The organism is Formosa undariae, assembly GCF_042427615.1.
Taxonomy (GTDB): Bacteria; Bacteroidota; Bacteroidia; order Flavobacteriales; family Flavobacteriaceae; genus Formosa; species Formosa undariae.
On record NZ_JBHMEZ010000003.1, the window covers coordinates 576,717 to 807,402 of the forward strand.

Here is a 230,686-nt window from a genome sequence, read left to right on the forward strand (position 1 = left end):
CAAAAAATGGAACAAAAATAACTAACAACAAATACGACAGCGTTTTGGAAATGTGATTGGTATCGTAAATAACACGCAAGCACACTATGGGAACGATAATCCCATATGTGATTTTTAAAATTAAAGTCCAATCCATATATTATGTACTGCTATTGTGTTTGTTTTTTTCTTCAATCCATCGAGACATAAACTTTGTACTCTGCATGCTATGATGTTGTAATAATGTTCCTGTGAAATTATGTAAGCGATGTGATTGTAAATGCTTTTGAAGGGACGCTATACGCAATAAAAATTGTTGTTGAAAGTACAACTTATTAAAACGCAAATTATAACTATTAAATCCGAAGTCCTGTTTTTTATTCCAATGGGCTTCATTTGTATATAACTCGGAAGTTTTCAAGACAAAGTCGTCTACATTATCGGCTATAAAACCATTAGGCTCTAATGTACCAAACATACCTTCTGCTGCGATTGAAGACATGGCACAAGGCGTTCCGTTAGACATAGCATCTACCAATTTCCCTTTTAATCCGGCTCCAAAAACGAGAGGTGCAATACAAACTTTAGCCTGTCTCATCACTTCGTTTACATCTTGGGCAAAACCTTTTATAAAAAAACGATCTTTAGGCTGATGTAGCTGATTTACTTTTTGAGAGGCATAGGATCCATAAATATGAAGCTCTGCTTTTGGTAATTTTGTTTTTATAAGCGGCCAAAGTGTTTGCTTTAAATACAACACGGATTGGTAATTGGGTTCGTGTAAAAAATTTCCGATCGTTACGAAATGCTCGCGCTCCTGAAAAGTGGGTAAATTTTTCTGATCTGCTTCAGAAATCGGGTCCAGCATAAATGGCAAATACAATAATAAATTTTCGGGCACATTAAATTTTTGAGTTAAAATCTCAATTTCAACTTCAGAAATCATAACGCTTACATCGCACCTGTAAATACTTGCAATTTCACGTTTAGCAAAATCATTAAATAAATAGTCGTCGTTAAATTCAACGTTGTCTTTATACGCTTGCTGCCTTCCTTTTCGAAGACAATGTAAATCTTCGGTATCTAGAATTTTCAATGCATCTGGACAATGTTCTGTTACACGCCAACCAAATTGTTCCTCCATTAAAAAACGATCGAAAAGCACAATATTTGGTTGTAATTCGTTTAAAAACACATCGAAACTTGAGTTGTTTAATTCAATAGTTATCTCATTTATTCCTAGAGTTTTTAAGTCCGCTGCTTGCTCACTTTTACTACTTGGGCTAGCAAAAGTTATTCGGAAATTTTGTAATTGAAACGCTTCAATAAGTTGCATCATTCTGCTTCCTGCGGCAGACGATTTTGGCTCTGGCCATACAAAACCAATAATTAATACATTTGTCATAGGTTATTGTGGCTTCGGTAACAAGGTCAGTTTAATACGCACATGTTCTGCCCATTCTATTAGAGATGCAATATCGGCATCAGATAATTTCGCTTCCGAATGTGCTAAAGTATAAGACTCTAACGGCATCTCTTTAGCTTCAACCATTTCAATTAATTCTTCAATTTTATGATCTTTTTTCTTTATAGAATAACTCTCCCATTTACTCACATTGAAGTGTTTTTTTCCATCGTCTACATGTTCTGCCATCCAATAATTTACGGGCGTAATATTACTGTACCAAGGGTATCTTGTATGGCTACTATGGCAATCGTAACACGATTCTTCCAGAATAAGTTTAACAGCTTCTGGAGGATTTGTTTCTTCAAGAAAGGGTTCTATAGACGTTAAGTCTCCTATATTTTGTTCTGGTTTAAAAAACTGAGCAATTACAAATACCACTAAAATTAGCAGTAATATTTTATTAAGACCTTTCATTTATTTAAATTTAGTAATTAAAAATATAACAAATAAGTGACTACAACACAACTTTACGAACAATTAAATGATGTTGACCACTCACGTGAAAAGCGGGTACGGTACACTCAACTTATTTTAGATGCCCCGTCATTAATTGATAATTTACTAGATATCCTATTTATGGTAGACGATAAATTATCATGTCGTGCTGGATGGGTTTTAGAATTTGTTTGTAAAAAAAATTTACTCATCCTACTTCCTTATTTAGATAAATTCACATCTAGCATTCACCTTGTACATTTAGATCCCGCGGTTAGACCCGTTGCAAAAATATGTGAATATTTGGCGGAAAAAATTAATATACCGGAAAATAGCTTATTACAGTTTATGTTTTCAAAGCAACACAAAGATCGTATAATTTCGGTATGTTTTGATTATATGATTAATAACCAAAAAGTAGCTACAAAAGCCTATGCCATGTGGACTTTATATGTGTTAGGAAAGGAATTTCCATGGATTCATCCCGAATTAGCCGTTATTTTAGAGCGCGACTTCCTTAGCCAAAGCGCAGCCTATAGAGCTAGAGCCCGCAAAATTTTAAAACATATAAATTCTAAAAAATAAGACCTTCAAACTATTAATATTCCTATGAAATATTTAACGAAATCCTTTTATAATATCTCATAAAATAGGCTCTGAAATGCTTATATTTGGCCTTTTAAAAAAATTCACAACACATGTCTATATCAACACTTAATGCGATCTCGCCAATTGATGGTCGTTACAGAAGCAAAACAAGTTCTTTAGCTCCTTATTTTTCTGAAGAAGCTTTAATAAAATATAGAGTTCAAGTAGAAATCGAATATTTTATTGCCCTTTGCGAAATTCCGTTACCACAACTTAAAGATTTCAACACTAGTCTTTTTGGTGATTTACGTGAGATTTACAAATCATTTTCTACAGAAGATGCTTTAGCGATTAAGAAAATTGAAAGTGTTACCAACCACGACGTAAAAGCGGTAGAATATTTTATAAAAGAAAAGTTCGATGCTTTAAACATTTCAGAATTTAAAGAATTTATCCACTTCGGATTAACATCTCAGGACATTAACAATACAGCAGTTCCTTTAAGTATTAAGGAAGCTTTACTTGAGGTATATTTACCAAAATTTAATGTTCTTAAAGACAAATTACAAGAATTAGCTAGCGAATGGAGCGATGTGCCAATGTTGGCAAGAACTCACGGCCAGCCAGCATCTCCAACACGTTTAGGAAAAGAAATAGACGTTTTTGTTGTCCGTTTAAACGAGCAATTTAGATTATTAGAAACAGTGCCTCATGCTGCTAAATTTGGTGGAGCAACAGGAAATTACAATGCACATTTTGTAGCATATAAAAATATCGATTGGAAAGCATTCGGAAGTAAATTTGTACAAGACATTTTAGGGTTACACCATTCGTTCCCTACAACACAAATTGAACATTACGACCATATGGCTGCTTTGTTCGATAACTTAAAGCGTATCAATAACATTCTTATCGATTTAGATCGCGATGTTTGGACCTACGTCTCTATGGATTATTTTAAACAACGTATTAAAGCTGGTGAAGTTGGAAGTTCTGCAATGCCACATAAAGTAAATCCTATCGATTTTGAAAATAGTGAAGGAAACTTAGGAATGGCAAATGCCCTTTTTGAATACCTTGCTTCAAAATTACCTGTTTCAAGATTACAACGTGATTTAACAGATAGTACTGTTTTAAGAAATGTTGGTGTGCCTTTCGGACATACATTAATTGGTTTCGAATCGACTTTAAAAGGGTTGAATAAATTACTTATTAATAAAGATAAATTTGCACAAGATTTAGAGAACAATTGGCCAGTAGTTGCTGAAGCGATTCAAACCATTTTACGTCGCGAAGCTTATCCTAATCCTTATGAAGCTTTAAAAGGTTTAACGCGTACAAATGAAAAAATAAACCAATTGTCTATCTCAAATTTTATTGATACCTTAGAAGTATCTGCCGAAATTAAAGAAGAATTAAAGGCAATAACTCCTAGTAACTATACAGGGATTTAAAAATTAATATGTTTTCAGATAAAACGTCGTTTATACTAGCTATTTCAGTCTCTCTGACTTTTTCAATTGCAGGAATGCTAGATATTTTAGACAACCTTGTTGTGGCATCTGTAATAATTATAGCATTTATGCTCGTTGTAATCAATTTGTTTATACGGGATAAAGCACCAATTAAAGCAGCCCCTAAAAAGGAAGATATTATCAAAAAGAATGTAGACGAGTCTTAAACATTAAGACACCTAAATATACTAAAGCAGCTTTTTTAAGCTGCTTTTTTTATTCCTCTTCATCGCTTAAAGCGCGTTTTAAAATGGCTTCTGGCAAACTCTTTTTCGAAGTCGCTCCCATCTTTTTTAACTTCTGAACTCTAGAAATTAAATTTCCACGACCATCAAATAATTTATTCATAGCCGAGGAATAATCCTTCTTAGCATCATCTATTTTCTTACCAACACCCGTTAAATCCTTTAATAAACCATCGAATTTATCATATAAAGCGCCAGCCTGATTAGCAATTTCTTTGGCATTACGTTGTTGCTTTTCGTTATTCCACATGGTGTCTACGGTGCGCAATGTAGCCAATAAAGTCGCGGGAGTTACAATCACAATATTCTTCTCGAACGCCCGATTATAAAGTGAATTATCTTCGTTAATAGCCACTGCAAAAGCAGGTTCTATAGGGATAAAAAGTAACACAAAATCTGGAGATTCCATAGCGTACAAATCTTGATAGTTTTTGGCAGAAAGCTGATCGACATGTCTACGGATTGAATTAACATGCGCTTTTAAATACAAAGCGCGATCATCTTCTTCTGCATTTACAAAACGTTCGTAATCGGTTAGAGAGACTTTACTATCTATAATCATTCGCTTATTATCTGGCAAGTTTAAAACCACATCGGGCAACACTCGCGTGCCGTCGGGACGCGTAAAATGTTGTTGCACAAAATATTCTCTATCTTTCTCTAAGCCTGATTTTTCTAATACACGTTCCAAAACCAATTCCCCCCAATTTCCTTGCATCTTACTGTCTCCCTTTAAAGCTCTAGTTAAATTGGTTGCCTCTTTTGTCATTTGAACATTCAGATCTTTAAGTCCCAATAATTGTTCTTTTAAAGCAGAATGCATGCCAATACTTTCCTTCTGAGATTCTTCTACACGTTTTTCAAAACCTTGAATTTTTTCATGCAACGGATTTAAAATCAGCTTTAAATTTTCTTTATTCTGATGTGTAAATTTCTCTGATTTTTCTTCTAGGATCTTACTTGCCATCAATTCAAAATCCTTTCGAAGCTGTTCTTGTTGTTTTACGACATCTTTTTCTCGCAATAAATTTTGTTGCTGAAGGTTTTCAAATTCTGAATTTCTACGCGTTAATTCTGTATTTAAAAACTCTTTTTCTCTACGGATGTCTTCGCGATCACCTTCAATTTTTGAAATATTCTTTTGAAGCGTCTCTAACTGAACTTTAAAAGCCTCGTCTTGCTTCAAGTTTTGAGACAATGTATCTTTTTTATATTCAGAAAACTGCTGAAGCAATTGCGCATAGCGTTCTTCTATCCGACTATACTCGCCTTTGCTTTTTAGTTTAGAAATTGTAAACCCGATAACCATTCCTACAAGAGCAGAAACGCCTATTGATGCCAATAATATAATAGTATCGTTCATGAAATTATTTTGAAATGACTCAAATATAGTCGTTTTTAATCGAAGGAAAAGAATGCAGAGACTAAGATTTAAACCTTATTTATTCACACGAAAACTTCCCGTTTCCGGATCAAACTGAATTAAATCATCGGGAAATAAAGTACTAAACACACCCTGCTGAATTAAATTACATGGCGCATCTGAAACCACATTTTCAGGTGTCATGACAATCATTTTATCGCAAAGCTGAATCGCTAAATCTATTTCGTGAGACGAAAACAATATGGTCTTCCCTGTTTCTTTTGCTAATTTTTGAAGTAATTTTAAAGTATATGCTTTGTGATACATATCTAAATGTGTCGTTGGCTCGTCTAAAATAATTAAATCAGTATCTTGAGCTAGTGCTCTTGAAATCATAACTTTTTGAAGCTGCCCATCACTTAGTTCAAAACATTTTTTATGTTTTAAATCTTCAATATTTGTAAGTTGCAAAGCGTGCATTACTTTCTCCAAATCTAAATCGGATAACGTTCCAATCCAATTGGTATAGGGCTGTCTTCCTAATGCAACCAACTCGAAAACGGATAAGTTCTTAGAGGTTATTTTTTCTGTAAACACGATGCTTAACACTTGCGCCAACTCTAAAGCGTCATAAATAGTGACATCTTTATTATTTATAAAAACCTGACCGCTTAACGCAGGCTGTGTATTCGTTAAAGTCCGCAACATGGTAGATTTTCCAATTCCGTTTCCTCCAACCAATCCAATCAATTCTCCTTTTCCTAAAGCAATATTAATATCCTTAGAAATAGTATGATCTCTATGTTTAGAACGGTAACCGATAGATAAATCTTCAGTTTTTAAAATGATATGTTTGCTATTTCCCGTCATCTTAAAACATCAAATTTCGTTTTCTAACCAATAGCCATATCACAATTGGAGCACCAACCAAAGACGTAATGGCGTTAATAGGTAAGGTATAATCGCTATTCGGAATCTGAGCAATGGTATCACAGATTAACATGATAATTCCTCCTAATAGCACTACTGCAGGTAATAATATTTTATGATTAGACGTATTAAAAACCAGACGTGTTAAGTGAGGAATCGCAAGTCCGATAAAAGCAATTGGACCAGCAAAAGCCGTAATGGTTCCTGCTAATAAACTGGTGGCTAAAATAATAAACAATCGGCTTCGCTTTAAATTTAAGCCTAAACTTTTAGCATAATTATCACCTAATAACAACGTATTTAGTGCTTTTATTGATGCTAAACTCAGTACCAACCCAACACCATAAATCGATGCAAAAACACCTAATTCTAGCCATGATAAATTTCCCAAACTACCAAAGCCCCAAAACACATAGCGCTGTAATTGTTCGGCCGAACTAAAATAAGACAGAACTCCTACAATAGCACCGGTTATACTCGCAAACATGAGTCCGATAATTAAAATAGCCATAGTATCTCGCACTCTAGATGACACTAACAATACGGATAAAAGCACTAAGAAACTTCCTAAACTCGCTGCAATTACAACGCTCCATTTAGAAATTAATAATACGGCAAAAGCACCACCAAAAAGCCCTGAGCCTAAAATCACTAAGGCCACTCCTAAACTAGCGCCAGAACTTATTCCCAAAACAAAAGGTCCTGCTAAAGGATTTCTAAATAAGGTTTGCATTAAAAGTCCTGAAACCCCTAAACCAGATCCTACTAATATGGCTGTAATTGCTTTTGGCAACCTATAATTTTGAATGATATAACCCCAAGACTCATTCGTCGAATTTCCAAAAACACTATCAAAAACTCCATGTAGCGGAATAGAAACTGACCCCAAACTAATATTTATAAAAAAACAACATAGTAATAGCCCAATAAGCACTAAAAACGCGGTTCTATATGTCTGCTGATTTGGCAATTAATTTAACTTTTTAAAGAAGAATAATTTATGATCTTGAAGGAGTTCTGGATGGCAAATTTTAATTAAATCTTTCAGAACTAAATCGGGTCTAGACTGCCCTAATTCATAATACAGTACACCTCCTGTTGCTCCTGTGGTATTAGACATAGAATAGACATGTTTCTGTTTAAAAGCATCAAATTTTGTGTAATGCACATTCGCCTTTTCAAGTTCTTTTAAACTCCCGTAAATTGAAGGGTTAATCCAAATGTCGCCCATTTTAGCTTTATTAAAAACCGTTTCGAAGTTTAGTGCTAAACTTCCCGAGCCTTGCGTATTTTTCCAAAGATAATTGGCATTTGCATCTTTTAAAAGCTGTGCTTCTGAGCTGGTGCCATTTGGCATATACCAAACATCTTTATACATGGCTCCACTAAATACACTAGGTCTATTTTCTACATTTTTGGCTAACGTTTTAGCCATTACATATTCCGTTTCAATACTATTATAAACGGCTTCTGCTTTATCTTCTTTATTAAACAGCACACCAAAAAACTTAATCCATTCGGCTTTTGCCAATGGCGTTTCTTCGACCCAATCCCCGTTATAAATAACTGGAATATTTGCTTTTTTAACGGTTTCCATAGAACTATTATTCCCATCTACGCCAAAAGCGATCACAACTTCTGGTCGCAATTCTAAAAGTACTTCTGTATTTACCCCTTCGTTTTTGCCAAGCTCACGAATTTCTTTATTATCAATTCGTGTTCTATTTTTTTCTGAAGACACATATTGTGTTCCTGGAAATCCAACTAATTTTTCATCTTCACCTAATAATTCTAAGCCAGGCAAATGCGTTGTCGATGTCACTACAATGCGCTCTATTGGGATAGGAATTATAGACTCGAAATCGTCTGCATTCAAATCTACAATATCCATCTGGTCCTTATCGACTAAAGCAAATTTATAACTCTTGTCTGCTTTTGGCCATGGACTATAAATTTCTAAAACCTTATAATTTTTAAACGTTTTAACCGAAAAGCCTTTAGCATGCTTTAAAGATAAATCTATACTTTGTTCTTGTATTTCTTTGACTGCTTTTGCGTCGTTTTTACAACTAAAAGCGAACACAAAGAGTAGAATAACTAAAAATTTTAACTGAAAAGGTTTCATTTAATTCAATTTTGAAAAGTGTGAATTATAATATTCAAAACGAATTAATACACACCTCAATTTAATATAAAGACACTTCAAATGTAAGCATATAAATTTCAGACGAAATAAATATTTTAATTTTTTAGTAGAAATAACACCCATAATACTGAAACTTCTTTACGAAAAAAATGGGATTTATATTTTAGTAGAAATAAAAACATTAGTTTTGAACCGAATTTTGGTTCATATCATTTAAAATGATGGATTAAAAGGGAATTGAGTGTAAATCTCGAACTGTTCCCGCAACTGTAATCTTAGTTTTGCTTTGCAAAATGCTTGTTATTAAAACTCTAATACACCACTGATTTTAATTTAAAATTGGGAAGGTAATTAACAAGACGAGAGTCAGGAGACCTGCCAAATTCAGCTAAACTAATTGACTTTCGGGCAAAGAGTCTTAACTATATGAAAGAAAAACGAATACTCTATTTTTTATTTTTTGCATGCGTTCTAACACAGTCTTTTGTGTTAAGCGATTCTATTCAGAAATTAGACACCATTCTAACTTCTGCCAATTCGCAATTAAATACGTATTGTACATCCCCTATTTATTCGAAAGAGCATGGATTAGGTAAGGCAACTAGCGCTTATTTTCGAGATACGACAGGGATTAAGAACGGTGTAAATTTAGACTTAAAATCAAAAAAATCCTGTCATTCCCATATTAAGAAGCAACAGGACGGCATAACTAAAATTACTTAAAACATTAATATATAATTAATTAAACTATGAAAAAGATAAACAAATTTTTAGTACTAGCTCTTGCGAGCACTGCTTTTTTAAGCTCATGTAGTAATGACGACGATGCAACTCCAGACCTTCCTAAAGGAGATTACGACACTGGATATTTTGTATTAAACGAAGGGAATGCTAACCCTGCAACAGCAAGTATTTCTTTTATTGGAAACGACGGTACGATGGAAGACGACGTTTACAGAACTGTAAATCCAACGTCTCCAGAAACGGGTACATATTTACAAAGTATGTTTTTTGATGACTATAATGCTTACATTATTTCTGGAAATGCAGACCAAATTACTGTTGTAGATCGTTACACTTTTGAATACAAGACTACAATTTCTACCGATTTTGAAAATCCTAGATACGGTGCTATTGCAAACGGAAAAGCCTATGTTACAAATTCTGCTGGATGGGAATTAGGATCTGCAGATGATTTTGTTACTGTAATAAATTTATCAGATTATTCTACATCTACTTTTGCAATGGAAAATGCAGAAAAAGTTATGGAAGAAGATGATATGATCTATTTTGCTAATGGATATTATGGTAGCGGACAAACTATTACTGTTTTAAATCCTAGTACAGATGCAACGACAATTATTGATTTAGGTGATGGAAATTCTCCTAATTCTATAGTTGAGGAAGATGACAATCTATACGTATTGACAACTAATTTTGCTGGTACACCAAATATTTTTGAGATTAGCACAGCTTCAAACACAATTACAAATACTATTGATTTATCAGGGGTGGTTACAAGTCCTAGGCTATTAAATATTGAAGATGATATTATGTATTTTACAGATGCAACATCTGTATATAAATTAGATATTAATGGTACAACACCTTCTAAAGTATTAGAATATACATCGACTTCTCTGTATGGTGCTATGTATAGTTTTACTGTAGAAGACGATAAGATTTACATTACAGATGGTGGCGATTTTGCTTCTGGAGGAACAGCTTACGAATACTCATTAACAGGATCTCTATTAAATACTTATATTGTTGGTGTAGGTCCAAACGGATTATATTTCAACGATTAATACCCCAAATGTATCATTAACCAAGAGAAATCGTCTAGAAAGAAATTTTTAGGCGATTTTTTATTTTCTGTCGGTATGGAATTTTTAGGGTTTATGGCTTCTTACTTGTCCTTTAAAAAGCATTGTTATACTTTTAACCTTCATTAAAACCAAATATTATGATATCAAGCAACACCTATTTTGAAGGTAATGTAAAATCTTTAGGCTATCAATCGGCAACTGGAGCATCGACTTTAGGCGTTATGGAAGCAGGAACCTACGAATTTGCCACCGACAAACATGAAACTATGAATGTTATAGAAGGTACAATGACCGTATTATTACCAGAATCTAGCAATTGGGAAACCTTTAAAGCAGGAGAATCTTATCAGATAGAAGCGAATAAAACCTTTCAAGTTAAGGTATCTGAGCAAACCTCTTATTTATGTCAGTATGAATAATAAGGTATTAGATAATTAAATACGATTACGATTCTCTTTTCGAAAATAGAAAATACTTAAAAAATAAAAAGGCTGCCAATTGGCAGCCTTTTTTAATATCTATAGTTTATAAACTAAAATACAAATAATGGTCTATCGGCCATAAGTGCATTCACTTTAGTTCCAACAGCAGCTAAAATAGCTTCGTCTTCTAAGTTTACAATAACCTCATCGACTAAATCAACGATAGTTTGCATATCGCTTTCTTTTAATCCACGTGTTGTAATTGCAGCAGCTCCAATACGAATACCAGAAGTTACAAATGGTGATTTATCATCGAAAGGTACCATGTTTTTGTTTACAGTAATGTCTGCTTTTACTAAAGCTTCTTCTGCCTGTTTTCCAGAAACATCTTTATTTCTTAAATCGATAAGCATCATATGGTTATCTGTTCCTCCAGAAATAATGTTATACCCTTTTGCCACAAAAGCGTCAGCCATAGCCGATGCATTTTTCTTAACTTGTAACATATACGTAAGGTAATTATCTGTAAGTGCTTCACCAAAAGCAATGGCTTTAGCAGCAATAATATGCTCTAATGGTCCACCTTGGTTTCCTGGGAATACAGCAGAATCGAATAAAGAAGACATTTTTCTTTTGTTTCCGTTTTTAAGTGTAATTCCGAAAGGGTTATCGAAATCTTCACCCATCATAATCATTCCACCTCTTGGACCTCTTAAGGTTTTATGCGTTGTAGTTGTTACAACGTGACAATGAGGAATTGGATCATTTAAAATTCCTTTAGCAATTAAACCTGCAGGGTGAGAAATATCGGCCATTAAAATAGCACCAACACTATCAGCAATAACACGGAAACGTTTAAAATCGATATCACGTGAATATGCTGAAGCTCCAGCAATTATTAATTTTGGTTGCTCTTTAGTTGCAACCTCTTGAATCTTATCGTAATTTAAAACTCCTGTTTCTTGGTCTACACCATAAAAAGAAGGATTATATAATTTTCCAGAAAAATTTACTGGAGAACCATGAGTTAAATGTCCACCGTGAGATAAATCGAAACCTAAAATTTTATCTCCTGGATTTAAACATGCTGCAAAAACAGCAGTGTTTGCCTGACTTCCTGAGTGTGGCTGAACGTTAACATAAGCTGCTCCAAAAAGTGCTTTTGCACGATCGATAGCGATTTGTTCTACTTCATCTACAATCTCGCAACCGCCATAATAGCGCTTACCAGGATATCCTTCGGCATATTTATTTGTTAAAACAGATCCTGCAGCTTCCATAACTTGGTCGCTTACAAAGTTTTCAGAAGCAATTAACTCTAAACCATGTAGTTGGCGTTGTTTTTCTGCTTCAATTAATTCAAAAATTTGTTCGTCGCGTTGCATAATTATATTTATCGTTAAAAATTACTCAAAAATAGGAAATAGATTAGTTAAATACATCAAAAAACATATATTTGAATATAATTTATTAAACAAACTTTAAAACAACGTTATGCAAATATCAGCCAACAATCCAGGTCGTAAGACATGGCTACATGTCGATAAAAATTCGGATTTTCCTATTCAAAACATTCCTTTCGGCGTATTTCTTACCCGCGACGACATTATTACTATAGGAACTAGAATTGGAGATACAGCGATCGATTTAGGTGCTTTGCATCAATTAGGGTATTTTAGCGACATTCCTTTAACAGACGATATATTTCTTCAGGATACTTTAAACGACTTTATTGCCGACGGTAGAAAAACGTGGCGTGCAGTTCGTAGTAGAATTGCTGATATTTTTGATGCTGATAACGAGTCTTTAAAAAATAATAAACAACATAAGGAAGTTGTATTGTTTCGTTTAGATGAAATTGAAATGCAACTACCAATACAAATTGGAGATTTCACAGATTTTTACTCTAGTAAAGAACACGCTACCAATCTTGGAGCGATGTTTAGAGATGAAGAACATGCGTTGTTACCAAATTGGTTACACATACCAGTGGGTTACCACGGAAGAAGTTCGTCTATAATTCCTTCTGGAATTCCGATACATAGACCTCAGGGACAAACATTACCTTCTGATGCTAACGAGCCTGTTTTTGGGCCTTCACAATTAGTAGATTTCGAATTAGAGATGGGATTTATTACTACTGATGCTAACGATTTAGGGGAACCAATTCCTGTAAATGAAGCTGAAGAATATATTTTTGGTTTAGTCTTATTTAACGACTGGAGTGCTAGAGATATCCAAAGTTGGGAATATGCACCTCTAGGTCCATTTTTATCTAAAAACTTTGCGTCTTCTATGTCACCGTGGATAGTGACTTTAGATGCTTTAGAGCCTTATAGAGTTCAAGGTCCTAAACCGATTAAAGCACAAATGCCTTATTTACAAACTAAAGGAAAGAAGAGTTTCGACATTAATTTAGAAGTAGCGATTCAACCTAGAAAAGAAAAAGAAACAGTGGTTTGTCGTTCAAATTTCAAACATTTGTATTGGAATATGTCTCAGCAACTGGCTCATCATACTATTAATGGATGTCCTGTAAACTCTGGTGATTTAATGGGAAGTGGAACCATTTCAGGTCCAACCCCAGAATCCTTGGCTTCAATGTTAGAAATAACTTGGAAAGGAACTAAACCTATCACTTTAAAAGATGGAACTGAGCGTAAATTTATTAATGATCACGATACTGTAGTGATGAGAGGATATTGTGAAAACGATGGTACTCGAATTGGTTTTGGAGAAGTTAAAACAGAATTACTTCCTGTTTTCATTCCGAAGAAAAAATAAAATTCATAAAAAAATCCCGATTTAAAATCGGGATTTTTTATGCTTTATAGTTTCAACATTTATAGACTTTCATCTATAATATCCTGAACACATTCTGGATTTAATAAGGTACTTGTATCTCCTAAATTGCTAATATCTTTACTTGCAATTTTTCTTAAAATACGACGCATAATTTTACCTGATCTTGTTTTTGGTAATCCGTCTGTAAACTGAATTTTATCCAATTTAGCGATTGGTCCAATACGATCTGTTATTAATTGATTAATCTCTTTTCTTAAGTTATTCTGATCTCTAGACTCTCCAGTTTCTTTTAATGTAACATATCCGTACAATGCATTTCCTTTAACATCGTGAGGGAATCCTACTATCGCAGATTCTGCAACTGCTGGATGTTCGTTAACTGCATCCTCAATAGGTGCTGTTCCTAAGTTATGTCCTGAAACAATAATAACATCATCTACACGACCGGTAATTCTGTAATACCCAACTTCGTCTCGCAACGCGCCATCTCCGGTAAAATACATATTGTCGTAAGCCGAGAAATACGTGTCCTTATAACGTTCATGATTTCCCCAAATGGTTCGTGCAATTGCTGGCCAAGGGAATTTAATACACAAACGACCATCCACTTGGTTGCCTTTAATGACTTCTCCATTTTCATCCATTAATGCAGGTTGAATTCCTGGAAATGGTAATGTCGCATAAGTTGGTTTTGTAGGTGTTACAAACGGAATTGGCGTAATCATGATTCCTCCTGTTTCAGTTTGCCACCAGGTATCGACGATTGGACTTTTATGTTTTCCTATATTATCGTTATACCAGTGCCAAGCTTCTTCATTTATAGGTTCTCCTACAGACCCTAGCACTTTTAAAGATGATAAATCTCTATCATTTACAAATGAAATATTTTGTTTTGCCAATGCTCTAATCGCGGTTGGCGCGGTATAAAACTGATTAACCTTATGCTTTTCTACAATTTCCCAAAAACGTCCGAAATCTGGATACTGAGGAACACCTTCAAACATAACCGTAGTTGCACCGTTTGCTAACGGTCCATATACAATATAACTGTGACCGGTAATCCATCCAATATCTGCGGTACACCAATACACATCGCCATCCTGATATTGAAAAACATTCTTAAAGGTATAAGCCGTATAGACCATATAACCACCAGTGGTATGCACCATTCCTTTTGGTTTCCCTGTAGAACCGGAAGTATATAAAATAAATAACGGATCTTCCGCATTCATAATTTCTGGTTCGCAAATAGGAGACGCTTTATCTAATAACGGTTGTAACCATACGTCGCGACCTTCTTTCATATTAATTTCCGAACCGATTCTATTTACAACCAATACGTTTTCTACCGACGGACAAGATTCTAATCCATCGTCTACAATACCTTTTAAATCGATGCTTTTAGCCCCACGGTACGATCCGTCGGACGTGATAACCATTTTACATTCACTATCATTTATTCTAGAAGATAATGCCTTCGAAGAAAACCCTGCAAAAACCACAGAGTGAATCGCTCCTATTCTTGCGCATGCTAATAATGAAATCGCTAATTCAGGAATCATCGGTAAATAGATACATACTCTATCTCCTTTTTTAATTCCTTTATCTATCATCACGTTTGCCATTTGACACACACGATCGTGAAGTTGTTGATATGAAATATGTTCAGCCTCATCTTCAGGATTATTAGGCTCGAAAATAATGGCTGTTTTATCGCCTTTAGTGCGTAGATGGCGATCGATACAGTTTTCAGTAATATTTAATTGAGCACCTTCAAACCATTTAATTTCAGGTTTTTTAAAATCCCAAGTCAGCACCTTATCCCAACGTTTACGCCACATGAAATGTTCTTCTGCTACTTCTTCCCAAAAATTTTCAGGCTCTCGAACCGATTTCCTATATACTTGATAATATTCTTCTAAATGCTTTATGTGATAATTGCTCATTAAATACTATGGTTTTTAAAAGTTAATTTGATGTTGTGATAACACTCTTCTAAAATATAAAAATTTAACGCAATATGTAAACTTTTTCTATGGATTACTTAAAATTAACTATCGATTGTTAAAATATCCCTATAAGTAAGGTATTTATACAGAAATAAAACATCTTCTTTCTCCCCCTTTATGAAACACGAATTAAAGTGGTTTTACGCCGTATATTGATAACTTTTACAAAAGTGAAGAACGATCTAATATATTAGATCTAGGTAAAAGGTACTTAAATTGAAAAACCGGGTTTCGATTAGGGGCATTAAATATTCGCCCAATATCTATATAAAGGTTTAGTTGTATATGGGAAGATCGAAATTGATAATATTAGATCACGTCCGCGATCGATTATGTGTTGGTTCTAAAAGTTAATCTTCAGAAACAGGTTCTGGTTTTTTGTTTTTTGAAGCCAATTCGTCTGTTAAGAAAGGTAAACTTACGTGTAATGCGATATAGCTACTTTTATTTTTACCCGCTTCGAAGTTGTTCTTTAAAACATCTGTAAAACCTTGATAATATCTTAGATTAAAAATAATTCCTTTTCCTTCATGTCCTGATCTTAAAAAATACCCAACATTGGCAATGACACCATAATCTGTTTTATTAACAAAATCGGTTATTTTTTGAGTAAGTTCGCCTTCCGTTCCTTCGTAAGTGCCTTTAGCTTTACCTAAAAAAGAGACCTGCGGACTTAAACCAAACCTAAAATTAGAATCAGTTAATTGATATGAAAATAACACATGAAGATCGGTATAACTGATCACCGTTTTCGCCCTTGTATTCATGTAAAGGCTATTTAAATATTCGTCGTTAGAGTGTAAATCTGTATTATTTAACTGAAATGTCCTTTTCGATAAAAAATAAACGGTAGGACTTACGTACCAATTTTCAGACAGTTTAAGGTTTCCTGCAATTCCGAAATTCACACCATTTTTCATTTTTAAGTCATCTACATTAGAAAAACTGCTGAAAGGCACACCAATTTCCATACTCAGATTAAATTTTTCTGATGCCACTTTATCCCCAAAAATCATGGCAACAATAGCTGCTTGAGCATTGGAAAGCTGAGATATACTGAATACTAAAACAAAAAGAAAAGTTGTATATTTTTTCATATTAGATTTACTTAATTAAATGTTAAAATTAATATAAAATTTTAAATGTTGTAGCAACATCTTCATCTTTTATTTTAAAAATAATTTTTAATACTTAGTTATCTTCTAAAAAATATATTGTATTTGCCCTTCTTTTTAAGGAAAAAGAGTCCTAAAAAGGCATTTTAAATCTCATTATAATTTAGCTGCATTAAACTAGAATACACTTTTAATATGTTAAATAGAAAAGCCTCAAGTACACACTTGAGGCTTTTTATTATATAAATAATTATTTCTAATTAGGACTTCATAAACGCAAGTATGTCAGATTCATCAAGCTTTGGATTTGCACCTTCGTGACTCGCCACTAAAGCCCCTACAGCACAGGCATAATCTATGGCCTCTTGCGGTGGGGTATCTTTAAGCAGTTTAGTAATTAAAGAACCTAAAAACGAATCCCCTGCTCCAACAGTATCTACTACTTTTACTTTGTATCCTTCGTTGTAGTAAAAGGTTTTGTCTTGGTAATATATGGCACCTTGAGATCCCTTGGTTACACAAATAGATTTGGTATTGGTCTCTTTTGCTATGAACAATATATTATCTTCTAAAGATGTCGATTCGAAACCTAATGATTTTGAAATTTCAAATATCTCATCGTCATTAAATTTTAAGAAATCTGCCACGCTCATAAGGTGACTCAATACTTCGGTAGTATAATGAGGCGCTCTTAAATTGGTATCTAATATTTTATATTTTGCAACTTCTAAAAGTGCATATAAGGTTGCACGAGATGTTAAATCTCGAGCTACTAAACTTCCAAATATAAAAGCATCAGCTTGTTTTGTTTTTTCAATGGCAGATTCTGTAAGCTGAATATTATCCCAAGCACGATTAGAATTAATGGTGTAAGACGCAGAACCAGTGTCATCTAAAACAACATCTACAGCTCCAGTTTCAAGTGCACTATCTATTTGAACATTTTCAGAATTCACGCCATGTGCTTTAATAAAATCGGCAATCTCCTCACCTTTAGCATCATTGCCTATTCTAGTAACTATAGACACTTTATTACCAAAAGACTGCAATCTTAAAGCAACGTTTAAAGGTGCTCCACCAATTTTTTTATGCGTGGGAAACACATCCCATAATACCTCGCCAAAACAAACTATATTTTTCATTTAACCGTGTTTTAAAGCTGATTTATTCCATGAAATGACACTATGTTCGATACCGTTTTCTGAAATGGCTTTATAGGCCTTGGTAAAAGCATTCACAAACGTTTCAGAGGTTTTCAATTTTCCGAAGATAGATTCCAATTCTAAAAATACTGCTGGATTATCTTTAGCCAAAAGTGCCTGTTTAGCTAGCGCATCGTGCATCACATCTTTTATAATTAAGTCCTGTTGATTTTCGTCTTTTCCTAAACTATAAATCGCCCAGGCCGCAACTACTAATGCTGCAAAGTCTACATGTTTATCATGCGTTAATTGAGCGTTTACAGTTGGCAACACAAATATTGGAAACTTAGCAGAACTCTCTGAACAGATTCGATCTATTTGGTCTTTCATATAAATATTACCAAATCTATGCAATAACGTTTCTTTATATTTATCCAAATCTACGCCATCTAAATCGGATAAAGTTGGCGTCACCTCCAGATCCATATACAATTTTAAAAAGGCTCTAATATCTTTATTATGAACGGCTTCATCAATCGTTGAACACCCTCTTAAAGCTCCCAAAACACCCAACACAGTATGTCCTGCATTAAGCAGCGTTAACTTCATTTTCTCAAACGGATCCACATCTTCAACAAATCGTGCCCCTACAGTTTCCCAGGCTGGTCTTCCTGCTTTAAATTCGTCTTCAATAACCCATTGATGGAACGGTTCGCAAACTACTGGCCAAGCATCATCAATTCCTGTCGACGCATTTAAATTTGAAATATCTACAGGCGATGTTGCCGGCGTAATACGATCGACCATACTATTTGGAAACGACACATTAGCTTCGATCCAAGGCATTAATTCAGGCTCGGCTTTTTCAACATAACTCATTAACATGCGTTTTGCTAAATCTCCGTTACCTTTTATGTTATCGCAAGACTGAATCGTAACCGCCAAATCATTTTGCTGACGATGTTTTAATGCTTGTGTTAAATATCCGAATATCGTTTTAGGTGCATATGTATGCTCTAAATCGTATTGAATTTGAGGATTATCGAAATCGAATGCTTCTGTAGCTTCATTATAATTATATCCGCCTTCGGTAATGGTTAACGTTATAATTTTAATGTCTGGACTTGCCATTTTTTCGATAACCTGCATTGGATTTTCGGGAGCATACAAACACTCTACGATAGAACCAATAACACGTCTAGTTAAGGTACCATCTAACTCTTTTATAACGAGTGTGTATAATCCGTCTTGTTCTTTAAGCGTATTATATATTTTTGTATCGAAATCTAATAATGCTACACCACAAATTCCCCAGTCTTTATTCCCGGAATCATGCAGTAACTGATCTGTATAAAACGCTTCATGAGCTCTGTGAAATCCACCAATGCCCACATGTACAATACCTGCCTTAACTTTTGAACGATCGTAAGTTGGACATGATATATTTTTGGCAACTTCTGCCAAATTCTTCTGATTAAGTTTAATTAAATGCTCCACGATATTATATGTTTTTATTTTTTTCTCGTTTTAATTTCCAATATGCAGTTACAAAATAGATTACTGTACACACAAATGCATAACGATAAAATACATCTCTGTTTTCAATATAAATAGATTCATTAGCACTACCAAATAATACAATACAAGCTAATACTAATGTAACGATAAGTGAAACGATGGAAACACCTGTTAATACTTTTGAAAATACAGAATGATCTTTTACTCTTATTGTTTCGTGCGTTGCTTTTTCGTCTTGATATAATTCAATATTGTGTTGTCTTTCTTTTTCCTCTAATTCTTCTTCTGGATACGAATCTTTAGCCCCGTATTGCCCAGCTAAAACCGTATATATAATGATTGTATAAATCCAAGTTGGGATAAATAAATAATAAAACGGCATAATATCTATTACGTTTAGTCCGAAACCGAATATTAAACCTAATCCCCAAGACACAATTGCAGGTGTACTAAAAGTTAATTTTTTATAATGTGCCCAATATCGTGTGTAACCAATTTTTGGAAATATTTGATGTTCTGCAAACACAATCCCTCCTACTGGAACAACTAATAAGCCAGCATAAGTTAATAATGGTAATATCTGACTAAACACAAACGGGAAACAGGCAACAATCATAGTCACTATACCAACAACTACTGTGGTTTTTTTTCTTGAATGACTTTTAAACACGGCCTGAGCCGCTAAACCTGCTCTGTATAAATTAGCTACAGCTGTGGTCCAACCTGCTACAATAACAATAACAAATCCAGACCATCCTAAAGCGTAATATGCGACATCTCCTGGATCGAGAGCGACAATAGGTTTCCCTATAATTACAGCTGCTCCTGCTCCCATAATTCCGGCAGCAATCCATGCGATATAATGTCCGAACATCATCCCTGTACTCGTTGTTAAACCGTATGATTTCTTTTTAGCAAATCGTAATAATGCCATATCTATTAAACCAAAATGCGTAATGGTATTGGCAGCCCATGCAAAACCAATAACTTCTACTAACCCGATGCCTGTTTCACCCTCACTATTAACTCCGGTCCAAATAGAATGGTCTCCTAAAGTTATAAAATCGTTCCAACTTGCAGGAATTGTTTGACCTAAATCTACAAGAGATAACGCTGGAAGCAATACAAATGCACCACTAATAAACATAACAAATAACCAAGGTGCACAGATTCCAGAAAACTCCGTCACGGCTTTAAACCCATAAATAGCGATAGAAACGACTACGAGTCCTACACATAAAACTATAATAACAAACCATAGATTTGTAGGATACCAATCGAGTTGTGCGGGAATATCAAAAGCGAAACGCACAGCCGTTGCAGAAACGGTAATCATTGCCGCAGAAATTACAGTAAAAATAATAACGTTTGCCCAATTGTAGAGCTTAGTCATAGAATCTCCTGCAATTTTATTTAAATAAGTATATAAGCTTAAACGAGTTTCTACTGCTATTGGAGACGTAATTAACGTCCAACTAAGTACAGCTAAAATATTACCAATTAATAACCCTAATAAAATATCTTTAGTTGTCGCTCCCAAAGCTACGAAGGTCGCACCGATTACAAATTCTGTTGCCGCCACATGTTCGGCAGCATATAAACCAGCAAAGTGTGTCCAATCATGCAGTTTATGTTTAGACACTGGTAATTGCTCTTCGTCTATAGACTCGAACTCTTGAAAATTTTTAGTTGCTTTCATATGCAGTTAGGATTATAGTTTGTTATTAAATCATGTTGTAAAATTCAATAAAACTTAGTTTCATTTGGTTCAAATCATACAAACGTCATTTTTACGTTTTTAATTATTTTTCAAAGTTATTCAAAAAATCGACATGACAAAATAAAACTCTAAAATATTCTATATTAACTTATTTATATTCTAGATTGATATTTGTTTGCGATTTATTGCTAAAATAACAGCTCATACAATATAATGTATTTTTAACGTTTATTAATATATTATCAATAAATTTATTACATTCGTTTTATAATTACTATTTATGGAATCTCAGAAAATAAAAAACATCTCTGTAGACTGTGTTGTTTTTGGCTATAATACCACCGAAAAAACGCTTAATGTCTTATTAATAAAACGTTATTTAGAATCTGCAACTGATTCTAAAATATTAGTCAACGATTATGTCTTAACCGGATATCATGTTAATGAAGATGAAACGTTAGACGATACAGCTACAAGGGCACTTAAAGAATTAACAGGTTTGAGTGGCTTATATAAAAAACAATTCAAGGCTTTTGGTAATCCAAATCGTTTATTGGATAAAAAAGATCAGCTTTGGATTAAAAATGAAGATTTTAATAGCAGAACCATTACCGTCGCTTACTATTTTTTAATAAAAACGGAAGCTATCAATCTTAATGAAAATAAATACAATGCAAAATGGTTTCCAGTAAACTCATTACCAGAATTAGGTTTTGATCACGAAAGTATCATTTTAGAAGCTTACGAGGATTTAAAAATTAAGTGCCTTTCGGAGCCTATCATTTTTGAATTGCTTCCAAATAAATTCACAATTAATGATGTTCAAGATTTATATGAATCTATTTTAGGAATTGAAATTGACAACCGTAATTTTAGAAGAAAATTAATTAATAAAAAATACATTATCCCTTTAGATGAAAAGCAAGTTGGCGTGTCTAAAAAACCAGCACAACTTTATATGTTTAGCAAGGACGTTTATGAGAAAATGTTTAAAAAGAATTACTTAATTAGTATTTAAACACCTCTAAATATTACCATTATATAGTAGAAAAAACACAGCCGATTGAAAAAATGAAGTTGTATTTTTCTACTATTTTTTGTTTCTAATCTATATTAAAACGTTTGTGCTGTCTATAATAGTAACCCCTACCAAAGTGTTACTAAAGTAAAAAACGAAACGTTAGGTATATATTCAGAAACTTATCTTTATCTAAAGATCCGCCCGTTCTGAATTAGAAATACCGTTATTTTATCACCTATTATAAGTTCAAAAAACACTAAATAATAGCTTTCTCTCCAACGCAAAAAAAGAAATGACCAACCTAATTTATTTTAGATAAATTAAAAATTGAAACTATATTTACGGTATTAATAGGATTACAAATAATATGCAGTTCTAAATTCTATAGATGTACTAATAAATTTATAGCCTCATTAGAACCAGCAAATCCCTTTCATTTAAAAAAGTAAACCAAGCATTGGAACACCCATTTTACAAAAAACCTAAAACAGAGCAAAAACGCATTCAAGGACTGCTTATTACTGCGGCTTTAGTGGTGCTATTATTATCTATCTTTATTTCGTATAGGACTGGAGTAATTATAATCGGGATACTGACGTTTTCAATACTACTTTCAATTCTTGCTCCTTTTTTAGACGTACCCGCGATGAAAGCAAGTGGGAAACTTAAATATCATGCGCCGCTATTCTTATCTGAAGCTCCAAAAGACGGCATAGTTACTATACATGGTGGTACATTATTCGATTACGTATTTGTAATCAATAAGAAATTAAACAGTCAACAGCGTACCCATTTTATTCTTCAAAATCACATACAAGGTCTTTTACACCTCATAGAAACAGCAAAACATCAGGATCCTAATCTAAAGATTAGAGGCACAAGCTATATTATTAACGCAAGGACAGCGAATAAGTTAGGGTTTCGGGTTCAAAAATTAGATTTTATACAAACTGTAATTCTAAGATTCAATTATTTCAATCTGTTAATATCTCATTCTATTGCAAAAAATAAGTTATCTTTTCCTTCATTAAAAAACACAAGAACTTTTGAAACGACTTTACAAGAATTAACCGCTCGTAAATCGTACATGGAATTATTAAACCAAAAATTAGAACACGTAAACTAAACAAACTAAAATTATGAAGCATTTATTTTTTCTCGTATTAATATCTTTAAGTTTTACAGTTAAAGGGCAAAGTATTATTGGACAATGGGAAACCTACGATGATAAAACCAATGAAAAGAAAGCATTAATTGAAATTTACAAGACCGATGATGTCTATTTTGCAAAAATAGTGAATAAGTATATCGGAGAAAAAAACTCTGTTTGCACGGCATGTGAGGGCGACAAAAAAGATAAACCAATGATTGGATTGGTAATTATTGAAGACATAAAAAAAGACGGCAAAGAATATAACGATGGTACAATCTTAGACCCTGAGTCTGGTGATGTCTATAGTTGTTACTTAAAATTAGTCGATGACAACAAACTAAAAGTAAGAGGTTATATGGGCGTTGCACTTCTTGGAAGAACGCAATATTGGATTAGAAAACAATAAAATAGTCCTTAAAATTTTCTAAAAACGAAACGGGTGATTAAATAGTATTTAATCACCCGTTTTTATTAAAACACTGTATCTAATATACTTTCACTTAGTAGTACACTTCTAAAACTACTGCATTTTCAGACTTTAAGTCAATTCTATTTATTGAAGCTGGTAAAAACAAGGTCTCCCCTTTTACCAAATGATAATCTATGCCTTGCCATTGCAATTCTAGTTCACCTTCGACACATATATAAATAACAAAGGAATCTAAGCTTGAATAATCTTTCTCGATCGTCCCGTTAATTGATAAGATATTCGTCTTAAAATATGGAGAATGTACTAAAGTGTTCGTTTCATTTTCTAAAACTTTATAGTCCGTTTTATAACTATCCTGAACACTGTAATCTATTACGTCTACTGCTAAATCCGTATGTAATTCACGAGTCTTTCCTGTTGTTGCATCCACACGTTCGTAATCATAAATACGGTATGTAATATCTGATGTTTGTTGTATTTCTGCTAATAAAACCCCAGAACCAATTGCATGAATACGTCCTGTTGGAATGTAATAGGTATCACCTTTAGAGACAGTATCGTTATTTAAAACATCTAAAATTTTTCCAGAATCTAAAGCTTCTACGTAAGATGCTTTATCTACTTTCTGATTGAAACCTACAATAAGTTCAGCATCTTTTTCAGCTTCCATAACGTACCACATTTCGTTTTTACCAAACGAATCGTGTCTTTCCTTAGCGATCTCATTACTAGGATGTACCTGTATTGACAAAGGCGTCTTGGCATCTATAAACTTAATTAATAACGGAAATTCTGTCCCGAATAATTTATATACATTCTCACCAACAATATCTGCTTTAAATTCTTGAGTTAATTCTTCTAATGTTTTACCTTCTAAAACACCAGCACTAACTACTGTTTTATCTCCTTTTACATCAGAAATTTCCCAAGATTCTCCAATACTTTCCTCCTGATAATCTTTGTGTAATACTGTTTTTAATTTTTCTCCTCCCCAAATTCTATATTTATATAGAGGTGTGAATTTTAATGGATATAATGACATTTTTTTATTTTTTGAAATGAAAAAGGTTCCAAAACCTAAATTTTGAAACCTCTTTCTATTTATTTAATTCTTATTAATTAAAAGAAACTTCTAAAGGCGAATTTACTTTCTCTGAAAACTCTTGTATGTGTTTCTCCCACAAAGCTTTAGTTGGATATTGTTTAGACTCCTTCCAAGCAAAACCGGCGTAATATACTACTTTATTATTATTTACCTTAAGTTGGCTATATAAATTACTACGATCTTTTGCATTAGTTACGTAATAATCTGAGGCCACCATATCGTCTTTTTTAGCAACTATAGCGGTTCCTAATTCTGAGTCGAAATATTCAGATTCCCAATACGCAATCCATCCTTGCTCTACGTTTTCGGTGATAGTACCTTTATTATCGTGTAGCGTTAAACCAATAGATAATTCGTCTGTTCCTTCTACTTCAATTTCAAATCTTGAAAAATTACTACCGTAATCTAAAGAAATGTGTTTCTCCTCAGAAATCGTATTTCCATCAGCATCCCAATCGGCATAGCTTAAAACAAAGCTTGTTCTAATTGGTCCAGTTGTAATCGTTTTATAGTCTGTAAAATTCTTAGAAATATAATACGATGTATCTATTTTTACAGCAGAACCTCCTGCCCCACGACTAGATCCCACGTGAAAATTATCTAAACCTTCACCATAATCGATATGATATTCCCCTGCTTTAATAGCATTTCTAGCATACCATTTATTAATAATTGGGTATTCTACTTTTTTAAGCCATAAATCAATTCCACTCGACAATGTACCTCCAGGCACACTATCTTCAATCATTTTTTGAGCGACAGGACCGTAAGTTCTAAATGCAACTTTATTGTTCTCCCAAGTGTAATCGTCTGTACGTTCAGGAACAAATCGCGAATAGCAATATGCAGTGGTATCCTTTTTAACAGAAGGATCTGCTATAACTAAACTATATTGCTTTTCTGATTTTGGAGCGACTTCAGGCTGAAACAACAACACATCTACCGTTCCATCGAGATCTTCATCTACAAACTGAGACGTCAATATGGCTTTTGTTGACATATCTTGAACACTAAAATCCTCAAAGCGTTCACCTTCATTTAATGTCACATCGTCTTTTGAAATTTCTACAGTTTCAAAACTACGTGTTAATTCTAAAGTATTCTTTACAGTAATTATTGTACTATCCTTTTCCTTAGAATCACAACTTGTGAATATTGATGCTAAAGCTATACAAGAATATAATATCCCATTTTTCATATTAATCTTCGTTTGAAGGTTTTCCAATTGTAGCTAAAATTCCACCATCAACATATACTACATGTCCGTTAACAAAATTACTAGCTTTTGATGATAAAAATACAGCAGCTCCTTGTAAATCTTCTGGATCTCCCCATCTTGCAGCTGGTGTTCTGCTAATAATAAAGTCGTTAAATGGATGACCATCTACACGAATTGGTGCTGTTTGTGAGGTTGCAAAATATCCTGGTCCAATACCATTGGTTTGAATATTAAACTTCGCCCATTCCGTAGCCATGTTTTTAGTCAACATTTTTAAACCACCTTTTGCAGCAGCATAAGCACTTACAGAATCACGTCCTAATTCACTCATCATTGAGCAAATATTAATGATTTTTCCTCCACCTCGTGCAATCATACCTTTAACAACAGTTTTAGACACAATAAATGGAGAAATTAAATCAACATTAATTACTGCAGTAAAATCCTTAACTTCCATATCAATCATTGGGATTCTTTTAATAATTCCCGCATTATTGATTAAGATATCAATAGGACCAACTTCTGTTTCTATTTGTTTTACAGCAGCAATAACTTGAGCTTCGTCCGTTACATTAAACACATAACCATGTGCTTCAATTCCATCCGCTTTATATTCTTTTAAAGCATTATCTATCGCGTCTTGCGATAAATCGTTTACTACAATTGTAGCTCCGGCGTTTGCTAAACCTTTCGCCATAGCCATACCTAATCCGTGAACAGCTCCTGTAATTAGTGCTGTTTTTCCTGTTAAATCAAATAAATTTACTGACATCTTATTACTTTATATAATTATCTTAATTCAGTTATTTTTGCTACATCCATATCGTTGTAATCTAAATTCTCTCCTGCCATTCCCCAAATAAATGTGTAGTTTGACGTTCCTGAACCAGAGTGAATAGACCATGGTGGAGAAATTACTGCTTGATCATTCTGCATCCAAATGTGACGTGTTTCAGTAGGTTCTCCCATAAAATGACAAACTGCTTGATCCTGAGGAATATCTAAATAGTAATACACTTCCATTCTACGATCATGAACGTGAGCTGGCATCGTATTCCAAACACTTCCTGTTTTTAACTCTGTCATTCCCATTTGTAACTGGCAAGTTGTAACAATACCACCAATAATCATCTGGTTTACAGTACGGTGATTTGCAGTTTCTAAAGATCCTAATTCAAGTTTATTAGCTTCGGCCTTACTTACTTTTTTTGTTGGAAAGTTAACATGTGCAGGTGCTGAGTTTAAATAAAATTTTGCTGGATTACTAGCATCATTACTAGCAAAAACAACCTCTTTATTACCCATTCCAACATACAAGGCGTCTTTTAAGCCCATCTCATATTTAGTACCATCTACAGTTACAGATCCACTTCCTCCAACATTAATAATTCCCAATTCTCTACGTTCTAAGAACGATTCTGCTTTTAAAGGATCGATAGTTTCTAACGTTAAAGCACTAGAAGTAGGTACTGCAGATCCTGCGATATAACGATCGTAGTGTGTATACGTTAAGTTTACTTTTCCTTCTTGCATTAAGTTATCAATTAGAAATTCGTCTCTTAATTCTTGAGTGTCATATTTCTTTACTGTTTGCGGACTTGATGCATAACGGGTTTCATAGCTTGTACTCATTCTTTTATGTTTTTAATTATTATAATTTGTTTCGTTTCTTATTTAATATTGAATGTAAATTAATCCAATTGGTAGACTTTAAAATTATCTACAGTCATATGATTTTTTACAGTTCTTAATCCAAAATATCCATTGGTATATGGTGCATTATCTTCAAAATCCACCAACAATACATCGTTTCTATAATATTGAATTATTCCATTATATGCCACTAATTTAATAGTGTAAGGCGTATTTCCTTCTAACATATATTTTTTATCACTTAAATCGTTTTCAGGAAGTAACGGACGCCCGCCATCTCCAGTATAGCGTCTAAAGCGTGTGGTTTTATTATCGTTACCACCTACGCCCATATAGTACAGTTTTAAACTATCGTAGTTTGAAAACTTACCACCACGTGCATCCGAATTAGCAAATAAATTAGTTGGATTTTCAGGATCGTTTGCCATCCAAAAACAATTTAAATCTGATACCCGATCATTTGGTCCACCATCTTGAATAAGAAACACATCGTATTCAATCATTATCGGACCTTCAAACTTCTGGTCTAACCAAACCGTACAACCACCAACATCGTCTATTTCTAATTTACTGGCTTTATTTTCTACCGTACCGCCTTCTACTTGCTCAACTTTCCAAGCATCTAAACCTGAATCGAAATTATCTTCGTAAATTAAAGTAGCATTTACTGTTTTATCCTGTATAGTAATGGTTTTTTCTGCTTTACTACACGAATTAAAAAACACTAAAGTAAGCGTCAGAATTCCTATGGTTTGTATTGATTTATTAGTTTTAAAAATTTTCATATTAAACCTTCTAATTAATTTCTTTTATTAAAACAACACTCCAAGGTGTAATCTCTTGATTGATTTTTAACACCCCATTTTTATCGGCTTTTGCGTGATCCATTTTCATGGTGTTTGCATAGACTTTCATCATTTTAATTTGCTCACGAGTTGGTGGTTCTGGTTTCCCCATAGCTTCCCAATGGTTGTGAATATTACCATGATCCTTATCCAATATTTCAATTTCGAAATTTGCTCCTGCTTTTAAACCTGTTAACGTAAAATCTAATTTTTTAGATGTCCCTTTTTCTCTTTTATCAGAGCCTGCTGGCACAGCATTTTCATACTCTTTTGGATAGTTATAAGCTAGTGCTACTATTTTTCCATCGGAAGATTTTTTACTTACGAATAAATAGTCATCGTTATAAATTTTCTGATCTCCTAATTGATGAAGCATACGATATGCATGGTAAGATGGCTTTACAAGACCTTGATAGTTAATCATTCCGAAACCACCATGAAAGATACTTGCAGCACCTCCTTTTTCTTCAAAAATATCTGTAAACGTCCAAAACGCTAGCGAATTTGTTAATCCGATACAATCTAAATTAGATTTTACAATATAAGCTGCAGAAGGCAACCTATCGTGCATTGCATCTCTACTACTCGGACTCGTATTCCATTCTGTTAAATGAATTTCCGCATTAGGAAACGCACTTTTTGAAATCGTTTCGTTTAACCATTCTAGATCTAATTTTAAAGAATTCACGTAACGTGTAAGACCTCTTCCTTTTCCTGTTTCAGGATTAAAAGCATAATCTGTTGGGTATGGATGCGTACTTACAAAATCTACAGGAAGGTTTTCTTTTTCACAATACTCAAGAAAATCTTCAATCCACACACCTTTCCAATCTAGGGCATTAATATCGTCTGCAGCAAATACGGCTTCAGACACCTTATCGTTAGTTACTTCTCCTGCAAAACGCTCGTCTGGCACAAAGTTACTTGTAGAAGGTCCTCCCACTTTTAAACGTTTGTCTACAGATTTTACTGCAATAGCAGATTGCTTATACATTTCAAAATATTGTGATTTTGTACCATCCCAAAACAATGGGTATAAATTAGGTTCGTTCCACACTTCGAAATACCATGTTAATACTTCTTCGATACCATAACGATCTACACAATGTTGTGTAAAAGCTTCAACTAAATCGTGCCATTTTCCAAACGTATCGTCTGCTGGAGTAATATTCGCTTTCCACCAAAATACCGTCTTAGAATCTTTGGCAGCCATACTTGTTGGTAAAAACGCTAATTCTACAAATGGTTTAACATTCATATCTAAAAGCCTGTCAAAAACATCGTCTATGTATTGCCAATTATAAACTGTTTTTCCTTTTTCTATAATTATAGGGAACATATCGTCATGAAACAAACCATGAAAACGCACATATTCGAAACCACAATTTTCTTGCACTTGTTCCATTTGCTCTAGCCAACCTGCTCTTAAAGCTTCATTAGCACGACCAGCTCCAACCATTTTACTCCAATAATGATCAAACGCTTCTCCAGACTGATTAACGTCGACTTTAATATTTTGGGCTTGACCAAACATCGTGACACTTAACGCCAAACCAAAAAATATTTTTTTAAATGAATTCATAATGTATTTAAGTTCGTTTTTATCAATTGCAACTGAATTTTATTTTTAACCTTGATCAGAAATCAGATGATTTTAGGATCAGTTGATTTTAATCGCAATTTCACAAAAAATACTTTTATAGCATATAAACCATCATTCATAGCTGATAACTTATGGTCCATTTTACTAAAAACAAGGGTTTATAGTCACTACCAAGGAAAATATCATAGTATTCAGCGTAAATCTAGAAGGCTTTAATGACCATAAATATCGTCATTTCAAACAAATTATCCATTAATTATTCTAAGAAAAAAACTTATAATTTGAGCCATTTACACTCTTAAATATTGATTTCAGAAACACCTTATAAATCTATTTTCAACAAAAAAAGGCGAAAAGAATTATGTTCTTTTCGCCCTTTTTAAAAGTCTATTGTTAATAAATTTTAAACCAAAATTAGTTATTAAATATAACTGTATTAATAGATGTTGGTTGCACCTCTACACCCACCATTTGATTTCCTACTTTAAGATTTATTGTTTTTATGACGTCTTCTTTATTGTTTAATAACACCATGACACGACCATCTTTTAATTGAAATGCCAAGTGGTTTTTACCTTCTGAAGATTTTAATACAAAATCGCCAGGTTGTACAAAATGAGATAAATGTTTAAACAAGTAAAATTCGTCTGTGTAAGTAATCTTTTTTGATGTTTTATCGATAACGACCATCGAGTTTTGAGGCCAGCCCCAAGCACTCGCACCGGTTTCATCCAGTATCATATTCCAATACATATACGAACCTGCGCCATTATTTGTATAATGAACCAAATCGTTCCAAGAACGCTCTACAGATGTCCAGTCATTTTCATGCTCGCCACATTTGTTTTCGGTTTGCATCAGTTTTAAATTTGGAAATTCCTTATGTATCGTTGGAATCGCTTTAGCTCCTCCCCATTGAAATCCTACACCATCAATATATTTAGCCGTGTCTTTATAATCTAAAACCGTTTTTACATAATTAGGATCGCCTGAGTTTACAGTTCCCAACCAAATTTTGGTATCTAATTTATCTGTTTCAAACTGTGGTCCTAAGAAATCGTTTATAAAGTAAGCCATATCTTCTGGTCTCCAAGTACAAGATGGCCAATTAGGCTGAAAAGCAATCTCATTCTGTGGTTGAATAGCAGCCAGCTGAATACCTTCATTTTCATACGCTTTTACAAATTTCGAAAAGTACAAGGCATACGCTTTAAGATAGCGTTCTTGCATTTTAAAGCCTGTCGCATTATTTAACATCTCTCCACCTGAGACTAATTTATTACCATCCGTAGCGTTTTCAAAAGCACCACCTCTCATAGCGTAATGCTCATTAACTTTCATCCAAGCTGGTGGTGACCAAGGTGAAGCCCAAACCTGCAAATCTGGACGAACAGCTAACGCCGCCTTGATATAAGGCATTAAAATATAACGATCGCGATCGATATTAAAATCACGCATTTCGAAATCTTCTGCCACATCATTATGACTGTAATAACTCAATGCATAATCTGAAGCACCTATAGGCATACGACACATCGAGAAATTACTACCTTCTTCAGAAAAGATGGCATTCATTACATCTTGCTGATCTTGCGCTCCTAAACTCTGAAGCGCTTCCCAACCCAATTCATTAAAAGAACCTCCAATACCATCAATTTTCTGTAATTTTTGGTCAGTGTACACCGTTATATCTGCGGTCTCAGTATTATTTTTCTTTAAAAATCGTTTTGCCTCTACCCAACGCTCGGATGACGTGGTGTAAATTAAATCTACTTTTTGAGCTAAAAGCGTGTTACAAGCCAAAACTCCAGCGAGTAACAACACTTGCTTTATAGGTGTTTTGGAACGTTTAATTGTTATCATAATAATCCATTGAATTAGGTTAGTTTTCTGTTGAAAAAGATGCTGTTGGCAATCCTTCTTTATTATATAAATTAGCACCTTCTGGATACCCAGTCCATGCATAACGTACATTAATTGGATTGTCTATAGTTGTATTCCATACCTCTATTTTATCTTTTCCAATAATTTTAGCTTCTGCCGTGTGCCAAGTACCGTCTTTGTCTTCTATTTCGAACCATTTTAGAGGTTCGTTAACAGCTACGGTTTCGTCTAAAAGATGTTTCTTTCCAACCATTAAACCAGATCCCTCATCGTTAAATGAAACTATTATTTTTTTATTTTTAATGATTTTATTTTTATAGAGAGGGCCATTTGCAACAGCTATTTTTACACCATAATCATTTTTTAACGCTAGTAATGCAAATCGTTTTCCAGCATCTATTTTATTATGCGGATGTATGTCTTTAGCTTCACCTATATCATGTAAAACAGCCATACCCGTATTAGACACTTTTAGTGTTTTACGCAGTTGATCGTTAACTACAGCCCAACCTTGATCTGTTTTTTCATCCCCACGTAAACAGCCTGCTAATTGCGCCCAATAGAATGGAAAATCGCCTTGATTCCAATCTGCTCTCCAGCCCTTAATCATGGCCGTAAAAGCTTGTTCATATTCGTTAGCCATATATACTGCGTTACTTTCGCCTTGGTACCAAATAGCGCCTTTTATAGCATATGGAATTACCGAATTCAACATTCCGTTATACAAAGTAGCAGGCTCTTGCATATTATCCCTTGGACTTTGTTTTGGTTTAGGAGCACGCCCTTGCTCTCCTTTCTCTTTCCAGATGGCCATCTTATTTTGATATACAGTATCTACATATTCTGGAGCATCCATTATTTCGATAGTTTCTTTTATTTCTTTTCTATTATTCTGAAAATATGCTTTTAACGATTCGTCTGCCATGAAGGTTTCTTCAGACATCCAAGGCTGAATACGAGTTCCCCCCCAAGAGCATTCTACTAAACCGATAGGTACATTTAATTCTCTACGCAATTCCTTGGCAAAGAAATATCCTGTAGCTGTTATTTTTTTTACGTCTTCACCTTTAGCACTCACCCACTGTCCTTTAAATTCGGTTTGTTTTTCGTAAAGTGATGTATTTTGAAGTACTTCTATATGACGTAATTGATCGTCGTTTGCATTTGCAACCTCAGCTCTGATGTATTCTACCAAAGGTTGATATTGAGTTTCTCTAGAATCGTTTAGAAATTTCGCCAAAGCAAAGTCCATATTAGATTGTCCTGTACACAACCAAACTTCACCCGATAAAACATCGTCTATTACGATTTTGTTTTTTCCTATGATAGTGATTTGAAATGGTCCACCGGCTTTAGGTGTTTTTAATGATGTTCTCCAAGAACCATCTGCATCTGCAATTGCTGAAGCCTTTTCTCCCCAACTTCCAATAATTTCAATTTTTTCATTGGCATCTGCCCATCCCCAAATTGGCATTTTGGTTTCTCTTTGAATCACCATGTGATCTGTAAACAGTGCATTTAATGTAACATCTGCCAATACCGTTTGTGGTCCTGCGAGAATTAAGAAAATAATGAATTTAAAATAAGAAGACATAGGTTTTAATATTAGTTGTTAGTTCTAACTGCAAGTTGGTAAAAACTTAAAATATTAACTATAACTAATCGCCCATAAGTTATAAACGATGGTTCATTTTTGTTAGACGCCTTCTAAAGAGACTACACACAAAGGTTTTGAAAGTTTTACTGTATTTTAGTTAAAAAAAATAAACGTACTGAAAATAGAAAATTCAAACACGAAAAACGGGTAAGCATAACACCTGTTATACTTACCCGTTTTAAAATTTATATAAAAATTTAAGCTACTCTTTTATAATCTTTTTTGTTGAAATTCTGCCATTGTTATTCACTCTAACAAAATAAATCCCACCATTTAATGAACTTACATCTACGGATTGATTTTCGTTTTCAATCTGCTTTTGGAGTACTAATTTACCAACAACATCATACAACTTTAAATCTGCACCTACACTGTTTGTAATAACAAATGCATGGGCTACTGGATTTGGAAAAATCCCTACTGAAATATTTTCAGTATCTATACTTAAAGACTCATCGTAATATTCTATAACTAATTGAGGCGGTAAATTATCTTCAAATTCTTTACTGTACCAATCTATCCCAATACCACTATTACCTGGATCTTTTATGGCCATAGAAATCACTTTATCGTCATTATACTCTTGCGCTACATAAGAAGATGCATCCCACTCACTCCAAGTAGATGGAATGGTTGTTACTCTAGAGCGTTCATTTTCAAAATTTGGTTTGTTATTCCATGTGATTTCAGATTCTACCCAAGTATCATCTGCTACGTCGTAAACCACACGAATATCCTCGTATTTTGTACGTTGATACATTCTTAATTTTGCAGAGACAATAGGTCCTGGCACGGCACTTAAATCAAATTTTAAATACACATAACGTGCATCTACTTTGGTTACCATACTGGTAACATCTCCATAGTTATTATTTGCATTTCCTTCATGCACATAAGCATCGGCATCTACAATTACATTCATAGTCCCACCAATCTGGCTTACGACACTTAACTCTTGCGAAACTTCTGGCGCAGGATTAAAGGCATCATTTCCTTCTTGAATTGCCGAAATTGTAGTCGTTCCGACACCAACAAGCTGAACTTTACCATCTACAATTGTAGCTACAGACGTATTAGAACTTGTATAACTCACCGCCAAATCTGAACTTGAAGTTGCCATAGGGTCGAAATCTTCACTTCCTAAAACTTTATAAGGCAACGTGAAAAATTGAATCTCTTGATCTTCCTTAACAATACCTGTTTGAGCGATTGTAAAGTTATCTAGTTTAAAAGCTTCTGATGTTCCTCCAAATGAAATTTTCAAACTCTGAACACCTTTATTTAACAAGATATCATCTGCAATTTTAAGAGATACCCAATCTGAATCACCTGTAGAATTTGGTGTTCCAAAAGGTATTATTAAATCTTCAGTTTTATCTTCACCTCCAAAAGTTAATTTGATAGTCCCATCAGCCTGACTTGCTACATAATTTATAGAAAAACTATATAAGCCTGTTTCAGGAACCGAAACAGTGTATGTTAACCATTCGCCCGACTCTATCCCTGTAATGTTAAAATTATCGTCACCCAATTCTTCGATATCAACACCATCAAAAGTTCTGTATGCTCCTGCTGTATTTGCGGCACTTAGATCATGATACACTCTACCTTCTCCATTTTTAATAGGATCGTAATCAAAATTTTCAGCTTCAATAGGATTTGAAATATCATGCATGGCATACATAGGTAAACCTGAAGCATCAAAACCAGCTATTGGATCTCCGTAACATAACATTGGTCTTCTCGCTGTTAAAGCACCCCAACCTAAAGCATCGTTAGTCCAGCCTGCAGCTTCGTAACTCGATAATTCGATGGCTTTATCACGTGCACGCGTAATCCATTTTACGTCATCCTCCGTTTTAAATCCACGTCCGTAATAATGTGCTATTGGCATTTCAAAAACAGGACGAATTCCTGGAAAATCACCTATTCCAACAGGACTAATTGCTTTAGAATACCAACGCCCAGTTCTATCGAATCCTTCTCTAAATTCTCCAGAACTTACAGATGGCACCCATGGTGTTGACTGATCGTCGTATGACTGAATAGCAGACACGTTATACCTCATGTTAAATTCTAAACCAAGTAATAATCTATCATTTGTAAAACTATACAGATCATCGCCTTGACTCCATGCCATTTCTGCCATAGACGTCAATAAACCAATACCGAACATGGTGTGTTGCTGATCGCGCGAGCTTTCTTGACACTGTCCATTATCCCAAATATAATTTGTCATGACTTCGTTATATCCATAGTCTTCAACATCGTAACCTCTTGTAATACTATACGTATCTGCATAATCATCAGATGCTGTTACAGCATTACTCGTATTTGGTCCAGAAGGGTAAGGTAAATCATCTGCACGATGCGGCAGTCCTTGTACATATCGTAAGGCACGATCGTACATAATTTTATTATCTAAAAATATCCCCATAGCTAAGATGGTTCTCCAACCAGATAAACCCTGATTTCCATGACGCACAGGATCTCCCTCATAAGAACTCCAATAAAAAGTGGTATTGTTTCTTATGTCATCTGGAATTGTAGTAGTAGAATATCCAGGATACACTAACATATCTTTAAATGCCTGAACATCGCTTGCGTTCCAACCCGGATACGTGCTATTAATAATTTCTGCAGCTTCAATCATAATGTAGGCTATACCCCCACTTAATGCTTCTGTTCCACCACTAGTTACTGAAGTTAGATTAGACCAAGCTTTAAAAATTTCTACAGCTTTATCGGCATGTCTACTATCGCCTTCTATATACCATCTCAAGGCATTATAGTAGGCCGCACGGATATCGCTATTCCATGCGCCATAATTTACTCCAGAATCTCTCCCTAATTCGGTAAAAGAGGGATCACCTTTTACAACATAATCATAACCAGATTTTGAATCGGTAACCATTTCTTGGTAAGACGTATACCAAGGGTCAACTTGGGCTTCTACCATATCTTTCATTCTGTCTAAATCAGACTTTTTGTGCGTTATTCCCGGATGCACAAATTGGGCTTGCGCAGTATATAATCCTAAAAACAGTAGGACTATTACACTGAGTTTTTTCTTAAATAAAGATGGATTGGTAATGTCCAGTCTAGTAAAATTTTTTCTCATAAAATTAAAAGTTAGGTTGTTAAAAAATAAATGGCTTACATCGCTTGCAAGACATTGTGCTTTAAAAAACACATCGTAGTATTTACAATTCTGCGATGCGTTTTATAAGTATCTCTATGCGTAAATACGTATGATTTAATTCTTTATAAATTTGAAAGTTTTATTCTGAGAACCTTGTAGGTTAATTAGGTACATACCACCCTAGCAGAGACATTGTCTATTGCCGTTTGAATACTTTCTCCGGGTGCGACCGTTTGGTCTGTTGCCCATAAAGTAGTTGATAAAAAAGTTAAGCAGACTAAGAATAGCACCTGCTTAAAGGCGTAATAATTCTTCATAAATAATAGTTTAATATTGGTTAAATATTCGTCTTAAAACAGTTAGTCTTTTAAGACAACGATGTCAATTAAAACAAGTAACTTCCTGAAAAAGAAGACTTATCCTATTGTAATATTATTATAATATGAGAAGAATGAGTATAAATTATGGTTCTTTAAATATGACTTATAATTCATTTTTAAAAATCTTGCCTTTTTACTCCTTTATTAACGTTTTTATTTCACTATTAATGATTTAAACTAAATTTGAATCCGTTTTACATAAAAAAAACAGTAAATCGCATATACAAACGACTTACTGCTTTCTTATATTAAAGAAATTTAATTCTATCTATAAAAACTATTTTTTCACAATACGCTTAGTAAACTGATTAGCGCCACTTCTTACCTTAATTAAATACAGTCCTGTAGCTAAATTAGAAATATCTATTCTAACCTCTGTATTGTTTACGTTTTTATGCAATAAAGCTCTACCTTTTAAATCATAAACAGTTATAACAGCATCTCTTACTTGACTGTTTTTTATATAAAGTACAGCGTTTGCGGGGTTAGGATAAATACTAAAACCTAATTCTTTTTCTACTTCATTTGTGCTTAAAAGCCCTCCCGAAATATTAAAATCAGTCCAAACATTTGCAGCCTCATAAAGTGTTTCTGTACCTGTTGGCACAAATAAATTTACACCACTTAAAGTTAGACCATTAAACAAATTACCTACAGTAGCATCAGCAATGTCTTCAGATGCCGTCCAGTTTACTTGCATTTCTGTTATACCTGTACAACCTCTAAAAGCTGCAACACCCATAGTTGTTATTGTACTAGGAATATTAATTGAGGTCATCGATTTACAGTCTCTTATCATTTGATCAGGCATTATAGTCCATTCATTAGGTATGATAAAAGACGTTATACCCGTACCTCTAAGAGCTCCTACCCCTAATGATAAAGTTCCCGGAACAATTACAGAAGTAATTGAAGCACAATTAATAAAAGTATAATTCCCTGTACTTACTGCTTTCGTTAAATCTAAAGGTGCTAATGCTAACGCTGCACAATTACTAAAACTATTATCTCCGTACGTTACAATATTTTCAAGGTTAATAGTTGTTAAATTAGTACTATTACTAAATGCAGTTGATTCTATTGACGTAACCGTGCTAGGAAGAGTTACATCTGTAATGGTTGTATTACTTAGAAATGCATTTTCACCAACAGCAACAACACTATAGGTCACAGAATTATTTTCAGCATGCTCTGGTATCTTTGCACTTGCAACTTCTTGCCCAGAGACAAACCCTGTTACCTGACATTCATTAGGACTTGTCCCTAATATGTTATATGTATACACACCATCGTCAAAATTTTGGTCTTCTATGCCTCCATCTGCGTTAATAATATTTCCTGTACTATTATTAATAACTCTACCTGTTGTATTAATAGTACTCCCAGTTGTTGTTGGAAGAATTTCTACGGGCATATCGGTGGAATTATCTAAAGTAATTCCTAAAGTAGTACCTGTACCAAGTGGCGAAAATGGATTAGCTCCAGATGGTCTTATTGCTCCTAAGATAATTTTATGCTCCTCTGTTCTTGTGTTATCTCCCCATTTTGTAAATGTTACTTTATTATTAGAGCCTGCAATAGTTGCAATAGCATGTAAAATAGTTGTAGGTAATGTAGGTATTAATTCTAATTCAACTTCAGAATCGTCTCCACTTAAATATAATAATGGTCCATTTACAGCGTCACCTCGGCTATTTTTAATCGTTACATTCTGAACATTATAACCTGCTTCACACCCTATAGCTTCACAATTTTCAATTAAAATTTTTCCACCAACCTCAGTAGCGAAACCAATACGTGTATTTTTAGCTATACAGTTTATAAAGGAAATATCTCCTGTAATATTACCATCGACACCACCGCTACCATAAGTACGAAAACCACCTTCACTTAAAGATTTTGTATACCCTGGTGTTATTACTTTTTCTCCATCATAATTACCATAAACCGCTGCAAAGTCATTGTCGAAAGCTGGCCCAGAGGTTTCAGCTAACATAGCATCTGTTGTTCTTGTAACAGCTTCTGCATGACAATCTTGAAAAAGAACATTTCTACCACCTTGAATAAAAAATAAATGTCCGAAAGCCTCTGAGTAAATAGAACAACGAATAATATTAATATTTAAGCCTTCAACAAGTAGACCACTATGTTTTCTTAAAGTCACCAAGTTATCATCTCCTTTCCCCAACAAATCGCCATAACCATAAGGATAAGAACCGTTTATATTAAGTGTAACATCCTCGACTGTAACATTTTCACCCGCAACTGTAAAAGATTGCATTCCTGGGCTCGATGGTGCCGACTCTCCTATATCATTAACAGTTAACCCTTTAATATTAACATTACTTCCTGTTACATAAAATTCTATACAACGTGAACCATAAGCATTTAAAAGCTCGGTATTTACCTCAATGGTAACATCTGTAAGATCGAAAGTATTGTTACTTCCACTAAATAATATCATACTATGTCTACCATTTGCATCAGGAACAGAATTGCTAATTACTAATGGCGTTAAGTAATCTTCCATTTGATATATTCCCTTTTCCATGGTAATAATCTGATCTGAATTAGTAGCTGCCGTGGCAAGATCTGCTACACTTGAAACAGTTATTTCTGTCTGTGCTGAAATATTAGCTGAAGCCAATACTAACGATAAAGCAAAAAACATGTTTTTAAACGAAAACATCGCTTTATTTAAATCAATCTGAGGTAATAGTTTTTTCATAATTAATATGGTTTTAGTTAGAATACTAAATTGACAAAAAAACAAATTCATTATCTACAATTTATAATCCAAATCCTATAAAAAAACACCCATTTTAATAAAAAACACTACAATTATTAAGTATTTATCAATTCGTAAAAAATAAATCTATTTTTTATAAATAAAATAATAGATAAATAGTCAAAACATAGGACCTCTCTAAATAAATAATAATTTTTCATAAATTGACGACTTACTATTGAATCAACCGTTATACCCTATTTTTAGAAAAATATTATGTAATACAATCCGTTTTACATAAAAAAAGCAGTAAATCGTATACACAAACGACTTACTGCTTTTTTAAAACATAATATGTTTTAAACTTAAAATTTACTCTACAAAATGTCCAAATTATAGAACTATATTTTTAACATCTATAAAAATGGGATTCTAAAACACTTTTAGAATCCCACAGTTTTTGTTTTATAAAATGAAAAGAATTATTTTGTTTGATTCCACAATCTATAAGGATCGTTATTAGCAATCATTTCTTCTAATAGTAAAGCTTCCATTTCTGCCAACTTATCTGCATATTCGGGATTCGTTGCTAAATTAGTTTCCATTGCTCCTGCTTTATGGTGTTCTGGTAAATATTCATGTGGATTTTCAGCAAGGTTAAACAACTGGGTTTCTCTTACAGATCCATCCATCACATCGTATTTTATCAATTTCCAATCGCCTTTTTTCACAGTTCGCATACCCGGTTTGGTACCTCCTGCATACACACCATACATTACATCTCTTACGTTTTCTTGCTCTCCTTTTAACACAGGAACAAAACTTTTACCTTGAACAGTTTCTGGAATTTCAATACCAGCTAAATCTAATACAGATGGTAGTACATCTAAAAGATAAATATTTCCATTTTTAGTTTTATGAGCATCTATGCCTGGGCCTTTTATAATAAACGGTACACGCCACGTGTGCTCGTATAAATTTTGTTTTCCCATTAAACCGTGACGCCCAATAGCGATACCATGATCGGATGTATAAATTATATAAGTGTTTTCTAATTCGCCAGTTTCTTCTAACTTTTTAAGGACTTTACCTAACTGTGTATCTATATTTTCTGAACAAGCAAACTCACGTCCTACTTCATTTCTAATGGTATTTACATCTCTATTTTTCCAAACACCACTTACGCGATCTTCATCCCTTAAATCTGGGTGACCATGAAAAAATGGATGCGCTTCTAAATAATTTTCTGGAAGTTGTGGTTGTTTTTCATTCAATTCTGGAACGCTATTTTCATCTTTATGATTAACAGCTCCATATTTTTCAAGTAATTCTGGTGTTCCATTTCTTGTATCGTGTGGATGTGAGAATCCTAAGTAAATAAAGAACGGATCTTCTTCTTTTGAAGACTCTCTATCTCCTAAGTAATTAAGAACTTGAGAAGCATGCCATGCACTACCACTCTCTTCTGTTCCGCCACGTTTTGTAGCATCATGAACCACTGTAAATTGCTTATTCGCTCCTGGGTAAGAGTTTCCTTTTTTACAGGTTCTCATGGTTTTATATCCTGCTTTATTAAAAAGAGCACCTATAGTTTGCTCGTCTAAAGGATGCGAACCAATTTGCGTTTGAAATTCTGCACTTGGTGGTAAATTCCATAATGTTCTTCCAGTCATAATCATATGTCTAGAAGGTGTACACACTGCTCCATTCATAGATCCCATATGTCGCGCACTTTCGAATACGATACCTTCATTTGCCAATTTATCGATATTGGGTGTGTCTAATATCGAATTGGGGTTATATATTTTAAGGTCGAACGGGGATTGATCATCTGCTAATACAAATAAAAAATTTGGACGTTTTTTCTCTTCTTGCTTTTTTTCGGCTTCTTTACAACTCACCAAAAGAGAGATGCAAACTAAGGCTGCGATTTTTAATATTTTCATATGTATGTAGTAGGTTTTAAATTTTAATAGGTCTTAATTATAATTCGGAAGTGTTAACATTTAATGTCTATAATTCTGTCATTTCAAAAAATTATGTTTCAGTTTAGCTAACGTAATAGTCTGTATTTTTAAAATTTCAGTTATGATATTTATCCGAATAAATTCGAATACAATATCATAATTATCGTCTATTTTAGATATAAATTATAGGTCTTTTCCTATAATTTATAAGTCTTTATTAGCATTGGCAACGTCTAAATTGGTTAACCACCTTGTTTATTACTTTTTCTTAGCCTTAAAACTTTCAATTTTTAAACGCCGAAAAAATATCTAACGGTATTTTTAAATCATGATTTCCGTACTGATTTCTGAAGTCATTATTATGATTCTATCTGTACTTTAATTTTGAATTCTGTTATAATTGTTCTGCGATAATTTTAGCAACTTCTTTGCCTTGAGCAAGAAAACCTACGTCCTTATAATGTACATTTCCGGGTTCTTGTGCCCATGCTTCTGAATGCGGTTTTGTGAAGCTGTACAAATCATTAATTACGATGTCCGGATAGTTTTTCAATACGTCTAATGCGGCTTTATTATAGACTATACTATCGCCTTCAAACCGACCTTTTGCATTTGCCGGAACCGGGGTTGTAGTTGCAAAGATTAATTTAGCTTTCGGAAAATGTGATTTCAAATATTCACAAATTGCGTTCAAGTTGGATTTGTATTCTGAAATTGAAGCGACTTGTACACCTTCTTTATTTAAGTTTTTTCCTTTAAGATATTTTAAATCGTGTAGCCCTACATTAAAATGAATGATGTCCCATTTAAAATCCCAACCTTCCTTTAAGTTAGGCTGAAACATCGCCTCTTGAAGCTTATCCATATTGGGAATAAAATTCTGACTAGAGCCTCCGTTTTTAAACAACCTAAACACAGTCGCTTTGTCTTCTAATTGTGTTCTCGCTTCCGACGTATATAAAATGGAAATAGAATCGCCATAAATTAAAACATTAGGTTTCTGCTTCTGAGGATGCACATATTTAAAGGCATCTGTTTTGTAAACTTCTCCAATATTTCCGCATAATGATTCCCATTGCAGGCGACAAATTTCTTCATTGGTCTTAGCGCTGAAATTAGAAGAAAAACCGTTCGGAATTAATGAAACTCCTAATCCTCCTAATCCAATTACTTTTATAAACTCTTTACGTTTCATTAGTATTTAATGGTTTAATTATCTTGGACAACTTTAGTATTCCCCCCTTTATCTTCAATCACTTTACCATTCGTTTTAATCTCACTATCACGGGTTAATTTCCCGATTTTCACAGGCATTCCTGTTTCGTTTACAAACTGTAAACCACTAGTTTCCCCTTCACCATAAGGCGACATAGATTCACCATGTTCTGGATGCGTATAACCAATTAATATAGGAAGATCTTGAGTTCTTTTTTTGCCCTTAGCCGACTTTAAAACCACTTTATTATTACGGCCTTGCACGGTAGCTAAAGCGTGTACTATTCTATCTGATTCTGCAGGATCTAAAATCAGCTCGACGTTAACATTACTACCTTCCACAAATAAAAGCGGACCATAATTAGCATCACCTTTACAGTTTTTCACAACCGCATTATCTCCTACCCAATATGCGCGTTCTGTACCAATGGTTGTGCAATTTTCAAGTCGAACGCCTTCAGCACGCAACTCAAAACCTGCTCGTGTATTTTTAGCTGTACAATTTTTAAAATGAATATTTTTTGAATACCCATACGTACGGAAACCATCTTCGCTCAATGATTTCATATACCCGGGAGTAACAACATACTTGCCTTCACGATTCTGAGTCCAAGTACGAAAATTCACATCGAAAGCAGGGCCTGAAGTTTCGGTAAGAATATCGTCTGTAGTACGAATTGCACCCTCTGCATAACAATCTTCAAAATACACATTTTCAGGATTTTTCTGAATAAAGAAACAATGCCCAAACGAACGATTATATAACTTACAACGGTATAATTTTGTATCACTTCCTGTAACTAATAAACCACTGTGTTTCTTGTGTTTAATAACGGTTTCTTTAGCCTTGCCTTTTCCAAATAAATCCCCATAACCATATGGCGAAGAGCCTTTAACATAAAGTGTAATATCCTTAAGCACATTGCCTTGACCTGCAACTTGAAGTACTGTTCCGCCTGGCGATGTTCCTTCTCCTATACACCTTATAGTAAGACCGTGGAATGTATTATGCCCTCCTTGTATTATAAATTCGTCACTATGAATAGGCGGATTTAATGCTGTACGCAATTCTGTATCTACCTCAATTTCTACACCATCAAGTTTAAACACATTATTGCTTCCGCTAAAAACGATATATGAAAATTTATTTTGTTCGTGACGCACACGCATAGAATCTACAGTTAAATAATCTGCTAGCTTATACACACCAGGAGTCATAATTATAACATTTCCGCTTTGCGATGCATAAGTTGCTAATTCCTTTAAACTTGAAATCTTAATATCTTTGGCATGAATTGTCTGACTAAAAATCAGCATTCCGAAAATATACAATAGTGTTTTAAAATGTGATTTCAACTTTTGGTATTGGTTATTTTTGATCATTTTAAGACTTGATTTTTTATCTACTACCAAGTTCTTAATTTTAAAAACAAACTGTTATAAACTATGATTCTTTTCATATTAATTAAATGTCAATTTGATATAAACACACCCTTTTAAACGTAAGAAAGCCTTTTCAATGTTATAATTTTGAAAAGGCTTGCTACGTGTAATTGGATTGGTTACTCTAAAGTTATTCTAAAAATGTTTCTGCAGGAATTACCTCCTCAAACTCTTTAATCTTTATATTTCTATAATAGATTTCTGCTGTTTCAGATTGAAATCCGATAATTCCCGAACTTGGATTTAAATTAAAAGCCATATTTACAATGTCACCATTTAATTTATGAATAGTATATACATCGCCCATGACAATAATTTCACATTGATTCCATTGATCATCCAACGCTTTAAAATTACGTGTTGGTGTTGCATGATGAAGCCAACTCTTTGAAGTATCTAAAACACCGCCTTCTTTAGGATGTAAATACGTCTCACTATCTTTAGCACTATACCAATCGTATTTCACATCTTTTGGACGAATTAAATCTCCGGTATGATTTCTTTTTGTAGTCTGATCGTAACGCACTTGATATTCTATTCCTGTAGGCCAAACCGCATCGTTTGTCACATGATAATACACACCGGCATCATATTGCCAACGCTCAAAATTGTTTGCAACACGACTTCCCCATTTGTATTCAAATTTCAAAATATATTTACTGTATTTTTTCTTGGTGTAAAAAAGACCATGTGTATTATTTTCACCCGTATTTAATTCATATTCCTTAGGAAAGGCATCGTTAAACACATGAACCATATCGTTTTCTATAGCAAATACTTTTTTCGCTAAAGCATCATCTCCATTACGAAGTTTTAGATACCAACCGTCGAAGTTTTTTCCGTTGAAAAGTGTTTCAAATCCATCTTTATCTAGAACTTTTGAGTTGGATTGATCTTGTGCTAATAATGGAACTCCCATACAGAAAAGTAAACTTGCTGAAAGGAACATGGTTTTAATGGTCATATTAAAAAGGTTTAAGTTAGTATGTCGGATTAGTTTAAATTCATCCACGTTAATTGCGACCAATCTTCCTTAATAAAAGGTTGAGAAGGACCTGCAGTAGATCTTCCGTTTTTTATAATATCTGTGATTTTAGTTTTTAACTGATTTACAAGTTCTGGATGCTCGAAATATAAATTTTTGGTTTCTCCGGGATCGTTCTCTAAATCGTAAAGTTCAAAAATAGCTTCATCTGCTTTAGGTTCTATTAGAACAGGTTTTAATGATCCCCCAGAACCTCTAAGCATATTTAATTTCCATTTGCCTTCGCGAATTGCAAAATGCCCAGTAAAAGAATGATGAATCAAGGCTCTATCCTGAACCCCTGTGCTACCTTTCATTAAATCGTATAAGCTATAACTGTCTTCTGCTCCGTTTACAGGAAGTGTCGCGCCAACAATATCTGCGATGGTTGCCAAATAATCGGTTTGACCAACCGGAACATCTACTTGACTTCCTGCCTTAATCATGTCTGGCCAACGCATTAAAAAAGGAACGCGATGTCCGCCTTCATAAATATCACGTTTTCCACCTTTAAAATTCATACAGCTATAATGCTGATACGTATCTCTTTGATATTCATAATTACTTTCTGCCCCATTATCTGAAGAAAAAATAACTAATGTATTGTCTTCTATCCCATTTGCTTTTAAAGCATCTAAAACTTGACCTACACGGAAATCGGTTTCTTGCATAAAGTCGCCATAATTCCCACAGTCACTTTTACCCTGAAAATCAGGATGTGTACTATGCGGTAAATGCGGACTCGTTAATGGAAAATACAAGAAGAATGGTTTCCCATTTTTAGCTTCTGTAGCTGTTTCATTAATATATTTTACAGCTCTATTGGTTAACGTTTCCAATACATATTCATCGTTAAAAGATGGCGCGACTTCCACATAACCTTTACTTTGCTCGGCTTGATAAGGCGGTGTCATTCTATAGGTACGAGGTGTCACATCCATTTTCTTTTTGGTGTACATATTTGGCGGATCCAACACGCGATCGTTTTCTAAATACGTTAAGATACCATAATTCATAGATGCTGGAATTCCGAAGAAATAATCGAAACCTTTATCTGTCGGTCCATCTGTAAAAGGCTGTGACCAATCGCGTCCGCCTTTTTTAACATCGCCAACAAATTCCATTTGCAAATGCCATTTCCCAATCATTGCGGTATTATAACCTTGATCTTGTAGTAGCGAACCAATCGTCATGCGATTCTCTTCTATTAAACATGGTCCGTCGGCTCTTAAAACACCTTTTTTTAGAGATGTTCTCCAACTGTAACGTCCTGTTAACAACGAATATCGCGAAGGTGTACACACGGCATCACTACTATGCCCGTCTGTAAATACAATACCTTCGTTAGCTATGCGGTCCATATTTGGCGTTTTAAATTTTGCCTCTGGATTTAAAGCACTAACATCACCATACCCTTGATCGTCGGTGTAAATAATTACAATATTTGGTTTGTTTTGAGCTGTACTTAAATAACCGCATAAAACAAAAAGACAAACGCATAATGATCGTAATTTGATTTTTAAATTATTATTCATTTTTTTATAACTTTTCAATGTACACATAATATGAAGGGTACACTTTCCCTGACTCATCAATTAATTGAGCTTCCATATCGTATTTTCCAGCTGGAATTTTCCCTTTAAAAACAACTTCTTTTTGACCTGGTTTAATATCTAATTCTTTTGAAATATTAGCCACATATAAAAACGCTTTTTTAAAATCTGTTTTTACTCCGGCAGGAGATGTCTTATCGAACTCTATCGCTTTTTCCTGGGCAGGAAAGGTATCATTTATGGCTAATCCACTTTCACGAGGAAATCTACATAAACTGATACTATATTCTCCATCTTCAGCAAATTCAATCTTCCAACGACCAGAAGACCATTCTGGAACTCTAGCTCCATCTTGATGCCATGACGGTGCATATCTTCCAACAATCATATCATGAGCAGAAATACGTGAAGGGTTTTCGAATGGTGTCCCTACTTTTATATAGGCATATTTTTCGTTTACGCCTTCATCTACAAAAGTATTCCACCACGTTTCGTACCCTACAGCCAAACGATTGGCCACCTCCGGATGCATTGAAATCACATCACGTTCTTGTCCCAAATCGGTACGCATATCGTATAATTCTTTACCATCTACGAGACGCCAGTTATCGTCCATAACTGTATATTTCTTGTACTTAATTAGGTTTTGTTCTCTTTGGGTATCCATATATAAAATTCGGTTGTCCCAAGTTGCATTCTTATTTTGTAATAACGGATTTAAACTTTTACCGTCAAGTTTCTTTACAGGATTAAAATCGAATCCTAATAAATCTACAAAAGTTGGAAGCAAATCATAATGTGCTACTAAATTATCGATATCTGTTCCTCCAGTAAGTTTACCATCTGGCCATCTAATGTATAAGGGTACACGATGTCCGCCGTCATACTGGCTCCCTTTCCCGCCTTTTAATCCAGCATTGTAGGTGCTACGACCTGCCGATGTTCCATTATCGGTCGTAAAAATGACAATGGTATTATCTAAAATTCCTAATTCTGAAAGTTTATCTTCTAAGCGTTTAAAGTTATCATCTATATTGGTAATCATACCATAAAATCGACGTAAACGCGGATCTAATGATTCAAATGCTTTTCCTTGATACATATCGTAATATGCTTTTGGAAGATTATATGGTGAATGCGGCGCATTTGTAGAAATGTAACAGAAAAAAGGAGTGTCTTTATTCGCTTCAATAAAACTTAAAGCACCATCGAAAAAGATGTCGGTACAATATCCCTCATACTTTTCTAACTTTCCATTATGCCAATAGGTATCGTCAAAATAATCGTTTCCCCAGTAATCTGGGCCTTGACCTATTCCACCTCCACCGTGCCGAATGACTTCATGAAAACCACGATCTTCTGGACGATACGGGTAATTATCGCCAAGATGCCATTTCCCAAACATTGCATTTGTATAGCCATTTTGTGCAAAAACCTGAGGTAATATTACTTCATCTTCAAAAAGAATAGATCTTCCATTAATCGTGTGAAAAACATTTACGCGATTGCTATGTCGTCCAGACATAAAAGCTCCTCTGGTTGGCGCGCAAGTCGTAGACACATGATAATTTGTAAAGCGTATCGATTCATTATAAAGCTTATCAATATTTGGTGTTTTGACATACGGATTTCCCTCGCAAGCCAAGTCGCCTTTACCTTGATCGTCTGTAATAACGATAATGACATTTGGTTTCTGTTTATCCTTCTGCTGTGTCTGTGCCATTACCAAATGAACCGGTAATAGCATGACACTTAAAACAAATATTGAGATTCTATTTTTCAAACCATTAAAGTTTTTCTGCAGTGACATAATAAGCCCCTAGTTCTTCATTATTTTCTAATGTAAACCACGTTTGAAGTTGAGTATCTCCAGCTTTTAAATCGACTGTAAACTCTACATATTCCTGAGTAGCATCAACCGCTTTCTCATCTTCTATATCTTGAATTTTAATTCGAGCATTTTTTATAGCTAAGGCTTTTCCTTTTTTAGAAGCACTTACACTTGTACCTGCACGTTCCGGACGAATAGCTGCTTCTGCTCCTAATGCTAACTTGGTTTCTTTTGGCCAACGACGTAATTTTAAGTTATATTTACCTGCTTCTGCAACTTTAATTAACCAATATCCATTATCCATATATCCTTCTCTAATATGTCTTTGGTGCCATGGGCTCGCTGCTTTTTCGGTATGCCAATCATGACAAAATATTGTTGCTGGGTTTTCTGCTTCGTGCCCTATATAAATACGAGGTAAATCGCTATATCCTGGTAATAAATCTGCCCACCACGCATCGTAAGCGTCTTTAAATTCTGCCATTTTTTCTGGATGCTGATCGGCGATATTAGTACGTTGTTCTGGATCTGTTTTTAAATCGTACAACTCTGTACCATCTATAACGCGCCACTTACCTTGCATTAGAGACGTTCTCCTCCAAGGTTCTGGCACATCGATACGTTGAGAATTTGTAATTACAATACGCTCTTTAAAGTCCGTATCATCTCCTTCTATTAAAGGTTTTAAACTTTGTCCGTCAAATTTAACATCATCCTTAATCTCTAAATCACAAAGATCGACTAAGGTTGGTAACACATCATAATGTGCAGTTAAGGCATCGATATCTTTACCAACAGTTATACCTCCATTTTTCCAATGGATAAATAAAGGAACACGGTGTCCCCCTTCATATTTACTTGCTTTAATACCACGCATTCCGGCATTAAATCCTTTAGTCACAAAACCATCTAATCGGTCGTCTGTTTTAGGAATTTTTGCTCCTGCAGATGTTCCGTTATCCGTCATAAAAATTAAAATGGTATTATCACTTAACCCGCTTGTATTTAAATACTCTGTAAGCTTTCCTATATTTTCATCTACATTAGCTATCAACCCGTAAAAGGCAGCACTTGGAATGTTCTCGTTATCTTTATAAGGATCCGAATATTTATCGTCTACAAAATATGGTGTATGAGCGGCATTTGTAGGCAAGTAACAAAAGAATGGTTTATTCTTAGCTTTATTCACCTCCATAAATTTAATAGCTTCATCGAACCAAATATCGGTACAGAATCCTTCAAATTTTTCTAATTTACCATTACGGTGATACGTATCGTTAAAATAATCGTTATCCCAATAATCCATAGTTTGCTCAATTCCGCCACCGCCGAAACTTACAACTTCCTCAAAACCTTTATCTTGTGGTCTTGATGGATAATTATCTCCTAAATGCCATTTTCCAAACAATCCAGTAGCATACCCATTATCTTTCATAATTTCAGCCACTGTCGTTTCACGCTCTAAAAGTATAGATCGACCATTAACTGTATGCCAAACTCCTGCTCTGTTAGCATTGTGTCCCGTTAGTAAAGCTGCACGTGTTGGCGCACAAGTCGGATTTACATGATAATCTGTAAATCGTGCACTCGTATCATGTAAAGCATCAATATGTGGTGTTTTAATATACGGATTTCCTAAAGCTCCGATATCTCCGTAACCTTGATCGTCTACCAGAATTAAAATCACATTTGGTTTTTCTGATTTGATTTCAGTCGTTTCAACTATCTTTTTATCTTCAGTTTTGCAGGCTGTAAAGCACAGCGCACTCACTAATAATCCGATGTAGAATGTGTAAGATTTCATTTTTATATATTTAGTTTAATTTATTATTATTTATACACAGGTGTATACTTTAATGTTAAAATCCCTGATTTTACTGGAGTTTCAAAATCAATTCCTATACGTTTTGCTCCTTTGCCTTCTCTTAAATGTTCTACAGGAACAGGTTCTGGATGAATTACAACTTGACCGACAGAACTTGAAATTTCAACTTTTAATTTTTGTCTTTTTCCAATAAGTAAGACTGTATTGCCGTCTAAAATTTCATAATTGGCAAACGTCATGATTGCAGATCCAAAAGCTACAGCTTCTGAAGCCTCAAAATGATCTTCAATACTAATCCTTCCATTTCCGGTTTTATCATTTGTCATTGTTCGTGTTAACATATTTAAAACAGCTAAGTCGTAAGCTGGCTTTATGTCCATTACAACCTTATCTTCTTGCTCAGAAAAATTAGTTTCTGTAATAATCCCTTTGAATGTTTTTCCGTTTGACTGTAAGGTATTATTAATTTTCGGAACCGGATGCCCCCAAGAGCTTCTCGCTTTATTATTTGGAGAAAATGAACCCGCCATATAAGATGGTGCTCCAATATCTCCCGATATTAACTCATCATCTACCACAAGAATATAGGTACCAACATCACTATGATTATGATTTTCGGCATTATGTCCTGCTTTTATAGCTATGGAAAATGGCACATCTTGTTTTCCTCTAGAAATCACCATTCCGAAATCGTCGAAATACGTATGATCTGCTAATTCTGAAGTTGAATTTTGAGTGGTATTTGGTGTAAACATCTCCGGATTGTCCCAAGCTATAATTTGTTCTACGGCTTCTTCAAATCTAATTTCCGAAGGTTTTATGGCGCCGTAATGTGCTGCAGACAAAACCTCTGCAAAATTACTACCAGTACTTGAAATGTGTGATACACCATCCGCAAACGGTGCACAGGTACCATTCTGAATTTCGAATTGTTCAGGAAAGTTTCCTACATTCTTTAATTTCTGAGGGTTTTCACCTTCAAATAAATTTATTTTTCCGCTGGTGTAATCAGACACCATTTGCGCCAAATATAAATAGTGATTAAAGCCATAACCCCAATAGCCTAAGCCTTCAGAACAATAGCCATCTTCTCCAAAACCGCTCACATAATGTTTCATACTATTTATTGCAGAACCAACAGCCGCAATACGCTCTTCATGACTTGTAGAATTGGTAATGGTCACAAATAAAGCACCACTTGTACATACAGAATTCCAATTACTAGTCCCATCTATCCAACGGTTGTTTTCGTCTGCAATTTCACAACTTTTCAAATAGTTATCGGTAATTCTCCACTGTAATTGCTTTTGAATGTCTGTTCGCATCGTTTCTGAAAGTGAATCGCCCAAAAGTGATTCTCCTAATGCTAATACCATTCCGAATTTACGAGCTCCTAAGTCTATAGAGACACGTCTGCCTTCTAAAACACCATTATCCTTATCGTCGTGATTAGGATGCAACCACGATTTCATATCCATAATGGCTTGCATATAGGTATTAATTTGAGGTATAAATCGCCCTTTATTCTCTAGACATTCAGCTAAAATATAATGCTCTAAATGTTCCATGGTACGGTAATATCTCGGCTTATAAATCTTTCTATTGCCGTCTTTATTTGCCAAGCGATAAATACTATCGGTAATCGGAACTTCTGGTTGTTTGCCCAATAACTTCTCGGCATCTTTTAGATACTCCTGAGCAGATTTTGTTGTTGCAATCGCATCCCAATAGGTTCTATCGGAAATTGAAGGCGCCGCTTTATATGTAGTTTCTGGAATAATTACTTTAAGCATTTCCATTTGTTTTGCTGAAGGATAAATAGTATCCGTTCTAGCATGCTTTAGAAATTCTGTAATATCTAAATTAGAAGGTTCTTGTTTAGAATTACAATTTAACAAAACACTACTCATAACAAATAGTATGATAATAGAAATCGCTACCGATGATTTTAATTTATTATTGGTACTCATAATCTCTTTTATTCGATATACATGTTGAAATTTTAATTCTAGTCTTCTTTGCTAAAACTTAGGATACTTGATAACTCTGGATTTCCTCCACGTTTACCACAGCCCGAAGCGATATACAATTTCTTTTTATACCATATTAATTGAGTTCCGTGTCTGCCTTCTGGCATATTAGGCCATGCAGTCCATGTTTCTGTTTTTGTATCTAAACATTCAACTTGGTTGTGCGCCTCTTTCTGACTTGAACTTTCTCCTCCGGCAAACAGAATTTTATCTTTTACAGCTATAGCAGTAACTCCCGCACGTTCTGTTGGTATTTTGTCTTTTAAAGTGTGCCAAGTATTCGTTTTAAAATCGAATACATCGACTTCACCAATTGTCAGTTCAAAAACTTTTTTAATTTTTCCTGAAGACACGCGACCTCCTAGCATATATAATTTATCGTTAGTCACCGCAGACGAAGCGTGATCTCTAGCGCGGGGTGCATCTGGCAATATTTCCCATTGTCCCGTTTTAAAATCGTAACTATCAAACCAAGTCACATGTCCGTCCCAATGTCCGTCTATTATTCCGCCGGCGATATATAATTTATTCTTATACACACTTGCCGTTGTTGAAGCTCTATATCGATTTTTTGGCATTTCAAAAGCAATAGACCAGGAATCTGATTTGGGATTATACATATACACCTCTTTAACAGGGGTTTCATGTGGATATGGTCCTGTGTGAGCACCAGCAACATAAATATTTCCTTTATAACTTACACCTTGAAAATGATGTAACTCTATTGGTGGCTTTGCTCCAGAAGTCCACGTTTTTGTTTTGGGATTAAAAATTGAAACCTCTTGAATACGACGTCCGCCTAACAAATAAAACAAACCATCTGCTTCTACAAAAGCAGCTTCATGTCGTGCTACAGGTTCGCCAGTACAACTTAATGTCTTCCAAGAATAATCCTGAATATCTTGCGCGTTTACTTGAGTATTCAATCCTAGAAACAGACATAATATTAGAGAAATTGATAATCGCATATATTTGGTTTTTTAGTTTTTTACGGACTTTCAATAGACTAGAATTCACTTCGCTTTTATTCGTTTGTTGGACGAAAAACAACACTTAAAATTATTTTAATTCAGCTAATAAAAATCGAGCATCTATAAATTGAGGCATCACTTCAAAATGCAAGGAAATCACATTTTGAAATAGGCCTTAATTATTATATATACAATACTATTTATTATAAATCAGAAAGTTTATAACTCATCATTCAAGTACTATAAACTATGATCTATTTTAAGGCATTATTAGGAACTACAAAGCATTTTAAGGGAAAATTAATTTCAACTTAATTAATAAAACAGAAATTTGAATAAACTATCCGTTCAATAAATCAAGTCTATTTATTGAAAAACAAAATTATATGTTAGTGTTAAAATGGGGGTTTTTAGTGACTAAAAGTTCGTAAGAACCTAGTGGAGAATCTCCAAAATATTAGCCATTTACATTAGTAATACTTTGTGAATAAAAGACAAAGTTTGGATACATAAAACACACTTTTAACAAGACATAAATAGTTGCAAGTATTAAGGATAATTAAATCTCCAAAACAGATACTTTAAGTCCGAGTTTTATGCGTCCTTTTTATTTTATGTTTTAAATGATATTATTCCTATGAAGTAGAATTTAAAACAAAATCTGTATGCCCTTAATTATTTCAAATGCGATAGTATAAACGTCGTGGTATACAAATCAATTTCTTCTTGTGATGGCGAAATGTCTCCAGAAAAACTATGACCTCCATTTACAACAGTAAGTAATTCTACATCGGCACCTTTCTCTTTTGCAACCTCAACCATATATTGAGAATTTATAATAGGAAGTATTTTATCGCTATCCCCATGCACTAACAGTACAGGTAAACTTTCCTTGGTTAAAAATTCTGTTGGACTTAACAAGCGTGCCAATTCCGGTTTTTCTTCTAAAGTTCCTCCTAAAAGGCGATTAAAAAGTGTGCTATCAGCAAAAATAGAATCTGGACGCAAGTCTGCATTTAAACAAGACGTAAACGGATAATATGAAGCCACACATTTGTAATCTGGATGTATATCTGATAATGCTTTATCTCCGGGAAAATTAACATCGGGAACTAAAGCCGTAACTAAACTCAGATGTCCGCCTGCAGAGCCTCCCCAAACACCATAATTTTCCTTATCTAATTTATATTCTTCAGCGTGTTTTAAAAGAAATCTAGCAGCATCTTTACAATCTATAGCAGACTCGAAAGATGTAACAGGAGCTTTCGCTAGTCTGTAATCTATACTAATACACACAACACCATTTTCAACAAGTTTTTTTAAAGTTCCCACAAAAGCAGGTTTGTAAATATTATCCATATGGCCGCCTGCCCATCCACCACCGTGAACAAAAACCATCCATGGATTTTCAGCCTTTAATTTATCGGCATCCGGATAAAAAATATCCATAACTAAATCCTTTCCGTCCACAGTTTTGTATACAACATCTTTATGAAAATTGGCACCTTCAATAAAACCGTGATCTGAAGCTTTTTGTGCATACAAAACAGTTAAACTCGAGACTAAAAACAGAACAGATAAAAACTGTAACTTGGTTGTATGAAATATTATTTTCATAGTTTATTTTTTTTATTATTTGAGAACCCCTATTTTCAAGACACCTATTTTGAACAACTTACAACTTGAACAGGAGATATACTCAAAAAAAACAACATTGTATATCATCCCGGAAGATTAATACAATGTTATTATTTTTAATTGAGTTTTAGTCTAAATCATCGTTCAATTCTTATGAACTATGATGCTTTAAGCCTCTTTTCTTATTTCACAACCTTTTTAATTCCCTGATTTAATATCGGTTCCATTATAAGATACGCTTCCATATTTAGAAGTAACATGCTTATAAATAGTTACCCCTGTTTGAATTAAATTATCAATCCAACCTTCATTTTTAAAGAATCGAATACCTCTAGCTATTTAATTGTTATAATCTGTTTCTCGACAATTTCTGCTGAAGACTTCCCTATCTGAATTTCGTATCGTCCAGGATTCACCACATATTTTTGTTTACTCACGTCCCACCATTGCATATCGTCCATGGAAAAATGTAATGTTACCTGCTCCGTTTCTCCTTTAGCAACAGAAATTCTTTTAAAAGCCTTTAACTGACGAATAGGCTGATATACTTTAGAGTCTAAATTGGTGACATATAATTGAATGACATCATCGCCATCCATGACTCCTGTATTTTTCACATCTAAAACGACTGTCACTTCTTTTTTCTTCTGTGTTACCTTTAATCCCGAATAATTAAATGCAGTATAGCTTAACCCATATCCAAATGGATAGGTTACATTATCTTTCATATACATATACGTTCTTCCTTTACTGATTTCGTAATCTTCAAAGTCCGGTAATTTCTCCGGATCGGTGTAAAATGTAAGCGGAAGATGTCCTGAAGGACTCACCTTACCGGTAATTAATTCTGCTAAAGCATAACCCCCTTCTTGCCCAGGAAACCATTGTAAAAGGATAGAAGGCACAACGTCATTTAATTCAGACAACTGCATTACAGTTCCACCATTAAGCACCACTAACATATTTGGATAAATAGCTGCCAATGCTTTTATTTCTTCCATCTGCTCTTCTGGTAAAATAGAATTCATGCGATCATGAGATTCTTTAGACATTCTCCAAGTAAGCCCACCTACGTAAATAAGTAACTTATCTTCTGGGTTTTCAATCGTTACATCCTCTTGTGGCTCTACCCATTTTAACAACGCACGAGCAGGTTCTATTTCTCCATTATAATACTCTACTTTTAAATTAACCACTTTTCCTGCTTCTAGAAAAACCCCTTGAGATTCTTCGTTATCAGGTGCTTTACTATGCCAATTATCAAGAATTTTTTCATCGTTTATCCAAACACGCGCTCCGCTTAATGCTGTAATTGAGAAATAATGAAGTCCTGTACGATTTGGAGTTAATTCTGCCGTCCAACGTGCCGAAAAGGTAGGCTGTGGAATTTCAGGATCTATATGTGCTAGAGGTTTTGGTAAATCCAAATCGAAACCACGATCTATTCTCACAGAAACAGGCGCACCTTCAAGTTTAACTCCTGCAAAATATTCACCTGTTACACCTTTAGTATTTGGCTTTCCTGGAACATTTAAGTTTCCTTCTGGAATATATAACCACTTTCCACCTAACTGACTCTTAATTTTGAATTGATCTCCAGCTATTTCTTTCATTCCAAACATTGGAGTGGCAGCAATACCCGAAGCATTTCCACTATAGGCACCAAATGGCGCATCGTTTACATATGGTCCTGCAAAAAGAATAGATTTGTATTTTTCTGGGGTTGCAGGAAGTACATCGTTTTTATTTTGCAATAACACAGCACCTTCTCGTGCTATTTGACGCGCAATCGCAATATGATTTTCTGAACCAACTACGTCTGTTGAAATTTTAGTATACGGATTATCTTCGTCTGAACGTAAAAGTCCCAATTTAATACGAGTCGCTAGATTACGAATAATGGCTTGATCTAAATCTGATTCTTTCATCAGACCTTGCTCCACCGCTTGCTTAGACCACTCTCTTTCGTTTACTTCTGCAGCTCTATCCGATCCTGAATACATATCTACACCAGCAGTAATCATCAGCATTGCAGCTTCTGGACCATTCTTTGCATACTTATGTTTTTCAACCATATGTCCTGGCACACCAACATCGGTAACCACAGTTCCATTAAAACCCCATTCGTCGCGTAGAACATCAGTTAACAACCATTTATTCGCTGAACAAGGGATTCCATTTAAACCATTATACGCTGTCATGATAGATTCTACATCTTTTCTTGCAATCACATCGCGATAGGCTGGAAAATAATATTCACGCAATGCGCGTTCTGAAACATCTGGACGCACATGCAAACGATTATGTTCTGTATTATTTACAACAAAGTGTTTTATAGTCGCTACGGTCTTCAAATAATTTGGATCATCTCCTTGTAAACCATCCACAAAAGAACTCGCTAACTCCGTGGTTAAAAACGGATCTTCGCCATACGTTTCTTCTGTGCGTCCCCAACGTGGATCGCGTGCCATATTTATAACCGGACTCCATAAGGTTAAACCGTGATATCGTTTTGCTTTATCTTCGGCTGAATCTGCATTATTAAGTGCACGAGCTTCATCACTAATAGCGGTAGTCATGTCTTTAATTAAGGGCGGATTCCAAGTAGAAGCCATTGAAAGTGGCACTGGAAACTGAGTCGCTTCGCCACGACGCGCTACGCCATGCAATGCTTCGTTCCACCAATGGTGTCCAGGAATATTTAGGCGTTCAATAGGTAGACTTGTCATTTCTATAAGTCCTATCTTTTCATCTAAAGTCATTTGCTTCACTAATTCTGTTGCTTGCTTGGTAGCACTTTTATGAAGTGCTGTTCGATCTTGTGCCACGCTTGTCTTTACCAAGAGCATACACACACCATAGACTGCTATTAGAATATATTTTTTCATAACCTTTTACTTTTTTTTACATCACTTTTCAAATACTGCGATATACCAAAAACATGGAATATATAATGTTTTTTTAATTGACCTTTAAGTTGTTTGTCTAATAATTAACACTGCTCCTTCAACCTTGATATCGGACTCTAACACACCGATATTACAAGGATTGAATTATATACACAATACTATCAATTTTATATTTAAAAGCTTATAATTCATCATTCAAGAACTATAAATTATGGTCTATTTTGGAGTTGGTCATATTTTAAAAGATTTAGAAGAAGACAAATATAGTCTCGAAAAGAAAAAGCCTCATAATTACTTAAAAAAAGTAATTATGAGGCCATAAATTATTTGGATTTTACAACCTATTTCAACGCTTTAGATATTGCGGCTTTAACCATAGGTTCCATGATAAGATAGCCCTCTACATTTGGGTGAACAGTATCTCTACCTAATTCCTTTATCAGGCCTTTATGGTCATTAACCATTGGCGTATAATAATCTAAATAAATTATCTTATTTTTCTTTGCATAGGCTTTTAAAAGTGTATTCAGTTCGATAATCTTATCCGCTGGTTCGATAGATGGACTCCAAGAATAACTACTTGCAGGAAGCACCGACGCCAATATCACTTTCACATTATTAGCCTTAGCTAACTCTGCCATAGAAAAGATATTTGCAGCAATACGGTCTAAACTTATATAGCCTCTATTTCCTGCAATATCATTTGTTCCTGCTGAAATGATAACCACTTTAGGTTGTAATTCAATAACATCTGGCTTAAACCTTAATAGCATTTGTGCACTAGTCTGACCACTAATTCCTCTATTGACAAACGTTGGATTCTCTTCAAAAAACACACCATGATCTCTGGTCCAATTATCTGTAATCGAATTCCCTATAAACACGACTCTATCTTCTTTTTTACTTGGTGCTTTTAATTCGGCATTTGCTTGACTATAACGTCCTAAATCTGCCCAATCTTCTGTAGGTGTTAATTGAATTTTTACTACTGTAGCCATAGTATTAGGGTTTTCTTCAGGTAGGAAAATGGTTAAATTACCATCTATTAATTTTGTTTTTAATTTTTTATCTCCATAATTTAAGAAAGCTGTTCTTACTTTCATATTTCTTTCAATAACAAGTTTCCCATCCTTTGGCCACTCATTAACAATAGCATAAATAACATCATCTTTTTGAGTGTAGTGTCCCCAACTTGGCTTGTCTAACTGAGTTTCTGAAACATTAGATATAGCCTCTTTATTTTCATTTTTCCATGTTTCACCAAACTGATCGTAATCAGAATTTGTGTTCTGATTCGCATTTTCCTGAGCAAAACCTGTTGTTAAGCACATTATTCCTGTAATAAAAAGGACTATCGTTTTTTTAAAAAATTTCATTTTATATAATTTTAATTTTATACTTGTTTTCGGTCTTCGCTATAACAAACAAGGCAAGAAATAAGCACCTTACTTTCCGTTTAGCACATTGTCAAAGCTTTTGTACTGTATTTAATTTCAATAATTATTTATGCCGTTGTTGTACGTAAGTTTTACTCTTGTTTAATTGTTTCCTTAATTCTTTAAAAATTTAATAGAGGGAAAATATTTTATTTTTTTTTCATCATGAATTCGAAACGTGTTAACTATAATATAATAGATATTTACTAGGTACATTAAAATCCAAATTATTTTTGCGTCTGTCAAATGATCAAAACCTAATCTAGAATATGACATATTAAAACTACTTAGTAATACTTCCATTAGTAGGTCAATAAATCCAAACAAAATAGGTTTTATAATAACAGGTATTAGAAAAAGTAGAATTACCCACATAATTTCAAAGTTAATAACTTTTTTAGCGATTTTATCAACGTCTTTAACTTTGTCTTTTTTTGAAATCCACATTAAGGCTGGAACCAAAATTCCAAGTAATGGAAAAAAAATGAATGTCAAAGCAGATAGGTTTAATTTTTTTAGAAATTCAACATCTTCTACCTGTGTCCACCCCATCAAATCGTTTGGACTCACTTTTAAAGCGTCCGAGAGTTTTCTACACGTATCCCCGTTTGGAGAGGTTTCACCTTTTTCGATTCTTTGTATAGTTCGAATACTTAAACCTGACTCTTCAGCTAGAAACTCCTGAGATATTCCTTGGGAATTTCTTAGCCTTTTTACTTTTTTACCTAAACTATGTTCTTGCATATTCCTTAATTTATTTAAATATCAAAACTAAAGATTCCCATTATTTTTAATCCTGTCATCATCCCGACATCTTTACGTCATCTTTGCATATTTATTGATTTTATTAGGTTTTCTAATAACTGACAACTTTTGCTTAAACAAAAAAATAACATTGCAATCCGCTTATAAGCCTCATACAATGTTATTCTTTTTAAGTGAAATCTGCTTTAAATTATGGTTCATTTTATATAAACCATGACCTAAAACGCGCTTCTTGTTATAAAATTTAATTACTTAGCCAACTCTATTTTAACAACAGAAACAGTTGCATCTGGTGCTAATTGAGGCACATCAATTAATAGTTCACGAGATGTTCCAAGTGCATTTAATTCTGTCTTTGGATCTGTTAATAATGTTGCTCTTTTCACCTTGATATCTTTATTTAATTTTAAAAGACCATCTTCTGGCCAATCGAAAACATGAGCATAAATCACACCATCTTTTTGAGTGTAACGTCCCCATTTTGGTTTTTCGTAAGGACTTGCAGAAGCACCATAAACTGCTTCTCCGTTTTTCTTAGTCCATTGCCCCATAGCTTCTAAACGACGAATACTTTCTGCAGGAAATCTACCGAAACCATCAGGTCCGATGTTTAATAAAAAGTTTCCTCCTTTAGATACGATATCGACTAATTTTTCAATTAAATCTTCACTACTTTTCCAGTTAACATCCGAAGGTTTGTACCCCCAAGTTCCATTCATAGTCATACACGCTTCCCAGTCTGTATCGATTCCTGTATCAGGAATTTCTTGTTCAGGTGTACCGAAATCTCCAGCAAATTCTCCTGGTTGGTTATTCATACCATCCATTCCAGTTCGTCCTTTATCAACTCTGTTATTCACAATAGTATTTGGTTGAATATCACGAATGTATTTATAAAGGTCTTTACCCATTTCTGTAGTATAATCTGAAATCCAATCTCCATCGAACCAAACAACTCCAATATCACCGTAATTTTTTAATAATTCACCAACTTGAGGCTTCATATAATTTTCGTAATATTCTGGAAATTCTGGATTTACAACAGATGGATCGTCATGTTGAGAAATGTTGTAGTTTGGATATAAATTACCCTGCGCTTGTGGATGATGCCAGTCTACGATAGAATAATATAAACAAAATTTAATATCTTGTTTTTTACAAGCTTCGGCTAGTTCTTTTACGATATCACGCTTAAACGGCGCAGTGTCCATAACATCGTAATCTGACACTTTAGAATCCCATAACGCAAATCCTTCATGGTGCTTAGATGTTAGTACAATATACTTCATCCCTGCATTTTTCGCCATGGTTACCCATGCATCGGCATCAAATAACTGCGGATCGAACATTTCAGGATACTTTTCGTAATCTTCAATAGTATAATCTAACTTATCCATGGCCCATTCTGCACCACCTCCAGCTATTTTTGTTCCGCGTTCTCCTCCAATAATAGAGTAAGCTCCCCAGTGAATAAACATTCCGAATTTAGAGTCTCTCCACCATTCCATACGCTCGTCGTCCGACAATTTCTTCTTCGAGCTTGCTTGTGCCAAAACTGGTCCCATGTTTAACATGACGATTACCACTAGTAAACACATGTTCCTTAACGTTTTCATTTTCATTTCTTTTTTATTTTAAGTTAATTAATTTGTTTTTATTTTAATTGTCTTTTCAGACTGGTTTCTCATAATTACAAGATCCATTTCATCTGTAGTATTCTCTACATTTATTTTAAAAAAATCTTGAATAGTTTTCACTGGCTTCCCATCTGCTTGAAGAATAACATCACCCTTTTTAATACCGTTATCTTGAGCTGCTGGACTGTTTTTCCAAACACTTAAAATGATAACACCTTCTGCTGAATTTAATCCGTAAGCCGATTGTTCTTGCGGAGATTCTACACTTTTAATATTGTTACGTAACCAAGCTACAACAGGACTACTTTCCTTTTCTGATGGATCTTTCAAGATAGGAATTTCCGGCGTTTTGGCTAACGTTTTAAAGCTTTCTTTTTGCACTCCAAACTGATCCATTGGGAAATTCTTGAAGCCAATTTTTAATGCTGGTGAATCTTCTTGAACACTAAAATCTAAATTTGCAGGATCTTTAAATTTAGGATCTCCATAAGTACTATTTAAATCTCTGTCGTAAATTTGAGATTTCATCATCGTGATTTCATTCGGAAATAAATTATAATCTAATTCTTTTCCCCACCCTTGTAGACCAACATCTTGGTAAGCATCTGCTACGATATTATGTTTAAACACATCTTGGCTGTTTGCAAACCACACATGCGGATGTAGCGAGTTATTAACCATGATATTGTTTTCGGCTACACGATTAAATCCTTCACGTAATTTAAGTCCGTTGTTAAGCATTAAATTATTATAAATATGATAGTTTGATGAGCCGTCGTCTAAATCGATATCCCAACCATGATCGCAACGAAAACGGTTATTTCTAATGATTGTGGTTTTTACAGCATCCCAGGTATACATATCGGGATGCGCTGTGGTTAAACTATCCATAACTTTACGTTTTGGATGCCAAAAACGATCTCGTCCCCAAGAATTAAACGACCCGTGATCGTGAGTTTCTAAAACCGTATTAAACACGTCGTTAAATTCTAAAATATGTCCACCCCAAGTTCCATCTCCGATATTTATACCGGCTCTTGGCACATCGTAAATACTATTATGTCTCACTGTAATATCCATCGCCATTGCAATTTCGACACCTGCTGTTTGCTTTTCAATACGACCAATTCTATGGATTAAATTGTCTTCTACAACACAATCTCTAGGATATAATTCGTTTTTTGGGCCTGAAATCGTATCCATCTCTGAAAATGAAACAAATTGCCCATAATTAAATGATGGCGAACGTACTGCCGAAGCATCTCCGACAAACGACACTGCACTTGCTCCATTTTCGTGAATATGATTCCCTTTTACATTCAGGCCTTTATTATACTTACTTACCATAATTACGTTTCCGCCTAAATTGGTAAATTCGTTGTCTTGAACAAGACAGTTTTCTGTCCCTTCAAAAAACAAAACGCCACCTCGGTAAATAGACCAATCGCTTCTTAGTAGTGGCTCGTACTCTTCCATAAATGTACGTTTCGTGTGTTGGAAAGTCATTCCGCTTATGGTAATATCTTTTACAAGATTCTCTAAAGTTCCAATCACTTGAATTAAATCTTTAAGTACAGCAACTTCAATTTTAGACGTCTTTAATGTTGTTTTATCTGCAGGCCAATAATATAATTTATGTGCATCCGTATCTAAAAACCATTCTCCCGGACTATCCAATTCTTCAAATACATTTTCTACCATACGAAATTCTTCGTGTGGCTTAGAACCTCTGTTATTTTGTTGTCCGCCTTCTAGAATCGCAGTTCCATCTTCATTTACTCCTGTAATTTTAAAATGAAACCCACCCCATTTCCCACCATGCAACGCATGAAAATAAGCACCTTCTGGTTTTTTCCATGACGCAACACGTTCTTTAGAAATTGCATCGGGAGCAGAACCTTGCCAATACTGAGAAGCTTCATCGTAATTAGGATAACGCGCAAGAATTTGAGGTGTACCGTTTACAATTAACTGATCGAAATCTAAATTTTCGGCTACTGATGTCACAAATATATTCTCATTAAAAGTGTCCCAATTCAAGTCCAATACTTTCGAACCTTTTATACGCACTTGATCTGCACCAGCACCCTTGATTGTTAATCCGTTTAAAGCAGGCGTAATATGTATAGCGTGTTCTAGATAATAATCGCCAGGAAGCACATTAATTTCGATAGCTGAATTTTTATCCTCTACTCTCAATTTTTCAGCATGAGCAATTGCTTCTTTTAAATGCCCGAAAGGTTGTTTTTCTGTTCCATCAGCTTGTGTTGTGCCAGAATTAGACACATATAGACTGATAATTTTTTCGTTTTTAGACGTACAAGACGACATAAAAACTGCACACATAAAAAGTAACAAAAGATTCTTCATAACTATATTTTTAAATTGTTGGTTTTCCTTTTAAGTAGCCTAGAGATTCTAAAAAAAAATCGGCTTCATAAACTGTTTCCATATAATATTTCTCACTGTCTTTTTTCTTCATTTGAGCACCTTCAGGATAGAGAAACTGTAATTTTAAAGTATCGCCTTCTACAATTTTACAGATAACCTCTTCTGGTAGCGCTGCTTGTTCAGCATTCCTCCTTTGTCCATTTACAACTGTAGTGGAAAAGAAAAACAAACCTATTATGGCAAAATAGTTAATCATATTATCCATTCAATTAATATACGATTTCAACTTTCCTGTATGCTTTTTCTAATCTGAACTCTAATTGGTCTGGATTAGATCTATTTATTTGTCCTTGGCGCGTTGCTACTAATGTTCCATTTTCATACAACCTTAATTCTGCCGTCTTTTTTCCATTTAAAAAAGGAGCTTTGATAAGAATTGCACCACTATTTTCTATGAGATAAGTGTTCCCTGAACGCTCTATAGAAAGACTCATTGGCAAGCCTGAGGTTACAATATTCCATCCGTCTTTCTCGTATTTATACATGCCAGATAAAAACAAATAATCAATAGATTCACTAGCTTCAGTTTTTCTAGTTACCGATACTAATCCTTTCTGATAAAAACCTTCTTTCGATATAACGTCTTCTTCTGAACTGTTCAATACAATTTTATCTGTTGTTTTTTTATCACTTAATAACACATCGATAATTTGAGTACTCGGATTCTCTTTTAGTGTTGAATACAACACATTTGCAATAGGATTTTCTGCTCCATCCATATACGGATTGAAAACCATAGCAAATGGATTTTCCCAAGCCGACGCATCTCTCTTGACAATTAAAGTTTGAATAGAATCTCCTATAACCTCTGCAGGTGCAGTTCCCGATCCTTTTTTAAGCACATTCGATTTTGGAGCCAAAGCAGTATAAACACTTTGATTTGCACTTCCTTTAACCCAAATTTTCATTAAATTATCTGAAGCGCCTGTACTTTTTAAGGTGAATAAAGCCTGAACATCTTTATCTGTTGTCAGTTTCTTTTTATGAGTTAAATAATCATAAGCTTTTAAATCACCTTGCTTACTTCCAAAGTCATTCGTGTTTTTTAGATTTAGTCCTTTAGATTTTGAATCGAAAAGCGCTAGGGATTGTCCTAAATTATGATAGAAATAATCGTGTCTTTGTGTTCCTCCTTTTTGCGTTTTAGATCTGAATACATCTACGATATAACCTTTATCTGATTTTGATTTAATAAGCGCTGTAAAACGTTGTTGATCGGATTGTGTTTTAGGCTCAAAAAATGATACTTTAGAATAGGTTAAAGCATCAAAAGTTGGTATCGTATTAACTTCCGGGAAATAATTATCTAATTTAAAAGGATGATAGCCTCGCATGGCATCATAATCCGATTTTCCATTTACAACAACCGTATTGTGTGCAGGAAATCTTGAGTAATATTCGCGATGGTCTGTATGCCAATAACTAGAGCCTTTCCCCATATCTAAACCTAAGACATAATTATTAGCGAACAACTCCATAGTTATTCCATTAACATGAGAATGGTTCCCAAACGATCCCGCTGTAGACACCATCATGGCGTTATCTCCTTGTCCTAAACGTTGATTAAACATACTTACATTAGAAGCATAAAAAGTTGGTGATGTTAATTTATCTAACCCATTTGTATTAGTTGCTGTTGTTTTTAATTCATCTACATAAAAAAACAATTCAAATAAATTATTGGCACTTCTTTTATACTCGTCTTTAGCAATCATTTGATCTAACAAACCAGAGATAACTTCCTCCTTTTCGGTATTATTATATTTTCTATAATTTGCGATTAGCAATTCGAAATTTTCTGGGGGTAACGTTTTATGGTTAGAATCTCCAAAACCTACAGTATAACCACTAGGAAATAAATATTGAAATGATGCTAACGCCGCTTTTTCTATAATAGGGAAATTAGACAATTCGTTAGTATTTGTCGTGTTATCTAAGAGTGTAAAAATGTTAAGTAAAGTCGTAATTACATGTACTGAATACGAGGCACATTCTGGCCACATCCCAGTTTCTTTATCGTAAACCAATAAAGATTCAGCAATAGATAATTGTCTTTCTGTTGATGTATTAAAGGTATGATCTAAAAAATATTCTCTCCCTTTTCCATTTTTATAAGTCGCGTTATCGTCTAAAACAATAGCGACATATGTTAAGAAACGAGCTTGAAAAAGGTTCCAGTTATTATCTGGTATTCCGTTGGTTATAATTTGATCACCCCACTTTTGAAATACAGCAGTACTATGATCTAAATTCACATTTTCATCTTCAAAATACGTGTATAAAAAGTCGTAAGTCGTTATTAAACTGATCAATATTTTTTCGTGAATCACCTCAAAAGTTGCCAATCCTGAAATACGCTGTTGCGTTCCATTTTCTAAATCTATTGGCGCATCGCGATAATACATCCCCTCGATATAGGTTTCATACACTGGTTTTGCAAATTCCGCATATTTTTTATCTCCAGTAACCCAATATAAAAAGGCTGCATCTTCTACAAGTGCCATAATTTTACGATTGGCACTTTCAATGGCATGTCCAATTTTTGAAGGGTGTACCCATTCTTTTTTCTTGGTCTTTTTATCTGCTAAATAATAGCCACGCGGATCATCAAAGTAAGGTTCTATATCTTCTAACTTCGGTGCAGCATATTCTGTAGCCCAGTCGCGAGTTCCTGAAAAACGAACAGTTGGAACTGGCGCACTTCCTTCAGAATGATCAAAATTTCCTCCTTTTAAAAAGACTTTATCATGTTTTGTTTTCCAATTCATTTGCAATCTAGAAACCAGCCACGTTGGGTCGTTTTTAACGTATTCTAAATACGGTTCTAGATTTTCAATTTTCTTATCTATTAAACTTTGCTTCCAATCCTCCTTTTTTACGCCCTCTAAAAACTCAGATTTAGATTCGTTATTCGTGTAAATTCTGGGGTGCGTCGATTTTTGAGCAACACTTACAGTAGAACTGAACAGCATAGCCAAAAACAAACCGATTAAAACTGATTTTATATTTAAGAGCCTCTTTTTCATTCTTCTATTTTATCTCGATATTATAGCCCGCAGGATATGTTTTTACATTTCCTTTTTTAAGCTGAATAGATACTGGTTTATCAGAAGAATAGTAATATTTACCATCCTTAAATTTTAATTCTGCCGTGACAGCATCTTTAACTGCCTCAATTTTGAATTCGCCAAACTGAATTTGAGATCCTTTGCCTAAATATAAATACTCAAATGTTCCGTCTTTTTCTGAAGCCACCCCAAAGGTTCCTTTAAATATCATCCCTTTTGTAGGCTTGAAGGCTTTATTCGAATCTATAGCACTACAGATAATTTGTGTACTGTTTTTCGATTCGATTTTCAAAGCCGCTAAATCAACAAATTGCCCCACGTTAGATATATTCTGAATTGATTTTTGTCCGGTTTCATACGATTCAAAAACAGCTACAAATGGATGATCTGCACCATTAATTTCATTTTGTCGAACAATTAACGTTGGTGTAATTTGTGGACTTTTATTGATTTGTCCTGGTGTTATATCTTCACGTAACGTTGTTGGAGGTGCATCTACGACATAAACCTCACGATTATTTTGCCCTTGCATCCACATATTCACATGTAACTCTGGAGACACTGTATTAATGTCCCAAGTCGCATTAAAATCTGCTGTGTAATTTACCTTTCTTTGATTTTTAAAGAAACTGTAATTTTTATCATATTCAGTCCCTAAATCATTCACGGCTTTAGCATCTAAAGACTTGTGTTCTGAACTTGTTAGTCTAACTTGGTGACCTAAATTATGATGAATATAATCGTTATCATCTTGATTTGATCTGAAAACATCTAGATAATACCCAGTCGTTTCCGACGTACGAATCATAGCCACAACACGTCGTTTTTCGTCTGCTGAAACATCCGAAAAAGAGACATTTTCAGAGGTTATTTCTGTGTTATAAAAACCATCATCTGCTGTTTTAGGATCCATGGCATTTATAGTAATATCGCCTTTTTTATACCCAGGAACTATAGTATTAGATCCTGTGATTCCGCGGTGATATCCAGCATCTGGCGACCAATACGATTCGTAAGCAGAGGCATCTGGAGCTAAAACCCAGCCTTTACCGTAAAACTGCATGGCTAATCCGTTCTCTGCTAAATGCGACTGATAGCGTCCACCATACAAGGTGAACATTAATCCGTTGTCTTCGTCGTTTCCATTTCTTAAAATCATATGTCTATGAAATTTTGAATACGCCGATCTGTGATATGGTAATTCACTCCCTGATTCCGGTAAAGCCTGATTAAAAATAATATCTTGCCAGTTGGATTTATTTCTGTCGTACTGTCCGTTTTCTATATTTTTCTTGATTACAGTAGCCATGGTTTTCGCCGTTTGGGTATCGCCTTTCCAAGTAGAATAGGTTAATAACGATTCGAAAGCCGACATATTAAAAGCCCCACCACGCATATCTCCAAACACCACTAAATTTCCACGTGCATCTAACCAACCTAAATTAGCCAATGCTGCTTTTTCTATAATTGGATTTCCAGCTAATGTGTTCACACCAGATTTATACAATTGTAATCCCATTTCTAAAACCGTAGGAATCATTCCTGAGGCATATCCTGGCGATTCTGGCCATAAGCCAGTTTCTGTATTGTAATTCGCCATAATTTCTGGTAATCCTGCATAATAATCACCCGATTTTTCTGTATAAAATGGGATGTAATATTCGCGACCTTTACCATCTTTATAGAAATCGTTAGATTCTAAAACCAACATACTCCCTATGATGTTTTTATAACGATTTACATTCCAGTTTCCTTTTTTACCACCGCGCACTAATCCGATTTCTATAAACCGTTTAAAGACTACACTCGAGACATCGACGGTACTTTTATTAATTTCCTTTAAATGTTTATGCGGATTCGCATTTAAGTAATCGTAAAGAAAATCGTAAGTGGCTGCCATAGGTATTTGTCGGTCGTCGTGAATCACTTCATAATCGTAATACCCCATAATCCCTCCTGCTTCGTAACCGCCAGGACCTTTAGTTGACTGTTCAGGATCTAAAGGTGGATTCATATAATACGTTCCTAAGACCCAGGTCCAATATATATCTGCAGAAAATTTAGCGTATTTCTCATCCTGCGTCATATAATACGCGAAAGCTGATTTTTCTGCCAATTTTAAAATTTCCATATTATTGGCACGAATCATATGTCCGGTCTCTTTGTACGGAATTAAAACAGGTGATTTATCGGCTTTAGAACGACTAATGCCTAACATATCCCCAGATTCGCTATACGGAATTCTATCTTCTAAAGCCACGTTCACATAATCGTTCCATTTACGCATACCCGGTAAACGTACCGTTGGAATAGGTGCATTTCCTTCACCATAATCCCAATCTTGTCCTTTTATATAACATTGTGTAAAATGCTCTCCATCTTTCCAATACATAGCCAATCGCGATACTATCCATTCTGGATCTGTTGAGTGACGATCTACATATGGCGCAATCTCTTCAACTAGTGTATTAAACGACGCTTTTGCCCAATCTTCTGTTTCTATTTTCTGCTTTAAAGCGGCTCTATCACTAGTTTTCGCAAACAAACGAGGGTGCTCTGCCGTTTGTTGCGCCCAACTTCCTAATACGGATAGAACGAGTACGATTGTTAAAGCTATTGATTTGGAAAAATTCATGTAATGCGTTTTTATGCTTTTAAAAAAAATCAGTTTTAGTATTGTTCGGCATGCTCGTAATCACCTATACGATGAAATACGTTACGCTTTAAGGGAATTTGCATACCATTCGTGTCTTCTAACCAATCGTATAAACTGTTTGCAAAATCTTTAATCATAGATTGCAATTCAGGCTTATCGATTAAGTTAACCAATTCGTTAGGATCGTTTTCTAAATCGTATAATTCATTAGTGTCCCAAATACCGTTATATCTTATGTATTTATATTTATCTGTTCTAACTCCAAACACAGTTGGTGTCATAGGGAAATCGTATTCAAAATAGTATTCGTAAAAAATTCTATCTCTCCACTCTGTTTCATTCCCTTGAAGTAATTGTACAAACGATTTTCCTGGCATGTATTCTGGTTTTTCTAAACCTGCCAAACTTAAAATAGTTGGCGCAATATCTACATTTTGAACCATGCGCTCTACAGTTTGACCACCTTCAAACACTTCTGGACAATGCACTAACATAGGTACTTTAACAGACTCTTCGTAAAAATGACGCTTATCTATTAAACCGTGTTCTCCCCAGCTAAATCCGTTATCTCCCATATATACCACCATAGTCGATTCGTCTAAACCATTTGCTTTTAGCCATTCCATAACCGTACCTACACTATCATCTACGCCCATTAAAGTTTCGCAATAACGCTGTACTAAATCATCAAAAGTTCCATCGGCCGTACCGTGATACATATAATCGACACCATGCCAACTATCGCGTTGTCTTTTTACCCAGTCTGGCCAGTTTAATTTCTTGTATTCAGAACCAATAGTTTGTGTATAACTATCCGGTTTATCTATTTTCTTTCCAGCATACATTCCTTCGTGGCGTTTTGCAGGTAAAAACATCGCATGAACTGCTTTATGTGATAAATACATAAAGAAAGGTTTTTCTGTATCGCGATTGTCTAACCAATCTACGGCGTGATCTGTTAATAAATCGGTAACATAAGTTTCCTCATCGTATTGAACATTTTTACCGTTGATGTTTAAATTAGGTGCGTAATAATCTCCTTGTCCAGCAAAACTTTCCCAATGATTAAATCCTGGTCTTGGACTATCGTTATGATCTCCCATATGCCATTTTCCAAAGAAAGCCGTTTGATATCCTGCCTTTTGAAGGTATTCTGGAAAAAACGTTAAGTTTCCGGGATTTGGTGCAACATTATCGACTATAGTATGAACATGCGAATATTGGCCCGTTAAAATACTAGCACGACTTGGCGAGCATAATGACGTGGTTACAAAGGCATTTTTCATGTGTGCGCCTTCTGCTGCGAACTTGTCTAAATTAGGCGTTTTTAACCACGGCACTTTACCGGTAAACCCCATAAAATCGTGACGGTGATCGTCTGTTAATATAAAAATAACATTACGTTTTTTAGCGCCTTTTACTTGCTTTAATTTTAAGTTTTTCTTGTCGTTAGAAGCACTTTGTTGTGCTACTACAGATTCTGAAAACACTAACATTCCTAAAACAAATAGGCTTAGAAAAAATCGGTTTTTATTAAATACGTTTAATTTCATTTTAATATGGTTTAATAATCAATTCGTCTTATATTACAATTACAGCCATTGAATGTCCCGGGATTTCTACGACATGACCTTCTTCATTTCCTACTTGATATTCGTAGGTTTGATGTGCCTCTTTATCATTTTGAATTAACACATATATTTTCCCATTAAAAGTCACAGAAATCAAGTCTTCTCTAGAAAAATTCGCAATACGTTTTGCTCCTTCTTTCAGGTATTTACTCATAAAAGCCATAACAGCAAAATCCGGATTATAAGTAATCTTTTCTCCTTTACGGTCTATATTTATTAATGCATTTTGTTTCCATCCCCAACCACTTTCGGTGGTTTCATTTAAAATCATATTCCAATAACAAAAATTAGGACTTCCACCATTTATATAATCGGCGACTTCTTTTAAGCGTTTTGAGGCTTGTTCCCAAGTATTTTTTCCATCATAACATTTGCCTTCGGTATGCATAATTTGACCTTCAGGATAAAGTGCATGTATCTGCTCTATGTATTTCGGATAGGTATATTGAATACCTATTCCATCAAATAGGGTTCGGTTATTTGTGTTCGCTGCCAATTCAACCGCATCAATCTGACCAGCAGTCCTAAAGGTTCCCGCCCATATTTCAGTTTTAATGCCTTCTGAATTAAACTGTGGACGCAAATAGTTTTTTGTAAAATTGCTCATTTGAGAAACGGGCATCACACAAGACGGATATTTTGTACTAATATCATTTTCGTTTTGAATGATTAAACGATCGATAGTAATTCCCTTCTCAGCATATGCCTGAATATATTTTGAAAAATATAAAGCGTAAGCATTATAAATTTTAGGATCGTCTATTAAATGATTCTTATCGCTAAATTCATCTCCACGATCCATATAACCTGAATATTTCATCCATGCCGGAGGACTCCAAGGTGAAGCAAATACTTTTAATTTTGGATTTTTATCATAAGCCATCTGAATGTATGGAATTACAGAAGTTTCTTCCCGTTTAATCGAAAAATGATTCATATTATAGTCCTTTGGCGTTTCAGAATAACTATAAGCATTCATTCCAAAATCACTTGCTCCAACAGCGGTTCTACAAAACGTAAAGCCTGCACCATGTTGAATACTGAAAATATTAGTCATCACTTCATCCTTTAATGCACTCGGTAAAGACATTAAAGCCTCACCTCCTATTTCATTAAAAGCACCTCCTACTCCATCCAAAGTTTGAAATTCTATTTCTGGATATAATTTAATTTTATGCGTGTCTTTATTCGAAATGACATCTGCTTTCTGAACTATATTTTGAACAGAAATTTTACCATTAGACAATTCACCAGAAAGTTTAAGTGCATAAACTTCTGCTGTTTGCTGTGCATACGAAACCATAGTACCACATGCTAAAAGCATGGCCATACCAAATATTCTAACTTTTGCTAAACTAAAGTTTAAATTCTTAATTGGTTTACTCATAACTTTATCCTTTTAAATATTACTACAATTTTATTTTTACTCTTTCTTAATCTTTAAGCGAAGTACTTATAGACTTTTCTAATTAATCTCGGATGCTTACGTTCAATTCTGTATAGGATTACAGATTAGCACGAACAACCGTGATAAAGAAACAAATGAATATTTTCCTTTTAAACTATTCTACATCTTGGTTTTCACGAATCCAAACATGACTTCCTTCTAATAAGGCCTTGTACTCCATCTCAAACTCGGCTTTCATACTTTCGAATTTTTCAGGATTTTTTAACGCTAAATTTTCAGATTCTAGAATATCATCTTTCAGATTAAATAATACAAAATCAGTAAGCTCTGCACGTTTTACATCTTCAATATTACCGTCGTATAAATTATGAAGGTTTGGCATTTCTTTACCGTCTAAATCTAAACGCGCCATTATTTTCCAATCACCACTTCTCATAGCCACTTTACGGTTGTTTATTGCATCGTAAAATGCCCAAATTAATGGTTTAGAACGTTCGAATTTTCCCGTTTCTAATAGCGAGGTAAACGACTCGCCATCTAATATCCTGTCTGGTAATTCTGCACCAGCGAGTTCTGCGAATGTTGGTAAAAAGTCTAATGCCGACACCACCGCATTTGAAGTTCCTGTAAACGTTTCTCTTCCAATCCAATTAAAAATCCCAGGTACTCTAAACCCTGCTTCATTAGTCCACAATTTCATCCCTTTTAAAGGATCAGGTCTTCCGTAAGAACGCTTGGCACGCTCGTATCTCATAAATGTTTCTGGTCCGTTATCCGAACTAAATACAATCAACGTATTATCTATATTATTATCTTTAAAATAAGCAATTAGGCGCCCTACGGCTAAATCTACATTTTCAACATTTGCAAAGTACTCTGCTTCTTCTCTGTTTTTTGCTTTTGGTAAATATTTCTTTACTAAATCTTCAGGAGAAGCTATAGGTTCGTGTGGTTCGTGAAATGCAACTTCAAGAAAAAATGGTTTATTATCAGTTTTAGTATCTAACCATTTAATAGCTTCATCCACAATAATCTGACTACTATATCCTACAATTTCACCCACTTTTACCCCGTTTCTAACGAAATTATTGGGATTCTTGTGACTTGGCGAAGCATTGTTATGAGTTGCAAACCAATGATCGAAACCAAAATCATTAGGTTGTGGTTGTGCTTCTGAATTGAACTGAGACGAACAATGCCATTTTCCAACCAAACACGTTTCATAGCCAACAGATTTTAATAAGGCAGGAATGGTAACTTCGTCTGCTTGAAGATGGACTAAATCTCTATTATCTTCACTCTTTTTATATCCTGGAATAAAATCGTAAATACCTGCGCGATTAGGACTTCTTCCCGTAAGCAAACCCGCCCTTGAAGAAGAACACACAGGTGCAGTAGAATAGAAATCGGTTAATTTTATCCCTGTATCTGCTAATTTATCTAAGTTTTTTGTTTCAATAATAGGATGTCCGAAAGAAGATAAATCGCCATACCCTAAATCGTCGCACAGAAGCACTATAATATTAGGTTGCGTTGACGTACTAATTTCAGTTGAAGACACACTAGCTACCTCCTGTTTTTTATCGTCTTTACAAGACCATAATACAGTGCATAACACGACCGTTACTAAAGCTAAAACTCGTCTTTTCATTTGAATTTATTTTGCTGATTTAAAGAAATCATTAAAAAACACCATTTGATATTTTATAGAATTACTCCAATAGGTATTGGTATGTCCGCCTGGACGTTCTATATAATCATGAGGAATATTACGTTCCATCATTTTTTTATGGAGTCTAACATTCGCATCGTAAAAAAAGTCGTCTACACCGCAATCGAATAGAATTTTTAGATTTTTTCCATCTAACAAATGCACCATATTAATTACAGTGTTTTCTTCCCAATTATCTTTGTTTGAGGCATAAGATCCTAAGCGTTTTTCTAAATCCCAGTTTCTAGGAAAAGGTCTAATATCCACGCCACCACTCATACTCGCCACAGCACCCCAAACATCTTGGTGCTTAAATGTTAAGTACAATGCACCGTGACCACCCATACTATAACCCGTAATAGCACGGTGTTTAGAATCGGCTACCGTGTTATACGTTTTATCTATTTTTGAAACTAGTTCTTTTGAAATGTACGTTTCGTATTTCATGCTATCGTCTACCGGGCTGTCAAAATACCAACTCGTTTTATCGCCATCAGGACATACTAAAATAACCTGATACAAATCGGCGTACGCTTTTATATCTGGAGCTTTTCCTAACCAAGCCGCGTGATTTCCGCCAGCACCATGAAGCATATAAACCACAGGAAATGCTTTTCCTTTAGCGCTATACGAATCTGGTGTGATAATAACGTTTTTAACGGTCTTATTCATGGCATCGCTATGCACCAAAAGTGTATCTACTTTTGATGCATACATTGACAATGTCATGCAAAACATACTAAAAATCGCAATAAAATTTTTCATATTCTTTTGAACTAATTACTTATTTCTTTTAAGCATTACATCTTCTAATTCTTCTAATGTTTTTCCTTTTGTTTCTGGCATCATAAACGCTACAAATAATAATTGGAATATCATCATTACTGCAAACACAAGGAAAACTGCTCCTCCACCAACTAACTTTAATAAAAATGGAAATAATGACGGAATAAGTGCTGCTAAAACCCAGTGCACAGAACTTCCAAAAGCCTGACCTGAAGCACGTAAATGATTAGGGAAAATTTCTGAAATAAACACCCATATTACAGCACCTTGCCCTATAGCGTGAGCTCCTATAAATAAAAACAAGAAAAATGGTACTGCCATACCCGACCACTCTAATAAGAATGCGGCGGCTAATAATCCGAGTGAAACAATATAACCTACAGAACCAATATACATTAATGTTTTTCTTCCTAATTTATCAATTAAGAACACCCCTAATAATGTAAAAACAAGATTAGTTACACCTAGCCCAATACTATTTAATAATGCAGAACTTTCTTCTAATCCTGCTGCTTCAAAAATACGCGGTGCATAATATAATACGGCATTAATTCCTGAAAACTGGTTAAAGAATGCAATAAAAAATGCTAGCATTAATGGGAATCTATATTTTTTAATGAATATCGTTTCAGACTTATCACTACCTTCTGAATGCGCATTAAACTCCCTTACTTGTACATCGATATCTGCATCTGGATCTATAATTTTTAAGACGTCTCTTGCCTCTGCTTCTCTTGATTGTGATAATAACCAACGCGGACTTTTCGGTAATTTTAAAGCGAATAATATATATAAAACTGCAGGAATAGCTTCTACTCCTAACATCCATCGCCATGCATTCTCACCAATATCACTTAATAGATAATTGGATAAATAGGCAATCATAATACCAAAAACAATATTAAACTGATACATCGCCACCAAACGCCCTCTATCTTTAGCAGGTGCAATTTCAGAAATATAAGCAGGTGCTGCAATTGTAGATGCACCTACTCCTAATCCACCAATAAAACGCGCAAAAGCAAACACATATGGATCGTTAGATAATGCTGAACCTATGGCTGAAACTGCAAACAAAATTCCAATAGCTATTAATGTATTTTTACGTCCGAATTTATTAGTTGGAAGGCCTCCAAAAATAGCACCAACTACGGTTCCCCAAAGTGCCATCCCCATAACTACAGCGCCATGAAAAGCTTCTGAAGAGCCCCATAAGGCTTGTAATTTTTTATCGGCACCAGATATTACAACCACATCAAATCCGAATAAGAATCCGGCAAGTGCTGCGGTAATAGACCATAACATTATTTTTTTGTTCATACTATTCAGTTTTTAGCTTTATTAATTAGTTTAGTTTATTGTTCTATAGGAATAACCATATTCCATGTTTTTGTACCGTTTCCAAATCCCCCCGGACCATCCATAGTCGCAAAAAACAGATGTGTAGGCTTGCCGTTTTCAACAAAAATAAACGGACGTTCTAATTGTCCTTGTTTTACGGTTTTACCATTATCCCAAGTCACCGTTTTAGTGTATGCTTTAGGATTTTTATCGACTGTCCAATCTATACCATTTGGAGAATGTGCTAGTAGTCCATCGCCAGCTTCGCCAGTTATGGCACCACGCTGATCTTTAGCGACCATATGAAATCCAGTTGCATCGCTCCATAAATGCGGATCTTCAATTTCACCAAAATGATCTAAAGAAAACAAAGGCTGATCTCCCATTACAGTATACGGCCCTTCAAAAGATGGAGCTGTAGCAACTCCAATGCTCATATCTGCATTATTAATACCATCGGGTTTATAATCGCGTCCTTTAAATAGTAAAACGACAGAACCATCAGCCTTAATTAAAGGTGATGGGTTTGAGGTTAAAAAACTATAAAATGAATTTGGTTTCACATCCAATATAGGCGCATCTAAACGCTTCCATGGTCCGTTCGGACTTTTAGACGTTGCCATACCAATGCGTTTTCCCCAACGTGCAGCAATACACCATTTACTTTGTAAATCTAGTTGGGATACATTATCTAAGGTTACATCCTCGAACGGATGTGTGGACCCCATATAATACAGAATGTAGGTGTCTTTGTATTTTACTATTTTAGGATTATGAGTAGAGCGACCATCCCAATATTGTGTTCCTCTTGCCTCTAATGCTATGTCTTGAAACGTATACGGTCCTTCAGGCGTATTTGAAGTTGCATGAACAATTTCTGAACCAATCATCCAACCCGGATGAAATGGTAAAAACTTAGACCAACGTGAAGCATACATATGATACAAACCATCATCGCCTTTTATAACAGAACTTCCCCACACCCAATAATTTTCCATTTGAAGTCCGCCATTTACTGGTGCTTCTCCAAGTTTCCCGTTTATTAAATTTTGAGCATATAGAAACCCCATATTATTTAATAATAAGAAAAGTACTATGGCTATTTTTAAATGCTTCATCTTTTAGGTCAATAGAAAGTAAAATAATTATTGCGTTTTATTCGTCATTTGTTCTTTTAAAAAAAATCCATCCAAATTGATTTTTATTTCTCATTGGATGAATTTCAAACCAATTCTAACTTGTCTTAAAAACAGTTCTATAATTTTTAAGACTATAAAAAAAACAATAACTATTGCAATCTAATTCTTATCTCTTAAAAACGAAATAAATTATAGCTCAAAGACTATAACTAGGCAACCATTTTACCTGTAAACCTACCGTATTTACTGGGTTTTCCAAAAACGACATCAATTTTTAATTAAAATATTTTCCCTTTTTAATATAATTACAATACGGCTTAGTCTGAGTCATTTTCTCATTATTTACTAATTTAAAATCAGCAACAATTATGCGTTGAACTTATTAAATTAGACCAGCATATTGCGCAGAGCTATATGTTCCGAAATAAAAAGTTGTACTACATCGTCTAACAAATCACGACCACAACAAGATAAATTATATGCAAAAAAAAGGCAGCTGTGAACTAACACAGCTGCCTTAAAATAATAAATATATTATCTATTTTTTACCATCCTGGATTTTGCACCAAGTTTGTGTTAATTACCGTTTCATTTATTGGTAATGGCCACAAGTAATTTTTAATACTGTATGGTCTATTACTTTTAGGATCGATAATTAAAGCCTTTACTGGCCCTACCCCTGAAGGATAATTATCATCGTATCCATAAATTGCAGTTCCTGGATCAAAAAGTTCTGAATTTGTATCGTACTCTGTACCTTCAATAATGTATCCAACTATATCTTGATTAAGTAAATCTACTGCAGTATCCCAACGTCTAATATCATTCCAATGGTTATTATCTTCCATATATAACTCTACAGTTCTCTCTCTTCTAATCTCATCTAACATATCTAAATTATTAGTATTTACTAATGCATTAGTTAGTGGAGCAATACCTGCTCTGTCTCTAAGAATGTTGATCGATAGATCTAAATCTCCATCTGATATTGAACCATCACGCTCATATAAAGCTTCTGCATAAGTTAATAATACTTCGGCATAACGTAAATGCGGATAGTTAAAAGCCTCTGTCCCTACAGTTCTGTATTTATTCCAAGTTATAAATTTCCAGTTAGTTAAATTAGAGTTATTAACACTTGAAATAACAGGTATTGGACGAGATCCGTTTTCAACTACACTTCCTCCAAAATTACCCCACATTCTATAATCTCTATTTATAAATTGAGTAGACTGTGTAGCATATCCCTGAAATTGAGATGATTTTGCTATTGGCAACCCATCTAGGGCTGAGTACATATCTAATGCAAGTTGAGAAGGTGCGTTTCTTCCTTCACTAATTTGAGTGAATTGACCACCACCCAATCTGTTTCCAGATTCATAGTCGAAAACACTTTGAATAATAAATTCATTATTAGAAGATTTAGTATAACCTCCAGGGTTTGATTCTGCTCCTTCCAAGGTAAACAACCATTTGTAAGAATTATTCTCCATGCTTGGATCACTATTTTTGTTCCAAATTGCATATTCGTTTCTGTCAATAACTGCTTTTGCCGTTGTAACAGCTTCAGCAATATAGGCAGCAGAATTAGCTCCTGATCCTGATCCTTCAAAATCTGTAGCAGTTCCTACATATTTCTCCCAAGTTCCTTCAAATAAAAGTACACGTGCTTTATAAGCTAATGCAGCAGTACTACTAATTTTACCTAAATCTACTCCAGTTGCTGTTTCAGGTAAATCTGCAATTGCTAAATCTAAATCATTAAGGATTTGTTGTATAACTTCATATCTACTATTTCTAGGAGCATAAAGAATCTCTGAATCAACATTTGTAACTTCAGTTACAATTGGTACACCTCCAAAACGTTTTAGTAATCTAAAATGTTGGTATGCTCTGAAAAAATAAGCTGTAGCCACAGACTCACTTATATCAGCTTTCTCTCCGTAACCTTTTTCAACATACTCATCTGCCTTTTCAAGTAATACATTTATGGTTCTAATGTTAGAATATCCATTATTCCAATACACATCTGTATCTGTAGCCGTGTTAAGTCCCTGTCCGTAGTCTTGAAAATACCCATTCAACTCCGTTCCGAAATCTGTTATCATATCGAAACCATCACCACTTGTCGCTTGTGGAGAATGCAAACCTCTATAAAAGAAATTAGCAGCATCTATAAAATTTTGAGGTTCATCAAAATAAACCTGTTCTGTTACACTATCCAGATCATCCAAGTCTAGAAATTTATCCTCACAGCTTAGCAATACGCATACGGCTGAGAATAATATTATTATTTTTTTCATCTGTATATTTTTTTCGTTATTAAATACTCGCGCTCTCATAGCTCTTAAAATGTTACATTTATACCTAATGCTAAAGTTCTTTGAAATGGATATATTTCTCTATTATCCGTTGCTAGAGTATTTCCTGATTCAGGATCGAAACCATCAACCAAAGATGTGAATTCAAATAAATCATTTCCTGAAAGATAGAAACGGATTTTATCCATTTTTAATTTATCTAGAACTGTTCTTGGTAACGTATACCCTATAACTATAGTTTTAAGACGTATATATTTATTATTTTGTACGAAAAAGTCGTTGTTTGCCCAGTTCCAAGTTGCTAAATTTCTTTGAGATGATAATCTTGGATAATCTGCCCCCGTGTTTTCTGGAGTCCACATTTTCCCATTGTAAGCAGTCGTTTGATTAGACCATGGTTGTGAAAATGGAAATGCGGTAACTTCTCCTCTAATTACATTTTGTTCTAATTGACCTTGAAAAAGTGCATTAAAATCGAAACCTTTATATTTAGCTCCTAAGTTGATACCAAAAACGTAATGTGATTGAGCATCTCCTATATATTTAACATCTCCTTGACCTTTATCTTGATCAGAATTTTGATCGTTTAATACACCATTCCCATCTAAATCTACTTTTCTAACATCTCCAACACGTAATGAGGAAGATCCTGTAGGAATTTCAGTTCCTGCACCTGAATATTGTGCAGTATAAGCATCTACTTCTGCTTGAGTTTGGAAAAAACCATCTGTTTCCCAAACAAAATAAGAATCTAATGGATACCCTTCAACTGTTGAACGTACTCCTGCTTGTATAGAGTTTCCTCCTTCTAAATTAACTAACGTATTGTTAGTATCACTCATGTTAACTCCAATATTGTAAGAAAATTCTCCTTTAGTTTCTCTCCAACTTAATGCTGCTTCCCAACCTGTAGTCTCTAATGTTCCACTATTAGTTTTAGGAGCAGTAGCACCTAAAACTTCTGGATATTGTACATTAACAAGCATACCATTGTTTACTTTTTCGTATAAGTCCAAAGATCCAGATAATTTGTTGTTAAAGAATCCTAAATCGATCCCTACGTTTTTCATTACCACTTCTTCCCAAGTACGCGTTGTTGTGGTTAATCCGTTAATATAAGCTGTTGGGCTTATTGTTCCACCTGTACCAAAAAGATCCGTACCAAATCCGATTGTTGACACATAATCATAAGGTCCAATACCTACTTGATTCCCACTAGTACCATAACTTCCTCTAAGCTTTAAATTACTTAATGCATCAAAGTCTTCTAAAAATGCTTCTTTATGCATATTCCAACCTATAGAAACATTTCCATAGTTATTAAATTTAAAGCCTTCAGCAAATCTTGAAGATCCATCACGTCTACCTACTAATTCTAATAAGTATTTCCCTTTATAGTCATAATTAATTCTTGATAAGTAAGAATATAAACCATATTGAGTTTGACCTCCTTCACTTTCTTGTACTCCTGTCCCCACATTAATATCGTATACACCTTCATCTACAAGACCGAACTTTCTTCCTTCAAGCGCTTTATACAAGTACTTTTCTGCTGTTAAGCCGACCATAGCTTTAAAGTTATGGTTACCTAAACTTTTCTCGTAGTTTAAGAATCCTCCATAAGTTTGATATGTTGCTGTAGTTGATATTGTTTCTATGTTTGGATTTGGATTTAATGCATTAGCATATTCTCCATTCCAGTTATAGGTAGGTACATTTAAACTCGTATTATCTTGTCTTTCATTAACATTGTTATACGTTGCAGTTGCATTAGCACTGAATCCAGCACCTATGTCATAATTAAGATTCAAGGTAAGTCTACCAATAATTTCATCCTTATTTTCTCTACCTCCATCTGTAGTACCTGCAATAGAGTTGTTATTACCAACACCAAAGTTAGCATACCACTGACCTAAATCGTTTTTTGCTGGAAAAACTGGTGGATCTTGAGCTAACATTGCGCGTCCGAATGATGTTGAAGGACTAGATGATTCGTTTTTTTGCAAAGACACATTCGCAGCTAAGTTTAACTTTTCGGTAATGTTAAAATCTGTATTTAATCTTACTGAGTACTGCTTAATTCCATCGTATGCTGTTTTTAAGGCTCCTTGAGATTCTGAATGACCAAAAGATAATCTATATCTTGCTTGTTCTGAACTTCCAGATAAACTTAAGTTTTGTTGATTTCCAAAGTTAGTTCCGAAAAGTTCTTCATAACGATCTGCATTTCCTAAATACATTAATCCATTGTATCCCCAGCCAGCAGGTACAGTTTGAAACCAACCTTCTTGACCAGCTGCAATACCCTCTACTGTTTCTTTACCCCAGTTCCAGTAATTAGGAGTGGTATCTTGCTCAGCAGCATCTAAATAAATTTGTCCATATTCTTGATAATTAGTAACAGGTGGTCTCTGACCTAGAATGTTAACTCTAAGCATAGAGCTAAATTCAACCTTCATCTGGCCTTTACCTTTTTTAGTAGTTACTAAAATCACACCATTTGCTGCTCTTGAACCATAAATAGAAGCTGCACCATCTTTAAGTACACTAATAGATTCTATATCGTCAGGATTCATTTGAAAGAATTCATTGTCATCAAATACCGGAGCACCATCCATTACGATTAATGGACTTCCTCCATTTACAGAAGTAGCCCCCCTAATGGTTAAATTAACACCCTCGTTACCTGGTCTTGAAGACGATCTAGAAACTGTTAATCCAGGCGTTTCTCCCTGTAAAGATAGAGCAACGTTAGATACGGCACGATCTTCAAATACTTCTGAAGTAACCTGATCAATAGAACCTGTTAAAGACTCTTTTGTTGCTGTACCATAACCTACAACAATAACCTCATCTAAGGCACTTAAATTAGATTCTAAAACAATATTAAGTTTTGTTTTACCATCTACAGTTACCTCTTTTGTTGTATATCCCATGTAACTAAACACAAGAACAGAATTAGCAGAAGGTACATCGATAGTATAATTACCATCGAAATCTGTTACTGTTCCTTTTCCCGCAACTCCTTTTAAAAGAATATTTACACCAGGTAATGGCATCGTGTCATCTGCAGATGTTACCGTACCTGTTATTGTTAAATTTTGTTCACTAACACTATTTGAGTTAGCCGATCTATCCTTATCATCTGCAGCATACATACCGCTATATGATAAGCATAACAATAAAGCCATAAACAACACTGGCTTTATCGAAGACTTTTTTAAATTATTATTCTGATACATAAAATACTTTTTTCGTTATACTATTTAATTGATTGTTAAAGTTTAGACCAAATTTTAATGCATACAATTTGTGTCTAATAGATAAACTCTTAAAATGGTTTGGTTTGTTTTTAGTAATTTTTTTCTGGTCATAATTAGCGTGTTTAAATTAATATTGTTTGTTAGAAGATAATTAAAATGGCATTAACATTTTATTATGCTTTTGTGTTAACAATTTTATAAATAATGCCTCATATCTTCTCTAAAACATGATTCTATATCACTAAATTATGGTCCATTTTCACGTCTGAGCCCTTATAAATAGGGGAATTCAATCGAAATAGTGATATTGAACTATAATTTCATGATTTTTTCATAAAAAGACAAATTTAACATTCTATTAATAACAATATCATAATTGTGATTATGATTTTTAACTTAAATTAATCAATTTTATGAATTGTAATCTTAAAAAATAATGAATACAGATTAATTCCTTTTACAGCGCCTACATTTTATAAAAAAGGCGTAAAATTGAAATCGTTTAGTAAAAAATGAATGGATATTTTACAGATTTCCACCATAAAACACTAGTAACAAGTACGTTTAAAACAACGTAACACAAATTTCAAGGTCATTGTATTTTTTAAGCGCGTATTCAGTTAATAAAATAGTATTATAAATATGCCATAGTTTATCTAACATGCAACGATAAACAAGAATAAGCGTTTAATAGAACTAGAATTAAGTGGAGTAATTACAGTAAAATTTTACTAGAATTAGAATTATGCATACAAGTTGTGTCAATAAACATCTTCGTAATTACACACTTTTTTACAGCACTTTAGACCACCAAACAGCACATAAAGCCCCATTCCTACTCGAATCTTCAAAACATACGCATTCTATAGTTATACACAGTAGTATAGATTTAGTGATACCCACCAATAACAAACGCCTTATCATATCTTGAAAAGGAGTTTACTTACGTATACGATAATGATAATTATAGTCTAAATCTAAATAATAGCTTTAAATTTCTAAAAAGTATAAACAAAAAAAACCCTTTTAGAATGTCTCCTAAAAGGGTTTAACCAAATGAAATTAAATCACTTATATGTCTCGTGATCTAAAAAAAAACAAACTAAACTAATTTTGTACTATTCTATCTTCAATTTTCTTTAAGCGTAATAAAGCTTCCATAAAATAGTAATCTGAATAAATTATTGGGACATCAATTTCTGAATTGTGAGGTAAATGTCCTGTAGAATGTAGTAAAAGAGATTCATTAGTATCTCCACTCATATAAGCGTCAGAGCCTAATAAAGTGATTAATTTCTTTCCTGCATTAAAATATTTTTCTTTTAAAACTGGGTCTGTTAATTGCTCAGACAATTCTAACATTCCACATGCTACAACACCTGCGGCAGAAGCATCTTTAGGTGCATCCGGAATTTTCGGATCATCGAAATCCCAGTAAGGCATACCATCTTCTGGTAAACGCTCTATAAAATGATCTGCTAATTTTTGTGATGTAGTTAAAAATTCTTCGTTACCAGTTTCTCTGTAAGACATTGCAAACCCGTAGATTCCCCAACCTTGACCTCTAGCCCACATAGACTCGTCTGCATATCCTTGGTGCGTTGCTCCTTTTATGAATTCACCTGTTTTTTCATCGAATGAAATCACATGATAGATTGAATAATCTGGACGCACTAAATATTTCATAGACACCTCTGCATGACTATTAGCTATATCGTATAAACTCTTATCTCCTCCATTTTTAGCAGCCCAAAACAACAGCTCTAAATTCATCATGTTATCGATAATCGTATTGTACTGAAACTTATGTTTCATACCTGGCCAAGATAAAATAGTTCCTACTTTAGGATTGTAAAGTGTCGCTAAGGTATCTGCAGCAGCTAATAAAATCGTTTTATACTCTTCGTTACCTGTTAATCTGTAACCATTTCCATAACTACAGTATACCATAAATCCGATATCATGATTCTCTGCAGGCGTATATGCTATTGTTTTAAGTGGCGCTGTAAATTTTTCTGCTCCAGCTAAAATTTCTGGATCTTTAGAATATTCATAAGCATACCACAGGGTACCAGGCCAAAAGCCAGAACACCAATCTTTAACACCTACTAAATTCCAGTCTTTGTTTCCTTTAGTTATATTTCTAGGAAAGCTATCTGCACTTTTTAAGTTTTGTAGGGTCGTTTTAATTTTTACAACACTTTTATCAAGTATTACATCTTCGTTGGTTTTTGATGCTACCGCTACAACCTCTTCACTTTTCGCTTTTTTATCTGCTTTATTATTGCAAGACAACAGAAGTGCCATGCAAAAAACAGCCGTAGTAAGTTTAAAAATCTTCATATTCCTTATTCTTTTATTGAATTTTATATCGTTTAAATTGTTTCTCAAATTTTGTTATAATCTACTATGCAATAATAAAACCCCACGTTGCATTAATGTATAAACTATGAATCAATTTTGATAAATTATTACCCTTTTAACCCCATAAACCTCAGTATTTAGAGGTATTGCGTGTATTAACAACATTTAATTCATTTATTTTTAAAAACACACTGCTTTTGTTCTCTGAGTAATTTAAAATTTAGATGATTATTTTTACGATAAGTCTCCTGTCTTTAATCCGGAACAATTAATTTTTACATTGAATTTGAAATATTAAATTACAGACGTATTGCTTTTAAATAACTTAATCTGTTTTACATTTTAGCGTAATAAACAGCTTTTTTCTAAGACATAAAAAAAGGGTTGAAACCTAGATTTCAACCCTTTTTTAAAATATAATATTTTACTATTTTTTTTCGTTCTCCAATTCTTCTAACGTCCAATAGTCTTCTCTATCTTCTGAATTATTTCTCGCGTTACGAACTACTTTTTTATGCACACCACCAACATCATTCATTGCTCTAGCATAAGATAATACATCGGCAATCCACTGGTCGTCATTCGCATTTAATGGCATCATAATACCATATTCCACACCATCTACAGGCCCTATAAGTCCGTTTAACAAAATCTTACTTAGTAAATCGGTATCGTCTCCCATAACTCTAGGACTACCAATTAAAGACGGTGCAACAAGCGATCCATCTTCCATAGCTTCACCTTTTAAATTAGAACCATGACAGGTAACACAAAGTTGATTATAAGAATCGTATCCTCTTAATATACTTTTCTTATCGCCTAAACCTCTTCTACTTATTCGCTGTTTTAACTGCTCTAGTTTAGAATCGTCTTTCTTTAAACTCTCGGTTACGCCATGAGTAATAATTTCATTATCCTGAGAACGTTCTCCAATGGCTTGAAGTAAGGCCGTTGCTTTTTCGTCTTTACTATATCGCAAACTTAAAGCCACTTGGTTTACGACCTCTATAGACGAGTCTGTAGAAAGTGTCTCTAAATCATTTAGAATATCTGTATCTCCCGATCTTAAGAAATTCTCACTTAATCTGATTGCTGTAAGACGTACACGAGGATCTTCATCCTTGAATTTTTGCTGAATAATATCTTTATCAACGACGCCCAAACCTTCTAAAGTCCAAAGTGCATGCACACGCTGAATCCCTAAATCTTTATCTGTTCCAAATACATTATCCCAAATTGATGCATTATCTATTACGACCTCTTTTAATTCTGAAACAACAGAAGCATCATCTTTTAGAATAATTAATTTTTGAGCCGTATCGCGATACCATCCATTCGGATGTCCTAAAAACGGCACTAATTCTGAAGCCGTTTTACTCAATAATTCAGGTTTAACGTCTGGCTTAATATCTTCATGAACAATTCTATAAATTCTTCCTTTTCCTATGTTTTTATCTAATTCTTTACGGATAATCACTGGACGTAAAGAACTTCCTTTTCTTGTCCAATTACTTTCCTGAATAATTCCACGATACATATCTACAATATATAATGCACCATCTGGACCTGTTTTGGCTTGTGTTGGTCTAAAGTTTAAATCTGTAGACGCCATAAATTCAGCCTCGTCGTAAGCGTTATACAACACTTTTTTACCATTCTCAACTTTTACTTTAGCTCTACGAATAAGTCTACCTACGGGTTCTGGAATAAATAAATCGCCATACGTAGAAGGTGGTAATTTATGTCCTCTAAAAATCTCTTGTCCGGCAACGCCTGTAAAATGATTTAAAGTATTGTCTGGACGTAAACGTTTTGGTCCTCCTTGTACATCTGGAGTTCCAACAACTGGCCAAGGTTCCATAAACCCTTCAGACAATCTTCCTTTTGGATTATAATCGCCATAAACCGCTGGTTGCTGAAATCCGTATGCAGGATTTTCACTTCCTGCTGAAGAATAATACATATTCCCCATATCGTCCTGAGTTAATCCCCATTGTCCGCTAGGCATATTGTCTAGAGAATCTACAACCACTTTCCCTTTAGTAAACTTAAATCGAATTGGGTTATACGTTGTATAAACCCAGTTATCTAAATTCCAAATTAAACCACTTTGTTGGTGCTCTAAATTTCCTCCTCTACGATCTGGATTGTAATACACACGCTCCTTAGTATCGGCTACCCCATCATTATCTGTATCTTTGTAACTCCATAAATCGTATGAATACGTTTCATTAACAATCAATTCATTTTCAAGAGGTAGTATCATTCTTGGTAACATCAAGCTATCGATAAACACCGTGCTTTTGTCCATTTTCCCATCGCCATCTGTATCTGTAAGTAATTTAATTCTACTCACGGGCACATTCGTTCCTGTACCATCAACATCCTGCATGTAGGTATTCATTTCGGCAACATACATACGGCCATCGCCATCCCACGCCATTGTAATTGGCTCATCAACCATAGGCTCGCTGGCCACAAGTTCAACCTTATACCCTTCTGGTAAATAGAAGGTTTTCATACTTTCTTCTGGCGATAAAAACGCAGAAGACGCCTCTCTTATAATTTCAGGTTTTTCATAAATTCTATCAACGTACTCCTTCTTCTCCTCTTTACAGCTGGAAAGCAGAAAAACTATTAATAAAACAGGCAACATGTTTTTAATCATCATTTGTTAATTTAATTAGTAAAGTTTGTTAATCTTAAATACGGTATCGAGTATAAAACACAAGAAATACTGCATTTTAAACCCTATTTTAGATAATAATCAACAGGTATTTATTGGCTAAGTGTGACATAAAATTAAATGTTGGTTAAACACCATTTGCCTTAACACATTGATTTCTAAAACCGTTTATATATTTTGTTGTTTACCCCATTTTTATTGCATAGTACACTAACTATGAAAGCAAGCGCTATCCTTTTATTCCTTCAGTATTCAAGGATCTAATTGCTGCACAAATTGTACTATATCTTAATATTATGGAAGTGGTTTCAAATATATAAATCTATATTTAATAAACAGTGCTGTTTTTTTCAGTGAAAAATATTATACTTTAATTTGAGGTTTTCGAATGGAAATCAGAGGCTCTGTTATAATTATTCAGCCGTTTCATAGAATTCATAATCATAACTCCAATTGTAGTCTTCACCTGCTTCAACCTTTAAATTTATATAGGTTTCAGGACATACCGTTTTGGCATTTCCCCACAACCTTAATCTTGGCAGTTTATAATCTCCAGTAATACGAACCCCTGCTCTTGAATTATGATTTTCAAGTCTAATATCAAAATCTTCAACACTGTTAAGACCTTCTAGATACTTACATGCAAATGATTCTTCGTTGTCTAATAGTCTTAGAAACACCAACTTTTTTCCCTGTATTGCGAACATGTCATCTTCGCCCCTTCCGCTACCGGAAACAGCTACAGGAAATGATAATTCTACACCTTTACCTATTGGCTGATTATCCAAAACCAAAAAATTATGATTAAAACCAACTGTTGATATTGTTTTTAACCCTGTATTTTTTAGTCGGTGAGAAATAATCATTTTGGGCTGATTTTCAACTAATTCAATCGTCTTAATATATTCATAAGCATATCCGCCATTGCTTAACTTATGAATGAATTCCACCGAATTTGTAGTCATTTTTAATTCCCATATTCCTGGATCTACAATTTTATAAGGTATGAAATCACTATGAGATTCATTAGAAGATTTCAAAAGTGCTCCGATACCTATTTTCACAAATGCATCTCCTACCTCTACATCCTTATAATTTAATGGACTATAGGCCTCAACAGGCCCCATTATGGTTGCATGTGCTGGATGATTATCTTTATCAAACCAAGTTCCGAAATAGCTATGACCTTTATAATCTAAATTAGAAATTACTCCCGACCAGTCAAATCGGGTTGCTTTATAATAGCCATGCTCCAGATCTGGTAATAAAATTTGGGCTTTTACAATACCATTAGAAATTTCAGCCTTCGGGTGTTCTGTTAATTGCACTGCTTTTGAAACAAATCCATTTAATAAAATAACAGCTATAACAATAGACTTAAGATACGTTTTAATCATGTTTCTAAATTTAATAATTTGAATCTGATTAGTTTTTTATTATTTGAATATTTTTCCCTGCATTCCCTTCTATTATACCATTTGTGTTTATTACACAATCGCTCGCGGTCTCATTAACAACAATAGGCATTGTAGTGGTATTTGTTATTTTAATATGATTAGCATCTTTTGCAGGTAATGGTGATGCAATTTCACCAGAAGAAGGCATGCCATAACCAAGCATTATTGGAATTGATTTTTTACGTTTATTTTGATCTGTACTTTTAATATTTACTTCGTGTCCTGTTCCACTAATTGTTGCTAACGCATGTACTTTCATTTCAGATTCTCCCGGAGTTAAGGTTAAATCAATTTGAGAAGGCTCATCTCCTACAAGATATAATAGTGGTCCATATTTGGCATCGCCACGACTATTTTTAGTGACGGCTTTATTTAAATAATAACCACGTTCACAATCAATAGCTTCACAATTATCTAAAGATACCTTCGCTAAAGCAAAACCAACTCGCATATTTTTAGCAACACAGTTAACAGCTGTAACTTTACCTGTACTATAAGTACGAAATCCACATTCGTTTAGCGACTTCATATAGCCTGAGGGGATTTTTTTCTCGCCATCATAATTCATATAAATTGAAGCAAAATCATTATCGAAAGCGGGTCCTGAAGTTTCTGCTAACATCTCGTCTGTAGAGCGAATTTCGCCTTCTGCATAACAATCTTTAAAATATGTATTATCTCCACCTTGTATAAAAAATGCATGTCCAAAAGATTTCATAAACACCTTACACGCTAAGAGTTTTGTATTAAATCCAGTTATTAAAAGTCCACTATGTTTTTGATGCTTAACTACATTATTTTTTCCTTTTCCGAGATAATCGCCATATCCATATGGAAACGATCCCGAAACATGAAGCACCACATTTTTAAGCGTATTATCTTTACCACCAACCTCTAAAACAGCACCTCCAGGCGCATTGACTTCTCCTTTATATTTAAAAGATAATCCTTCAAATACATTGTTCGCGCCATTTATTAAAAATTCATTGCTGTGTAGTGGTGGGCTTAATGCTGCACGTAGTTTATTATCGACTACAATTTCTACACCATCCAATTTAAACACATTATGACTTCCGCTAAACACTATAAATTGAAATGCTTTGCGATCATGTTTAACCGCCATGGAATCTAAAGTAAAATAATCTGTTAATTGGTAAACCCCAGGAGCCATTGTTATTACATTACTGCTCTTTGATGCATAATTAACTAGTTCCTTTAAGCTATTAATTTTTATTTCTGTGGCATTACTGATATTAGAAATAAATAACACTACAAGAATTAAAATATATTGTGCTAGTTTCATTTTTTATTTATTTTATATTATCCTTTTCAATCTTAGAAGAGTAACAGTACATTTTGGCTTACTCTATATAAACACACGGTTAAAATGCTTTCACTACGTCTAGAGCCTTTGCCCAATCCCCTCCAAAATAAGCTTGATCTAGAGTCTTAATTTCCGAAGTATTATTGGTTCGGCTTGCTAAATCTATTAAATCCATATACACATAAAATTGTATCCAATATCCATAATTATATTTTTGATTCTCTGACTTCGGATTTATCATTAGCGCATACCATGACGTATTAATCCCTGCATTATCTGCAACAACAAGTGCGTCTTGTGCGCCTTTCCAAATATCATTAGACATAGTAGTATGCAGTTTTCTATAATCTTCATAACTCATTTCTGAAGTCCTTATAATTTCACATTCATCATCTAATCCCAAGGCTTCTAGTGAAACTATTTTTTCAAATTTACCATCTCCATCAATATCCATTTCTATTTTATCCAAAAACCCATTATTGTCTGTATCTTCATATTTAAATGTACTAAATGGGCTAAACTCCTTTTGTAGACGTTCCCATCTTGGCGTGTATTCGTTATACAATCCGCCCCAACCTTGGTAAGAATATGCTAATTGATCTATACGCCAACATCCCCATTCGGCACCATATAAGTGAAGTCTACCATCAAATTTAGAAATATATAAATTAGCTTTTCCACTATTGTCCAAATCCCATTCGCCACGGTCCCCAATTGCATCTGCTTGTTGGTTGTCGTCTAAACCTCCATTCTTTAGTCCGATTTTAAAAGGATCTAAAGGATCGTAAAACTCTACTCTTTCCCAACGTTCACAATCATCGTCTTCGTCGTACACAAAATAAATTTCATCCCATTCCCCTCGATTATACGTTAAGTCTAATACCGAATCATGATTTGGGTAAATTAATTCTGTAATCTTTCTCCAACGTGCATCTAAAAAAAACAAATCCGATTCTTCTACTCGTCGGTTTTTAAAGGTGTGTACCTGATCCAGATAATTGAATCCTTTTCCTGTAAAGCGAAAAGACATATCAAAATCGAATTCATTACCTGCAACATTGTCATTATCCATATCGTACGTTAATGCCACTAACTGAATATTTCCAGTCATATCTAAACCACGATCATCATCTTTTCCTTCGTTCTTTTTATACCGATCCAAACATCTAACGGCCATATCTGACAATCCATCGTTATCTTGATCGAAAAACAAAAAAGGATTTTCCCAACTTAAACGCACATCATCCATTATGAAAGTGGAAGAATGAATTTTAAGGAAGGTACTTTGTCCGCTATAATCCTCAAGGAAATTTGAATTACCTTCATGCAACCATGCTCGAATTTTAAACGTATTCCAATCTATATAGTTAAATACATTATCCTTATCGGTATCTAGGACCCACATATAATGTTGATCTGGCCCCGATAACCTATCATCTTCCAAAGGAGAATTTTCTACCAAAACCTGCATATCTGCTTTGCCATCGTCATCGGTATCAATCCAATCGATAGCCATATCTCCTCTATCTCCATATTTACCATCTTTGTTTACATCTATCATTAAACAATCGCTATCTGTATCGCCTTCGAATTCGCCTTCTTTCATATCATCATCATCGTCTATCCATTGAATGGGTGTATTATGAATTGTTATAGAACGTAAAACATCTGGATCGCCATCGCCATCTAAATCAATATAAGTTGGTTTATAGCCTTTTGGTGCTGGTGGCAATCTATAAGCGGCAAGTGGCGTATTACTATTCCAATAATTATTGTCTTGTATATGATCATCTTGTTCTTGAGCATGAATAGAACTCGTAAGTAGAAGTAATACTATCGAAAAGGAAATAATTAATCTCATAACATCTTTTTGAATTTAGAATTTTAACAACTAAAATCTGAAACATGATTTTTCATAAATTGTCGCCAACTGCAATTTTGCAAAAAATTAAACATGCCTGTATAACTAGCAATCCATTATATATAAACTATGAGCCATTATTCCTATTTTGGATTTAGAATAGGGTTCTTAGCATGAAATATTTACTTTTTAATTATCAAAATCTTAAGCAATAGAGGTGATTCAAAACTTATAAGAATGTAAGTAAACCCTATTTAAAATAGATTTTGAAGTAAAAACAATGAAAGTTTAGCACTAATTAAAAAAAATCAAAATATTACTCAAAATCAACATATTAACTTAACATCTCCAGAATGAAAATAATCTCAACTAATTTTGAATGAACCGTAAGTTTTTGAAAAAAGCATAATTCTACAATCATATTATTAATCGTTAAGCCTAGTTTTTTATATACATTTTAGATTATAAAGTAAAACAGGCTATCTTTTTAAGACAGCCTGTTTTACTTTATAATCTATTAAACCTGAATCTCAAATTTATATTAATTCACTTGCTCTATCAATACCAAACTCCAAGGACTTAATTCGCGTTTAATTTTAACGTTTCCTTTAGCATTTGCAGTCACTAATTCTGTATTTAAATTTTCGGCATATTGCTTCATCACTTTAATTTGCTCACGTGTAGGTGGTTCTGGTTTCCCCATAGATTCCCAATACTTGTAAATATTACCACTTTCAGCATCTAAAACTTCTATTTTAAACATCGCTCCAGGCTTTAAATCTGAAATCGTAAAATCTAATTGACGTGGTTTCCCGTTTTCATACTGATCGATTTTCTTAATACTTGACGGCACGGCGTTATAGTGATCTTCAGGATAATTATAAGCCAAAGCCACCACTTTACCGTCGGTAGATTTTTTACTAACAAATAAGTAGTCATTTTTAAAAAGCTCCTCATCTCCTAATTGGTGCAACATACGGTAGGCATGGTAAGATGGCTTTACTAAGCCTTGATAATTTATCATTCCGAAACCACCATGAAAGATACTTTCTGCGCCTCCTTTTTCTTCAAAAATATCGGTAAATGTCCAAAATGCTAAAGAATTAGCTAAGCCAATACAATCTAAGTTTACTTTAGCAATGTAAGCTGCTGGTGGTAAAAAGTCGTGCATCGCATCTCTACTATTCGGACTTGTATTCCATTCGGTTAAGTGAATTTCCGCATTCGGATAGGCACTTTTTTTAATCACTTTATTCAACCACTCCATATCGGTTTTGGTAGAATTTACAAAACGAGAAAAATCTTTTCCTGCACCCGTTGTTGGATTAAACGGGTAGTCTGTTGGATATGGGTGTGTAGACACAAAATCTACCGGTAGTTTTTCTTTTTCACAGTATGCTAAGAAATCTTCTATCCAAGCGCCTTTCCATTCTAGATCGTTAATATTATCTGCAGTGAACGTAATAAGATCTCCATCTCTACTTTCAACTTCACCATCGTAACGCCCGTCTGCAACAAAATTACTACTAGATGGACCTCCAACTAATAAACGGTTATCGACAGATCTTACCGCTGTTACAGATTGCTTATACAACTCAAAATATTGCGATTTTGTACCATCAAAGAAACCGTAATGTAAGTTTGGTTCGTTCCATACTTCAAAATACCAAGTAAGCACCTCATCAATGCCATAACGGTCTACACAATGCTGAGTAAAGGCCTTAACTAAATTATGCCACTCACCAAATTTAGATTCGTCTGGTGTAATATTTGCTTTCCACCAAAATTGAGTTTTACTATTTTCTGCTGCTAATGCTGTTGGAAAAAATGCTAATTCTACAAAAGGTTTCACATTAAGATCTAGCATTCTGTCAAATAAATCGTCGATATATTGCCAGTTATAGGTATATACCCCATCTTTTTCAAATACTGGAAACATATCGTCGTGGAATATCCCGTGAAATCTCACAAACTCAAATCCGCAATCTTCTTGAACCATTTCTAATTGCTCCAACCAACCGGCGCGTAAACCTTCGTTAGCCCGACCTGCACCAACACTTTTACTCCAAAAATGCTCGAATTTTTCACCTGGAGCCGTTGCTTTAACAAGCACTTTTTCTTGAGAAAAACCAAGTTGAGTAGCTAAGGCCAATAGCCCTGTCAATATTATTTTTTTCATATTATTATTACTTTTTCAGTGTATAAAAATTTATTTTTCGTCTTCGAAAACTTGTTCTAATTTTATATAATCGATTGCAAAATCTCCTGTTGAAGGTTTCCAATCTCTCTTGAGGATGCGTACTACATTATCTCCAGCCTTTAATTCTACAATTCCGAAATCAATTTCTGTAAATGCTTTAGACTGCGGAAAAACAAATTCTCTATAGACACGACTATTGATCAATATATCGTGATTTGATTCTCCATCGGGAGAAGCATACCCGACTTTAAAACGATATTTTGCTGGTTTTGCAACCTGAGCCAATATAGAAACGTGGTCATACGGATTATCAAAATTCGTAACGTACCCTTTACCACTATACCCTTTAATCCACGTATCTACAATTACATTGTACAATTCCCCGCCAGCCGCAAAACCATTCTCTGCTTCTAATTTAAGTGTTGTTTTAGTCCGTTTTGCATTACCTAGACCTTCTTTTGAAGGGACAATTGGAAGTATATTTCCATTTTTATCATAATCTAAATAATCGGCCATCGCAGAACGCGTTTCACTTAAACCACCAGACAACCAAGCACTGTGGTAAAACATAATATCTTTCCCTTTATAAGTAACAGTTCCTCCATGGTTTGTTCCACTCTGCCCTTCAAAATCATCTATAAAAACACCTTTAAATTCATACGGTCCTAAGGGTTTATCTGCAACCGCATAAAACATCTTTTCTGGCCAACGTCGAGGTGTTAAACCCGGATACGTTAAATAATATTTCCCATCTTTTTTATGTACCCAAGGACCTTCAAAAACATGCGTTAATTGAGATGTTAAGTCCGTATAGGTTTCTGGCTTAATAGACATTAAGTCTGCGTTTAACTCGGCTACATAACATTTTCTATCATGCCCCCAATATAAATATGGCGTACCATCGTCGTCTATAAATATGGCTGGATCTTGACCAAATTCCACACCTTTAACATAACCCAAGTCGGTAAATGGTCCTTCTGGTCTATCGCTACGTGCAATCCCCGTTCTAAAAAGTCCGATACCGGCTTCTTTCATGCAATACACTAAATAGTATTGACCGCGATAAAATGCGGCATCCATAGCCCAAGCATGACTCTCTGCCCAGTCTACATTTTCTAAATGCAAAATACGCCCATGGTCTGTCCAATTTACCATATCTGTAGTAGAAAAGGCATGGTATCCCGTCATTCCATAATGATTGTTAGAGCCTGGCTCGTCATGACTTGTATATACCCAAAGTGTATTGGGATCTGCAGGCCATACATGCGGAGAAGGATCGGCAGTAAAAACACTGGTAAAAATTGGATTTTGTGCTATTATATTAAAAGTCGTTACAAAGACTGCTAATAATAAACTAACTTTATATCTCATACCTATCACATGTATTTATTATTCTATGATTATTAAAAATCCGCTCTATTCCAAGGCATTAAACCTAGTTTATCGTTTTAAACGATTACTATCATTTACCAGATTTTCTGAATCTGTAGCTTTACGTACTTTACCTTTCGTTTTTATATCAACTTTTTCAGTCCCTTTAAACGTGATCACTTCTGTTGAGGTTTGATTGTCTAGTTTGATATTTGTAGCATGCATTTTAGCATTTTCATCGAAATTGCCATAACCTTCCCACACAGACAATTTAATAGCCATAGTAGATGGAATAAATTCTGGAGCCTCAGTTTTAATCACAACATTGTGACCTGTACCATTTATTTTTGCTAGCAGATTATTAGCTATACCATTTCTACTGTCTAGAATATTCATTTCTACATTAGCATTTTTGGCATCGTTATACGCGATACAAAAAGCTTCTCCATATTTAGCGTCGGCACTACAATTAATTAAGGTATCTGCGTTCCCCACGTTATACCCTGTCGCTACACAATCGCGTACCACACAATCGATAACCATATCTCCAGAAGTACTTAATCCTGTACAAATCCCTCTACGCATTTGTGTTACTGTACAGTTTTTTACAGTCGTATTTGTGGTTGGATGACCATTATAATCTGGATACATACGTATCCCATCTTCACTTAAAGAAATAATTTCTCCTGGCAAAATTTTCCCATCTTCGGCCACGTTAGTACCTTCTATATAATTTCCTTTTGCTGCATAAAAATTCTTATCAAAACCATAGCCTGAAGTTTCCTTAAGCATGGCATCGGTAGTACGGAGCAAACCATCTACCTCACAACCTTCGATTAACGTATTTTCTGATCCTTGTAAAAATATAGCATGTCCCATAGCTCTCATATGAACTTTACAACCTAACAATTTTACATTCTTTGCAGGATAACCAACTCGAATCCCATTCATTTTGCGCACATCGCTACCACCACCTATGCCATATAGATACCCATAACCCCAAGGGCTTGAACCTGCTGTTCTTAATTCAACATTCTTTAAAGTGATATCTTCGCCCACAATATTGAACATCTTATTTTTACTTTGTAAACCTGGTGTATCGCCATAAGTTTCGATATATAATCCTTCTAAGGTTACGTTATTCCCAGATATTTCTATAGCACAATACATACTATTACCGTCGTTACTTTTTATTAAATCGGTACGACTAAACAGTTTTGTATCGACCATAAATCTTACATCCTTCAAATCGTAATAGGAATTATTACTCGTGATTTCGAAGAATCTGATTTTTTTAGCATCATCGACCTGATAATTACCTGCTTTAAGTTTAACATGAACATTATCCTGATTTAAATAGAATCTGAATTCGGTTAGTGAACTTACTTCTATAACCTTTTTCTGATTGTCTGCTACTTGAGCTTGGCTTGAAAAAACTATAAATAATACAGAAAGTAGTGTTAGTATTTTATTCATCTCTATTCGTTTTTTTTTACAACTATTATTTGGTTAGTTTTTGTTAATGTGAAGATTATTTGCCGATATACTTTAACGTGTTATCTGTACCTAAATTGGTAATTTGTCCTTTAGATTCGCCTGTAACTCCAGAACTTTTATGTGATAGATATACCGGATATTCGGTAAGATTTTGAATTTCAAAATCGAAACCTTTAAAATCATTCTGATTAGGAAGATTCCCATGTAATAATCTGATGTTATTTTTCTCGCCACCAACTTTAATTTTTAAGCCTTTATTTACGCCTTCACTTGAACCACGAAGTGTAATTTTATGCTGACTTCCGCCAATATAAGCAACAGCGCCTGTGCCGTTATAGTACGGTTCTTTTGATGGAATAAGTGTAATATCTGCGTTATATCCTTTATCTCTTTCGTAAGTTGACGCGTATGCTGGTCCGTGTGTAACATCGGCTTTGCAATTCACTAAATCACCCGACCCTAACGAGAATCCGTTTTCGCAACCAATAGCCACGCAACCTTCAACATATTTTTTTCCAGTAGCATGTGCAATCGTCACACCCGTTCTCATATATTTTACGGTACAATTTAAAACAGTAACGTTAGATGTTCCGCGTCTGTATTGTTTTCCATCAATTATAGTTTCACCTCCATCGTAAGCACGAATCCCAGCTTCTCCAGTACTTAACATATATCCTTTTGGAAGTGTATACCCCCAAACCGTCATAAAATTTACATCGAAGGCTGGTCCAGATGTTTCAGCAAGCATGTCGTCGGTTTTACGAACTTCTCCTTCAACTTCACAACCTTCAATAATTGGATTATTAGCAGCCTGCATAAAAATACAATGGCCGTAACTTCTATGAATAAACTTTGAATTTTTAAGATGATTAGATTCCCCTCGAATTAAACATGCGCTATGTTTGCGATGCGGAATTACCGATTTCCCACCTTTTCCAAAAGCATCGCCATAACCATAAGGAAAAGATCCTTTGGTGGTGACATGAAACCCTTCAATTTTATTATGCGATCCATCCATAACAATATTTGTAGCGCGACGTGTTGGTGCATCATGTACCGACCCCAAATCTACAAGCGTTAAGTTTTTAAGCACATTCTTATTTCCTATAATTTGTATTTCGTGAATTTGATTATTACCATAGGCTTGCATCACCTTAGTGTCTACATTAATGGTCACACCTGTAAAATCGTAAGTACTATTATTCCCTTCAAAAAGTAACAATACCTTACTTGTGTTTTTAATTTTAGTTTCTTGAGTATATAACCCATTTTTTACATCTTCGGCAGTAATGGAATACACTCCCGGTTTCATTTTTATATTGACATTATCAGCAGCTAAATACGATTTTAATTCTTGTAAAGACTGCACAGTCGTTTGTGCTTGTATTTGCAATCCTGTTAAACCAAAAATGGCAAAACAAAGAAGTGCTATTAATTTTGAAGAGGAATACGTTTTGAAATTGAAACGGGGTTTAGTCATGTCTTTTTTAGCTTGTTTTAAACACTAATTATTGAAGTAATAAAAATAGTCAAGGTCTCATGATTTGGATATAAACCATGGTTCAATTACTATAAATTATATGCCTAAACGCAACAAGTGAAGCTAAAGGCCACTAAAACCTATAACTTCACTTGCGCGAATTGAGTTTATCTACATTTTAGTAAACTTTATAATTTAACTTCTAAATCTGAACCTGAAAAACTCACCGTCTGATTTTGTCCGCCAATCATTTCAACGACTAGCGTCATAGGACTTTTAGAATAGTCTAAATACTCGCTATTTCCTTTAGTAATTTGAAGTGTTTTAGTGGCTTCGGAATAATTCAATTTAAGTTCTGAATATTCACCATGTTCATAGTCGTAAGATTCGTTATCATCAAAATATAAGGTGAATGTTGCATCTGCGCCTGGATACACTTTTATACGCAAAGGCTCGTCTGTTTCTTGCGTTGCATATTGTACTTTCGGTCCGATTGGAATAATGCTTCCTGCTTTTACGTATAGCGGCGTTTCATCTAGATTTGCTTTCACAGTAATGGCTTTTCCGCCTTCCATTTTTTCATTTGTCCAGAAGTTATACCACTGTCCTTTTGGGAAATACATTTCTTTCTCGCGTTTCTCATATTCAGTAACGAAACCAACCATAATCGATTCACCAAAGAATAATTGATCCTTAATCTCCCAAGTATTTTTATCATTTGGATAATGATACGCCAGCGGACTCATAAGCTGCTTACTATTGGTTGTAATTTGCCAAGCTTGTGAGTAGATATATGGCATCAGCTGATAGCGTAAATCGATAAATTTTCGCGCTGTACTTTCAAATGCATCATCATATCTCCAAATCTCAGTTTCCGAAACATAGCCATGGATTCTAAAAATCGGACTAAATGTACCAAACTGAAACCAACGCGTTAATAATTCAATAAATTCTGGGTTGGTATATTGACTGTCGAACTCCGGATTAATAGATTTTAAATCTCTAAAGAACCCTCCAATATCGTGTGTCCAATATGGAATTCCTGCCATTGTAAAGTTTAAACCTGCAGCTATTTGTTCAGAAAATTGTTCCCAAGATGCTTCAACATCTCCAGACCATGAAGTAGCCCCGTAACGTTGTTGTCCTGCATATGCAGAGCGTGTTAAATTGAAAACACGTTCGTTAGAGAACTCTGCTCTTCTCCCATCGTACATTGCTTTTGTAACTAAAAGTGAATATGGATTTTGAACCTCTTCAAAACGACCAACTGCCGTCATTTGGATCGCATCTGTAACCCCTTCAGGTTCCGTCCCATCTAACCAAATAGAGCTTACGCCTTTATGAAACATCGAATCACTTAACATGCGATAAAATCGTTCACTTACGCCTTCATCATAGACATCTATATAGTTACTACTTTTAATCTTTTTAAGATTATATTTTGCTTCTAAAGCTTCATTTTTCACTTCAGGCCATACAGACACCATTAACTTTAAGTTTAAGGATTTTAATTCGTCTACCATAGCATCGGGATCTGGATATTTAGCAGGATCCCATTCTGGGCCTTTCGTTCCTTTTGGCCAATAGAACCAGTCTTGCACAATATTATCGAAAGGAATATTACGTTCGCGCATCTCATTTGCATTGGCTAACAATTCCTCTTGGTTATGGTAGCGTTCTCTACATTGCCAAAATCCGTATGCACTTTTAGCAAACATAGGTGCCGTTCCTGTTAATTTTTGATAGCGTGAAATTACAGCTTCCGGATTTTCTCCTTGCACCAAATAATAATCTATAACATTACCATGCGTACTGCTAAAAACAGTTTTATTGTAGTCTGGTTCGTTATAATATAAATTACCTGGAATTTTAGCACCTGTATTTTGAAATACTATCTTATACGTTTTTCCTGCTTCTAAATGTTTTTTTCCTGAATAACGTCTAGGCATCCAAATGGTAGAATAATTAATCACATCGTCGCCATCAATACTTACTTTAATCTCACCGCGCATCCGTCCGCCATTATCACTTAGTGCTAAAAAGTTATATTCGCCAGTTTTGGTTGGAGTAAACGTGGTTTCACGTCTATTTTTTTCTTCAGCCTCAGATTTCGTAATGTGTGCCGCAACATCTTCTTTTTCTCCGTCGACTGCAACCGTTGACGTTTCTTTAGTTTTAGCAACTGTTTTAGGTGCTTCAAATTGGATTTCATTTTGAGGCTGATTAAAATCTGTAAGGCTGTAATTATGCCAGTAGATACCATAGCCTTTGGTTGATACTAAAAACGGAACCGCTATTTCTTGATTGTATTGTTGAAGACGAATAGGGACATTTTTCCAATTCATAATACCACTTTGAAACTGCCCTAATCCATACAACCCTTCATCGCCAGCATGAAATCCTTGCGAAACAGTATGCTCTGCATTAGCATCCAAGTTTATAAAAGTCTGTTCATTCGTTTCTGAAACTAATTTTTTATCGTCTTTAGTTTCATAAGTTATCGTTCCATCGCTATGTACTAACACTTTAAGTAAAGCCGTACTGATGGTTAATTCATTCTCCGTTTCTTTTAATTCCCAATTCACGTCTTGAGGCTCTAAAACCGTAACATAATCTGGAATTGTTGACACAGGAGTGCCCTTTATTTCTTTTATTACATGAATAATTGCGTCATCAATTATTTCAATTTTCAGGATTAAACTATCTTGCTGAATAGTCACAGCATGATCGGTTTTTTCTAGATGATGTTTAAACTTAGAGTTGCAACTTGCCAACACCAAGAGAAACATACTTAAGATGCATATGCTCTTTTTCATAAAATCTTTTATTAATGGTTAGTTCTAATTATCTTTTTTGGGCTAATAAAACCCGTATTTCTGCTTATCTATTCTGAATTGCCTTCTGATATAAATCTTCAGTTTTCGTCCTTAAGGTCTTTAGAATCTGTTTATGTTCTGGATCGGTTGCTAAATTATTCTGTTCCGATGGATCAGTAACCATATCATATAATTCCTCAATTTTTGGGGTATGTTCGTAATACACAAAATATTTCCACCGTTCTGTACGCACACCATGTGCTCTATAAGATTTATTACTGTTTATTAAATTCTGATTTATCTCGTCTACATTTTCTTTGTAACGTTCTTTAAACATATCGACTAAAAACAAATCTTCCATAAACACAGCATCACGCCATTGCTCCATATCTTGAGTCTGATTTAATACAGCAGTAAGATCTTTTCCTTGCATACGATTTGAAGGCTCTAAACCCGCTAGCGACACAATCGTAGAAGCCATATCTACAGAGGAAACCAATGCCTTTTCACGACGTTTACGTTTAGATTCTGGCATACGACCATCGTAAACAATTAGGGGTGCCTTAACAGATTCATCATACAAAAGACATTTATCGAACAAACCATGTGAACCTTGAAAACGGCCATTATCACTAGTGTAAATAATGATTGTATTTTCAAGCATCCCTTTTTCTTTTAGCTTATCTACCAATAATCCTACTTGATCATCGACACTGTAACCTTGTGCTGCAAACCGACTGACAAGACGTTGATACATTTCTGGAGTCGATGACCTTTGGCGGTGCAAATACACGCCTCGAGCATTTTCTTTTACCACCTCTGGTAAATCAGGATTATCACCTTCTACCCAATTGTTAGGCGCTTCAAATTCATGATCTTTGAATTGCTCATAATGGGGCATATAGACATCTCTGTCTTTATCGTGCTTTACAGCATAAAAACTGACAGATAAACAAAAGGGTTGGTCTTCTGGTTGCGTCTCTATAAAACGAAGCATGGCCTCTCCAGTCCTTAATGTTCTTCCAGAATTTTCTCGACCTTCCTTAAAGATATTCTGTAATTCTACATCACTTTCAGGCCAAGTAACATGCCCCTTATAGTCGTAGGTTTCACTACCAGCAAAATAATCGAAAGTATTGCTTAAATACTGTTTATAAAAGTGTTCTTTTGGTGTACTCGGTCGCGTTGCTTTTTCGGTAACTGTAAACCCGACCTTACCTACAAAACCTGTTCTATAGCCCGCTTGTTTTAAAATTGCTGGGTAACTATTTTCAAAATCGGACTGAGACAATGTATAATCGTCTGGTGCTACAAAGCCCACTCTATGATTAGAATTAAAACGTCCAGTAAGCATTGTTACGCGACTAGGCATACAAATGGCAACTGCATAATAAGCATTATCGAAGGTAACCCCTTCTGCCGATAACTTATCTATATTGGGTGTATTGAACTCCAGTTTACCATAGCATCCCATATTATCCCAACGCTGATCGTCGGTCATCAAAAAGATGATGTTTGGCTTTATAATATTAGTGATAGCTGTTTCTATATTATGTTTTCCATTCGATTTACACCCTGCCAATAACAGAGCTAAAACGACTAAATTCACTTTAGAAAACCTCTTGATACTTTTCATGATTTAAAGCTTCTGTTTTTATTATTTAGTATTTGGAAATTCTTTTGGTAAAGGCGGCACATTTAAAGCTTCTTGTTCATCCGGAACTCGGTTTGAAGTAGTTTGTTTATCGCCATACCAGTAAACACCAACACCATATCCCATTTCACAATCGGTACCACTCCACACTTCCATATCTAATTGTAATGAACTTTCAAAAGGCATTCCATCTAGGGCACGTGTTCGTGTTTCCGTACTGTACCCCGTCGTATTTTTTTCGTTTGTTGTTTTAGGATTTAATTTATTATACACATACGATCGCGGTTGTGCATGAAACGGATGTTCATAAAATTCGGTACTTCTTCCGCCCCAAGAATAAGCGTAATAATCTTCTGTTCCTGTTCCGAAAATGGATGGAAAATCCTCGCCATCAACCCAAATTTTTTCGTCACCTTCTCCCCACCATCTTTTAACAGGGTTCATTATAGTTAAAGCATCACCAACATAAACACCTCGCCCTTTTAATGTCACATAATTCCAATCGGAAAACGGACGCGTTGCTACTGGGTATTGTCCATGCCATGCTGCATTAAAATACATACTTTCACTATCCCATTCCCAATCGCCTACGGTTGCCTCTAACGTAACATCCACTGGTTTTTTCCCTAAATTTAAGATGGTAATCTTACCCGAGTTTTGATAAGGCATTACCCAACGGCACGACATAGTACCATCGTCTTCTACTGTTTGATACCACCCTTTAACAGGATTTAAACCAATACCTGTCCCGAAGAAATCACCAATAGGAGTCCAAACGGTTTGTTGTCCATCAAACTCCATTTTTAAAACGACAGAACGCATTATTTTTGGATCGTTATAATCGCCTAATTTAAGAACAAGGGAACGTACTGCCGCTGTGCCATTAGGCAAAGCAATTGATTCTTCTTTATTAGACTTTAGCTTCGCTTTAAAGGAAATAGTTTCGCCCTCATTTGTGTTTTTTGGATTTGAAAGTTCTTCACCTATTTTTTCTGTAAGCGGCTTCGCTTTTTCAAAATCTGCCATAGTAAAAGTTTGAACAGGCGTCCCTTCATCATAAGCTCTGTATGTATATTGAAAAAAGTATGGCTCTTTCAATGCTGTAATTTTACAACCTTTGGCATAAGGTATTGGAAAAAATGAAACCCCTGAGCGTAACGATTGATGGGCAAACGGATAAGGAATAAGTCCCGTACCATCAAAAAGGCTTATCATATTGCCCTCTAGCACGGGTTTAGGATTACCGTCTAAATACACACGAATTATGATATCACTACCTGATTCCAATTGATTAAGCCATGGCGACCAAACTCTCACAATGGCCCCTGGACCAACATGATCCATTAATACCCATTCTTTTTCGCCATTGGTTTCTTCTGTTCGAATAAAATTGTGATCTCCATTCCCTTTATTAAAATCGTGATTTGTAAACCATCCAACCGAATCTTCTGGATTTACAGAAGCTCGATTGTAACTACTCGCCTGTTTTAACCTGAAATTTGTTTTTGGAAAACGTGCTATAGCATCGCGATCAACCATCTCGTTTAATAACGATTCAATGGTTATTTCATCTTTATTCTGCGCAGTACCAACAAGAGTGAATACTAAAAGAAGTGTACTTAAAATGTATTTTATTGCTTTCATATTTTCATGATTTTACATTGTATTTTCTCAATACCTAAAAAAATAACGACTTGTAAATCTGAATTTTACGCATTTGCATGCATCAATATCTTAGATCTAAATTTATCCATAGTTTGAGTTAGACAACGCGGTTTACGAGCGCAAAAAAACTAATATTAATATGCTATTTGTCTTATATTATCCATTAATTAAAATGAACGCTTCTCCATTATTTTTATGTTTCTATAAATCAATTCAGAATATTCGGCTTGTAAGGCTATAAAACCAGAATTGATACTAACACCTCCGTAATTACTATTAATAATCTCATTAACAAGTACGCCGTTTAAATAATATTTGGCACTATCGCCTCGAACTTTTAATAAGACTTCATTCCATCCTGCTTTTTCTTTATCGACAAACTTTTTAGATCGACTATAATCTACTTTTTTTAGAACTGAGATTTCTCCATCTCTTAAAACATCACAACTTACACCGAGAATACTCCATAAATCACCACAATCTCCTTCTTGAATTTGATATTCTAAACTTGGAGGCCAAGCATAAGTTCCTGCTTGACAATGATACAGTAAACCGGCATCGCGTATCTCATTTAGACGTGGTTCGAAACGACGTTCTCCCCATTTGAATTCGAATTTTAAATCGTAAGAGCTATACCTTTTTTTAGTAATTGCAACACCATAAGGAGCAGTTGAAGCTGTCCATTTATACATAGCCTTTAGCTCACCGTTTGAATACTCAAACATATTTTTAGCCTCGTCTTCTGTAGCATCGCCTTGTACAACAAAATCGTAATTAGCACCTGATTCTGTATTCTCAAATAAATCTACCCAAGTGTTTAATTTTGTAGCTCTTGTGTTTTCTAGATCTCTAATTCTAATATTTCTAAAAGCCACTCTTCCATGATCGCCTTGTAATCTTAAAGGTGCTTTAGCAACTTCTACCCCTGCTAATCCTTCTCTGGTTGCTCCGGTAACTTCTTTGTTTTCATGAATTATAACACCATTCAAAACAACTTTTTCAAACATGGCATTTTTTACTTTTTTACCCTTTGCATCAAATTTAGGGGCTCTAAAAACAATGTCATAAGCCTGCCATTCGCCCAAAGGTTTGGTTGCATTTACTCTTGGTGTTATTCCTTCGTAACCTTTTTGTTTTTTAGGTTTACTTTCATCCCAACGTTGGTAAATTCCGCCACAATCAGAAAAATCTACATTTTCTTTTCCGTAGCTATCAAAAATTTGAATTTCATATCTACTTTGAAAATAAACCCCCGAATTAGAACCTTCAGGTAACAAAAACTCTAGATGTAGTTCTATATCTCCAAAAGCTTCTTTAGATTCCAAATGGTCTGTTTTGCCTGTTTCTCCATTCACAAAAGAACCATTACCTACTGCATACCTAAATAATTTATGGTTTACCGAGTCTACTTTTACCTCTTCAGCCATAAACCAATCTCCTGTTGGTATATTAAAATCGTCTAATGATTTTAACTTGGTTTGTGAAAAAACAGAACTAACACAAGTGATTATAGCTATTAAGCAAAGTAATTGTAGTTTGGTCTTCATCTTTTTATTTTTTCACTAAAACAATTGTTTGTCCTTTGGTTGTTGCCATATCATACAAAAAGCTTTTAGGAGCTGTAAATTTTCCTAAAGTAGCTTTCTCAGAAACAATTGGTGTTTTAATATTTGCTGCTTGATAGAAAGTGTTCGCATTATTTCCTTTTGCATTAGTTAACGACTTCCCATCCTTAGATGCAAGTTCGTTATAAGAACGTATACGTAAGTTTCCTCCTAAATTAGATTTAATAACCGCTTTAACAACTTCACCATTTTTCCATTCTAAATCGGTTATTTCAAAACCACCTCTTGCACGTAACCCTTCTACGCTTCCATCTTTCCAAACGTCTGGTAAAGCTGGAATTAAATGAATGGCTTCATCATGACTTTGGACTAACATTTCGGCCAAACCAGAAGTAAAACCAAAGTTTCCATCAATTTGAAATGGCGGATGTGCATCTAACATATTAGCGTACGTTCCGCCTCCGTTTGGAGAGCCAGGTCTACCTACTAATTTAATTTGTTCTCCCATTAATTTGTAAGCATGATTTCCATCTAATAAACGTGCCCATAGATTTATTTTCCAATTCATAGACCATCCTGTTGAAGGATCTCCTCTTTGGATTAATGTATTTTCAGCACCTTGAAATAATTCAGGATGTCTGTAAGGTGACATTAAATTTGAAGGATACAAGCCGTATAAATGTGAAACGTGACGGTGTTTATCGTCTGGATCATCTAAATCTTCCATCCATTCTTGAACCTGATTGTGTTGTCCTATCTTCATAGGAGGTAACTTAGTTAAGGTCGCTTCCATTTTCGCTACCAATTCAGCATCTACATTTAACAATTTAGCCGCTGTAATTGTTTTAGTCAACATATCAAACACCAACTGATTATCCATTGTTGTTCCCGCCTCAATATTCACGCTTTTAGAACGCCCTTTAGGCCCGTGTTCTGGAGAAATTGTTGGAGAAATTATTAACCAATCATTTTTAGGCTCAGGAATTAAGAAACTTAAACAAAATTCTGAAGCACCTTTCATTGCAGGATATACAGACTTTAAATAGTCTAAATCACCATTATACATAAATTTGTCCCACACATGCTGAGATAACCACGTTCCTCCTGTAGTCCACATGCCCCATGTTGCTCCATCTACTGGTCCTGCAATTCGCCATAAATCTGTGTTGTGATGCGTAACCCAACCTTCTGCGCCATACATTACTTTAGCCGTTTCCTTTCCTGACACAGATAAATCTCTTACCATCTGAATTAATGGATCGTGCATTTCTGATAAATTAGTAACCTCTGCTGGCCAATAATTCATTTCTGTATTAATGTTTACAGTATAAGCACTTTTCCACGGTGGTGTTAAATCTTTACACCATAAACCTTGTAAGTTTGAAGGTTGTCCGCCTGGTTGAGATGAAGAAATTAATAAATATCTACCAAATTGAAAATATAAAGCAGCTAATGAAGGATCGTAACCTACACTAAACTCTTTAATTCTAACATCTGTTGGATGCTTAGCAGAATTGGAAATTCCTAAATCTAAAGATACACGATTAAAATACTGCTTGTAAAACGCTGAATGATCTGTAACCAAATCCTTATAATCTTTTTGTTCTGCTTTCGCTATATAATCGGCTGCTCTTTGGTGAGCATCGGCACTTACGTCTTGGTAATTAACAAAGTTTGTCGCTATAGAAATGTACAACGTTACACTGTCGGCATTCTTAACTTCCAACGTGTTTTTGGTGGCTATAAGGGTTCCTCCGTTAGGGACAATCTTAATTCTAGAATCAAATTCTACTTCACCTTTAATCGCTGGTGTTTCTTTTGGTAATCGTTTATTTTTATTATCACTACCAAAACCAGTCATGACCAATACATTATTATTTTCTGTATAAGTTGACACTTTTGCTGGTTCCGGGCGATCCATAGACGCATTAAAACTAATCTTACCAGCCTTATTGGCCGTTAATTTCATTACAATAACTTGATCTGTAAACGAAGTAAATATTTCACGTTTATACGTTACCCCATCTACGGTATATTGGGTGCTATTAATTGCATTTTCAATATCAAGTTCACGATAATAATCGGAGTAGTTCTCTTGATTTTGAAAATTCAACCTTAGATTTCCAACCGTTTCATAAGGCATCCCATGAGACACTTTGGAAATCATTTTATTATTTGCCAAACGATGTGCTTCATCATACTTTCCTTCAAACAATAATTTTCTAACTTCAGATAGTGCTCCTTTGGCATCGGGATTATCATTTCTATGTGGTCCTCCTCCCCAAAGCGTTAATTCATTTAATTGAATATTTTCGTTAATAGGGTCGCCAAAAACCATAGCGCCTAGCCTTCCATTTCCTAAAGGCAATGCTTCATTCCAATCTGCGGCCGGTGCATCGTACCAAAGTTTAAAATCTTTGTTTTGTGCATTGCTATTTACAGCAGCTAGCAAGGTCAGTACTAAAACATAAAATGCTTTTTTCATTTTTATCATTTTTTATATTAAAAAACTATTTCTATTCTTTAATTAGTTATCTATTTTGAACATCTGATTTTTTATTATGAAAATAAAAACCTTTTATAAGGTCATTTAAACAAAATAGGAATCACAGCAATCTTAAACGGATTAAAACCAAAGAAGACTAAAAACTTTCTTACTTAAATTAATTCTTAAAATAATATTTTCAGAATCTGCAATTGAAAAACCTACGAGTAGACTTCATTTTAAAGGCGTCTTGACGATGTGGTTTTAATGCTTCATAAACTTACCTCTTACCACATAAAACAACAAAAAAACGCACCTTATATTAGGGTGAAAGAGGAAACAAAATAGGGTAAACCATGTATCTTTTAACAATCTACACCCTTGAAAATGAATCATTCGTTATACTTGGAAGCAAATTCGGTAGGTAACATATTAAATTCAGCTTTAAAGCATTTAGAAAAATATTTCGGACTTGAGAATCCTACTTTGTAAGCTATTTCTGAGATGGTTAATTTACTTGATTGAAGTAATTGAGCCGATCGTTTTAATCGGATAGATTTTATAAATTCTGAAGGAGATTTCCCCGTAATGGACACAATTTTTCGGTACAAATGCCCTCTACTTATGTCTAAAGATTTACTTAACTCATCTACAGAATACTTTGAGTTACTTATATTATTTTCGACAAGATCTAAGGCTTTTTGAATTAGCTGCTCATCTACAGAAGTTACTGTAATCTCCGACGGATTTACTTCTATTTTTTTACTAAAAACACTTTGTAATGCTTTACGTTGGGCTAACAAACTATTAATTCTTGAGATTAATACATCAAAACTAAAAGGCTTGGTTAAGTATTGATCTGCGCCATTCTTAAACCCAGTCACTTGTTGTTCCTCCGATATTTGAGCTGTAAGTAATACTATCGGAATATGTGAAATTCGGGAATCGTTTTTGATTTTTGAGCACATTTCATTTCCATCCATTTCTGGCATCATGACATCGCTAATAATTAAATCTGGAATATATTTTAGCGTTTGTTTTAAGCCTTCTACACCATTAGGGGCTTCTATAATTCTATAATTCTTATTCAAATTATCTTTTAAAAAGCCGCGTAAATCGCCATTATCTTCTACTAATAAAATTAATGGTGTTTTCTTATTTTGTTTTTTATGCTCATCGGCTTCTAAATCATCATGCTGTAGCTGAATGTCTTCTGCTTCCATTTCCTGTTCCACAACATTCTTAAGTTCAACTAAAGGCATTTCGACTTTAAAACAAGCTCCTGCTCCTAAACTACTTTCTACTGTAATTTCGCCTCCAAGTAGGTCCACGTATTCTTTTGTTAAAGCCAATCCAATTCCGCTTCCCTGATTGCTTTTTGAAGTTGAATGATCAACCTGGTAAAAGCGCTTGAAAATAGTTTTTAACTGATCTTCTGGAATCCCAATGCCATCATCAGAAACGAGTATACAACATGTATTAGCTTCTTTATTGAAACTTAATGTAATAGAAACATGTCCTTTTTGAGGCGTAAACTTAAATGAATTTGAAAGTAAGTTGAATATAATTTTTTCAATTTTATCATAATCAAACATCGTTTGACAGCTTTCAACATCCGTTTCAAATTCAAATTGAATATCTTTTTCATTAGATAATTCTACAAACAAATAGGAAAGCTCTCTTATAAACTGAACCAAATCTCCCGTTGCAGTATGTACCTTTAGTTCTCCTGAACCTATTTTTTGAAAATCTAAAAGTTGATTTACTAAATTCAGTAATCTCTTGGTATGACGCGACATTAATCGCAGTTGACTGGTCTGCGATGCATCGTGATTTCCTTTTAATATTTTTTCTAAAGGCCCCAATATTAGCGTTAAGGGCGTTCTAAACTCATGACTTATATTCCCAAAAAACTTTATTTTTAAATCATTTATTTCTTGTTCCTTTTGCAGATTATTACGCTTTATCGCATTATGTCTAAACCACAAAAACACAGACACAAAAGCCATTGAATACAGCATATACGCCCACCATGAAAACCAAGGCGCTGGCAAAATTTTAATATTTAAGGTTGTGCCAACCTCATTCCAGTAGCCATCGTTGTTCGCTGCTTTTACTTTAAAAATGTAGTCTCCAGCATCTAAATTGGTATACGTTGCCTCTCGCTTGTTTCCGATATAATTCCAATTTTCATCAAAACCTTCCATCATATACGCATACTCATTCTTTTCTGGAGAAGTATAGTTCAATGCCACAAACTCAAAACTAAACACAGATTGTTTATGGTCGAGTACAAGGTTTTCAGTTTTACTTATTTGTTTCTTTAATGGTGAATTCTCCTCATCTACAGGAACTGACTGATTGAATAATTTAAAATCGGTCAATAATACATTTGGAATAAGCGTGTTGTTCGTAATATCCTTCGGATTAAAAATATTAAAGCCATTATTTCCTCCAAAAAACATTTCACCATTCGCCATTTTAGAATACACAAAAGGAGAAAATTCGTTAGCCTGCAAACCATCATGCAGATTATAATTCTTAAACTGCTTTGTTTTAGTATTGAATTTTGAAAGCCCACTATTAGTGCTTATCCACAAGTTTCCTTCATTATCCTCTAAAATACCTTTCACCGAATTTCCGGCCAAACCATCCTTAGTTGTGTAGACTTTAAACGTATTTGTTTTTCTATCCATTAAATTAATTCCCAAAGACGTACCTACCCATAAATTTTGATTTTTATCTTCGTGTATACTTAAAATATAATTTTCGGAAATGCTATTCTCATCGCTAGAATTACTTAAAAACTGTTGAAACTCGCCTGTTTTAGGATCAAACAAGTTCAACCCATTAATAGTTCCTATCCAGATATTTTTACGTTGATCTTGATAGATCACCTTAATCCGGTTATCTGATAATTGATTATTTGCTCCCGTTTTTCTGTAGTGCGAAAACCTTTTGTTTTTAGTGTTGTAAACATCCAACCCCTCAGTTACGGTCCCAATAAACAAATTATCATCGTACTTTAGTAAGTCGTTTATACTGTTTGAGGACAAACTGTTTGAGGACAAACTGTTTACGTTATTTTCTTGATGTCTATAAACTTTAAATGTTCCGTTGGCTTTGTCAAAAAAATTTAAACCATCCAGAGTTCCCACCCATAAATATCCAGGGCGATCTTCTGTAATGCTAAACACAAAATCGTTACTTAAACTTAATGGATTAGATGGATTTGAGTGGTAATGTGTAAACGTTAAACTGTCTCTATTAAATTTACTAAGTGTTCCTCCTACTTTAGTTCCCACCCAAATGTCTCTATCAGAATCCTGAAACACAGCTCTAACCCTGTTATTTAATAATCCGTTAGGTAAATTATTATCTTTTACATGAATAAATTCTTTTCTTCTTTTATCTAAAATATTCAAGCCCGAATCCAGCGAACTAAACCATATATTTCCGAAAGCGTCCTCAAAAATATTGGTAACAACATTACTATTTATACCTATAGTATTGTTTTTATTGTATAATAGTCTGTGTGTCTTTTTAGTTCTTTTATCGACATACAGTAACCCTTGATCTCTTACAGAAAACCATAAATTATCGGAAGAATCGGAAAAAAGATTGATTTCTTTTCCTAAAAACTCTAAAGGAAGTGGGACTTTTTTAATTTTAAAATCATCTTTTAATTGAATATAATATGCTTCAGTACGCATGCCTAATAATACCGTACCATCCCTTTGAAGGTGCACATTAACAACACTTACATCTTTTAAAAGATGAGTAAAAGTTTTAGATACTTTATTAAAAACATCTAAGCCTTCGCTGGTCCCTACTAATACGTTTCCTTTGGAATCTTGACCAATACAATTAATTGTATTTGAATTTATTGAGTTCTTATTTCCTTCAACATGACCATAATTATTAACAGTATACGTATTAATATCTAAACTATATAAACCTGAATTATCGGTACCAATCCACAACGTATCATCATCTACATATAGAGATTGGATGGTTATACTTCCTAAGCTTTCTTTAAAAACGGTATTAAACCTCGTGATTTTATAGGTTTCTAAATCCAACATATTTAAGCCTTGATGCGTACCAATCCACAATTGCTTATTTTTATCTTCGGCCAGAGTAAGAATTAAGTTATTACTTAAGGACAACGTATCGGTAGGTGATTGAAAAAAGTTAAGAAAAGAATAGCCGTCGTAGCGAGACAATCCGTCTTCTGTACCAAACCACATAAAGCCATCAGAATCTTGTATGGTCGTATGTACCATATTAGACACCAAGCCATCTTTAACAGATAAATGTTTAAAGTTAAAGTGTTGCGCAAAACCTGATAAACATATAAAAACGCTAATAATGGTAAGTATATATGCTTTTTTCATTTGATAAAAATACTGTTTGCTTGCCTTTTTTTATAATAGCCATCTTTTTGGAGCACTATCAAGCTAGAAAATCATTTTATTAAAAACCTTAACCCTTACTTACAATTATTGTGTTTTTTCAGCCAAGGAGACGCACTTAAAGCATTCCTCTTAATTAGATTTTCAATATAAGTAACGAACTAAACACTCTAAAAACCAAATATATCTTATATACTCATCATATGAGTTCAAATTATTTCATTGGTTTTTTTCATAAAAGTACTGAGATCATTCAATTTTCTATTTTACTTCTTGTCACTTTCAAAAACGAAAAATAGGATTAAATATGGATTAATTTTCAGTTTTAAACAACGAGGTAGGCAATCCTTCTTTGTTATATAAATTAGCGCCTTCAGGATTTGAAGACCACGCATAGCGCACCTCAACAGGGTTCTTAATATCTGTATGCCAAACTTCCACTTGGTTTTTATTTATAATTTTAGCTTCTGCCCATTTCCATTGACCATCATTACCTCTGATTTGAAAACGACGTAAAGGTTCATCAACTTCCCTAGTTGGTTCCATTACATGTTTTTTTCCAACCATTAAACCTGAACCAACATGATTAAATTCTATAATTATTTTATCTTTTTTAATGGTTGAGTTCTTATACAGCGGTCCACTAAAAACGATATCTTTTTTATAAGCTTGTTTAAGTGCCCAAAGCGAGAGTCGTTTACCTGTATCTACTTTGTTTTTTGGATGAATATCTTTCGCTTCTCCAATATCATTAAGTACAGCGAGTCCTGTGTTTGGAAGTTTAAGAATTTCACTTTGCTTGTATGAAAGTAAAGCCCAACCATCTTCGTCTCCAACAGGCGCTTCGTTTGGGTTCTTATAGTTTGCGAGTTGACTGGCATAAAAATAAAACGTTTTCTGTCCCCACATTTTTCTCCAACTTTCAATCATAGTCGAAAGTTTTAAACCGTAGGTTTCTGCACCATTCTCCGTATTACTTTCTCCTTGATACCAAAGCGCTCCTTTTACTGCAAATGGAATTAAAGGATGAATCATTGAATTAAACAAGGTTGCAGGTATTTGTCTATCTCGATCTGGATGTACGGACTTTCTTGGTTTGGAAGGTGCCTTCTTGCCTTCTCTTTCAGCTTGTTCTACTTGTGCTTCCCAATCTGTTAAAAGCTGTTTATATTTTTCATCTTCTTTAAAAGTATCCCAAGATGCTAATGCATTTTTATAATGCGCTAATTCCTCATTATACGCCACCTTCAATATTTCATTTTCTTGGTAAGCCTCCTTTGGCATCCAAGGTTCTATTCTCGTTGCTCCTAAACTGCAACTTAAAATAGCAACAGGAACTTGTAATTCCCGGCGTAATTCACGTCCGAAAAAATAAGCAGTTCCCGAAAATTCATTCACTTCGCCATGTACAGCCTTAGACCAGTTGCCTCTTCCTTGATTTTTTTCTTCAAAAACACTAAAATCTGGACCAACTATAAATTGACGAAATAACGGATCGTTTGCGGTAGCCGCCTCTTCTCGTAAATATTCAGCAATAGGTTCATATTTTGGTTCGACAGCTTCTCCGATTAACATTCTAAACGGACGATACATATTAGATTGTCCGCTGCACAACCATACTTCGCCAACCAAAACATCTAATATCTTTAATGTGGTGACTTCATTATTATATTGAGAAGTAACTGTTAGAACTCGTGATTCACTTGATGCTTCCAACGGTTCTAAATCGATTCGCCAATTGCCTTCGGCATCTGCTTTCACCTTCTTTTTCTGATCTGCAAACAAAACCTCCACCATCGCATTAGCTTCTGTCGTTCCCCAAACAGGGACCTTTTGACTACGTTGCAACACCATATGATCTGCAAAAATACTTGGTAACGTTATTTCAAAAGCAAAAGTGCTTTGTATACATACCAATAAAAATATAATCGAGATACTTTTCTTCATAATTCACTGTATTTCTATATTTTACTAAAAGATTATTTCAATAATTGTAAACATTTAAACGTTTATGATTTTTGATAACTTATGGATTGAATTGCTATTATTAGTTAACATGCTCAACATAATTATAATACACAGCACCTTCTACATCACCAGTTTCATTATAAAACCAGGTCTGAATAAACGCAGGTCCTTTTGGTAAATTCTGTATTGTAAATTGCACGCCATCTTGGCCTCTGTTAGCATCTTTCTTCTCGTCGACATAAATGGTATCGCCGTTCCAAATCTTTATTCTAGCACTTGCTATATTTAAGGCTTTACCATTTTCATCGCCAGAAGTTAATGTTGATTTATCTTCAATTTCTTTTGGCCAACGGCGTAAATCGAACTTATATGTCCCTGACTTATCTAATTCTACAGCAATAAATCCGCTACCAGGTGCTCCTTTTTTCACATCGTCTTGATGCCAAATTACTGTACCGTGAAAATCGTGTGCATGAAGTGTTGTTTTAGGCTCTGCTTTATTTCCTATAATAATTCTCGTGTATTCACTAGAACGTTCTTCTACAAGTTGAAACCATTTTTCATACTCCTCTTTCAACTCAACTACGACGACCTTATAAGCAGGATTTGTAATGATATTATTTTCTTGTTTCAGATCTGTTAAAACATCATATAATTCCCAATCTATAGTTGCACTTGTTCTAACCAAACGCCACTTATGTTCTATAACATCTCCATTCCAATCATCTTTTTTTACGGATAGTTTTTTATATTTCTCAGGAAATTCTGTCCACATATCGTTTATAACGACAGCTCTATTTTTATATGCTAATGGATCGTTAGTAGGATCTTCATCTAGTAATGGTTTAAAACTACGCCCTCTAATTTTTAATTTTTCAGGCCGGTTTTCTACGTCTTTAAGATCTAAAACATCCATAAACGTAGGGAGCCAATCAATATGCGCTGTTAAAGGTGTTACATCTCGGCCTTTACCTTTACCTCCAAGGTTTCCGGCTTCCCATCTTACAAAACAAGGCACTCGTGTACCGCCATCGTAATTCGATCCTTTTCCGCCTCTTAAGTAACCTCCTGCGCCATTATCTGTAGTAAAAATAAGAATGGTATTATCGGCGATACCTTTATCATCTAAGAATTTCATTAAACGTCCCATATTCTTATCGATATTTTCAATAGTTCCCGTTTTTGCACTCACACCTTCACGAGCATCTGGTGGTAAAACATGAGGTGCATGAGCCGTTCCTAAAGGGATATATGCGAAAAAAGGTTTATTCTTTTCGATGTTATCTTCCATAAAATCCATAGCGCGATTCATAAAGAAATTTGTCGTAAAAGCGCCCTCTATACCATCATCCTCATCTGTCATTTCAACCAAAGTATCGTTAACCCACATATGAGACTCGTTATTAGTATTCCCCCAATAATCAGGTTGTTGTCCAGTTCCTCCTCCTTGTATCCAAGCTACATAATCGAACCCGCGATCTTTTGGGCGAAACGGATAATTATCTCCTAAATGCCACTTAAAAAATAAGCCTGTAGCATAGCCATTTGTTTTAAAAATATCGGCCATAGTAATCTCATCGGCACGCATCATATTTCTTCCATTAATGGTATGCCAAACGCCGACGACATCGCTTGGTCTTCCTGTAAGCAAGGCACCTCGTGTTGGAGAACAACTTGGCGACACATGGAAATCTGTTAAGCGCACAGACTCGTCTCCTAACAAATCTATGTTTGGCGTTCTTGGCGCATTGTCTTTATAATATGAAAATGAACTGTGACTAATATCGTCAGGCATTACAAAAATTACATTCGGACGGTCTTGTTTTTGGGCAATAAGTGAATAGGAATTCGCTAGAATAATATTCAAGAGCATGCATAGTTTTAAAAGTTTCATAGTTTTTAATACGTTTTAGAATTGCAGACCTCTTTAGGTTAAAAAAATATTGGGCTTCAATTTTTGATGTTCATAATTCAGTTTTCACACCTTCATTAAAATATTTTAATATTTAAATTTTAAGATAATAACGTTCTCCTTTTTTTGTTTCGAATGAAAGTAAATCAGCTTTTTCTTTGTTAAAGATTACAGCTTGACCGTCAAAACTTGTAACATTTTTATTAGAAATCCCTTTATATTTCAGCTTACATAGTCCTCCGCTTCTAGAAAGAATTTCTATTGCTGTAGCTTTGCCGTTCTTCCAGACCACAGATATTTCAAAATTACCTCTAGCTACCAAACCTGAATATGCACCGTTATCCCAAGCCTTGGGAAGCGCGGGAAGTACATTAATATACCCTTCGTGACTCTGGAGCAACATTTCTGCAACACCAGCCATGGTTCCAAAATTACCATCAATTTGAAATGGTGGATGCGTAGTCCATAAATTTGGCAAAGTGCGCTCCTTTATAAATTTAGAATATACGGTGTGAGCTTTCTCACCCTCTTTTGTTCGCGCGCGAGCATTCATGCGGTGTGCCATAGCCCAACCCGTAGTATTATTCCCTCTTAAATCTAAAGTAAGTACAGAAGCTTCCATCCATTCTGGAGTAGACTCGTTAATTAGCGTTCCTGGATAGAGTGCACATAAATGTGAGATATGTCGATGATTTTTCTGACCGATTTCGCCATAATATTCCTCTTCTCTGAATTCCTTTATCTGACCAGATTTCCCTATAATTATAGGATCTAATTTTGTAAGTTCATCTTCAACAGTGTTCTTAAAATCATCTTGAATATCTAGAATTTTATACGCTTTTAGTAAATCGTTATGATTTTCCCAAACCAATTCTTGATCGAATGTTGTACCTGCCGTAATATAATTATCGCCATTGTGCTTTTGTTCTGGAGAAGCCGAAGGCTTTACCAATAAAAGACTATCATTTACAGGCACTAAGGTTTTAGATAAAAATTGACTCATACCTAAAATAGCCGGAAATCCCGTTTCTTTAAGAAAGGTGGTATCTCTAGTAAATTCGTAATAATCCCAAAACATTTTAGTGGTAAGCGCGCCTGTTCCAGGGCCAGAATGCCCACCTGGACCAACAATTTTATAAGGTGTAGTTCCCGTTCCTATCGTCCACCCGTTATCTAAACTATCTTTTGCAAGCGCATCTGGATGATGTTCTTTTAAATATGTAGTTGCCAAACGATTTGCTTTCGGGCGATAAGCATCGAAAAATTCAATATAAGGCGTAAAAGTCTCAGCTAAATTTGAATTTAACGCTCCCCAATAATTCATCTGTATATTAATATTGTGCCAAAATCCACCTGTAAAAGGGGTGACTTCATACTGACTCCAAACACCCTGTAAGCCGCAAGGTAAAGTCCCCGCTCTAGATGTTGAGATTAATAAATAACGGCCATAATGAAACATCAATTCTTCTAAATAATGATGTGATGCATCTGCCTGATACTCCGTTAATAAAAGCTTAGTAGGTTTTGTTGGAATTGCTGTATTAAACTGAAGCTTAACACGAGAAAAAAGAGATTGATAATCCTCTAAATGCAATTGTTTTAATTTTTCATATCCTTTTTCTGTAGCAGCTTGCATTAAGTCGCTCACTTTTTCATGAGGATAGCTATTTTTATCTAATTTCTTATTATGAACTTCCTCTAAAAAAAGATCCTCACTTAATTCGTAATTCGTTCCTGCTGTGACTAATAACACCACACTATCGGCGTTAGTTACCGTTATTTCCGACTTATCCCCATTTTGAGTCGCGGTTAATGCTCCACCTGTATTAATGACTTTGATTTGTCCCTCATAATTCACACTAAAATGTTCAATAAAACCTGATATGGTAATCAAATCATTTTCAACTTTCATGACACCGGTTCTTGTATTTTTCTGAGAAGAATCGCGCAGATAAGGTATTTCGGGTTTAAGTGTAAAAGAGATTTTTCTTTTTTTATTGGCACTCAATTTTATGGCCATTACATTATCAGGATAGCTCATAAAATACTCACGAGTATACGTCACACCTTCATGGGAGTAGTTAACATAGGCTAGAGCTTCATTAATATTTATAGACCTGCTATAATTGGTTGGATTCTCATGATTGAAATCTAGATTGATTTCCGCAAAACTTGTTAAACCTCCAATACCATATAACCCTTCATTAGCCAATGTTTTTTCGGTAAGTTGTATGCGCTCAACATCGGTTCTACCAAAAATATTAGCCCCCATATACCCATTACCAATAGGATAAGAATGTAATTCCCAATCTTCATCATACGGATATCCTCTAGCTTTAGTTATGCTAAAATCTCCTCCTCTATTTGGTGCCGGTTCATTGTCCCAGATGGTATAAATCCGTTCTGAAAGTTCTGAATTTGAATTTAAAGACGACTGACTATAACTAAGTTTACAACACAACATAAAACACAAAGTCAGTATAAACAAGGTTATAGAATTACTTTTTTTATTGTTATAAAAGCCATCTATTTTCATAATACGTTAGTTTGTAAAAATTAATATTTTAATGTTGTTTTTAATTTGATTTTTGAACCTCTTCTTTCCAAAACATCAAAAGAATATCATTTTTTAGTTTTCTCTAAAGTGTGTTTTTTATGATAAAATCGACAACCATTTCAGGATCATCAATATCATAATGATGTCCGTTTGATTTTTGAACACCCGACTTACAAGGCGATACCGTTGCAGTACCTCCTAAATGAATGTAGTTATTTATAAGTTTCAACGAATTCTCGTCGGCCGGAACAACACCATCTTTTAAACTTACCGTATGAAGGATAGGAACTCCCGCATGGGCCAAACCTTCTAAATTATCGATGGGATTATTGGTATAAGCCTTAGCGTCTTCATCTGTTTTAAATCCGTATTCAGCTTTTAATGTCTCCCAAGCTTTTTTACTTCCTTCACTTGAACCAAAACCTGCTGGCCAACTTTTAAAATCGCAAACGACAGCGTCCCCGTATATACAGGCTACTTTTTCGGGGTTTTCTTTTGCCCAGTTATAAATGAACAACCCTCCACGACTATGGCCATGTAAGGCCACTTTAGGCTGTAAGGTATAGGTTGAAACAAGGTGGTTATAAAATCGATTCCATACGGCAACTGCCTTCGGACTTCCAAACTGATTATCGGTATTAACATAAGCCACATGAAAGCCTTTTGCTAAAAGCATGCTATCTATTTCGGCATGGTAACCGGGGAAACGTCCACGCCATAACCACGGATTTCCAGGTAATGGTTTTTCCGGACGGGTAAGATGAGCTTCTCTTCCTTCAAACTTAAAATTAATACGTTCGAAGCCTTTCCAATCTGATGTTTCACTTTGTCCGAAACTGGATATTGTGGAAAATATGGTAATTAAAACAATAATAAAACAAGACTTCATTTTCATCTACTTTTGGGTTCTTAATTCGTTTACTTTTTGATTTGCATTATGTGCTATATGACGATCATAATCTTGGGTGTACAACGTTGCAACCATATTATACTGCTCTGGTAATTTGTTATAATCTGCCCAAGCTTTATCGTAAATCGTAATCCATTTTTTAATTTCTTTTACATCACCTTTAGCTTCCGCATCGGACATATAAACAAGTGCTCTATATATTTTATACAATCTTAGGCCATACTCAGCAGATCCAATCGCATGGTTTTTGGCAGCTTCGCTGTCCCAAGTAATTGCCTTTGATAGTGCTACAATTTCTTCCCATTTCGCTACAGATTCATCCTTTTGCTCTAAATTTCGTTTTTGTCCCACAGCATCTTTTGCAACTGCCGGCCAACCTATACCTTGATCTCGAGTCCACCAAACATCACTAATATCATTTTGGACCGTATTTCTACCCCTAATTACAGCTTCCGCAGAAAGCAAACAAAGGCTTCTAAATTTAGCAACGTCATCTCCTTTAAGATTTAAGCGTTCTGTAGCATACCTATTAAAAATAAATGCTTCACTTTGCTCAGTGTTTTGAGCCCATTGTGCCATGACCCAAGAGTTTAAATCGCACCACATTTCGCTTTTAACATAAGGCCCTTCCCAGCCTCCACCGCGAGACCATGTCCAAATACCGGCATATAAATCTGGGGTTGTTTCAACAAATTCTCGTATACTATTTATATCGCCTTCCGGCATATTAGCATGCTCCTCGAAACCTTCGATAACGCCATTTGCAATATAATTTGGATAAGCGCCTTTTCCTTCGTATTCTCTTGCAGATTGCACTTCTACAATTTGAGGATGACGACCTTGACCTATAAGTTTACTAAATGGACGTGCTCTATGAAAATCGCCTTCACATTGTTTAATACTAATTATTAAGTTTTTATGAGGTTCTACGGCATCGCTAACCTCCATATATGGTCCCATATTTCTATCGAAAGCATTCCATGTTCTAAAAATAAGTTGCTTATCACGTTTTACACAAATCTCTTCTTTGAGCATTTTCATTAAAGGAATAATTGTTTTTTCTGGACTTGATTTATCCTCTATAGCGCCTTGGTGATAAGGTGCATCGTGTAAATAAGTTTCTCCGATACGCACCACCAACCCGTCTAAATCTGGAAACTGATCGAACATTTCGTTAATTTGAGCACGTACAAATTTCTCTGTAAGCGGATGATTAGGATCCCCAAATGTATCTTCTATATTATACTTTTTAATTAATCGTTTCGGAAATAGAACCAAATCAGACATAGCGTAAATGGCCATATCTTCAGCTTTGCATTGGGCGTGCATTTTTTTAATTTGTTCTGCTTTTGCATCTACCCATTTACGTTCTTCTGATCCTTTTGGTAGAATATCTTTATCTACAGATTCCCAATTTATCGCCAGTGCAGGTGATTCAAATAGAAAATAAACCTTACCATTATATCCCATTTCTTTAATCACAGCCGGATCATTATATGCCGTATTATAAGGAGCTTCTCCAGGATTATGATGCACCATATCCAGAATTAACGGACTAGGATACTGATGCTGAGCCTTAACTTTAATACTAAAGCAGACAAACATTATTACCACTGTAAATAATTGAAAACGTATTCTCATTTTAAAATTTTATTTTTTAATTATATCAATTTGTTACTCAAAAACACATCTATTTAATGTGTTCCTAACCAAGCCTCTAGTCGCTCTGTCCAAGTTGATAAATAAGGATTATCGCGAGCCAAAGCATAGCCATGCCACCCTATAGGGTAAAGATGCATTTCTGCTTCAACCTTATTATTAACTAGTGCTTCGTAATATTTTAATGAGTTTTGCACAGGCACTCCTGTATCGTCTGTGGAATGCATTATAAATGCTGCTGGAGTTTCTGCAGTTACATGTAATTCGGTTGAAAAGTGTTCGATTAATTTTTCATCCAGATTATCATTTAAAAGTCGTTTTCTTGAGTTTGGGTCTGTAAAATCATCTTTAAACGTTATCACCGGATACACCAAAACCGAAAAATCTGGTCTTGCACTCAACAGGTCAATGTTGTCTGTAGGTTCGGCATATTTTTCGTTATAATGAACAGCAAGTGTTGCTGCCACATGTCCTCCAGCCGAAAAACCCATAATTCCTATTCGTGTCGAATCTACGCCCCATGCTTTAGCATGATGTCTAGTAAGACGCACAGCGCGTTGCGCATCTAAAATGGGTGATTTATAAGACACAATATTAGATTTAGAGCGTGGCAATCTATATTTTAAAACAATAGCAACAATACCCTGAGAATTTAACCATTTGGCAATATCGGTGCCTTCCCAATCCCAATTCATAATGGCATAGCCACCGCCAGGACAAATAATCACGGCTTGTCCATTCCTTAATTTTTCAGATGGCAAAAAAACCTCAATCCCAGGCTTTTTTACATTTCTAATCTTTAATACGCCTTCCAGAGCCCTAATTTCTTCCTCATCGGTTTCCGGATAATTGGGAATATTCTCTCCCCACAAAGGCAATTCCAAATGTTGGGCGATTCCTAAAAGAGGTATTTGAATCAAAAGAAAAATTAAAATTGTCTTCCTCATTATTTATTACTTATAATATGTGTTTCTCCTGCCTTTGTAGGGATATCAAAACACACATTGATATTGATTTTAATCCTTAAGATTCAACTTCAAATTAGATGTGATATTGTATTATTTTCAAGAACTCAAGAAATTTCTGCTCTAGTTTAAATCTAATGTTCGAAGCTCTCCTGCGTTAAATTGTTGTTTCTTGTTATTATAAGAAATGCTAACTGGCACTTCATTATGAATAGACAATTTACCTGCTTTACGTTCTACAACTACATTTCCTTTTTCTTTAGTTGACATGGTAAAATCTTTTGTTTTAAGTTCTGTCCCATTCCCCATAAACAGAATAAAATCTCCATTTTTTTCATGACCAATCAAAGCATACGCGGCATCTGTTGACATGTCTTTATAAACGGCTGTTTGATTATTAGTTGAAGAAAACACTAAATCTTCTCTTCCTGATTTATTAGTGATTTGAAGTCCTACAAAATCTTGACTTCCATTTTCATCTTCAAAACCAGAAATACTTGCAATACTTTTTCCTTCACTAGACGTAAAAGGTTCATAAACTGAAGCAAATGGACGATTCCATGCCTCACCATGTTGTCTTGCTGCTAGTGTTAAATATGGTGCTGCATTAACATCATATGGAAGTCCGCTGATTCCTTTAAATGCTTTATTTGGTGGTGATTTTATACTAAATACTTCACGACCTTCAGTCCCTTTCATCCATAAATTCATAAATACATCTTCTTCTCCATCAGGCATATCAATTTTCCATTCAGCTTGATAATCATTGTTTGTACGCATCGATTTTTTATCCCACATATAATCTAACGCATATAAATGTCCTCCTGCAAATGCCATTTCTTCACTAGGAACAAGTGCTAACGGATTTCCATTTCCATCGCTTACCGTCATACTCTGACCTAAATTATGGTAGAAATAATCATGAAACTTATCACCTTTACGTTGTTTTTTAGAACGGAAAACATCTACATAATATCCTGTAGTTTCACCAGTTTTCACGATACTTACCAATCGACTTTGATCACTTTGAGTTTCTGGTTCCAAGAAGTAAACATCAGAATATGTGATATCTTTATAATATCCTACTTTTTGCTCAGACTTTGGGTATTGTCCAATCAAGTCGAATGCATGGTAACTTAACATTTCAGTATAAGAAGACACACCGTCTACCATTACGGTATTATGTGCTGGGAATTGAGAATAATACTCCAAGTAAATAGGTTGAAGATAGTTTGAACCTTTACCCGGATCGGAACCTTGAACAAAACCTTTTCCGTACAATTCCATATTAATACCATTGGCATGCATATGGTTTCCAAGTGATCCATTTAAAGATGCCATCATACCATCTTTTCCTGTTCCCATACGTTGTACATGCCAACTTACATTAGGCGCATAAAATGTTTGAGTAATATAATCGTCTATATTACCAACCTTATATTTCGGATTTAATTCTAAAGGTTTACTTGCAAAAAATGATGAAATATCTGCTCTAGGTTTTTTACTTTTAATTGAACCCTCCGAAGTTTTAGAAAATAACCGATACATTCCTGTAAACTCTTCTTCTAACTTTTGATCTTTATTTTTTTGAGCAATACGAATCATATCACTCATAGACTCCGTACTTATAGGTCCGTAATACGAATCTCCAAATGCAACAGCTTGCCCGTTTGGAAACAAATATTGTGGTAACATTTTTACAGCCTTTGGCATTACCGGCGTGTATGGCAAAATATTATGGTCGAATGTATTGTCGAAATCTCTTATAAAATTAGTAAGGTCTTTAGTAACACCCTGCGAATACCCTGGACATTCTGCCCATACACCATTATTTTCATCGTAACCATAATCCATAAATTTATTAAGCGACCATTGTCTGGCTGAAGTCACATTTAAAATATAATCGATATAATATTCACGTCCTTTTTTGTCCTCATAATTTTTATTGTCTTGTAAAACCATTGCGGCTTTTAAAATAATTTTGGCTTGATGTAAGTTCCAATTGTTTTGAGGTACTCCATTTTTAATAATTTGATCGATCCATCTTTTGATGGTCTTATCATACATCGCTATTTTTTCTGAAGCATTATCTTCAATATATGGATGTAAAAAATCGTAAAGTTCTGCGATTTCAATCAACGTACTTTCGTGTATCACCTGAAAGTGAGTAAAACCAACAAGCGTCTGAATATGACCATTAAGTAAATCTATTGGTTCGCTTCTGTAAGACATCCCAGTCATGTAAGTATCAAACAAGTCGAACGAAAATTTCGCATAGCGCTTATCATTTTCAAGCCAATACAGAAAAGCTGCATCTTTCCCTAAAGTGATTATTTTTTTGTTGATATTAACAATTATATTCCCTGTCTCCGATTGCTCTGCCCATTCAAAAGGATTTCCCTCTTTTTCTTTATTTGGTAACCATAATCCTCTTGGATCGTCCATATAAGGAAGAATATCTTCTAAACTTGGAGTGCCGTATGCCGTTGCCGAATTTCGAGAACCGCTAAATCGGACTGTCGGAGCTGGAGCTTCTCCATCTGCATGAGAAAAGTCTACCCCATTAATATAAACGTTGCTCGCTTTTGTATTCCAATGCATTTGTAAACGAGATACCATCCATTCGTCATCGGTTACATGACGCTCTACATAAGTATCTACTTTATCGTGTAACCCTTTTAGTACATCTTGTGCCCAATCTTCTTTTTTAATAGTTTTCTGAAGGTCTTTTTTGCCATCTTGAGTTATATAAATACGAGGATATCCTTGTTCTAAATTCTCAGGAAGCGGAATCTGTGCGTGTGCTCCTATTCCAAAGAAAATCAATGCAATTAGTGTTAAGGCCTTTTTCATTTTAATTTAATGTGTTAAATATTATTTTAGTTTGGTTTGTTTTCTGAATGCTTTTATACTCAATTTAATTCCCCGAAATTCTAACTTTAATTAGAAGTTCATCATTTTCATTTCCATATCTATTTTGATCCATTCGAGCTTGTTTTTTTTAAGTGAGTTGGCATTTAAATTATTAATCATTATCCGTTTTTGGGTAAAGTAATTCATGAGATTTATACTCATAACTACAGACATAAATACGAATACTATTACCATTCAAAACATCTTTTAGACCGCTTTTCTTTCAGCGTACAGCAATATCGTTTTTTTATTTTTTTTTGAATATAAACTATAGTTCTTAAGTTATAAATTATGGGGATTTATTCACCCAATGCTCCACACGAAAGAGCTGGCAAGTTATCCAAGTCAATTGCATCGATATTATACAACGACAAAAAGCCTAGAAACAAATCCAAGCTTTATACCCAATTGCACCGATTAAAATCGGCCAATTAAAACATAATATTTAGTAAAATTCGGCTTGCAAAAAGACGCTATTCTCAATCAATAATAAGCGTAATTACTTCGAATGAATCTACCTAATAATGGTCTTTGGCTTATCGGTGAGATGCTTACTTTAATTTGCTGAAATTAGTTTAGAACGTGATTAATTATCTGTTCTAATTTTTTAATATTATCCTCACTATACCCTGTAATAATCTCAATTACTTCTTGATTTTGATTTATAATTACATGTGTCGGATATGAAGAAATTACATAATCGTCTCCATCAATTACAACAATATCGTATAAAAACGGATGTTTAGGGAGGAAACTATTTTTCAGTAGTTCTTTTGTCGTAGTAATAGCAGGTGCAATAAATTTAATGTCTTCACTATTAAATTTTTCAACTAATTTATTAAGCTCAGGAATCTCTTTTACGCAGGGAGCACACCACGTACCCCAGAAATTTAAGACAATCACTTTACCTTTTAATGATTCCGACGAAATTTCAGTTTCATTAATATCATCGAAATTGAATGGTGAAATAATTTCTCCAATTTGATAATTGATACGTTTACCAAACTTAGAATCTATACTCTCGGCTAAAGCAAGATCTAAAGTCGGGATGATTTCTAACAGTTGATTAAACTTCATTTTTTCACTAAAAGGTTGAGTAAACGACCACTTTTTACCATCCTCAGAAACTCCAATAATATAACTCATGCCATTCTTGAAATTAATATGAAATAACGCTTGATATTGGTTTTCCGATTTGGCTAGTTTTAAAAGTCCTACAAGTTTAAAGTTATCGGTATCTTGCTTTAAAATGCGCTCCCACGTTTCGGTAAATTTTTCTTTGTATTTATTCTCATTTCCATAATATACAGGTAATAGATAATCAACATACTTTGGAATTTCCCTCTTGTTGTAAAACGTAATCATCTCGTTAACTTGTTTGGTCGCAGAAGTGTGAATGTCTTCTTGTCCAAATGAAGCTTGCGTAAATAACAGAATTAAAAGGCTAAGTATTCGTTTTTTGATTTTCATATATTTTTATTGCCTTTTTCGGCTAACCTATTTTCAATATTCGGGTTTATTTTTGTGAGTTCCTTCGCAAATTGGAGTTTGTCCTTTGGTGAAATTATTATAAAATCAAATTTACCATAAGTCAATTCTATCCTGTCCATTGAAGGCGCTGGTGATGAAATCAAATTATTAGATTTACTAATAGACTTGATTTTATTTATATCAAACGATCTGTTATACGTAAAACCACATTTAACATTCAAAATCCCGTTACCATGAATCGTGTATGCTGTCGAAAAATTGAGATATAGGAAAAAACTTAATACCAATAAATGGATTCCGCCCACAGACAAAATTGCTTCTATAGGTTCGTTTTTAAAAATCATAAATCCGTTAATGGAAAGCAACAATACCGTTAAAAATCCAATTAACCTATATCCGAATTCTGATTTATATATTGTCATTGCTTTTGTTTAATCACTTGCTCAAATATAATTCAAGTCAAGACCGTTATGTTTTTACAACACGTTAATACGCTCTCTTAAATGAATATCCACAGACGAACTTCCTACCATAATTTCAAAATTCCCAGGCTCTACAGTCCAATTCATATTGATATCTAAAATTTCTAAATCTTCAGGATGTAAAGTAAAATGAACGGTTTTCGTTTCGCCAGGTTTAAGAGTAACACGATCGAAACCACGAAGTTGAGATTCGTAGGTGGTAACACTGCTCACTTCATCTTTTAAATACAATTGAACAACTTCATCTCCAGCGCGTTTCCCTGTGTTCTTCACTTTAAAAGACACGTCTATATCACTTTGTGATTGTTTTGTTTTCTGATTTACAACTAGATCACTGTACTCAAACGTCGTGTAACTTAGTCCGTAACCAAATGGATATAACGGACCTAAAACACGTGTATTTCCGTAGCCATTAGGTCCTGCTCCTGGTTGCCCAGCTTGCGAGCCTGGTTTGTAAGGAAAATTCAATGGGATTTGTCCAACAGATTTTGGAAAAGTCACGGTTAGTTTCCCCCCAGGATTATAATCTCCAAATAACGTCTCGGCTATAACTTCTCCGGCAGCGGTACTTGGAAACCAAGCTTCCAAAATAGCTGGTAAAAACTTATTTTCCCAGTTAATCGTAAGTGGCTGACCATTAATTAACACTAAAACTACAGGTTTTCCTGTAGCATATAACGCTTGAACGAGTTGAAATTGACGTCCCGGAAGTCCTAAACTAGTTCTTGATTTCGTTTCTCCCACACGCTTTTCATCTTCGCCAACTACAGCTATAATAATGTCTGATTTTTTGGCTTGCTCAACAGCTTCAGCAATACTTGCTTCTTCTGATGCTGAAAGTGGTGTAGGAATAATTTCACTTCCTGGCCAATCGGGATCTACAATATCACAGCCCTTTACATACGTCACTTCAGCCTTATTTTTAGCATAATTTTTAATCCCCTGATACACTGAAGTCGATGGATTATCGGCAGGACCATAACGGCTGAATGTAAAACTGACTTCGTCGGCCAAAGGTCCAGTTACCAATATATTTTTTAGATTATTGACATCTAGAGGCAACAGATTATTTTCATTTTTAAGAAGCACTAAAGATTCTCTATTGATTTGTTTTGAAAATTCTTCATCGGCAGCGGTATGTACCAAATCATCTGAAGCTTTAGGATTTTCAACATAAGGTGAATCGAATAATCCCAATCTGAATTTCACCTTTAAAACGTCGGCAACTCTAGAGTCGATTGTTTTCATTGAAACCTTTCCTTCTTTAATAAGCACTCTCAAAGGCTCGATAAAAGATTCTGGCGTTCTAAACGTAGTACGCACATTTAAACCGGCTTCTACAACCTGACGCACCGCTTCGTTATAATCTTCGGCAACATGATGTTTTTCAGACACATATTCTACGGCTTCACTATCGGAAACCACATAACCATTAAACCCATATTGTTCGCGAAGTAATTCGGTTAAAAAATAAGAACTTGCTGTTACAGGGACACCATCATAATCGTTATAACTACTCATAACACCCATTGGTGCTGCTTCTTTAATAACGCGTTTAAATGGATATAAATGTAACTGATGCATTTCTCTTGGCGCCACATGTGGATCTGTACGTGCATCGCCATCTCTAGCCCCTTTTGGAATACTATACACCGCAAAATGTTTTAGCGTTGCAGCGACACCCTGAGATTGTAATCCAAGCGTCATTTGCTTACCCATTTCGGCAATATGAAAAGGTTCTTCTCCGTAACATTCTAAAACCCGCCCCCAACGCTGATCTCTAGCAACATCAAGAATAGGTGCGTAAATATTGGTATATCCTAAAGCCTTCGCTTCTCGCCCAACAATAGTTCCTGCTTTATAAACCAATTCGGTATTCCACGTACTTCCAATGCCGATTGGTGCAGGCAGTGGTGTTGCTTTTTTATGACATAAACCATGAACGCCTTCGTTAGTAAAATCGACAGGAATCCCCAAACGCGTTTCTTCTATAAACCATTTCTGAACTGTATTTATAGCCTCGGCATGCGTACTATATGGGAAAGAATACGGTGTATGTGTTTTCTCTTGATTCCAAATGGTATTTAAATGCTCGTCTATATTCGCAATTCCATCTTTCCAAACGCGATTTTTCCATTCTGCCGTAGGTAATTCATCTTCTAGAACGCGCGCGAAACCGTACAACGTAGCCATCTGACATGTTTTTTCATTGACATTCATCAACGACAGCAGATTAGAAACCCGATCGTCTATATTGGCTTTCGGATCTTCGTAGACATCCTTAACACCATTTTTATTAAAATCGATCCAATCTTTATGATATATTTTTGGCCCCTCTGTTTTAAAAGATGACAACAAAAACACACTTGACAAAAGGACTACTGTGGCTTTAAACTTCATAATTCGTTTTGATAAATTAGCAATGCTGTAATAAAAATCACTTCACTGGATGCTCTATAATTTCTCTGGCATCTTCCGGACTTGTTTTTTGTTTTCCTGTTAGTAGATAAATAATCATTCCGGCATCAGAAGGATCGAAATCTCCTTTTTTAATACAGGTTAATTGTCGGCTATATAACCAGTCTAATTGTTTTTTGCTTTCTGGAGATTGTTGACGGATTGGTGAGGTATTAATCCAATCGAACATCGCTTTTGGCGCTTTCATCCCTTCATAATCCTTACCACCATTTTGATCGACTATTCTATCTATAGTTAATCCTTTAGGCTCAAACTCTGCTTGAATTTCTGCCCAAGTCCATCCCGAATGCTGTTCCCATTCGTAAGGTTTATCGGAGTGTTTATCGTTCCAATTTGAATGTGAAATAATTCTAACATATTTCAATTTTGATGCATTCGCATTATTAATCGCACTTCCTACAACATGCATTGGGCCCGCTGCAATAATGGTTAACGGACTAGATGCGCTCGATTTATCAATCTCTTTCGTAATCGCGGTTATCGCTTGTGTTGAATCTTCAACAGCTTCAATAAAATTTGACTTATTAAAATTGAATATTTTCTGTCCTTCTAAAGCACTTATTAGCATTTGAGCTTTACCATCACTTTTATTGTGATTGCTTCCCCAAATATGATCGCTAAACGTATAAACCGTTAAACTGTCCTGAAGATGCTTTGCTGCTAACAAGGCCAAAGTAAAAGGCGTTGCTGCCCAGTCGTCATGATCGTGTTCATTTCCATCGGAACTCACCACAATACGACCAGTAGTATACGGTACGGTTTGAGCGTAAAATTTTGCAGGAATACTCCATACCATACAAAGAACAAGAATCGTTTTTATAAATTTCATAAGTAGAAAAGTTATTTAGTTAATGCTAAACGCTTTGCATTTTCCAATTTTTCTAATCGGATTAAAGCTTCCATAAAATAATAATCGGCATAAATAATAGGCTCGTCTACTTCTCTACCTTTAGGATGATGCCCGGTAGAATGAAGCAATAATGCATTGTTTTCATCTCCGCTAAAGTAGGCTTTAGAAGACAACGCGGTGACAAATCGTTTCGCTTCATGTCTATATTTCTCCTTCAACTTATCATCTTTAACAAGGTCTGCTAATTCTAATAACCCGCAAGCCGCGATAGCTGCTGCTGAAGCATCTTTTGGAGCATTTGGAATAGTTGGATCATCGAAATCCCAAAACGGCACGCCATCTTTTGGCAATCGATTTAAATAATGTTCTGTAAGTTTAATGGATGTATTTAGGAAGTCTGCTCTACCTGTTTCTCTATAAGCAACGGCAAATCCGTAAATCCCCCAAGTTTGTCCTCTGGCCCACATGGATTCGTCGGCATAACCTTGATGTGTTACACCGCGAATAAATTGTCCTGTTTTATCATCAAAAGACCCTAAATGATACACGGCACTATCTGAACGCACCAAATTATTCATGGTCACTTCGGCATGACTATTTGCAATATCGTATAGTTTTTTATCCCCTCCATTTTTTGCGGCCCAAAAGAGCAACTCTAAATTCATCATATTATCTATAATGGTATTGTGAGGGTATTCTTGTTTACTTGGCCAAGAATGAATGGACCCGACGATTGGATTATATAACGTTGCCAAAGTATCGGCAGCGGCAAGCATAATATCTTTATAGGCTTCATTTCCTGTTAAACGGTATCCGTTTCCAAAACTACAGTATACTTGAAAACCGATATCGTGATCCTCTGCTGATGTAAAAGCAATGGTTTTTATAGGGGCTGTAAATTTTTCGGCAGCAGCTTTAATTTCAGCATCACCTGTATATTCGTAATTGTACCATAACACGCCTGGCCAAAATCCGCTACACCAATCTTTAACACCAACAAATCTCCAATCTTTTTCACCTTTTACAATATGTCTTGGAAAACTGTCGGTCGTTTTTAATACGTGTAGTGCTTGTTTAATTTTAACAACGCTTTGGTCTAATATAATTTCGTTATTAGACTTCGAAACCACTTCTTTTTTTTCGGTACCACAACTAAATAGAAGTACAGAAATTAAGCTACAGCTTAACAGGTGTTTAAATAACGTCATAAGTTCATTTTTAAAATTACATTCGAATTCTTTTCTAATTAAAGATTTGAAATTCTAATACAATTATAAAAAGACTTTAGGATTAAGCCTCTAACCTATGAATCAATTATAATAACTTAATACCCAAATACACGATTTGTCCATATAAAAGGCATAGAATTACTCTTTCTCCTTTTCGCTATTATGATGTTCAATATACTCGCTTGGCGTCATCTCGTAAAGTTCACGAAAGGTTTTACCAAAATATGCTGCGGAGTTAAACCCAGACATATGTGTTACTTCTTTAATGGTATACACATCTTTTATTAGTAATTCTGAAGCATATTTTAAGCGTATAGTACGAATAAAGTTACTAGGATTTTGGCCTGTTATAGATTGTATTTTTCTATAAAATTGAGATCGTCCAATACCTATTTCCTTTAATAAATGCTCTAATTTAAAATCGGTATCGCTAATATTATCTAAAATAACTTTTGTCGTTTTTTCTAAAAAGGCCTCATCGATAGAATTTGTAGTCACCTCGTTAGGTGTAATCACAGCTCCTAATTTTGAGAATTTCTCACGAAGTATGCGCTTAGCTTCTAGTAAATTATCTATTCTAGCTTTGAGTACATTTATATTAAAAGGCTTTCCTAAATAGCCATCTGCTCCTATTTTATAACCTTCTATTCGGTCTTCTTCTAGGGCACGTGCGGTTAATAAAATAACCGGAATATGACAGGTTTCAAACTCAGATTTGATGTGTTTACACAATTCGAATCCGTCCATTTTAGGCATCATAACATCGCTTACCACAATATCTGGAAAATACTTCTGAACTTTTGTTAATCCCTCTTCTCCGTTAACAGCATCTATTATTTTATAAAAACCTCGTAACTCATTCTTTAAATGATCTCGTAATTCCTTATTATCTTCAACCACTAAAATTGTTGGTAAATCCTCTGTATTTAGGTCGCTTTCTTTCATTGATGATTCAGAAATATCATCAGAAATAAGCATATCATACTCGATAGACTTCATCGAATTTATTAAGAATTCATCTTTTACAACAGTAACTTTACCGGTTTCTGCAGTCTTATTTATAGGAATTCTAACAATAAATTTACTTCCTTTGTTAATCTCACTCTCGACAAAGATTTCTCCCCCATGAATTTCTACTAATCCTTTAGTAAAGTTTAATCCGATTCCGGTTCCCGTTTTATTAACATCGACATTATAAAATCTTGAGAATAATTTTTTAAGTTGTTCTGTATCTAAACCAATACCAGTATCTTCGACTATAATTTCGACAAAAGAAGATAGCTTCTTTTTGTTTTTACTGCTCTTGTTAGCGTATTTATTTTTATCTGAAACCTGATTTACAGACACCTTAATTTCACCTCCGTTATTGGTGAATTTAATTGCATTTGAAATTAAATTCGTTAATATTTTTTCAATTTTATCAAAATCGAAGAATGTTAGTAAATGTTCCGAATTAGACGTAAAAGAATAGTCAATATTCTTTTTGGCTACCAAGCCTTTAAACAATGAAAATATATCGTTACTAAACTTTACAATATCTCCTTTTTGCACTTGTAAAGGTGCCATTCCGACTTCCATTTTACGATAATCTAGTAACTGATTAACTAGATACAATAAACGTCTTGCACTTCTCTGAATAGATAATGCCGACGTTTTAACTAATTCCGGATCGTTATACCCTGCAACTAATTTCTCTAACGGATTTAAGATTAAAGTTAAAGGCGTTCTAAATTCGTGAGATACATTTATAAAGAACTCCAATTTCATTTGGTCGAATTCGTGTTCCTTCTCAGAATTAATTCTGTTTTTATAATATTTCTTTAAGTACAAAAATGCAATTACCCCAACAATTAAATACAACAAATAGGCCGTCCATGTTTTCCATGGCGGAGAATTAAGTTTAAAATTCACTGCAGTTACAGGTGCATTTTCCCAATCGTTATTAGAAGATGCTTTTACTTTAAAAGTATAAAAACCCGGCTGTAGGTTTGAAAAATTAACAACCCTATTTGTTCCGGCTTCAATATACTCATCGTTAAGCCCTTCCATTTTATAAGCGTACTTAACCTGCTCCTGATTTTGAAAATGAAGCGCTATAAAATCGAATGATAAATTGGTTTGGTTATAATTTAGTTCAATGTCATTAACTTCAGAAATAGGAGCTGATAACACGAACTTCTTATTAACAGCATCGCCAACATTAATCTCTTTATTATTAATCTTAAACGATGTAATCTTAGGTTTTAATTTCCCTATAGGATTTATAAAAATATCGTTAGGCTTAAAAATATTAAACCCATTAATACCACCAACCATAATACGACCATCTCGAGTTCGTTCTATGGCCTTACTTTGGTATTCCATTCCCTGAATCCCATCGTGCGTATTAAAGTTTTTGAATGTTTTTGTTTTAGAATTAAAGAAAGACAAACCACTTCGAGTTGTAATCCAGAAATCGTGATTTAAATCTTCTATTATCCCTGTCACCAAATTGTTAGGCAAGCCATCTTGCGTAAAATATGATTCTAAAAGCTTAAGGTCTGGATCTAATTTAAAAACCCCTATATCTGTACCTAACCAAATATTATCTGAATCGTCTTTTGTAATATCATTAATCCGGTTACCTATAATTCCGTTAATATTAACTTCTTCAAAATTAATTTGGTCCGGAATACCATTTCCTAATTCATCTAGATCTACATAATTTAAACCTAAGGATGTCCCTACTAATAATCTATTTTTAGAATCTATTAATAATGAAAAGACGAAATTACTTAATAGCCCATTTTGGTTTTCATTTCCGATTTTATAATGATGAAAGCTTTCATTTTTACGATCGAAAAGATCTAAGCCTTCATCTCTTAACCCTAACCAAACGCGACGATTTTCATCTTCAATTCCTGTCCACACCGAGTTTTGTCCGATGGTGTTATCATTAGAATCTTTATGAAGAAAACGTTTAAACAACTTGGTTTCTGGATTAAATTTACTTACACCACCATCTAAAGTACACACCCAAATATCTCCAGTGTAATCTTCAAAAGTGTATAGTATTTTATTAGAACTTAAAGACGTTGGATCATTTGGTTTAAACCCATAAGCTGTAAATGAATTTTCTTCTTCGTTAAAATAATTTAATCCGCCACCATAAGCCCCTAGCCATATTCTTCCTTTTGAATCTTGTAGAACAGATTGAATAATTTTTTCGTTTAAACCATTTTCACGTCTCTCTTGATAATAGTAATGCCCAAAACTAGATTTTTTAAGATCGAGTTTACTGACTCCTTCATTATAAGTAGACAACCAAAACACGCCATTTGAATCTTCTATCACATCTGACACCTGGTTTCCTGGAAGCGAGAATGGATCGGAAGGGTTGTTCTTAATCTGGTTTATTTTTTCATTAATCTTATCATAAATAAAGATACCGGAGCCATCTGTAACAATCCAAATCATTCCAGAAGTGTCTTGATAAATGGTATAAAAAGGCACTCTTTCTTCAGATAAGGATATCTTCTTAAAGGTGTCTGTCTTTTTATTCCATAATACAATATTAGAAATGTCGTTACCAATCCAAAAGTCATTATCAGAATCTATAAATAATCGTTTTGGGATGTGGTTTAATTCATAAGGAGATTCACTTTCAATTAAAATACGTTCGAAAGTATCAGAATCTGGATTATATTTATTTAAATGCTGACCACTAGTTTCAACCCAGACAACACCATCCTTGTCCTTCTCAATAATATTTATATTGTCGTTATCTATACTATTTACATTATTGGAGCTGAAAGTGTAGTGCGTAGGTTTTAAACCTTGTATTTGGTAGGTATTTTCATTTAAAGGAAGTTTCACTAAACCCTGACTCGTACCAACCCATAATGTATTATTACTATCGTCGTACAAAAGTGTATTTATTATCTTTTTAGGGTTGTACGATTTTATAGGCTGATCGTATAGAGTTACGTGCTTAAACTTTTTTGTGTATTTATTAAAAACATTTAAGCCATTATTGGTACCAATCCAAAGATGCCCATTTTTATCTTCCTGAATAACATTAATTCTGTTATTACTAATAGAAGTCGAATCGTTTAATATGGGTCTAAAAATCTCAAACTCATATCCATTATATTTATTTAAACCATCGATGGTTCCGAACCACAAAAATCCTTCACTGTCTTGAAACACCTCTAAACAGGTACTACTAGACAGTCCTTCTTCTGTATTTAAATTCTCGAATTTAAGGTTATTAAACTGACCGAAACTGAAATTACAGCAAAAAATTATAATTATAAGGTAGAAATTCTTGTTCATTCAATCCTTTTTTATCAATTCTGCAATAATACTAAATTTACGCAAAAGATAATTTGAGATGGAAGTATTTCTTTTATAAACTTAATAACAAATTAATAAAAAAGCACTTTTTTTAAAATCAACAAACACTAGAAACCAAAGCGTTAATTCTAATAAAAAGAGCACTAAAACATTAGAAAAACCCATGAGTAGACATACTGTACTCCCTTTACTAAAAACAAAGTGTACTCTGTTTTTTTATTAGCATCTACGTTTAATTAACCTGCTAGTTTCCTTTGCCTAAATATTTAAAACAAAAAAAATCTCAGATTAACATTAATCTGAGATTTTAATATTTATACTTTTATCAAATATTATTTGAATAAAAAGTATTACTTTTTATTAATTACCTGCTCCCATTTCCATGCCGAAGATAAGGCATCTTTTAAATTTAATTTAGCACTCCATCCTAAAATATCATTTGCTTTAGTGGTGTCGGCATAAGCTGCAACCACATCACCTTGTCTACGCTCAACAATTTTATAATTCAGTTTCTGATTTGAAACCTCTTCGAAAGCATTAATCACTTCTAAAACAGAAGATCCTTTTCCTGTTCCGATATTAAAAACTTCGTAATTCGTACTATTGTCGTCATTTATAAGTCGTTTTAAAGCGGCAACGTGTGCTTTGGCAAGATCTACAACATGAATGTAATCACGAACGCATGTACCATCTTCGGTTGGGTAATCATTACCAAAAACAGATAATTCTTGGCGTATACCGACACCTGTCTGTGTAATAAAAGGCACTAAATTTTGAGGTGTTCCTATTGGTAATTCTCCAATTTTCGCCGACTCGTGTGCTCCTATTGGGTTAAAATAACGAAGTGCTATTGCTTTTAAGTTATCAGAAACTTTACACGTATCACTAATTATTTCTTCACCTATTTGTTTTGTGTTTCCGTATGGAGATTCTGCGTTTTTTATTGCTGCCAATTCGGTTATAGGAAGCTTATCTGCCTGACCATAAACAGTACAAGAAGAACTAAAGATGAAATTTGCTCTATCCTTTTTATAAAGGGCTTGTAAGATATAAATTAAAGAATTTAGGTTGTTTTCATAATACAACAACGGACGATTAACACTTTCTCCAACCGCCTTAGATGCTGCAAAATGAATAACACCAACAACATCATGATGACGCTTAAAAAAATCGACAACATTGGTTTTTTCACGTAAATCTAATTTTTCAAAAATTGGCATCTGTCCAGTAATTGCATAAATACCGTCTAAAACCGCTACAGATGAATTTGAAAGATCATCAATAATAACGACTTCAAATCCTTCATTTTGAAGTTCAACTACAACATGCGAACCAATAAACCCTAGTCCGCCTGTTACAATAATTTTATGTTTCATATCTCGTTAATTATATAATATCATTAAACATTATTTACCAAAACAAACAGTATAATGCCGCTGTGATAATACAGATGATAAAAGACCCAATGTTGAATAGAGGTGATGTTTTAAATAATTCTTTTGATAATGTAATTCCCTTTTCATCGTCTGCTCCTTTATTTTGAATATAACTCATTACAATAATAACAAGCATAGTAAGTACTGCTGTTAATCCCATTTGATGCATCCAAGGTTCTAAGCCTGGAATAGGAATAAATTTAAGCGCTAATGCTATTGGAATTGATAGAAGTGCACCCCAAATAGCTGCATTGTTGGTTGTTTTTTTCCAAAACAATCCTAACATAAATACAGCTAAAATTCCTGGACTTACAATACCAGTCCATTCTTGAATAAATTGAAAAGCCTGATCTATTCCCCCTAAAAGCGGTGCCATTATAACGGCAATTATTAAAGCTACTGCAGCAGAAATACGTCCCACATTTACGGTAGTCTTACTACTCGCATTCTTATTGATATATTGTTTATAAATATCCATTGTGAAAATAGTCGATGTAGAGTTTAACATCGATGCTAAAGACGACACGATTGCAGCTGCTAATGCTGCAAAAGCAACACCTTTAAGTCCCGTTGGTAAAAATTGTAATAACCACGGGTAAGCTTTATCTGCCTGACCTTGTGAAGGTAAACTTAGTCGACCTGCTTCACCTAATCCAGCCATAATTTCAGGATCATTTACCATAACGTAAGCTGCAATTCCAGGAATTACAACAATAAGTGGAATTACAATTTTTAGTGCCGCTGCCAATAGAATACCTTTTTGAGATTCTCTTAATGATTTTGCGGCTAAGGTTCTTTGAATAATGTACTGGTTAAATCCCCAATAATAAATATTGGCAACCCATAAACCACCTACTAAAACCCAAACTCCAGGTAAATTAAGATAATTTGCATTTGTAGATCCATCTGAATTGAATTCATCCAAAATCATATGAAATTTATCAGGTGCAGCTTCTACTACTTTCGTAAAACCGGCAAACATACCTTCACCACCTGAAACAGTATTTAAAGCCAAATATGTTGTAGCTAAACCTCCCAAAACTAAAAAGACAACTTGTATAACATCAGTCCAAGCTACAGCAGATAATCCACCATATATGGAGTAAGCAGCAGCAAACAATGCTAAGCAAATTATAGCTGTCATCATGTCTACTCCCATTATTGTTTCTATAGCCAAACCTCCTAAGTATAACACGGATGCTAGGTTAACAAACACATAAAGTGCAATCCAGAAAACAGCAAGAATCGTTTTTAAATTAGTAGAAAATCGTTTCTCTACAAACTCCGGAATTGTATACAGTCCTTTTTCTATAAAAATGGGTAAAAAATACTTCCCAACTATAATTAATGTTATGGCCGCCATCCATTCGTAAGAAGCAATAGCAAGACCTAATGCAAATCCAGACCCGGACATCCCTATAAATTGTTCTGCCGATATATTTGCAGCAATTAAAGAGGTACCAATTGCCCACCACGGCAACGATTTACTTGCCAAGAAATAATCTTCGGCGTTTTTTTCATGACCTGGTTTATCTCTAGACACCCATAATCCGACTCCTAAAATAAGTATAGCATACGCTATAAAAACGAAGTAATCCCAAAATTCAAATCCACTTGTCATAGTCTAGTTTGTTAATTTGTTAGTTTTCAATTCAAAAAGTTTAGTTTGTTAATATAATATGTCAAATATATTAAAATAATTCAAAAAGAACAACTAGTACCTACTAGTTGTTTTTATATTTTATATACCTTTGTAAGATGAGTGTTATTAACGTCAAGAAAAATATAGGAATCCCTAAATACAAGCAGATTATTGCTTCTATTGAAGATGCCATTATTTCGGGTTCTTTAAAAAAAGGAGACCAATTACCGTCCATAAATAACGTAAGGGATACACACAAACTATCTCGAGACACTGTTTTAATGGCCTTTAATGAGTTAAAAACCAGAGGCATTATACAATCTATTGTTGGAAAGGGGTATTATGTTTTAAATGAAAACATAGACGTTAGCCAAAAAGTATTCTTATTATTCGATGAACTTAATTCGTTTAAAGAAGATTTATACAGTTCATTTATTAATAATTTAGATGATAATATTAGAGTAGATATTTATTTTCATCACTTTAATAAAAATATCTTTAGTAAATTAATATATGAAAATATAGGAGCTTATAATTATTACGTAATTATGCCCGCTAATTTTAAAAACACCAATTTAGTTATTGAAAAATTGCCAAAAGAAAAAGTCTATATTTTAGATCAAACGCATCCTGAATTAGCACAGTATGCGGCAATTTATCAAAATTTCGAAAATGATATATACACGCATTTAAGCGAAGCATTACCTCTTATCGAAAAATACGACTCCATCATTCTTCACTTTTCAGAAGAGTTTCAACCATTAGGCATGCTTAAAGGATTTAAAAAATTCTGTAAAGCAAACCATTTAAAACATGAAATTATCACCTCATTAAAAGATAGAATTGTTACAAAAGGTGAAGTATACATAATTCCTGATGATAAAAATTTATTGAGAATTATAAAAAAAACAAAGGAACAGGGTTTAATACTTTCAAAAGAGATTGGCATAATATCATATAATGATACGCTTCTAAAAGAAATTGTTGAAGGCGGCATTACAACTATCTCTACAGATTTCAATAAAATGGGAGAACGCTTAGCACACATGATTAAGAATAAAGAGCAGCTTCAAATAGAAAATATGAACACATTAATTCTTAGAAATTCTCTATAAATTCGATAATCTACATTTAATTTTTCAATTGATTAGTTGAATGACTAGAATACACTTTTTAGCACTTAATTTTATATTTTCAAGCTTAAACATGTCCTTATATTTGTTTGGAGCAGAACGATAAGGAGCATGGCATTCCTAAAGAAAGCACTAATAAGCACGGATTTTCTGAGTCTTTTTTAGAACTCATATACTGTATTGAGCTATCAGTTTGTCTTAACGTATCATATCCACCCCGCGATTTATGTGTAGAATCTTTAGTATCGTAGTATATTGAATTATTGTATTCTGGGTGCATTCATTAGCAATCTAAAACAGGAATCCTTGTCTCCTTTTTCTGGTGGAATAAAATTTTATCTCCCATGACCGTCTAGATACGATTTTCCTATAAATACAGAATCATATCTAGAATAAGAATAAATCTCCCCCATTGAAACGACATTGATATCTAACTGTACATCATTCATGAACATACCATTAATAAATGACGTTGTCCCTTAATTAATGAGGTTTTAAAAGGCATACCAGAAACTGTTATAATCTACTATAAATGTAATCCATTCAAAAATTCAAATGATTTTTTCATAGTTATATTAAAAACCTCATCCGTACTATTTTTTCTAAAAAAAGAGCCGTTAAAAAACCCATGATCTTCACCTTCAAAAGACACTAATTCACAGGTATTTCCAACCTCATTCATAAGAAATGCAAATCGTTCAGCATTTTCGAATGGTACCGTTTTGTCTGCAGTCCCATGAAATATTAGCGTAGGAGGAATTCCTAAGTGCACATGATTACAAGGCGAAATATCCGTTTTTCTATCCTCTCCGACTTTCTTAACTCCATACCCTTTTTCTGTGGTATCTAGAACGGGATTGAACAATATCATTGCATTAGGCACAGAACTAATTTTCAAATCCTCACCTTCCTCATCATAGCCCTCTATTACACCTGTGCAAGCTGCAATATGACCACCAGCAGACCCTCCGGATGCAATTAATTTATTAGGATTTACACCTAATTCTGAAGCGTGCGCCCTAATCCATCTCACCGCAGATTTAGCATCAGTAACACTCTCGAAAGGAGATGTTTTGTGTTTACTGAAAATTCTATATTCTGCAGAAATAGCTAGATAACCCTTATCTGAAAAATATCTTGCTTGCTGATAAAATTGATCTGTGCTACCTCCAGACCAACCGCCTCCAAAGAAGAAAACAATCACGGGGCTATCATCTGAAACTTTATACTTTTTAGGCTTAAAAATAGTCATCTTCAAGTCACCTTGTGCTGTAGATTTGTATGTAACAATACTATCTGGCTCAAAGGAAACTTGTGCATTTGCTATACATGCACATACTATCATTATTAGTGTTAAGAATATTTTAATATTTTTCATTATCTTTATATTTTATTTTTTTCACCTAGTTACCATATCTTTAAACTATTGCACTACCATAAACATTTAGTATTAGAAAAATATAGTTTGAGGAAACACTTGCTAAAAATAATAAAATAAGAATATATTATGCGATTATAATTTAAATCACTTATTATAGCCGTCTCAACATTATCCCTTTAAAATCCATTTTTAAACAATATTCTCTAAACAAATTATATAATTAGTTTTGTCTTAGCAAATTCACTTTTGAATCGGCATTTTCTTTAAAATGTCTTTTGTAATCTTTTTTATACAAAGTTGATACCGTACTGTTTTCATAGGAAGATTGTTATAAGCACACCAAACCTTTTCATATTCTTTTATCATTTTTTGAATCGCTACATTATCTTGTTATTATTATGTCATTTATTTTCTCATTTGAAACATTAAAAACATATAAATTATCACCCAAATCATTAAACGGAATACGGTTAATTTCAGGAATGCCATTACTACTCCAAACTGTTAATTCTCCTACTTCTTTCATACTACATCTGATTTCTGTGTTAGAAATAGATTTTACTTTTACCGTTCCTGCAGACAAAAATTTATCGGCACGTCCAACAACAGACCATCCTTTGATAATCGGACTCAATTGAAACAATCGTTCTTCACGTGTTTGCAATTCAAAATTATAATTAGCTATTAACGGCTGTGCTGTTTTCTTATAAGAATCGTAAAGTAAAATGCCTTCTACGGGAATTTCCCATAATCCTTTATACGGCTGAATCATTCCTCCAGCATTAGGATAATCGGTTAAAGAAATGGATGAATTAATAGTAGTTCCTCGGTTTAAATTCACAGCCATAATAACGGCTGTTTCATTTAGAAGTGGTGCTATTACCTTAAATGCTTTTTTTCCGACATACGGGTCTTGCTCTAAACTTTCTGGTAAAGGCACTCCAGGAGCAAGCGTACCAATAATCTCCCCATCTTTATACATTAAAGGCGTCAAATAGGTGGCATCTATATTTTTAGTTTCGTCTGACAAATAAATAGGACCTCCCGAAATGGCTCTTGAAACTGCCATTAAACGAGCTGTTTCCTTATAACTTGTATGAAACATATCTTGGTCTAACCAATGCACATGACCTAACCAAAGCGCATTAGTAAAATTGTGAACAATAGTTAAATCTATACGATCTTCATCAATTTTATAATCCACACTAGAACGAATAACATTACTATAGGTTTGGTTAAAAACATTAAAGTTTTGCATCGCAATACAGTTCAATAATTTTAAGTTTTTCTTAATTACATTTTCTTCTAAGGCTCTATTATTACGATGTACGCCTAGAACAGCATTTTCTCTTCCCTTATTAAATTGTAAATTAACAGATTGAAAATCTACTTTAATCATATCAAATCTATTATCTTTTGTATCGGCTGTCATGGCATCATAAAAAGCATTGGCAGAAATGGCATCGTTTTTTGTTACCATTCTACTTTTCTGATTATTTTTTCCATAAAAGACAGTATCTAAATTCACAGAAAGTTCGTCTAAAGTATTTTCTGTAGAGATTCCATCCATAAAACCGTTGAAATTTCTCCAAATTCCCATCCATTTTATCTTGTCATCTTTTAAATCTGTAATGGATTTCCACCCCGTAGGAGATTTAATTTTATCGACACCAAAAGATAGTAATTGACGGTTTTTTTCATCTAAATACCCATCATCAATCAATACCCAACGAATAGGTAAATTACTTGCCTTTATATCTTCAATGGAATTGGTTATAATATCTTGATTAATATTGGATTTATAATGTTCCCATGAACACCATCCTAAATATTGAAAAGGAATAGGATATTCCTTGTCTGAACGCCAATTAAAATTTCCTTTTACTCCTTCTGCATCTTTAGCCAACGCCCATGCTTTTTGATTCGCTTCGTAAGGATTTGATGCTTCCGCATATGAAAAAAGTGGAATCTCGACATTTACAGATTCTGTACCATAAGTCGCTGTATTTAGAATAAAATTATTAGCAGCAACATCAAAAGTATTTCCCACATATGTAGAGACTATTGGCAAAATAGCTAGATAATTTCCATTCTTTTTTTTAAGTAATATTAAACTCCCATATTTCATATTATCGTCTTCTCTGGGTTTTATCTGCTTATAATTTAATAAATCTGAAACAGCATCAAACCAAAGGGCTTCCATTCTATTTCCTGAAGCTTTTACTTCAGAAAAAGGGCGATAATACATACCTTTTTGATACTCCGGAAGCTCTAAAATAATCTCAGCAATTATACCTTTACTGTCTAGAGTAAATACTTGTTTTTGTAGTACAAAAATCCCGTCAGAAGCAAGTTCACTTACATCTATAGTACTCGGAATTTCTTTTAGACCAGTATAAATCACCCCATTTTTATCATCGCAACTTGTCATAATAACGATACTAAAAATAGTGAATGATGAGTATAAAAATTTTGAAATCTTAACTAAAATATTATTCATTATTAGATTTTATACTGTTTAAAGGAAACAATTGGTTTCAAAATAAACACAATAGTCGCATCCTCTATTTTAGACTGTTTTATTTCTTATATTTTAACACATAGCTGTTTGAGCCGTCACTGCCATCTAAGGCAACACCGCTAGGGCAATACAGGTATTCTGGTTCATTATTATCGTCCATTAATAATTGAGGTCTTTCAAACTTAACACTAGTACCATATCGTGCATTTGCTCCTTCTGGAATCTTACCATCTAGGTAAAAATTCTGAAAATTATGAAATCCAGATAAAGGTCCAGATTCAAATTTAATTCCATCATCTGAAACCCAAAGTAAACCACCTCCTTTTTCAAGTATACCATGATTATCTGTAGTCATTAAACATATTTTGTTTTTCCATAAAAACGCATAACCATCTTCTATTCGCACTTCATTCGTAGTAATTGGATTAGGCTGGAAAACGTAAGGCCCCTCTAATTTATCTGAAATAGCAAGCCCCATACTTACTTTTGCACCTGTTCCTTTAGGACCAGCCATGGCTTTAAAATATAAATGATATTTTCCATTTGGATGTTTAATAAGCGTTGGATTGTTCACACCAAGTCCACTGTTGTAACACCAAATTGAAGGATCGTTTGGCGGACTCAATAAAGGCTCGTCGGAATTTGATTTTTCAATCCAAGGTCCATTTAGGTTATCGCTAACCAACATGCCTATCCTCTGGCTGGCTCCATGATTTTTTGCGCCATCATTAGCTATAAAGACCAAAACATATTGATTGTCTATTTTTTTAATACTTGGATTATGGAAACCGGCAGCATTCCATTTATCGCCTCCTGTTCCCTGTGCAACAACATCTACAAAATGGAATGGGCCTTCTGGCCTTTTCGCTACATAATGTGAAATTTCACTATTGTAACGCCAAGCAGTTTTAAAAGGAGTTTCAGAAGACCATCTTGCACTAAAAAGATGTACATTCCCTTGCGCATCTCTTATCGGTGAGCTTCCCCAAACATCATAACCCGGTTCATTTACTGCTTCTCCAATAAATTCCCATTGATCGGACATTGCAATAGGCGTCTCAATTTGCATTTCGGTGTTTTTAGACTCTTCCTTTTTTTTCTCTTGACAAGACATAAATAGAAAAGAGCACATCGTAATAGCAATAAATTTTGTTGTTCTATTTGTCATAATACTACGCTGTTCTTTTTTATTGTTTTACTCTATGCAACTTATCTAAAACAAAAAAAACATAATGCATAGTATTGATACGATAATGGGGTAAAAATGATACCTCCCTAATTATAAAAGACTATCTCCCATTGCTTTTGTTATAAAGGTGGTTTCGCAAGAAGTATTTTTAATAATTAAACTCTAGTCTTTCTCCTTTTTTAGTTTCAATTTCCTTCACTTCATCTTCGTACCGAAGCATTAAAGTATTTCCTAATTTAGAAGTGACAATCACATTTTTTAATTTCCCTGCTTCCCAAGTCATATCAATTTCAAATCCTTTTTTAGCGATGATTCCTTTAATATTTCCTGATGCCCAAGCGATTGGCAATGCAGGTAACAAATGCACCTCCCCGTTATGACTTTGCATCAACATTTCTGTAATTCCAGATACCACACCAAAGTTCCCGTCAATTTGAAAAGGAGGATGTACGTCTAATAAATTTGGTAAGGTTGATTTGCGCTGTAATGCTAAAATATTCTCATAAGCTTTTTCACCTTCTAACAAACGCGCATAAAAATTAATAATCCACGCTCTGCTCCATCCTGTATGTCCACCACCTTTAGACAATCGACCTTCAATTGTTTTTTTAGCTGCTTCAAACAGTTCAGGTGTTTTTGATTTTGAAATCTGATTAGAAGGATGCAACGCATATAAATGAGAAATATGTCTATGTCCTGGTTCAGCCTCTTTTAATTCCTCTACCCATTCTAACAAGCGACCATCACTTCCTATTTTAAGCGGTGGCATTTGTTCTAGTTTACTTTTTAAAATTGCACTAAAATCTTGATCTATATTTAGAATGTCTGCTGCTGCAATACAATTATTAAATAATTCAAAAATGATTTCACGATCCATTGTAGGCCCCATATTTAAAGTCGCTTTTTCACCTTCTTTAGTTAAAAAGTTATTTTCTGGAGATACAGAAGGTCCGGTTACCAAAAATCCTGTTTTAGGATCTTTAACCATAAAATCGACAAAAAACAAAGCAGCCTCTTTCATTATAGGATAGGCCTCCTCACGTAAATAGTCCTTATCTTCTGTATATTCATAATGTGTATACAAATGCTGACATGCCCAAGCAGCTCCCATAGGCCACATACCATGTCTTGCTTTCCCGAAAGCAGCAGTAGCATGCCATGCATCACTAGTATGGTGTGCTACAAAACCTCTTGAATTGTATACCTTTTTGGCAGTAATACGCCCCATTTCCCTTAAATCTCCCACATAAGTTAAAAAAGGTTCATGACACTCCGCAAGATTTGTCATTTCCGCCATCCAATAATTCATTTGAATATTGATATTAATGTGATAATCTGAATTCCATGGTGGCGTAAATCCATCAGCCCAAATTCCTTGTAAATTAGCAGGTAAATTCCCCGGTCTAGAACTACTGATTAATAGATAGCGTCCGAATTGATATTGTAACTGAGTTAAATAATTATCTGCATCGCCGTCTTTTACGTTCTTTAAACGGACATCTGTAGGCAAGTCGGCTCCTGTGCTATCTGATATTTGAAAAGATAGTCTGTGAAATAAAGACTGGTAGTCTTTAATATGATTTTTAAGGAGTTTTTGGTAAGGCATTTCTGCTATGTTACTTAAAGCTCTTTTATTTTCGTCTTCAGGAATTAAACCTCGGTAATCGCTATTTGCGACCACTTTAATTAAAACCTCATCTGCGTTAGAAATTACTAATTTTCCATCTTTAATTTCTGAAGTTCCACCTTTCGTTTCAAACTGAATAATCGCATGAAATGAAACGCCGTGACCATCACCTACGTGCTCGGAAAATTCAATTTTATTATCTAAAACTAAAATTTTGGTTTGCTCATTTCTTTTAACCCAAGATGCCAAATTTATTTTCCCTTCTTTATCTGCTGAATATTTATAAACCATGGCCTTATCAGGAAAACTAGAAAAATAAGTTCTAGTATAAGTTACGCCCTTATTTTCAAAATGAGTTGTTGCAATGGATGTATTCAAATCCAATTCTCTCGTGTAATTTACAATAGAATCTAAATCTGGAGATTCTATAAATAAATTTCCTAACATTTGGTAAGTCGCTTTGCCTGTTGGCAAACGGTCTGCCAAAATTTTGTCTTGAACCATGGCCTCAGCTTCCATATATTTCTCTTCGAATAACAGTTTTTGTATGGTAGCAATATGTTTACCAGCATCTTCTTTATCCCGATTGTAATCTTTGCCACCTGTCCAAATCGTTTCTTCATTTAAACAAATAATTTCTTTAGCAGCTGTTCCGTATATCATGGCACCTAAATTTCCATTTCCAATTGGAAGCCCTTGGTTCCATTTTTTAGTAGGTTGTTCAAACCAGATCTTTAAAGGCGTTTCTATTTTCTCCTCTTCTTTTTGATTACAGCCAAAAAAATTAAATGCTACAATTAACAAGCAAGTAACCTTCTTTATTAATTTACTTTTAGTTATTATGCTTTGTGTTTTCATATCGTTTTACACTTGTGTTAGTTAGGGTTTGTCTTAGTTAATTAGTTGATATTATATTCGTCTTATAAATAACCTAAAAGTATTTTTAATTCATCATTTAAAAATGGTCTTTCAAAAATCGAAAAAACGAGCAATTGCACCATCAAAAGATTCGGGTCCAAGATCATTTGTCGCATCTCGTTCTCGGCCAATTACCCTTTTTAGATGGATTTGCTTTAGTATTTACAGGAAATGATTTTTCTACACGGGCTTTGTCGTATTCACAAATAATTTCATTTTCACAATCCCTTCTCCCGCTCCCATGCGTCCCATTACTAAATAATATTTTTCTTTTTGCAACTCATCTTCAACCATCAGTAACGAACTATTATCATTCCACGTTACCTTTTCCAAGCCATTTCTAGAAATATACTTTAAAAATAGCATGTAATAGATACTCTAAAATTTTCGAACACACCTTAATCGTTATTTTCTAAGGGAATAAACAGAGTATAAGAATCATTTCCTTTTTTTATAGCGACGCACAATACTTGTGGTTGATCTTCTTCCAAATAAACAAACGGACGCTCCATTCGATTCGGAACTAAAAATGTACCATCTTCAAGTGCTATCTTCTTATGGGCGATCTGATAATTATCAGCTTTCTCCCAATGAAAACCATCCTTAGACATCATTAATCCAATATAAGAATGGGCATGAAATACCGCAAAAAACACATCCTGCTTATCATCGAACCACATGGAAACATCTTCGGTGTCTAAATTCCCTATCACAGGATTTGGTTGTATTTCAAAAGGTCCGATTGGAGATTTCGAAACCGCAATAGCTTGATTTCTTATAAACTTTTTTTCGTTAGGCTTATCACCTTTAACAATTAAGAAGTAATTGCCATCTTTTCCTTTATCAATTGCGGGATTAACGGTTATTGTTGCTATGGGGCCAGAAGGCTCTATTATAGGTTTCCCCATTCTTTCCCACGGTCCATTAATCGAATTTGAAACAGCGACTCCTGTTCTTTGATTTTTACGTAAAATCCCTCTATTTTCCTCTTTTAAAGAAGCTGTACTCAAATAGATTAAATCTTCTGTGCTATACGCTTTGCCTCCCAAATTGGTCGCGATATAATACAGGTAATATTTACCTTCAAAATATTTTATTTTAGGATTATGTGCTGTAATTTCATCCCAATGGCCCGCACCTCTACCTTTTAAAACCGTTTCCTTATATTGCCATGGTCCGGTGGGAGCATCTGATACAGCATGTGCTATTTCAGAAAAAGTTAACCATCCATTAAACGTATATGCACGCTTCCATCGCGAATAGAATAAATGGTATTTACCTTGCTCTCCTTTAATTATAGAACCACCCCAATTGTAATATAACGAATCCCTAAAAATTCCATCTTTACTCAAAGGTTGCATCATTTTATTGATGTCTAAGCTTTTATTCATGTCTTGAGACACAGCACCTATAGAATGACTTAAAAACACTATCAATAAAAATTTAATTAAGAGTTTACTCATGGTTATTTTGACTTATAGCACTTATAAAATTTACTAATTATTTCTTTTCTGATTAAAAAGCCAATCTATTAATTCGGGCTGCTTCCAAGCTAGTTCGTATGAATTATGACCAACATCTTTATAAATAGTTAATCGCGCCTTATTTTTATTAAAATCAATTAAGGCCTCCATCATGTCTGTAGATCCCGATAATGGGACTGTTTTATCTTTATCACCATGAAATGCCCAAATTGGAATCTTCCTTATCTTTTTTGCCATCATTGGATCTCCTGCTCCACAAATTGGAATGGCACCGGCAATTAAATTAGGATATCGCATCATAAAATTCCATGCACCATAACCCCCCATAGACATTCCCATTACATACACTTGATTTTCATTAACGGCATATTCTTTTACAATTTTATCAAAAATTTCTTTTGAAAGTTTCATCGGATTACTAATAGGAACAGCTTTAAAAGGATAAGAACCGTCTTTCCAAGGTACATTTACCCATTGCTGTTTTACAGGACATTGAGGCATTAAAATAATACAAGGATGGTCTTTTTGCACTTCTTCATCCATCCAACCGGCAACCCAAGGACGTAATTGTTTAAGATTATCATTTCCTCTAGAACCTGCTCCATGAAAAGCTAATACTAATGGGTATTTTTTCTGAGGATCGTAATTGGCTGGCAAAAATAACCGATAAAGCATTTCCTGTCCATTCTTGTTGGTGTATATATTAGCGGTCGTATTATTTTCATAAAAAGACAAGTGATGCTCAGAAATCTTATCACCTGAATCCTTATCTGAAAAAAATATTTGGGCAGTTGCAAATTGACTGAATACAAAAATAAATACTGCAATATGGTTTTTCATTTCAATCTTCTTTTTTATCTATTCACAAATTTTAATTAAGAACTAAGGTTACATCTCTTAGAGTCATTAACCCTTGGTGTAACTTTTTTGCCTCTTCATTTATTTGTAAAGGCCTTATTATTAAAGAAATTGATATGGGTTTATTCGAAATGTTTTTTACTTTATAGCTAAGTATCGCTGCAGGTATACTGCTATCGTCTACATTTCCTGGAATTAATGGATTAAAGGCTCCTACAATGACAGTTACCGGCAAATCTTTATCCTTTAGAAATACGTGTCCAAAAGGGTAAGCCGTTTTAAACATGGCTTCAGCAAAACGTGACAAACCATGATTTCTACCAATAGCACCTCGTTCTCCGTGATAATACCGATCTGACATAGGTCCTTCTAAAAGTAAAGCTTGTGCTTTTTTTTCCTTCCACTTGAATATTAATTGCAAAAAAAGCAGCACGATTTGACAGTGGTCATTTAGATATAATTACATTAAACCCTTTGGCAGGAAAACTCATAATTTCCCAATCATGAATTGCACCATTTCCTGTTAATGAAATGGTTCCTGTACCAATACCACCAACAGGCATAGCAACACGTTTTAGATATTCTCCTGTATATGTTTTTAAAACAGGCCAATCTTTTTGTTGACTGAAACAAGTCGTTCCTAAAAACAAACTCCATAGTACAACAAACCAATTATTACCTATTTTCATACTACAGAGTTCTTTTACGTTCTTAAACTTCTTTATGTTTTCATCTTTCAATCTTCAAAAACATTTATTCAAAACTAATCTTAAAGACGTGAGAACTACTTCCGTAACCTGAATTTACTTGCACACCTGTTGCTAAATATAAATACGCTGGTTTATCGTCTATAAAAAGTATTTGGGCGCGCTCTAAATGGCCATCCAGTTTTCCTCTATAAGACACCGCATCTTTTAAATACTCTTCTCCAACATAGTGTTGTAAATCTTCGTAGGCACGTATTGTGTTCTCTACGGGGAAAGAAAAACCATCTCCAGACTTCCACAACAAACCACCACCTCTATTTCCTAGGGCTCCTCTAAAATCACGACTCATCATGTATACGGAATCATTCATTGTAAAAGCATAAGCATCTTCAAGTGGCATTTTTTCTTCCGTAACTCTTGTAGGGTTATGCATGTATGGTCCTTCAACAGAATCGGCAACAACAACTCCATAAGAGTAAACATATCCTTTAGGTTCTTTTCTAACTACAGATTTATGATACAAGAAATATTTCCCTTTGTATTTAATTAATGACGGATTAGAAACGCCTAATCTCGCTGTGTAATTCCAAACTGTAGAATCTTTTGTTTGACGTAAAATTGTACCATCGGCTTCCGCACCTTTTGCAGGTCTCCAAGTATCATTAAGATCATCGGCAACATACATTACAATACGTTGTGTTTTTAAATCGTCGTTTTCATTTACAATAAAACACAGCTGATATTGCCCATCGATATGGCTAATTGTTGGATTGTGTGGCGAATTAAATACCCCATCTTTATCTGGCACAGCAAGACCTACATATTTAAAAGGTCCTTCTGGACTATCGCCTACATAGTGTCCAATTTCACAGTCTTTATACCAGCCGTTAAAATCAGGTTGTGTTTCGGTAGACCATTGTGCGGCAAAAAGGTGTGTTTTACCATCTTTACCAATTACAGGAGATGATCCCCAAACATGCATTCCTTTTTGCATAGCAGCATCACCTATATATTCTAATTTCATATTTTGAGCATGAAAACCACAGCTAATGAAAATGAATAATAAGGTAACTAATGTTGTGTGTTGTAATTTCATTTTGAATATTTTGAATGTTCCAATTATAGTATTTGTAGTTCTGTATCCTGCAGAATTTTGATATTTATAAATTTTTATAAAGATATAAAATCATAAAATTACTTATTCTTATCTCATAGGACGGGGTAATTATGTCTATAAATATGGTCAATTTTGAGTATTCTATATCCTTTATTTTTATTTATAAACAAACCATGCGCTTGCATTACAGGCTTTACTAGATTTTAATTGCGTCCAATGTGCACTAAACCCTTTTGGAAATTTATAGGTTATTTTTTCTCCTGCTTTTAATTGAAAAGTTTTAAACAAAACAGGTTTGGTTAAGTAATGGTTTATATGAATGTATAACTGAAATTCAGTATCAACATCAGATTCAAGTACTACAGTTTTTTCGTCATAACCTGTCATCAAATACATATCTGATAATTGATTAGCTTGTACTTGGGTGTTTTTCCAAGGACCACCTTCACCAACGGGTTTACCTAAACTCCACAAATCATCGATACCACCAAACCAAAGCGCTACATTACCATCATCAGATTTATAAATATGTTCTGATTCCTTAGCATTCATCTTTACACCACTTAAAACCAACAAACCATTCCATGTATTAAACTCTGTAATTTGTTTATTGTGGGTTGTAACAGGTCTCAACATTTTATACAAAGGCTCCTTTCCTACTTTATAAAGTGGTAGTTCATAAAATGTACCAGAAATATTTGCTAACTCTCTTTCAGATTCTAATTCTCTGGTAACTCGCGATGTTTTTGCCGAAAATCGTTTTGAGTAATTCGCGTGGCCTTTTGGTAATCTTAAGCGATAATCTTTCGCATGTAGTATAACGGATGCTTCATCTTCCGTCCAAATTTCTTTTTCTTTACTATCAGAATCATTTGCTGAATTTTCAGTATAAAATTCAACTTCTTCTCCAACTTTTTTATCTTTTAACGCTACTATTGACGTGCTATCCTTTATACCTTTTACAAACTTAAAGTCGTATTTTAAAAATTCATAAGATTGAGTAGTTGTAAATTCATCATTACCTATTGTCCCTGCATATACACTTAAATTATAATTAATTTTATTACTAAATAGTTTTGTATGTGAGACTTTACTCGTTTCATCTATATTTGCAATCTCTTTAAACAACTCTTTTCCTTCATTACTATTTTTAAGATTACGATCTGTAAAATGAATAGTCGCAGTTAATTTACTGGTTTTATGAGCGATCAATCTTACCCATTCTGCTTTTAAATCTCCTTTAAAAATATAATAATTATATCCTTCTTTTTCTAAGGTTACTTTTTGTAAATCTGTCCAAGTTCCTGTGCCATCTTCATCAACTTGAATGGTAATTGAAACTGGTACTTCTTCGAAATTATTTAAATGTAATATCCTGTTATCAAAACTAGCAATTAAGAAAGGAAGTGATGGTTTTTCAGCAATCACCTCATCATTTAACCATATGGCTCCGTAAGCCGATTTTGGTCCCCAATTACCTAGCTCTTCACGTTTTCCAAACCAAAGGTTAGACTGTGGCTGACCAGCATAAGGATTTCCTTGAATACTCGTCTCGTCTGTAGCCAAAACAACCATATTATTCCAACTTAAAAAGTCTGGTATATATCGTAAATGTGATCCTATTGGTTTAATTCCTGCGGTATGTGTATGAGAAAATGTAGAAGGAAAATCGTAAAACATACCATGCATATCCATCATCATTTTACCGTCTCCAACCTCTCTAATTCTTGGCCACTCTGTAAACCAACCATGAGAAGGATCGTTGTTATAGGTCGCTTTAGGTAACAAGTACGTTTTCCATGTTTCGTTTTCAAGCACCTTTAATTGGATAGATCTTTTATCCCATCCCATTGTCCACAGAGGAGATTCATCATTGGGGATTGCGTTAATTCCGTTTTTGGTTGTAACATCTGTAAATTGCCTGCGTTCTACGATTTTGAAATTTTCGCCATCAAATTCAGCTAGAATACCGTTATCTTCTTCCTTCTTACTATTTTCTAAGGTGACTTTCCAATCTTTTCCATTTTCATGCAGATGCTCGCCATTATTTGCTAATACTAATTTTCCTTGACTGGTGTAGGCTCCTTTACCATGCCAACCTGGTAAGGGATTTTGATACAGTTTTTTAACATTAAGCGTATATACATTTACTTCATATAACATACCTTCCATATCGTAATAATAAACCATATTTTCAGGATCTTTTAAATGCCTAGCAATAGCGGTTAACCGACCTTTCATATCTTTAATAGGAATAACTCTTACGTCTCCAGAATGACTAATAACGTAAGGCCCGATAAGTAATTGGTTAGATTCCTTATGAATCATTCTAGCAGCTGGTGTACCACCAATACTCCCCTGAAACACTTGCATATTTTTATGTTTATCGATAATATACAGTTTGTGTTCACTTCCTTTTGGCTCATGTGCTGCATAATTAATCATATACAGTTTTTCATTCCAAACGGCTAGCCCTCCAATTCCGCATTCATTTCCAAAACGATAAGTTCCGTTGGCTCTTGCATGTGCATAACTTGTTAAGTGCGGGTAAACACCGCTTACTTGTCTGGTTCCAGAAACGGAAATTAATTCTCCTGCATTGGTTGTTATAGTTGTATGTTGATTACCCATCTTTGCATCCGAAGTTTTACAGCTTAGGCAGAATATACACAGTGATAATAAACTAGTTTTAAAAAAAAAGGTTTTCATTTTACAAGTAATTTAGGTAAAACTAAAGAATAAATGGATAGTGTATAGAGTACTTTTGAGTCGAATAAGGGGTTACAACGATTCACCTAACCAAATTACCCCTATGCTATTCAGTATTTTGAGAGGTATAAACAAATAGATTAAAAAGATTTATTTCCTTATAATATATCCGTGATATTATCTTTTTCTAAAGGTTAATTAGTACCCGTTTCACCAGAGTGTTTCACGAATAAGTGCAGATGTTTTTTGTTTAACATAGAAGACTATTCTTCTCACAAACAGAATGTTACAAAAACCATTTACATCACATTTGTTAAACCATTTTGTAGTGTGTGGGTTCGTAAAAAAAAAGAATATTTTCAAGCTATTTCTTTACAGTGATACTGTTATTCCAAAGGATATTAGTAAAAATTATTAGACGAATTGATTATTCACTTTTTAACTCTTGTGTCCACTCGCTTGCAAATCCCCATTGTTTAATCACTCGCATTTTATAATAAATAGGAGTTCCTTTTTTAATATTAGGAATATTGAGAACTCCTTTTACTTTCGTTTTTAATTCTTTATCATAAATCCCCGGGCTTGTACCATAAACTATTTCATACAAGTAGTCATATGGAGATACACTAAAGGCTATAAACACACCATTGTCTGTATGTTTTGTATTCCAAACAATTGGAGGTAATTCATCTTCATCTTTTATTATTTTTTTTACTTCCGATGGCACGCTCTCTCCTTTATTATTAATCGCAATTAATTGATAGTTCCAAAGCTCACCTTGTTTAATTTTTTTATCTTCAATTTCAATAAAGTCATTTGTAGTTACTTCTGTACTATAAGACAAACTGTCTTTTTTATATTGCACATAATAAGATTCAGCATCCTTACTTTTATCATAAAAAACACGAATCCCACTATTTGCTGTATTTACAAATGTTATTTTAGGTTGTTTTGGAACATTAAGCTTAACAAGTTCTGTGTGAACTTTATAATCTTGCGGGTCTAAAAAACTAACTTCTACCATACTTAAAGTCTCCTTTTTATTCCATTTTAAGAGCAGATCAAGAGCAGTATCTCCTGGAAAAATAGTTTTAACAGTCTGTGTTTGTATCTCAATAGGGTTAAAATCCTTATCAAAAAGTATCATCTGCACTTGATAACTTCTTAAAATATTTGCAGGAATATCTAATTTTTCTCTTGGCTGAATAGTAATTTCAGCCGTTCTCTTCTTTGTATCTATATTTAAAATGGTTAAATCTCTTATGGGAGAAAATTCTTTTTGAATACTATAAAACCCTTTTTTCTTCTCTCTAAACGACGTTACAATTCCCCAAGCTCTATTTTGTGATTCCGGGGTTTTCCATCCTTCTTTACCATGATAGGTACTTCTGTAATCGTTAAACGCCCAGAGAGCACCCCCTAAAATATATTCTTTATTCCGTAATTGATTCAGTATTTCTTCGGCAGGAACATCTCCTAGGCTTGGATCTTCAGAATTTAATACCTTACCAAATTCTGACATAAAAATGGGTTTCTTATGATTTTCCCATGTACCATACGCTTTTTTACCCCAATTCTGATATGCATTTAGCATCACCAAATCTGCATACATTGTAGCTTCTTTAGGTGAATTATTAGCAGTATTAGACACATTAACTGCTATTCTATTGGGATCTAATGTTTCTGCCAGTTCTATAGCTCCTTTTACATAAGCATTTACTTTTGGATTTTTAGAAGTCATACCCAATTCGTTACCTACACTCCATCCTACAATGGCAGGATGATTATAGTTATTTTCGATGATTTGCTCTAGCCACGCTTTAGGCTTCGGATGATCTGGATCTACTAACATATCTTTTCCCCAAAGTCCAACTTCTTCAAAAATTAGAATCCCTTTTTCATCCAAATAATCGATGTATTCTTTAGGTAAATTCACATGACTTAAGCGTGCCATATTTGCACCTAGACTTTTCATTAAATCTATATCTTCTTTAATCCGTTCCAATGGTAAAGTGTTCCCAGTAAATCGATCTTCTGGAACAACATTGAGTCCAACAGGTCTTATACTCTCACCATTTAAAAGTAATTTTAAACCGTTAATCTCTAATTTCCGGATACCAAATCTATCCGAGTTTGAATGTAACATAGCATTGCTATCGGACATAGAAACCGTAGACTCGTATAAATTAGGAAAATCAAAATGCCATAAATTCACTTTGGACTTTGGCAACGTATAAGACCAATTTACAATATGCTTAATGGTGTTAGCAGGAATTGTTGTTTTCACCTCACCTTTTGCAACAAGCTTTCCTTGACGTTTAATATTTATATTAAATGTTATTTGTTTAGAAGTGTTACTAGAATTACTACTTACAATTTTTACACCTAATTGAGCCGTTCCTTTTATTAAGTCAGGCACTGCGTCTATGTGTTGAAATTCGATACGTGTTTTAGGCGTTATTTCTAACCAAACAGGTCTTCGAATTCCTCCCCAATTCCACATGGCACCACTCTTAAAAACATTATTAACCAATACAGTTAATCTGTTTTCTTCCCCCGGATTTACATAAGGGTTGATATCAAAATGAAATGGTAAAAAACCAAAATCATGTTCACCTAAAAGATGACCATTAACCCAAACTTTAGCATCATTATAAACAGATTGAAATACCAAACGGAGTTGTTGTGCTGTGATTGCATCGTTAACCGTAAAGGTTCGGGTATACCAGGCATCTCCAACATATTCAGAATATTCGTTTATCAAATCCCAATTTCCAGGAACAGACATAGTCCCCCAAGATGCTGTGTTCACATCTTTTGAAAACCAGTTCGAAGATTCTCCTTCTGCGTAAGGATCTGTTTTAAAAGACCATTCACCATTTAATGTTATAATTTGATTGCTTTGTGCGTAACTAAAATTTACCGTAGTAAGACATAAGATGACAATAAGAAAAGAAAATCTAAAAATCTTAAAAGGACACCTTTTTTCCATTGTTTTTATCATGCTATTATTTTCTAAAAAATAGTTCTCTTTAGTTTTCTAATTTGGATTTTCAGAATCCTTTTTCAAATCAAACCTTTCAAGATATTCGAAACCATTCTTACTTGCTCTCTTTACACCCCATTTTATGAGTTCGCCTTTACCGCTATCGGTAAACGCCTCTGGTCGATATCCTCCAGGGGCCCAAGGCACATTTTTGTCTGAAAAATTGTGCGTCTTTTTAAAATTCAAACCATCTTCTGCATACATAATAGACCTTCGCACATCTTCTGGCCCCTCTCTCCCTATCATTGTTCCAACGCCCTTTCCTTGCGGCCATACAAGCACTTCATGCCCACCGTTTACCACCGGATTATTTTCATATTTTACATACGGACCTTCGGGTGTATTAGCAATGGCAACTCCCATTTTAGTTTCTCTTGGTGATTTTCCCCACTGGCGGCCTTTGTAATACAACCAGTACTTCCCATCACGAACAATTATACTTGCATCGTCAATCCGATGACTATCAAACTGAGTTTTATCTGCACTCGGTACCATTATTGGATTGCTAGAAAGTTTAGTCCACGGTCCATCTGGCGAATCTGAAAAAGCAATACCTATTCTGGTTTTAGATTTCTCAAGATCTTGAGTTTTATAAGGATTATTTACACCAGAATAAAAAAGATAATACTTATTGTTGGCAACTAAAACACCTGGCGTAAAGCATCCTTCATCATCCCAACTTCCTTCTTTCCCAGGAGGCAAGGCTTCTCCTTTCTCCGTCCACGTATATCCGTCTGGTGATGTTGCATACCATGTGGCCCACCTAACATTTTCTCCAACCTTCCAATACCAAACATAATACACCGTTCCTACTTTTATAATATCGCTCGGATCTCCGCGCTTTATACCAAGTTCTGGTCCCAATGCCTCAATAGGGGTATAAAAAGCCGTTACCGATTTTATATCCGATTGAGAAAAAGAAGTATTCATTCCCAAAAACAGCATAGTTATTATTACAATAAACGTTTTCATAGGTATTAATTTTAATAGATAATATTTATTTAAATTCTGCTCTCTCATTAAAAAACAGGTCATGTTTGAATCTTTCTTAATCTTTTAATAAAACCTCCTTCATTTTTTTAGGATTCGAATACAGTACTGGCTTATTTTGCATTAATCGCTTATGAATATGAGACGTTACATCCATCCAATTGCGATCTTCTACCCATAAAGGATCCATCAATTTAGATTCCCAGTTTATTAATTCACGTTGTAACAATTCATACTCCTTAGAGTGTGTAAACTCAAGATTATTGGTTTCCCCTAAATCTTCTTCCAAATTGTATAACGTTGCTCCGTAATCTGCCAATCTAACCATTTTAAAATCACCAATTCTAGCTCCTGCTTCTTCAAGTTTTCGCCAAAATAATTTATCATGTGGATTTCCTGTTTTTTCACCTTGTAAATAAGGTAATAAATCGACACCATCTAAAACTAAAGCGTCTGTTTTTGTAATATTCGCTGCAGACAAAGAGGTTGTAAAAATATCTAAAGATGAAGATAAACCGCTAAAAATTTGACCACCTTTAATTGTTTTTGGCCAACTCACTATAAATGGAACGCGATGACCACCTTCAAATTTATTGCCTTTCCATCCTTTTAATTCACCTCCGCTTGATGTATTATTAGCAGCTCCTCCGTTATCACTTAAAAAATAAATTAAAGTGTTTTCTGCTAAGTCTAAGTCTTTCAATTTGTGTTGAAGTTTACCAATATTTTCATCTAAAGACCACGTCATAGCAGCCAATTGTTGTCTTGGATGATGTTTATACTTTTCTAAATGTTCTGCCTTAGCCTCCATTGGTGTATGCACTGCATTATAAGACAAATACATAAAAAAGGGTTGGTCCTTATGTTGTTCAATATATTTAACAGACTGGTTTCCCAAAACATCTGTCATATACCCCTCAAATTCTATGCGCTCGCCGTTATGCTGTAGCATATTATATTTTGAAGGGTTTTTCATCGGAAAATAAGACCTACTTCCTGTTTCGAAACCAAAAAACTCATCAAATCCTCTTTCATTTGGATGATCTGATTGGTCTTTTCCTAAATGCCATTTCCCTAAAGCTAGCGTTTTATAACCATTAGCTTGAAAAACATCTGCTAGGGTTACAACATCATCAGAAAGTCCGATATCTCCAGAATCTCCAAAACCAGTATCATTTGCTTCGAATCCAAAACGCTGTTGATATTTTCCAGTAATTAATCCCGCTCTTGAAGGAGCGCAAACCGTAGCACTTACATGCGCATCGGTAAAAACAACACCGCTTTGAGCAAGCTTATCAATATTAGGTGTTTCCAAATCTTCGCACCCCATAAAACCAAAATCTGCATAACCTGCATCGTCAATTAGAATAACAATAACGTTTGGTTGATTTAGGGTATCTGAGGTCTTTAGCTCTCTAGTGTTTTTACATGAAATAGTTACAAAAAAGGTTAGTATTAATAAACGACTAACCTTAATCTTTCTTTTTATATTCTTGTGTACTAAATTATTTCTCAAACCTATAAAGCTTAACTTTTACATTATTTATCTGCACTGACTTCGCTACCCCACCAATCTTTATTCGGTTGCCAATCTGGAGAAAGCATATTTTTACGCTGTCTTTCTTGTCCTGGCAATGAATTTGTTCTTTGTTTTTCTAACCATTTTTCACGAGCTGCTTTGTCCCATAAAGGGTCTACTTCTGCATAATGCGTATCCATGGATTTTAACCAATCTAAAAGTTGCGTTTTCATTTGAAGTGTAATTTCCGGGTTGCTTTCTGCAACGTCATTCCGTTCACCTAAATCGGTTTCTAAATTATATAATTCTGCATTTAAATTTTCCCAATAATAAATAAGTTTCCATTTTCCTTTTCTAATAATAGAACTTGGTTCACCGCCTTGATTCCCATAATGAGGATAATGCCAATACAATGGTCTTTCGGCTATATGATCGCCTAGTAAAAGAGGCTTTAAACTCACTCCATCTTTATGTGCTTCTGGTTTTAATGGTAACCCAGATAAATCTAATAATGTTGGATATAAGTCTACCCCAGAAACAGGAACATTAATACTTCCTCCATTTTGTTTAATCCAGGGCACATCAATAAAATATGGAATTCTAATGCCTCCTTCCCATTGGTAGCCTTTTCCTCCTCTTAAAGTTAATTGATTAGTAGAAAAATTATCGCCCGAAGTAACACCTCCATTATCTGAAGTAAACACAACAATGGTATTTTTGTCTAAGCCTAACTCTTTTAATGTTTGCATTACCGTTCCAATAGCCTCATCTACATGTTCTATTAAACCAGCATATACCGGATTATCTTGATATTTCCTTGCAGGAAGTACACGTTCCATTTCAAAACCTTCTTCATGTATCCCCATCTCTTCTGCTTTGTTTCTGTATTTCGTCCATTTTTCCTTAGTAGTCTGTATTCCACTGTGAACGGCATAAAAAGAAAGGTATGCAAGAAAATGTTTGTCTTTATTTTGTTTTATAAAATTGCTCGTTTCATTTGCCAATTTCATAGACAAATTCAATCCTTTCTCTTCAGGTAAATTTGGTAGATTTGGATTTTTATATGGAGAAAAGTAACCTCCACTCGGACCACCTGCATCATTTCCGCCAATATTCACATCAAAACCATGATCTGTAGGTAATGATCCTTGTTCTTTACCACCTAAGTGCCATTTACCTGCAAAAAAAGTAGCATATCCATTTTCTTTAAAAGCTTCTGCTAATGTCGTTGAAGACGTATCTAAATGATCTCTATATTCTGGAGGCAACAACTTTGTGTAACGTTTACGCTCTTTCCAAGATTGCCCACTATTTCTTTGTCCTTCGAATTGAGTAATCCCATGTCTCGCTGGATATTGTCCTGTCATTAAACTTGCTCTAGACGGACTACAAACTGTACAGGCCGCGTATCCATCTGTAAAAACAGTACCAGCTTTTGCTATATTATCGATGTTTGGAGTTTCGTAATATTTACTTCCCATAACACCTAAATCTGCATATCCTAAATCGTCGACCAAAATGAATAAAACGTTAGGTTTTACGGGGATTTCAGTCTCTGTATTTTCAACAGTTTCAGTCTTAGTCTTCGAGGTAGAATTACACGAGACTAAAAAAAATATTATGGATAAAAAAAATATTTTCTGAAATATGATATTCGCTTTAGTACATTTCATTTACTCTTAGTTTTTTAGTTATTTGTTTTATATATCTATGCAAATCAGCATTAACTGCTTTGGACCTACTTTTAATTCAGAAATTATTTGAAGATATTATTTACTTCGATTTTGCAATCTTCATCGCTTGTAATATTCTCTTATCACATTCTTCCGCAACATTTTTCTCTAAGAAACCATTAGGTAAATCATAAAGTTCAATTCGCTCTGTACCTTTCGTTTTTACCTGTATTTATTAGCAATATTTTAACCTTACCACCATTCTAAATATCTGTATTTATTTATATGCAAATGATAATTGATATTACCATTTACAAAGCTTTTATCTTCAAAATTATTAAATCCCTATTGTGGCCTAATCCACATACAATGACCTCCTCCTGGTGCCATTTTTGCTTTAATAACATCTCCTTTTTTAACGATTCCGCTTTTTACTTGGTATGCTTCAGGATTATTCATACCGTGAGTTTCTGAAGTATCTTCATAATAGGTAATATTATAATTAACACCATCTTTTAGAAAATCTAATTCAATATCGAGTGTTCCACCTTGCTTATTATAAACCGAACCAACAAACCATTCTTCACCATGTCTTCTAGCTGTAGAAATGTAGCTATCCATTTTACTATATAAAACCTTACTATCATCCCATTCTCCTGCAGGCATTTTTTCAATAAATTCAAAAAGATCTGCTTTTTTATTATAGGCTTCGGGAGCATCTGGAAGGCAAACTAATCCGCTAAAAATAACAAGTGTTCTTGCCGCTTCAGAAGCGACTGTAGAAAAATACGTATTTTCCTTTTTTGGTCCTTTTAATCGATCTCCTTTATTAATACCAACCAAGTCAAAATTTCCATTATTCATATCTAATGGTCCTTGAATAGCATTAATAAGTGCCATTTTAATAAAAGTTTCTGGCGTAAATGCCTTTCTTGAATCCTGTTGCGCATGACAATATTCTCTAGTCACAGCGTTAGGAAATGTTCTTTCTATTCCTGTAAATGGCACAGGAGAATCATGAAAATCTACTAACAATTGGTTTTCGGCACTTTTCATAATAGCATCTTTAGAAAAAGACACATTGTTACCCATAAAACCATATTTAATACCACTCATTCCAAGAGAATTAAAATACTGAAATAGTTCATTATCGCCATAATCTCCTTTATGTCTATCATAATAAAGAATCAATTTAACACCTTTGTTTTCGGCATATTTAGACACTTTTTCTAAATCTAACCCATCTGCGACATCAAAATGACCTTTAGTAACTTTTGTATACCAATTTGCATCTATTAAAAAATACTTAATATTTTTTTCTGCTGCGAAGTTTATAAATCTAAAATAACTTTCGTTATTAATTCCGTATGTAAAACCATCTGCTGTTACATAATCATGCACGCGCCAATCCCACAATGTTTTTCCTGGCTTAATCCACGATGTATCTTCAATTTCACTTGGTGTTGCTAAATTAAGAGGAATCGTATTGGTAACTAAATCTCCAACCTTTTCTTCAACTAAAATAACACGCCAAGGTGTTGTCAGTTTTCTACCTTCAAGTTTAATTTTATTTGAAGACACTACCCTTTTTTTAAAAGGATCGAATTTGAATTTTATTGCTCCAAATTCTGGCGCTGAATACAAATCTGATTCTAATATTGATAAATGTGAGCCTTCTAAACGTTCAATAACTAAAGGCGTCATTAATTTTGGAAGTTTGCTATAAGTACTAAAATCCTGCAGAGACAATGGTCCTAAAGGATCGTTCTCTCCTGCAGGGCAATACAAAACATCGGTACTTTTTAAATTATATTCAGTAAAAAAATCGGCTTCAATTCCTGCCTCAGAACCTTCTATTACATATCTAAATCCAATACCATCATTAAAAACACGAATAATAAGTTTAGCTGTAGCTTTATCTAAAGTTATATTTAAAATTAGCTCATTATATTCATTTCTAATTTCGCTAAACTGTCCCCAAACAGGTTTCCAGGTTTCGTTTAAGCTTTTTGTTTCTGTATTAATTATTTTAACAGGAACATTTGGCAATATTGAAATCACAGATGCATCTACAATTAGTTTTTCTTGCTTATATAATTTATACACTAAATTACCGTCAACTTCTTTCAATGTTAAATTAACAGAAGCATCTGGAGATTCAATTTGTTGCAGTATGTCTTCTTTCGCAAAAATATTTATATTAAAACCAATTATAAGTAAAAAGGAAAAGGCAGTAATTTTTGATTTTATTAGATTACTTACATTCATAATTTTTATTCTTATTTTTTATTGATTATAATTCTACTTAATACTTTTTAACCTCTTATTATCTTAATCATTACTTAGAGTATAGACGATTACAGTGATCATACATATTTTAAAACTGAAGACTCTAAAATCGCATTAGGATACTCACAATAATTGATAGAAATCATGATATCGACTGCTTAAAATATTCCATTAATCTATAATCGTTTTTATTTGCGTCCAACCATCCATACCTTCATTTGTTTGATTGGCTCCTACAGTACTTCTTCCTTGTAAAATTATTTTTTTAAGTGCAGCTTTTAGTTCGGCTGCTTTTTTAGGATTACTAGCAATTAAATTTTCAGTTTCTGCAAGATCTTCTTTAATATTAAATAATTGCATTTCAGGTAAATTTAATTTTTTATTTTTTATTTCAGAAGGTTTTGGATAACTCCAACCACCTGACCCTTGAGTAGTACAAAGTTTCCAATCGCCATGTTTTATTGCAAAAGACCCATCGATAGAATGATAAATAATATATTCTCGAATTTCTTTTTCATTTTCACCTTCTAAAAGGGGTAACATACTATAACTATCTTCACCTTCTGTATCTTTAATACTATAACCTGCAATATCTGCACAAGTGGCAAAAAAGTCTGTTGTACTAATTGTTTTATCTGTGCTTATATTTTTTAATGCATGATTAGGCCACTCTACAATAAAAGGCACATGATGTCCTCCTTCATAAATATCTGCTTTCATCCCTTTAAAAACATAACTAGGATCATGATTAAATTTCTCTAATTCTTTAAAGTCTGCTTTAGGAGAACAACCATTATCACTAGTAAAAACTAACAATGTATTTTCTGAAATTCCCATTGCTTTTAATTTATTTCTAATTTGACCAACAACATCATCTACTTGCATTACAAAATCTCCATACTTATTAGTATTACTTTTACCTAAAAACTCATCGGAAGGCAGAATAGGTGTATGTGGAGCAGGTAAAGGAAGGTATAAAAAGAAAGGTTCTGCACCATTTGCTTTATCTCCTATATAATTAATCGCACGGTCTGTTAAATCTTGTAGAACCGTTTGATGTACAAAATCATCTGAAGTTGGGCCTTTTCTCCAAACGCCTTTTGAATCTTTATTTTCGGTCATTTTTGTAGGCACCATTGTAGGCATATCATTTTCAACAAATACATAAGGAGGCATATCTAGTGACCCACAAAAACCAAATGAATAATCGAAACCATGTGTAGAAGGTCCGTTTTTAATAGGTTTTGTATAATCTACATCCTGAATTGCATGCAGATTATTTAAGTTACTTTTCTCCTCACCTTTAAAAGCCCAATCCCAACCCATATGCCATTTTCCAATATAGGCCGTCGTATATCCTTGATTTTTTAATAGATCTGCAACGGTAGCTCGGTCTGGTGTAATTAACGATTTTGAATATCCCCCAAGTACACCATTTTTTAAATTACTTCTCCAGTTATAACGACCAGTTAAAATACTATAGCGTGTTGGAGTACAAACTGCAGATGAAGTATGGGCGTCGGTAAACATCACTCCATTTGACGCCATTTTATCTAAATGAATAGTAGGTATTTTACTTTCTGGATTAAAGCTTTTAACATCTCCGTAACCCATATCGTCTGCTAGAATGTAAATAATGTTTGGTTTCACCTTAACTTTCTGGTTGGCAACCTCTTTATTAACATTTTTACTACCTTGACAAGACGATACTAAAATTAATACTAAAAGAAATTTAAATGTGTTCATTGTTCTTCTTTATTTGCAATATAGAATCTGCATTTCGTAATATAATTAACTTAATTCTAATTTTAATCTGTTTGAATATTTTTATTAGGTAACTTACTGTAAAGACTTTTGCCATTTGTATTTATAAAAGCCTTGATCGCGTATTTGGATTTTTTTGCTAATGCAGAATTAGGCACAAACACTTTAAACGTTTTAGAATCACTAGAAAAATCTTGTCCTTTAATCAACTGCTCTTCTACCGTTAAATACGATATGTTTTCAATTTTAAGTCCATAAGAATACTCACCATCGAGTAAAATATTTTTGTATTTAACTTCAAATAAGAATCCACCATCTTGCTTTTCTGTAGATGTGATCTTGATTTCATACTCATCGTCCGAACTAAATAATGTAGCCGTATTCGGATAAAAATTACTTTCCCCTACAGATGTTTCTGCTTTTACTGTATAAAAATAAATCGTTTCCTTTTCTACGGAAAGGTCCCTATAGAAGCTTCCTTTAATACCGCTAGCTATTTTTTGATAGTTGTGCAATTCTTTACCTCTATAAACATTATATGTCGTTTCTGGGAGAATTGAATCTTGCTCAATCCAATTAACTAAAACGCTACCATCTTCTGCGCTAACAGCTGAAACATTTCTTGGACTAAACGGTACTTTTTCTGACAAAACAACTTTACTTGCTTTAGAAAAACCACCACGACCAAGACCATTATGTGCCGCAATATAAAAATGATAAGGTACATTATATGCTAAGCCTTCTACTCTATATCCAAAAACATTATTGGTTTCTATCAACACAGCTTCGCCTGTGTTTTCGTTCACATATCTAAGCGTATATCCTGAAGCATCTGCAACGCTAGACCAAAATATAGTGGCCGTGTCGTTTCTTCTGGATGTTTTAAAAATTTCTGGTGTTTCAGGAAGACTAGTTACTAAACGTATTTGATTTGAAAATGCACTAACCCCTTGCTTGTTTTCTGCGACCATTTTAAAATAATACGTCGCATCTTTTTTTAGCTTATTTATTTTAATTGTATTAACCGAATTACCTTTTACTTTAATGTTCTTGTTTAAGTCGTTTGGATCTTCACTATAGTAAATAGTATAATGATTTACATTTTCAATCGCTCCCCAAGTTAACTTTATCGCTTTATCAAGAATTTCACCTTTATAAATGGTTGGAATCGCTGGTTTTGTAACAAGTTTAGACGACCATTTAGCAACCGTTACACTAAAGGCTGGAATTGATATTTTACCAGATTTAAAAACGGCTTGCCTAATATCTGTATTTTCAACTTCTATATCATCCGCTGTAATATAATTAACTTCTACATCTTTGTTTAACAGTACGTCATCGATTACAATATCGAAGTCTTTAGACTGAGCCGTTCTGTTTGTAAATACCAAATAATCGTATCCATTAATACCGCGATAAGCTTGAGTAAACGAACCTATTTCTAAAGCTCCATGTAATCCAGGTGCATCAAATTCGCCCGTTACTTTAGAATCGAATATAAAATCGGAATGGTTGGTTACATCGTGATAAATCTCGTAAGCTTTACCTTCCAACGTTTTATTAATACCTGTTGGAATACTATCTGTATTTAGTATTTTTCCGTTTTTAAAGGCTTCCTCTATCTGAGCATTTATATTCTTTTTAGGAGCATATTTACTACTCACCTCATGCGCTCCTACATACCAAGTGTTTGTATGTTGTAACTGTCGCATTACATATTCAATATTATAAATACTAGAATAAATACCATTTAAGGGTCTATTCCAAACACCGAACTCTGTTATAACCATTGGAACATCTTTCCAAGTATAGTCTTCAATTTCGGACATTGCCGTTTTTGAAGTCGCTTCTATAAGTTTTGTATTTGCTCTTCTATACGCATCTGCAACTGTTTCTTTCTTTCCGGTATGTGGTGCATACGAGTGTTTAGAAAACACGTTCCAATAGGCACCTTCTTCCTTTTGGTACGTGTTAATTTCTTTCATAAAGCCCCAAATACCATCCCAAGTATTGTTTAACGACAGAAATGCATCAGGAAAGACTTTATTAATGGCATCTGCATGCGGTTTCATTTTAGCAGCATAATCGTAACCACTATTCCACCAATAGCGTTCTCTATGCGGCACATAAAAATAAGGTTCATTACAAAATTGCCACGTTGCAACTTCTATATTATTGTTCTTACAAAACCGTGCTAATTCATAGGTCATTTCTGGAGTTTCAGAAAAACCATTTATAGTAATGACTAACTTACCGTTTATTTCACTTAACAAATCGTATAAATCGATTATACGGTGTGGACCTTTAACTTCAGTAAATCTATAGCCTTTAAGGTATTGTTTTGGATGATCGAACATCATCGCATAATCCATATCATATTGTCCGGTGGCACTACTAAAAGCATCACCCATAGTTCCTGAAAAATAACGTAACCAACCCGGATTTAAGTCATGTACAGCCTGCCTAAAATCCGGATGTAAATAACTCCAACTTTTATCTGCTATTCGGACGTTAAATCCGCTAGAACCAATTTTAATATCATGACCATTTTTGGAATCTATATGTATTATTCCTTGATTATGCTGAGCGAATGCTGCCTGAACAGACAAGCAGAGGCAAAATATAAAAATCAGTTTTCTCACGTCCATTTCAGCAATATTAATCGGCATTTAAGAATGTTGTTTGACTAAACGTAAATACATCTGAAGGTGTTCTTGCTTCTTCTAAAATAGATTCCATTTTTGCAACAACTTCTGGATTATCCTTTGCGACATTATTTGTTTCTCCTTTATCTTTCGCTAAGTTATAAAGCTCTATTGGTGCATCTGGATTTTTAAGCACATTATATTTTACTGCTTTCCAGTCGTCCATTCTTACAGCTTGACGCCCACCTTTTTCATGAAATTCCCAATATAAATACTCGTGATCTTGTTGTGCTTCGCTATTACCTAATATTTCTGGTAAAAAAGAAATACCATCAATATCATCAGGTGTTTCAGCTTTAGTTATTTCAGCAAATGTTGGAAAAACATCCCAAAACGCAGACACGTGATCTGTCTTACTGCCTGGTTTTACTTTTCCTGGCCATTTCACAATCATAGGGACGCGAATTCCACCTTCGTACAAATCTCGCTTTGTTCCTTTAAAATCGCCATTACTATTAAAATACTCAGGATCTGCTCCTCCCTCTTGATGAGGACCATTATCTGATGTAAAAATAATGATCGTATTATCTGCGATACCAAGTTCGGTAACCTTATTCATAATCTCGCCGACCTGCTGATCTAATAAATCAATCATAGCGGCAAATGCTGCATGTGATTCTTTTTGTGTCTGATAAGCCCCATTATTCAATTCTTCTGGAGTACTATTATTATCTAGAAAGACTTTCTCTGGCAAAAATTTATTCCTGTATTTTGCCATTAATTCCTCTGGAGCTGCTAATTCGGCATGTGGTATAATAGATGCTACATAGGCAAAAAATGGCTTATCCTTATTATCTTCAATAAATGCAATCGTTTTATCATGAATTAAAGTCGGTGCATAAATCTTATTAGAGAAGTTTGCATTCTCTTGTAAAACAATTGAATCTCTATTTGACCATAAATGATCTGGATAATACTTATGCCCTAAACGTTGACAGTTATACCCATAGAAAATATCAAAACCTTGATTTACAGGATCACCTACTGAACCTGGAAAACCAAGTCCCCATTTGCCAAAAGCTCCAGTTGTATAGCCTGATTTTTTTAGAACTTCGGCTAAAGTATATGTATCATCTGGAATTGGATATTGTCCTTCTGGTTGCATTTCTTTATTTCCACGAACAACTGTATGACCTGTATGCATTCCTGTTAGAAGTGCAGAACGAGAAGGTGCACAAACAGTACTTCCTGAATAATGTTGTGTAAACATCATCCCTTGCGATGCTAGTTTATCAATATTAGGTGTAGAAAATTTTTCTTGACCGTAGCAACTTAAATCTCCATAGCCTAAATCGTCTGCAAGGATATAAATAATATTAGGTTTATTTAAAGAAGCATGTGTTTCGGGAGATGCTTTTAATTCATTCTGCTCTTGTTTCTTAGAAGAATTACAAGATGTAAAAACAATTGTTGTTACAAATAAGACCAGGATCAAGGATGCTTTTTTTATCATTATATTACATATAAAATTTAAACACTTACTTTTAAGCGTATTACATAGTTTTAGGGTCGCAGATAAACACATTTTTATCTACATTCCCAAAATTACTCAATTACATCACATAATAATTCTCATTTGAAGCCTACAAATGTTGCGGAAGGCATAAATATCGATAAAAGGACAAAATGCAACAATTACACCCCTCTGATTAAACATTACTACCCCTTTTTAATACTGCTTTATTGCAAAAAAAATTAGAAATTGCTATGAAATTATTTATTTTGTAATACTTATTAAAATTTGTAACACTTTTGAAGCAAATGAATACAACTCTCTTTTTTAACAAATCCATATATAGTTTGAAATTTAAATTCATTATTGTATTATTTTTTAATGTTTTATTATGTTTTTCTCAAACCGACAAATCTTCATTTCATCAGTTAAATATTCAAGGTTCTCCATTCAACAAAAAAGTAAATGCATTATATGAAGATAGTGTTGGGTTTTTATGGATTGGTACTGAGACAGGCTTATATAGATATGATGGAAACAATTTGGTAGAATATCAAAACAACGTTTTTGATAAAAATTCAATACCCAATAATAGTATAAACTCTATTACGGAAGATCTTAACCAAAACTTATGGATTGGAAGTGAAAGTTTTTTAATATTCTATAATAGGAAATTAAATAAATTCTATGGTTTTCATAAAAACACCACGACTACAGTATTACAAAAAACTAACAATGGCGATATCTACGTTAGATTAAAAAACAGTGGTTTAAGGGTTATTAAGCCAAACTCTCTAATTGACACAACTAATTTCGACCAAGAAACACCAGAGAACTTATTAAGATTTGACAAGACAATAAATGCTTTTACGGAAGATGATTACCAAAGACGTTGGATTGGCACAAGCGAGGGCATATTTGTAATTAATGATGACAATAAATTTATTCAGACTAACTTCTCTAAAGATATTATTGCTTTAAAAAACATAAAAAACAATAGAATTATTGCTTTAACTAAAACGGGCATTAACCTATTTGGATATAACAAAACAGACCACCGCTTAGAGCTCTTAGAATCCTACCCTCATATTATGGATGGGTTTGATTATAATGGTATAATTACAACTTTCGCTTTAGACTCTGAAAATGATGATTTTTGGTTAGGGACAACTAACGGACTTATTAAAGCAGAAAAAAAGAATAACACCTATAAATTCTCACATTATTCCCACGAATCCACAAACGGTAACTTAACGCACAATAGAATTAATGCTATTTTATTCGACTCTTATAACAATTTATGGATCGGGTCTTTTAAAGGGATAAATAAACAACTGGACAGGACGTCCTTATTTGAGTTTAATAAAATAAAACCTTCGGTTAAACTTATACATTTTACACAGAGTATTTTATTTCATTCTCAAAACAATATTTTAATTGGTTTAAATAAAGAATTCTATGCCTATAATTCTAACCAAGGTAATTATAAGGAAATAAACCTTATTCATGACAATGAACGTATTGGTGTCGATAAAATTTTTAAAAGTTTCGACAAAACAGAACTTCTTATTAGTAGTGAAAATAAATTATTTGAATCTATTAATTACAATCCAAAAGATAAAACCATAACGTTAAAATCTTTAAAGAACTTCGACAAACGCATCACCGATATTGCTCCTATTAATAAAAATGAAACCTGGGTGGCTTTATGGGATGGAGGTATAGATATCATAAATAAGGAAACACCTATCTCCAATTTTAAAAAAGACCTCATTACCAAACTAGCCAAAAGTCATACCTCAGCGTTCTTATTAACTACAGATAACAAACTATGGATTGGAACGCGTGGAGAAGGTCTTTTTAGAGTTGATTTTAATAAAGAAATTATAGATGAGTACCAACCAAACATCGAAGCTTTGGCCTCTAATGCCATTTTATGCCTACTTGAAGACGAAAACAAGAACATATGGATTGGAACAAGAGGTGGTGGATTAAACTTATACGAAGAAGCATCTAATAGTTTTAAGAATTTTAATAAAACAGGAGGTTTTACGCCTCATACCATTATAGCTATTGAAGATGACACGAATGGAAATATATGGATGAGTACCAGTGATGGAATTTCTAGATTTAATATAAAGGATGAAAAATTCACGCCATTTGGTATTGAAGACGGCATAAAAGAAGTTCATTTTAGTTATAATGCGAGTGCTTCCAACACAAACAAAACGCAATTGTATTTTGCAAACTCAGATGGCTATTACACCGTTTTTCCTAATAAATTTACACAAAAAGATAAAGTTCCATCAACCGTAATTACAAATTTCTATAAGCTCGGTAACACTAAAAACAATCAATCCAATACAGCAATAAACGAATCTAGCTCTATACACTTAAATTTAGATAAGCCCCTCGTTTTAAACTATAATGAAAACAATGTGGTTTTCAATTTTTCATCTTTAGATTTAACAGCACCTAGCAAAAATGAATACGCATACAAATTAGAAGGATTAAACGATTATTGGGTATATACAACTGCCGCAAACAGAAATGCAAACTACAACAATCTTAAGCCTGGAAAATATTTATTTAAAGTTAAGAGCTCTAACAGCGATGGAATTTGGAATGAGACGCCAACGCAACTTCAATTTACAATTACCCCTCCATTTTGGGAAAGCACTTTAGCCTACATCATATATTGGATATTAGTTGCGGGAATAATAGGTATTGGATATATCCTGATAAAAAGATGGTATGAGCTTAAAAAGAATCTGGTAAAGGAAACAATTAGTAGAGAAAAAGATAATGAACACAACCGTATGAAAATGGTGTTCTTTACAGATATCTCTCATGAATTACGTACACCTCTATCACTGATACTTGGTACTATAGAAAAAGTTGTAAAAGAAAGAAATTTCCAATTAAACTTAAATACAGCACAACGTATTTATAATAATACACTTAGGATGCACCGATTAATTAATCAAATTATGGATATCCGTAAATATGATGTTGGTCAATTTAAACTAAGTATTTCTAAAAATAATATTGTTAAGGATGTTAATATTATAAAGGATAGTTTCAATGACTTTGCAAGAATTTATGAAATAGAATATGATTTTATTTGTTCTGAAGAAAAAATAAAAGGATGGTATGATGTAGATATCTTAGAAAAAACGCTTTTTAATTTACTATCTAATGCATTTAAATACACCAAAGAAAAAGGGGCCATTAGAGTCTCGTTAACAACAGTAACCCAAGACGACGAATACGCTCCGAAACTGGACTTAGAGGCAAACACATATATTAAATGTTCTGTAAGAGATAATGGGATGGGAATACCTGAAAAAGATTTAGAATATATATTTGACCGCTATTATCAAGCTACTAAATCTTATAGCAATCAAATTCCAGGTACAGGAATAGGGATGGAACTGGTTCATAAATTAATTGTGAGACATTATGGAGCAATTGTCGTTCAAAGTAAAGAGAATATTTTTACCGAATTCACCTTTTTCTTACCAATAAACAAATCAAGATATAGTAAAGACGAGCGCGTAAAAACAGGAGTCCCTTTAAAAAAGAATTACATCCAAAATTCTGAATACCAAATTATTGAAGAAGTTAAAAATGAATTCATTAGTAAATCTGCAGTAAAATCAACTTCAAATCCGACAATCTTAATTGTAGAAGATAATGACGATTTAAGAAGTATGATTAAAGATGAATTGAAGGATGAATTTAATATTATTGAAGCCACAAACGGAACAGAAGGCTACGATACTATACTTAGAGAGAAACCTCTACTTATAATTAGCGATATTTTAATGCCCATAGAAGATGGAATATCTATGTTACGCCGTGTAAAGGCAAACAGAACAATTAGTAACATTCCTATTTTCATGCTTACGGCAAAAAATTCTGAAGAGACAAAAATTGAATGTCTAAGCCTAGGGGCAGACGATTATATTGAAAAGCCATTTAGTTTAGAATTCGTAAAATGGAAAGTAAAAAATGCGCTTTTAACTAGAAAAGAATTAAAGGAAAAATATAGCAAGGTAATTACTTCGGAACCTTCAGAAATAGAAATCGACTCTAACGATGAAAAATTTATAAAAAAACTCATCAAAATAATTGAAGATTCTATGAACGATAATATTTTAAACGTTGAGTATTTAGCATCAGAAGTAGGCATGAGTAGAGCTAATTTATATCGAAAAATTAAAACAATTGTAGATGACACACCTGTAAACTTTATAAAATCGATAAAACTAAAACGCGCTGCGCAATTACTTAAGAAGAATGAAATGTACATTTCTGAAATTGCATATATGACAGGTTTTAACAATCAAAAATATTTCGGAAAATGCTTCCTTAAAGAATATAAAATGAGTCCTACGGAATATATTAAGAAACATGCAGAACAAAAAAAACCTGATTCAACCGAAGATATGTAAACCCATTCTAATACCTAAATTTCAACAAAAATAACACTTCATACCCATGTTTATAAAACACATGTTCGCAACGCTTGTTTTGCTATATATGTTCACTTCATGTAAGACGGAAAAAGCCGACCTAATTAAAGATACTAAACCAAACATAGTTCTAATTAACGTGGATGATTTAGGCTATAAAGACCTTGGTTTTATGGGCAGTGCATATTACGAAACGCCTAATTTAGATGAACTAGCACAACAAGGCATGGTATTTTACAATTCGTATGCTGGCGCAGCAAATTGCGCTCCAAGCAGAGCATGTCTTATTTCAGGACTCAATACTCCAAGACATGGTGTTTACACGGTAAGCCCTTCAGACAGGGGCCATAAAAAAACAAGAAAACTAGTCCCTATAGAAAACACCAACCTTTTATCAAATGACGTCTACACATTACCAAAAATGCTAAAATCTGCAGGTTATATTACTGCTAATTTTGGTAAATGGCATGTGGGAGAAGCCCCATCAAAACAAGGTATAGATTTTAATGTGGGCGGGAGTTCGAGAGGAAACCCTGGCAAAGGTGGTTATTTCTCACCATACAAGATCGATCATATAACAAATGGCCCTGAAGGAGAATATCTTACAGATCGTCTTACGAACGAGGCTATCTCTTTTGTAGAAAAACATAAAGACACCACGTTTTTTTTATATCTGCCCTATTATACGGTACATACACCTATAATGGGTAAAGAACAATTAATTAAAAAATTTAAAACTAAAGCAGGCTCAAACGGACAAAACAGACCTGATTATGCTGCTATGGTGGCCTCTATGGACGAAGACGTAGGACGCTTATTAGCTAGCTTAAAACATAACGAAGTAGAAAATAACACCATTGTAATTTTCACATCTGACAACGGTGGTATAAGAGACATTTCTGAACAAAACCCTTTAAGAGCAGGAAAAGGGTCTTATTACGAAGGTGGTATTCGTGTGCCGCTAATTATTAAATGGCCAGGTAAAGTAGAACCTAATTCGTCTTCAGAAGAACTTGTAAGCAATCTTGACATCTACCCTACACTGCAACACATTTCGAATGCAGAAATACAAGCAACGCTATTAGATGGTATTGATCTAAATCCTATTTTAGAAGGTAAATCTATCGAAGAAAGAGATCTTTTCTTTCACTTCCCTATTTATCTTCAAAACTATAGTAAGTCGAATGATGGTGGACGAGACCCATTATTCCGAACTCGCCCAGGTTCTGTTATTATTTCTGGAAATTGGAAATTACATCAGTATTTTGAAGATCAAGGATTAGAACTTTATAATTTAAAATCTGATATTGGTGAACAACATAATTTAGCCAAAGAAAACCCTAAGAAAACGGAAGAATTACTAGCTAAGCTAAAGCATTGGAGAAATGAGACGAATGCGCCCACCCCTACTAAAAGGAACCCTGATTATAATGCAGATTTTGAACAAGAAAAGATAAAAAGTGTAACTTTAAAATAAAGGCTATATATTAATTCTCTGTTTCGGTCGAATTTTCTACTAGCTGCAATATTCCTAAAAAGTCCATACAAGCAGCCTTAACATTATATGTTCGATTTGGCATGCTATGCACCTTCCAAATCGTGTCAATAAATGGTGATTTATTATCGACATATAGTAAGTAATTTATAGTCATTAATGCTAAATCCATATTCTCATTTTGACTAAACATCTTTAGAATAGTACTTGCTTTTTCGTTTCCTAAATTTTGGCACAAGATGGCAGCTGCAGTTATAGCAACAGGAGGATAATTATCTTTTAAAGCCTCTAGCAACTCACTTTCAGTAGACTTTATCCCATCTGAATCCTGGCTCATAACCCCAACAATTGCCCAATATCTAACAATTTTATTATCACTTTTAAGGAATTTTATTTGTTGTTCTAAAACATCCTTTCCTTTTTTCCCTGATAATGATGCGGCTTCATAAATAGATTTAAATGGATATTTACTATCATTCAATCTATACTCGTATGCCGTTTCAGATTTTGAAATTAAACCCATTTCATATTCAGGAAGAAACAAAACATCACGTGCTTTTAAAATATCTGTATCCAACTGAACCCGCATTCTATTCAAAACAGCTTTATATTCAGAGTTGTCTATTAAATTTTTTATTTCCCAAACATCGTTATCAATATCATACAGCACTTCTGCTGGTCGCTTTTCGAAACCCTGTGCCTGCAATTTATTTAACTCCTTATTTTTATAATCCAATCGGATTAGCTTTGTAATATCACCTATTTCCATATAGCGTATATAACGCATCTCGGGCATAAAAGGCATATAGTTACGTGAATATATAAATCGGCCATCGGTAATGGTTCTAACCAAATCTATACCATTATCTGAACGGTCTGAGGACAATAAGAGATGATCCTTTTCTGTAGATCGTTTATCTCCAATTAAAACGCTCCCTTTTAAATAATCTGGAATTTCACCTCCCGCCATACTTATTACAGTTGGAGCTAAATCTTCAAAATTAAGAAGCTCATCACTTACAATCCCTCCTTGTCCCCAAGGTGATAAATGTTTATATTTTTCAGGAAACCAAACAACGAAGGGGACGCGGTAACCTAAATTAATACCGTTGGTTTTACCTCTTGGCATCCCCTCTCCGTGATCGGCATAAAAGAAAATAATGGTATTATCTTTTAAATTATCGTTCTCTAACTTCATTAAAAGTTCACCTATACGATTATCTGTGAGCTTTATAGAATTATATACCCGTGCAAATTGTTTACGCATTTCTGGAGTATCCTTATAAAACGGTGGCATATCAAACATTTCATCTCCTATTCTGTCTTTTTCAGGGAGCTGATTCCATACTTTTTTTAAATACCAATCGTAAGACTTAGTCATGGTTCTTGACTGGTGAGATTCTGCAAAATTAAAAACCGAAAAGAATGGTTGATTTTCACCTCTGCCATCCCAACTAGCCTCATTAGAGCTTGCATTCCAAGAATTTTTCACGAATGCTTTTTCATTTAAAATATTATAATCCGTTTTAGAATTATTAGTTGTGTAATAACCTTGTTCCTTTAAATAATGTGGAAACCCATGTATAAAATCTGGAATTGGATATTTACTTCTATGATGCCCTGTTCCCATTTTATAGGTAGGAACCCCCGTTATAATGGCAGAACGACTAGGAGAACATACGGTGCCAGTAGAAAAGGCATTTGTGAACCGCACACCTTCTTTAGCCAATTTATCGATAACAGGGGTGCTTGCATCTTTATTTCCATAACAGCCTATAAAATGTGGCGAGGTATCCTCTATAGTAATCCATAGAATATTTGGTTTATCTTGAGCAGAAACTATGTTTACATAAAACACAGTACAACCACAATAAAAAGTAAATTTCATAAACCTCTTAATTAGATTTACATGGATTAAACGTTGCGTTAACAGTTCTAGAAATAGATTCATTTACAGTGAATTTTTAATTTTTTCAGACACATCATATGTAATGTCTTTCATTTATATGCTAAAAAAATGAGCCTATTTATTTTAATCCTTCATAACAAAAAATGAAGAAGCCGGTACTTTTTCCTTAGCGATACCAGGACCTTTCCATTCCAATTTTAAAGCAGGCTTTTTCTTATCACCTTTATTAAAATATAATCGGTAAGGATGCAACCCTGCCTTTAATTTAATTTCCCCACTCTTTGGTACATTTTGAAAGTACTCATAATCCGCATCAATAACTAAAGCATTATGAATACGAAGCACTGCCGAGTTATTAGCCGTTACATAAAATGTATAATCACCATCTTTTGGTACGCGAATAAAGCCTTCATAATACATAGTATCGTATTCATTTTGTGCTTTCGTTTCTGTATTTGGGCTATCCATTATTCCCTCCGCAGCTGGGGTAAGCGTTGTAACTTGTGGTACCCAAGGAAAATTACCAAAATACCCTTTCCATTGCACTCCTTTTTTTATATTGGATTCTAGAACTGCCGGAACAAGTGCATTATCATAAGGACGGAGTGCTGTATTATTAGGCATACGAGACTGAAGTACTTTATCTTTCATATGTTGCTGCATCTTTTGCATTTCTGGAGTAGAAGCTAAATCTTTAGACTGTTGCGGATCTTTTATAACATCATAAATTTCAAAATTGTCGTTTTGAGATTTAATATCGTACCTCACCCCTACAAGATCTCCAACTCGAATCATTTGCATTTGATTACGTTGACGACCGCGATTCTCAACCCCAAATTTATCGAAACCTGGTGTTTTTCCTTTTTGAAAATATTCAACATATATCTGACTCTCGGTTTGTTCTCCTTGTTTTAAAAGAGAAGGTAAAAGAGAGATTCCATCAGAAATCGCAGGAGCTGGAAGTCCTGCCATATCTGAAAAAGTAGGCATCCAATCGTAAAAAATACTCGGCGTATTAATTACATTTCCTACGGGGATATGGCCTGGCCATCTTGCAATAGTAGGCACACGTAATCCGCCTTCTAAACAATCGCGTTTAACACCATCAAAAGGACCATAACTACTAAAAAACGTTGGAGAAATAGGCTCGTCCTTTAAATACGATTCTAAAGAAGGTCCGTTATCCGAAGTAAAAACAACCATCGTATTTTCATCGATATTCAAATCTTTAAGTAATTGAATTAAATCCCCTACTGCATTATCAATACGTCTTATGCTAGTTGCGTAACGTTTATTTACATCTGGCCAAGACACTTCTGGCGTCGATGCATTCTCGTCATCATCAAAAGTAGCATTAGCATAGTCTGGGTGCATCCAAGAGTCTGGCGTACCAGAAGCCGTATTTATCATTTGCCCTGGCTTGCCCGTCCATTGTAAACCCCCTTTCAGTCCTCCGCCTTTTGGGTAAGCTTGGGTCGGCAACTCTAAAACAGCATGTGGAGTATCATATGCTAAAAACATAAAAAACGGTTTTTCTGCCTCTATACTCTGTTTATGATCTACAATCCATTTTTTCGCTGCTGCTGTCCAAAGATCACCTGTATAACATTTGTCCAAATCTTGAGAAATCTCTTTACGGTTTTCGTAAACCTCTTTAGCCCCTCTATAAATTCCTTCTTTAGGATAGTGCTCATGACCATCGCCGTGACGCATATAACCTAAATAATAATCGAAACCGCGATTAAGCGGATGTGCAGTCCAATTAGGTGCACTTCCTTCCTTGCCTTGCATTCCCCATTTTCCAATAGCAGCTGTAGCATAACCAGATTTTCGCATAACGGAAGCCAAAGTATGATTATTATCTATAGCCTTATCGAACTGATTATCTCTTATATTAGAATGCCCTTGACTTCTCCCCAGCATTAAAGACGCCCGAGATGGCGCACAAACAGGCGCAGGAGCATACTGCTGTGTAAGGAGTGCACCTTCTTGTCCCATTTTATCTAAAACTGGAGTAAATTCTCTAGGATGCACCGCCCCTTTTTCATTAGCATATTCATTTTGAAAAAATATGCCGATATCTCCATATCCTAAATCGTCCGTGAGTATAAATATTATATTCGGTTTTTGATTCGCGTTGCTTTTACCAATACTATTCTGAGCTTGAATTTTAGAGAAGCCTAAACCAAAACTCCATATAAGCGTGATTATAATTATTTTTCTAAGTGCCATTATTCTTACTGTTTTTTATTTTTAAAAGAACTCCCTTAATAAATCCCTCGTTACGTTTTTATTCTTATTTTGATTACGAACTCTAATTCTTAAAAACCAAAGTGGTCACCGATTTTCCTGATATTTTTATTTCAGATTCTTCTGTAGCCTTACTCTCTATATTTTGAAGGTTATGTTGGTTATCTGTTACATATTGCTGCATCTCATCCAAATCGTTATTATTCAATTTTAGATTCACTGCATTGTCGTGTTGATTAACCACCACTACCACTATACTCGAATCACTATTTTTATAGGCAGATATTAATACACCTTCTTTTAAATTATTTAATTGATTATAGCCTTGGTGTTCGACTAGAATTCTTTTCGCTCCTGGCCTTATAAATCGGGAATAATTACCCAATACCCAAAGTAATTTAGAATCGAAAAAACTTCCATCTGAAGTTTCTTTGTCAACATATACAAGCCCATCTTTATAATTATACGGACTTATAGCTAACCACCAATGCCATGCACTTGCATTAGCAATAGTAAGATCGGCATGAATAACCCGGGCCAGATAAAGCGCTGTTTGCATTCCCAAATCTTTACCTTGACCTTTTATCTCTTCATTATTTTCTAGAATACAATATTCGCTCATCCAATATTCTAAAGAAGGATACTTATTTAGCTTTTCAGCAATACGTTCCCTTGCGCTTTTTAGTTTTTGAATATCCCAAGTAGTAAAATAGCTATGTCCTGCAATCTTGGGAGCTACCGTTTTTAAGTCCGCTAAATAATTAGAGCTCTCAGGACTAAAAAACGTTTCAATTTGATTACTCCGATTGCGATATTTTTCTTTTTCACCCGTAAGATAATCGATTTGTCCTGCTTCTGTAATTTCAATCTTAGAATCAATTTTTTTATATCTAAACACAGAATCTATAACTCGTGTGGCTGTCGCCAATTCGTCATTATTCCATGGTGTACCTTCTTGGTTTCCCTTCCACTCCCATTGCGGTTCGTTAAACGGACTCACGTAATTAAATGAAAGCCCAAGACTATCTTTAAAATGCATCATAACATTTGCCAAAAAATCGGCATAATCTACATACTTATCTTTTGCTAAATTAGACGATAAACCATCTGAAGAATGTGCCTTATTATTTTTTGTTAATTGTACAGGCGGACTATTTACAAAAGCTATAAATTGCTCTACTCCCCGATCTTTAGCCGCTTGTAAAAACCATTGTTGTCCCGCTTGCTTTTTCCAATTATATTGTCCCGAGTTTTGCAAAAAACCTTCTGCTCTTCTCCAAGAATCTTTTATCCCACTATCCTCACCTTGTGATGCACTTCCTGCCCCTATATTAAAACGCCAAACAGAAAGTCCGATTCCCAATGGGGAACCAGTCTCTGAAGTATCCATACTAAAAAGCCAATCGGCAATTTTATTTTTTTTGGATTCTGGCCATAAACCAACAAATTGAGATGCCCATGCATCGGAAGCTCCAAAATTACGAATCACCTGAAACTCTATATTCTTATCTATAGTCATTTCAATCGTATCACTTTTTTGAGCTATTATATAGTTAGATAACCATCCCATTAAAAATATAGCAATCCACTTTTTCATTCCTTAAAATTATTTCTTAATGCTACTTTATCAATTACTGAAATTAGTGCTTGCTATGAACTTATCATAGAATATTTAAAATAGTAAATGAAAACGGAGTTCTAAATCATATAGAACTCCTCTTCACTAAAAAAAACCAATTAAACAAACTAATTAAATACATTTTATAAACGTTGTTTTATATTCAAACAAACAGCTTAATAGCATTAGAGCAGTTAATAAATCCTAATATAATTATTCTTTTACTTGTCATACTCTACCTAAATCGCACACACTTTATCTTCGCCTTTTCGCAAGTATTTAAACAGTATGTATCTCTGTCTTAATTACTTTCTAAGCCTAGACCTTTTAATTCTTATCTATACCCATTATTACTCGGGTCTGAATTTAAAAGGTTCGGATTTAATAAGATTTCATCTAAAGGAATAGGTAATAGCACATGCTGAGATTGAATATTTGCAGCAGGATTATTCCATGCGCGTTGTTTAGTTTCACGAACAACATCAAGTAAAATACCCCATCTAATTAAATCCAATCTTCTCTTACCCTCTGCCGAAAGTTCATACTTACGTTCATCGTACATCGCTTCTCTAAATTCTTGTTGGCTCATTCCTGACCAAGGTTTATCTATTTCAAAAGCACGTTCACGCACCTTGTTTACATATTCATAAGCATTTGCAGGACCATTAATTTCGTTTTGTGCTTCTGCGGCCATTAAGTAAACATCTGCCAAACGAAATACATAATAGTTTTCTGGGTGATTTTCTCTAGGAGAGTTATCTTTATTTAAATTCCAATTTTTTCTGAAGTAAGGAAAACTAAGTTCAAACCCAAGATATTCTTTTACAATGGTAGCTTCGTATCTAAGATCGCCCTCTTCCCAATTGTTCTGATCTGCTAATTCTGGTAATGGAATTGCCCAACCATAACCATTCATCTCTTCGTTGTATGTAGCCAAAGTATCTGTTAAAACTTCCCAAAGTTGTGGGGTTCCGGCACCTCCTGGTCGTTCATTTCTGTTTTTAGGTTCATCACGAATACGAGGATTATAATCGTCTGTACGCGCTGTTTTCGCATCATTAAAGATTGGATCTTTTGTAAAATCTACCACAAAAATAAGTTCGTCATTATATTGATTAGCCGGATCTGATTGATCAAAAACATCTGCATAATTATCTAACAAACGGTGAGGAGAATCGTTAATAACTTTTAAACACTCTTCTTCTGCAAATACCCATTCTTTATCGAACAGATGAAATTTTGCTTTCAATGTAGCTGCTGCCCATTTTGTTGCTCTACCTAAATCGGATCCAGAATAAGACGTTGGTAACAAGTCGAAAGCTCTTTCTAAATCTTCTTTCATTTCTGTACGAATTAGAACCTTATCTGTTCTTTCCAAAGTACCTAATTCTTCTAAGGTTAGTAATTCCCTAAAATAGGGTACATCTCCCCAAAGATTTGTTAAGTGCCAATACGCTAAAGATCTCATAAATAATGCTTCTCCTAAAGCTTGATCTCTTACTTTTTCACTTAATTTCTCATTGCCCTCTATACTTGCTATATTTACGCAACTATTTCTAACGAGTTCATAAAGTGAGCCCCAAGTATCATTCCCATCTGCAACCCCTTCTGCGATAAGATAATTGAATATCTCTCCATTCACATTTCTACTCGGTCCGACTTCATCTGCTCCATTTTCTAAATAATTATCTAAACCCCTTGTCTTATACAAGCTTCCTCTATATAAAATTCTATACAGTCCATTCACCGCCAAAATTGCCTCGGCATCATTATTATAAAATTCCTCTGCAGGAATTTTATCTCTCAAGTCTTCCTCTAAAAACTTGTCACAACCAGAGAGTATTAAAAGTCCTATTAACAGGAAGCTTATTAATTTTATATTATTTTTCATGTTTCCTTATTTTTTTTATTAAAACTCCATTTTCACACCAACTGTAATTGTTCTAGCATACGGATATTGTCCGGAAGCAAACCCTTGCGAAACAGAGCCAAAACCACTTCCTGCAGAAAAATTATTCACTTCTGGATCTCCCATTCTAAACTTAGAGAAAAGCAAAAGGTTAGTTCCCGTTACATAGACATTTAATCTATTAAACACATTGTCTAAACGCGCACTCTGTAAAGGAATATCATACCCTAACGACACTGATTTCAGCCTTAAGAAAGACCCATCTTCTATATTATTAGAACTATTTGGATTAAACAGACTACTTGAAGTCCCTGCTCTAGGAATATCTGACGTTTCGTTTACGCCTTCTATATATCTTCCTAATACAATAGGATCTAAATTTTCACCACTTCTACCATAAAAAGACGTCTGACTTCTAACATTAAAAATTTCATTTCCATATTGTCCTTGAAAGAAAATATCTAACGAAATTCCTTTATAATTAAACGTGTTTCTAAAACCTCCATAAAAATCTGGTTGTGGGCTACCTAAAATCACATAATCTTCTTGATTAATAGTCCCATTTCCATCTAAATCACGGAATCTTGGACTACCTAAAAAGGCTTGTCCTACGCGATTATCATCTATAATTTCTTGAGCTGTTTTATAAGTCCCTAAATATTCAGCACCAATAAAAACGGGCATAGGCTGTCCTACTACGAGACGCCCTGATGGCCCTCCTTGATTTCCTGTAGATTGAATGTCTATAAATTCTTCATCACCCAAATCTAAAACTTCACTGTTGTTTGTAGACAAGGTAAGTGTGGTATCCCATGAGAAGTTTTTGTTACTTATGTTTATTGTATTTAAAGCAAATTCAAACCCGCTATTTCTAACAGACCCTACGTTTTTTAACTGTCTAGCACCTGCTGTATTTGGAAGGTCGGAAAACAATAAAAGATCCTCGGTCGTTTTATTATAATAATCAGCTTCAAAATTCACACGATTGTTCCATAAACCTAACTCAAAACCAAGATCCAATTGTTTGGTTGTTTCCCATTTTAAACCATCTGAGGCGGCTGCACCTAAAATAACAGCCCCTACTAAGGTCTCATTAAAATAAGCATTTTGTGAATTTAAAAGATTGTAAGAATTATAAGGCTCAACTCCTTGCTCACCTACAACACCATAACTTCCTCTAAATTTTAAAGTATTAATGCTTCCAACATTATCCATAAAATTTTCATTATCCATATTCCATGCAACCCCTACCGATGGAAAGAAAGCATATTTATTTCCAGCTTCAAAAACAGATGATCCGTCCTGTCTGCCAACGACTGTAACGATATATTTATCGTCATAATTATAACTTAAACGTCCAAGAAATGAAGCCAAAGTTCTTTGACTATAATTAGACGTTATCTCATATGTACTAGCGTCAGATCCTGTTTGCAAAGAATTGTATTTAACAGCATCATTCGGAAATCCTTCTGCTGAATTATTAGCACTTTCTGAAGTATCTTTTTGCCACGTAAACCCTCCTAATAATTTCAAGGAATGTTTACCAAAATCCTTTTCATAAGTAAATGTATTTTCATTTAACACACTTTGACTTTGACTCTGGTTTACTCTTGCATAACCACCATTAGCACCAACTGCTAAACGTTCTGGAGCAAAGGCAGAGATATAAAAATTATTTTTATAATAATTCATTTCTGCTCCTATAGTAGTCTTAAATTTAAAATCTTTAAAAATTTCATACTCCAAATAAGTATTAGCAACGACGTTAGTTACAAGATCATGATCTTCTCTGAGTTGAGTATCGGCTACTGGGTTACGTTGAGCACCTGCTGTAATTGGATTAATTCCAGTAAAATTACCTTCATCATCATATACCGTTCTAATAGGAAGAACCGCTGATACAATACCGCTAAAATCTACTTTATTATTCTCTTTCTTAAACCTAGAAAGGTTTATTCTAACACCTGTCTTTAGACGTTCGTTTAATTTAACATCTAAGTTGGTTCTCATGGTTACTCTTTCTAATCCAGAACCTACTAAAATACCGTTCTGATTAAAATAATTTAATGACACATAATAATTAGTATCCTCACCTCGCCCTGCAATAGATAAATCAGTATTACTGATTGTTCCCATTTGAGAAACAAGTCCTAGCCAATCCGTATTTGGCGTATCATTTGGATCAAATTGTAAGGGTAACGACGTGTTACGCATTCCCAAAGGCACATTTACACCGTTAACATCTACTCCTGGTCCAGGAACAAATTGACCTGCTTCATTTTCATAATCCACATAATCCGATCCATTTAAAATATTAATTTCATTAGCTATCACTGCCGTGCCACTATAATGATTTATGGATATTGCAGGTTTACCCTTAGCTATTTTTGTTCCACTTTTTGTAGTAACCAAGATAACTCCAGAGGCTCCACGCGTTCCATAAATAGCTAATGCAGTAGCATCCTTAAGCACATCTACAGATTCAATATCATTGACATTAATATTATTAAGGTTAAAATCTGTACCTGCAATAAACCCATCGATTACATATAAGGGATTATTATTTCCATTGACAGAATTTTGTCCTCTAATCCTAATAGTAGAAGCCGACCCAGGAGACCCATCGTTAGACGTTACATTAACTCCTGAGGCACGCCCCTGAAGGGCTTGATCCAAACGGGCTACAGGTTGATTTTCTAGCACATCTGCTTTTACCGACGACACGGAAGACACTAAATCCTTCTTGGTAGCCGTACCATAACCTATTACAACTATTTCATTTAGAAGCTGAGCATCTTCCAATAAAACAAGGTTAATCGTTGTTTGACTTCCAACAGTTACTTCTTGAGTTACAAACCCGACATAAGAGAACATCAGCACATCCTGTTCTGAAGCATTTATGGAAAATTTCCCGTCAAAATCGGAAACTCCCCCTTTAGAAGTCCCTTTTACAATAACATTTACTCCGGGTAGAGGTTGGTTGGTATTATCGGTTAGTGAACCAGTAATGATCTGCTGGGCATTGACCGACAGCATACCAAAACACAATAACAAGAGTGTGGTTAATTTTAATCTCATAATTAAATAGTTAGTTTGTTTGTTAATTAACTATAGATTTTGCAGTTATTCACCAAAATCCATAGTTAAATTTTTAATAAAACTAGCAAAACATAAACTATGGAAGAGATTTCAACCTTTAATTTATTTCTCAATTAAGGGGGCTAAATGTTGCACATTTTGGTCTTTTCGAAGGTTTTGCTACATTTTTCATCAAATCAACAAAAACCACACAACTATTTGATTTTCAGTTAAATAATTTAAAGTATTTTATATATTCAAAAAAAACGTAATAAATTGAATCCATCTTCCATTCACTAAACAGAAGTAATCCATTACCTATATATATCCTATTTACTATAAAGGCCCCACCTTATACATAAGGTATATTAATTTCCTGAAATTTAATTAGTAGTAAACAAGAACTGTTCTGAATATGTGTAGATCAGAATTTTTATCTAACACTTCAAAACATCGCATTGAAGATAAAAGCACTTTAACTTACACAAGTGTCGTCGTCAATTATAAACGTTAATAAAGTGTGATATTCTTTTATCACATCTTATTAATGAAATAGGATTATACGAGCTTTATTTAGTAAATATAAATACCAAAACACCGTCTCAATCTTAAATACAATCCATTAACATGTTTTCAACCAATCATATATTGAAACATGAAACTGTTTTGAAGAGATAAACACTTAATAATCTAACATAGAGATTATTAAAAACAAATATTAAACATCAACTAAAAATGATCGTGATTATTACCTGTAATTAAGGAATGAAAAAATAAATATCAATATTATGTAAGAATTCACTCCAAATAAAACATTTTACAACATTATAACCCCCTTAATGCTACAATAATCACCAAAAAACGGACATAAATTTTATAATTTGGTAGTACAAAAATACTAACCATTTAAACTTTATTAAAATGAAAAAAACATTACTATCTTTTATTATGTTATTAGCAGTAACATTTACTTATGCACAACTTGCGCCGGGCGAAATCTTTTACGATGCGTCGTTTAATTTCCAAGTAACCACATTAGAAGATGCCGGATCTCCAAATACGGTTTCTCTAACAGGAATTGCTGATGGTGCGAATGTACCAAACGCATTAGTAATACCTGCTACCGTAAATCAAGGAGGAATTGATTATGCGATCACATTAATTTCAAGTCAAGCTTTTAAATCGACATCTGTTACGTCTCTAGTTATCGAAGGAGACACTGAACCAGGTCATCAATCATTTATGGGTTGTGTTGATCTTACATCTATCAGCCTTCCTCTTTCATCAAAAATAGGGGCACAAGCCTTTAGAGATTGTACAGCGCTTACAACCACAAGTCTTCCTAATGTCCTTAGTGTAGATGTACAGACATTTAGAAATTGTACAGCACTTACTTCTATAAGTTTACCAAGTTTAATTTCTCTTGGAGCTGGTGAAGGTGCTGGATTAACATTTTGGCAATGCGCTAATCTTCAAACTATAGATATTCCTTCTGTTGAGGCTATTTATGTGGGTGCATTTAACGCTGCTGGACTGACTTCCATCACGCTTCCTACCTCATTAACAGTGCTTGACGAAACCAATTATAACATCTTTAGAAATATTACAACCTTAACACAAGTAACTGTAGAAAACCCTACACCAATAGCTCTTACATATTCTGATCCAACAGATACAACGTCGTCTATATTCGCTACAACACTTGGCTCTGCGAATTTAACTGTACCTAATGGTAGTCTTGCTGCATATCAAGCGGCAGAAGTGTGGAAAGATTTTGCTTCTATTACAGAAGCAACATTAAGTATCGATTCTAATGAAAAAGCAGTCTTTAAATCTTATCCTAACCCAGTTAACGATCGTTTATATTTTTCATCAAAAGCAATTGCTTCCGTTGAAATCTATAACCTCTTAGGATCTAAAATAGCTTCTCAAAAAGTGAATGACGGTGTAGATACTAGCGCCCTTTCTAAAGGAATGTATTTAGTAAGATGCCAAGATGCTGAAGGTAAAAATGTAGCAACAGTAAAAGTTATTAAACAATAATTTTTAACACTGCACTGTAGTCTGAAATAATCGACACAGATTATTAAAGGATTTAATTAAAGCTGAACAATGATATCATTGTTCAGCTTTTTTGATGTATATACTTTTACAAGCTTGTTTTGTTCACTTCGTTGTATTAAACGTCAACACACGTTCTCGATTACTCTTCTCTAAAATTTCACAACTTTTGGTTTTATTGACTAAGACCTTCATTAGTAAATAAAGTCGCTTAAAAACTCTATTTTGTAATTATTTAAATAATAAATGATGCTATAAATAGCATCATCAAAATGGCCAAAAATAAAACTTCTTTTCAGCAGTTAACTATTGCCATACAATAAATAAAATGGATACTCAGATACAGTAGAAACTAGATAAACCAAAAAAAAATTACAGAGGTGTAACATTGCTTTTCTATTTATCAGGGCCTGTGACTTTTTTTATAAAAAACCATTAGTCCACTACCAAAACTGTAAAAAATCCATCGAATACATCTACAGACACCACATTTAAGCGGCACGCACTTCTTCTATAAGTGAATGTCGCTGATTTAGATTTGAGATATTGTTAATCCTAATAACGAACTAAATAATCGCTAGAAAGCCGTATAAAAACAAAAGCTAAATGGTGTACTGAAGAAGAAATTAAACAAAAAAAAATAGCTTGAGTTATGCCCCAAGCTATTTTTAAATCTTACGTAGAGTATGTATTTCCCCCTTTTTATACTATAAATCAAATTGATTTACACCGTCTACAGTTCTATTTCTAAATTCTAAAACATCTGAAGCTTTATAATCTACACCATTAAAACTAAAAGAGTAATTAAGAGTAAGTTCTCTGGTATCAGGGTTATAAAAAGAACCGCCATCGTCTACAACTTCTATAGCATTATCGGCTGTTTCAATAGTTATAGAATTATCTGCGGCTACAATTACTTTTAATTTTTTGTCTGATCCTCTTAAATCTGCAATACCACTATATAACAATGCATTAGGGGCTAACATGGTTAATTCCAACACATCTGTAATACCTCCTGGATACACAACAGTTTCGTTTGTACTTCCTGTCTTTATTACTTCACCTTTTTGAATATAGTTACCATATAGTTGATTGATATATGTAAACGTAATGATAGATGTGTTATATTCTGATAATATAGAATCTGCTTTCACAACATTATCTAATTCAAAACCTAACGCATAATTGTTTCCCAAAGAAATTTCATCTGCTAAAAAGTTAATTGAATCTGCTTGAACATATACGAAACCTTGTGTTTTCCCTGCAGGAATAATTATTTTATTATTTGCAGGATTTCCTTCGATATCTACTAGACTATAATAACTTGGAGGTAATACTGGGCGACCACTATCGGTTACCAGTGCATCGCTTAATGAAAAAGTGACTTCTACATCTTCAGTATTATTAAGTCTTCCTCCTAGAACAACCCCCACACCAATTCGCATGCCTTCTCCCATTATAAAAGTACGGTCTATTTGTGCTTTTGGTAAATAAACTGAAGTGAATTCAAATTCATTATCAACAAAATCATCATAAGAACATGATACAGTCCCCATCCCAATGACAAGTGTAAGCGTCAATAATTTAGTAATTGATTTTAATATATTTTTTTTCATAATCTTCATGTTTGTTTTTTACCAACCTTGGTTTTGTTTCAAATTAGTATTTATCAACAGCTCATCATATGGTAAGGGTAAATAATAATTTTTATTTTCGTATTGTCTTCTTTCAACATCTATATTTTGATACGAAAATGTATCATCTGAATTTTTAGTAATCTTAACACCTTTAATACCTTCTGTATCTACAATATCTTTCCAACGTCTTAAATCATGAAAACGCTCTCCTGTAAAACATAACTCAATACGTCTTTCATTTTGTAATAAAGTTTTAAAATCTTCCTTATTTCCTGAAACCTCATCTAAATAAGGATCTGTATTAATACCTGCACGTTTTCTAACCATGGCTAACGCATCCTTTGCTGAAAAGCTAAGTCCTGCCGGCACAGCATCTGGCTGTCCATAGGCTTCATTTACAGCTTCTGCGTAAGTCAGATACATATCTGTTAAACCTAACTGTACATATACTTTAGGCAGCGTGTTAATTGCATTATCTACCGATGGATCAAACTCTAAGTCATTTAAAAACTTTTTCAAGTAATACCCTGTTCTCGTTCCTTCTTCTTGAATAAAACCTCCAAAGTTATCTAAACCGCCTTGAAACATTTCTAAGGGGTTGTAATCTGTACATGTTTCAGATTCAAAGCATTGATCACCATTATAAAAAATAAATTTATAGAACCTCTTATCTCTAGATGTATAAGGCACTGAAGCATCATAGGTACTAGATGCATTACCAATAGGATAACCACTAGCATCTGGAAAAGCATCGACTAAATTTTGTGAAGGATTAACCTCCCCTTGACCAAATAAAGATGGTGGATATAAACGTTGTTCTAAACTGTTATTATTTCTAGAATTACGCATTCTCCATATATGATCTGGATTATTTTCTCTATCAAAATCGTATGCTTGTAATGATTTTAAACCTCCATTTTGCACAATAACATCGTGAGCTAAACTTGCTGCTAACTCCCATTTAGCAATATCATTTGTCGTATTAAAAGCTGGACTTGCTGCAAACAATGCTACTTTTGCTTTCAGTGCATAAGCCGCTAAGCCACTTGCTCTTCCCGTTTCTAAATCGCTATATCCAGGATTATTAGTATCGGTTCCCGTATATATAATTGGTAGATTTTCTATCGCCACATCTAAATCTTCCATAATTTGAGCAACACACTCATCGTATGTGTTTCTAGATAATAAGGCGTATTCTTCATTTTCTAATATACCATCTACAATTGGAAAACCAAGCATGGTTCCGCTAGCGTCAGGACCTCCAAACACTTTAAGCAATTCCCATTCGGCAAAAGCTTTTAAAAAATGAGCTTCCCCGTAATATCTACTTACAATAATATCACTTAGTTCTGAACTGGCCTCAGATTGTAAATACGGTAAATCTTTATCGTGGATTAATTCAATATATTGATATACTTGTCTGATATTATTATAAGACCGTTGCCAAACATCACTATAAGGATTATCTGTTGGTCCCCAATAACCCGTTGCTAAAGCAGTTTCTTGCGAATTTAAGACGCCATTATCCGTTAGATATTCATTTGAAAAATCGGTAAAATAATCAAAAGAATAATCGGTATAAATCTCATCGATAATACCTCTCGAGCGTTGTCCAGAAGTTATGACCTCTTCTTCATGGGTGTATTGGAGTTCGTCTTCTAAAAAGCTACTGCATCCTGAAATGGTTATACCCAAGGCTATTATGGTTAATATTTTATTTGTTAATTTCATCGTTCTATATTGTTTTATTAACATTTACTTATTAAAAATTTAGTGAAGCTCCAAATACAATGGTTCTCATCATTGGGTATTCATAAACACCAGCTTTTGGATCTTCTGGATCTAAATCTTTCATTTTACTAAATAATGCTAGGTTAGTCCCACTAAAATATAATTTAACGTTCGCGAATGGCCCATTAGCAATTATTCGCTCTGGGAATGTATATCCGAGCTCTAAGTTAGAGATCCTAAAATAGCTCCCATCTACTAACCAATAATCAGAATTTTTATAATTGTTAATACTCGTTCTTGTACTTAATCTTGGGTTTGCATTACCATTAGGTAAATTGTTATTTACATTTGAAGTATAACTTCTAAGCCCATTATGCTTATAGTAATCGTAACTATTTAAGTTAACATCGTAACCTGAGACTCCCACACCAACAACATCGAAATTGAAGCCTTTAAACTCCATCCCCACATTAATACCGTAGTTAAAACGAGGTGTACTATTACCAATAGCACGTTGATCTCTAATATCGATTACATTATCTCCATTTTGGTCTACATATCTAACATCTCCAACTTGTACATCTCCAAATTGTGGTAAAGCATCACCAATATTTTCTGCTGTAAAAAGTCCATCACTTACGTAACCAATAATATTATCTTGAGATTCTCCTTCTTGTAATCTATATTGATCTGGGTATGGTACTTCAGAAATCTTTTCACCTACAATTTTATTAAATCCTGCATTTACACCTACGTAGTATTTAAAAGTTCCAATATTATCATTGAATGTGATATTAGAATTAAAACCTCTATTGTTTCTTCTCGTAAAATTTAATTGTGGTAAATAAGCATCACTACCTAAAGCATCTGCATAAAGTTCACTTGCTTTAATAACTTGATCTTGAATATCTATGTTGAAGTAATTAAAACCTAATGTTAATTTTTTGAACATACTTAATTCTACACCTGCAAACATCTGATTGTAAACCACCCAGTCGATATCTTCATTTCCTGTCGTTGATAACCAATATCCAAAATCGTCTTGAGTATTATTACCCGATCCTAAATATATCGTACCATTATTTCTACCACCACCCCAAGTGTCTAAATAATAAAACGTAGATGCGGTGTACTCTGTTCCTACTTGTCCAAAAGATGTTCTGAATTTAAGAAAATCGATAGTTTTACTATCTTTTAAGAAATCTTCGTTAGAAGCGATCCATGAGGCTCCTATTGTTGGGAATAAATTTGTACGATTATTACCTATAAACTTAGAACTACTGCTCGAGTTTAAGTTAGCGAAGAACACATATTTTTTTAATAAGGCAAACTCCCCATTTAAATTAAAGGTTAGATTACGCTTATCAGGTTGCGTAGATTCTCTGTTAGGTTCGTAATATAAAAGATGACTAAAATTTAAGTTTAACGTAGACTTGTTCATATCTTTATAGTAGTTAAGGTTACCACCATAAGCCATATTTCTTTGAATACCAGCATTAGAACGCCCTATTGTAAGATCTATAGATTCTTCTGCAAATAAATTTAAACCTAAATAATCTAATCCAGCCTCATTTTGACGTGTTCCTAATGTGTATAGAGCTGGCGTGTTATTTGTTGAAAGCGTTTGTGCATTGTATGTACGCATCATTATATACGTACTATACTTAAGTCCCTTAACATATTTTTCAAAATCGAAATCTAAACCTAAATCAAAAACCATATTGGCGGTATAATCTGTTCTTGAACCACCATCAACTAATTCAGATAATACATTTGTGTTAAACTCATTACTAACAACATAAGCGGAGTCTCCTACTTTTAAAGGAAAAGCATTTGCTGGTGTTGTTGAAATAGCATTAAACATGGCATCAGCATTAATAATAGGTCTTTCGTTTTTTGAAAATTTACCATAAACACTAGCGTGCGTCGTTAACATGTCGTTAATTCTGGCATTTATCTTTGTTCTAAAAGTAATGTTTCTTCCTTTTATTTGATCGCCCACTTTTTCAAGTCCTTTCCAGTCGGAATACCCTACAAAAGCACCATAGGTTACATTTTCTTTACCTCCATATACATTAAGTGAGAAAAGATTAGAAGGAGAAGAACTAAGTAAATACGTGTCTTGTCTATCTATATTCGGGTAATTTATTGGGTCAAATCCGTTATTGTATGCGTTAATTGCATCTTGGCTATAGATATTCCCTAAGCCATCGTTATTTGCTGCTTGGTTTATTACACTAGCATATTCTGAAGCAGAAAGTAATTCTGGCATCCGTGTTGGCGTATTTACACCTTGTTGGTAATTAAACTCAATTACTGGTTTACTAATTTTACCTCCTTTTGTAATCACATAAATAAGACCATTATCTCCTAAGTTTCCTAAAAGAGAATTAAAAGTTGCGTCACTAAGCACGATAACCTCTTCGACCTCTCTTAAGTCTACTTCTAGACCTCTTGGTTGTCCATCTATTAAAACATAAGGTGTACCTCCGTTTAATATATAAGAATAACCACCATCTTCACCAGGTGTATTTGTTCCTCTAACGATTCTTAATCCTGGTACGCGACCTCTTAAGGCTTCAGATAAATTATCTCCTGGTGTTTTACGAAGTTGTTCTCCAGACACTCTAAATACAGCACCCGTAGAATTCGTTAAGTTAAACACACCGAAAGGCGTTGTAAGCATTTCGTCCTTATTTTGCTTTTGAAGAGAATCATTTGCTACCAAACCTATTACTTGTGTGTTTTGAGCAACACTAATATTAATAAATATCGCATTAAGTAAGCAGAAAATAAAAAACTTCAATTCTGTTATGGTTAATTTCATTTGTTTGTTTTTAAAATTTTTAGTTTGTGGTATCTCATATTGTTAAAATAACGGCATTTTACCAGCCTTCAGTTTGTTCGAATGTTGGTACGGCTTCAACTTCCGAACTCGGAATTGGCCACCAGTAATTTTTATCGCTAAATGTCTTCTTTCTAAAGTCTACTGGTTCAACATTTTCATAACTAAAACCTGTAGGATAAATATCAGACACCCCACCTTGCCAGCGCATTTCTAAAAATTCTAATTTCAGGTTTTCTTCTAAATGTGCTATTTTCCATCGTCTTATATCATCATATCTAAAACCTTCAAAACATAATTCAATAGCACGTTCATTTCTAATACGATCTCTAAAAGTTTCTTTAGATCCAGTATATATGCCATCTACATTTGGCATCCCTACTCTATTACGTATCATATCTACTGCTTGCACAGCTGTTAAAGCAAGACCTGGAGCAGATCCAGAAGGACCATAAGCCTCGTTCACAGCTTCAGCATAATTTAAGTATACTTCTGGCATTCTAAATATGATATTGTTGGCGTGATAATCTAATTGACCTTGGAAACCTGCAGTTAAGTAATGACCATTTGGGATCCATTTTCTAATACGGTAACCTGTATGGTTTTTTACTTGCCATAATCTGTTTGCCGCTGTTGTAGGACTATGTAGATCTAATCCAAGTTCTCCGTCTTCATTTACGACTGCTAAATCTGCATAACCTGTTCCATTTACAGGGCTAGAAGACGTAACTGTCCACTGCACACCATCGTATAAAATATTATTATAAAATCTCGGATCTCTGTTTATAAAAGGCTCTTGAGGATTGTATGTTGGATCGTCTTTAATAGCCAATCCATTTTTAGTTTCAAATTTATCTACAAAATTAGCAAGCGCTCCAATATTCATTGGATTATTGTTTCCTTTTACAATATCAAAACCAACAGTTAAATAGGTCTGAGGTAATGGCAACAATGTTTTTCCGGTACCTACAACATCTTGATTAACCTCCATAAAAATAACTTCTTGAGGAATAACTTTCGACTTCCCTTGACCTACAAAAATATTTCTATAAGGCAATAAAGCCGATGGTTCTGGTTCGAAAAGATCTGCTCCGTTATGACCTACATCAATACTGTTAGCATTAGAAGAATTAACAAGTGAATACAATCCATTTGCATTTGCAAAATTAATTAAATCGGCTGCAGCTGTTGCGGCATCTACCCAAGCTTGTTGATCGTTAGATTTGTTTACTAATGGGCTTGCTGCAAATAATGTTATACGAGACTTTAATGCCATTGCAGCACCTTTTGCTGGACGACCAACATTTTCTGAGGACCAAGTTACAGGAAGTAAATCTATAGCGATATCTAAGTCTTCTAACATATCGGCTAAATTACTTTCATAAGTTTCACGTTCACGCTCTAAAGGATCATTAAGGTTTAAATTTTCTTTTAAGTAAACAAGACCTCCATGACGTTTAGTGATTAAGTGATAGAAAAAGGCTCTTAAAAAATAAGCCTGACCTTTTAAGTTATCGACATCTTCTTGAGAAGCACCTTCAACAAGATCTATATTTTCAAGCATGGTATTTACAACTCTAATTCCTTTCCAAGATTCGTAATATCTTATAACAAAATTAGGTGTTTGACCTTGCCCTGATCCTCCATCAAGGTTCATTAAACTTAAATAATCTGATTGCGCGTATGAATTATAACGTTCAGGTACATTATTATTCATTCTTCCTGGGTAGCCTTCGCCCCCCATAGTCATGGCTGGAAGAATATCTGGGTTTCCTGCTGCTGCACTAACTTCTGTTATTAAATAAGTGTAAGCTCCGTCTAGAAAATCTCTAGCCAAACGAATGTCACTAAAAATGTCGTCTTGATCTAAGGCTTCAAAACTTTGTTCTTTATCTAAATAATCTTCACAGCTAAAGGATAAGCTTATCAAGATTAAAAGGAATGTATATTTAAATGTTTTCATAGTTGTTTGTTTTTTAAAAGCTCATAGTTAATCCTAAGTTAAATCTTCTCAATATTGGATATGCACCTGGCGTATTACCTTCAGGATCTGCATAATCTAAATCAGAAATAGTAAAAAGATTACTTCCGCTCACGTAAATTTTAAAACGGCTTATATTCGGGCTGTTTTCCATGTCAAAATCATATCCAAGATCTAAACTTCGTAATTTAATGTAATCCAAATCTATAATTCTTGCTGTTGTTGCCGCCGCAAGATTAGGATTAGCTGTTCCTATGTGCAATGCAGGATATGCTGCATTTGGATTAGAAGGTGTCCAGTAATCTAATTGATCATAACGACCAGCGGCTTCACCATTTGGAATGGCATAAGCTAGGTCGGCGTTAACAAGACCTTTATGTCCCTCTATTCCGTTTATTAAAGCACTAATAGACCAACCTTTAAAACCTGCATTTAATCTTAAACTATAACTATTTCTAGGAGAGTCTGGTAAATCGAATCTTACCATATCTTCGGTGTTTACACCTATTATTGTACCGTTAGCATTATAATCTACATACCTATAATCTCCTAAACCTGGATTACCAGAATAAACAGGGTAGTTTAAAAGCTCATCGATATTTTGGAAATACCCATCGGTTTGTAATAATGCAGAAGCCCCGTTAGGTTTATTAGCTATTTGAGTATATTCTGGAGTTCCTGGTCCATCTGCAGCACTTTTTAAAATTCTATTTTCGTTAAAAGCATAGAATCCAGTTGCTGAATAGCTAAACCCACTTGCTGTTCTATTTTGGTAGGTTAACGATATTTCGTAACCATGACTTTCTGAAATACCTAAATTGGCATATGGTAAACTTGCCGAGGATCCGAAATAAGAAGGTACAATTTGTAACCTATCGATTAAATCTTCCCTATGGTCTTTAAAGAAATCTATACTACCTGATATATTATTATTAAAAAATCCAAAATCTACACCTATATTTTCTTTAGACACTGTAGCCCAGGTCAGTAAAGGATTCCCCAATTGATCTTCTTGTATAATGTAAAGCGGATCTGTATCGCCTTCTCCAAAGTAAAATCTAGACGTTGGTCTTAATTCGGCATTTGTTGTTGGACGATCGAAATAACTTAAATATTGCCAGCGATCGTTACCTAAACCTGTTTTAGACCCCGTTTCTCCGTAAGAATATCTAATTTTAAAATTATTCATCTGTGGCAGAATATTTTGCACAAATTTTTCTTTAGCTAAATTAACACCAACAGATATAGACGGGAATAATTTAAAACGATAACCTTCTGCGAAAGTTTCATCCCCATTATACGAACCACTTATTTCAAAGAAATAGCGTGTGTCATAATTATAAGTTGCTCTACCTACCCAATCTTCATTGTAAAACGGAAATTGTGTATTGCTAATTTTTTCTTGACGGCTAAATAATGCTAATCCAGTTACAGCGTGTTTCCCAAAAGTGCGTTCATAAAACAATTGTGCTCTTGTATTAGTAATCTCGTAACTATTACTAATATTTTCATCGTTAACATTAAAATCAAAAGGACGTTCGTAATCTGGTCCTTCAAAAGAATCCCACGTGCCATCAGGTAATAAATCGTATCTATCTATACGTGTTTCTAATGACGAGTCGAATGTTGTAGTTTGTGATGTCTCGTAGTTACTTATATAGTTATACTTAGCAGTAAACATTAAACCCTTTGTAACAAAATCTAAGTCTTGTTCTAATTCAAAATCAATAGAAAAAATAGTGTTCAATAAATTAGCTGAACCTTCAAGATTATTACCTATACTTCCACTAATAGGAAATCGTATTTCTGCTAATCCTGGATAATTCGGGTCAGGATATAGTTCCATCGCTTCGGCAGGATAATAAGGCACAGCCCCTCCTGGCGCAGTCGTATACAATCCTAAAAAAGAAGGGTCACTATTTGCATTACCCGATTTATTTCTATCTTCTAATCGGCTACTAACACTCGTTTTTAATCGTGTGGTTTTTGATAATTTAAAATCTAAATTTCCACGGAAAGAAAATCTTTGAAAATTATATTCTGGATCAAAATTAAAAAACTGTCGTGCTTCTGTAATATCTCCCTCATGTAAATATCCTGCGGAAGCATAATATTTCACGAAATCTGTTCCACCAGAAACAGAAACATTTTGACTAAAGCTCGTTGCGAAATCTTTTGTAGTATAATCTACCCAATCCGTATTTGGATAGATATATGGTAAATCGCCATCTCTCCAGTGTGCCAATTGAGATTCTGTAGAATATCCTCCACTGAATGCAGCATCATTATAAAGTCCAACATTAAAAGCTTTCTGAGCATCGTAAGCACTTAACGCATCGTAAGTGTCTGGATATGTTTTTATAGAAAACTCACTTGTGAAATTCACTTTTGGTTTACCTATCTTTCCTCTTTTAGTGGTAATGATAATTACACCGTTAGCACCTCTAATTCCGTAAACGGCTGTTGCCGCTCCATCTTTTAAAATACTTATGTTTTCTATATCATTAGGATCCATATAAGAAAACCCTCCTACAATTTCAACTCCATCTACTAATATTAATGGATTAGAATTACCACGAATAAATATTTCACCATCATCAGCTCCTGGTTCACTCGTCGATTGCACCACATCTAAACCTGGAGTAACACCACTAAGTGCATTACTAACATTGGAAGAACCCGATTTAAGTATTTCGCTACCCTTAACTGAATTAATGGCCCCCAAAACACTTTCCTTTTTTTGTTTTCCATAACCAACAACAACAACCTCCTCTAAAGCCGAGGCATCTTCCTTCATAACTAAGTTAATAGGCTTCTGAATATCAGAAACAGTAATATCTTGGCTTTGAAAGCCGACAAAAGAAAACTGAAGTATTGCCCCTTTTTCGGCAGTTACAGTATACTGTCCATCAAAATCTGTAACAGAACCTGTAGATGTCCCTTTAACCAGCACATTTACTCCTGGCAAGGGCATTGCTAGTTCATCTGTAACTGTACCTGAAATGTTGGATTGTGACCATACAGAAACAAGACTAAAACAGCATAGAAAAAGCGTAAGTATCTTTAATTTCATAATTTAATTGGTTTTAGTTTTTTTAGTTTGTTTTCAATAATCAATACTATAGATCGTACTTATTATATCTTAAGTTCAAAATTAACGGGTTTAATTGTTAATATTTTCTCAAATACGGGGTTAAAATGTTGCTAAATCATTTTTTTTATTAAGAGAACTACTGTAAACACTCGTATTGCGAATAATTCAAAATAAAATCCTAAAAATTACTTTTTATAAATCTAGAAGACATTTTACTACTATTTAATAGTTAACTAAATTTAAAAATAATTTTTAACCGACAATTAAATTGGACCAATTGTTAATTTTGAGTTAATATTAAAAATTAGATTACATACTAATATTAAACTTTTGTCTGCGTTTTATAGCTGTATAATTTGAAGTGATATATTCGACCTTTTAAAAGAATTTTATCCAGTTTAAAAATGTATATAATGACAGCTTCTTCGGTACATTAAATATTATCTCTTACATTGAATTTATAAAAAGCACATTCTGTTTTTCATATTTATAGACCTACAAAAACTTGGATTATTTAAGGCATTTATATGATTAGCGAGTCATATTATAACACAAGATTTATTTATCCTTGTCTATAATTATTATAACTCATTTTAATGGTACCGAGATTCTAAAAGAACCAAAATCAATTTCAACTTGAAGAAAACCTAACCTAATTAAACACGCTTATCATTCTAGATTAATAAACATGACGGGAGATTTTGTCTAAGCATCCTCAAAATAGTTTAGATCTGTCAGTTGTATTTTCAACTTTACATATTCAAATTTTGAATTCCATATTACTATTGACCTCTTTAAATGAAGAAGTTAAAGGGTAATTACAATTGTATGCTAGAAATAATGATCACCTATAAGATGATTTCATTTTAGTTTGTAACCACAAAAAAAGACGAAAGCATAAAATCTTTAAAATGTTCTCTTTGTCATTGCATCCAGACGTTTTAAGGGATAAAACATGTAATACGTAACATTACACCCCCTTAATTGAGAAATTAAAAACGCACAAACACGTTAAATTTGTGATATATTGATATTTAATAAGGAGTGTTTAGCATTTTCAATACATTAAATAGCTTAAAATTTAAGAGAAGTAAAAAGAATAGGTTGTATTCCTTTTTTTGACTGATAAATTTAATAATCAGAATATTAAAATAAAATAGACACCTATTAAATGTAATATCTTGTTTAACACTTATCAGGTTTCTCTATTTTAGTACCCATCAATATAAAATTAAATAAATACGGTAAATTTTCCTGCTATAGTACTAAAACAGGAATAGTAAACAGCTATTCTTTTTAAGAAAGAGAAATTATTGGTGTTACCTTTAAAACAAATAATAATCGATTAATATTTTTAAATAGAAATGATGAATTCCAGATTCCAAAGCAGGTTATTTATATTAGCTATGTTAGTAGTAAACTTTAGTTGTAAAAACAGTGCTAAGAGTTCGCATGCAGATATAGAGGTAAAAACAAGCAAACCAAACATTGTGGTCATATATCTAGACGATTTAGGTTATGGCGACTTAAGTTCATATGGAGCTACAGAACTTAGAACACCCCATATTGATGCTTTGGCGACCGGTGGTGTAAAATTCACGAATGGTTATGCAACTTCAGCAACCTGTACTCCTAGTAGATATGCGATGTTAACAGGAATGTATCCATGGAAAAATAAAGATGCTAAGATATTACCAGGAGATGCCCCCTTATTAATAGACACTCAACAACACACCTTACCTAAACTATTATCTAAAGCAGGTTATCAAACAGCTATTGTCGGGAAATGGCATTTAGGTTTGGGATCTGGAAATGTAAACTGGAACGAAACAATAAAACCAAGCCCTAATGAAGTAGGTTTCGATGAATCTTATATACTGGCTGCCACCCAAGATCGTGTACCAACAGTTTATATCGAAAATGGAGACGTTGTAAACTTAGACAAAAACGATCCTATAGAAGTGGATTATAAAACCAATTTCGAAGGTGAGCCAACCGCAATTTCTAATCCAGAAATGCAGACTATGAAATGGCATCACGGTCACAACAACAGTATTGTAAATGGGATTCCAAGAATTGGCTATATGAAAGGTGGTGAAGCTGCGAAATGGAGTGATGTAGATATGGCAGATCATTTTTTAGTAAAAGCTCAAAATTATGTAAAAACACATAAAGCAAAACCGTTCTTTCTGTATTACGCTATGCAACAACCACATGTTCCTAGAACCCCACACCCTCGTTTTGTAGGTAAATCTGGAATGGGTCCAAGAGGTGATGTTATTTTAGAAGCAGACTGGTGTATTGGTGAATTCATGAAAACTTTAGAAGAAGAAGGAATTTTAGAAAACACCTTGATCGTATTCTCTAGCGATAATGGCCCCGTTTTAAATGATGGGTATTACGATGATGCTGTAGAAAAACTAGGAAATCATGACCCCAAAGGAGGTTTACGCGGTGGTAAATATAGCTTGTTTGAAGCTGGTACTCGCGTACCCTTTATAACGTATTGGAAAAACCACATCAACCCAAGTGTATCTGATGCTATTGTCTGTCAAATAGATTTATTAGCATCTTTCGGACACCTAGTTGGCATAGAAGACAATACAACCGATAGCAAAAACTATTTAAATACTTTATTGGGTGAAACGAAAAAAGGAAGAGATCATTTAATTATTGAAGCGAAATCGAATACAGCTTTAAGAAGTGGAGATTGGTTAATGATTCCGCCATATAAAGGAAGTGCGATGAACAAAAAAGTAGGAACAGAAACAGGCGTGTTGTTACAATACCAATTATTTAATTTGAACGAAGATCTTGGTCAAGAAAACAATTTGGCCGAATCAAATCCTAAAAAATTAAAAGATATGATTCAAATTTTCGAAAGATTAAAACAATAAATTAGAGAAATATCGAACTACTCTATAAAAACCAGATATCTCACTTTTCAAAAGAGAAATAAGAGAAACCCAATATCAAAAACCAAAACATATGAAAACATTTTTGAAGTTTTTATTTATATTCCTTATTTCAAGCACTGGTTTGGTCGCTCAAACCGAAGTGCTATCCTTGAAAAACAATACAGGTATTGTTGAAGAAAATGGTGCGGTAATACTATGGAAAAACCAAGTCGATGGTTACGGAGATGCTACCCAAAGTAACGTTGCTCTTGGTGGTGATAAATTATACGAAACCTACCCTGGAAAAACAAATGTTGGGTTTAGTAAAACGGGATCTTTTCTTGAAGTTGAAGGTTCTAGTTCTTATATTTCCGATAATACGTACAGTGTTTTTTATGTAGGTAAATCCGAAAACACGGTTACTAATAAACCAGCAGGATTAATAGGAAATTACGATATGAGTGGCGGATTTGCCAATTGTAATGGTATTCGATTTGTAAGGCTTCAAGATGGTAAGATTGGTTTTGACTATTCGCGACCAAATTATACCCGTGTAAATATAGGTTCTAATGAAATACCCGAAGACAGTTATTTCTTTTTTGGATTTACAATCGACGCTTCAGGAAATTATCACTATTTCGATAGCACATCGCCTATAATAACTACAGGTACCATTACAAACACAATGCGCACCAATCCTGATGCAGATCTTAAATTTAATCTTTTTGAAGAAGTTGCAGGTGCACAAACGTACAACCACACAGAAGTTGTAGAATTTACAATGTACAATGGAGGACTTAGTACCACAGCATTCCAAAATGAGTACACTAGGTTAGCTACAGAATATGCAGAACTTGTTACTGCCGAATTTTCGGTTACAGAAGTATTACCAACAACACGAACAGGCTTACCTGTAAATGCAAATATTATAATAACGTTTAGTCAAGATGTAGACAAAACTTCAGACTACCCAAAAATTTACATCAATAAAAATGAAACAGAAACTGCAGGTAATTGGATTTTATCACCCGCAAACACCCTTACGTTTACGCCTAGTGAAGACTGGCCTTTTAAGGGATTAGTAACTCTAAATATAGAAGACGGATTAAAATCAACCGACGCTGTCGCTATTGACTTAACTAAAGCAACTAAATATAATTTTATTGTAGAAACTGACGAAAATTTTGGTGTGTCTGAAAACATAACACTAACATCTATCGCTACGGTCGACTTCCCTCAAGTTGGACATACCTTAGGACTAAAAATGAATTTACCTACTAATAGAGATCATAAAATGCCTGTTCATTTTTGGATACATGGTGGTGGTTGGTCTGGAGGCTCTCCTGAGGCTTCTGCAGGCGCATTTTCTCCTCACGGTGAATATTTAGCAGAAAATTTAGGTGTAGCAACTTTAGGCGTTGGATATAGATGCTCTGGGTCTAGCGGAACTTTTTCTTTAGCAATGGAAGATATTGATGCTGCCTATCAATGGGCATTAGACAATGCTGAAGCTTACAATTTCGATATGACAAAAGTATTTTTTAGTGGTGGCTCTGCAGGAACGCCATTGGCTGCTCTGGCTGCACAAAAATACGATGGCGTTATTGGATTTATTGGATTTAATGGAATCTATGACTTTGTAAATGATGCAGGAGATTTCGGTAACAGTAATTGGTACAAGCAAAATGTGCCAAGTGAAGCTGCTAACTCTCCAATTTTTCAATTAAGCGAAAATCCGCCAGCAACAATAATGATGCATGGAGATGCAGATACCACAATTTCCTATACACAAAGCACACTATTTTCTGAAGCAATAAAAGCCGCAGGCGGTAAAGCAGAAGCTGTAATATATCCGGGTGAAGTTCATGCCTTTTTTAATCCAGGAAAACCTGCTTATGAAGATGTTTTAATAGAAATGGTTGGTTTTATGGCGCAATTACTCGACAGCGAAACCCTAAGTATGGGTACTATAAACCTGGATCAATCTCTAAAGCTATATCCTAATCCTGTAAAAGCAGGAGATACAATAAAAGTTGCATCGCGATCAGATTTAAATGGAGCACAAGTGCAAGCTCAAATTGTTAATCAATTAGGGCAAGTTGTATTAAAATCGGTATTGTTTCCAAATTTAGACTCGAACACGATTAATATAACTACTAAAGGGCTTACCGAAGGGATTTACATTCTAAATATCGTTGTAAACCAAAGTTCAAAGAGCATAAAATTTATAATTCAATAAACCAATTAAACACCAAAAACCAATCTAAATATGAAAAAAAAACTACTTTATGCAATACTTCTTTCTTTTACAATTAATACGTTTTCTCAAACAACCGATTGCGGTAACATCGTAGATGATACGTTTGATGAAACGGGAGCTTTACCAAATGTATGGACAGAATACAATACTTCAGGACGTGTAACTGCTGAATCCGGGAAATTGAAATTTAATCACAATATCGATATGCCTTCTGCATCGCGTACCCTTACCCCTATTTCTAGTAATGCTACTTTTTCTTTTGATGTATCTGCATCGCGTAACTCTGTGAATTGTCAGATACACTTAATATCATCTACGGGTAAGTATCTATCTAGTATTGCTATAGGTCTTGGCCCTGCGACTATAAAATACGCAACGTCTATGGAAGAAGAAGTTCCTAGCGGTTTTACTACAGGAACACCAGAGGTCAGTTTTAAAACAAATACAGTTTATACGCTTTCAACCCAAGTTGACTTTACTACAAAAAAAGTTAAAATTTTCAATAACGGAAAGTTAATGGCTGCTAATATCGCTTTTCTAGAAGATGTAGAAGATATTGCTAAAATTGACATACAACTGATTTACATGTATGCTAACAATGGTCAATTCTATTTCGATAATATATCTTTATTAAGCGGAGAAGAAAACCGTTTACTTTTAGCCAGCAATACAAACGAAGCAGAAAACATATTAAACTCTTCTTCAATAGGTAGTAGCTATAATCAATATCCACAATCGGCTGTAGACGACTTTAAATTAGCGATAGACAATGCAAACGCAGTGCTTAACAACTGTGAGTCAAATGCTAACACAATAGATAATTCAATTCTAAATTTACAAACAGCACAAGAGATTTTTGATGCTACCCGTGTAAATAATCCTGTACTTAAAATGTATAATGCTCTTAATTTTTCGGGTGAAGAACACGAAATCTATTGCGGTTATTATAATGGTGGCTTAGGAGAGTATGAGGACTGGGCTGTTTCTTTTACCTTAGAAAAAGGATATATGGCAACTTTTGCTCAAGATATTAATGGACTTGGCGTTAGTAAAATATATATTGCTCAAGATAATGCTATAGAAATTAATTTACCTGTCGATTTACAGAATACGATTTCATTCATACGTGTGAGTCCTTGGTTTCCTGTAGGCAAAAAAGGAAGCTTAGGAGGAGATATAAAATGGAGTTCTACAGATAACTACAACACTACTTGGCATTATAGCTGGGGTTTAACGGATCAGAATTCTGAAGGAATTGAATTTGTTCCAATGGCATGGAGTAAGGCTGACAGTTGGACATCTCTAGAAAAGATGGAAGAAGCTGGAGAAAACATGTCTTTTAATCATCTCTTAGCATTTAACGAACCTGATAACAAAGACCAATCAAACTTAACGGTAGCAGAGGCTTTGGAAGCCTATCCTAAATTATTGGCTTCAGGTCTAAGATTAGGTGCTCCTGGCGTTGAGAATATACAATATAGCACAACAAATGATTCTTTTAATCAAGATAGTTGGATTCAAGAATTTATGGATTCGTGCGTTGTACGTGGTTACCGTGTTGATTTTATTCCAGCACATGACTACGTTCGTCGTTCAAAGTCTTCTTTTTTAGAGCGCTTCAAAGGCCTTCATGATCGATATAATCTTCCAATATGGGTGACTGAATACAATTATGGCAACCCGAATTTTGGATCTGCAAATCTTACAGAAGAACAAGGATACACCAACATAAAGGGCTTGACAGAAGTTCTTGAAGAGGCAGATTTTATAGAACGTTACAATTGGTATTATTTCTTTGGAGCATCTACTGGTATAGGAGGCATGACTGATGGAAAACTAAATAGTACGGGACAATTCTATAGAAATCTTGAATCACAAAACCCCTCATATATTCAAGAAATTTACGAACAAGACTCAAGTTTAAGTATAACCGACCTTGACATTAACAAAATAGGTATTTATCCCAATCCTGTTACAACTGCCACGCTTAATATTACATACTCAGGGGCATTACTATCGCATGATACTGTTGTTAAAATATTTAATACTAACGGGCAAGAAGTCTTAACTAAAACAGGTAAACCCATTCAAATTGACATATCTAAATTAAGTAATGGTTTTTACTTGGTTCAAGTAATCTCCGGGGACATAAATACATCCAAAAAAATTATAATTACAAACTAAAAATCATGAATAAATTACAGCTAAGCTTAATTGTCTTTTTATTCACCCTTTGTGGTTTTTCTCAAACCGATCCTTGTGGTACCATTGTAAACAACACCTTTGATGAAACTGGCGTTTTTCCTAATAATTGGACAGAATACAATACTTCAGGACGCGTAACTGTTGAAGATGGTAGATTAAAGTTTGATCACAATATAGACATGCCTTCAGTATATCATACTTTTACGCCTACGGCTACCAATTCAGCATTTTCTTTCGATATATCTGCGTCACGTAATTCTGTAAATTGCCAAATACACTTAATGTCATCTACAGGTAAATACTTATCTAGTATTGCTGTCGGAATTGGCCCTGCGACTATAAAATACGCAACGTCTATGGTAGAAGGTATTCCTCACGGTTTTATACCAGGAACACCAGAAGTAAGTTTTAAAACGAATTCTGTTTATACGCTTTCAACTCAAGTCGACTTTTCTTCAAAAAAAGTTAATATTTTCAACAATGGAGAATTAATGGCTGCTGATATTCCTTTTTTGGAGGATGCAGAAAATATTGCTAAGATTGATATTCAGCTGATTTATATGTATGCTAATAATGGTCAATTCTATTTCGATAATATATCTTTAGAAAGTGGAGCTACCAACCGTTTGTTATTATCACGTAATGCCAGTGCTGCTAAAAATTTATTAGAAGCCGCATCAGTAGGAGACCATTATAATCAACATCCGCAATCTGCTGTAGATGACTTTCAATTAGCTATAGATGATGCAAACGCAGTACTTACAGATTGTAATTCAACCTCTAACACCATAGATCATTCAATTTTAAATTTACAAACAGCACAAGACATCTTTAATGCGCCCCGTATAAACGACCCTGTACTTAAAATTTATAGTGGGTTTGATTTTTCGGGTGAAGAACACCAAATGTATTGTGGTTATTACAATGGAAATCTGGAAATTCATGATGATTGGGTGACATCTTTCACTTTAGAAAAAGGATACATGGTCACGTTTGCAGAAAACGTAAATGGTACAGGTGCTAGCAAAGTTTATATAGCAGCGGATACAGATTTAAGAATAAACCTAACTAAAGACTTACAAAAGAAAGCCTCTTTTATTCGCGTGTCTCCTTGGTTTAATGTCCATAAAAAAGGAATGGCAGGTAAAGGCACAGATGTTATTCAAGAATTTAACAATTCATGGCACTATAACTGGAGTATTTCGGGAGAAGATGTCGACGACGCAAAATTTGTTCCTAATCAATGGGGAGGAGGCTCTGTTACTAATGCAATACACTTAGGAAATAGAATGGACATTGACCATTATATGGCTTTTAACGAACCTGACGGATCGGAACAAGCAAATATGACAGTAGATAAAGCTATTGAAAAATATGAAGATATGCTGGCTTCTGGATTACGTCTTGGTTCTCCTGCCAACAAAGACAATGCTAAAGGAGAAGAATGGCGCGATGCATTTATGACTAAGGCTGAAGAAAAGGGTTATCGCGTAGATTATATTGTAGTGCATTATTACAAAAAAACCTCCCCTTCAAATTTTTATAATTGGTTGAAAGCGATTCATGACAAATGGCAACGTCCTATTTGGATTAAAGAGTTTAATTACGGTGCAACTTGGACTGACCAGCCTGCCTCGAACGAAGCTGCAGGAGACGGATTAGAATCTTATATGAATATGTTAGACGATACTAGTTTCATAGAACGTTATGCCGTGTTTACTTGGCAACCTGACAAACCTGTTTATTCATTAATGTCTGTGCGCACTCCCGTAACACTAAGCAGTTCAGGTATTATGTATCGTGATCATGAATCACCTTTAGCTTATAAGCAAGAGATTTATGAGCAAGGACAAGCATTATCAATAAATGACAATTCAATTTCACCCCAATTTGCAGTATATCCAACCGTAATTACTAATGGTGTTTTTAACGTATCTATTCCTGAAAATGTTAAAACAAATAATATCGAATTATCTATTTATAGTATATCTGGGCAGCTTGTAAAAAAAGTATCAAATCTATTTTTAGAAGTTAATGTTAGCCATCTTTCTAGCGGCCTATACTTGATCAAAATTAATTCTGACTTAGGAAGCGTCACAAAAAAGATTATCATTCACTAAATGTATAGATTATCCATATGAAAACTTCTTTTATTAGAATGAATCGAATTATTAGTATGAAAAGAATAATGACTTATTTAAAACCAATAAAGTTTTATTTACTCATCCTATTTAGTGTCTTTGTGTGCCAATCCGTAAACACAAACACAGATAAACAAATTGATAAATCATTAAACATAACTAGTCTATTGCTTTAAATGGTAGACAGAAATCAGGTTGCAAAATTTCCAGAATCTAATTTTAGGATAAAACAAGAAATCAGTTATAATCGTGCATCTAAAACTCACAAACTAATAAAGGACTAATATAAAATATTTGTAAATTTTCAATTTAGCAATATCTATAAAAGGTGTTGCTTTTTTTATTTCAATCTGTTCTACAACCACAAAATCAACACAATAAAAACCCGTTAGCAACATATGTACTCCTTAATTGAGAATTTAAAAAGAGCTAAAAAGGTTTACTTTGTATATGAATCATAGTAACCACCAATATATTAAACAGAAATATTAAGGGGTGCTTCAAGAAATTATTAGAATTGATCTTTTGGTCTGAATTTACTTTTAAAAGAAGAGCTTACAATTCTAAGTTAAATTTATACACAAGAAATATGGAACAGAAAAATTACAAAAAAAACATTATGGCCGTGTGTTTTACCTTAATTATGTATTGCTTTAGTTTTAATGCATTTAGTCAAGATTACGTAAACGATATGGATTATGTATTAGGAGACACTAAACAAGCTTTTATTACAAATGCCATAACAACAGAAGAACAGGCAGACAACCTTCTACTAGGATTTAAAAACATGGGTGTAAACGGTATTCGTATCCCCCTTTTTGGTAGGGATCTTGAAGGTATAGATCTTAATCCAAATAAACCAATGTTTGACTATTTTTATACGCAAGCTCTAGCTCAAGGATTTGATATTTTTGCGAACCCTGCTCAAGGTGGTGGTGGTGCGCGAGTAGCAAATAATATGCTTAATGGCGAAGTTCCTTCTGTAAATAATATTCAAGCAGCTACCGATGAACTAATCGCTAGAGTTTTAGAATTTTCAAATGAATACCCAGATTGTAAATGGCTAAATCCATTTAATGAAGACGGGAGAGCAACAAGTAGCACATGGACTGTAGAACAAATAAACACTATTTATGCTGCGCTTTATAACAATGTAAATGGTGCTGAATTAATCGGACCTTGTACATGGGGACTTCCCGCAGCTATTGACATGTTTAAAAACACAGATATTACAAATTACATAACGGTAGCAGCATCTCACAACTTAGGTTTTAACCATAGTTTATGGGACGATTTTATTGCTCTAGCCGATGCAGAAAACTTACCTGTTTGGGACTCTGAAGTAAACAATAATGATGCTAAAGGCACAGGAACACGTTTAGAGAAAGCAATAGAGAATAAAGTTGATGGGTTGGTTTTATACGATTCCTGGAAAGGTATTAGCCTAGTTACCGGTGCATTAAGTTCAGGTACTGAAATAATGATGGACTTATATTTAAAACAAGAAGAAAAAGTAAACCTTGCTTTAGATGGTGTGGCAACACAATCTTCGACAAATCCCACTTTTAACAAACCTGCATCTCTTGCTATCGATGGCGATATAAACGGTAATTATGGAAGTGGTTCTGTTACTGTTACAGATGCAGAATTAGCACCATGGTGGCAGGTAGACTTAGGTGCTGACACAGCGATAGGCACTATCAAAATATACAATAGAACAGATGGATGTTGTAAGGCCAGATTGAATAACTTTACAGTATCCGTTATAAATAATAGTGATGTAACATCTTTCTCAGAAACTTTCACAACCTATCCGGACCCTAGTATTATAGTAGATGCAGGAGGTGTTCAAGGACAAATTATAAAAATAGTATTGCATAATGATGGTATTACTAATTACGGACTGACCTTAGCGGAAGTGCAAGTTTTCGCTCCAGACGAAAAATTATCGATAGTAGATAATACTCAAGTTCAAGTTAGCGTTTATCCTAATCCAGTTTCAGACACTTTTATGGTAAATATGCCAACTGCTAAATTCAACCAATTTAGGATGTATAATATCAATGGACAGGTTATTAAGGATGGTCAGATTGCTAATAATACTAATAAGGTTGAGATTAGTTTAAATACTCTTTCGCAAGGAATCTATATATTAAAACTAAGTGGAGAACAAACATCAAGAACATTTAAGATTATTAAAGATTAATAACAATCAACAATCTGGGTTTAGGCCTTCATTACAAGAGGCACTTTCTTAAATAGTGTGTAAATTTAAAAACATAAAATAGGATTAAGTTATTATAATTTAATCCTGTTTTATGTTTTTATTTAAAATTGAATTAAAACATCTCCCCTACTTACAATAGACATTATCTATTTCTCGCTCCATTATAAGCATAGACTTCATCGAAATAGCAAACAATTAATTTAGTAGCTTTGATACTATTTTCAATGTTCGCATTCTTTAATAATGCTAAACTTCAATGTATAGTATAATCTTGCTATGATACACTCTTTTACTCCTATAAAACATTTGAGATCCTAGCTTAACATCAGTACTACATTAATCATAATTAAGGCTTCAACTAGAACCCTAAATACATCTTAAAAAACATCATTTGATTCAATTGAAAATGTAAGATATCTTTACTAAGAAAAACGAACTTTCTTATATTTAAAGAGTCGGATTTGCATCGTTTCTATGGAGAATACAGAGTTTCTGTTTTCATCGTTCTGTTTAAGAGACCTCAGATTAAAACCCAATTCTAATGCTTTAATTATAATTGAAATCATGATGTAAAACAAAAAAAACTAGACATAAAGTTAATTTAAAAACCTTATGTCTAGTCTAAAAACAGCAAATCGATTACTTATGCATTTAAGAACATAAACTATTCGACTACCAGCATTAATAAATTAGGCCCGCTCTTTTTTATTGTCTTTAACTGAATATAATTTGCTCCTGCATTTAGCTTTACATTCTTTTCAATTTCTTTCCATTTAGAATTCCAAGATCCCGATGTTTTAAAATCGATAATGCCAACCTTCTTATTATTTACAATTAATTCCATGGGTCTAGAATTACTATCTTTTAAGGCATAACTAAATTTTAAAGCAAAATCACCTGCACTTCCATCATTTTCTTGATACCAACTAATTTGTCCTTCTTTACCTTTAAAATCGATAAATTCTTCACCATTTACAGCAACCTTTTTTGCTCCAGAAAAATCAGCGTCAATAGCCATCATCCCTTTAGCATATTTCTTAACTGCTGTTTCCGCTTTCCAGTATAAGCCTAAATCTTCACCGAACGCTTCTTCCATCGTTAATATCACATTATTATTTTTTATAACAATTGCCTTAACTGTAGTCCCTAATTCTACTGGAAAAGATCCTGTATATTTTTCACTTTGTATTGAAGGCGTTGTTCCGTCTAACGTATAATAAATATCAAATTTATTAATTGCTGCCGTTCCTAATAATACATTAGATTGCACATCGATGCTCACCTTTTTAGACGTTAGCAATTGTTTTTCCCCTAAAATCGCCCCCGTAATTACCTGAACATTTTCATTACCCTTTGGTAACTCTAAAAAAGCACGAGTAGCCCCCATAAATGCTTTTTTCACATTTATGCCTACATTCTTCGTAGTATCTACAGGGTCTCCATTTTCTAAAGAAAGTAATCTTGCATCTCCTGCAATGCTGTAGTAGATTTTATTTTCTCCGTAAGGATAAAATACACCTTTGGAATCCACTGTACGTGTGGTAATAATCGCAACTCTATCCGTATCGGCATTTGTGTGTTTGTCTTCTATTTCAAAAGTTATAGCAGAAGGTGTTTCTGCTGTTGTTTGTTTAGCAACTACAATTACTTCTCCGTTTTTATAACCTTTTGCAACCAATTCTCCTGCCTCCCAAGGTACCATCCATTCACACTGCATTTCATCCCATTTTGTACCAGGAATATCTTTACCTAAACTTTTTCCGTTTAAAAACAGCTCTACTTCATCACAATTAGAATAAACCCATACTGGAATTACCACTCCTTTTTCTAATGTCGGATGCGTCCAATGAGGCAATATATGCGCCATCGGCTCCGTAGTCCATTGACTCTTATAGAAATAAAACAAATCTTTTTTGAAACCTGCAACATCTAAAGCTCCCCCCATAAAAAGACGGAATGGCCAACCGCCATGTACATATCCTGCTTCTCCGTAATAGTCGAAACCTGTCCAACGGAAATGTCCACTAAACCAAGGTAAATCACGCATTAACTCCCAGTTTTTACGAGCTGAAATTCGCACCATGGCATTATCGTAAGATGAATTAAAATGTTGCTTACCATTATTCCATTTGTCGCTAGAGGCCCATTCAAAATGAAACACTTCTTCTTCGGTTAAATCTGGTAATTCGAAAGGCTCTTGTCCTTTATTTGGATAACCATCTCTAAACCATGATTTTGTTCTATAGTATCCACGGGTTTGCCATGTATGCGGTGCTTCTGTAGAGACAAAAGGTTTGTCAGGCCTAGCTTTGGTAAAGAAACCTTGTTTTTCACTACCTCCGTTTACACCAAAAACATCCATATATTCTGAAGCACTATGTCCAGAAGTCACTGGTTTTTCAGGATCCAATGCATGACAAACAGCTACTAATTCTTTAGCGATTTCGCCTCTGGTCTCGTTACCTACACTATAAATTATTATTGAAGGATGGTTTCTGTTACGCATTAACCACTCTGTCATGTCCTGTTTCCACCATGTCTCGAATGCTTGGCTTCCATAATCTTCTTTTGCTTTTTTATGCCAACCATCAAAAATTTCATCCATAATTAAGAAACCTAATTCGTCGCATAAATCATAAAACATTGGTGGTGCTGGGTTGTGGGCTGTTCGAATAGCGTTTACCCCCATATCTTTTAACAATCCTAATTTCCAACGCAATAATGGCGCTGTCCACGCGCCTCCAATTGGCCCACCTTCATAATGCTCACTAACTCCCAATAATTTAGTTACTTCACCATTTAACAAGAATCCTGTTTCTGTCTTCCATTCAATTGAACGGATCCCAAAATTCATTTCCACTTCATCACGAACATCTCCTTTTACAATTAAACGATTAATCACTTTATACAAATACGGTGTATCTGGACTCCATAATTTAGGATTTTCAACTAGTAACTCTGTGCTTAATTCCTGGTTTGCAGTATTCCCTTTAAAACGTTGAGTTTGGCTTGCTACAGTTTTCCCTTCAGCATCCATAATTATCGTTTCTAACTCCCCTTTTGCTTTATCACTATTTGCATTATCAAACGAAACATTGATATTCACTTTAGCACTTTCGGCAGTGATAGTAGGTGTTGTAACATGCACCCCATTTGGTTTTATAAAGTCCTGAGTCGTTACTATTAAATTTACAGGGGCATAAATTCCGCAAGGATGATACCAGCGGGCAGAAGGCTCTCTAGAGTTATCTACTCTAACTGCTAATGTATTTTCCCCCACTTTTAAATATTTAGAAATGTCGTAACGAAATGAAATATATCCATACGGACGTTTACCTAAGTATTCACCGTTAATCCAAACTTCGCTATTCATATAAACACCATCAAATTCAATGTTTACTATTTTATCATCCCATTGAGACGCTACATTAAAGCGCTTTTGATACCAGCCAATACCACCATCAAAATACCCGCCTCCGTTACCTTGAGCTCCATCTTTAGAAATTCCTTTTTCGAAAGCCCAATCGTGCGGAACCTGAACGGCATTCCAGGTTGAAGTATTAGTATCTGGTTTTGAAAATTGTGCATTATCTTCTTGAATAAATTTCCAACCATCATTAAAATCTATCTGTTCCCTCTGGGCATATGTTAGATTTAATGATATAAAAGCTAAACATGTAAAAATTAATTTATTAATCATATGCTGTTACTTAAAAAATTGATATTTGTTTTATATTAATTATCCTTAATAAATCTTATTACAATTAAGATTATTGATTTGTTTTTTTAGTATTCTTTAAATCTACATCCTTAAAATATTTATCTAAAATATATTGAGGTTGATGTTTATCTGGAGTTTGTTTCAACTTTTTATAATCATACGCTAACGGTAAGATTATTGAAGGATTCATGTTAGCAACATCATCTGTTTCTGAATGCCATTCTTCTAATAAGATCATCATTTGCTCTACCTTTGGCTTAAACTCTTCTAATGTTGCTAAATTTTTAATTTCTAAAGGATCACTTTTTAAATTAAATAATTGTGTAAAATCTCTTTCAGGGTAACGAATTAACTTCCACTCATCTGTTCTAACCGCACGAGTTGTATTTCTATATGTCGTGTATAAAGATTCTCTAATTTTAGTTTCAGTCCCCTTAATTATTGGGGCAAAATTCTTACCATCAACGTTTATTGGCTGAGGTAAATCACATAATTCTGCTAAACTCGGAAAGATATCGAATAAATACACTAAAGCATCTTCCGTTTTATCCTTTGGAATACCTGGACCGCTTATTATTAAAGGAACTTTCATACTATGCTCGTACAAATCTTGTTTCCCTAATAAGCCGTGACTTCCAATTGCTAATCCATTATCTGCAGCATATACAATTATGGTATTTTCAAATAACCCCTGTTTTTTCAAAGTAGCAATAACATCTCCTATCCTGTTGTCCATATGACTTATTAAAGCATAATAATCAGCTAAAGATGCCTGAATTAATTCTGGCGTTCTTGGCCAAGGTCCCAAAATTTCGTCCCTAACATTCATATTATCAAACTCAAAAGGGTGTAACGCTTTAAAATTTCCTGGAACAGGAATTTCAGTATCGGAATACATACCTATATAATCTTCTCTTGGGGAACGCGGATCATGAGGAGCCGTATATGCGATATAGCAGAAAAAAGGATTTTCCTGCTTACCTTTTGAATAGTCCTTTAAATAGTTAATAGCTGCATCTGTAAACATATCGGTTGAATATCCCTTTTTTACAGGCTCACTCAATTTTCCGTTTTTTTCTAAGCGTCTCATTGGTGTATTATAATGGTTTGCCATACCTCCAATAAATACATTATCCCCGTGTTGAAAACTGGCTTCGAAACTTGTTTTTTCATTATGCCATTTACCCGTACCAAAAGTTTCATAACCATTTTCGGAAAAGTGCATTGGCATAGTCTTAATTCCATTTAATTTATCGTAAACATGATACAGACTCTTACCGCTCATTAACATAGCTCTACTCGGTGCACAAATTGCACCATGATGACCACCCATAACATAACTATTCGTAAAACGAACACCATCGTCTGATAATTTATCGATGTTAGGTGTTTGAATGTATGTGTTTCCTGAGGCTCCTAAAGCATCTGCTCTTTGGTCGTCTGCAAAAATAAATAGTACATTAGGTTTTGTATTCTTTTTTAAAACAACAGGTTGTTGCGATGTAATATCTTTTGAAACAAACGACAATAACACCATCAAAAAAATAAAACATAAACCAATAAAAATATATTTTTTTATAATCATTTTAAATACTGTTCAGCATTAGTTATTGTTATCTGCATTTACAATTGGTAAAAAATTATCAGTTCTAAAAGGACGTGCTGGTAAATCTGCCGTATTGACTAAATTCACGTATGGTTTCGCCGAAAATGCATATCGTACGTATAAGGGTTTACTTAATTTTTCTGAAGATAATTCTACCGTTTCCCCTTTAATTATTGCTTTCGCAGGATACCATTCACCAGAACGATCTGTTAGCCAAAAAGCTTTAGGCGTTTTACCATCTCTTGTTTTAAGACCTTTTCCATTATTAAAGAATACTGTAATTATATTACTTTTAACTGAAACCTTTTTCAGAATAGGTCCATCTACACTACTATTACTATTCTTTCCATCTGAAGACGCGTACAATGCAAGTCGTTTCCCAATTGGTAATTTATCCTTTGGATGAATATTTTTAACATCACCCAAATCTATAGTATTAACAATAGATACGTTAGGTAGTTCTAGAGCTTTAAGTTGCGACTCTCGAATCCATGCCCAAGAATTAGCATCTGGTCTTTCAAAAATAGTAGTATCCTGTACCTTCTTATATAATGTTCCGCCATAACCTGGTAACATTACTCCTAATAAATAAGGAGAATCCTGTTCCCACTCAGACCTAATACGTTCTATCCATAAAGGTAAAGTAATACCATATTGCAACATAGCATCAACGTTCTTGGCATTTGCCTCTCCCTGATACCAAACAATACCACGACATGAATAGGGTAAAATAGGCTTTAAAATGGCGTTATAAATAATATTAGGCTGCGTTCTTATAAAAATATCATCTTTTACAATGCGTTTGCCGGGTGTAACTATAATAGAATCTATTCTTGATTTTTTCTCGATATCATTATCGAAATCATTCATGATGTTTTTAAAATGAGGTAACGTTTCCGTCATATCGCGAGGCATCCAACCTTCAATAGATGAGCTTCCCCATGCCGTAAGAATAATACCTATAGGTACATTTTTTGATTTTTGAAGAAAATACGCAAAAGAAAAGGCCACAGCACTATTAGGCTGTTGTAATACCCAGTTTCCTTTAAGATAATCTTGTTCTGTGAAGGACACGGTTTTATCGACCTTAAACGTTCTAATCTTAGAAATTAATGTATCAAGTTGCTTTATTTCCGGAATACCATTGTACCCCATTGCCATATTAGATTGTCCCGTACAAATCCAAACTTCTCCAATTAATACATCTTTAAAAATTATATTTTCGACACCTGAATTTACCGAAAAAGCATAAGGCCCTCCCGGTTTCCGTGTAGGTAAATATACACGCCATAAACCTTCGGAATCTGATGTGACTGAAGCTTTATCTTCTCCAAGAGAAATAACAACTAAAGTATTCGGTACTGCTTCTCCCCATACCGCAATTGGCATATCGCACTGCAAAACCATATGTTCTTGAAATGGTGACCCCAAACGAAGTGTGGTTGCAAATGTTTTAGAAAAACACATAACACTTAACACCATTGTAAAACTTAAATATTTAATTATCTTACTTTTCATTATAATCACTTTTTAACAGAATACTATATGCTTTAAAACCAGGATTTATTCTATAAAGTCTGCAATTCTTGTTCTAAGAAATTAGTAATTAATTTACTTAATTCCACGTAACCTTTTTGTACATAATGCACGTCGTCAATTGCTTTGGCATATTTATGATGTATTGGAATAGACTTCTCATAAATATCATTTATCACGATATTATGCTTTAACATAATACCCTTTGCAACGTTATTATAGCGTTTCACATCTTCCTCGAAACGACCTGCTTCAGTTTCGGGAACATAAGTTGTGGTTACAAAAATAATTTTGGCATCAGATTTTTTCTTAATTCGCTTAATTAACTGCTCCAGGTTGGTGGTATATTTTGAAATTTCTGTAGTAATTACACCATTCTCCTTATCACGTTTACCTAAATCATTAGTACTAGGTTGTCTATAGCATAAATCCCATAGTCCCCAATTAATTTGAATAACATCCCAATTTCCTTGATCGATCCATTCATCTATTTTATTTAATCCATTGCCTGTAAACTTAGCATTACCAGGGTTATGCCAAACAACAGCCTTGTCTTCTAAACTATTTTGTACAAATGGTGTATATCCAATAGAAATAGAATCACCTATTATTAAAACCGAAGGCTTCTTCTTTACGCTACTTGATAACGCAAAAACAAGGATTAAAACAGTAAAACACTTAGTTATAAACATTTTCATTCTAAATCATTTTATTACAATTGTTAAGAAAAACACACCATTAAGAATTCAAAACACCTTCCCAACCTTTTAATCGAATATCCTTACCTAGTTCACGAAGTACTTTTAAATCTTCAGGATGCATTTCTCCCGAAGGCAAGGCCCCTGTATTTAGTAATAAATTCGCAGGATCGCTATTTGCTTTTTTCAACATAGCTATAACTTCATCTTTGGTTTTATGATTCCCTTCTTCAGTTTTGAGATACCCCCAACCTTTACGTTGCAAGTGATCGCAAATCTGCAGAGGCTTCCCAAATTTTTCTTTAGTGTTAAACTTACGTTCAGGTGCTGAGAAATCTTCTGCACCTAACATTCCTTGCTTGTAAGACACTAAAACTTGCTCTTGTTTAGATCTAATTACATCGTATAATTCCTGACATTTAAAAAGTGATTTATCACCCGAAGCTGGCCCAGAAAAACCATCTAACCATATACCTGCTATTGAACCATAATTTTCTAATAATTCAGATATCTGATTTGTCATAAAATCTAAATATCTATTTAAATCATGATCTCTACCATAATTATAAAAAGGATCTGAAGTAGCAAAATCAGGTCTCGCAGCACCACCCCAATTATCGTTATTTGGAGCATCTGGATGTCTCCAATCGCGTCCATAAGAATAATAGAGAAATAAAGCAATCCCTTTCTTATGACACTGTTCAGAAAGTTCAGCAATCAAATCTCTTTTAGCTGGCGAATTAGTACTCTTAAAATCGGTGTGTTTTGTATCCCACAAACAAAAACAGTCATGATAACGAGTTGTTATGTTAATATATTTCATACGCGCTTATAAAGCTAAATCGGTTATAAAATCGGCATCAAATTTATCTGCTGTAAACCTATCTTTTAGTTTTGCATATTCAGCCACATGAATTTTATCATTATACTGAACCCATTCATGTCTACCCAAAAGTGAATATAAACCATAGTGAATAAACATGCCATACTTTGAACCCCTAAACCATTCTGTCGCTGCTTCTCTCGGGTTTTTAAAATACCCTTTTACATCTTTTAAATATAAAGTAATCTCTTTCTCCCATAAGTTTATTCAACTAGGAAGTAACATCGTTCATGCTCCAGCTACTAATGAAAGTTTTAAAAAGTCTTTTCTGATCATTTTTTATAGTTTTAAGGAATAAAAAAAAAGAGTCCTCTTGCAATAAGAGGAGCTCTTAAAAAAAACAGAATGACTATTTCACAGGAATAATACGGTATGTATATTCTAAATTACCTGCATGAACTCTAAACTCTTCGTGTGCTAAAGCTTTCTCACTCCAGCTATTATCTCCACCAATACCTGTTTGCTTATAATCGATATTGACATTTACAAAATCTCTTTTCTTAATATCCGTTGTATGACGTTGCTGCTTTTCTTTCCCTGCATCAAAATCACCGTTATATTGATGGTGTGTATTAAAACCTAACAACTGCTCTCCTTCTATTTTAATACCTACTCCTGCATTGTTTTTAAAAGATACCCAGCGCACATCTGTTTTGTATCCATTCTCTTGCGGACGTATGTATGGGAAGTACAAGTCTTTTACTTTTGCTTTATAATCACCGACTAACGCCGCTGTATTTCTGTCGTTGTAATTTTCAAAAGGGCCTCTTCCAAACCACTCTACGTTTTGATATTCATCTTTTATAATAAAGTTATTCCCAAATCTTGGTAAATGTGGTAATGATTCAGCGATGCTTTTTAATGAATTTTTAACTGTAATTTCACCATGAGCATCAATATCATATACAATAACAATTTGTCCTTTTACTGATGGTAAATCGTAAACAGTTTCAATAACTACATCACCTTTTACGCTTGAAGCTTCAGAAGCTGAAATTTCTTTAGAATTATTAAACAACTTCACTGTTTGTAATTGTTGAGAATCTGTAGCTTGTTTCCAAGCATCTAATTTTTCTGGCGATTTAGCTCCAAAATCATTATCTGTAACTCCTCTCCAAAAATTAGGTGTAATACTTTCAACTAGTATATTTCCATTACCATAATCTAAGGCAGTCAATTTTCCTGTTTTAGTATCTAATTTCAACTCGAAATTTGCATTAGATATTGTAGTCGTATTATTTTCTGAAACAATTGCAATATCAATATCAGATTTAGATGTGCTTGTTTTAAATCTTGGCTCTGTTAATTGAAATTGCTCATAAGCAACTTCATGTCCGACAGGCATCAAATCTGTTTTAGCCTGATTTAATGCATAAACATTTAGATGATACTCTGCCGTTTCATCTTCTAATTCTGGTAAATCAATCTTCACTATTTGAGTCGTGTAAGGTGCCATATCTAAATTTGACATATCGCCTTTTGCCTTCTCTTTTCCATTTTCTAATAATACCCAAGTGAATTTATATGCACTTAAATTTGTAAAATCATAGATGTTTTTAATTTCAATTTCTCCTTTTTTTAAGTTTGAAGGTTTAAATTTAATGTATTGGTATACTTTTTTAACTTCATATAAAGCAGGATGTGCTGTTCTGTCTGGATTAACAATTCCATTCAAACAAAAGTTAACATCGTTTTGTAAATCATGTCCTCCAAGATCTCCACCATATGCCCAATATGCTTCACCATCTTCATTTTTTGTTAACATACCTTGGTCTACCCAATCCCAAATAAATCCACCTTGCATAACATCGTACTTCTCGATAACATCCCAATATTTTTGTAAGTTACCAACACTATTCCCCATAGCATGTGCATATTCACACTGGATTAAAGGTCTTGTAGGATTATTTTCGGCGTATTTAATCATTCTATCTACAGTCCAATACATAGGCGCTTGAATGTCTGTATTAGCATAATTAGTTGCGCCTTCATATTGCGTTGGACGTGTTGTATCGTTATCTTTTAACCATTTATAAGTTGCAAAAAAGTTATCTCCGTTTCCGGCTTCATTCCCTAACGACCATGTTACAATACTTGGAAAGTTTTTATCACGCTCAAACATTCTAATCGTCCTGTCCATATGCATTTCTTTCCATTCTGGTAAATATGCTGGGTGTACTGCTTGGTGTTTTAAGTTTTTATCTAACCCTTGGTTTGTAGTTCCCATACCATGTGTTTCAATATTCGCCTCATCAACAACATAGAATCCATATTTATCACACATTCTATAGAAGTGAGGATCTTTAGGATAATGACTACAACGGATCGCATTTAAGTTATTTTGCTTCATAACTTCTAAATCTTTCATTGTTAAATCTTCAGAAATAGTATGACCTTCTGTCTCACTATGGTCATGAAGATTAGCTCCTTTTAATAATACAGGCATCCCATTTACTAAAAATTGATTGTTTTCTATTTTAATATTTCTAAAACCAACTTTAATTGCAGTAGCCTCATCTGTATTATTGTTGTCACCTTTTAAGTCGATTAGTAAGGTGTAAAGATTAGGATATTCTGCATTCCATGTTTTTACATTCTTTATTACTTGACCAAAATCTACTGTATTACGTCCAGGTTTTAATGTAACTGTTCTGGATCCTGAAAACACAGATTCTGAACCATCCATTAATTTAACTTCTACAGTCCTTGAAACATCTTTATCCGTATTGTTATCAACCTGTAAACCCGTTTTAAATACACCATCGGTATAATTATTTTCTAAATCGGAAACCACTCTAAAATCTCTAACAGTTACTTTATTAACAGTATAAACATACACATCGCGCTCGATACCACTTAATCTCCAGAAATCTTGATCTTCCATATAGCTAGCATCAGACCAACGTAATACCTGAACAGAAATACTATTTTTTCCTGCCTTAACCACATCTGAAATCTTATATTCTGCTGCCGTCTTACTTCCTTCGTTATACCCTATTTTTTGCCCATTTACCCAAACATACATTGCACCACTTACACCTGCGAAATGCAGATATACATCTTTACCATCCCAGTCTTCTGAAATTTCGAAATCCTTTTTATAACTCCCTACACTATTTATATTATGAGGAATAAATGGCGGATTTGGAGGAAACATATATGTTCTATTTGTGTAAACAGGGATTCCAAAACCTTGCATTTCCCAATTTGATGGCACTTTAATAATATCCCAACCATCTAAACTAAAATCGTTTTTATAAAAATCTGTTGGACGTGCAGAAACACTATCTGCATAATAAAAATTCCAATTACCATTTAAAGATTGATACAATGATGAATTTTTCCAATCTTGATTTTCCACAGCTTCACTAGCTGATGCATATCTATAGAAAGAGGCTGTTGGCTCTTCTCTATTTATTTGAAAAATTTCAGGGTTTTCCCATTCAGGGTTCTCCCATTTCTCTGCAACATAAACAGGACTTTCTAATGATTTTTCACAAGAAAAAATCAACACAGAAACTAATAGTAAGTAAAAAAATTTATTCATTGTCATGATTTTATAGGTATTCAATTATCTGTTTTCAACTTATTTAAAACTAAAAAAACGGAGCCAATATAAGACTCACATACATTTCATTTACTATAAAGTACGGAACACTAATTCAATATCTTTTAATTTGATTCCGAAATTTAAAACCTTTTCGTAAAACACAAATATCATATAGGGGGCAAAAATGTTGCATACCCTGTAATGACCAATAACAATAGGCTTTTGCAACATTCACAGTATAAACTACTCTTAAAAATTAGAGCATTATTATATATAAAAACAAGACTCCTTATTCAACTTAATATTAACAATTTCAAGTAGCAAAATCACCATCCAGAAACACTTCTCCAAGTATTTACAAAAAAAAGGCTGTGATTTAATCTTAAATATAATTTTCAATTTTATAAAGTCTCTAACAACTAACCATCAAATTAAAACCTAAAACTGAAACAACACGTGGACCAAAATATTTTTTATAGAATAAACTTATTAACGCGAAAGCACCTCCTTTAAGAACGTGATAATGCATCAGAACTAGAACTGTTAGACTTAGGAAAATATTATATTCAAATTCAAAAAATAAAAAACTAATATCTTGAGCTCAATTAGATTATTCCCGCAAAACAAGAACCTAAATTCAATAAGTGATTAAACCATAATAAAAGTAAAAAAAACCTTTATTTTAAAAAACACTAAACATATTGAATCGTTATATAATTAAAGACTCCATCTATCTATATTTCAAAATTATAGCCTGAATTTAATAATTTCTGATAATTTTTAGAGTTAAATTTATACAGAAAAGCACCGCGTTTAGAATTTGTTTTATCTTTTTCATCCAATTTTTCTAAAACTTTTAATGATAAAACCTTCTTTCTGAAATTCCCAGCATCCATACTCCTTTGAAAAATGGCCTCATACAAATTTTGCATTTGAGGGATTGTAAACTTTTCAGGAAGTAATTTAAAACCGATAGGCTGATATTTAGCTTTACGTTTTAGTTCTTCTAAAGCATCCTTAACCATAACGGAATGATCTAAAGTTAAATCTGGCAAATCATGCAATCTATACCAAAACGCACCATGCTTTTCTACCAATTCTTTATCATAAGCATCAATTCGAATCAAAGCATATTTAGCTATAGAAATACAGCGTGAACCCTTATCTCTATTTACATTTGTGTATGTTTTTAACGGTTCTAAAAAAACGTTATCTAGACCTGTAATCTGTTTTAAAACGCGTCTTGATGCTGTATCGTCATCTTCATCCAATTCTAAAAAACTTCCAATTAAAGACCAATCACCTTTATCAGGTTCTACACGTCTTTTAAAAATAAGAAGCTTTAGTTCTCCTTCATCAAATCCAAAAACAATGCAATCTGAAGCCACGTACATTTTATCATGAGATGCGTAATAATCTATTTTTTGTTTTATCATAATTAAAAATAATACGTTAAAAATAATAAAAGTATAATTTACTTTTATTATTTTTATCAAAATTTAAAAACATTTAACTAATATACACCTTCACCAATGAAAAATCCGTTAATAGAAAACATCTCCAAAGCGTTTATAGACACATTTAAACAGGATCCAATATTAGTATTTTCTCCTGGAAGAATCAATGTTATTGGTGAACATACAGATTATAATGATGGTTTTGTATTCCCTGCCGCTATAGATCAAGGTATTGCAGCGGCCATTCAAAAATCTGAAACGAACACTTGTATTGCCCATGCATATGATTTAAATGACTCTTACGAATTTTCTTTAGATAATATTACTCCTTTACAAAACGGTGGCTGGAGAAATTACGTTATTGGTGTTGTTGCAGAAATCCAGAAAAAAGGAATTACAGTACCGGCATTTAATATTGTGTTTGGAGGTAATATTCCTGAAGGCGCAGGTCTTTCCTCTTCTGCAGCATTAGAAAACAGTGTGGTGTTTGGCTTAAATGAATTATTTAAATTAGGCTTAACAAAATCTGAAATGATTTTAGTTTCACAACAAGCGGAACATAATTTTGCAGGTGTACGTTGTGGTATAATGGATCAATATGCAAGTATGTTCGGACAAAAAGATCATGCCTTACTTTTAGACTGTAGAACCCAAGAAGCTACTCCTTTTTTTATAGACTTACATGATTATCAATTACTTTTAGTAAATACGAATGTAAAACATGATTTGTCTGAAGCCGCTTATAACGACAGAAGACAGGTTTGTGAAACCGTTAGCAAACACCTTAAAATTGACGCCTTGAGAGATGCTACGGAAGCGGATTTATTAAAAATAAAATCTAAACTTACTGAAGATGATTATCAAAAGGCACTTTATGTTATTCAAGAAAACAATCGTGCTCTAGAAGCTGTTGACGCCATGAAAGCTAATGAATTAGAGCGTTTAGGAGCTTTACTGTTTGCGTCACACGATGGCTTGCAAAATCAATATCACGTAAGTTGCCCTGAACTAGATTTCCTAGTCGATTTTGCAAAAAATAATGAAAACATTATTGGAGCACGCATGATGGGCGGCGGATTTGGTGGTTGCACCATTAACATGGTAAAAAAATCGGCATTAGAAACTGTTCAAAAAACAATCTCAAAAATATATAAAGAAGCTTTTAACAAAGACTGCTCTTTTTACAATGTTAACCTATCTGAAGGAACTCACTTAGTTCAAATTTAATTCCATAAACTGTATCTATAATGACAAACAATATTCAAGATTACTCGCATAAACGTTTCAATATATTAACAGGAGAATGGGTATTAGTTTCTCCACATCGCGCTAAACGCCCTTGGCAAGGCCAAAACGAGGAAGTTGCTAACGAACAAAGACCATCTCACGACGAAAGTTGTTATTTATGTGCTGGAAACACCCGTGCAAATGGAGAAATTAATCCGGATTACACAGATGTATTTGTATTTACGAACGATTTTGCTGCACTTCAAAAAGACTCTGAAACCTTTACGGTAAACGAAGGATTATTGCAGGCACAAAGTGAACAAGGTGTTTGTAAAGTTATTTGTTTTAGCCCAGATCACTCTAAGAGTTTAGCAAACATGTCTGTTCCAGACATTAATAAAGTGGTTAAAACGTGGCAAAACGAGTATAAAACTTTAGGAGCAATGGATATGATTAAATACGTCCAAATTTTCGAAAATAAAGGCGCTATTATGGGATGTAGTAACCCACATCCTCACGGTCAAATTTGGAGTCAATCAACACTTCCTAACGAAGCATCTAAAAAAGACACTCAACAATTAACTTATTACAACACTAATAAATCGACTTTATTAAGTGACTATCTAAAGCAAGAATTTGAAATTAAAGAGCGTATTATATATGAAAATGATGCTTTTGTTATTCTTGTTCCGTTTTGGGCTATCTGGCCTTTTGAAACTATGATTGTTCCTAAAATAGCTCAAGAAAGTATTTTAGAGATGACGGATAAAGAAACAGAATTATTTGCTGATGCCATTTCAGTAATTACTAAAGTTTACGATAAATTATTCAACATATCATTCCCTTATTCTAGTGGAATTCATCAAGCGCCTACAAATGATACGGATCATTCTCACTGGCATTGGCATATGAGTTTTTATCCTCCATTATTACGTAGTGCAACCGTTAAGAAATTTATGGTGGGTTATGAAATGTTCGGATCTCCACAACGAGATATCACACCGGAATGGGCCGCAACTACTCTTAAAAATTTAGTGTAACTAATTTAACTTAAAGTAAAAAACACTATACATTCCATCTGATTTAAGCATCACTTTAAATCAGATGGAATTTAAATTTTAAAATTCTTATTTTCTTTTCCAAAAAAACATCTTCTTTACTAAAAACAAAGTGTACTCTGTTTTTTATTAGCATCTACGTTTAATTAACCAGCTAGTTTCCTTAGCCTAAATATTTAAACAAAAAAAATCTCAGATTAACATTAATCTGAGATTATTAAACGAGTACAGTTATGAGATAAAACCAGGAGATAGCACCGCCACTAAATGATAAAGTGTCGTTCTCAATACCGTATCGTCCGACCAGCTCTAGACAG

Annotated in this window: 135 protein-coding genes, 1 pseudogene and 1 riboswitch (1 of these 137 running past the window's edge); of the genes and pseudogenes, 21 read left to right on the top strand and 115 right to left on the bottom strand. The window is 34.2% G+C overall.

The features are described 5' to 3' along the window. The 3 genes in view from cls to ACFFVB_RS05995 are tightly spaced (at most 3 nt apart) and all read right to left on the bottom strand, a layout consistent with a single transcriptional unit that may run on beyond the window. Positions 1 to 136: the 5' end (the start) of a cardiolipin synthase gene (gene cls, locus ACFFVB_RS05985; protein WP_382381805.1), read on the bottom strand. 1,322 nt of this gene lie to the left of the window's left edge; the window shows 136 of its 1,458 coding nt (coding positions 1-136); it begins with the start codon at positions 134 to 136; its stop codon lies beyond the left edge, outside the window. A gap of 3 nt (positions 137 to 139) precedes the next feature. Further along, on the bottom strand, positions 140 to 1,384 hold the full coding sequence (locus ACFFVB_RS05990) for a glycosyltransferase (protein ID WP_382381806.1): 1,245 nt from the start codon (positions 1,382 to 1,384) through the stop codon (positions 140 to 142). A 3-nt stretch (positions 1,385 to 1,387) separates the two neighbouring features. Further along, on the bottom strand, positions 1,388 to 1,861 hold the full coding sequence (locus ACFFVB_RS05995) for a heme-binding domain-containing protein (protein ID WP_382381807.1): 474 nt from the start codon (positions 1,859 to 1,861) through the stop codon (positions 1,388 to 1,390). Between the two features lie 36 nt (positions 1,862 to 1,897). On the opposite strand from ACFFVB_RS05995, the gene ACFFVB_RS06000 reads away from it, so the two are divergent. The 3 genes from ACFFVB_RS06000 to ACFFVB_RS06010 all read left to right on the top strand — a co-directional run bounded on the left by ACFFVB_RS06000 (position 1,898) and on the right by ACFFVB_RS06010 (position 4,151). Continuing rightward, positions 1,898 to 2,467, top strand: coding sequence for an adenylosuccinate lyase (locus ACFFVB_RS06000; protein WP_382381808.1), 570 nt, complete (start codon positions 1,898 to 1,900; stop codon positions 2,465 to 2,467). Between the two features lie 113 nt (positions 2,468 to 2,580). Next, entirely contained in the window at positions 2,581 to 3,924 is a 1,344-nt protein-coding gene (gene purB / locus ACFFVB_RS06005) for an adenylosuccinate lyase (RefSeq protein ID WP_382381809.1), read from the top strand. A gap of 8 nt (positions 3,925 to 3,932) precedes the next feature. Then, the gene (locus tag ACFFVB_RS06010) at positions 3,933 to 4,151 is read left to right on the top strand and encodes a hypothetical protein (protein WP_382381810.1); all 219 of its coding nucleotides are present in this window, start codon (positions 3,933 to 3,935) and stop codon (positions 4,149 to 4,151) included. A 49-nt stretch (positions 4,152 to 4,200) separates the two neighbouring features. On the opposite strand, the gene ACFFVB_RS06015 is transcribed toward ACFFVB_RS06010, so the two are convergent. The 4 genes from ACFFVB_RS06015 to ACFFVB_RS06030 form a co-directional block, all read right to left on the bottom strand. Beyond that, positions 4,201 to 5,592: a DNA recombination protein RmuC gene (locus tag ACFFVB_RS06015; protein WP_382381811.1), complete on the bottom strand. Its 1,392-nt coding sequence runs from the start codon at positions 5,590 to 5,592 to the stop codon at positions 4,201 to 4,203. Positions 5,593 to 5,667: 75 nt separating this feature from the next. Beyond that, positions 5,668 to 6,462: an ABC transporter ATP-binding protein gene (locus tag ACFFVB_RS06020; RefSeq protein WP_382381812.1), complete on the bottom strand. Its 795-nt coding sequence runs from the start codon at positions 6,460 to 6,462 to the stop codon at positions 5,668 to 5,670. A gap of 1 nt (position 6,463) precedes the next feature. Continuing rightward, on the bottom strand, positions 6,464 to 7,492 hold the full coding sequence (locus ACFFVB_RS06025) for a FecCD family ABC transporter permease (protein WP_382381813.1): 1,029 nt from the start codon (positions 7,490 to 7,492) through the stop codon (positions 6,464 to 6,466). Further along, positions 7,493 to 8,647 carry an ABC transporter substrate-binding protein gene (locus ACFFVB_RS06030; protein WP_382381814.1) on the bottom strand — a complete coding sequence of 385 codons (1,155 nt, stop codon included), beginning with the start codon at positions 8,645 to 8,647 and terminating at the stop codon, positions 7,493 to 7,495. 204 nt (positions 8,648 to 8,851) lie between these two features. Beyond that, a riboswitch (cobalamin riboswitch) is annotated at positions 8,852 to 9,065 on the top strand. Positions 9,066 to 9,094: 29 nt separating this feature from the next. Here ACFFVB_RS06030 and ACFFVB_RS06035 point away from each other — a divergent pair. The 3 genes from ACFFVB_RS06035 (at position 9,095) to ppnP (ending at position 10,916) form a co-directional block, all read left to right on the top strand. Beyond that, complete coding sequence (locus tag ACFFVB_RS06035; RefSeq protein ID WP_382381815.1) at positions 9,095 to 9,391, top strand: hypothetical protein; 297 nt, start codon at positions 9,095 to 9,097, stop codon at positions 9,389 to 9,391. A gap of 26 nt (positions 9,392 to 9,417) precedes the next feature. Continuing rightward, positions 9,418 to 10,476 (top strand): DUF5074 domain-containing protein, encoded by a 1,059-nt coding sequence (locus ACFFVB_RS06040; protein WP_382381816.1) that lies wholly within the window; start codon positions 9,418 to 9,420, stop codon positions 10,474 to 10,476. 158 nt (positions 10,477 to 10,634) lie between these two features. Beyond that, the gene (gene ppnP, locus ACFFVB_RS06045) at positions 10,635 to 10,916 is read left to right on the top strand and encodes a pyrimidine/purine nucleoside phosphorylase (protein ID WP_382381817.1); all 282 of its coding nucleotides are present in this window, start codon (positions 10,635 to 10,637) and stop codon (positions 10,914 to 10,916) included. Positions 10,917 to 11,029: 113 nt separating this feature from the next. On the opposite strand, the gene glyA is transcribed toward ppnP, so the two are convergent. Beyond that, positions 11,030 to 12,304, bottom strand: coding sequence for a serine hydroxymethyltransferase (glyA, locus tag ACFFVB_RS06050; protein ID WP_382381818.1), 1,275 nt, complete (start codon positions 12,302 to 12,304; stop codon positions 11,030 to 11,032). Between the two features lie 109 nt (positions 12,305 to 12,413). On the opposite strand from glyA, the gene fahA reads away from it, so the two are divergent. Beyond that, positions 12,414 to 13,703 (top strand): fumarylacetoacetase, encoded by a 1,290-nt coding sequence (fahA, locus tag ACFFVB_RS06055; RefSeq protein WP_382381819.1) that lies wholly within the window; start codon positions 12,414 to 12,416, stop codon positions 13,701 to 13,703. 59 nt (positions 13,704 to 13,762) lie between these two features. On the opposite strand, the gene acs is transcribed toward fahA, so the two are convergent. The 5 genes from acs to ACFFVB_RS06080 form a co-directional block, all read right to left on the bottom strand. Further along, a complete protein-coding gene (gene acs / locus ACFFVB_RS06060) occupies positions 13,763 to 15,670 on the bottom strand; it encodes an acetate--CoA ligase (protein ID WP_382381820.1) in 1,908 nt (635 codons plus the stop codon). Positions 15,671 to 16,083: 413 nt separating this feature from the next. Beyond that, a complete protein-coding gene (locus ACFFVB_RS06065) occupies positions 16,084 to 16,830 on the bottom strand; it encodes a porin family protein (RefSeq protein ID WP_382381821.1) in 747 nt (248 codons plus the stop codon). Between the two features lie 278 nt (positions 16,831 to 17,108). Then, a complete protein-coding gene (locus ACFFVB_RS06070; RefSeq protein WP_382381822.1) occupies positions 17,109 to 17,990 on the bottom strand; it encodes a carbohydrate kinase family protein in 882 nt (293 codons plus the stop codon). After that, a complete protein-coding gene (locus ACFFVB_RS06075) occupies positions 17,991 to 19,487 on the bottom strand; it encodes a mannitol dehydrogenase family protein (protein ID WP_382381823.1) in 1,497 nt (498 codons plus the stop codon). It lies immediately after the preceding gene. 4 nt (positions 19,488 to 19,491) lie between these two features. Next, positions 19,492 to 21,207 carry a purine-cytosine permease family protein gene (locus tag ACFFVB_RS06080; RefSeq protein WP_382381824.1) on the bottom strand — a complete coding sequence of 572 codons (1,716 nt, stop codon included), beginning with the start codon at positions 21,205 to 21,207 and terminating at the stop codon, positions 19,492 to 19,494. Positions 21,208 to 21,508: 301 nt separating this feature from the next. Between ACFFVB_RS06080 and ACFFVB_RS06085 the strand changes: the two genes are divergently transcribed. From ACFFVB_RS06085 to ACFFVB_RS06095, 3 genes are all read left to right on the top strand, one after another. Next, complete coding sequence (locus tag ACFFVB_RS06085) at positions 21,509 to 22,246, top strand: NUDIX hydrolase (RefSeq protein WP_382381825.1); 738 nt, start codon at positions 21,509 to 21,511, stop codon at positions 22,244 to 22,246. A gap of 460 nt (positions 22,247 to 22,706) precedes the next feature. Further along, positions 22,707 to 23,375: a hypothetical protein gene (locus tag ACFFVB_RS06090; RefSeq protein ID WP_382381826.1), complete on the top strand. Its 669-nt coding sequence runs from the start codon at positions 22,707 to 22,709 to the stop codon at positions 23,373 to 23,375. 13 nt (positions 23,376 to 23,388) lie between these two features. Further along, complete coding sequence (locus ACFFVB_RS06095) at positions 23,389 to 23,808, top strand: DUF2147 domain-containing protein (RefSeq protein WP_382381827.1); 420 nt, start codon at positions 23,389 to 23,391, stop codon at positions 23,806 to 23,808. Positions 23,809 to 23,902: 94 nt separating this feature from the next. Here the strand turns inward: ACFFVB_RS06095 and ACFFVB_RS06100 are convergent, their stop codons facing one another. The 66 genes from ACFFVB_RS06100 to ACFFVB_RS06425 form a co-directional block, all read right to left on the bottom strand. After that, complete coding sequence (locus tag ACFFVB_RS06100) at positions 23,903 to 24,874, bottom strand: type I phosphomannose isomerase catalytic subunit (RefSeq protein WP_382381828.1); 972 nt, start codon at positions 24,872 to 24,874, stop codon at positions 23,903 to 23,905. Positions 24,875 to 24,947: 73 nt separating this feature from the next. Next, positions 24,948 to 26,135, bottom strand: coding sequence for a BT3233 family polysaccharide utilization protein (locus ACFFVB_RS06105; protein ID WP_382381829.1), 1,188 nt, complete (start codon positions 26,133 to 26,135; stop codon positions 24,948 to 24,950). A 1-nt stretch (position 26,136) separates the two neighbouring features. Beyond that, positions 26,137 to 26,928: a gluconate 5-dehydrogenase gene (locus tag ACFFVB_RS06110; protein ID WP_382381830.1), complete on the bottom strand. Its 792-nt coding sequence runs from the start codon at positions 26,926 to 26,928 to the stop codon at positions 26,137 to 26,139. Positions 26,929 to 26,945: 17 nt separating this feature from the next. Next, a complete protein-coding gene (gene kduI, locus ACFFVB_RS06115; RefSeq protein ID WP_382381831.1) occupies positions 26,946 to 27,788 on the bottom strand; it encodes a 5-dehydro-4-deoxy-D-glucuronate isomerase in 843 nt (280 codons plus the stop codon). Positions 27,789 to 27,847: 59 nt separating this feature from the next. Further along, positions 27,848 to 28,594, bottom strand: coding sequence for a DUF6250 domain-containing protein (locus tag ACFFVB_RS06120; RefSeq protein WP_382381832.1), 747 nt, complete (start codon positions 28,592 to 28,594; stop codon positions 27,848 to 27,850). Positions 28,595 to 28,604: 10 nt separating this feature from the next. Beyond that, positions 28,605 to 30,236: a GH39 family glycosyl hydrolase gene (locus ACFFVB_RS06125; protein ID WP_382381833.1), complete on the bottom strand. Its 1,632-nt coding sequence runs from the start codon at positions 30,234 to 30,236 to the stop codon at positions 28,605 to 28,607. Between the two features lie 435 nt (positions 30,237 to 30,671). Further along, positions 30,672 to 32,120, bottom strand: a complete 1,449-nt coding sequence (locus ACFFVB_RS06130) for a glycoside hydrolase family 30 protein (protein ID WP_382381834.1) — start codon at positions 32,118 to 32,120, stop codon at positions 30,672 to 30,674. Between the two features lie 19 nt (positions 32,121 to 32,139). Then, positions 32,140 to 33,735, bottom strand: coding sequence for a sialate O-acetylesterase (locus tag ACFFVB_RS06135; RefSeq protein ID WP_382381835.1), 1,596 nt, complete (start codon positions 33,733 to 33,735; stop codon positions 32,140 to 32,142). 265 nt (positions 33,736 to 34,000) lie between these two features. Continuing rightward, positions 34,001 to 36,919 carry a CBM96 family carbohydrate-binding protein gene (locus tag ACFFVB_RS06140; RefSeq protein WP_382381836.1) on the bottom strand — a complete coding sequence of 973 codons (2,919 nt, stop codon included), beginning with the start codon at positions 36,917 to 36,919 and terminating at the stop codon, positions 34,001 to 34,003. Positions 36,920 to 37,597: 678 nt separating this feature from the next. Then, on the bottom strand, positions 37,598 to 40,048 hold the full coding sequence (locus ACFFVB_RS06145; RefSeq protein ID WP_382381837.1) for a leucine-rich repeat domain-containing protein: 2,451 nt from the start codon (positions 40,046 to 40,048) through the stop codon (positions 37,598 to 37,600). A gap of 482 nt (positions 40,049 to 40,530) precedes the next feature. Next, positions 40,531 to 41,994, bottom strand: a complete 1,464-nt coding sequence (locus ACFFVB_RS06150; protein ID WP_382381838.1) for a sulfatase family protein — start codon at positions 41,992 to 41,994, stop codon at positions 40,531 to 40,533. Between the two features lie 415 nt (positions 41,995 to 42,409). Continuing rightward, on the bottom strand, positions 42,410 to 43,210 hold the full coding sequence (locus ACFFVB_RS06155; protein ID WP_382381839.1) for an SGNH/GDSL hydrolase family protein: 801 nt from the start codon (positions 43,208 to 43,210) through the stop codon (positions 42,410 to 42,412). 14 nt (positions 43,211 to 43,224) lie between these two features. After that, a complete protein-coding gene (locus ACFFVB_RS06160; RefSeq protein ID WP_382381840.1) occupies positions 43,225 to 44,613 on the bottom strand; it encodes a glycoside hydrolase family protein in 1,389 nt (462 codons plus the stop codon). 190 nt (positions 44,614 to 44,803) lie between these two features. After that, positions 44,804 to 45,637 carry a 3-keto-disaccharide hydrolase gene (locus ACFFVB_RS06165; RefSeq protein ID WP_382381841.1) on the bottom strand — a complete coding sequence of 278 codons (834 nt, stop codon included), beginning with the start codon at positions 45,635 to 45,637 and terminating at the stop codon, positions 44,804 to 44,806. 29 nt (positions 45,638 to 45,666) lie between these two features. After that, complete coding sequence (locus tag ACFFVB_RS06170) at positions 45,667 to 47,232, bottom strand: sulfatase family protein (protein ID WP_382381842.1); 1,566 nt, start codon at positions 47,230 to 47,232, stop codon at positions 45,667 to 45,669. 4 nt (positions 47,233 to 47,236) lie between these two features. Further along, on the bottom strand, positions 47,237 to 49,033 hold the full coding sequence (locus tag ACFFVB_RS06175; protein WP_382381843.1) for an arylsulfatase: 1,797 nt from the start codon (positions 49,031 to 49,033) through the stop codon (positions 47,237 to 47,239). A 4-nt stretch (positions 49,034 to 49,037) separates the two neighbouring features. Next, complete coding sequence (locus tag ACFFVB_RS06180) at positions 49,038 to 50,885, bottom strand: arylsulfatase (RefSeq protein ID WP_382381844.1); 1,848 nt, start codon at positions 50,883 to 50,885, stop codon at positions 49,038 to 49,040. A 26-nt stretch (positions 50,886 to 50,911) separates the two neighbouring features. After that, positions 50,912 to 52,876: a hypothetical protein gene (locus tag ACFFVB_RS06185; RefSeq protein WP_382381845.1), complete on the bottom strand. Its 1,965-nt coding sequence runs from the start codon at positions 52,874 to 52,876 to the stop codon at positions 50,912 to 50,914. A gap of 38 nt (positions 52,877 to 52,914) precedes the next feature. Beyond that, on the bottom strand, positions 52,915 to 53,904 hold the full coding sequence (locus tag ACFFVB_RS06190) for a Kelch repeat-containing protein (RefSeq protein ID WP_382381846.1): 990 nt from the start codon (positions 53,902 to 53,904) through the stop codon (positions 52,915 to 52,917). A 678-nt stretch (positions 53,905 to 54,582) separates the two neighbouring features. After that, positions 54,583 to 55,524 carry an alpha/beta hydrolase fold domain-containing protein gene (locus tag ACFFVB_RS06195; RefSeq protein ID WP_382381847.1) on the bottom strand — a complete coding sequence of 314 codons (942 nt, stop codon included), beginning with the start codon at positions 55,522 to 55,524 and terminating at the stop codon, positions 54,583 to 54,585. Positions 55,525 to 55,880: 356 nt separating this feature from the next. Then, on the bottom strand, positions 55,881 to 58,433 hold the full coding sequence (locus ACFFVB_RS06200; RefSeq protein ID WP_382381848.1) for a beta-glucosidase: 2,553 nt from the start codon (positions 58,431 to 58,433) through the stop codon (positions 55,881 to 55,883). Positions 58,434 to 58,795: 362 nt separating this feature from the next. After that, positions 58,796 to 59,830, bottom strand: a complete 1,035-nt coding sequence (locus ACFFVB_RS06205; protein ID WP_382381849.1) for a GDSL-type esterase/lipase family protein — start codon at positions 59,828 to 59,830, stop codon at positions 58,796 to 58,798. Positions 59,831 to 60,004: 174 nt separating this feature from the next. Next, positions 60,005 to 60,634 (bottom strand): helix-turn-helix domain-containing protein, encoded by a 630-nt coding sequence (locus ACFFVB_RS06210; protein WP_382381850.1) that lies wholly within the window; start codon positions 60,632 to 60,634, stop codon positions 60,005 to 60,007. 269 nt (positions 60,635 to 60,903) lie between these two features. Continuing rightward, the gene (locus ACFFVB_RS06215; protein ID WP_382381851.1) at positions 60,904 to 62,271 is read right to left on the bottom strand and encodes an alpha-L-fucosidase; all 1,368 of its coding nucleotides are present in this window, start codon (positions 62,269 to 62,271) and stop codon (positions 60,904 to 60,906) included. A gap of 27 nt (positions 62,272 to 62,298) precedes the next feature. Beyond that, positions 62,299 to 64,662 carry a PDZ domain-containing protein gene (locus tag ACFFVB_RS06220; RefSeq protein ID WP_382381852.1) on the bottom strand — a complete coding sequence of 788 codons (2,364 nt, stop codon included), beginning with the start codon at positions 64,660 to 64,662 and terminating at the stop codon, positions 62,299 to 62,301. A 10-nt stretch (positions 64,663 to 64,672) separates the two neighbouring features. Further along, positions 64,673 to 64,939 (bottom strand): hypothetical protein, encoded by a 267-nt coding sequence (locus ACFFVB_RS06225; protein ID WP_382381853.1) that lies wholly within the window; start codon positions 64,937 to 64,939, stop codon positions 64,673 to 64,675. 13 nt (positions 64,940 to 64,952) lie between these two features. Beyond that, positions 64,953 to 67,769 carry a heparinase II/III domain-containing protein gene (locus tag ACFFVB_RS06230; protein WP_382381854.1) on the bottom strand — a complete coding sequence of 939 codons (2,817 nt, stop codon included), beginning with the start codon at positions 67,767 to 67,769 and terminating at the stop codon, positions 64,953 to 64,955. Between the two features lie 4 nt (positions 67,770 to 67,773). Further along, complete coding sequence (locus tag ACFFVB_RS06235) at positions 67,774 to 70,446, bottom strand: endo-acting ulvan lysase-like protein (protein WP_382381855.1); 2,673 nt, start codon at positions 70,444 to 70,446, stop codon at positions 67,774 to 67,776. Positions 70,447 to 70,481: 35 nt separating this feature from the next. Further along, on the bottom strand, positions 70,482 to 72,020 hold the full coding sequence (locus tag ACFFVB_RS06240) for a sulfatase family protein (protein ID WP_382381856.1): 1,539 nt from the start codon (positions 72,018 to 72,020) through the stop codon (positions 70,482 to 70,484). 28 nt (positions 72,021 to 72,048) lie between these two features. Then, positions 72,049 to 73,485 (bottom strand): glycoside hydrolase family 30 protein, encoded by a 1,437-nt coding sequence (locus tag ACFFVB_RS06245; protein ID WP_382381857.1) that lies wholly within the window; start codon positions 73,483 to 73,485, stop codon positions 72,049 to 72,051. Positions 73,486 to 73,660: 175 nt separating this feature from the next. After that, entirely contained in the window at positions 73,661 to 75,157 is a 1,497-nt protein-coding gene (locus tag ACFFVB_RS06250; RefSeq protein WP_382381858.1) for a sulfatase-like hydrolase/transferase, read from the bottom strand. Between the two features lie 6 nt (positions 75,158 to 75,163). Further along, positions 75,164 to 75,982: an alpha/beta hydrolase gene (locus ACFFVB_RS06255; RefSeq protein WP_382381859.1), complete on the bottom strand. Its 819-nt coding sequence runs from the start codon at positions 75,980 to 75,982 to the stop codon at positions 75,164 to 75,166. A 15-nt stretch (positions 75,983 to 75,997) separates the two neighbouring features. Further along, a complete protein-coding gene (locus ACFFVB_RS06260) occupies positions 75,998 to 77,323 on the bottom strand; it encodes a sugar porter family MFS transporter (RefSeq protein ID WP_382381860.1) in 1,326 nt (441 codons plus the stop codon). A gap of 35 nt (positions 77,324 to 77,358) precedes the next feature. Continuing rightward, positions 77,359 to 78,462, bottom strand: coding sequence for a glycoside hydrolase family protein (locus ACFFVB_RS06265; protein ID WP_382381861.1), 1,104 nt, complete (start codon positions 78,460 to 78,462; stop codon positions 77,359 to 77,361). A gap of 566 nt (positions 78,463 to 79,028) precedes the next feature. Beyond that, positions 79,029 to 80,786: a RagB/SusD family nutrient uptake outer membrane protein gene (locus ACFFVB_RS06270; RefSeq protein WP_382381862.1), complete on the bottom strand. Its 1,758-nt coding sequence runs from the start codon at positions 80,784 to 80,786 to the stop codon at positions 79,029 to 79,031. 44 nt (positions 80,787 to 80,830) lie between these two features. Then, positions 80,831 to 84,046, bottom strand: a complete 3,216-nt coding sequence (locus tag ACFFVB_RS06275) for a SusC/RagA family TonB-linked outer membrane protein (RefSeq protein WP_382381863.1) — start codon at positions 84,044 to 84,046, stop codon at positions 80,831 to 80,833. 1,128 nt (positions 84,047 to 85,174) lie between these two features. Continuing rightward, positions 85,175 to 86,410: a glycoside hydrolase family 88 protein gene (locus ACFFVB_RS06280; RefSeq protein ID WP_382381864.1), complete on the bottom strand. Its 1,236-nt coding sequence runs from the start codon at positions 86,408 to 86,410 to the stop codon at positions 85,175 to 85,177. A gap of 448 nt (positions 86,411 to 86,858) precedes the next feature. Then, positions 86,859 to 89,102, bottom strand: coding sequence for a DUF7133 domain-containing protein (locus tag ACFFVB_RS06285; protein ID WP_382381865.1), 2,244 nt, complete (start codon positions 89,100 to 89,102; stop codon positions 86,859 to 86,861). A gap of 428 nt (positions 89,103 to 89,530) precedes the next feature. After that, the gene (locus ACFFVB_RS06290) at positions 89,531 to 90,514 is read right to left on the bottom strand and encodes a hypothetical protein (RefSeq protein WP_382381866.1); all 984 of its coding nucleotides are present in this window, start codon (positions 90,512 to 90,514) and stop codon (positions 89,531 to 89,533) included. A 28-nt stretch (positions 90,515 to 90,542) separates the two neighbouring features. Then, entirely contained in the window at positions 90,543 to 91,877 is a 1,335-nt protein-coding gene (locus ACFFVB_RS06295; RefSeq protein ID WP_382381867.1) for a hypothetical protein, read from the bottom strand. A gap of 79 nt (positions 91,878 to 91,956) precedes the next feature. Continuing rightward, positions 91,957 to 93,759: a hypothetical protein gene (locus ACFFVB_RS06300; protein WP_382381868.1), complete on the bottom strand. Its 1,803-nt coding sequence runs from the start codon at positions 93,757 to 93,759 to the stop codon at positions 91,957 to 91,959. 541 nt (positions 93,760 to 94,300) lie between these two features. Next, positions 94,301 to 95,938 (bottom strand): GH39 family glycosyl hydrolase, encoded by a 1,638-nt coding sequence (locus tag ACFFVB_RS06305; RefSeq protein WP_382381869.1) that lies wholly within the window; start codon positions 95,936 to 95,938, stop codon positions 94,301 to 94,303. Between the two features lie 30 nt (positions 95,939 to 95,968). Then, positions 95,969 to 97,330, bottom strand: a complete 1,362-nt coding sequence (locus tag ACFFVB_RS06310; protein ID WP_382381870.1) for a family 43 glycosylhydrolase — start codon at positions 97,328 to 97,330, stop codon at positions 95,969 to 95,971. A 69-nt stretch (positions 97,331 to 97,399) separates the two neighbouring features. Beyond that, positions 97,400 to 98,806: a hypothetical protein gene (locus ACFFVB_RS06315; protein WP_382381871.1), complete on the bottom strand. Its 1,407-nt coding sequence runs from the start codon at positions 98,804 to 98,806 to the stop codon at positions 97,400 to 97,402. A 55-nt stretch (positions 98,807 to 98,861) separates the two neighbouring features. Then, the gene (locus ACFFVB_RS06320) at positions 98,862 to 100,307 is read right to left on the bottom strand and encodes a hypothetical protein (protein ID WP_382381872.1); all 1,446 of its coding nucleotides are present in this window, start codon (positions 100,305 to 100,307) and stop codon (positions 98,862 to 98,864) included. A gap of 188 nt (positions 100,308 to 100,495) precedes the next feature. Next, entirely contained in the window at positions 100,496 to 103,123 is a 2,628-nt protein-coding gene (locus ACFFVB_RS06325; protein WP_382381873.1) for a glycoside hydrolase family 31 protein, read from the bottom strand. Between the two features lie 64 nt (positions 103,124 to 103,187). Beyond that, positions 103,188 to 104,759, bottom strand: a complete 1,572-nt coding sequence (locus tag ACFFVB_RS06330; RefSeq protein ID WP_382381874.1) for a sulfatase-like hydrolase/transferase — start codon at positions 104,757 to 104,759, stop codon at positions 103,188 to 103,190. A 21-nt stretch (positions 104,760 to 104,780) separates the two neighbouring features. Next, the gene (locus ACFFVB_RS06335) at positions 104,781 to 106,421 is read right to left on the bottom strand and encodes a glycoside hydrolase family 172 protein (RefSeq protein ID WP_382381875.1); all 1,641 of its coding nucleotides are present in this window, start codon (positions 106,419 to 106,421) and stop codon (positions 104,781 to 104,783) included. Positions 106,422 to 106,609: 188 nt separating this feature from the next. Then, positions 106,610 to 107,989, bottom strand: a complete 1,380-nt coding sequence (locus ACFFVB_RS06340) for a 3-keto-disaccharide hydrolase (RefSeq protein WP_382381876.1) — start codon at positions 107,987 to 107,989, stop codon at positions 106,610 to 106,612. A gap of 4 nt (positions 107,990 to 107,993) precedes the next feature. Continuing rightward, entirely contained in the window at positions 107,994 to 110,492 is a 2,499-nt protein-coding gene (locus ACFFVB_RS06345) for a glycoside hydrolase family 95 protein (protein WP_382381877.1), read from the bottom strand. A gap of 392 nt (positions 110,493 to 110,884) precedes the next feature. Continuing rightward, entirely contained in the window at positions 110,885 to 114,889 is a 4,005-nt protein-coding gene (locus ACFFVB_RS06350) for a hybrid sensor histidine kinase/response regulator transcription factor (protein ID WP_382381878.1), read from the bottom strand. A gap of 330 nt (positions 114,890 to 115,219) precedes the next feature. After that, a complete protein-coding gene (locus tag ACFFVB_RS06355; RefSeq protein WP_382381879.1) occupies positions 115,220 to 116,854 on the bottom strand; it encodes a sialate O-acetylesterase in 1,635 nt (544 codons plus the stop codon). A gap of 100 nt (positions 116,855 to 116,954) precedes the next feature. Then, positions 116,955 to 118,769, bottom strand: coding sequence for a sulfatase-like hydrolase/transferase (locus tag ACFFVB_RS06360; protein ID WP_382381880.1), 1,815 nt, complete (start codon positions 118,767 to 118,769; stop codon positions 116,955 to 116,957). A gap of 112 nt (positions 118,770 to 118,881) precedes the next feature. Then, complete coding sequence (locus ACFFVB_RS06365) at positions 118,882 to 121,323, bottom strand: glycosyl hydrolase family 95 catalytic domain-containing protein (RefSeq protein WP_382381881.1); 2,442 nt, start codon at positions 121,321 to 121,323, stop codon at positions 118,882 to 118,884. 103 nt (positions 121,324 to 121,426) lie between these two features. After that, entirely contained in the window at positions 121,427 to 122,233 is an 807-nt protein-coding gene (locus tag ACFFVB_RS06370) for an alpha/beta hydrolase family protein (RefSeq protein WP_382381882.1), read from the bottom strand. 6 nt (positions 122,234 to 122,239) lie between these two features. Then, a complete protein-coding gene (locus ACFFVB_RS06375; protein WP_382381883.1) occupies positions 122,240 to 123,895 on the bottom strand; it encodes a hypothetical protein in 1,656 nt (551 codons plus the stop codon). Positions 123,896 to 123,948: 53 nt separating this feature from the next. Beyond that, positions 123,949 to 124,860, bottom strand: a complete 912-nt coding sequence (locus ACFFVB_RS06380; protein ID WP_382381884.1) for an alpha/beta hydrolase — start codon at positions 124,858 to 124,860, stop codon at positions 123,949 to 123,951. Positions 124,861 to 125,001: 141 nt separating this feature from the next. Further along, positions 125,002 to 127,731, bottom strand: a complete 2,730-nt coding sequence (locus ACFFVB_RS06385) for an endo-acting ulvan lysase-like protein (RefSeq protein ID WP_382381885.1) — start codon at positions 127,729 to 127,731, stop codon at positions 125,002 to 125,004. A gap of 630 nt (positions 127,732 to 128,361) precedes the next feature. Beyond that, on the bottom strand, positions 128,362 to 129,261 hold the full coding sequence (locus ACFFVB_RS06390; protein ID WP_382381886.1) for a TlpA family protein disulfide reductase: 900 nt from the start codon (positions 129,259 to 129,261) through the stop codon (positions 128,362 to 128,364). Beyond that, positions 129,258 to 129,704, bottom strand: a complete 447-nt coding sequence (locus ACFFVB_RS06395; RefSeq protein WP_382381887.1) for a PH domain-containing protein — start codon at positions 129,702 to 129,704, stop codon at positions 129,258 to 129,260. Before ACFFVB_RS06395 ends, ACFFVB_RS06390 begins: the two co-directional genes overlap by 4 nt. A 54-nt stretch (positions 129,705 to 129,758) precedes the next feature. After that, positions 129,759 to 132,164 carry a glycoside hydrolase family 3 N-terminal domain-containing protein gene (locus ACFFVB_RS06400; protein ID WP_382381888.1) on the bottom strand — a complete coding sequence of 802 codons (2,406 nt, stop codon included), beginning with the start codon at positions 132,162 to 132,164 and terminating at the stop codon, positions 129,759 to 129,761. Positions 132,165 to 132,201: 37 nt separating this feature from the next. Next, positions 132,202 to 133,071, bottom strand: coding sequence for a hypothetical protein (locus ACFFVB_RS06405; RefSeq protein WP_382381889.1), 870 nt, complete (start codon positions 133,069 to 133,071; stop codon positions 132,202 to 132,204). Positions 133,072 to 133,082: 11 nt separating this feature from the next. Then, positions 133,083 to 134,300: a glycoside hydrolase family 88 protein gene (locus ACFFVB_RS06410; protein WP_382381890.1), complete on the bottom strand. Its 1,218-nt coding sequence runs from the start codon at positions 134,298 to 134,300 to the stop codon at positions 133,083 to 133,085. Between the two features lie 159 nt (positions 134,301 to 134,459). Further along, the gene (locus ACFFVB_RS06415) at positions 134,460 to 138,635 is read right to left on the bottom strand and encodes a hybrid sensor histidine kinase/response regulator (RefSeq protein ID WP_382381891.1); all 4,176 of its coding nucleotides are present in this window, start codon (positions 138,633 to 138,635) and stop codon (positions 134,460 to 134,462) included. Positions 138,636 to 139,006: 371 nt separating this feature from the next. Then, positions 139,007 to 140,032 (bottom strand): UDP-glucose 4-epimerase GalE, encoded by a 1,026-nt coding sequence (gene galE / locus ACFFVB_RS06420; protein ID WP_382381892.1) that lies wholly within the window; start codon positions 140,030 to 140,032, stop codon positions 139,007 to 139,009. A 34-nt stretch (positions 140,033 to 140,066) separates the two neighbouring features. Next, complete coding sequence (locus tag ACFFVB_RS06425) at positions 140,067 to 141,713, bottom strand: sodium/sugar symporter (RefSeq protein WP_382381893.1); 1,647 nt, start codon at positions 141,711 to 141,713, stop codon at positions 140,067 to 140,069. A 137-nt stretch (positions 141,714 to 141,850) separates the two neighbouring features. Here ACFFVB_RS06425 and ACFFVB_RS06430 point away from each other — a divergent pair, with 137 nt between their 5' ends. Then, positions 141,851 to 142,849 carry a GntR family transcriptional regulator gene (locus ACFFVB_RS06430; protein WP_382381894.1) on the top strand — a complete coding sequence of 333 codons (999 nt, stop codon included), beginning with the start codon at positions 141,851 to 141,853 and terminating at the stop codon, positions 142,847 to 142,849. Between the two features lie 544 nt (positions 142,850 to 143,393). Here the strand turns inward: ACFFVB_RS06430 and ACFFVB_RS06435 are convergent. The 19 genes from ACFFVB_RS06435 to ACFFVB_RS06525 form a co-directional block, all read right to left on the bottom strand. Next, positions 143,394 to 144,245, bottom strand: coding sequence for an alpha/beta hydrolase (locus tag ACFFVB_RS06435; RefSeq protein WP_382381895.1), 852 nt, complete (start codon positions 144,243 to 144,245; stop codon positions 143,394 to 143,396). Positions 144,246 to 144,630: 385 nt separating this feature from the next. Continuing rightward, positions 144,631 to 146,748, bottom strand: a complete 2,118-nt coding sequence (locus tag ACFFVB_RS06440) for a Sip1-related alpha-galactosidase (protein ID WP_382381896.1) — start codon at positions 146,746 to 146,748, stop codon at positions 144,631 to 144,633. A 79-nt stretch (positions 146,749 to 146,827) separates the two neighbouring features. Then, a complete protein-coding gene (locus tag ACFFVB_RS06445) occupies positions 146,828 to 147,937 on the bottom strand; it encodes a glycoside hydrolase family protein (RefSeq protein WP_382381897.1) in 1,110 nt (369 codons plus the stop codon). Positions 147,938 to 148,106: 169 nt separating this feature from the next. Next, positions 148,107 to 150,443, bottom strand: a complete 2,337-nt coding sequence (locus ACFFVB_RS06450) for a glycoside hydrolase family 95 protein (RefSeq protein WP_382381898.1) — start codon at positions 150,441 to 150,443, stop codon at positions 148,107 to 148,109. Positions 150,444 to 150,683: 240 nt separating this feature from the next. Beyond that, positions 150,684 to 150,869 (bottom strand): hypothetical protein, encoded by a 186-nt coding sequence (locus tag ACFFVB_RS06455; RefSeq protein WP_382381899.1) that lies wholly within the window; start codon positions 150,867 to 150,869, stop codon positions 150,684 to 150,686. 32 nt (positions 150,870 to 150,901) lie between these two features. Next, positions 150,902 to 151,966 carry a glycoside hydrolase family protein gene (locus tag ACFFVB_RS06460; RefSeq protein ID WP_382381900.1) on the bottom strand — a complete coding sequence of 355 codons (1,065 nt, stop codon included), beginning with the start codon at positions 151,964 to 151,966 and terminating at the stop codon, positions 150,902 to 150,904. A gap of 33 nt (positions 151,967 to 151,999) precedes the next feature. Then, complete coding sequence (locus ACFFVB_RS06465; RefSeq protein ID WP_382381901.1) at positions 152,000 to 152,827, bottom strand: carboxylesterase family protein; 828 nt, start codon at positions 152,825 to 152,827, stop codon at positions 152,000 to 152,002. A 31-nt stretch (positions 152,828 to 152,858) separates the two neighbouring features. Further along, entirely contained in the window at positions 152,859 to 153,266 is a 408-nt protein-coding gene (locus tag ACFFVB_RS06470) for a GH116 family glycosyl-hydrolase (protein ID WP_382381902.1), read from the bottom strand. Positions 153,267 to 153,291: 25 nt separating this feature from the next. Further along, positions 153,292 to 153,534 carry a hypothetical protein gene (locus tag ACFFVB_RS06475; protein ID WP_382381903.1) on the bottom strand — a complete coding sequence of 81 codons (243 nt, stop codon included), beginning with the start codon at positions 153,532 to 153,534 and terminating at the stop codon, positions 153,292 to 153,294. Positions 153,535 to 153,598: 64 nt separating this feature from the next. Then, complete coding sequence (locus ACFFVB_RS06480; protein WP_382381904.1) at positions 153,599 to 154,648, bottom strand: glycoside hydrolase family protein; 1,050 nt, start codon at positions 154,646 to 154,648, stop codon at positions 153,599 to 153,601. Positions 154,649 to 154,825: 177 nt separating this feature from the next. Next, entirely contained in the window at positions 154,826 to 157,300 is a 2,475-nt protein-coding gene (locus tag ACFFVB_RS06485; protein WP_382381905.1) for a hypothetical protein, read from the bottom strand. 505 nt (positions 157,301 to 157,805) lie between these two features. Continuing rightward, a complete protein-coding gene (locus tag ACFFVB_RS06490) occupies positions 157,806 to 160,370 on the bottom strand; it encodes a glycoside hydrolase family 2 TIM barrel-domain containing protein (protein ID WP_382381906.1) in 2,565 nt (854 codons plus the stop codon). Positions 160,371 to 160,418: 48 nt separating this feature from the next. Continuing rightward, a complete protein-coding gene (locus tag ACFFVB_RS06495) occupies positions 160,419 to 161,396 on the bottom strand; it encodes a family 43 glycosylhydrolase (protein WP_382381907.1) in 978 nt (325 codons plus the stop codon). Positions 161,397 to 161,472: 76 nt separating this feature from the next. Then, entirely contained in the window at positions 161,473 to 162,930 is a 1,458-nt protein-coding gene (locus ACFFVB_RS06500; protein ID WP_382381908.1) for a sulfatase-like hydrolase/transferase, read from the bottom strand. A 23-nt stretch (positions 162,931 to 162,953) separates the two neighbouring features. Beyond that, a complete protein-coding gene (locus ACFFVB_RS06505) occupies positions 162,954 to 164,606 on the bottom strand; it encodes a sulfatase (RefSeq protein ID WP_382381909.1) in 1,653 nt (550 codons plus the stop codon). Between the two features lie 345 nt (positions 164,607 to 164,951). Next, positions 164,952 to 166,874: a glycoside hydrolase family 97 protein gene (locus ACFFVB_RS06510; RefSeq protein WP_382381910.1), complete on the bottom strand. Its 1,923-nt coding sequence runs from the start codon at positions 166,872 to 166,874 to the stop codon at positions 164,952 to 164,954. Positions 166,875 to 167,066: 192 nt separating this feature from the next. Beyond that, a complete protein-coding gene (locus ACFFVB_RS06515; protein WP_382381911.1) occupies positions 167,067 to 168,641 on the bottom strand; it encodes a sulfatase family protein in 1,575 nt (524 codons plus the stop codon). 62 nt (positions 168,642 to 168,703) lie between these two features. Further along, positions 168,704 to 171,328, bottom strand: coding sequence for a fibronectin type III domain-containing protein (locus tag ACFFVB_RS06520; protein ID WP_382381912.1), 2,625 nt, complete (start codon positions 171,326 to 171,328; stop codon positions 168,704 to 168,706). Beyond that, complete coding sequence (locus ACFFVB_RS06525) at positions 171,318 to 172,817, bottom strand: arylsulfatase (RefSeq protein WP_382381913.1); 1,500 nt, start codon at positions 172,815 to 172,817, stop codon at positions 171,318 to 171,320. The genes ACFFVB_RS06520 and ACFFVB_RS06525 overlap by 11 nt, the downstream gene beginning before the upstream one ends. A 347-nt stretch (positions 172,818 to 173,164) precedes the next feature. Between ACFFVB_RS06525 and ACFFVB_RS06530 the strand changes: the two genes are divergently transcribed. Further along, on the top strand, positions 173,165 to 177,274 hold the full coding sequence (locus ACFFVB_RS06530) for a hybrid sensor histidine kinase/response regulator transcription factor (RefSeq protein ID WP_382381914.1): 4,110 nt from the start codon (positions 173,165 to 173,167) through the stop codon (positions 177,272 to 177,274). Between the two features lie 61 nt (positions 177,275 to 177,335). Then, a complete protein-coding gene (locus ACFFVB_RS06535; protein WP_382381915.1) occupies positions 177,336 to 178,772 on the top strand; it encodes a sulfatase in 1,437 nt (478 codons plus the stop codon). A gap of 10 nt (positions 178,773 to 178,782) precedes the next feature. On the opposite strand, the gene ACFFVB_RS06540 is transcribed toward ACFFVB_RS06535, so the two are convergent. The 5 genes from ACFFVB_RS06540 to ACFFVB_RS06560 form a co-directional block, all read right to left on the bottom strand. Then, on the bottom strand, positions 178,783 to 180,678 hold the full coding sequence (locus tag ACFFVB_RS06540; protein ID WP_382381916.1) for a sulfatase-like hydrolase/transferase: 1,896 nt from the start codon (positions 180,676 to 180,678) through the stop codon (positions 178,783 to 178,785). A 144-nt stretch (positions 180,679 to 180,822) separates the two neighbouring features. Beyond that, entirely contained in the window at positions 180,823 to 182,931 is a 2,109-nt protein-coding gene (locus ACFFVB_RS06545; protein ID WP_382381917.1) for a sulfatase-like hydrolase/transferase, read from the bottom strand. 82 nt (positions 182,932 to 183,013) lie between these two features. Beyond that, complete coding sequence (locus ACFFVB_RS06550; RefSeq protein ID WP_382381918.1) at positions 183,014 to 184,546, bottom strand: glycoside hydrolase; 1,533 nt, start codon at positions 184,544 to 184,546, stop codon at positions 183,014 to 183,016. Positions 184,547 to 184,901: 355 nt separating this feature from the next. Continuing rightward, positions 184,902 to 186,458: a RagB/SusD family nutrient uptake outer membrane protein gene (locus ACFFVB_RS06555; RefSeq protein WP_382381919.1), complete on the bottom strand. Its 1,557-nt coding sequence runs from the start codon at positions 186,456 to 186,458 to the stop codon at positions 184,902 to 184,904. Between the two features lie 18 nt (positions 186,459 to 186,476). Continuing rightward, entirely contained in the window at positions 186,477 to 189,554 is a 3,078-nt protein-coding gene (locus ACFFVB_RS06560; protein ID WP_382381920.1) for a SusC/RagA family TonB-linked outer membrane protein, read from the bottom strand. Positions 189,555 to 190,475: 921 nt separating this feature from the next. Here ACFFVB_RS06560 and ACFFVB_RS06565 point away from each other — a divergent pair. Beyond that, the gene (locus ACFFVB_RS06565) at positions 190,476 to 191,597 is read left to right on the top strand and encodes a leucine-rich repeat domain-containing protein (RefSeq protein WP_382381921.1); all 1,122 of its coding nucleotides are present in this window, start codon (positions 190,476 to 190,478) and stop codon (positions 191,595 to 191,597) included. Between the two features lie 725 nt (positions 191,598 to 192,322). Here ACFFVB_RS06565 and ACFFVB_RS06570 read toward each other — a convergent pair. Genes ACFFVB_RS06570 through ACFFVB_RS06590 form a run of 5 tightly spaced genes read right to left on the bottom strand, consistent with a single transcriptional unit; the run spans position 192,323 to position 202,882 of the window. After that, positions 192,323 to 193,231 carry a hypothetical protein gene (locus ACFFVB_RS06570; RefSeq protein WP_382381922.1) on the bottom strand — a complete coding sequence of 303 codons (909 nt, stop codon included), beginning with the start codon at positions 193,229 to 193,231 and terminating at the stop codon, positions 192,323 to 192,325. 18 nt (positions 193,232 to 193,249) lie between these two features. Continuing rightward, a complete protein-coding gene (locus tag ACFFVB_RS06575; RefSeq protein ID WP_382381923.1) occupies positions 193,250 to 194,983 on the bottom strand; it encodes a RagB/SusD family nutrient uptake outer membrane protein in 1,734 nt (577 codons plus the stop codon). Between the two features lie 31 nt (positions 194,984 to 195,014). Continuing rightward, positions 195,015 to 197,810, bottom strand: a complete 2,796-nt coding sequence (locus ACFFVB_RS06580) for a SusC/RagA family TonB-linked outer membrane protein (protein WP_382381924.1) — start codon at positions 197,808 to 197,810, stop codon at positions 195,015 to 195,017. Between the two features lie 58 nt (positions 197,811 to 197,868). Next, positions 197,869 to 199,791, bottom strand: coding sequence for a RagB/SusD family nutrient uptake outer membrane protein (locus ACFFVB_RS06585; RefSeq protein ID WP_382381925.1), 1,923 nt, complete (start codon positions 199,789 to 199,791; stop codon positions 197,869 to 197,871). A gap of 13 nt (positions 199,792 to 199,804) precedes the next feature. Further along, positions 199,805 to 202,882 carry a SusC/RagA family TonB-linked outer membrane protein gene (locus ACFFVB_RS06590; RefSeq protein WP_382381926.1) on the bottom strand — a complete coding sequence of 1,026 codons (3,078 nt, stop codon included), beginning with the start codon at positions 202,880 to 202,882 and terminating at the stop codon, positions 199,805 to 199,807. A gap of 1,388 nt (positions 202,883 to 204,270) precedes the next feature. Here ACFFVB_RS06590 and ACFFVB_RS06595 point away from each other — a divergent pair. The 5 genes from ACFFVB_RS06595 to ACFFVB_RS06615 all read left to right on the top strand — a co-directional run bounded on the left by ACFFVB_RS06595 (position 204,271) and on the right by ACFFVB_RS06615 (position 214,612). Then, complete coding sequence (locus ACFFVB_RS06595) at positions 204,271 to 205,800, top strand: sulfatase family protein (RefSeq protein ID WP_382382231.1); 1,530 nt, start codon at positions 204,271 to 204,273, stop codon at positions 205,798 to 205,800. Positions 205,801 to 205,891: 91 nt separating this feature from the next. Next, on the top strand, positions 205,892 to 208,039 hold the full coding sequence (locus ACFFVB_RS06600) for an alpha/beta hydrolase fold domain-containing protein (protein WP_382381927.1): 2,148 nt from the start codon (positions 205,892 to 205,894) through the stop codon (positions 208,037 to 208,039). Between the two features lie 30 nt (positions 208,040 to 208,069). Then, positions 208,070 to 210,244: a T9SS type A sorting domain-containing protein gene (locus ACFFVB_RS06605; RefSeq protein WP_382381928.1), complete on the top strand. Its 2,175-nt coding sequence runs from the start codon at positions 208,070 to 208,072 to the stop codon at positions 210,242 to 210,244. A 5-nt stretch (positions 210,245 to 210,249) separates the two neighbouring features. After that, positions 210,250 to 212,385 carry a T9SS type A sorting domain-containing protein gene (locus ACFFVB_RS06610; protein WP_382381929.1) on the top strand — a complete coding sequence of 712 codons (2,136 nt, stop codon included), beginning with the start codon at positions 210,250 to 210,252 and terminating at the stop codon, positions 212,383 to 212,385. Between the two features lie 610 nt (positions 212,386 to 212,995). Continuing rightward, on the top strand, positions 212,996 to 214,612 hold the full coding sequence (locus ACFFVB_RS06615; RefSeq protein ID WP_382381930.1) for a T9SS type A sorting domain-containing protein: 1,617 nt from the start codon (positions 212,996 to 212,998) through the stop codon (positions 214,610 to 214,612). Positions 214,613 to 215,297: 685 nt separating this feature from the next. Here ACFFVB_RS06615 and ACFFVB_RS06620 read toward each other — a convergent pair. From ACFFVB_RS06620 to ACFFVB_RS06650, 7 genes and pseudogenes are all read right to left on the bottom strand, one after another. Further along, positions 215,298 to 218,333 carry a DUF4982 domain-containing protein gene (locus ACFFVB_RS06620; RefSeq protein ID WP_382381931.1) on the bottom strand — a complete coding sequence of 1,012 codons (3,036 nt, stop codon included), beginning with the start codon at positions 218,331 to 218,333 and terminating at the stop codon, positions 215,298 to 215,300. Positions 218,334 to 218,403: 70 nt separating this feature from the next. Beyond that, positions 218,404 to 219,939, bottom strand: coding sequence for a sulfatase family protein (locus ACFFVB_RS06625; protein ID WP_382381932.1), 1,536 nt, complete (start codon positions 219,937 to 219,939; stop codon positions 218,404 to 218,406). A gap of 18 nt (positions 219,940 to 219,957) precedes the next feature. Then, on the bottom strand, positions 219,958 to 221,478 hold the full coding sequence (locus ACFFVB_RS06630) for a sialate O-acetylesterase (protein WP_382381933.1): 1,521 nt from the start codon (positions 221,476 to 221,478) through the stop codon (positions 219,958 to 219,960). 50 nt (positions 221,479 to 221,528) lie between these two features. Continuing rightward, the gene (locus tag ACFFVB_RS06635) at positions 221,529 to 222,194 is read right to left on the bottom strand and encodes an SGNH/GDSL hydrolase family protein (RefSeq protein ID WP_382381934.1); all 666 of its coding nucleotides are present in this window, start codon (positions 222,192 to 222,194) and stop codon (positions 221,529 to 221,531) included. A 40-nt stretch (positions 222,195 to 222,234) separates the two neighbouring features. Next, positions 222,235 to 223,284: pseudogene (locus tag ACFFVB_RS06640) on the bottom strand (alpha-L-fucosidase). Between the two features lie 142 nt (positions 223,285 to 223,426). Next, positions 223,427 to 226,624 (bottom strand): beta-galactosidase, LacZ type, encoded by a 3,198-nt coding sequence (gene lacZ / locus ACFFVB_RS06645; protein WP_382381935.1) that lies wholly within the window; start codon positions 226,622 to 226,624, stop codon positions 223,427 to 223,429. Between the two features lie 737 nt (positions 226,625 to 227,361). Next, positions 227,362 to 228,063: an NUDIX hydrolase gene (locus tag ACFFVB_RS06650; RefSeq protein WP_382381936.1), complete on the bottom strand. Its 702-nt coding sequence runs from the start codon at positions 228,061 to 228,063 to the stop codon at positions 227,362 to 227,364. 96 nt (positions 228,064 to 228,159) lie between these two features. Here ACFFVB_RS06650 and galK point away from each other — a divergent pair, with 96 nt between their 5' ends. Continuing rightward, positions 228,160 to 229,311, top strand: a complete 1,152-nt coding sequence (galK, locus tag ACFFVB_RS06655; RefSeq protein ID WP_382381937.1) for a galactokinase — start codon at positions 228,160 to 228,162, stop codon at positions 229,309 to 229,311. Positions 229,312 to 229,331: 20 nt separating this feature from the next. After that, the gene (locus tag ACFFVB_RS06660) at positions 229,332 to 230,351 is read left to right on the top strand and encodes a UDP-glucose--hexose-1-phosphate uridylyltransferase (protein ID WP_382381938.1); all 1,020 of its coding nucleotides are present in this window, start codon (positions 229,332 to 229,334) and stop codon (positions 230,349 to 230,351) included. Positions 230,352 to 230,686: the final 335 nt, after the last annotated feature.

Bases quoted from the DNA above. Each gene is read 5' to 3' on its own strand.
- ACFFVB_RS05990 (WP_382381806.1), bottom strand. From the start codon at position 1,384: ATGACAAATGTATTAATTATTGGTTTTGTATGGCCAGAGCCAAAATCG.
- ACFFVB_RS05995 (WP_382381807.1), bottom strand. From the start codon at position 1,861: ATGAAAGGTCTTAATAAAATATTACTGCTAATTTTAGTGGTATTTGTA.
- purB (WP_382381809.1), top strand. From the start codon at position 2,581: ATGTCTATATCAACACTTAATGCGATCTCGCCAATTGATGGTCGTTAC.
- ACFFVB_RS06010 (WP_382381810.1), top strand. From the start codon at position 3,933: ATGTTTTCAGATAAAACGTCGTTTATACTAGCTATTTCAGTCTCTCTG.
- ACFFVB_RS06015 (WP_382381811.1), bottom strand. From the start codon at position 5,592: ATGAACGATACTATTATATTATTGGCATCAATAGGCGTTTCTGCTCTT.
- ACFFVB_RS06020 (WP_382381812.1), bottom strand. From the start codon at position 6,462: ATGACGGGAAATAGCAAACATATCATTTTAAAAACTGAAGATTTATCT.
- ACFFVB_RS06030 (WP_382381814.1), bottom strand. From the start codon at position 8,647: ATGAAACCTTTTCAGTTAAAATTTTTAGTTATTCTACTCTTTGTGTTC.
- ACFFVB_RS06035 (WP_382381815.1), top strand. From the start codon at position 9,095: ATGAAAGAAAAACGAATACTCTATTTTTTATTTTTTGCATGCGTTCTA.
- ACFFVB_RS06040 (WP_382381816.1), top strand. From the start codon at position 9,418: ATGAAAAAGATAAACAAATTTTTAGTACTAGCTCTTGCGAGCACTGCT.
- ppnP (WP_382381817.1), top strand. From the start codon at position 10,635: ATGATATCAAGCAACACCTATTTTGAAGGTAATGTAAAATCTTTAGGC.
- glyA (WP_382381818.1), bottom strand. From the start codon at position 12,304: ATGCAACGCGACGAACAAATTTTTGAATTAATTGAAGCAGAAAAACAA.
- fahA (WP_382381819.1), top strand. From the start codon at position 12,414: ATGCAAATATCAGCCAACAATCCAGGTCGTAAGACATGGCTACATGTC.
- acs (WP_382381820.1), bottom strand. From the start codon at position 15,670: ATGAGCAATTATCACATAAAGCATTTAGAAGAATATTATCAAGTATAT.
- ACFFVB_RS06065 (WP_382381821.1), bottom strand. From the start codon at position 16,830: ATGAAAAAATATACAACTTTTCTTTTTGTTTTAGTATTCAGTATATCT.
- ACFFVB_RS06070 (WP_382381822.1), bottom strand. From the start codon at position 17,990: ATGAAAAATATAGTTTGTTTTGGCGAGGTATTATGGGATGTGTTTCCC.
- ACFFVB_RS06080 (WP_382381824.1), bottom strand. From the start codon at position 21,207: ATGAAAGCAACTAAAAATTTTCAAGAGTTCGAGTCTATAGACGAAGAG.
- ACFFVB_RS06085 (WP_382381825.1), top strand. From the start codon at position 21,509: ATGGAATCTCAGAAAATAAAAAACATCTCTGTAGACTGTGTTGTTTTT.
- ACFFVB_RS06095 (WP_382381827.1), top strand. From the start codon at position 23,389: ATGAAGCATTTATTTTTTCTCGTATTAATATCTTTAAGTTTTACAGTT.
- ACFFVB_RS06100 (WP_382381828.1), bottom strand. From the start codon at position 24,874: ATGTCATTATATCCATTAAAATTCACACCTCTATATAAATATAGAATT.
- ACFFVB_RS06105 (WP_382381829.1), bottom strand. From the start codon at position 26,135: ATGAAAAATGGGATATTATATTCTTGTATAGCTTTAGCATCAATATTC.
- ACFFVB_RS06110 (WP_382381830.1), bottom strand. From the start codon at position 26,928: ATGTCAGTAAATTTATTTGATTTAACAGGAAAAACAGCACTAATTACA.
- kduI (WP_382381831.1), bottom strand. From the start codon at position 27,788: ATGAGTACAAGCTATGAAACCCGTTATGCATCAAGTCCGCAAACAGTA.
- ACFFVB_RS06120 (WP_382381832.1), bottom strand. From the start codon at position 28,594: ATGAAAATTTTTAAAACTAATAAATCAATACAAACCATAGGAATTCTG.
- ACFFVB_RS06125 (WP_382381833.1), bottom strand. From the start codon at position 30,236: ATGAATTCATTTAAAAAAATATTTTTTGGTTTGGCGTTAAGTGTCACG.
- ACFFVB_RS06130 (WP_382381834.1), bottom strand. From the start codon at position 32,120: ATGATAACAATTAAACGTTCCAAAACACCTATAAAGCAAGTGTTGTTA.
- ACFFVB_RS06135 (WP_382381835.1), bottom strand. From the start codon at position 33,735: ATGTCTTCTTATTTTAAATTCATTATTTTCTTAATTCTCGCAGGACCA.
- ACFFVB_RS06140 (WP_382381836.1), bottom strand. From the start codon at position 36,919: ATGAGAAAAAATTTTACTAGACTGGACATTACCAATCCATCTTTATTT.
- ACFFVB_RS06145 (WP_382381837.1), bottom strand. From the start codon at position 40,048: ATGAAAAAACTATTACCTCAGATTGATTTAAATAAAGCGATGTTTTCG.
- ACFFVB_RS06150 (WP_382381838.1), bottom strand. From the start codon at position 41,994: ATGAAAATATTAAAAATCGCAGCCTTAGTTTGCATCTCTCTTTTGGTG.
- ACFFVB_RS06155 (WP_382381839.1), bottom strand. From the start codon at position 43,210: ATGAAACGTAAAGAGTTTATAAAAGTAATTGGATTAGGAGGATTAGGA.
- ACFFVB_RS06160 (WP_382381840.1), bottom strand. From the start codon at position 44,613: ATGATCAAAAATAACCAATACCAAAAGTTGAAATCACATTTTAAAACA.
- ACFFVB_RS06165 (WP_382381841.1), bottom strand. From the start codon at position 45,637: ATGACCATTAAAACCATGTTCCTTTCAGCAAGTTTACTTTTCTGTATG.
- ACFFVB_RS06170 (WP_382381842.1), bottom strand. From the start codon at position 47,232: ATGAATAATAATTTAAAAATCAAATTACGATCATTATGCGTTTGTCTT.
- ACFFVB_RS06180 (WP_382381844.1), bottom strand. From the start codon at position 50,885: ATGAAATCTTACACATTCTACATCGGATTATTAGTGAGTGCGCTGTGC.
- ACFFVB_RS06185 (WP_382381845.1), bottom strand. From the start codon at position 52,876: ATGAGTACCAATAATAAATTAAAATCATCGGTAGCGATTTCTATTATC.
- ACFFVB_RS06190 (WP_382381846.1), bottom strand. From the start codon at position 53,904: ATGCGATTATCAATTTCTCTAATATTATGTCTGTTTCTAGGATTGAAT.
- ACFFVB_RS06195 (WP_382381847.1), bottom strand. From the start codon at position 55,524: ATGAAAATAATATTTCATACAACCAAGTTACAGTTTTTATCTGTTCTG.
- ACFFVB_RS06200 (WP_382381848.1), bottom strand. From the start codon at position 58,433: ATGAAAAAATATATTCTAATAGCAGTCTATGGTGTGTGTATGCTCTTG.
- ACFFVB_RS06205 (WP_382381849.1), bottom strand. From the start codon at position 59,830: ATGAAATTTTTTAAAAAAACGATAGTCCTTTTTATTACAGGAATAATG.
- ACFFVB_RS06210 (WP_382381850.1), bottom strand. From the start codon at position 60,634: ATGCAAGAACATAGTTTAGGTAAAAAAGTAAAAAGGCTAAGAAATTCC.
- ACFFVB_RS06215 (WP_382381851.1), bottom strand. From the start codon at position 62,271: ATGAAAACGTTAAGGAACATGTGTTTACTAGTGGTAATCGTCATGTTA.
- ACFFVB_RS06220 (WP_382381852.1), bottom strand. From the start codon at position 64,662: ATGAAGAATCTTTTGTTACTTTTTATGTGTGCAGTTTTTATGTCGTCT.
- ACFFVB_RS06225 (WP_382381853.1), bottom strand. From the start codon at position 64,939: ATGATTAACTATTTTGCCATAATAGGTTTGTTTTTCTTTTCCACTACA.
- ACFFVB_RS06230 (WP_382381854.1), bottom strand. From the start codon at position 67,769: ATGAAAAAGAGGCTCTTAAATATAAAATCAGTTTTAATCGGTTTGTTT.
- ACFFVB_RS06235 (WP_382381855.1), bottom strand. From the start codon at position 70,446: ATGAATTTTTCCAAATCAATAGCTTTAACAATCGTACTCGTTCTATCC.
- ACFFVB_RS06240 (WP_382381856.1), bottom strand. From the start codon at position 72,020: ATGAAATTAAACGTATTTAATAAAAACCGATTTTTTCTAAGCCTATTT.
- ACFFVB_RS06245 (WP_382381857.1), bottom strand. From the start codon at position 73,485: ATGAGTAAACCAATTAAGAATTTAAACTTTAGTTTAGCAAAAGTTAGA.
- ACFFVB_RS06250 (WP_382381858.1), bottom strand. From the start codon at position 75,157: ATGAAAAGACGAGTTTTAGCTTTAGTAACGGTCGTGTTATGCACTGTA.
- ACFFVB_RS06255 (WP_382381859.1), bottom strand. From the start codon at position 75,982: ATGAAAAATTTTATTGCGATTTTTAGTATGTTTTGCATGACATTGTCA.
- ACFFVB_RS06260 (WP_382381860.1), bottom strand. From the start codon at position 77,323: ATGAACAAAAAAATAATGTTATGGTCTATTACCGCAGCACTTGCCGGA.
- ACFFVB_RS06265 (WP_382381861.1), bottom strand. From the start codon at position 78,462: ATGAAGCATTTAAAAATAGCCATAGTACTTTTCTTATTATTAAATAAT.
- ACFFVB_RS06270 (WP_382381862.1), bottom strand. From the start codon at position 80,786: ATGAAAAAAATAATAATATTATTCTCAGCCGTATGCGTATTGCTAAGC.
- ACFFVB_RS06275 (WP_382381863.1), bottom strand. From the start codon at position 84,046: ATGTATCAGAATAATAATTTAAAAAAGTCTTCGATAAAGCCAGTGTTG.
- ACFFVB_RS06280 (WP_382381864.1), bottom strand. From the start codon at position 86,410: ATGAAGATTTTTAAACTTACTACGGCTGTTTTTTGCATGGCACTTCTG.
- ACFFVB_RS06285 (WP_382381865.1), bottom strand. From the start codon at position 89,102: ATGATGATTAAAAACATGTTGCCTGTTTTATTAATAGTTTTTCTGCTT.
- ACFFVB_RS06290 (WP_382381866.1), bottom strand. From the start codon at position 90,514: ATGATTAAAACGTATCTTAAGTCTATTGTTATAGCTGTTATTTTATTA.
- ACFFVB_RS06295 (WP_382381867.1), bottom strand. From the start codon at position 91,877: ATGAAACTAGCACAATATATTTTAATTCTTGTAGTGTTATTTATTTCT.
- ACFFVB_RS06300 (WP_382381868.1), bottom strand. From the start codon at position 93,759: ATGAGATTAATTATTTCCTTTTCGATAGTATTACTTCTACTTACGAGT.
- ACFFVB_RS06305 (WP_382381869.1), bottom strand. From the start codon at position 95,938: ATGAAAAAAATAATATTGACAGGGCTATTGGCCTTAGCTACTCAACTT.
- ACFFVB_RS06310 (WP_382381870.1), bottom strand. From the start codon at position 97,330: ATGAGATATAAAGTTAGTTTATTATTAGCAGTCTTTGTAACGACTTTT.
- ACFFVB_RS06315 (WP_382381871.1), bottom strand. From the start codon at position 98,806: ATGAATAAAATACTAACACTACTTTCTGTATTATTTATAGTTTTTTCA.
- ACFFVB_RS06320 (WP_382381872.1), bottom strand. From the start codon at position 100,307: ATGACTAAACCCCGTTTCAATTTCAAAACGTATTCCTCTTCAAAATTA.
- ACFFVB_RS06325 (WP_382381873.1), bottom strand. From the start codon at position 103,123: ATGAAAAAGAGCATATGCATCTTAAGTATGTTTCTCTTGGTGTTGGCA.
- ACFFVB_RS06330 (WP_382381874.1), bottom strand. From the start codon at position 104,759: ATGAAAAGTATCAAGAGGTTTTCTAAAGTGAATTTAGTCGTTTTAGCT.
- ACFFVB_RS06335 (WP_382381875.1), bottom strand. From the start codon at position 106,421: ATGAAAGCAATAAAATACATTTTAAGTACACTTCTTTTAGTATTCACT.
- ACFFVB_RS06340 (WP_382381876.1), bottom strand. From the start codon at position 107,989: ATGAAGACCAAACTACAATTACTTTGCTTAATAGCTATAATCACTTGT.
- ACFFVB_RS06345 (WP_382381877.1), bottom strand. From the start codon at position 110,492: ATGAAAAAAGCATTTTATGTTTTAGTACTGACCTTGCTAGCTGCTGTA.
- ACFFVB_RS06350 (WP_382381878.1), bottom strand. From the start codon at position 114,889: ATGAAAAAAGCATATATACTTACCATTATTAGCGTTTTTATATGTTTA.
- ACFFVB_RS06355 (WP_382381879.1), bottom strand. From the start codon at position 116,854: ATGAAGAAAAGTATCTCGATTATATTTTTATTGGTATGTATACAAAGC.
- ACFFVB_RS06360 (WP_382381880.1), bottom strand. From the start codon at position 118,769: ATGAAACTTTTAAAACTATGCATGCTCTTGAATATTATTCTAGCGAAT.
- ACFFVB_RS06365 (WP_382381881.1), bottom strand. From the start codon at position 121,323: ATGAAAATAGATGGCTTTTATAACAATAAAAAAAGTAATTCTATAACC.
- ACFFVB_RS06370 (WP_382381882.1), bottom strand. From the start codon at position 122,233: ATGAAGTCTTGTTTTATTATTGTTTTAATTACCATATTTTCCACAATA.
- ACFFVB_RS06375 (WP_382381883.1), bottom strand. From the start codon at position 123,895: ATGAGAATACGTTTTCAATTATTTACAGTGGTAATAATGTTTGTCTGC.
- ACFFVB_RS06380 (WP_382381884.1), bottom strand. From the start codon at position 124,860: ATGAGGAAGACAATTTTAATTTTTCTTTTGATTCAAATACCTCTTTTA.
- ACFFVB_RS06385 (WP_382381885.1), bottom strand. From the start codon at position 127,731: ATGAAAAAGGCCTTAACACTAATTGCATTGATTTTCTTTGGAATAGGA.
- ACFFVB_RS06390 (WP_382381886.1), bottom strand. From the start codon at position 129,261: ATGAAAATCAAAAAACGAATACTTAGCCTTTTAATTCTGTTATTTACG.
- ACFFVB_RS06395 (WP_382381887.1), bottom strand. From the start codon at position 129,704: ATGACAATATATAAATCAGAATTCGGATATAGGTTAATTGGATTTTTA.
- ACFFVB_RS06400 (WP_382381888.1), bottom strand. From the start codon at position 132,164: ATGAAGTTTAAAGCCACAGTAGTCCTTTTGTCAAGTGTGTTTTTGTTG.
- ACFFVB_RS06405 (WP_382381889.1), bottom strand. From the start codon at position 133,071: ATGAAATTTATAAAAACGATTCTTGTTCTTTGTATGGTATGGAGTATT.
- ACFFVB_RS06410 (WP_382381890.1), bottom strand. From the start codon at position 134,300: ATGACGTTATTTAAACACCTGTTAAGCTGTAGCTTAATTTCTGTACTT.
- ACFFVB_RS06415 (WP_382381891.1), bottom strand. From the start codon at position 138,635: ATGAACAAGAATTTCTACCTTATAATTATAATTTTTTGCTGTAATTTC.
- galE (WP_382381892.1), bottom strand. From the start codon at position 140,032: ATGAAACATAAAATTATTGTAACAGGCGGACTAGGGTTTATTGGTTCG.
- ACFFVB_RS06425 (WP_382381893.1), bottom strand. From the start codon at position 141,713: ATGACAAGTGGATTTGAATTTTGGGATTACTTCGTTTTTATAGCGTAT.
- ACFFVB_RS06430 (WP_382381894.1), top strand. From the start codon at position 141,851: ATGAGTGTTATTAACGTCAAGAAAAATATAGGAATCCCTAAATACAAG.
- ACFFVB_RS06435 (WP_382381895.1), bottom strand. From the start codon at position 144,245: ATGAAAAATATTAAAATATTCTTAACACTAATAATGATAGTATGTGCA.
- ACFFVB_RS06440 (WP_382381896.1), bottom strand. From the start codon at position 146,748: ATGAATAATATTTTAGTTAAGATTTCAAAATTTTTATACTCATCATTC.
- ACFFVB_RS06445 (WP_382381897.1), bottom strand. From the start codon at position 147,937: ATGACAAATAGAACAACAAAATTTATTGCTATTACGATGTGCTCTTTT.
- ACFFVB_RS06450 (WP_382381898.1), bottom strand. From the start codon at position 150,443: ATGAAAACACAAAGCATAATAACTAAAAGTAAATTAATAAAGAAGGTT.
- ACFFVB_RS06455 (WP_382381899.1), bottom strand. From the start codon at position 150,869: ATGCTATTTTTAAAGTATATTTCTAGAAATGGCTTGGAAAAGGTAACG.
- ACFFVB_RS06460 (WP_382381900.1), bottom strand. From the start codon at position 151,966: ATGAGTAAACTCTTAATTAAATTTTTATTGATAGTGTTTTTAAGTCAT.
- ACFFVB_RS06465 (WP_382381901.1), bottom strand. From the start codon at position 152,827: ATGAAAAACCATATTGCAGTATTTATTTTTGTATTCAGTCAATTTGCA.
- ACFFVB_RS06475 (WP_382381903.1), bottom strand. From the start codon at position 153,534: ATGAAAATAGGTAATAATTGGTTTGTTGTACTATGGAGTTTGTTTTTA.
- ACFFVB_RS06480 (WP_382381904.1), bottom strand. From the start codon at position 154,648: ATGAAATTACAACACACAACATTAGTTACCTTATTATTCATTTTCATT.
- ACFFVB_RS06485 (WP_382381905.1), bottom strand. From the start codon at position 157,300: ATGGGTAATCAACATACAACTATAACAACCAATGCAGGAGAATTAATT.
- ACFFVB_RS06490 (WP_382381906.1), bottom strand. From the start codon at position 160,370: ATGGAAAAAAGGTGTCCTTTTAAGATTTTTAGATTTTCTTTTCTTATT.
- ACFFVB_RS06495 (WP_382381907.1), bottom strand. From the start codon at position 161,396: ATGAAAACGTTTATTGTAATAATAACTATGCTGTTTTTGGGAATGAAT.
- ACFFVB_RS06505 (WP_382381909.1), bottom strand. From the start codon at position 164,606: ATGAAATGTACTAAAGCGAATATCATATTTCAGAAAATATTTTTTTTA.
- ACFFVB_RS06510 (WP_382381910.1), bottom strand. From the start codon at position 166,874: ATGAATGTAAGTAATCTAATAAAATCAAAAATTACTGCCTTTTCCTTT.
- ACFFVB_RS06515 (WP_382381911.1), bottom strand. From the start codon at position 168,641: ATGAACACATTTAAATTTCTTTTAGTATTAATTTTAGTATCGTCTTGT.
- ACFFVB_RS06520 (WP_382381912.1), bottom strand. From the start codon at position 171,328: ATGCCGATTAATATTGCTGAAATGGACGTGAGAAAACTGATTTTTATA.
- ACFFVB_RS06525 (WP_382381913.1), bottom strand. From the start codon at position 172,817: ATGATAAAAAAAGCATCCTTGATCCTGGTCTTATTTGTAACAACAATT.
- ACFFVB_RS06535 (WP_382381915.1), top strand. From the start codon at position 177,336: ATGTTCGCAACGCTTGTTTTGCTATATATGTTCACTTCATGTAAGACG.
- ACFFVB_RS06540 (WP_382381916.1), bottom strand. From the start codon at position 180,678: ATGAAATTTACTTTTTATTGTGGTTGTACTGTGTTTTATGTAAACATA.
- ACFFVB_RS06545 (WP_382381917.1), bottom strand. From the start codon at position 182,931: ATGGCACTTAGAAAAATAATTATAATCACGCTTATATGGAGTTTTGGT.
- ACFFVB_RS06550 (WP_382381918.1), bottom strand. From the start codon at position 184,546: ATGAAAAAGTGGATTGCTATATTTTTAATGGGATGGTTATCTAACTAT.
- ACFFVB_RS06555 (WP_382381919.1), bottom strand. From the start codon at position 186,458: ATGAAAAATAATATAAAATTAATAAGCTTCCTGTTAATAGGACTTTTA.
- ACFFVB_RS06560 (WP_382381920.1), bottom strand. From the start codon at position 189,554: ATGAGATTAAAATTAACCACACTCTTGTTATTGTGTTTTGGTATGCTG.
- ACFFVB_RS06565 (WP_382381921.1), top strand. From the start codon at position 190,476: ATGAAAAAAACATTACTATCTTTTATTATGTTATTAGCAGTAACATTT.
- ACFFVB_RS06570 (WP_382381922.1), bottom strand. From the start codon at position 193,231: ATGAAAAAAAATATATTAAAATCAATTACTAAATTATTGACGCTTACA.
- ACFFVB_RS06575 (WP_382381923.1), bottom strand. From the start codon at position 194,983: ATGAAATTAACAAATAAAATATTAACCATAATAGCCTTGGGTATAACC.
- ACFFVB_RS06580 (WP_382381924.1), bottom strand. From the start codon at position 197,810: ATGAAATTAACCATAACAGAATTGAAGTTTTTTATTTTCTGCTTACTT.
- ACFFVB_RS06585 (WP_382381925.1), bottom strand. From the start codon at position 199,791: ATGAAAACATTTAAATATACATTCCTTTTAATCTTGATAAGCTTATCC.
- ACFFVB_RS06590 (WP_382381926.1), bottom strand. From the start codon at position 202,882: ATGAAATTAAAGATACTTACGCTTTTTCTATGCTGTTTTAGTCTTGTT.
- ACFFVB_RS06595 (WP_382382231.1), top strand. From the start codon at position 204,271: ATGAATTCCAGATTCCAAAGCAGGTTATTTATATTAGCTATGTTAGTA.
- ACFFVB_RS06600 (WP_382381927.1), top strand. From the start codon at position 205,892: ATGAAAACATTTTTGAAGTTTTTATTTATATTCCTTATTTCAAGCACT.
- ACFFVB_RS06605 (WP_382381928.1), top strand. From the start codon at position 208,070: ATGAAAAAAAAACTACTTTATGCAATACTTCTTTCTTTTACAATTAAT.
- ACFFVB_RS06610 (WP_382381929.1), top strand. From the start codon at position 210,250: ATGAATAAATTACAGCTAAGCTTAATTGTCTTTTTATTCACCCTTTGT.
- ACFFVB_RS06615 (WP_382381930.1), top strand. From the start codon at position 212,996: ATGGAACAGAAAAATTACAAAAAAAACATTATGGCCGTGTGTTTTACC.
- ACFFVB_RS06620 (WP_382381931.1), bottom strand. From the start codon at position 218,333: ATGATTAATAAATTAATTTTTACATGTTTAGCTTTTATATCATTAAAT.
- ACFFVB_RS06625 (WP_382381932.1), bottom strand. From the start codon at position 219,939: ATGATTATAAAAAAATATATTTTTATTGGTTTATGTTTTATTTTTTTG.
- ACFFVB_RS06630 (WP_382381933.1), bottom strand. From the start codon at position 221,478: ATGAAAAGTAAGATAATTAAATATTTAAGTTTTACAATGGTGTTAAGT.
- ACFFVB_RS06635 (WP_382381934.1), bottom strand. From the start codon at position 222,194: ATGAAAATGTTTATAACTAAGTGTTTTACTGTTTTAATCCTTGTTTTT.
- lacZ (WP_382381935.1), bottom strand. From the start codon at position 226,624: ATGAATAAATTTTTTTACTTACTATTAGTTTCTGTGTTGATTTTTTCT.
- ACFFVB_RS06650 (WP_382381936.1), bottom strand. From the start codon at position 228,063: ATGATAAAACAAAAAATAGATTATTACGCATCTCATGATAAAATGTAC.
- galK (WP_382381937.1), top strand. From the start codon at position 228,160: ATGAAAAATCCGTTAATAGAAAACATCTCCAAAGCGTTTATAGACACA.
- ACFFVB_RS06660 (WP_382381938.1), top strand. From the start codon at position 229,332: ATGACAAACAATATTCAAGATTACTCGCATAAACGTTTCAATATATTA.